The organism is Phycicoccus sonneratiae, assembly GCF_016887965.1.
Taxonomy (GTDB): domain Bacteria; phylum Actinomycetota; class Actinomycetes; order Actinomycetales; family Dermatophilaceae; genus Phycicoccus; species Phycicoccus sonneratiae.
The window spans coordinates 1-222543 of sequence record NZ_JAFDVD010000009.1; the positions used below are offsets into that span (position 1 = coordinate 1).

Sequence of the window (222543 nt, forward strand, 5' to 3'; positions counted from 1 at the left end):
CCGCCCCCCGAGGGGACCGGCCGCCGTCCGGGAGCGGTGGGGCTCAGCCGAGGTTGACGACCCGCACGGTGTCCGCGCCGATCTCACGGCCGATGCCGGCGACGACCTCGTCCGGGATCTCCCGGTCGACGGTCAGCGCGACCATCGCGGTGCCGTCGGCGTCGTGCGGCGAGACCTGCATCGCGGCGATGTTGACGTCGGCGTCGCCGAGCAGGCGGCCGATCGAGCCGATGACGCCCGGCCGGTCGACGTAGGAGAAGAACGCGAGGTGGCGGCTCAGCGGGACCTCGAGGTCGTAGCCGTGGACGCCGATGACCTTCTGGACCATCTTCGGCCCGGTGAGGGTGCCGGCCACCGAGACGACGGTGCCGTCGGCCAGCGTGCCGCGCAGCGTCGTGACGTTGCGGTAGTCCTCGCTGCTGCCGTCGGTGACGAGGCGCGACTCCAGGCCGCGCTCCTTGGCGAGCAGCGGGGCGTTGACGTAGGTGACCGGGTCCTCGGTAATGTCGGTGAACAGGCCCTTGAGCGCCGAGAGCTCCCAGACCGAGACGTCGTGCGCGGTGATCTCGCCGCGCACCTCGACGTCGAGCTGCACCGGCACCGAGCCGGCAATGGCCGTGAAGACGCGGCCGAGCTTCTCGACGAGGTCGATGCCGGGGCGGACCTCCTCGGCGACGGCGCCGCCGGAGACGTTGACGGCGTCGGGGACGAGGTCGCCGCCGAGCGCCAGCCGGACCGACTTCGCCACCGCGACACCGGCCTTCTCCTGGGCCTCCTCCGTGGAGGCGCCGAGGTGCGGGGTGACGACGACCGACTCGAACGCGAACAGCGGGCTGTCGGTGCACGGCTCGGTGGCGAAGACGTCGAGCCCGGCGCCGGCGACCCGGCCGTCGGCGATGGCCTCGGCGAGCGCCTCCTCGTCGAGCACCCCGCCGCGCGCGGCGTTGACGATCCGCACGGTGGGCTTGACCTTGGCCAGCGCCTCCTTGCCGATGAGCCCGATCGTCTCGGGGGTCTTCGGCAGGTGGATCGTGATGAAGTCGGACTGCGCGAGCAGCTCGTCGAGGGTGACGAGGCGTGCCCCGAGCTGGCCGGCGCGCTGCACCGAGACGTAGGGGTCGTAGGCGAGGATCTCGACGCCGAAGCCCTTGAGCCGCTCGGCGACGAGCTGGCCGATGCGTCCGAAGCCGACGATGCCGACCTTCTTCTCGAGGAGCTCGACTCCGCCGTACTTGCTGCGGGCCCACTTGCCGCCCTTGAGGACCTCGTTGGCCGGCGCGATGTTGCGGGCGCAGGCCAGGAGCAGGCCGACCGCGAGCTCGGCGGCCGAGGTGATGTTCGAGGTCGGCGCGTTGACGACCATGACGCCGGCCTTCGTGGCGGCCTCGACGTCGACGTTGTCGAGCCCGACGCCCGCGCGGGCGACGACCTTGAGGTTCTTCGCGGCCGCGATCGCCTCGGCGTCGACCTTGGTGGCGGAACGGATGAGGATCGCGTCGACGTCGGCGATGGCCGGCAGCAGCTGGGAGCGGTCCGCGCCGTCGGTGTGGCGCACCTCGAAGTCGGGTCCGAGGGCGTCGATGGTCGCGGGTGAGAGCTCCTCGGCGATGAGGACGACGGGCTTGGTCACGTGTCTGGTCCCTTGCTTCGGTGTGGTCTGGTGGGGTCCGCCGATGCGGTGACTGTCGTCCGGCACGCCGCTGTGCCGGTCCCGCCATCGTAGGTGTCCGCCAGCATGTGGACACCGGTGACCACGATGTGATCGTGGTCGCCTCTCAGGAACGGTCGGCGCCCGCTGCCTCCACCCGGCGTCGCAGGCGACGGGCGGCGAGCACGACGGCGCCGACGAGCGCGGCGACGCCGAGGAGCCACCACCACGGCACCCGCCCGAGCGCCGCGTCGACCACGGTCAGCCCGACCGTCGTGTAGAGCACCGCCCACAGGAGGGCCCCGAGGACGACCGCGGGCAGGAAGCGGCGCAGCGGCATCCGGAGCATCCCCGACGAGGCGTTGATGGCGCTCTGCAGCCCGATGGTGAGGAACCCGAGGGTGACGGCCGGCGGACCGACCTTCCGGACGAACCGCTCGGCCCGGGCGACGGCCGGCCGCTCGAGGTGGTGCGCCCAGCGGGTGCGCCCTCCCCCGGCGCGCACGCCGCGCCCGACCCAGTAGGTGGCCGTGCCGCGGGCCGTCGCCCCGAGCCAGAACACGACGAGGACGACCCAGAAGGGCCAGCCGTCGACGAGGTCACGCACGCCTCCAGCCTAGGTCCGTCCGTCTTCCCCCGAGAGAGGGGACGAGGGTCAGCGGGCGGCCGAGCCCTCGACGTAGTCGCTGTCGCGGTCGGTGTCGACCCAGGCCATCAGCTGGCGCAGCTCGCGGCCGGTGCCCTCGATGGGGTGCGCAGCCCCCTTGGCGCGCAGCTCCTGGAACTCCGGTGCGCCGGCGTCCTGGTCGTCGATGAAGCGCTTGGCGAAGGCACCGTTCTTGATGTCCTCGAGCACGGCCTTCATGTTGTCCTTGACGTGGGGGTCGATGACCCGCGGCCCGGACACGTAGTCGCCGTACTCGGCGGTGTCGGAGACCGACCAGCGCTGCTTGGCGATGCCGCCCTCGATCATGAGGTCGACGATGAGCTTGAGCTCGTGGAGGCACTCGAAGTAGGCGACCTCCGGCTGGTACCCGGCCTCGACGAGCGTCTCGAAGCCGTACATGACGAGCTGCGAGGCACCGCCGCAGAGCACGGCCTGCTCGCCGAACAGGTCGGTCTCGGTCTCCTCGGTGAAGGTCGTGCGGATGCCGCCGGCCCGCAGGCCGCCGATCGCCTTGCCGTAGGACTTCGCGAGGTCCCAGGCCGAGCCCGAGGCGTCCTGCTCGACGGCGAGGAGCACCGGCACGCCGCGGCCGTCGACGAACTCGCGGCGCACGATGTGGCCGGGGCCCTTCGGGGCCACCATGAGCACGTCGGAGCCGGCCGGCGGCTGGATGTAGCCGAAGCGGATGTTGAAGCCGTGCCCGAAGAGCAGCGCCGCACCCTCCTTGAGGTTCGGCTCGATCTCGGCCGCGTAGAGACCGCGCTGCACCTGGTCCGGCGTGAGGATGACCACGAGGTCGGCCTCGCGGACGGCGTCGGCGACCGACATGACGGTCAGCCCCTCGGCCTCGGCCTTGGCGCGGGACTTCGACCCCTCGGCGAGCCCGACCCGCACGTCGACCCCGGAGTCGCGCAGGTTGAGGGCGTGCGCGTGGCCCTGGCTGCCGTAGCCGATGACCGCGACCTTGCGGCCCTGGATCACCGACAGGTCGGCGTCGTCGTCGTAGTACATCTCGGCCATCGGAAAGGCCTCTCCTTCGTGCTCGGGTGACGTGCTTCGGGGTTGGTGGGGACTCTAGGTGGTTCTCGCTCAGGCGGTCCGGAGCGCCCGGTCCGTGATCGAGCGCGGCCCGCGGCCGACGGCGACCATCCCGGACTGGACGAGCTCGCGGACGCCGAACGGCTCGAGGACCTCGAGCAGCGCGGTGAGCTTCTCGGACGTGCCGGTGGCCTCGATGGTCAGGCTCTCGGTCGCGACGTCGACGACCTTGGCGCGGAACATCTGCACCATCTCGAGGACCTGGCTGCGGGTCGCGGCGTCGGCGCGGACCTTGATGAGCATGACCTGGCGCTGGACGGCCGAGCCGGGCTCGAGCTCGACGACCTTGAGCACCTCGACGAGCTTGTTCAGCTGCTTGGTCACCTGCTCGAGCGGCAGGTCCTCGACGTCGACGACGACGGTCATCCGGGAGACCTCGGGGTGCTCGGTCTCCCCCACCGCGAGGCTGTCGATGTTGAACCCGCGCCGGGAGAACAGGGCCGCGATGCGCGCGAGGACGCCGGGCTTGTTCTCGACGAGGACGGACAGGGTGTGCTTGCTCATCGGTGTGTCCTCACTGCCCGTCGTGGTCGGCGTCGGTGTCCTGCTCGATGGCCTCGGACTCCTCGCGGTCCCACTGGGGCGCGGTGTCGCGGGCGACCTGGATGGCGTCGTTGCTCACGCCGGCGGGGACCATCGGCCAGACCATCGCGTCGCGGTGCACGACGAAGTCGACGACGACCGGCCGGTCGGTGACCGCCATCGCCTGCCGGATCGTCTCGTCGACGTCCTCCGGTCTCTCGCAGCGCAGCCCGACGCACCCGTAGGCGTCGGCGAGCTTGACGAAGTCGGGCACCCGCGAGCCGACCGAGGTGTGCAGGTCGGTGTTGGAGTAGCGCTCGTTGTAGAAGAGGGTCTGCCACTGGCGGACCATCCCGAGCGAGCTGTTGTTGATGATCGCGACCTTGATCGGGATGTTGTTGATGACGCAGGTCGCGAGCTCCTGGTTGGTCATCTGGAAGCAGCCGTCGCCGTCGACGGCCCAGACGACCCGGTCGGGCTCGCCGACCTGTGCGCCCATCGCGGCCGGAACCGAGTAGCCCATCGTGCCGAGGCCACCGGAGTTCAGCCACGCGTTGGGGCGCTCGTACTGCACGAACTGCGCCGCCCACATCTGGTGCTGGCCGACGCCGGCGACGTACACGGCCTCCGGGCCGGCGATGGCCCCGAGCCGCTCGATGACGAGCTGCGGCGAGAGGGTGCCGTCCTCCGGCGGGGTGTAGCCGACCGGGAAGGTCTCCTTCCAGCCCGCGACCCGCTCGCGCCACTCGGCGTAGTCACCGCCCCGGCCGGCCTCGAGGTCGGCGTCGACGGCGTCGGCGAGGTCGGTGAGGACGGCGAGGCAGTCGCCGACGATCGGCACGTCGGCCTTGCGGTTCTTGCTGATCTCGGCCGGGTCGATGTCGGCGTGGACGATCCGGGCCTCGGGGGCGAAGGTCGAGAGCTGGCCGGTGACCCGGTCGTCGAAACGCGCCCCGAGGGCGATGATGAGGTCGGACTTCTGGAGCCCGGTGACGGCGGCCACCGAGCCGTGCATCCCCGGCATGCCGAGGTGCAGCGGGTGGCTGTCGGGGAGGGCACCGCGCGCCATGAGGGTCGTCACGACGGGGATCTGCGTCAGCTCGACGAAGCGCCGCAGCTCTTCGCTGGCCCGCGCCCGGATGACGCCACCGCCGACGTAGAGGACCGGTCGCTCGGCGGCCGCGATGAGCCGGGCGGCCTCGCGGATCTGCTTGCCGTGCGGGCGGGTGACCGGGTGGTAGCCGGGCAGGGCGATCTTCGGCGGCCACGAGAACGACGTGCGGGCCTGGAGCACGTCCTTGGGGATGTCGACGAGCACCGGCCCGGGCCGCCCGGTGGACGCGATGTGGAAGGCCTCGGCGATGACGCGCGGGATGTCGGCGCCGTCGGTGACGAGGTAGCTGTGCTTCGTGATCGGCATCGTGATGCCGCGGATGTCGGCCTCCTGGAAGGCGTCCGTGCCGATCGAGGACGAGACGACCTGCCCGGTGATGGCGACGATCGGCACCGAGTCCATGTACGCGTCGGCGAGCGGCGTCACGAGGTTCGTCGCGCCCGGGCCCGAGGTCGCCATGCAGACGCCGACCTTGCCGGTCGCCGCGGCGTACCCCTCGGCCGCGTGGCCGGCGCCCTGCTCGTGGCGGACGAGGATGTGGCGCACCTTCGACGAGTCGAGGAGCGGGTCGTACGCCGGGAGGATCGTGCCGCCCGGGATGCCGAAGACGGTGTCGACCTCCATCGCCTCGAGCGAGAGCACGAGGCTCTGCGCGCCCGTGACCTCGACGGGGGTGCGGGCCCGCGCCTGCTGCGCGACCTGCGCAGGGCTCGGGGCGGGGTGCAGGGCTGCCGGGGTCGCCGGTCGGGTGTCGCTCACGTCGGGGTCACCGCTCTCTGGTCGCCGTGGGGGGCTGGTCGTCCGTGGTCCGCGCACAAAAAAACCCTCCAGTCCCGTGGCGGGACGACGGAGGGAGCGCGCCTGGTGCGTGGGCGTCAGGCGCGCTGCGGAAGTACGAGGACTCGGGCCACGTGGACACTGTCGTCCCGTGCCCCGGGGGGTGTCAACCGGCGAGACGGCCGGTCCCACCATCCGGGACCGTGGCGCTGGTCACGCTAGCCTCGCGTCAGCCCCGCCCGCCGGCGCCCGGAGGTCGCCCGTGAACGTCCCGTGGCCCCCGCCCCGTGTGCTCGCCCTCGCCGCCGGGCTCGTGCTCGTCGTCGGAGCGCTCGCCGGGGCCGTCGGCGGTCTCGCCGGTCGGGCGGCGGCGCTCGGCATCCTCCTCGGGGCCCTCGGTGCGCTGACGGCCGCGGTCACCGGCCTGCCGTTGGTGTCGCGGCTGTCGGTCGCCGCGCTGGCGACGGCCGCCTTCGCGCTGGGCCAGCTCGGCGCCGGGCGCCCGGTCGTCGCGGGCGCCGTCGTCGCGCTGGCCTCCCTCGCCCCGGCGCCCCTCACCGTCCGGGCCGCCCGCGTCGGGACGTTCCTCCCCGTGCTGGCGGCGCTCGGCAGCGGCCTGCCGCTGGGCGGCGCCGCCCCCACCGTCGCCGCGTGGGTCGGTGTCGGTGCCCTCGCGGTCGTGGCGCTCGGCGTGGTGCTGCCCGTGTCGGTGCCCGCCGAGCCGGTTCCCCGCGACGAGGCGTGGCGGCACGCCGCCGCCACCGCGCTCGTCGCCGGTGCCGGAACGGTGGTCACGACCGCGCTCCACCTCGGCCACGGCTACTGGCTCGTCGTGGCCGTCGCCCTCGTCCTCGCCGTCTCGCGCGACCAGACCGGCACCCAGGCCGCGCAGCGGGTCGTGGGCACCGTGGTCGGCGTCCTCGCCGGGGTCGTCGCCGTCGCGTTCCTGCCCACCGCGGTCTCGCTGGTCCTCGCCGGCGCGCTGTCGGTCCTCGGGCTGGCCTGGACCGTGGTCCGCGAGACCCGGTTCGTCGCCGCCACGAGCAGCGCCGCGGTCGTCCTCGTCGGGTCGGGCGGCCTCGTGGGCGCCGGCGCGGGGCTCGCCGCCGAGCGCCTGCTCCTCACCGTCGCCGGGGCCGTGTGCGCCGCCGGTGCCGTCGCCGTGCTCCACCGCCAGGAGGTGTCCCCGTGACCACCGAGACCGTCGTCTTCGGAGTCGTCGTCCTCGTCCGGTTCCTCCTGCCGCTGGCCATCCCCCGCTGGCCGCTGCCCGCCATCGTCGCCTGCCTCGTCGTCGACGGGGTCGACCAGACGGTGTTCCAGACCTTCGGCTTCGACCCGCCCGGCTACCAGGGCTACGACAAGGCGATGGACGTCTACTACCTCGCCATCGCGTTCCTCGCCTCGATGCGCAACTGGACGCGGTCGTCGGCGGCCGACATCGCCCGCTTCCTCTTCCTCTACCGGATGGTCGGGGTCGTCGCCTTCGAGCTGGCCCACTGGCGACCGCTCCTCCTGATCTTCCCGAACACCTTTGAGTACTTCTTCATCGCCTACGAGCTGGTGCGCACCCGATGGGACCCGCGCCGCTTCGACCGGCGGTGGTGGCTGCTGTGCGCCGCCGCGATCTGGGTGGTCGTCAAGCTGCCGCAGGAGTGGTGGATCCACATCGCGCAGTTCGACCTCACCGACACCCTGCGCGACATCCCGTGGGCCGCACCGGCGCTCGTCGTCCTGTTGCTCGTCGTCGCGGCCCTGACGTGGTTCGTCGTGATCCCCCGGATGCCCTCCCCCGACCACGGCTGGCGGTTCGTCGCCGACCCCGCTCCGGAGGCGATGGACACCGCCGCCGAGCGCGACGCCTGGATGCTCACGCACTACCGCGTCTGGTCGTGGCCGACGCTCGAGAAGGTCCTGCTCGTCGGGCTGCTCTGCGTCATCTACGGCCAGATCCTCCCCGGGCTCGACGCCTCGCCGCTCGAGGTGCTGGCCTTCACCGGCACCTACGTCGTCCTCAACGCGGCGATCGGCCTCGTGCTCGTGCGCCGCATCGGCAGCCGCGAGGGCGTGCTCGCCGCGTTCGGGCTGCGGCTGGGGATCAACGTCGTCGCCGTCGTCGTCGCACGGATGGTGCTCGGGACCGGCGCGATCCCGCTGTGGGGCACCCTCTTCTTCCTCACCCTGCTCGCGTTGCTCGTCACCCTCCACGACCGGTGGGCCCCGGTGGCCGCCGTGCGCCGCGAGGAGGACGAGACCGCGCCGCAGCCGGCCTGATCAGCCCCGGCCGGCGCTCAGATCTGCGCCGAGGCGAGCTGCCCGAGCATCTCGGGGGCGCGCCGGTCGAGGCGGCGTCCGCCGAGCACGACCCCGGCCGCGAGGAGGACGGCGCCGTAGGCCCCGGCCACGACGAGGACCACCCAGCGCCCGACGGGGCTCCCGGCCGTCAGCACGGCCGCGACCCCGACGGGGAGCACGAGGACGAGCGGCCCGACGAACGAGACGACCGCGGTGAGGCAGCCCTGCGCCGCGCCGCCCGAGGAGGCCGCGAAGGGGTTGCCACCGGTGCGGGGCGCCGTGCCGGGCAGGACCGCCCCGACGCCGACGGCGAGCCCCAGGCTGGCGAGGAACGCCGCGAGCGACACCGACGCCCACGGCACGACCGGGTGGAGCAGGCCGAGCGAGGCCGAGACGACGAAGGTGAGGACGAGGACGGGCCCGAAGACGATCGTCGAGGCCAGGGCGCGGCCGAGCCGGTCCTCCCACCCCCGGACCCCGGTGCTCACGTGCACCCACCACGCCGGGCCGTCGAAGGCCAGGTCGTTCATCAGGGTGAGCCCGGCGAACACGGCGAGCGTGACGACCCCGGTGCCGGCGAAGGCGCCGGCACCGGTGAGCGCGGACTGGACGACGAAGAACACCGGGAGGACGGCGGTGCGCAGGGCGATGCTCACGAGCCGGCTGTCCCGGTACCACGCCCGGATGCGCCGGGCGGCGATCGTCGCCGTCGGACCGGTCCCGAGCACCGCCGGCAGCAGCCGGGCCCGGCCGATCCGCTGGCCGCCGCCGGCCGTCATCGGGGAGGTGAGCGTGCGGGCCAGCTGGCGCACCCACACCTCCCAGAGGAGCCCGACGAGCAGGACGGCGAGCACGAGGTGCACCCCGGCCGCCGCCCACCGGCCGGTCGCGACGTCGTACGGCATGCCCCACGCCCAGCCGACAGGCGTCCACGACGCGACCCGGGCGGAGGGTCCGGCATCGAAGGTCCGCAGGTCGGGGCCGACGGCGCCGGTGGTCAGGACGAGGTTGAGCACGAGCGGGAGGAGCGTGACGAGCGAGACGGCCACCGCGCCGACGAGCCGGCCGCCCCGGCTGCCCATGACCCGGGCGAGCGCGCTCGTCACCGCCCGCGAGCCGAGGACGGCGGTCAGCGTGCCGAGCACCGCCGCGACGAGGGCGGCGGGGAGGGCCGCCGGGTGCGCACCCCACGCCGCGACCTGGGCGAGGGAGAGCAGGACGAACATCACCGCCGGGATGCCGGTGTAGGCGGCGGCGAGCAGGCCCCGGGCCAGCTCGCGCGCGCGCAGCGGCAGGACGGTGAAGCGCGCCGGGTCGAGGACGTTGTCGACCCCCGTGGCGACGAGGCTCAGCACCACCCACATGAGCGTGAACGTCGCGAAGAGCGGCACGGTGAGCGCCGTGAGCCGCAGGGGTCGCGTCGAGAGGACGGCGATGCCCGGCCCGAGCAGGGCGACGACCCCGAGGGCGACGAGCCCCCCGACGATCGAGGACGTGAGGTGCAGCGAGCTGCGGCTCATCGCGGTGCGCCACATCGTGAACCGCAGCCGGACGACGAGGAGGGTCACGGGCGGCCGCCGCTCATCCGCCGAGCCAGGTGAGCCCGTCGCCGGACACCTCGGAGGCGCCGACGAGCTCGAGGAAGCGCTCGTGCAGCGACCCGCCGGCCGTCAGCGCCCCGACGGTGTCGTCGGCGAGGACGCGCCCACCCGCGACGACGGCCACCCGGTCGCAGAGCCCCTCGACGAGCTCCATGACGTGGCTCGACATGACGACCGTGCCTCCGGTGCCGACGTAGCGCCGGAGGATGGTGCGGATGGTCTGCCCCGAGACCGGGTCGACGGCCTCGAACGGCTCGTCGAGCACGAGCAGCCTGGGCGCGTGGATGAGCGCCGCGGCGAGGCTGATCTTCTTGACCATGCCGGCGCTGTAGTCGGCGACGACGGTGTTCGCGTCGGCGGCGAGGTCGAGGACGGCCAGCAGCTCTTCGGCGCGGGGGCGGCTCTCCTCCACCGGCATCCGGCGCAGGTCGGCGACGTAGTGCAGCAGCTCGCGACCGGAGAGCTGCTCGAAGAGGCGCAGCCCGTCGGGCGAGACGCCCATGACCGCCTTGGCGGCGGCGGGGTCGGCCCAGACGTCGTGGCCGAGCACGCGGGCCGTGCCGCCGTCCGGCCGGAGCAGGCCGGTGGCCATCGACAGCGTCGTCGTCTTGCCCGCGCCGTTGGGGCCGACCATCCCGAACAGCGACCCGCGCGGCACCGAGAGCGAGAGCCCGTGGACGACGCGGCGCCCGCGGAACTCCTTGACGAGGCCGACGAGCTCGAGCGCCGGCCCCTCCCCCCGGGCACCGTCAGTCACACACGGCCCCCGTGCTCGCGCTCTGCACGAGCTTGCGGTACTTCGCGAGGACGCCGCGGGTGTACTTCGGCGCGGGGTGGGTGACGCCGTCACCGCGGCGGCGGGCCAGCTCCTCGTCGTCGACGAGCAGGTCGAGGGTGCCGGCGGCGACGTCGAGGCGGATGCGGTCGCCGTCGCGGACGAACGCGATCGGGCCCTCGTCGACGGCCTCGGGGGCGACGTGCCCGACGCACAGGCCGGTGGTGCCGCCGGAGAACCGGCCGTCGGTGAGGAGGAGGACGTCCTTGCCGAGGCCGGCGCCCTTGATCGCACCGGTGACGGCGAGCATCTCGCGCATCCCGGGGCCGCCCTTGGGCCCCTCGTAGCGGATGACGACGACGTCGCCGGCGGCGAGCGTGCCGTCCTCGACGGAGTCCATCGCGGCCCGCTCGCCGTCGAAGACCCGGGCGGTGCCCTCGAAGACGTCGGAGTCGAAGCCGGCGGACTTCACCACCGCACCCTCCGGCGCCAGCGACCCGGTGAGGATCGTGATGCCGCCGGTGCGGTGGATCGGCTCGGACATCGCCCGGACGACCTTGCCGTCGACGTCCGGCGGCGCGATGTCGGCGAGGTTCTCGGCCATCGTGCGACCGGTGACGGTGAGGCAGTCGCCGTGCAGCAGACCGGCATCGAGCAGCGCGCGCATGACGACCGGCACGCCCCCCACGCGGTCGACGTCGGTCATCACGTAGGAGCCGAAGGGCTTGACGTCGGCCAGGTGCGGCACGCGGGCGCCGACCCGCCGGAAGTCCTCGAGGGTCAGGTCGACGTCGGCCTCGTGCGCGATGGCCAGCAGGTGGAGCACCGCGTTCGTCGAGCCGCCGAAGGCCATGACGACGGCGATGGCGTTCTCGAACGCCTCCTTGGTCATGATGTCGCGGGCCGTGATGCCCCGGCGGAGCAGCTCGACGACGGCCTCACCGCTCTTGCGGGCGAACCCGTCCCGGCGGCGGTCCGTGGCCGGCGGGGCCGCCGAGCCGGGCAGCGACATCCCGATGGCCTCGGCGACCGAGGCCATCGTGTTCGCCGTGTACATGCCGCCGCAGGCGCCCTCGCCGGGGCAGATGGCCCGCTCGATGGCGTCGACGTCCTCGCGGCTCATCAGCCCGCGGGCGCAGGCACCGACGGCCTCGAAGGCGTCGATGATCGTCACCGTCTTCTCGGTGCCGTCGGAGAGCTTGGCGATGCCGGGCAGGATCGACCCGGCGTAGAGGAAGACCGACGACAGGTCGAGGCGGGCGGCGGCCATGAGCATGCCGGGCAGCGACTTGTCGCAGCCGGCCAGCAGCACCGAGCCGTCGAGCCGCTCGGCGTTCATCACCGTCTCGACGGAGTCGGCGATGACCTCGCGACTGACGAGCGAGAAGTGCATCCCCTCGTGGCCCATCGAGATGCCGTCGCTGACCGAAATGGTGCCGAACTCCAGCGGGTAGCCGCCGCCGGCGTGCACGCCGTCCTTGACCGCCTGGGCGAGCCGGTCGAGGGAGAGGTTGCAGGGTGTGATCTCGTTCCACGAGCTCGCCACCCCGACCTGCGGCTTGGCGAAGTCGTCGTCGCCGAGGCCGACGGCCCGGAGCATCCCCCGCGCGGCGGTCTTCTCGAGGCCGTCGGTGACGTCGCGGCTGCGGGGCTTGATGTCCGGGGTGCTCGTCATGCCCGTCATCCTAGGTTCGGGGCACGCCCCCCGCCGGGGTGTCCCGACACTCGACCCGGTGGGGCCGCCGAGGCCCTACGATCCTCCCCGTGGGGTCCTTGGGGGTGGCGGTCGGGTCGGCGGTGGCCGTGCTGCGCGACGCCCTGCGCATCGCGCTCGGCCACTGGCCGGTGCTCGCGGCGATCGCCCTCGTCGGCGTCGCCGGCCACAACGGCTTCCTCTGGCTGTGCGTGTGGCTCAGCGCCGACCACGGCCTCCTCGCCGCCGTGCTCCTGCCGCTGGTCCCCATCAGCTCGCTCGTCGCCCTCGTCCTCATGCTCCGGTACGCGGGCCAGCACGAGCCGACGCTCGCGACGCTCGTCGAGCCGCACCCCGGGTCGCGGCTCCAGGGCCGGCTCGTCCTGCTCGCGAGCACCCTCCTGCCGTTCCTCACGCTCTACGTGTCGCAGGACCAGCTCGAGCAGGACCGCCGCGAGTTCGTCAACACGACGACGGCCGACGAGTTCCTCAACGCCAGCTTCTGGAACCCCGACATCGACACCGAGCGGGCGCTGCTCGTCTCGGGCGCAGGGCTGTTCGCGCTCGTCGCCGTGGCCTTCGTCCTCCGGACGGCGCTCGACCGGTTCCGCCTCCCGGCCCGCCACCTGACCTTCGGGCTCGCGGCCGCCTACGTCGAGGTGCTGTGGGTCTTCCTCCTCGCCGGCCAGGTGTCGCGCTACAAGGGCGAGGCCGGCGCCTGGCTCCTCGACCGGCAGCTGACGACGTGGGCGCTCGAGCGCTGGCAGGACCTCACCGGCCTGCTCGGACCGCTCACCGAGCCGGTCCGCGCCCTCGGGCAGCGGGTCGCCGACCTCCTCGCGAACGCCGACCAGACCGTCGTCCTCCCCATCGCCTGGCTCACCGTCGGCGCGGTGGTCTTCGGTCAGGAGCTCGTCGCCCCCGACCGTGCCGCCCGCGCCTCGCGCTGGCGGCACCGGTCGCCGTCGTGGGTCACCCGCGGCGTCGACGAGGCGACGGCGTCGGTGCGCGACCGGTTCGGGGCGCTCGCCCGCGGGGTCCGGCTGCTCACCGTCGCGGGGCTCGTGCCGATGCTCATGTTCTGCGTCGCCTTCCTGCTCGCCGAGCAGGTGGGGGTCGGCGTCGACGTGCTGGTCCGGGCGGTCGTCGGCCCGCGGGAGGGCACGACGGCCATCTTCCTCTCGCCGATCCTGTCGATCCTCGGGGACGTGGCGCGCTCGGTGGCGCTCGTCGCGCTGCTGACGGCCGCCCTCGGCCGGGTCGTCGGCGGGCTGCGGGCGGGCGACCGGGTGGTCGCTCCGGATCAGGGTCCGGTCGTCCCGGCGGCGGCGGCCCCCGCGGGCAGCGGCCACTCGGCGAACTGACGCAGGTCCGGGCTCACCCGCACCGTCGTCGGGCGGGCGGCCTCCGGCAGCACGAAGACCGCGTCGCGCTCGAAGGCCGCGGGCCGGGGAGGCAGGCGGTCCTCGGGGTCCGCGTCCCGGTCCTGCTCCCGGTCGATGTCGAAGCCGCTCGGGTTCTGCACGCCGAGGGGCTGGCACGAGGCGAGGTCGGCGAGGCCTCCGTCGAACATCGTCGTCCCGGCCGCCCAGGTGGCCCCGTTCTCGTCGCGCAGCAGGACCTGACAGGTGGTGATGACCGCCGTCGGCGCGGTCTCGACGTGGATGCGGACGCGGACGGCCCGGAACCCCGGCGGCACCGGGACCTCCTCGTCGAGCGACATGCGCATCCGGTCGACGGGCGCTGCCTCGACGAACCGGACGGCGATGCGCTGGTGCTGCACGGAGGACTGGAGCTCGACGTCACCCTCGAACCGGGCGGTCCCGGTGTCGTCCACCGCGATCCGGTCGTTCATGCCGTTGGGCCACCACAGGGTGACCATCCGCTGGCTGCTCGCGGCGACGGCCAGCGCGAGGAGGAACGGCAGGGCGACCAGGGCGCGCCGGTTGCGGCGCAGGAACGTGCTCACGGCGCCTCCGTCGGGCGCGTCCCGGTGGTGGGGTCGAGCGCCGGCGGGATCTGCGCCGACACGCGGTCCGTGCGGGCGGCCCAGCCGCGGGCCTCCGCGGCCGTGATGCCCAGGTCGACCTCGAGCAGGTCGTCACCCCGGATCTCCTGGGCCGAGCGGGCGACCCGCAGGCGTGACCCCGCGGCGGCGTCGACCGGGACCTCGAAGGCGACGACGCAGGCCGTCGCGACCCCGGGCGTCGCGGCGGCGCAGAGCCGGACGTTGCGCCCGCCGAGCTGCAGCTCGCGGCCGCGGCCGTCGACGAGCGAGGCGTTGGCGAGCACGAGGTTGTCGAGCGTCGGGGTGACGGTGAGCGTGGTGACCACCCAGAGGCCGGGCGACTTCATCGGCGCCAGGGCGCCCCGGTCGAGGACGGGGGCGCCGTCGACGCGGTCGGCCCGGACCTCGGCGTAGCGCAGCGACACCGTGTCGCCGACGGCCGCCTCGTGGACGAACGGCCGCCCGAAGCCGTCGCGGTCGTCGGGGGTCCACGCCTCGACGGCCCGCCCGGCGGCGAGCGCGGCGACGACGAGGACGACCGTCAGCAGGCCCTCGCGACCCGGGAGGACGACGGCGCGGCGCAGGCGGCTCATCCGGTGCTCGCCGAGGGGGACGGGTCGGGCGCGGGCTCGTAGGGAAGCACGGGGAAGGCGCCACGGGCGGCCGGCGTGGGGTCGAACCACCCCATCCGCTCCTCGATGAAGCTCTTCCGCCAGGTGTGGGCGTCGAGGACGACGGTGACCTCGTCGGGCGTCGGCGCGCTCGGCGCCTGCTCGAAGAGGAAGGCGACGGGGTAGGTCAGGCCCGGCGCGATGTCGCCCATCGGCTCGGCGTCGTCGGTGGAGACGATGGTCCTGGGGGCCACGGTGGCCGGGTCGGGCAGCGGCGCGCCGGCCCGGCGGCTCGGTGGGACGAGCCCCTGCGCCCCCTCGAGCCGGACGAGGTCGAGCAGGGCCTGGTAGGGCACCGAGGCGGTGTCGTCGGTCGAGACCCGGGCGCTGACGAGCAGGTAGCGACCCGCGGGCTTGCCGATCGAGCCGACCCCGAGGTCGCGGCCGACCCGCACCCGCTCGACCGAGACCGTGAACGGGGCGACCTCGACCGCCGTGCGGGGCACCAGCGTCGGCGACTCCTCCGGGGTGTCGCGCAGCCCGCCGAAGGCGCCGCTGACGAGCAGCACGGCGAGGCCGGCCATCAGCCCGTACTCGCGGTAGCTGCGGCTCGAGGCCCAGCCGACGGCACCGGAGCGCGCACGTCCCCTCCACCCCACCGGCTCCCCCATGGGCGTCAGGATAGCGGCGCGACGGGGCCGGCTCAGGCGCTCCCGGGGACCAGCCGCCAGTAGCCCACGGAGAGCGAGGTCGCGACGGTCATCCAGACCGCGTACGGCACGAGGACCCACCCGGCCCACGGGAGCGAGGCGCCGGCCACGCCGACGAGCAGCCAGGTGAGCAGCATGGCCACGGCGAGGGCCGCGGCCGCACGCCCCAGCTCGTGCGGGACGTAGAACTCGTGCGCCCAGGCCAGCGCCGCGGCGACCGACACCGCGAGCACGACGAGGAAGCGGAGGGCGTCACCGCCGGGCCGCGTCCACGCGACGGCGACGCCGCTCACGAGGAGCGCGAGGAAGTTGAGCGGCCACGCCACCCCGAAGACCCACGGCGGCGGCTGCCACGGAGGCTTCGGCAGCGCGTCGTACCAGCCCGGGTCGGCCGAGACCCAGCGCTGCGAGAGCACGGCGTAGACCGCGACGAGCAGGACGACGGCAGCGGCGAGCGCGACGCGGGCGCTCACGCGTCCACCCGCACGGGCTCCTCGGCCGGCGCGGGGGTCCCGACCCGGCGCGGCCACCAGAACCGGTCGCCGAGCAGGACACCGAGCGCCGGGACGAGGAGGGTCCGCACGACGAGGGTGTCGAGGAGGACCCCGACGCAGATGATGACGCCGAGCTGGGCCAGCACGACGAGCGGCAGGACCCCGAGGACCGCGAACACGGCCGCGAGGAGGACGCCGGCGCTGGTGATGACGCCGCCGGTCGCCGCGAGCGAGCGCAGCATCCCCTCGCGCGGTCCGTGGCCGCGGGCCTCCTCGGCGGCCCGGGTCACGAGGAAGATGTTGTAGTCGACGCCGAGGGCCACGAGGAAGACGAAGGCCAGCAGCGGCACCCCCTCGTCGAGGCGCTCGAAGCCGAGGACCTGGGTGAAGAGGACCCAGCTCGCGCCGAGGCTCGCGAGGTAGGTGCCGACGACCGTCGCCACGAGCACGACGGGGGCGACGACGCTGCGCAGCAGGGCACCGAGGGCCACGACGACGAGCCCGAGGATGAGCGGCAGGATGAGGCCGCGGTCGCGGTTCGAGGCGTCGGCGGTGTCGACCGCCTCGGCCTCGGTGCCGCCGACGTGCGTGCTGGGGCTGTCGGCCAGGGCCTCGCGCAGGGCGACGACGTTGTCGCGCACCTCGTCCGAGCCGGGGGTGCCGGTGAGGACGGCGTCGACCTCGACCACTCCCCCACCGCTCGCGACGACGCGGGCGGACTCGACACCCTCGACGGCGGTCACCGTCTCGACGAGGGCCTTCCCGGCGGCCTCGTCACCGGTCGACATGACGACGACGGGGTCGACCGAGCCGGCCGGGAACGACTCCGCGTAGCGCTGCGACGCGGTGATCGACTCCGGGGTGTCGAGGAACTGGTCGGCGGTCGAGAGGCCGGCGCGGATCTGGGTGATGCCGCCGGCCGCGACCGCGAGCCCGACGAGGACGACCGCGACGACGGCCACCGGCCGCTGGGCGACCGCGTCGCCGACCCGGCGCCACGGCGAGCGCGCGTCGGCGAGACCGGTCTGGCCGACGTGGGGCACCTTCGGCCAGAACACCCAGCGGCCGAAGACGACGAGGGCGGCCGGCAGGACGACGAGGGCGAAGGCCGCGGCGACGACGACCCCGACGGCGCAGGCGAGCCCGAGCCCCCGGGTCGCGGGGAAGGCGGAGAGGAGCAGGGTGAGCAGGCCGAGGACCACCGTCGAGGCGCTCGACAGCACGGCCTCGGTCGTGCGGCGCAGGGCGTGGGCCATCGCGGCCCGGCGGTCCTCGGTGGTGCGCAGCTCGTCGCGGTAGCGCGAGATGAGCAGGAGGGCGTAGTCGGTGCCGGCGCCGAAGACGAGGACCGAGAGGATGCCGACCGTCGACTCGTCCCAGGCGACGTCGAACACGGCGAGGGTGCGGGTGGCGAGGACGGCGGCCAGCTGGTCGGCGACGCCGACGACGGTGAGCGGCACGAGCCAGAGGACCGGGCTGCGGTAGGTGATGACGAGGAGGAGGGCGACGACCGAGGCGGTGGCCAGCAGGAGCCGGGTGTTCGCGCCGTCGAAGACCCCCGCGAGGTCGGCCTGGATGGCCGCGGGACCGGTGACCTGGGCGGTCAGCCCGTCCGGCAGGTCGGCCGAGGCGGCGGCGCGGATGTCGGCCACGGTGTCGGCCGTGCGAGTGGCGTCCCCCGACTCGACGGGCACGACGACGACCGCCGCCGTGCCGTCCTCGCTGACCTGGGGCGGCATCCCGGTGGCGCCCGGGAGCGAGCGGGCCGCCCCCTCGATCGCCGCGCGGTCGGCGTCGGTGAGGGCTCCGTCCCGGGCGAAGAGGACGACCGCGGCCGACCCCTCGTCGTCCGGGAGCTTCGCGCGCAGCTCGGCGGCGGCACGGCTCTCGGAGTCGAGCGGGAGGGCGGTGAGCGTGCCGTCCGGCTTCTCCGCCTGGCCGACGGCGCCGATGACGGCTCCGGCTCCGAGGAGGGCCGCGAGGGCGAGCAGCCCGGCGACCCAGCGACGCGTGACGAGGTCGGCGATCCGTCCCACCGGTGGTCCTCCTTGGTAGAATCGTGAAACCAGGTGATTCACCTGATTACTAAGTAGGTGAGGGATATTACGGAGCAGCATCCCGACCACGCAAGTCGGGTCATGGCCGACGTCGTTCCGCAGTACCGGAACTCGGCGACCCTCGACGCGCTCCAGGAGCTCGTGGACGTTGCCGCGCAGGTCCCGCACGAGGTCGCCCGGAAGGCGGGGCTGTCCACCTCCGAGCTGCACTCGCTGCGGCACCTCTTCGAGCACCCGATGGGGCCCGTCGAGCTCGCCCGCGTGCTCGGCGTCACCTCGGCCGCGTCCTCCGGGGTCGTCGACCGCCTCGCCTCGCGCGGGCACGTCGAGCGCCGGCCGCACCCCGACGACCGCCGGCGCACCGAGGTCGTCATCACCGAGTCCGGGCGCCTCGAGGTCATCCGGCGCCTCGCGCCGATGTTCGCCGGCCTCGCCGAGGTCGACGCCGCCCTCTCCCCCGCCGAGCGCGCGGTCGTCGAGCGCTACCTGCGGGGCGCCACCGCCGCCATGCAGGCCCTGATGTGACGACGCGGCCCGTGCCCGAGCTGTTCTCCCGCATCGTCGACACCGCCCTCGACCGCACCGTCGTCCCCGGGTTCACCGCCGTCGGCCTCGGCCTGCGGCGGCGCCTGCCGGGCTGGCCCGCCGACCCCGCTCCCGGGGCGCTGGCCGGGCGGCACGTCGCCGTCACCGGGGCCACCTCCGGGCTCGGCCGGCGCACCGCGCTCGACCTCGCCGCGCTCGGCGCCACCGTGCATCTCGTCGTCCGCGACACCACGAAGGGCGAGCGGGTCGCCGCCGAGGTCGACGCCGCGGCCGGTCGACCCGGCGCGGCCCGGGTGTGGTGGTGCGACGCCGCCGACCTCGACTCGGTGCGCACGTTCGCCGGCCGCTTCCTCGCCGCCGACCTGCCGCTGCGGGCGGTGGTGCACAACGCCGGGGCGCTGCCGGCGCGGCGCACGGAGTCGCCGCAGGGCCACGAGCTGACCCAGGCCCTCCACGTGCTCGGCCCGGTGCTCATGACCGACCTGCTCCTGCCGGGCCTGGCCGCCGACGCCGGACGCGTCGTACTCGTCACGTCCGGCGGGATGTACACCCAGGCCCTGCCCGCCGACGACCCCGAGTACCGGCACGAGCCGTACAGCGGCTCGGTGGCCTACGCCCGCAGCAAGCGGGGCCAGGTCGAGCTGCTGCCGGTGCTCACCGAGCGCTGGGCCCCGCAGGGGGTGACGGTGCACGCCACGCACCCCGGCTGGGCGCGCACCCCCGGGCTCGACGCCTCGCTGCCCGCGTTCTCGAGGGCCCTGCGGCCGGTGCTGCGCACCGACGCGGCGGGCGTCGACACGACGACGTGGGTGGTGGCCTCGGAGCCCGCTCCGGAGGGCGGCCACCTCTGGCACGACCGCCGGAGGCGTCCGACGAGCGTGCTGCCGGGCACCACCCCGGCCCTCGCCGACCGGGTCCGCTACTGGGCGTGGGTGGCCGGCGCCACCGGCCTGGCCCCCTGACGGGCGACCCGCGACGTCAGTCGTCGGCCCGGGCCACGTGGAAGCGCTCGAGGCTCGCGTCGCCGACGTCGATGTCGCCCCAGCGGCCCGCGTAGTGCAGGACGGCGAGACCGCAGGTCGGGAAGCCCTCGGCGAGGGCCCGGTGCCCGTCGGTGCTGCCCCGGCCGTCGGCCAGCTGCTCGACGAGCGCCGGGACGCCGGGGGCGTGGCCGACGAGCATGACGACGTCGGCGTCGTCGTCGGCCTCGCGGATGACCCCGAGCAGCGCCTCGGGCGAGGCGTCGTAGATCCGCCGGTCGTGGTGCACGTCGGCCTCGGGGCAGCCGGCGGCCCAGACCTCCTCGCAGGTCTGCCGGGTGCGGTCGGCGGTGCTGCAGAGGACCTCGTCGACGCCGATGCCGTGCTCGTGGAGCCACCGGCCGGCCGCCGCGGCGTCCTTGCGGCCCCGCCGGGTCAGCTCGCGGTCGTGGTCCGGCACCCCGAGGGTCTGCTCGGCCTTCGCGTGCCGCAGGAGGATCAGGGTCCGGTCTCGGGCTGCGCGGGTCATGTCCCGATCATGCACCCGGCCGCTCGCGCGGTCACCCCGGCCGTGACCCACCCGACCCTCGCCACGGGGCGGGCCCGCGTGGTTGGCTGGGCGCGCGGCGACGGACCGGTCGCCCGGGACGGGAGGTCACCCATGAGCGCCTACGACGACATCCTCGGAGCCCTGCCGGTCGACGACATCGCGGGTCGGGTCGGGGCCTCCCCGGACGACGTGCGGCAGGCCGCCGCGGCCGTCGTCCCGGCCCTCCTGGGCGGGCTCGACGCCAACGCGCAGGGCGGCGGAGCGGGGTCCCTGCTCGACGCCCTCGGCCAGCACGACCCGGGCCTGCTCGCGGGGGGTGCGGACCTCGCGCAGCTCGACGAGCAGGACGGTGCGGCGATCGCGGGCCACATCTTCGGTGACCGCCAGGACGACGTGGCCGCCCGGCTCGGCGAGTCGCCGCTCACCGGTCAGGGCGTCGGCGGGGCCCTCGTCAGGAAGCTCATCCCGATCCTCGCGCCGATGGTCCTGTCGTGGCTCGCCGGCCGGGTGCTCGGAGGGTCGCGTGGCGGGTCGACGGGCGGGTCGGCCGGGACGCCCGCCCCCTCCCCCTCGCTGCCCGGAGGAGGCTCGTCCGGCGGCGGCCCGGGGTCGCTCGAGGACATGCTCAAGGACGTGCTGGGGTCGGCCACCGGCGGTGCGGCGCAGGGCGGTTCGAGCGGCAAGGCCCCCTCGTCGGGCGGCCTCGACGCGGGGAGCATCATCGGCGACGTGCTCGGCGGGATCCTCGGCGGCGGCCGCCGCTGACGTGCCCGACCTGCACTGTCCCGCACGCGTCGTCCTCGCGCGCCACGGCGAGGCCGAGTACGAGACCGGGCTGACCACCGACGACGGCGGGTCGCTGACCGCGACCGGCCGAGCGCAGGCCCGGGCCCTCGGTGACCGGCTGCGTGACGAGCACGTCGCGCGGGTCTGGTGCAGCCCGCTGTCGCGGGCGGTGGAGACTGCGGAGATCGCCGCCGGCGTCCTCGGGGTCGACGTCGTCGTCCGGGAGGGGCTGCGCGAGTACGGAGTCGGGGCGATCGCCGGGACCTCCACCGACGAGGCGTCGGCCATCGGGCCGGTCTTCGAGGCGTGGCTCGGCGGTGACGACACGGCCCGCATCCCCGGCGGGGAGCGCGTCGCCGACGTCGTCGCGCGGGTGCGTGCGGTGCTCGAGGAGGTCGCCGACGCCCATCGCGGCGAGACGGTCCTCGTCGTCTCGCACGGCGGGGCGGTGATGGCGACCGTGCCCGAGCTCGTCGGGGCACCTCGGGTCACCGCGCGCGAGCTCGTCCTCCCCGGTGGCGGGCACCTCGTGCTCGAGGCCGACGAGGACGGCTGGCGCCGCCTCCCCTCCCCCTGACGCCGACCGGCGGCCACCCGTGCTCGGGCCCGCCGCCGCGTTGCGAGAACTCGCAACGACACGATGCCCCCAAGGGCTGGTCCCGCCCGTCCCGCCGCCGCTAGATTCACGGCGGACGACGGAGGGGACACCCATGGTGGGACGGCACAGGCGGCGAACGGTTGCACGGGCGTGGGGGCTGCTGGCCTGCCTCGTGCTGGCCTCGACGGTCGTCACGGTGCCGGCGCACGCGGTCCCGGCACAGGGCGCGCTGGATGCCCGGACGTCCGTCACCGGCACCTTGGCCGCCGTGACGGTGGACGAGCCGGGGACGTTCCGCGCGCTGCCCCCGACCCGGCTGCTCGACACCCGCTCCGGACTCGGCGCCACCCGGGCCGCCAGCGTCCCCGCCAACGGCACCATCACCCTCCAGGTCGCCGGCCGCGGCGGCATCCCCACCACCGGCGCCACCGCCGCCACCCTCAACCTCACCGTCACCGGCGCCACCCGGAGCGGCCACCTCACCGCCTACCCCACCGGCACCACCGCACCCACCGCCTCCACCCTCAACTTCACCGCCGGCACCACCATCGCCAACCTCGCCGTCACCCAGCTCGGCACCGACGGCCGGATCAGCCTGCACAACGGCTCCACCGGAACCATCCACCTCGTCGCCGACACCAGCGGCTACCACCTCAGCGGAACCCCCACCGCCGCAGGCGCCTTCCGCGTCCTGCCCCCGACCCGGCTGCTCGACACCCGCACCGGACTCGGCGCCACCCGGGCCGCCAGCGTCCCCGCCAACGGCACCATCACCCTCCAGGTCGCCGGCCGCGGCGGCATCCCCACCACCGGCGCCACCGCCGCCACCCTCAACCTCACCGTCACCGGCGCCACCCGGAGCGGCCATCTCACCGCCTACCCCACCGGCACCACCGCACCCACCGCCTCCACCCTCAACTTCACCGCCGGCACCACCATCGCCAACCTCGCCGTCACCCAGCTCGGCACCGACGGCCGAATCAGCCTGCACAACGGCTCCACCGGAACCATCCACCTCGTCGCCGACACCAGCGGACACACGGTCGCCGGCGGCGCCGCGCCCGCCTCGTGGGGCGAGCCCGTCCTCGTCGACCGCGAGCAGGGGGACCTCTCCGACGTGGCGTGCGTGAGTGCCGTCTGGTGCCTGGTGCTCGACTACGCGGGCAACGCGTGGCGCTACACCGGCACCTCCTGGGTGGCCGCGGCACCGGCTCCGAGCGGTGCCGTCGCCGACCTCACCTGCACCTCGACGACGTGGTGCCTCGCGGTCACGTCGGACCGGCGGACCATGACGTTCGACGGGACGACGTGGTCGGCCGCCGCGACGCTCCCCGGCCAGGGCCGGCCCATCCAGGTCACGTGCCCCACGACCACCTTCTGCGCGGTCTCCGGCGACGACGGGACGGTCTGGCGCCTCTCCGCGGGGAGCTGGACCGCCGACCAGGTCGACTCCGGGTCGATCCGTGGGATCAGCTGCCCGACGACGACGTTCTGCATGGCGGCGGCTCCGTTCGGCAACGCCTACGTCTGGACCGGTGGCGACTGGGTCCAGCACCAGGAGAGCCGCCTCGGTCAGGAGATCGAGCTCGACTGCCCGCGGGCCGGCCTGTGCATCGCCGCCTCCAACACGGATGCGGCGGTCTACCTCGACGGGACCTGGGGGCAGGAGGTCAGCCTGCCGGGGCTGGCCAACGGGATCTCGTCGGTGTCCTGCCCGACGACCACGTTCTGCCGGGTCAGCGACAACTTCGGCGGTCACGCGCTGTGGACCGGCTCGTGGCAGCCGGACGTCGACGACGTCAACACCGCCTCCGACACCGTCTGCCCGACCACGACCACGTGCATCGGCATCGCCGGAGACGGGACGGGCGCCGTGATGGTGCGGTTCAGCACCACCGAGACCCTGTGGACCGTCGCACCGCCGCAGGGTCGCCCGTTCGACGTCTCGTGCTCCTCACGCGGCTTCTGCGGGGTCGTCGACGAGCGACTGTCCTCGGTGTTCCTGCGCGACGGCGCGTGGCAGGCCCCCCGGCCGACCCAGACCGACCAGGCGTGGTTGCTCTCGGGCATCGCCTGCCCGACCGACGACTTCTGCGCGGCGACGACCACCGGCAGCTCGAACGACTTCGGCAACATCCTGCGCTTCGACGGCACGTCGTGGTCGCAGGAGTACGACTACTACACGGCGGCGGACCTCGACTGCACCTCGCCGACGCACTGCGTGGCGATCAAGAACGGCAGCCGGACCGTCCTCTGGGACGGCTCGACGTGGTCCCAGGGTCCCGGCACCGGCACCTGGTTCGTCACCTCCGCGATCGACTGCACGACGACGACGTCCTGCGCCGCGGTGAGCCACTACGGCAAGGTCTCGACGTGGGACGGAACCGCCTGGACCACTCCCGTCCAGGTCGGCGGCACGGCCTACTCCGACTGGCGCATCTCGTGCTCGGCCCCGGGCGCGTGCGCGATCGCCGGCGTCGACGGGACGGTCGCGCTCCTGGAGGAGGGCGCGTGGTCCGCGCCCACCGACATCACCACGGGCGACGTCGGCCTCCACGGCATCAGCTGCCCGTCGGAGGGCGCCTGCCGGGCGAGCGCCGACGACGGGCGCGTGTACACGCTGGCCGGCGGCACCTGGACCTCCGAGCTCGTGGACCCCAGGGGCGGGCTCCGCGGCATCGACTGCCTCGACCTCGACTACTGCGTCGTGGTCAGCACCGCCGGCTACGCGACCGTCCGTTCCTGAGCCCTGCGGCTCAGGCCTGGCCGAGCCGCTCGAGGATGATCTGCCGCGCGGCGGCCGCGTCGGCCTGGCCCTTCATCTCGCGCATGACCTGCCCGATGAGCGCGCCGACGGCCTGCACCTTGCCGTCGCGGATCTTGTCGGCGACATCGGGGTTCGCGGCGATGACGGCGTCGACCGCCGCCTCGAGAGCCCCGGTGTCCTGGACGAGCTCGAGCCCGCGGGCGTCGGCGACCTCGGTGGGGGTGCCCTCGCCGTCGAGGACGCCCTCCCAGGCCTGTCGGGCCATCGAGTCGTTGAGCCGCCCACCGGTGACGAGCGACTCGAGCTCGACGACGTGGGCCGGCGTGACCCCGAGGCGCGCGGCGTACGTCGGCACGTCCTCGCCCTCGGTGTTCGCCCGCCGCGCGATCTCGCCGGACCACCACTTGCGGGCCGCGGCCGGTGACGCCCCGGCGGCGACGGTCTCCTCGACGAGCTCGACGAGCCCGGCGTTGACGACGTCGCGCATCTCGAGGTCGCTGTAGCCCCAGTCCGCCTGCAGCCGCTTGCGGCGCTCGGCGGGCGGCTCGGGCAGCGTGGCCCGCAGCGCCTCGACGCTCTCGCGCGACGGGGCGACCGGCACGAGGTCGGGCTCGGGGAAGTACCGGTAGTCCTCGGCGTCGGACTTCACGCGTCCCGACGTCGTGATGCCGGTGTCCTCGTGCCAGTGCCGCGTCTCCTGCGTGATGGAGCCGCCGCCGTCGAGAACGGCTGCGTGGCGCCCGATCTCGTAGCGCACGGCCCGCTCGACCGAGCGCAGCGAGTTGACGTTCTTGGTCTCGGTGCGCGTGCCGAAGGTGTCCGAGCCGCGTGGCATCAGGGAGAGGTTGACGTCGCAGCGCATCGAGCCCTGCTCCATCTTCACGTCGGAGACGTCCATCGCCTTGAGCAGGTCGCGCAGGGTGGCGACATAGGCCCTGGCGACCTCGGCGGCGCGCTCCCGCGTGCCGGTGATCGGCTTCGTGACGATCTCGATGAGCGGGATGCCGGCGCGGTTGTAGTCGACGAGCGAGTGCGTGGCGCCGTGGATGCGCCCCGTCGAGCCGCCGACGTGCAGCGACTTGCCGGTGTCCTCCTCCATGTGGGCGCGCTCGATCTCGACGCGGTACGTGGAGCCGTCCTCGAGCTCGACGTCGAGGTAGCCGTCGAAGGCGATCGGCTCGTCGTACTGTGAGGTCTGGAAGTTCTTCGGCATGTCCGGGTAGAAGTAGTTCTTCCGGGCGAAGCGGCACCACTCGGCGATGGAACAGTTGAGCGCCAACCCGATCCGGATCGCCGACTCGACCGCCGTCTCGTTGACGACGGGCAGTGCGCCCGGCAGTCCGAGGCACACCGGACAGACCTGGGTGTTCGGCTCGGCACCGAACTCCGTCGGGCAGCCGCAGAACATCTTCGTGTTCGTGCCGAGCTCGACGTGGACCTCGAGCCCCATGACGGGGTCGTACGCCTCGAGCGCCTCGTCGAAGGACAACGTCGGCTCCGCGCCGGTCGTCGTGCTCATCGGGCCACCTCCGTCAGCTCGGGCGCGCGGCCCAGGATGGGGCCTCCCCAGGCCGCGGTGAGCCGCGCCTCGAGGGCGGCACCGACGGCGTAGAGGCGGTCGTCGGCCATCGCCGGGGCGAGCACCTGGAAGCCGGCGGGCAGGCCGTCCTCGTCGGCGAGGCCGCTCGGCACGGACAGGCCGGGGATGCCGGCGAGGTTGGCCGGGATCGTCGCGATGTCGTTGAGGTACATGGCCATCGGGTCGTCGAGCTTGTCGCCGAGCCGGAACGCCGTGGTCGGCGCGGTGGGGCTGACGAGGACGTCGGCGGACTCGAACGCGCGCGCGAAGTCGTCGGCGATGAGCCGCCGCACCTTCTGCGCCGACCCGTAGTAGGCGTCGTAGTAGCCGCTCGAGAGCGCGTAGGTGCCGAGGATGATGCGGCGCTTGACCTCGTCGCCGAAGCCGGCGTCGCGGGTGGCGGCCATCACCTGCTCGGCGCTCGGGGCGTCGAGGCCGTCGGGTGCGACGCGCAGGCCGTAGCGCATGGCGTCGAACTTCGCGAGGTTGCTCGACGCCTCGCTCGGGAGGATGAGGTAGTACGCGGCGAGGGCGTAGGTGAAGGACGGGCACGAGACCTCGACGACCTCGGCCCCGGCGTCGACGAGGTGCTGGACGGCCTCGTCGAAACGCGCCTGCACCCCGGCCTGGAAGCCCTCGCCGGTCAGCTCGCGGACGATGCCGATGCGCATCCCGGACACGTCGGCGCGGCGGGCGGCCTCGACGACCGGGGGCACCGGGGCGTCGACCGAGGTGGAGTCCATCGGGTCGTGGCCGGCGATGACCTCGTGGAGCAGGGCGGAGTCGAGGACGGTGCGCGAGCACGGGCCGGCCTGGTCGAGCGAGGAGGCCAGCGCGACGAGCCCGTAGCGCGAGACGCCGCCGTAGGTCGGCTTGGCGCCGACGGTGCCGGTGACCGCGGCGGGCTGGCGGATCGAGCCACCGGTGTCGGTGCCGATGGCCAGCGGCGCCTGGAACGAGGCGACGACCGAGGAGGACCCACCGCCGGAGCCGCCGGGGATGCGCTCGAGGTCCCAGGGGTTGCGGCTCGGGCCGTAGGCGCTGTGCTCGGTGGAGGAGCCCATCGCGAACTCGTCCATGTTCGTCTTGCCGAGGATGGGCATCCCGGCGGCCCGCAGCCGCGCCACGAGCGTGGCGTCGTACGGCGGCACCCAGCCCTCGAGGATGCGGCTGCCGCAGGTCGTCGGCAGGCCCTTCGTGGCCATGACGTCCTTGACGGCGATGGGCACCCCGGCGAGCGCGTGGAGGGACTCCCCCGCCGCGCGTCGGCGGTCGACGTCGTCGGCGGCGGCGAGTGCGCCGTCCTCGTCGACGTGCAGGTAGGAGTGGACGGCACCGTCGACGGCCGCGGTGCGGTCGAGGAGGGCGCGGGTCACCTCGCGCGAGGAGACGGAGCCGGCGCCGAGGAGGTCGGCGAGCTCGGCGGCGGTGGCGCGGGTCAGGTCGGTGGTCACGCGCTCGGTCACTCCTCGTCCAGGATGCGGGGCACGCTGAAGCGCTGCTGCTCGGACTCCGGGGCGCCGGCGAGCGCCTCGTCGGGCGTGAGGCAGGGGCGCACGACGTCCGGGCGGGTGACGTTGACGAGCGGCATCGGGTGGCTCATCGGCTCGACGTCGGCGATGGGGGCCTGCTGCACGGTGGCGACCGACTCGAGGATGACGGCGAGCTCGCCGACCATCCGGTCGAGCTCGGCGTCCGAGAGGTCGATGCGGGCGAGCCCGGCGAGGTGGGCGACGTCGTCGCGGGTCAGGTCGGCCATGGCGGCCAGTCTATGGGGGTGCGGGGTCGTGGCCCTCCGGTGGGCGGTCGACCTCAGCGCCCGGTGACACCCAGCACGACGAGCCGCCCGATCCCCCAGAGCCCGACGCCGGCCGCGAAGGTCAGCAGTGCGGACTGGACCAGCCAGAACCCCCACCGCACGACGAGCCCGCCGCGACCTCCGCGCGTCTCGACCCGCATCGCCGACCACCACCGGTTGGCCGTCAGGGGTCCCCACGAGCCGTCCGCCCGCGGCAGCCACGGCAGCCAGGGGTCCCCGGCGCGACGGGCCCGACGGGCCTCGGTGACGACGGGCCACACGATGAGCCACCACGAGCCGACGAAGACGGCGGCCGCGACGAGGCCGATCACCCCCAGGACGAGCCAGACCAGCCCGAGCAGCCACCACAGGTCCCCCATGGGTCGAAGACCCTAGCGCTGCGAGAATCGGCCGGTGCTCACCGACACCGCCTCCCTGCAGACCGTCCTCGACGTCTGCGGTGTCTTCGTCTTCGGCCTGTCCGGTGGCCTCGTCGCGGTCCGGCGCGGGCTCGACCTCTTCGGCGTCCTCGTCCTCGCCTGGGTCGCCGGGCTCGGCGGCGGCACCATCCGCGACCTCTTCCTCGGCATCACCCCGCCCGTCGCCGTGAGCGACTGGCGGCTGCTCGCGGCGGCCGTCGTCGCGGGCGGGGCGGTCTTCCTCCTTCACGGGGTCTGGGAGGACGACGACGCCCGGCCGGCCGGGGGCCGCCGCCACGTCACGCGTGCGGTCCGCCTCCTCGACGCCGCCGGGCTGGCGCTCTTCGCGGTGAGCGGCGCGCTCGTCGCCCTCTCCCGCGACGCCGGCCCGCTCGCGGCGACGCTCATCGGCGGGATCACCGCCATCGGGGGCGGGCTGCTCCGCGACGTCCTCGCCCGCCAGGTGCCCGAGGTGCTCCAGCGCGAGCTCTACGCCCTGCCCGCCCTCGCCGGCGCCGCACTCGTCGTGCTCCTCGACCGGGTCGACCTGCTGTCCCCGCTGACGGCGTGGCTGGCCGTCGCCCTCGTCTTCGTCATCCGGGTCGTCGCGGTGGCCCTCGACCTCAACGCGCCCCGCGCGCTGCGCAGCACGCCCACCGAGCGCTGAGCCGGACGGCCCCGGAGCGGCTCAGGCGTCGGACCCGAGCAGGGCCGCGCGGGAGTAGTCGCCCTCGACGAGCGAGGGGTCGCGCCGGGCCCACGCCCGCAGCACCGCGAGGGCCGCCGGCCACTGCCGCATCGACTCGTCGACCTGCGCGACGACGCCGCCGTTCTCGCCGATGACCTGCACGCGGGCACCGCGGTTCGCCCGGTTGAGGGTCGACGGGGGCAGCGCCCGCAGCTCGCGGAGGGTGGAGACGGGGACCGACACGGCGCCGGGCTGCCGCTCGACCCGGTCTCCCTCGACGTCGAGCACCGTGCGGTAGCGGAGGACGAACCAGGCCGCGGGCGGGATGACGAGCACGAAGAAGAGGACGAGGACCCAACCGACGACCGCGGCGAGGAGTGGCGTGTCCTCGCCCGCTCCGTCGCGGACCAGCCCCACCAGGCCCATGACGCACCCCACCCAGAACGCGAGCATGAGCGGCAGCGAGATCAGCCGCACCCACGCGGGGGCCGTGATGACGACGCGCGTGGGGAGTTCTCCCCGTTGAGGTCCGCTCATGGCCCTCAGTATGGTCGGCTAGGACAGAGGCGCACCCGGGGAGGGCGTCGGGGAGCAACCGGAACGGGAGATCGATGACCTACGACGTCAGCCCGGGCGAGATCCGCACCCACGCGGGTGACGTCGCCCGCGTGGCCCAGACGCTCGGCCAGATGCAGCAGGCCAGCTCGGTCAGCGGCGACAGCTACGGGCTCCTCCTGCAGTGGCTGCCCGGCGCCATCAACGCCGTCAGCGGCGACGTCGAGGGGGCCCTCGACACCGTCGCCACCAACGCCGACCACGCGGTCAACGGTCTGCGCGCGATGGCCGACCAGTACGAGGCCGACGACACCCACGCCTCGTGGCAGCTGAGGAGCTCCTACCCGTGAGCACGCAACCCACCATCGGCCCGCAGAACCCGTACGCGGTCCCCGACGCCGGCAGCACGAACGCCGGCGACTCCTTCATCGGCCTCGACGAGGGCTCGGGCTGGACCTCCGGCGCCGGTCTCATCGACAGCGGCTACGGCACGATCAACGCCCTGTGCAGCGGCAACTGGATCGACGCCGCGCTGAGCGGTGTCGCCCTCGTCATCGACGCCGCCGCCACGGCCGCCGACCCGCTCGGGTCCGCCCTCGCGGCCGGCATCGGCTGGATCATCGACCACCTCAACCCGATCAAGAAGTGGTTCGAGGAGGTCGCCGGCAACCCCGGCGGCGCGGTCGCCCAGGCCCAGACCTGGGGGCTGATCTCCAAGGACCTCGGCCCGGCCGCCACCGACTGGGGCTCCAGCGCCGGTGTGCTGCGCGGGGGCAACGAGGGACCGGCGGTCAACGCCTACCTCGGCTGGCAGCAGACGCACGTCGACGCCATCTCCGCCCTCGAGGGCGCGGCGGCCGGCATGGAGAAGGCGATCAGCGCCTGCGCGGCCGTCGTCGGCTTCGTCCACGGCTTCCTGCGCGACGTGCTCGCCCAGCTGGTCGGTGCGGCCATCAGCTGGGTCGCCGAGGCACTGCTCTCCTTCGGCACGCTCATCCCGTGGATCATCGGCCAGATCAGCACCCGAATCGCGGCCGTCTCGGCCAAGTGCTCGTCGTTCGTCACCGGCCTCGTCCGCACCGGCAGCAAGCTCGACGACCTCCTCAAGGCGCTCGGGTCCTGGGGGCAGCAGCTGCTGCGCCTCCTCGACAAGGTCAAGCGCAACCCGGCCCTGCACCGCCCGGCTCCCCGGCACGCCGGACCGCCCTCTGCGCCACCGACATCGGTCCCACCCTGGAGCTGGACGCCGCCGGACGGCTGGACGCCGCCGCGCGGCCGGCACCAGGCCCCGCAGCCCTCGTTCCCCAGCCACATGCAGGACGCGGTGGCCGCCGCGGGTCGCGACAGCGGCTACTCGGCCGCCACGAACGGCACGGACGCGGGCAAGCAGGGCCACGCGGGCATGACCGAGCCCGAGGACGAGTGAGGGCCGGCGCTCAGAAGGCGCTGACGATCGTCACGACGAGGTCGACCGGGTAGACCGTCAGCCCGACGACGACGAGCGTCCAGACCGCCCAGCGCAGGACGAGACCCCCGGTGCCGCGCCGGTCCGGCTCCGGGGCCCGGAAGACCGCGAAGAACCGTGAGGCGGCCAGGACGCCCCAGCGGCCGTCGGGCCGCCGCTCGAACGGCGTCCACCAGTTCCCGGTGCGCAGGCCCGCGGCGACACCTCGCAGGTACGGCACGAGGAAGAGGAGCAGGATGCCGCCGAACAGCACGAGGGCGATGCCGGCGGCGAGCGCGACCCCGCGCTCGGGGTGCAGCTCCTGGACCAGCACGTCCCTCGTCCTCCCCGACCTCGTCCGCCGCGCGCGGGCCCGGCGCGGTCTTGCCGACGCTACACGGCACCGCGGCCCGGTCGCCCGCCGGGCGGGCTGCGGGCTAGGGTCGGGCGCATGACTCAGCCACGGGGGTACTCGGGTCCCGAGGAGGCGCTGGCCGCCATCGCGCAGGACGTCGCGGGCGCGGGCCCGGCGGCCGACGCGGCGCGGGCGTGGCAGCACGAGGTCGAGGCGCTCACCGGCACCGGCACCGCCGAGGCGGGTCGTGTCCGGGCCGAGGTCGACGTCCAGGGGATGCTCACGGGGCTCGTCGTCGGCGACGTCGTCGCCTCTCGTGGCGGCCGCGTCGTCACCGCTGCCGTCCGCACGGCGCTGCGCCAGGCCCAGGAGTCGGTGCGGGAGAAGGCGGCCCGCTCCGCCGAGGCGGCGTGGGGGCCCGGATCCGCGACGGCCGAGGCCTTCCGTGCGGAGGTCGAGGCGGCCACGCCGCTCGTCGAGGCCCTGCCGTCGGAGACCGACGGACGGACGATTCCGGGCAGCGGTCCGCAGTCCCCGAGGCAGGGAGGCACCTGGTGACCCGGCCGCAGCCCACCCCCGGGATGGACCCCCACCTCTTCGAGGGCAACACCCCGGGCGAGACCGAGCTGCGCCGGCTCGTCGAGCAGGCCCGGGCGGCCGCGGAGTGGCGCCGGTCCGTCGAGTCGCTGCGCGGGGTCGGCGAGTCCGAGGACGGCGTCCGGGTCGAGGTCAGCGCCTCGGGCGGTGTCGTCGCGGTCACCGTCCCCGACTCGGCGTGCACCGAGGGCGGGGCGGCGGTCACCGAGCAGGTGCTCGACGCCGTCATGGCCGCCCAGCAGGACCTGGCCACGCAGCTGCGGCGCTCCAGCGAGGAGGCGTTCGGCGAGGACTCGCCGGCGGCCCGGACGGTCTCGGGGTCCCTCGACACCCGCTTCGCGCGGGCCACGGCCCTGCCGGACACCGCCGACGACACCCCCTGACTCCCGGGGCCCGAGCGACCTCGCACCGCGTCGGGTATCACCGGCCCCACCCGTGTCTCCTCCGGGTGAGCGGCCAGACGGACTGGGGATCGGCCCGCCACGCTCGGAAGCGACACACCATGCCCACGAAGAAGAGGAAGACCCCCACCCTGCCCGCCACCGTGCGGGACCACCTCGCCGAGGTACTCGGCGGTGACCCCGTCCCGGCCGGCGCCTCGGAGGTCCGCGTGCCGGGCCTCGGCACGGTCACCGCGTACCACGCCGTACGGACGGGGGCCGGCAACGCCGCCGCCGCCGCGGTGCTCGCCGCGGACGGGTCCGTCACCCCCCTCGCCGAGTTCGTCGCCGGTCTCGGCCACGACCCGTTCGTCCCCGACTTCACGCACGTCCCCGTCCGGCCACCCGTCCCGCGCGACCCGGTGACCATCGACCCGGCGCGCAACGACTGGCGGCTGGACCGGTGCGACCGGCACACCGAGACCATCACCGTGACCGTGCCCCCGAACGGCGCGACCCCGAAGGCCGACGTCTACCTCCTCGCCGACACCACCGGCAGCATGTCGCCCGTCCTCGACGCCGTGAAGGCCGGCGCCGACGCCATCCTCGGGGACCCGGCCCTCGCGGCCTTCGACGTCGCGTGGGGCGTCGGCAACTACCGCGACTTCCCCGTGCCGACGCCGAACTCCTACGCCTTCCAGCACCAGCAGTCGCCGACGACCGACCACACGGCGGCCGGCCTGGCGATCGGCGCCTGGTCCGCCGACGAGGGCGGCGACACCTCGGAGGGACAGCTCTACGCGCTGCACCAGCTGGCCACCGACGCCGGCATCGGCTGGCGCGCCGACAGCAAGCGGATCGTCGTCTGGTTCGGCGACGCCCCGGGGCACGACCCCATCTGCACCGACCTCACGGGTCTCGCCTCGGCGATCACCGAGGCGTCCGCGACCGCCGACCTCGTCGGGGCCGGCATCACGGTCGTCGCGGTGAGCACGACCACCGGCCCCGCGGACGCCCTCGACGACGACCCGCAGGGGGACGCCGGCGACTACACGACGTGTCCAGGGACCGGCTCGCCCGGCCAGGCGACGCGCATCACGGCCGCCACCCCGGGAGGGACGCACGTGAGCGGCATCGACCCCGGGAGCATCGTCGCCACCCTCTCGGCCCTCATCGCGGCGGCCGTCAAGGCCACCGGCAACGTGCACCTCGAGGCGACCGGCGACACCGCGCAGTTCGTCGGGTCGATCAGTCCCGCAGGCGGGTACGGACCGCTCGCCGGGGACGAGACGCACGTGCTGACCTTCGAGGTCGTCTGGGTCGGGACACGGGCCTGCACCGAGCGCGACCAGGAGTTCACCGGCACGATCGACGTCGTCGCGGACGGGGTCGTCGTCGCGAGCAAGAAGGTGCGGGTCGTCGTCCCGAAGTGCCGGTACCACTACGTCGTCGAGGTGGTCTGCGGCACGCGTCCGCCCACCGACCACGACGACGGCCACGACGACCGCGACGGCCCGTGCGCCGTCGTCCCCGGCCGGTACGCCACGGCCGTGCTCATCGACAACCCGACGACCTGCCCCGCGCGCATCGAGAAGCGCTTCGCGCCCGTCGTGCTCGACGGCAAGACGATCGGCCGCGAGCCGGACGTGGTGCCGGCCAAGCCGTTCGCGAAGCTCGAGCTGCCCGCCGGCCACGCGACGATGGACGACTGCTGCGCGCTCGACGAGGCGGTCGGGCACGGCAAGGGCCTGCTCGTCGGCGTGCTCGACATCGTGTCGGACCGCGCCCTCGAGGTGCGGGTCGTCCACACCGCCGACGGCGGCCGCGGGTCGGTCGGTGCGCCGTCGATCACCACGAGGTCGGTCGAGGCGCGGCGCGCGCCCTGACCGGCGGCGGTCCCGGGCCCGCTCCCCGGGACCGCCCCCCGTGCGCGGCCCGGCGGGCCACTGCCGATCCAGGCCCGCCGGGTCGTCCCGCTGCCCGGAGGCGGAGGCTCAGTCGGGGCTGCCGGTCTCGAGGAGCCGGGTGAACTGCGCCTCGTCGAGGATGGTCAGCCCGAGCTCGCGGGCCTTGTCCTCCTTGGACCCGGCGTTCTCGCCGACGACGACGTAGTCGGTCTTCTTCGACACCGAGCCGGAGGCCTTGCCGCCGCGGGAGAGGATCGCCTCCTTGGTCTCGTCGCGGGAGTACCCCTCGAGCGACCCGGTGACGACGACGGTGAGGCCGGCGAGGGTCTGCTCGACCGACTCGTCGCGCTCGTCCTCCATCCGGACGCCGTCGGCCGCCCACTGCTCGACGATGCGCACGTGCCAGTCGTTGCCCTCGCGGTCGAACCACTCGCGGACCGCCTCGGCGATGACCGGACCGACGCCCTCGACGCCGGCGAGCTCCTCGAGGCCGGCCTCCCGGATGCGCTGCATCGACCCGAGGTGCTGCGCCAGAGCCCGCGCAGCGGTCGGTCCGACGTGCCGGATCGAGAGCGCGACGAGCACGCGCCACAGCGGCTGCTGCCTCGCCTGGCCGAGGTTGTCGACGAGCTTCTGCCCGTTGGCCGACAGGACCCGCCCGTCGACGACCGCGTCCTCGGGGTCGGTCTTCTTGGCCGCGCGCGTGTAGAGCGGCACCTTCGCGACGTCGGCCGCGGTGAGCGAGAACAGCATCGCCTCGCTCGGGCCCCCGAGCTCGGGGTCGTCGAGGACGCCCGACTCGAGGAGGGCGACGGAGCCCTCCCAGCCGAGCGCCTCGATGTCGAAGGCGCCGCGGCCGGCCAGGCTCGACAGCCGCTCGCGCAGCTGGGCCGGGCACGACCGGCTGTTGGGGCACCGGATGTCCTTGTCGCCCTCCTTCTCGGGGGCGAGCGGCGTGCCGCAGGCCGGGCACTCCGTCGGCATGACGAACTCGCGCTCGGTGCCGTCGCGGAGGTCGACGACCGGGCCGAGGATCTCGGGGATGACGTCACCGGCCTTGCGCAGGACGACCGTGTCGCCGATGAGCACGCCCTTGCGGACCACCTCGGTGGCGTTGTGGAGGGTGGCCCGCTCGACGGTGGACCCGGCGACGACGACCGGGGCCATGACGCCGAAGGGCGTGACCCGGCCGGTGCGCCCGACGTTGACCTGGATGTCGAGGAGCTTGGTGTTGACCTCCTCGGGCGGGTACTTGAAGGCGATGGCCCACCGCGGCGCGCGCGACGTGGAGCCGAGCCGGCGCTGCACCGAGATCTCGTCGATCTTGACGACGACGCCGTCGATCTCGTGCTCGACGTCGTGGCGGTGCTCGCCCGTGTGCGCGATGAAGGCGTTGACCTCCTCGATGGTGTCGACGACCCGGAAGTGGCTGGACACGGGCAGGCCCCACGCCTCGAGCGCGGCGTAGGCCTCGCTCTGGCGGGTGAGGTCGAACCCCTCGCGCTTGCCGAGGCCGTGGACGAGCATCCGCAGCTCGCGGCTGGCGGTGACGCGAGGGTCCTTCTGCCGCAACGATCCTGCCGCCGTGTTGCGCGGGTTGGCGTACGGCGGTTTGCCGGCCTCGACGAGCTGGGCGTTGAGCTCGCCGAAGGCCTCGATGGGGAAGTAGACCTCGCCGCGCACCTCGACGAGGTCGGGCACAGGATGCTTCGTCGTGCCGGCCAGCTCGGTGGGGATGCCGCGCACGGTGCGCACGTTGAGGGTGACGTCCTCGCCGGTGCGCCCGTCACCACGGGTGAGGGCCCGCGTCAGTCGCCCCTTCTCGTAGAGGAGGTTGACGGCCAGCCCGTCGATCTTCAGCTCGCAGAGGTAGTGCAGCTCGGCACCGCCGGCGTCGCGGGTCACCCGGGCGCTCCACTCGAGCATCTCGTCGGTGGAGAACGCGTTGTCGAGGCTGAGCATCCGCTCGAGGTGGTCGACGGCCTGGAACTCGGTGGAGAAGACCGCGCCACCGACCTGCTGGGTGGGGCTGTCCGGTGTGCGCAGCGAGGGGTGGTCGTCCTCGATGGCGTTGAGCCGCCGCATGAGGAGGTCGTACTCGCCGTCGCTGACGGTCGGGGCGTCGCGCACGTGGTACGCGAACTGGTGCCCGCGCGCCTCCTCGGCGAGGGTCTCCCACTCGTGCCGGACGTCGTCCGGGACGGCGTCGGCTGGCTCCTGCGCTGCGGGGTCGGTGGAGGTCTCGCTCACGCGCCAATCCTGCCGCACGCCACCGACGCCCGGTGGCCCTCAGCCCTGCGGAGGGACCGATGCCGTCGGGTAGGGGGCCACGGGGCCGGGCGCCGGCGCGTCGGAGGCGCGGTCGGCGACGACCGCGGCCACCCCGAGGCCCGCGGCGGCGAGCGACAGCAGCGACAGGAGGGTGGAGACGAGACCGAGCGCCGTGTAGGGGAACCCGAGGCGGTAGGCGTACGCGAGACCGAGGCTCAGCCCGACCGAGGCCAGGGCGAGGAGGACCCCGAGCCCGAACGACGTCAGGGCGAAGGTGCGCCACCGCTGGGTCGTGCGGATCCGCGCCACGACCACCAGGCCGACGAGCGGCGGCAGGACGTGGAGCAGCTGGAGCAGCGTGCTCAGGACGTGGCCGAGGCCGAACATCTGCATCTCCCTCCGGAAGCGGCCCCTCCGCCCCCGTCCGCAGGACCCTAGCGCGCGTGGTCGGCCCGGCCCCGGTGCGCCACGAGCAGGTCGCGGGTCACCTCGAGCTGGCCGAGGTGCTGGGCGAGCTCCTCGTAGACGTGGAGCAGGATGCCGCCCTGCGTCTCGTACCCCGGCTCCGGCCAGTCCGCGTGCGGGTTCGCCGGCGGCTCGCGGAACGCGGTGGCGGCGACGTCCTCGTGGAACCGGGCCCGGGCGGCCTCGAGGACGGCCAGCGCCTCCTCGACGGTTCCCGTCGCGACGAACTCGGCCGCCCGGTCGCGGGGCACGACGATGCCGCGGTTGACGGTCCTCCCCCACCGGGCCATGACCCCCGCGACGTGCGTGACGAGCGCGAACGCGCTGTTGGCCGACGGCAACCCGTCGGGTCGGGAACTGACGAGGTCGTCCCCGAGCTCGCGGCAGATCGCCGCGTACTCGTCGAGGGCGGCGTCGCAGTACACGAGGAGCTCGTCGGCGCTGATCACCGTCGCGAGGCTAGCCCTCCGCGGTGTCCGTCCACCGGGGCGGCGTCGCGAGGGCGGCCAGCCGGCGCAGGTCCTCGAGGTGCGTGCCGGGGAGCTCGTAGCCCCGGTGCAGCGCGCGCTGCGCGTCGGCCGTGACGCAGGGCACCGGCCGACCGGCGATCTCGCCGACCGCGTCGAGCGCCCCGTCGGGGAGGTCCCACGGGTCGGCCGCGGCGGGACGAGCCCGCCCGGCACCCACGTGCAGGCCGTGCACGTCGACCTCGCGGCCGTCCGGGTGGCGCTCGACGAACGCGGTGTCGCACAGCCGCTCCCGCACCGCGACCGTTCGGTTCTCCTCCCACTCGTGGGCGCGGACGAACCCCAGGTCACGCAGCCGGTCGACGGCCGCCGGGAGGTCGTGGACGGCGACGAACAGGTCGAGGTCGTGGTGGGGTCGAGTGGCGTACCCGAGGAGCGCGTCGACGCCCCACCCGCCCATGACCCAGCATCGGACCCCGGCGTCGAGCAGCCCCTCGACGAGGGCGGCGGCGTCCTCGGCCGCCAGCACCGCTGCGCTCACGCGGGCTGCCAGAGCTCGAGGCGGTTGCCCTCGGGGTCGGTGACCCAGCCGAACCGTCCGACGCCGTCCATCTCCTCGACGTGGTCGTCGACGGTGGCGCCGACCGCATGCAGCTGGACGAGCATCGCGTCGAGGTCGCGCACGCGGAGGTTGAGCATCATCCCCTGTCGACGGTCGCCGAGGTGCTCGGTGTCGGCGTCGAAGGTGGCGAAGACCGTGGGCCCGCTCTCCTGCGTCCAGACGCCCTGCTCGTCGGCGTCCAGCCCGAGCGCCTCCCGGTACCAGGCGGCCAGCGCCGCGGGGTCGTCGGCGCGCAGGAACCAGCCGCCGATGCCGAGGACGCGTTCCATGACCACGATGATGGCAGGCCGGGACGCGCCACCGACCCGCTGCCGCGTGCTCGTAGGCTGCACTCACCCGTCGACCCACTCGAGGAGGCACCGTGGCCGGGCACCGCATCTTCGGCACGCCGTTCGCGAGCATCTACCCGCACTACGTCGCCAAGGCCGAGCGCAAGGAACGCGACCCCGCGGACGTCGACCGCGTCATCTGCTGGCTCACCGGCTACGACGAGGCCGGCCTGCGCCGCACCCTCGACACCGGGGTCGACCTCGAGACCTTCTTCGCCGAGGCGCCGGCGATGAACCCGAACGCCTCGCTCATCACCGGGAGCATCTGCGGCATCCGGGTCGAGGAGGTCGAGGACCCGCTCATGCAGAAGATCCGCTGGATGGACAAGCTCGTCGACGAGGTCGCCCGCGGCAAGCGGATGAGCGCCGTGCTCCGCGGCTCCGACGCCTGACCCCCGTCGCGCCGCGGGCGTGCCGACCGTCGCGAAGTCTGGCGCCCGACCGCCCGCACGGGTGAGGATGGGCCCAGACCGTCACCGACGCCGGACACCAGGAGCACCGATGACCAACCTCGCGACCAACCTGACGACCACCGCCGCCGAGCTGCCCGAGAAGGACGCGCTGCGCGTCAACGGCCAGGGAGTCACCTACGCCCAGCTGCACGGGATGGCTGCGAAGGTCGCGGGGACGTTGCGCGAGAACGGCATCCAGCCGGGCGACCGCGTCGCGATCATCCTGCCCAACGTCCCGGCCTTCCCCGTCGTGTACTGGGGGATCCTGCTCGCCGGCGGCATCGTCGTGCCGATGAACCCGCTCCTCAAGGCCGGTGAGATCGACTACTTCTTCACGGACTCGGGCGCCAAGATCGCCTTCGTGTGGCCCGACTTCGTCGAGGAGGCCACCAAGGGTGCCGCGAACAGCGGCACGCGCGTCGTCACCACCGGCGCGATGGGCCCCGAGGACTTCGAGGGCGGTGCCCCCGTCGCCGAGCCGAGCCCGCGCGAGGACGACGACACCGCGATCATCCTCTACACCTCGGGCACCACCGGCCGCCCCAAGGGCGCCGAGCTGACGCACAGCAACATCCACCTCAACGCGATGCGCTCGGCCAAGGTCATCCAGGAGATGACCTCCGACGACGTCGTCATGGGCTGCCTGCCGCTGTTCCACGTCTTCGGCCTCGTCGTCGGGCTCAACGCGGCCACCATCGCCGGCGCGAGCCTCGCCCTCATCCCCCGCTTCGACCCGCAGGCGGCCGTCGAGGTCATCGAGAAGGAGCGGGTCACGATCATGCAGGGCGTGCCGACGATGTACGCCGCGATCCTCAACCACCCGAGCAGCGACGGGATGGACGCCAGCAGCCTGCGCACCTGCGCCAGCGGCGGGTCCGCGATGCCGCTCGAGGTGATGCGCTCCTTCGAGGAGAAGTTCGGGTGCGTCATCCTCGAGGGCTACGGCCTGTCCGAGACCAGCCCCGTCGCGAGCTTCAACATGCCCGACAAGGAGCGCAAGCCCGGCACCATCGGGCTGGCCATCCCCGGCTGCGAGATGCGCTGCGTCGACCTCGACGGCAAGGAGGTGCCGCACGGCGAGGTCGGCGAGATCGCCATCCGCGGCGACAACGTCATGAAGGGCTACTGGAACAAGCCGGAGGCCACGGCCGAGGCCATCCCCGACGGCTGGTTCCGCACCGGTGACCTCGCGACGATGGACGACGAGGGCTACTTCACGATCGTCGACCGCAAGAAGGACATGATCCTGCGCGGCGGGATGAACGTGTACCCGCGCGAGGTCGAGGAGGTCATCTACACCCACCCCGACGTCCTCGAGGTCGCGGTCGTCGGCATCCCCGACGAGCTGTACGGCGAGCAGGTCGGCGCAGCGGTCGCGCTGCGCGAGGGCGCCACCGCCAGCACCGACGACATCATCGCGTTCACGAAGGAGCGCATCGCCGCGTACAAGTACCCCCGCACGGTCTGGGTCGTCGACGCGCTCCCGAAGGGCCCCACCGGGAAGATCCTCCGGCGCGAGGTCCACGCGCCCGCCGAGTGAGGCCGGGGCTCCCCCGCCGCACGACGGACCCGACGATGACCGACGAGCACGGTCCGGTCGAGGAGGAGGTGCGCGCCGCCGACCTGTGGCGCGCCACCGGGCTCGGCCTGGCGATGGTCTGGGGCGTCGTGCTGCTCCTCGTCATCGGCTACGCGGCCCGGTTGACCCTCGACCCCGGCGCCGACGACCCGCCCACGGTCGTCCGCCTGCTGCTCGTCCCGATGGGCGTCGTCGCGGTCGCGCTCTTCGTGTGGATCGCGGTGGCGGGCTGGCGGATCCAGCTCCGCCGGCCCTCCGGGTGGGACCCCGTCATCGTCGTCGGGGGGCTCGGGCTCGCCGGCGGGGTCTTCGTCGCCGCGCCGTGGCGCTTCGACGGCGGCCCCGGCAAGGGGCTGACCCCGCTCACCGTCGGGCTCGTCGTCATGGGGCTGCTCTCGGTGGTCGCCGGCCTGCTGGCCCAGCGCTCCTGGCGACGGGCCGCCGTGGCGCTCGAGGAGTCACACGCGGGCGGCGCGCTCCCGGGCCCGGGTGACGACCGCCTCGGGTGAGCGCGGGTTGCGGTTGACCACCCAGGCGGCCGCGAGGACCACCGCGAAGCCGACGAGCTGCCAGGTGCCGAGGTGCTCGCCGAGGACGAGGACGCCGAGCAGCACCGACACGACCGGGATGAGGTAGGTGATCGTCGAGCCGACGATCGGTCCCGCGCCGCGCACCACGTCGAACTGGAGGACGTAGGCGAAGCCCGTCCCCACGACCCCGAGGGCGAGGACGCAGAGCAGCGGGAGCCACGCCGGCCCGTCGGCGGCCGGGGCGTGCGCCGTGACGGCGGCCAGGCCCTCCGGCGTCGTCGCCGCCCAGCCGACGGTCACCGGCACCATGAGGCCGAGCCCGGTGAGCAGCGTCGCGGCCGGCATCGCGAGGCCGCCGAGGTCGGCGCCGGCGAGGAAGCGGCGGTTGTAGGTCCAGCCGATGCCGTAGCTGGCCCCGCCGGCGAGGGCCATCGAGAAGCCGACGAGGTCGGGGCCCTCGGTGCTCGTCCACGGCTGCATGATCGTCACGACACCGACGAACCCGACCCCGACCGCGACGAGGCGGCGCCCCGTGGCCCGGGCCCCGGGGAGGATGGCCAGGGTCGCGAGCACGGTCGCGATGGGCGTCGCGGCGTTGCCGATGCCGGCGAGCGCCGACGAGACGCGGGTCTCGGACAGCGCGAAGAGCGTGAACGGCAGGGCGGCGAGGAAGAACCCGCAGACGAGCACGTGCCCCCAGACCCGCGCCCCGGCTGGCAGCCGGCCACCGCCCGCCAGCAGCAGGCCGGTGACGACCACCGCGCCGGTGAGGATGCGCAGGGCCGAGATCTGCACGGGCGCGAGCGACTCGAGGCCGACCTTCATGAGGAGGAAGCTCGAGCCCCAGATGAGCACGAGCGCGACGAACTTGACCTGCCAGGGCACACGCGGCTGCGCCATCAGGGACCCACTTCCTCGACGAGACGGCGCGCGGTGTCGAGCGCCGTGCGCAGAACGGTCCGGGCCCCCTCCGGTGTGAGTCCGGCGAGCCCGCAGGCCGGCGTGACGACGAGCCCGTGCGCGTCGGCGGTGGCCAGCCCGGCGCGCTCGAGCCCCTCGAGGACGGTCCGCACCGCGGTGGTGTCGGACGTCGACCCGTCGGTGGCGAGCACCCCGGCGTACAGGCCGGTGCCGGCCTCGAGCGTGGCGGCCACCGACTCCCAGCGGGTCGGTGAGGCGGCCGTCAGGTCGAGGGCGAGCGCCCCGGCCCCGGTGGAACGCAGCAGCGGGAGGGGCGCGCGCGGGTGGCACGAGTGGAGGACGGTCGGGCCGTCGTGGCCGGCGAGGGCGTCCCGGAGGGTGCCGGCGACGACCTGGGGGTCGACCGAGCGCACCCGCCCGTAGCCGGACGCGGTGGGCAGCGACCCCTCGAGGACGGCCGGAAGCGCCGGCTCGTCCACCTGGAGGACGACCTCGGCGCCCGGGACGAGGCGACGGACGTCGGCGACGTGCGCGGCCACGCCCTCGACGAGCGAGGCCGCGAGGTCGGCCGCGGCGCCGGGGTCGGTGACGACCCGCTCACCCCGGGTCAGCTCGAGGGTGGCGGCGAGGGTCCACGGCCCGCACACCTGGACCTTGAGCGGCCCGGTGTAGCCGTCGTAGGCCTCGGCGAGCTCGTCGAGGTCCTCGCGCAGCAGGGCCGCCGTGCGGGCGGCGTCGCGCCCCGGCCGGTCGACGAGGCGCCAGCCGCTCGGCTGGAGGTCGACCGCGAGGTCGACGAGCATCCCCGCCGCGCGCCCGACCATCTCCGAGCCCGGCCCGCGTCCGGGGGTCTCGGGGAGGAACGGGAGGCCGACCCCGTCGCCGTCGAGCAGCAGGTCGCGCACGGTCCGGACGGCCTCACGCGCCGAGCTGCCCGGCCACGAGCCGATCCCGGTGGCACGCACCGGGGTCGGGGCGCTCACCGGCGCCACCGCTCGACGAGGCCGGTGACCGAGGCCGGCACCGGGGCACCGGTCGCGAGGGCGTGCGGCGCGGGCTCGGGGTCGCCCGCGACGGTACGGAACGGCACGACGCCGGTCCACGCCGTCGTCTCCTCGTCGGGCTCGCCGGGGCCGCCCGAGCGGGCCTTGAGGACCCACCGCCCGTCGGTGATGGGCAACGCCATCGCGAGGGTGGCCACCTGCTCGCGGCGGGTCATCGGGCGGACCTCACCGGTGCGACCCGGCACGAGCCGCTCGGAGAGGACGTCGAGGGCCCGCTCGCGGTCGGCGTCATCGAGGGTGACGAGCTCGCCGTGGAGCACGGCCGAGCGGTAGTTGGCCGAGGACTCGAAGGTCGTGTGCGCGACGACGAGCCCGTCGACGGCGACGACGGTGAGGGCGGCCGGGGCCCCGGCGGCCACCTGGCGCAGCGCCCCGGCCCCGGTGGAGCCGTGGAGCAGGACGCGGTCGCCGTCGCGCGCGAAGAGCATCGGGACGCACCACGGCCGGCCGTCGACGACCGTGGCGAGGGTGCCGGCGAGCACGTCGTCGAGGAGGGCGTCGAGGGCGGCCCGGTCGGCGGTGCCGCGCTCGGGCTTGCGGGTGAGGCGCTGGACCGGTGCCGCGCCCCCGGCGTATCCCCGTCCGGGACAGGGCTCGTCGCGGACGATCCGCTCGGTGGACGCGGGGTGGCGGCGCAGGGCGTCACCGGTGCGGGTCGGCCGCGGCATCAGCTGGCCGCCGCAGTTCGGGCACTCACGGCCGAGGTGCTCGGCGCACCCGGAGCAGAAGGTGCACTCGAAGGAGCAGACGACGGCACCGACGGCGTCGGGCGGGAGGTCGAGGTCGCAGCACTCGCACGACGGACGCATGGCCAGGGTCACGGGGGTCATCCTCTCGCGTGGAGGTGACACCCGGAACCACCGGGCGGCTGCCGGCCCGCCCGCCTAGGCTGACGGGCATGGCCGGTCCGGAGGGCTTCACGTGGCGCGAGCGCGGCGACGAGGTGGTCGTCAGCCACCACGGGCGCGTCGCCACCGTCCTGCGCGGGTCCCGGGCCCGCGACTTCCTCGACGACGTCGAGCGCGGCGACCCCCAGGAGCTGATGGCCCGGCTCACCGGCAACTACCGCCGCGGCAACGAGCGGCGGGCCCGACAGCACCCCCGCAACCGCGGCCACTGACGCCGAGCGCCCGCGCCGTCACGGTGGTGACGGGGAAACCGGCTGGTGACGCGGATGTATCCACGTCATCAGCCGACTTCCGCGTCGTCCGTGCGACCTCGGACGCCGACGCCCCCGCCACCTCACGGTGGCGGGGGCGTCCTGGCGTCCGGTCTCAGAGCACGTCGTGCCCCGGGTGCGGCTCGGCGGGGATGGTCCCCAGCCGGCCGGCCTGGAAGTCCTCGAAGGCCTGCACCAGCTCTTCACGGGTGTTCATGACGAACGGGCCGTACGCCGCGACGGGCTCGCGGATCGGGCGCCCGCCGAGGATGTAGAGGTCCAGGCTCGGGCTGCGCGACTCCTGGCTCTCGTCGGCGCCGACCTCGACGACGTCGCCGCCGCCGAGCACCGCCAACTGCCCCATCCGCAGCGGCCGACGGTCGGGCCCGACCGAGCCCTTGCCGTTGAGCGCGTACACGAGCGCGTTGTAGCCGGGGTTCCACGGCAGCCGCACCCGCGCGCCCGGCGCCACGGTGACGTGCAGCGCGACGATCGGCGTGTGCGTGATGCCCGGGCCCTCGTGGCCGTCGAGCTCGCCGGCGATGACGCGCACCAGCGCGCCACCGTCGGGGCTGGAGAGCAGGGCGACGTCGTTGCCGCGGATGTCCTGGTAGCGCGGCGGCGACATCTTCTGGTGGCTCGGCAGGTTCACCCACAGCTGGAGGCCGTGGAAGAGCCCACCGGACAGCACGAGAGACTCCGGCGGCACCTCGATGTGCAGCAGGCCGGAGCCGGCCGTCATCCACTGCGTGTCGCCGTTGGTGATCGTGCCGCCGCCGCCGGTGCTGTCACGGTGCTCGAAGGTGCCGTCGATGATGTAGGTGACGGTCTCGAAGCCGCGGTGCGGGTGCCACGCGGTGCCCTTCGGCTCGCCCGGCGCGTACTCGACCTCACCCATCTGGTCCATGTGGATGAACGGGTCGAGCACGGCGAGGTCGACGCCGGCGAACGCGCGGCGCACCGGGAAGCCCTCCCCCTCGAAGCCCTGGGGAGCGGTGGTGATCGAGCGCACGGGGCGCGAGACGGCCTCGACGCCGGGCTCGGTGACCCGGGGCAGGGTCAGGATGTTCTCGACGGTCACGGCTGGCATGTCGTTCACGCTCCTCGGTGGTCGTCCTCCGCGGTGGAGGGTCACGGCGTCCAACAGTAGTTGACGGTTCAACTATTCCGGTCGACGGGTGCGCCGGCGTGCTGCACACAGGTGCGGGCGGTGGGCCGGGCCTCGAGGCGACCCTCCGCGATCGGCTCCCCGCAGACCGCGCAGGTGCCGTAGGTGCCCTCGGCGACGCGGGCGAGGGCGTCGTCGAGCTCGGCGAGGTGGGTGCGCACACCGTCGGTCAGCGCGGCGAGCTGGGACCGCTCCCAGGCGATGGTCTGCCCCTCGGGGTCGTGCTCGTCGTCGGCGTTCGAGTCCAAAGACGCCGCGACGAGCCGCGCCATGTCCTGCTCCATGCCCGTCAGCCGGTCGAGCAGCTCCGTGCGCTCGGCGGCGAGGCGGTCGCCGGTCTCAGGCGGCACGCCCGGTCCCGGTGATCGTCGCGGACCCGACGACGCGCGAGCCGTCGTAGAGCACGACCGACTGCCCCGGCGCGACACCGCGCACCCGCTCGGCGAGCCGGACCTCCACGCCCTCCCCGGCGACCCGGGCAGTGGCGGGCACCTCGGTGCCGTGCGCCCGCAGCTGGGCGCCGACGGACACCTCCCCGGCCGGGGCCGGCCCGCACCACCGCAGGTGCTCCCCCGCGACGACATCGACGCCGAGCAGGTCCGCCGTGCCGACGAGCACCCGGTTGGCGGGCGCGTCGACCTCGACGACGTAGCGCGGGTCGCCGTCGAGCCGCGAGCGCTCGATGCCGAGGCCCCGGCGCTGCCCGACCGTGAAGCCGTGTGCCCCCGCGTGCTCGCCGACCACCTCGCCCGACACGGCGTCGACGAGCTCGCCGGGCCGCTCCCCCAGCCGGCGCGCGAGGAAGCCGCGGGTGTCGCCGTCGGGGATGAAGCAGATGTCGTGGCTGTCCGGCTTGCGGGCGACCGCGAAGCCGCGCTCGGCGGCCTCGGCCCGCACCCCGTCCTTCGTCGTGTCGCCGAGCGGGAAGAACGAGCGGGCCAGCTGCTCGGCGTCGAGGACGCCGAGCACGTAGGACTGGTCCTTCGCGGGGTCGACGGCGCGGTGCAGCTCGCGGCCGTCCGGCCCGTCGACCACCTGCGCGTAGTGGCCGGTGGCGACGGCGTCGAAGCCGAGCGCCACGGCCCGGTCGAGGAGCGCGGCGAACTTGATCGACTCATTGCAGCGCAGGCACGGGTTGGGCGTGCGCCCCGCGGCGTACTCGGCGACGAAGTCGTCGACGACGTCGCGCTCGAAGCGCTCGGCGAGGTCCCAGACGTAGAACGGGATGCCGAGCCGGTCGGCGACCCGCCGGGCGTCGCCGGCGTCCTCGATGGTGCAGCACCCCCGGGCCGAGTCGCGCAGGGTGGCCGCGGACCGCGACAGCGCCAGGTGGACCCCGACGACCTCGTGCCCGGCGTCGAGCACGCGGGCGGCCGCGACCGCGGAGTCGACGCCGCCGGACATCGCCGCGACGACCCGCATCAGGAGAACCCCCCGGCCCGCCGGGCACGCTCGACGACCCCGGGGAGGGCGGCGAGGACGGCGTCGACGTCGGCGTCGGTGGAGGTGTGGCCGAGGGAGAGCCGCAGCGCACCGCGCGCCTCGGCCTCGCCGTGGCCCATCGCGAGGAGGACGTGGCTCGGCTGCGGCACGCCGGCCTGGCAGGCCGAGCCGGTGCTGCACTCGACCCCGGCGGCGTCGAGGAGGTAGAGGAGCGAGTCGCCCTCGCAGCCGGGCACGAGCAGGTGCGCGTTGCCCGGCAGGCGCCCGGCCCCGTCGCCGGCGCGCCAGCAGCCGCTGACCGTGATGCCGAGGTCGAGCGCGAGCGCCCCCTCGACGAGCCGGTCGCGCAGCGCCAGCACGCGCTTGGCCTCGACGTCGCGGGTGGCGACGGTCTCGTCGAGCGCGACGGCGAAGGCGTGGATGCCGGCGACGTCGAGGGTCCCGCTGCGCACCTGGCGCTCCTGCCCGCCGCCGTGCAGCTGCGGCACGAGGGTGGCGTCGCGGCGGGCCAGCAGCGCGCCGACCCCGACCGGTCCCCCGATCTTGTGCGCCGTCACCGACATGAGGTCGGCGCCGGAGTCGTCGAAGCGGACGGGCAGGTGCGAGAGCGCCTGGACGGCGTCGGTGTGGAACGGCACGCCGCGCTCGTGGGCCGTGGCGGCCAGCTCGACGACCGGCTGCACGGTGCCGACCTCGTTGTTCGCCCACATGACGCTGACGAGCGCGGTGTCGTCCGGGTGCTCGGCGAGGACGGCCCGCAGGTCGTCGACGGCGACGTGCCCGCAGCGGTCGGGCTCGAGCCAGGAGACGGCCGCACCCTCGGACCCCACGAGGAACTCGACGGGGTCGAGCACGGCGTGGTGCTCGATGCCGCTGACCACGAGGCGGGTGTGTCGGGGGTCGGCGTCGCGGCGGGCCGCCCACGCCCCCTTGACCGCGAGGTTGTCGGCCTCGGTGCCGCCGGAGGTGAAGACGACCTCGGAGGGACGGGCCCCGAGCGCGGCGGCGATGCGCTCGCGCGACTCCTCGACCACCTTGCGCGCCGCCCGCCCCGAGGTGTGCAGCGACGAGGCGTTGCCGACCCGCGCCGCCGACTCGACGAACGCCTCGACCGCGGCGGGCAGCATCGGCGTCGTCGCCGCGTGGTCGAGGTAGTGGGTCACGAGGTCCGAGTCTACGTTTCGGCCCCGGGTCCCCCGGTCCCCGCTCAGCCGGGGAACAGGCAGAACGGGTGCCCCGCCGGGTCGGCGAGGACGTACAGCGGCTCGTCCGGGTCGTCGGTGCGGTCGAACAGCAGACGGGCCCCCAGCGCCTCGGCCCGCTCCCGCTGCCGCTCGAGGTCCTCGACGTCGGCGACGGTGAGGTCGAGGTGCAGCTGCATCGGCACGTCGTGGCTCGGCCAGGTGGTCGGCGTCAGCTCGGGCACCTCCTGGAAGGCCAGCCGGCGGGTGCCGTCGGCCTCGGTGAGCACGAGCCAGTCGGCGTCGTCCGCCGAGCCGTCGACCGGCGGCTCGTCACCGGGCCGGTAGACCAGCCCGAGCAGCTCGCGCCAGAACTCGGCGCTGCCCCGCACGTCCGGGGTGTCGATGACGGTGTGCAGCAGGTGCGGCGTGCTCCCCATCCCCCGACGGTAGCCACCGACCCCGACTCTGTGGGGCCGCAGCCGCCCGAAGCGCCGTCGGGGCGGCGTGTCGGCGGACGGCTCCCCACAAAGTCGGGGAAAGCGGGGGTCGGTCAGCCCTTGCGCTTCTTGACCTCGGCCGTGGCCTGCGGCAGCACCGAGAAGAGGTCGCCGACGACGCCGAAGTCGACGAGTTCGAAGATCGGCGCCTCCTCGTCCTTGTTGACGGCGACGATCGTCTTCGAGGTCTGCATGCCGGCCCGGTGCTGGATGGCCCCGGAGATGCCCGCCGCGACGTAGAGCTGCGGCGAGACCTGCTTGCCGGTCTGGCCCACCTGGTTGCTGTGCGGGTACCAGCCCGCGTCGACCGCCGCCCGGCTCGCACCGACCGCGGCGCCGAGGCTGTCGGCGAACTCCTCGACCGGCGAGAAGTCGCCGCCGGTGCCGCGGCCGCCGGAGACGACGATGGCCGCCTCGGTGAGCTCGGGGCGCCCGGTGGCCTTCTTCGGCTGGGCGTCGGTGATCTTCGCGGCCTTGGCGGCGTCGCTGATCGTCACGTCGACGGACTCCACCGCTCCGGCCTCCGGGGAGGCCTCGATGGCCGCGGAGTTCGGCTTGACGCAGATGATCGGGGTGCCGGTCGTGACCTTCGCCGTGACGGTGTACGAGCCGGCGAAGACCGACTGCGTCGTCTCGGGGGCGCCGTCGTCGCCGGCGCGCACGTCGACGGCGTCGGTGATGAGGCCCGACCCGCTCTTGATGGCGAGGCGCGCGGCGATCTCCTTGCCGGCCGCGTTGCTCGGGATGAGCACGGCTGCGGGAGAGACCTTCTCGATGAGCTGGGCGAGCACCTCGGCCTGCGGCGCGACGAGGTACGAGCCCGCGTCGGCGTCGTCGACGACGTACACCTTGTGCGCGCCGTACTTCGCGTAGGTCTTCTGCGCGGTGTCGGCACCGGGTCCGACGTGCACCGCGGAGGGCTCGCCGAGGCGGCGGGCGAGCGTGAGCAGCTCGGCGGTCGCCTTCCGCAGGCGGCCCCCGGCGTGGTCGGCGAGGACGAGTACTTCTGCCATGGGTCTGTGCTCCTGGTCCGGGTCGGGCTGGCTCAGAGGAACTTCTGGGCGCTGAGGAACTCGGCGAGCTTGGTGCCGCCGTCGCCCTCGTCGGTGACGAGCTGGCCCTGCTCGCGCGGCGGGCGCTTGGCGAACGAGACGACCGCGGTCCACGCGGCGTCGAGGCCGACGTCGCCGGCGTCGACACCGAGATCGGCCAGCGACCACGCCTCGACCGGCTTCTTCTTCGCGGCCATGATCCCCTTGAACGAGGGGTAGCGCGGCTCGTTGATCTGGTCGGTGACCGAGACCAGCGCCGGCAGCGAGGCCTCGATGGTCTCCGAGGCGGTGTCGCCGTCGCGGCGGATGGTGACCTTCCCGTCGCCGACGGTCAGCTCGGAGGCGTACGTGACCTGCGGCAGGCCGAGGCGCTCGGCGAGCATCGCGGGGACGACCCCCATGACGCCGTCGGTCGAGGACATGCCGGTGAGCACGAGCTCGGGGCTGCCGTCGGTGGCCTTCTCGACGGCCTTGGCGAGGACGAGCGAGGTGGCGACGGCGTCGGAGCCGTGCAGCGCCTCGTCCTGGACGTGGACGCCCTTGTCGGCGCCCATCTGGAGAGCCTTCTTCAGCGCGTCGGCGGCGGCCCCGGGGCCGACGGTCACGACGGTGACCTCGCCCTCGCCGGCGGCCTCGACGATCTTCAGGGCCTCCTCGACGGCGTACTCGTCGAGCTCGCTGAGCAGGCCGTCGACGGCACGGTCGACGGTGTTGTCGGACTCCTGGAACGTCCGCTCGGACTGTGCGTCCGGGACGTACTTGACGCAGACGACGATGTTCATGCGTGCCTCGTCCTCTTTCCTTCGGTCGGTGGTCTCGCGCCAGGGCTCCCGGCGCGCGTCGGCGTCCATCCTCTCAGCCGGTGAGCGCTCGTTCACCACCGAGGTGGCGTGACGGTCACCACCCTGTCGAGCCCGGCCCGCTCCCGAGCGCACCGGCCCAGAGCGCCTCGTGGCGCGCGACCCAGGCGGTGGCGTCGCGCCAGTGCGCCCCGTGGCCGGCGGTGTGCATCGAGGCCCACGGCTCGCGACCCGTGGCGTGTGAGCGGAGCAGCAGGTCGCGCATCGCGCCGGCCCGCCGGGCCATCGTGAGGGGCAGGGCGGCGCGCAGCGGGCCGTCGGCGCCGTAGCCGTCGACGAACGCGGCGAGACGGGCCGCCGCGGCGTCGGGGTCCTCGCCGGCGAAGAGGTGGCCGAACGAGACGGCCGCGTACGCGAGGTCCCAGAGGCGGGTGCTCGGTCCGGACCCGTCCCAGTCGATGAAGACCAGCCGGTCGCCGTCGATGACGAGGTTCCAGGCCGCGAGGTCGTTGTGGCACAGCAGGTCCGGGTGGTCGGCCGGGAGGAGGACCTCCCAGTCGTCGGGCACCGGAAGGCCCTCGCTCGCGTCGTGGATCCGTCGGACGAGGGCCCCGACGCGGCCGAGCAGCACCGGGTCGAGCGGCCCGTGGTGCATCGCGAGGTCTCCGGGGACGAAGTCGAGGACGAGCCGGCCGCGCTCGTCGCGCCCGTGGGTGCGGGGGACGTCGAGCCCGCGCGTCCGCAGCGCCTCGAGGTAGGCGACGGTGCGCGCGGACGTCGGCAGCCACGGCTTGCGCACGGTGTCGCCGACCCGGACCACCTCGGCCGAGGCGTTGCCTCCGGTCAGCGCCTCCTCGGCGGTGTCGTCGGTGCCCACCGGGCCACCGTAGTCATGCGCCGACGCTCAGAACTCGGTGCGGTAGTAGCCCTTCGACACGGTGACCACGAGGGCGAGCGCCGCACCGGAGGAGCGCACGGCCTCGGCGTCCTCGGCGCCGAACGGCCGGCCGGAGAGCGTCACGTCCGAGGGGAACCAGCTCCCGAGCGCGGTGCCGGGGTCCTCGCCGGCCTCCCGGGCGGACGTCGGCCGCACCTCGACCTCGAGGTCCGGCGAGCAGGTGTACGAGGTCCGCGGCAGGGCGGCCGCACCCTCGCTCTGCACGAGCGGGTTGTCGGCCGACCAGTACTGCGCCTCCACGGCGTCGAGGCCCTCCCCGCTCTCGCAGCCCTCGGCCCGCAGCTCGCGGTGCGCGGCGAGCAGTGCCCCCGCGACGGCGTCGTCGTCGGCCGCGACGGCCAGGACCCGGGCGGCGCCGACCGAGCACTCGTGCGAGTAGGTGTCCTTGACCTTCCAGTTGTTCTGACCGGTCGAGCACCCGTCCATCCGGGTGCTCGCGAGGACCTCGTGCCGGGCGGCCAGGCGGGTCGCCAGCGCGTCGACCTCCCGCTGGGCCGGGACCCGGGCCCGCGTGGCCTCCGCCCCGTCGGGCTCGAACGGCTCGCTGAGGACCGTGCAGCCCATGAGCGAGCACCACCCGATGGTCGCGACGGCCCCCAGCCCGAGGACGAGGGCGCCGACGACGGTCAGCACGATCGGCAGGCGGCGGCGGGTCGGGGTGCTCACCGACCCGATCCTGCCCCGCAGCGGCCGGTCGCGCCTGAGCACCACGACCCACATCCGGACCGCCGAGCGGCGTCGAAACACCGGTCGAGGACCTTCAACGCGCGGACGTCGGTGCCCGTACCCACGGGTGGCAGACCCCCACCGGACACAGGAGCACCCGATGAACCGCACGCGCACCCTCGTCGCCGCCGGCGCCCTCAGCCTCGCCGTGGCCGTCCCGATGGCCCCGGCCGCCACGGCCACCATCTCCCCCCTCGGCGGCAACCCGACGGTCGGCCTCTCCGGCGACCGCACCCTCGTCGGCTTCCGGCTCGACCGCCCGGAGTCCGCCCGCTCGCTCGGCGAGGTCAAGGGCCTGTCCGGCGACACCGCCCTCGTCGGGCTCGACCGGCGCCCCGCCGACGGCAAGCTCTACGCGGTCGGGAACAAGGGCGGCGTCTACACGGTCACCGTGCCGACCCAGCACCTGCTGTGGAAGAAGGCCCCGACCGCGACCCTCGTCAACCGGCTCTCGGTCGCCCTCTCGGGCACCTCCTTCGGCGTCGACTTCAACCCGGCCGCCGACCGCCTGCGCGTCATCAGCGACACCGGCCAGAACCTCCGCCACGACGTCAACCCCGGCGGCACGACGATCGCCGACGGCACGCTGGCCTACGCCCCGGCGACGACGCCGGCCACCGGTGTGGTCGCCGCCGCGTACACGAACAACGACACGGACGCCACGACGGCGACGACGTTGTTCGACATCGACGTCGCCCTCGACCAGGTCGCCGTGCAGTCGCCCGCCAACGCGGGCAGCCTCGCCCCGACCGGCACGCTCGGCGTCGACGCCACGAACGCCGGCCTCGACATCGACACGCGCAACCGTGGCTGGGCGACCCTCACCGTCGGTGGGAAGGCCGGCCTCTACGCCGTCGACCTGCTCGGTGGCTCGGTGGAGCGCGAGGGCTCCTTCCCGCGCGGCCTGCAGGTCCACGACCTCGCCGTCCCGACCCGCTGACCCGTCGAGCCATCCACCGTGCTGCACCGCCGACCGCGGACCCCCTCCCTCACCGAGGAGGAGGGGGTCCGCGCGGCGTACGCGGCCCACGGGGGAGAGCTCTACCGCTTCGCCCTGCGCACGCTCGGCGATGCCGGGCTCGCGCAGGACGCGGTCCAGGAGACCTTCCTGCGGGCCTGGCGGGCCCGGGACCGCTACGACCCCGCCGTCGCCGCGCTGCGGACCTGGCTCTTCGGCATCGCCCGCAACGTCTGCATCGACCTGCACCGGGTCCGTGAGGCACGGCCGTGGCTGCGGGCCCTCGCCGACCACGAGACCCTCGCCCGCGACGCCCCGCCGACCGACGACTGGGACGCGCTCGTCCGCGCCTGGCTCGTCGAGGAGGCTCTCGGCCGGCTCGGCGACGCCCACCGGGAGGCGCTGACCCAGACCTACCTCGTCGGGCGTCCCTACGACGAGGTGGCCGCCGAGCTGGGCATCCCCGTGAGCACCCTCCGCAGCCGGGTGTTCTACGGGCTCAAGGCGCTGCGGGTCGCGATGGAGGAGATGGGAGTGCAGCCATGACCGACGACGAAGGGACCCCGAACGGTCCCGACCACGAGGCGCTCCGGGTGCTCATCGGCCCCTACGTGCTCGGCCGGCTGGACCCCGGGGACACGGCGACCCTCGAGGTCCACCTCGACACCTGTGCCTCCTGCCGCGCCGACCTCGCCGAGCTCACCCCGGTGGCCGGCGCGCTGGCCGACGTCCGCGGGCGGGCCCCGGCGCTCGCCGAGCCGCCCGCCGACCTGCTCGACCGCGTCGGTGCCGCCGTGGAGGCCGAGGGCCGTCGAGCCCGGCGGCCCGCCGCCTGGCGCACCGCCGGTGTCGCCGCAGCCGCCGCCGCGGTGGCCGTGGCCGTGACGCTCACGGGGGTGCGGCTCGCCGAGCCACCCCCCGGACCGTTCGAGCCCGTCCCCGTCGCCGTGGCCGCGCCGGGGGTGACGGCCAGCGCGGGGGTGGTCCCGCACACCTGGGGGGTCGAGGTGCGGCTGAGCGCCCGCGGCTTCGACGCCGGGGACCGCTACCGCGTCGTCGTCCTCGGCGAGGACGGACGCAGCTACCCCGCGGGCGAGTTCGTCGGCACGGGGTCACGCCCGATGGTGTGCAACCTCAACTCGTCGGTGCTGCGCGCCGACGCGGGCGGCTTCGAGGTCCTCGACACCGCCGGCACGGTCCTCGCCCGGTCGACGTTCGCGCCGCCCCGCGCCTGAGCCGCGGCGCTCAGGCGCCCTCGAACGGCGCCGGGCCCTTGCCCTTGTCGACGAAGTGGCGCATGCCGGTGGCGCGGTCGCGGGTGGCGAACAGGCCGGCGAAGAGCGTGCGCTCGATCTCGAGCCCGGTCTCGAGGTCGACCTCGAGCCCGCGGTCGATGGCCTCCTTGGCCGCGCGCACGGCGTAGGCCGGACCGCCGACGTAGCGCTCGACCAGCCCCCGCGCGGTGGCGTACACCTCGGCCGCCGGGACGACCCGGTCGACGAGGCCGATGGCCAGCGCCTCCTGCGCGTCGACGAAGCGTCCGGAGAACACGAGGTCCTTGGCCTTCGCCGGCCCGACGAGCCGGGCGAGGCGCTGCGTGCCACCGGCGCCGGGAATGATGCCGAGGGTGATCTCGGGCTGGCCGAGCTTCGCGTCGTCGGCGGCGACCCGCCAGTCGCACGCGAGCGCGACCTCGCACCCGCCGCCGAGCGCGTAGCCGGTGACGGCGGCGACGGTGGGCTTCGGGAGGCCGGCGAGGGCCTTCGTGAAGTCCTGGAGCAGGGCGGAGTGGTCGACCATGTCGGTGTACGACATCGTCTCCATCTCCTTGATGTCGGCGCCCGCGGCGAAGACCTTCTCGCCGCCGTAGACGACGACGGCCGCGACGTCGCGGCGCTCGGCGGCCTCGCGGCAGGCCGCGACGAGCCCGTGCTGGATCTCGGCGTTGAGCGCGTTCATCGGCGGCCGGTCGAGCCGGATGGTCCCGATGCCGCCCTCGACCTCGAGGCGGACGAGGTCGGTCACTGCCCGTCCTCGATCGGCTGGCCGGTCTCGGGGTCGATGCCGAGGACCCTCTGGTGCCACAGGTGCACGCCGGAGAGGATGACCTGGATCGAGACCTGGACGAGGACGTTGAGGTCGGCCCCGGGCGTGACGACGTGCTCGCCGGTGACGACGAGCGTCGTGCCCGCGAGGCCGGTCTTCACGTGGTTCATGTGGAGGTTGATCTCGTTGCACGTCTCGTGGAGCTTGAGCCGGTCGCCGGTCAGCTCGTCCTGGATCTGCCACTGGCCGAAGACCCGCATGACCTCGACGTCGCCCTCGGTGCAGCGGACGAAGAGCTGCTGGTCGTTGACGGTGAAGGCCACGTCCCCGTCGCCGTCGATGTTCGGCGCGAGCCCGAGGTCGACGAGGACGTCGAGGACCCGGCCGCGCAGCGGGTGCTCGTTCGCGGGCGGCGGGAAGTTGGGCAGCGAGGTGGGGTCGGTCATGGGTCCACGGTAGCCACGGGCACCCACCGGCCGGGGGCCAGGGGCGGGTGGGTGCGCTGCACTCGTCGGGAGCGAGGTCGCCGCGGCGATGGATCCGGTAGTACATTCGCGGCCAGAGATGCGTGATGGTGCGTGACGGCGCCCGACCGCCACTGATTCCACGACTCGCGAGGAGACAGCGACGATGACCGCGACCGAGACGACGACCACGCCGACGCACGACCCGGCCACCTACCGCCGGCTCCCGGCCACGAGCACCCCGGTCGATCCGGCCCGGGTCGAGTCCCTCCTCGCCGCCGAGTGGGACCGCTTCACGGCGAGCACCCCCGCGTCCGGCGAGCACAACACCCGCGCCGCGCGGACCCTCCCGCTCGGGGTCACCTCCTCGTTCCAGCACTGGGACCCCTACCCCGTCTCGGTCGCCTCGGCCCGCGGGGCGTGGCTCACCGACGTCGACGGCCGCCGGATGCTCGACCTGTCGATGGGCTTCGGCGCGATGCTCGTCGGCCACCTCAACCCGGTCGTCGTCGAGCACGTGCAGCGTGCCCTCGCCGACACCGGCACCCTCTTCGTCACCCCGTCGCCGCAGGCCACCGAGATGAGCGAGCGGTTCTGCGAGCGCTTCGGGCTCGACATGATCCGGTTCACGAACTCCGGCACCGAGTCGCTGATGTACGCCATCCGCGCGGCCCGCGCCTACACCGGCCGCAAGGCGGTCGTGAAGATCGAGGGCGGCTACCACGGCGGCTACGACGCCCTCCAGGTCTCGGTCAAGCCCGACCTGGCGAACATCGGCCCGGCCGACGCGCCGGTCCCCGAGGTGCCCTTCGACGTCGAGGCCGGCACCGTGCACGTCGTCCCCTACAACGACCTCGACCGGCTGGGCGCCGTCCTGCGCGAGCACGGCCGCGACGTCGCCGTCATGGTCGTCGAGCCGGTGGTCGAGAACCTCTCGATCGTCGTCCCCGACGCCGGCTACCTCGCGGGGGTGCGGCAGCTGTGCGACGAGCACGGCGTCGTCCTCCTCTTCGACGAGGTGAAGACCGGCCTGACGGCCGGGTACGCCGGCGCCGCGCAGCGGCTCGGCGTCAAGCCCGACCTCATCACCCTCGCGAAGTCGATCGGCGGCGGCCTGCCGCTCGCGGCCTTCGGCGGCACCCGCGAGGTGATGGAGGTCGTCGTCGACGGCCGGATGGCCCACTTCGGCACCTACAACGGCAACCCCCTCGTCATGGCGGCCGCCAAGGCCGTCGACGAGATCTGCACCCGCGAGGCGCTCGCCGACACCGAGGCCATCAACGTCCGCGCGCTCTCGGCCATCGACGACGTCATCGACGAGTACGCCCTGCCGGCCCACACCGTCGGGCTCGGGGTCAAGGGCTGCGTCACGTGGTCGACGACGCCGGTGCGCACCTACCGCGACTACAAGGCCACCGACTTCGCGATGGCCGAGCTGTCGTGGCTCTGGGGCGTCAACCGCAACATCCTCACCCCGCCCGGGCTCGACGAGCAGTGGCTCGTCTCGCTCGCCCACACCGACGACGACATGGGCCTGCTCGTCGAGCACGTCACCGAGCTCGCCCGGGCGCTGCGCGCCTGAGCCCACCGACCGTCCCGACCTCGCCGACCGCCCCACGCCGCCCCCGTCCGCCGGGCTAGGGTCCTGCCGTGCCGTCCCGCCTGCGCCCCGCCGGGCCGCCGTCCCGCGACCTCCCGCCGCCCCCCGGCGTGACGCTCGTCCCGGGCGGCGCCGAGGTCGCCGTGTACGCCGGGCACGCCGACGGCGTGGAGGTGGCGCTCTTCGAGCCCGGCGACGTGGCCGGCGGGAGCGAGCGCCGCGTCGCCCTCGCCGAGCGGGCGCACGGCTGGTGGTTCGGGTTCGTGCCCGGGATGGCCGCCGGGCAGCGCTACGGGCTGCGCGTCGACGGCCCGTGGGACCCCGAACGCGGGCTGCTCCACAACTCCGCCAAGCTCCTCCTCGACCCCTACGCGGGGGCGCTCGAGGGCGGGGTCACGTGGGGCCCCGAGGTGTACGGGCACGCGGTCGACGCGTCGTGGCACGGCGAGCTCGAGCAGCGCTCGGACCTCGACAGCCGCGGGGCGGTGCCGCGCGGCGTCGTCGTCGACCACGCCTTCGACTGGGGCGACGACACCCCGCCCGGACGCTCGCGCAGCGAGACCGTCGTCTACGAGGCCCACGTCCGCAACCAGACGATGCTCCACCCCGGGGTCCCGGAGCACCTGCGGGGCACGTACGCCGGTCTCGCGCACCCGGCCTCGGTCGAGCACCTCACCTCGCTCGGCGTCACCGCCGTCGAGCTGCTGCCCGTCCACGCCTTCACCCACGAGCCGCACCTCGTGCGCCGCGGCATGCCGAACCACTGGGGGTACAACACCCTCGGGTTCATGGCGCCGCACGCCCCGTACGCCGCGGCCCGCGACCCCCAGGGTGTCGTCGACGAGGTCAAGGGCATGGTCAAGCTGCTCCACGCGGCCGGGCTCGAGGTGATCCTCGACGTCGTCTACAACCACACCGCCGAGCAGTCCCGAGCGGGTGCGTCGCTGTCCTGGCGCGGTCTCGACCAGCGGGCCTACTACCGCCTCGACGAGCGCGGCCGCGACATCGACGTCACCGGGTGCGGCAACACCCTCGACCTGCGCCACCCCGTCGTCTGCCGGATGGTCCTCGACAGCCTGCGCCACTGGGTGCAGGAGTACCACGTCGACGGCTTCCGCTTCGACCTCGCCGTGGCCCTCGGGCGCGGGCGGGGGGACGACTTCGACCCCGACCACCCGTTCCTCGTCGCGCTGCGCACCGACCCCGTGCTCTCGCGGGTCACGCTCGTCGCCGAGCCGTGGGACCTCGGGATGCACGGCTGGCGCACCGGGCAGTTCCCCCCGCCGTTCCTCGAGTGGAACGACCGCTTCCGCGACACCGTCCGCCGGTTCTGGGTCGGGGACGTCCGTGCCACCGCCCACGGGCAGCCCGCGCACGACGCCCGCGAGCTCGCCACCCGGCTCACCGGCTCGCGCGACCTCTTCGGCGCCCGCGACCGGGGCCCGACCGCATCCGTCAACTTCGTCACCGCCCACGACGGCTTCACCCTCGCCGACCTCGTGTCCTACGACCACAAGCACAACGAGGCCAACGGCGAGGACAACAACGACGGCTCGAACGGCAACGGGTCGTGGAACCACGGCACCGAGGGCCCGACCGACGACGCCGCCGTGCAGGCGCGGCGCTCACGGGCCCTGCGCAACCTCCTCGGCACGCTGCTCCTCTCCTCCGGCGTCCCGATGCTCACCGCCGGCGACGAGATGGGCCGCACGCAGGGCGGCAACAACAACCCCTACTGCCAGGACAACGAGGTGACCTGGCTCGACTGGGGCCTCGCCCCGTGGCAGGAGGACCTGCTCGCGACGACCCGTCACCTGCTCGCCGTGCGGCGCGCCCTCCCGGTGCTGCGCCGCCGGGTCTGGCTGCTCGGGCGCCCGGTCGACGACGACGGCACCCTCGACGTCCAGTGGTACGCCGCCGACGGCCTCCCGATGGGCGACCGCTGGCACGGCGAGGGCACCCGGCTGCTCCAGATGGCCCTGGCCCCCGCCGAGGGCGCACCCGACGGCGCCCTGCTCGTCGTCAACGGCACCGACCGGGAGGTCGAGGTGACCCTCCCCCACGGCACCTCGGCGCGCCTGCTCTGGGACAGCGCCGACGAGCGCCCGCGCGCCGACGACGAGCCGGTGTCGGGCGCCGTGACGTTGGCCCCCACCTCGCTGCGCGTCTACGCCACCTGACACCGGGCCACCGCGCGACTCACAGGTGGCCCTCAGCGGCGCCTCCCGGCGTGTCGCGCGACCGGTCCTAGACTGGCCGGAGACCGTGATCCCGACCCGAGGAGCTACCGAGCATGACCGCGACCGCGCCCGCCCCCACGGGCTTCGAGCCGCTCGACCCGGCGATCCGCGAGCAGTACGACCGTGACGGCTTCGTCGTCATCAAGGGCGCGCTGCCCGAGGCGGACCGCGCGTACTTCGAGGACGCCGTCGACCGGATCTACGCCGAGGAGGAGGCCGCCGGCGAGCTGCGCCCCGACAAGTCGATCCACGTCATGGGCTGGCTGCACAAGGACCCGCGCTTCCCCGAGCTGCTCACCTGGCCCACGACCTTCCCCTACATCTGGGGGAACATGGGCTGGAACATCTACACCCACCACAACCACATCGACGTCAACCCCCCGAAGGACGAGCCGCCCTTCTGGAACTGGCACCAGGACGGGTACCGGCAGAACTCCGACCTCGACATGGACGTCCGCCCGATGTTCATGACGAAGATCTGCTACGCGCTGACCGACCTCTCCGAGCCGGGGTACGGCAACACCAAGGTCATCCCGGGCAGCCACAAGAACAACACCCTCGCCGGCCGCCCCGAGAAGCCGGGCGACCCGATCATCGAGCCCGAGGGCGCCGTCGAGGTCTGCCTCGAGCCGGGCGACGCGTTCATCTTCGACCGCCGCATCTGGCACAGCCGGTCGATGAACAAGAGCGAGCGCACCCGCAAGCTGATGTTCATCGGCTACACCTACCGCTGGATCCGCCCCCTCGACGAGGACGTCGCCGACCAGGACTCCGAGTGGTTCCAGAACCTCTCGCCGCTGCACCAGCAGCTGCTCGGCTACGGCCCGGACCACGCCTCGTTCTGGGGCATCAAGCAGTCCGGCTGGATCGACTACGAGATCCCGCTGGCCGCCGAGCTCAAGGAGCGGGGCCTGCTCGACCGGGCCATCCCGTACCTGCGCTGAGCCCGTCCGCCGCACGACGAGGCCCCCGGACCACGCGGTCCGGGGGCCTCGTCGGGGGTCAGGCGGTGGTGAGGGCCCCGGCCCGAGCGACCCGGAAGACCATGACGACGGTGAGGACCCCGACGACGGCCTCGGCGAGCCTCGCGGCCAGCCAGAGGAGGGTGACCGGCGCCGCGAGCGGCGAGTCGCTCGTCACGAGGAAGATGCTCGGGTCGGCGAGCAGCAACAGCACACCGACGACGAGGGCGGCGACCCGCAGGCGCGGGCCCCAGCGCTGGACGTCGGGATGCCCCGCCGCCGCCTCCTGCACGCCGGTGACGAGCCCGTAGAGCACGCCCGCGAAGACCACGGCCTGGACGACGAGGGCCGCGACGAGCAGCGGCTGGCCCACCGACTGCAGCGGCGTGCCCGTGACGAGCGAGACCGGGACACCGACCAGCGCGGCCGAGCGGGCCAGGACGAACCCGCGGGCCACGCCCTGCGCCCCGGTGAGCGCCACGACGAGCCAGACGTAGCCGACGACGTCCGGCAGGACGTCCCACAGGGCGACGCCGCTCCCGATGCGGAGGTCGAGGACGACGAGGAGCAGGCCCCACGGGGCCCAGGGGAAGCGCTGCACACCGGCACCCTACGGGCCGGGAGGCGCTGCGCCGGCCGGGTACCGCCGAGCGGCCGCTTCGGGTAGACAGGCGGTCGTGACGGGACGGGTGGAGCAGGTGGCCGAGGGCATCGGGCGGGTCGCGCAGTCGGCCATCTACCGGGCGGGCTCCTTCGGGCGCCGACCGGCCGTCCCCACCGACGGCGACCGGCTGGAGGCGGCGGCGGAGCGGACGATGTCGCGCCGAGGGTTCGCCTACGTCGCGGGGTCGGCCGGGGGCGAGGCGACGGCCCGCGCGAACCGGGATGCCTTCGGTCGCTGGCGGGTCGTGCCCCGGATGCTCGTCGACACCTCGCAGCGCGACCTGTCGGTCGAGCTGCTCGGCCGGCGGCACCCGAGCCCGCTGCTCGTCTCGCCCATCGGGGTCCTCTCCGCAGCACACCGCGACGCCGACCTCGCAGTCGCCCGAGCCGCGCGATCCGCTTCCGTCACAACGGTGCTCAGCACCCAGGCCTCGGTGCCGATGGAGGAGGTCGCGGCGACCCTCGGTGGCAGCGGCTTCTGGTACCAGCTGTACTGGAGCCGCGACGACGACCTCGCCGCCAGCCTCGTGCAGCGCGCCGAGGCCTGCGGCGCCGAGGCGCTCGTCGTCACCCTCGACACCGCCTACCTCGGCTGGCGCCCGCGCGACCTCGACCTCGGGCACCTGCCGTTCGCCCGCGGCGAGGGCATCGCGCAGTACACCTCCGACCCGGTCTTCCGGCGGCTCGTCGAGGGACGGGTGGCCGCGGCGGCCGCCGCCGAGCCCGCGCCGCAGCCGCGCCCGACCCCGGCCGCCGTCCGCACCCTGCTCTCGATGAGCCGCAACCACCCCGGCAGCACCCGCGAGAACGTCACGTCACCGGTCCCCCGGGCCGCCGTCGAGACCTTCCTCGACGTCTTCAGCCGCCCCTCGCTCACCTGGGACGACCTGCCGCGGCTGCGCGAGCTCACCTCCCTGCCGGTGGTGCTGAAGGGCGTGCTCCACCCCGACGACGCCCGACGCGCCGCCGACGCCGGCGTCGACGCCGTGTGGGTCTCGAACCACGGTGGGCGGCAGGTCGACCGGTCGGTCGGGGCGCTCGACGCGCTGCCGGGCGTCGTCGACGCCCTGCGCACGGCGGGCTCCGACCTGCCCGTCCTCCTCGACAGCGGCGTCCGCTCCGGCGCCGACGCCTTCGTCGCCCTGGCCCTCGGCGCCACGGCGGTCGGCATCGGGCGTCCGCACGTCTACGGCCTCGCGATCGCCGGGCAGGAGGGGGTCGAGGAGGTCCTGCGCAACGTCCTCGCCGAGCTCGACCTCACCCTCGCCCTCACCGGGTGCCGCACCCTCGCCGACGTCACCCGCGAGCGCCTCGTCCCCGCGCCCGGATCCTGACCGTCCCCCTGCGCGCCCCGCCGAAGTGTGCAAGCGTTTCCGCACCACGCCGCTACCCTGTCCAGCGCACCACCGTCGCTGCGTCAGCTCCACCCGCCCGGCCCCCGAAGGACCAGCCCGATGACCGACACCGCGCCCAGCCCCTCCGTGGTCTCCGACGAGTCCCCGTCGACCGACGTCCGCCGGATCGGCCCGGCCTTCCGGACGACGCACCCGCTGGCCTCCGGCCCGGTCGTCTCGCCGCAGACGACGGTCGACGGCTTCGTCGAGACCTTCCTCGGCGAGCTCAACTACGGACAGGGCACGCTGCTGTCGCAGTCGACGGTCAACGACCAGTACCTCGCGCTGGCCCGCACCGTGCGGCGCTACCTCATGGCCGACTGGCTCGAGACCGGCGCCCGCCGTCGCCAGGCGCAGCAGAAGACCATCGGCTACCTCTCCGCCGAGTACCTCCTCGGCCGCCAGCTCGGCAACAACCTGCTCGCCACGAACCTCCAGGACATCGCCGAGGACGCGATGCGCCGCTGCGGCATCGACATCGCGGCGCTGCGTGCCCAGGAGGTCGAGCCGGGCCTCGGCAACGGCGGCCTCGGACGCCTCGCGGCCTGCTTCGTCGACTCCCTCGCGACGATGGACGTGCCGTGCATCGGCTACGGCATCCGGTACGAGTACGGCATCTTCCGGCAGACCTTCGAGGCCGACCGGCAGGTCGAGCTGCCCGACTCGTGGCTCTCGCTCGGCAACCCGTGGGAGTTCCCGCACCCGGAGCGGCAGGTGCTCGTCGGGTTCGGCGGGCGCACCGAGACCGTCACCGACGCGGCCGGGGTCGAGCGCAGCACGTGGACCCCCGACTGGCAGGTCCTCGGGATGCCGTACCACTACATGGTCCCGGGCTTCCGCAACGGCGTCGTCAACACCCTGCGGCTCTGGAGCGCGCGGGCCACCCAGGACTTCGACCTCCAGATCTTCAACTCCGGCGACTACGCGCAGGCCGTGCGGGCCCAGACCTTCGCCGAGAACATCAGCAAGGTCCTCTACCCCGAGGACTCCACGCCGCAGGGCAAGGAGCTGCGCCTCCAGCAGCAGTACTTCTTCGTCGCCTGCTCGCTGCACGACTTCATCGACAACACGCTGCCGGCCGACTTCGACCTGCGTCGCCTCCCCGAGCGGATCATCTTCCAGCTCAACGACACCCACCCGGTCATCGCCATCCCCGAGCTGATGCGGATCCTCGTCGACCGCAAGGGCTTCGACTGGGACGAAGCGTGGGAGATCACCCAGGCCTGCTTCGCCTACACCTGCCACACGCTGCTGCCGGAGGCCCTCGAGGTCTGGTCGGTCGACCTCCTCGGCCGGCTCCTCCCCCGCCACCTCGAGATCATCTACCGCATCAACGAGGAGTTCCTCGAGCGCGTGCGCGAGGCCTTCCCGGGCGACGAGATGCGCGCCCGCCGGATGTCGATCATCGCCGAGTACCCGGACCGCGCCGTGCGGATGGCCTACCTCGCCACCGTCGCCGGGGCCAAGGTCAACGGCGTCGCCGAGCTGCACAGCCAGCTGCTCCGCGACAAGGTGCTCCCCGACTTCAGCCAGCTCTGGCCCGAGAAGTTCACGAACGTCACGAACGGCATCACGCCGCGGCGCTTCGTCCGGCTCGCCAACCGCCGGCTCTCCGAGCTCGTCACCGACACCATCGGCGACGGCTGGGTCACCGACCTCGACCGGCTCCGCGAACTCGAGCCCTGGGCCGACGACGCCGCGTTCCGCGCCGAGTTCCGCCGGGTCAAGCGGGAGAACAAGGAGCGTCTCGTCAAGCTGCTCCGGGTCCGTGACGGCCTCGAGCTGCCGACCGACACGATGCTCGACGTCATGGTCAAGCGCCTCCACGAGTACAAGCGCCAGACCCTCAAGCTGCTGCACATCGTCTCGCTCTACGAGGGCGTGGTCTCCGGGCGCGTCCCCGCCGAGGACCTCACCGCGCGCACGTTCGTCTTCGGGGCCAAGGCGGCCCCCGGCTACCACATGGCCAAGGAGATCATCTTCCTCGTCAACGCGGTCTCCGACACCGTCAACGCCGACCCCGCGGTCGCGGGCCGGCTCACCGTGGCCTTCCCCGCGAACTACAACGTCACCCTCGCCGAGAAGCTCATCCCGGCCGCCGACCTCTCCGAGCAGATCTCGCTCGCGGGCAAGGAGGCCTCGGGCACCGGCAACATGAAGTTCGCCCTCAACGGGGCGCTGACCATCGGCACGGACGACGGCGCGAACGTCGAGATCCGCCGGCTCGTCGGCGACGACAACTTCTTCCTCTTCGGGATGACCGAGCCCGAGGTCGAGCGGCTGCGCCCGGGCTACTCCCCCTCGTCGTACTACGAGGAGAACCCGCGCCTGCGGGCCACCATCGACCTGCTCGCCAGCGGCCACTTCACCGGTGGCGACCGCCGCGCCGTCGCGCCGGTCATCGACAACCTCCTGCACCAGGACTCGTTCATGGCCCTCGCCGACTTCCAGTCCTACCTCGACGCCCAGGAGCGGGTCGACGCCGCCTACGCCGACGAGGACGCGTGGTCGCGCTCGGCGATCCTCAACGTCGCCCGCTCCGGGTTCTTCTCGTCGGACCGCTCGATGCGCGACTACCTCGAGCGCATCTGGCACGCCTGAGACCCGCTGTCCGACCGGTGGTCGGGTGCGCCGCCGAGGGTGGGTCGCCCGCTGCCGTCCGTGTAGGTTCGGTGGGGTGAGTGATGCCTTCCGCACCGCCCCTCCGCAGGTCCCGATCGGCCGCATCCCGGTCCAGGACGTCAGACCCGTCGTCGACCACGGCGCCCGCCCGGCGAAGGCCGTCGTCGGCGAGGAGCTCGAGGTCGTGGCGACCGTCTTCCGCGAGGGCCACGACGCCGTCAACGCGACGCTCGTGCTCACCGACCCGGACGGCGCCGAGCAGCACCTGCCGATGACGTGCACGAACCCCGGCCTCAACACCTGGGTCGCCCGGGTCACGCCCGAGCGCACCGGCTGGTGGTCCTACCGCGTCGAGGGTTGGTCCGACCCCTACGGCACGTGGGAGCACGACGCGACGATCAAGGTCGCCGCCGACGTCGACACCGAGCTGATGCTCGAGGAGGGCGCCCTCGTCCTCGAGCGCGCCCTCGACGAGGTCGAGCGCACCGCCGCCCAGGAGCAGGTCCTCGTCGACGCCGTCAGCGCGCTGCGCGACGCCACGCGCGGCGACGTCGTGCGCCTCAAGGCCGGCACCGACCCCGCCGTCGAGCTCGAGCTCGGCGAGCGCCCGCTGCGCGACATGGTCTCCCCCTCGGCCGAGCACCCCCTGCTCGTCGAGCGCGAGCGCGCCCTCTACGGCGCCTGGTACGAGCTCTTCCCGCGCAGCGAGGGCGCCACCTACGACGAGAAGGAGCACCGCTGGCGCACCGGCACGCTGCGCACCGCGGCGAAGCGCCTGCCCGCGGTCGCCGACATGGGTTTCGACGTCGTCTACCTCACCCCGGTCCACCCCATCGGGCAGGCGGCGAAGAAGGGCCCGAACAACACCCTCGACGCCCGCCCCGAGGACCCCGGCAGCCCCTACGCCATCGGGTCCGCCGACGGCGGCCACGACGCCATCCACCCCGACCTCGGCGACTTCGACGACTTCGACGCGTTCGTCGCCGAGGCCCGCCGGCTCGGCCTCGAGGTGGCGATGGACCTCGCGCTGCAGTGCTCGCCCGACCACCCGTGGGTCACGAGCCACCCCGAGTGGTTCACCACCCGCGCCGACGGCACGATCGCCTACGCCGAGAACCCGCCGAAGAAGTACCAGGACATCTACCCGCTGAACTTCGACAACGACCCCGACGGCATCTACCGCGAGGTGCGCCGCGTCGTCCAGGTCTGGATCGACCACGGCGTCGAGATCTTCCGCGTCGACAACCCGCACACCAAGCCGGTCGAGTTCTGGCAGTGGCTGATCGCCGACGTCGCGCAGGACCACCCCGACGTCATCTGGCTCGCCGAGGCCTTCACCAAGCCGGCGATGATGCACACGCTCGCCAAGGTCGGTTTCCAGCAGAGCTACACGTACTACGCGTGGCGCAACACCGCCGCCGAGATCGAGGAGTACCTCACCGAGCTCTCCGGCGACGCCGCCGCGTACATGCGGCCGTCGTTCTGGCCCACGACCCACGACATCCTCACGCCGTACATGCAGTTCGGCGGTCCCGCGGCCTGGAAGGTGCGGGCCGCGCTGGCGGCCACCCTCGTGCCGACCTACGGCATCTACGCGGGCTACGAGCTGATGGAGCACGTGGCCCGTCCCGGCGCCGAGGAGCAGATCGACAACGAGAAGTACGAGTTCAAGGACCGGCGATGGGCCGACTACGAGCCCGGCGGCGCCAAGGAGGGTCAGTCGCTCGCCGGCTGGCTGACGATGCTCAACACCGTCCGCCGTGAGCACCCGGCCCTGCACCGGCTGCGCAACATCCGCTTCCACCACGTCGACGACGACAACTTCGTCGCCTTCTCCAAGCGCCGCACGCTGCCCGACGGCACCGACGACGTCGTGCTCGTCGTCGCCAACCTCGACCCGCACTCCACGCGGGCCACGACGCTGCGCCTCGACCTGCCGGCGCTCGGCTTCGAGCCCGGCGACTCCCTCGAGGCCCACGACCTCGTCACCGACCAGACCTGGACCTGGCAGCGCGACGTCTACGTGCGGCTCGGCCCCGAGGTCGAACCGTGCCACGTGGTCTCCCTGAGGAGGCCCTGGTGACCGCGATCCCCGGCATGGGCCACAGCACCCCCGGGCTCGGCATGAACCAGCCGGGCCTGCGCCACGACCCCGAGTGGTTCCGCACCGCCGTCTTCTACGAGGTGCTCGTGCGAGCCTTCGGCGACAGCAACGGCTCCGGCGAGGGCGACTTCGCGGGCATCATGAACCGGCTCGACTACCTCCAGTGGCTCGGCGTCGACTGCCTCTGGCTGCCGCCGTTCTACGCGAGCCCGCTGCGCGACGGCGGCTACGACATCGCCGACTACACCCAGGTGCTCCCCGAGTTCGGGACGCTGCCGGAGTTCAAGGAGCTCATCAACCAGGCGCACGCCCGCGGCATCCGCATCATCACCGACTTCGTCATGAACCACACGAGTGACCAGCACCCGTGGTTCCAGGCCTCGCGCAGCGACCCCGAGGGCCCGTACGGCGACTTCTACGTGTGGTCCGACACCGACGACCGGTACACCGACGCGCGGATCATCTTCATCGACACCGAGACCTCGAACTGGACCTTCGACCCGATCCGCCGGCAGTTCTTCTGGCACCGGTTCTTCGGCCACCAGCCCGACCTCAACTTCGAGAACCCGGCCGTCCACGAGGCGATGTTCGACGTCGTCCGGTTCTGGATGGACATGGGCATCGACGGCTTCCGGCTCGACGCGGTGCCGTACCTCTACGAGGAGGAGGGGCACAACGGCGAGAACCACCCGAAGACGCACGAGTTCCTCGCCCGGCTGCGGGAGATGGTCGACACCGAGTACCCGGGGCGCATCCTGCTCGCCGAGGCCAACCAGCCGCCGAAGGACGTCGTCGACTACTTCGGCACGCCCGAGGCGCCCGAGTGCCAGATGTGCTTCCACTTCCCGGTGATGCCGATGCTCTACTACGCGCTGCGCGAGGAGCGGGCGGCCCCGATCATCGACGTCCTCGCCGACACCCCGCCGATCCCCGAGGGCTCGCAGTGGGGCACCTTCCTGCGCAACCACGACGAGCTGACCCTCGAGATGGTCACGCCCGAGCAGCGCGCCGCGATGTACGGCTGGTACGCCCCCGACCCGCGGATGCGCGCCAACGTCGGCATCCGGCGCCGGCTCGCGTCGCTCCTCGACAACAGCCGTCCGGAGACCGAGCTCATCCACGCGCTCCTGCTCTCGCTACCGGGCTCGCCGTGCCTCTACTACGGCGACGAGATCGGGATGGGCGACAACATCTGGCTCAACGACCGCGACGCCGTGCGCACCCCGATGCAGTGGACCCCCGACCGCAACGCCGGCTTCTCCACCGCCGACCCCGGCAAGCTCTACCTGCCGGTCGTCCAGTCGCTGGTGCACCACTACAACCACGTCAACGTCGAGGCCCAGATGGCCACCGGCTCCTCGCTGCTGCACTGGGTGCGCGGCATGCTCGCGGTCCGTCGCGAGCACCCCGTGTTCGGACTCGGCGACTTCACGGTCTGCGAGTCCTCCCACGACCGCGTCCTCGCCTACGTGCGCACCGACCGGCGCGACCGCGACGTCGAGGACCGCTCGGCCCGGGCCGTCCTCTGCATCAACAACCTGTCGTCCCGGCCGCAGGCCACGACGATCACCCTCCCCGAGGAGTTCGCCGGGTCCTGGACGCGGGACCTGTTCGGCGGCACCGGTTTCCCCGATGTCGCCGACGACGGGACCATCACCGTCACCCTCGGCTCCCGCGACTTCTTCTGGCTGGCGCTCGACGCCCCGCCGGGAGGCGACCGTGGCTGAGATCCACACCGGCGCCACCCTCACCCCGAGCAAGCGCGAGCTGCTCGAGGAGTGGATGGGCTCCCAGCGCTGGTACGCGGCGAAGGGCCGGCACCCGCGCACGCGTCGCCTGTACTCGTGGCGGCTCGACGACCCCGCGGGCGAGGTCGGGATCGAGACGATGGTCGTCGTCGACGAGTCGGGCGACGAGCCGGTCGTCTACCAGGTGCCGCTCACCTACCGCGGCGAGCCCCTGGCCTCGGCCGACCACGCCCTCGTCGGCACGATGGAGCACTCGGTGCTCGGCAAGCGGTGGGTGTACGACGCGCCGCACGACCCGGTGTACGCCAGGCAGCTCCTCGAGCTCGTGCAGGGCCGCGTGCGCGCCGCCTCGTCGTCCGCGTCCGACGCCGTCGACGAGTCGGTCTCCGGTGTGCCGCAGGCCAGCTGGACCCGCCCAGTTCGTGTGGCGTCGTCCCGCGTGCTCACCGGCGAGCAGTCGAACACCTCGGTCATCCTCGACACGACCGACGACGACGGCCACCACGTGCCGCTCATCGTCAAGGTCTTCCGGATGCTCTCCCCCGGCGAGAACCCCGACGTCGTTCTCCAGGGCGCGCTCGTCGACGCCGGGTCGCGTCGCGTGCCGGCCGTCGTCGGGTCGGTCGCCGGTGGGTGGCCGCACCCGACCCCGGAGGGGGACCGCCCCGCCACCGGCCACCTCGCGTTCGCCCAGGAGTTCCTCCCCGGGGTCGAGGACGCCTGGCGCGTGGCCCTGCGCGCGGCCGAGGAGGGCGCCGACTTCACCGAGCCCGCGCGGGCCCTCGGGGCCGCGACCGCCGAGGTGCACCACGCGCTCGCCGACGCCCTCGGCACCACCCCCACCTCCGCCGAGCAGGTCGAGGCCATCCTCGCCGGGATGCGGGTGCGCCTCGACGCCGCCGTCGACGCCGTCCCCGACCTCGAGCCGGTGCGCGCCGCGGTCGAGTCGGTGCTCGCCGCCGCCGCGGACGCCGACTGGCCGGACCTCCAGCGCATCCACGGCGACTACCACCTCGGCCAGGTGCTGCGGTCCCCCGAGCGCGGCTGGGTGCTCCTCGACTTCGAGGGCGAGCCGCTGCGCCCGCTCGACGAGCGCTCGCTGCCCGACCAGTGGGTCCGCGACGTCGCCGGGATGCTGCGCAGCTTCGACTACGTCGGGGGCACCCGCGAGCAGGTCGTCGGCCACTCGGCCCGCGCCTGGGTCACCGCCGCCCAGGAGGCCTTCCTCGACGGCTACGCCGCGGAGGCCGGCGAGGACCCCCGGACGCGCGAGGCCGTGCTCGCGGCCTTCGAGCTCGACAAGGCCCTCTACGAGGTGGTCTACGAGGCCCGCAACCGCCCCGGGTGGGTCGGCATCCCGCTCGGCGCCGTGCGCCGCCTCACCGACCGCTTCTCCCCCGCCACCTCGCAAGGAGATCTCTCGTGACCCCCACCCCGAGCCCCGAGGTCGGGGGCGCCATCACCGCCCTCGTCCAGGGTCGCCACCAGCAGCCGCACGACCTGCTCGGTCAGCACATGGAGCCCGGCGGGCTCCGCATCCGCGTCCTCAAGCCGCTCGCGACCTCGGTCCGGGTGCGCTTCGAGGACGACGAGGAGCTGGTCCTCGAGCACGAGGCCGAGGGCGTGTGGACCGGTGTGCGCACCGACGCGACGCGGACGATGGACTACCGCCTGCTCGTCGCGTGGGACGACGGCATCGAGCACGAGCAGGACGACCCGTACCGGTTCGCCCCGACCCTCGGCGAGGTCGACCTGCACCTCGTCGGCGAGGGCCGGCACGAGCAGCTGTGGACCGTCCTCGGCGCGCGGGTGCACGAGTACCCGGGCCCGATGGGCTCGGTGCGCGGCACGTCGTTCGCCGTCTGGGCGCCGCGGGCCAAGGCCGTGCGCGTCGTCGGCGACTTCAACGCGTGGGACGGCCGGGTCCACCCGATGCGGATGCTCGGGTCGAGCGGCGTCTGGGAGCTGTTCGTCCCCGGGGTCGGCGCGGGCGACGTCTACAAGTACGAGATCCGCGGTGCCGACGACGTCGTGCGCTCCAAGGCCGACCCGATGGCCCGGCGCACCGAGTGCCCGCCGCGCACGGGGTCGGTCGTCGACGAGGCCACCCACACGTGGGACGACGCCGACTGGATGGAGCGCCGGGCCGCCGGCGACCCGCACGAGGGCCCGATGAGCGTCTACGAGGTGCACCTCGGGTCGTGGCGCCAGGGCCTGACCTACCGCGACCTCGCCGAGCACCTCGTCAACTACGTCACCGACCTCGGGTTCACGCACGTCGAGTTCCTCCCGGTCATGGAGCACCCGTACGGCCCGTCGTGGGGGTACCAGGTCACCGGGTACTACGCGCCGACCGCGCGGTTCGGGACGCCCGACGACTTCAAGTACCTCGTCGACACGCTGCACCGCGCGGGCATCGGCGTCATCCTCGACTGGGTGCCGGGTCACTTCCCGCGCGACGAGTTCGCCCTCGCCCGCTTCGACGGCCTCGCCCTCTACGAGCACCCGGACCCCCGCCGCGGCGACCAGCCGGACTGGGGCACGCACGTCTTCGACTTGGGCCGGCTCGAGGTGCGCAACTTCCTCGTCGCCAACGCCGTGTACTGGCTCGAGGAGTTCCACGTCGACGGCCTCCGGGTCGACGCCGTCGCCTCGATGCTCTACCTCGACTACTCGCGCCGTGACGGCGAGTGGATCCCCAACGTCCACGGCGGCCGCGAGCACCTCGAGGCCATCGGCCTGCTCCAGGAGGCCAACGCCACGGCGTACAAGCGGGTCCCCGGCATCGTGACCATCGCCGAGGAGTCGACGTCGTGGCCGGGGGTCACGAAGCCGACGTCGGCCGGCGGGCTCGGGTTCGGGCTCAAGTGGAACATGGGCTGGATGAACGACACGCTCCGCTACCTCCACGAGGAGCCGGTGCACCGCCAGTACCACCACAACCTGCTGACCTTCTCGCTGATGTACGCCTTCAGCGAGAACTTCGTCCTCCCGATCAGCCACGACGAGGTCGTCCACGGCAAGGGCTCGCTGCTGACGAAGATCCCGGGCGACCGGCCCGAGCAGCTGGCGACGCTGCGGGCCTTCCTCGCCTACATGTGGAGCCACCCCGGCAAGCAGCTGCTCTTCATGGGCAGCGAGTTCGCCCAGCCGCAGGAGTGGGCCGACGGCCGCTCGCTCGAGTGGTGGCTGCTCGACCACGCCGCGCACCACCGGGTGCACGCACTCGTCAAGCAGCTCAACGGCCTCTACCGCGAGCACCCGGCGCTGTGGGCCCTGGACGCCCAGCCGGCCGGGTTCCGCTGGCTCGACGCCGACGACAACACCGGCAACCTGCTGTCCTACCTGCGCCACGAGCGGGCCGACGGGTCCGGCGACGTCGTCGCGACGGTCGTCAACTACAGCGGCGAGGACAAGGAGTGGGTGCGCCTCGGCGTGCCGCGGTCCGGGCAGTGGGAGGTCGTCCTCGACACGAGCGGCTACGACGAGGCCGGCACGCCGAGCCAGGCGGGCAACCGGCTCGAGGCCGAGGCGGCCCCGTGGAACGACCAGCCGTACTCGGTCACCGTGCGGGTCGCCCGGCTGTCGACGGTCTACCTCGTCCCGGTGCCCGGCACCGAGGTCCCGGAGCCCGAGCTCACCCTCTGACCTGCCGAGCCCGACGCCGACCGTGCATCGATCGACACATTCGTCGATTGATGGACGCCGGCTCGAACCCCGACGTCCACCAAGTGACACATTCGTCGATTGCTGGACGGCGGCTCAGATGAAGAGCAGCTGGGCTCCGTCGGTGAGCTCGATGAAGTCGCTCGCCGAGATGATGCCCTCGACGCCCTCGTAGAGGTCGTCCTCGGTGAGGTGGTTCATGTCCGCCGACATCCGGCAGGCCCACAGGTGCACCCCGGAGGCCGAGAGCAGCTCGAGGAACTCGGGCACCTCGGGCACGTCCTGCTCGGCGATCTGCTTCTTGAGCAGCGCCGTCGCGGCGGCCGTGGCCCCCGGCAGCGCGCCGAGCATGTGGTGGATGCCGAGGCCGGTGTGGCCCGGTGGGTGCATCGCGGTGTTGCCGACGAAGGAGAACTTCAGGTCGCCCATCGTCGCCTTGTTGATCATGTCGAAGCCCCAGAAGGTGAAGAACAGGTGGGTCTCGACGCCCTCCCCGATCGCCGCGTTGGCGAGGATCAGGCCGGGGTAGGCCATGTCGAGGCTGCCCTTGGAGCAGATGATCGCGAGCTTGCGGCCCTCGCTCGACGGGTCGTCGAACGACGGGACGATGGCCGGCGCGGTGTCGGTGGCGGTCATGTCACACGCATCCCTTCGGCTTGGGCAGGCCGGAGACGTAGGCCATCTTCTTGGCCGGCTTGCCGGGGAACAGGGTGAAGAGGGTCTTGACGGGGGTGCCGGTCTGCGTCGAGACGCGGCGCAGGGTCGCGGTCTCGCCCTGGGCGGCGTAGTCCTCGCGCAGGAAGTGGATGAGCTTCCAGTGGTCCTCGGAGAGCTGGAGGCCGATGAGCTGGGCGAGCTCGGGCGCGAGGTCCTCGCTCCACTCCTCGGGCCGGGTGAGGAAGCCCTCCTCGTTGACGTCGACCTCGTGGCCGGCGATCGTCGTGGTGGTCATCGTGCGGGTCCTTTCGGGGGTTCGGTTCAGGCGGGCTTCTTGCCGGACATCGACATCTCGGCGGGCAGGCCGAGCGGGCGTCCGGGGAGGAGGGCGTTCCAGTAGACGTGCCGGAACGCGAGCTTGCCGAGGTGGTTGGCCCGCGACTCCGCGAGCAGCCGCATCGGCCCGACCTTCGGCAGCGGGAAGGTGCCGGTGAGTGGTTCGGTGTCGTAGTTGAAGTCGAGGAGCAGGGCCTTGCCGTGGCCGGACTCGACGAAGCAGTTGGCGTGCCCGTCGAAGGAGTGCGTCATCGGCCGGCCGGCGACGTGCTCGACGAAGTTGTCGACGAAGACGTCGACCGAGAAGTGGGCGACCGACCCCGCCTTGCTCGTCGGGATGTTGCTCGCGTCGCCGAGCGCGAAGACGTCGTCGTACCCCGTCGCGAGGAAGGTGTGCTTGTCGACCGGCACATAGTTGAGCTCGTCACCGAGGCCCGACGCGGCGACGAAGTCGGCGCCCATGTTCAGCGGCACCGTGACGAGCTGGTCGTAGGCGACCTCGCGCTCGTCGTACGAGACGAGCACCTTCCGGTCCTGGTCGATGCGCTCGACCATGAAGTCGGGCTCGACGTGGATGTCCTTGTCCTCCAGCAGCTTCCCGAGGGTCCGGCTGGCGACCGGCTTGGTGAACGCGCCGTCGAGCGGGGTGACGAAGACGAGCTCGGTGCGCTCGCGCAGGCCGCGCTGGCGCAGGAAGTCGTCGGCGAGGAAGGTGAACTCCAGCGGCGCGACCGGGCACTTGATCGGCAGCTCGGTGATGTGGACGACGAGCCGCCCCCCGGTGAACCGGTCGAGCCGGTCGCGCAGGGCGAGCGCGCCCTCGTAGGTGTAGAACTCACCGACCTCGCAGTGCCACTGCGGACCGAGGGTGCCCTCGGTCTGGTCCGGCCGCGGGGTCGTCCCCGTCGCGATGACGAGCTGGTCGTACGGCAGGGTCCGACCGCCCTCGAGGCGCACCTCGTGGGACGAGGTGTCGACCCGCTCGATCTCGCCCATGACGAGGTCGACGCCGTCGTGGATGAACGGGCGCTTCGTGCGCCGGATCTGGTCGGGGGTGTTGAGCCCGAACGGGATGAAGAGGTACCCGGGCTGGTAGTCGTGCACGTCGTCCTTGTCGACGACGGTGATCGACCAGTCCTCCCGCGGGAGCCTCCGGCGCAGCTTGTTGACGATCATCGTCCCGGCCGTTCCGGCCCCGAGGACGACCAGGTTCCGTGGCGTGGTCATACCTCATTACTACTCTTCGTAGTACCCGATGTGTACCCCCCGGGGCATTGTCGCGGTGTGATCTCGCGGACACCGCTCCTGTACCCCCGTGGCGCGGTTCTGCGAGGATCGAGGCCATGAGCTCCTCGCGCGCCGGACAGCCCGCACAGCCCTCCGACCTCGTCGACGTCGCCGCGCTGGTCACCGCCTACTACACGCGCGAGCCCGATCCCGAGAACGTCGACGAGCAGGTCGCGTTCGGCACCTCGGGGCACCGCGGCTCGAGCCTCAAGACCTCGTTCAATGAGGCGCACATCCTCGCGACGACGCAGGCCATCTGCGACTACCGCCGCGAACAGGGTTACGACGGACCGTTGTTCATCGGTCGCGACACCCACGGGCTGTCCGAGCCGGCATGGTCCAGCGCCCTCGAGGTGCTCGTCGCCAACGACGTCAGCGTGCTCGTCGACGCCGCCGACCGGTACACCCCGACCCCGGCCGTCTCGCACGCCATCCTCGTCGCCAACCGGGGCAAGGTCTCCGGCGTCGACGACATGCCGGCCGGCCGGGGGCTCGCCGACGGCATCGTCGTCACCCCCTCGCACAACCCGCCCACCGACGGCGGCTTCAAGTACAACCCCCCGCACGGCGGCCCCGCCGACTCGGACGCGACGAAGGTCATCGCCGCCGCCGCGAACGCCTACATCCGGGCCGGGCTCGAGGGGGTGCGGCGCGTGCCGTTCACGCGCGCCCGCGCGACCGTCGGCACCTACGACTTCCTCGGCACCTACGTCGACGACCTACCCTCGGTGCTCGACCTCGACGCCGTCCGCGAGGCCGGGGTCCGCATCGGCGCCGACCCGCTCGGTGGCGCGGCGGTCGACTACTGGGGCGCCATCGCCGAGCGGCACCGCCTCGACCTCACCGTCGTCAACCCGCTCGTCGACCCCACGTGGCGGTTCATGACCCTGGACTGGGACGGCAAGATCCGGATGGACTGCTCGTCCCCGTCGGCGATGGCCTCGCTCATCGCCCGGCGCGACGAGTACGACGTGGCGACCGGCAACGACGCCGACAGCGACCGGCACGGCATCGTCACCCCGGACGCCGGGCTGATGAACCCCAACCACTACCTCGCGGTGGCCATCCAGTACCTCTACGGCGGGGCCCGGCCGGACTGGCGGGCCGACGGGTTCATCGGCAAGACGCTGGTGTCCAGCTCGATGATCGACCGGGTCGCCGAGGACCTCGAGCGGCGGCTCGTCGAGGTCCCGGTGGGGTTCAAGTGGTTCGTGCCCGGGCTGCTCGACGGGTCCGGCCCGTTCGGCGGCGAGGAGTCGGCCGGCGCGTCGTTCCTCCGGCGCGACGGCTCGGTGTGGACCACCGACAAGGACGGCATCCTGCTCGCCCTCCTCGCCTCCGAGATCATCGCGCGCACGGGGAAGACGCCGTCGGCGCACTACGCCGACCTCACCGCCCGCCACGGCGAGCCGGCCTACGCGCGCATCGACGCCCCCGCGAACCGCGAGCAGAAGGCGAAGCTCGCCGCCCTCTCCCCCGACGACGTCGCCGCCGAGTCGCTCGCCGGCGAGCCGATCACCGCCAAGCTCACCGAGGCGCCCGGCAACGGCGCGGCCATCGGTGGCCTCAAGGTGGTCACGGAGTCGGCGTGGTTCGCGGCCCGACCGAGCGGCACCGAGGACGTCTACAAGATCTACGCCGAGTCCTTCCGGGGACCCGAGCACCTCGCGCAGGTGCAGGCCGAGGCCAAGGACGTCGTCTCGGCGGCCCTCGGCGGCTGACCGGGGCGCGGTGCGTCCCCCGCCGTCTTCCCCTGCCGCGAGGGGTGTTCGGCGCGACCCTGCCTCACTAGGGTGACGCCGTGGAGGTCGGGGTGCTCGGGAGCACCCTCGTCGTCGGTCCGGACGGGGGTGCGCCGACCCTCGCCCGCAAGCCGCGCGCCGTGCTCGCGGCCCTGGCGCTCTCCCCCGGCCGCGACGTCAGCGCCGACCGCGTGGTCGACCTCGTGTGGGGTGGCAGCCCACCCCCCGGGGCGCACGGGACCCTGCACGCCTACCTCAGCACCCTGCGTCGGGTCTTCGAGCCGGGGCTGGCGCCCCGGACCGCCTCCTCGGTCATCGCCACCACCGACGACGGCTACCGCCTCCTCCTGCCCCCCGAGCGGGTCGACGCCGTGCGCTTCACCCACGAGGTCCGCCGGCTGCACGCCGGAGTCGCTCCCCTGTGGTCGCAGCTGGGCGCGGGTCGATCGCCCGCCTGGCCGTCGGCGACCGAGGCGGCCGCCCTCGCGGACGCCCTCGACCAGGCCCTCGCCACGTGGCGGGGGCCGGCCTTCGCCGACCTCGGGGACCACCCGGACGTCCTCGCCGAGCGCGCCGCCCTCGACGAGCTGCGGGCCACCGCCCAGGAGGACCTCCAGGTCGTCCTCCTCGCCCTCGGAGAGCACGCGGCCGTCGTCGCCGCGAGCGAGCAGTCGGTGGCCCGCGACCCGCTGCGCGAGCGCAGCCGGTGCCTGCGGGCCCTGGCCCTCCTGCGCTCCGGGCGCCAGGTCGAGGCCCTCGAGGACCTGCGCACCCACCGGACGCTGCTCTCGGACGAGCTGGGCCTCGACCCGGGCCCGGACGTCCGCTCGCTCGAGGGCGCGCTCCTGCGCCAGGACCCCGCCCTGTGGTCCACCCTCGTCGACCTCCCGGACGAGGCGGCCGCGTCCCTCCGCCCGGCTCGGCCCGCGCACCCCGCCGATCCCGGGCCCGGGCCGGCCACGCGCCCGGGCGCCGCGTGGCGCACCGTCGGCCGCGAGCGCGAGGCCGCGGCCCTCGAGGCGCTGGTCGTGGACACGGTGGCCGGCCGGCCCGGCGTCGTGCTCGTCGTCGGCGAGCCGGGCATCGGCAAGACCCGCCTCGTCCACGACACCGTCGGCGTCGCGCAGCGCCTCGGGGCGACGAGCGCGGTGGCCCGGTGCTCGCACGACGACGGCGCCCCGCCGCTCTGGCCGTGGTACGCGCTCCTGGAGGCGCTGGGGGTCGAGCCCCCGGACGCGGCGGCCGCAGCGGACGAGGACACCGGCGGACCGCAGCGCGCCTTCGCCGTGCAGGAAGCGCTGGTGCGGGCGGTGCGGCAGCGGGCCCGCCGCGACCCCCTGCTGCTCGTCGTCGAGGACCTGCACTGGGCCGACACCCGGACCCTGCGGGCCCTGGCCCACCTCGTCACCTCGCTGGAGCCCGGCGACCGGGTCGGGCTCGTCCTGACCCGCCGACGCCACCCGGAACCCGCGGGCGCGCTGCTCGACCTGGGCGCGGTCCTCGCGCGCCACGGCGCCGGCCTCCTGGAGCCCGCGGGGCTGGACGCGTCCCAGGCCCACGCCCTCGTCGACGAGCTCGTCGGGGACGCCGGCCACGCCCCGGTGGCGACGTGGTGCGCCGACACCGGCGGCAACCCCTTCTTCCTCGTCGAGCTCGCGCGCACCGGACTGGCCGGTGGCGGGTGGCACGACACAGTGCCCTCCTCGGTCACCACGGTCGTGGCGGAGCGGCTGGCCGGGCTGCCCGAGGAGACCCGCGACGCGCTGCTCGTGTGCGCGGCGCTCGGGCGCGAGTCCTCCCCGCTGCTGCTCGCCCACGTCGGCGCCTCGAGCCCCGACGCGGTGCTCGACCTCCTGGAGCCCGCCCGGCGCATCGGCATCGTGTCGGTGCGCGAGGACGGCCGGGTCGCCTTCGAGCACGCCCTGAGCCGGGACGCCGTGCTCGCCGCCGCCCCGGTCGGTCGGCTGTCGCGGGTGCACGCGCGCATCGCCCAGGCCCTGGAGTCAGCCCCGGCGCTCGGGCTCGGCGAGGCGGAGCGCACCTACGAGCTGGCACGGCACTGGCGCTCGGCGGGCCCGGTGCACGCCGCCTCGGCGTGGCGGGCTGCCACCGCCGCCGCGGGACTGGCGCGGAGGGACTGGGCCAACGTGGAGGCGACGACCCTGCTCGAGGACGCGCTGCAGAGCCATCCACTCGACCCCGCCGGCACCCCCGAGGAGCGCTACGACCTGCTCCTCGCCCACGCCGAGGTCGCCGCCCGCGCCGCCCGGTGGAGCGCGGTCGTCGACAGCGTCGTCGACGCGGTCCGGCTCGCCCGCGACGCCGACGACCCCGGACGGGTCGCGACGGCCGTGGCCGCCCTGAGCCGGTACAACATGTGGCTCCCGCAGGCCTACGGCGTGGTGCCCGAGGACCTCGTCGACGACCTGCGGACCGTCCTGCGCTCGCCGACCGCGCAGGACCCGACCACCCGCTGCCGGCTGATGCTCGCCCTCGCCCTCCAGCTGTACTACGCGCCGGGGTACGAGCCGGAGGTGGAGGCCCTCGTCGACGAGGGGCTGGCCCTCGCCCGTCGAACGGGCGACCCCGAGCTGCGGTGCTGGGCGGCCCGGACCGCGTGGTTGTCCCTGTGGCGGGGCCGGTACCTCGAGCGGCGCGTCGAGCTCGCCACGGAGGAGATCGACGAGGCCCGGGCGTGCGGGGACGAGGCCGCGGAGGCCGTCGGGCACGCCGCGCTCGCCGGGGCCTGCGTCGAGGGCGGCGACCTCGCGGGCTGGCTCGAGCACGCCGGGGCCGCCGAGTCCCTCGCCCGGCGCCGACGCCTGCCCTACGTCGAGTTCGCCCTCGGCCTCGTGCGCCTCAGCCTCGACCTGATGGCGGGTCGGGCCGCCGAGGCCGACGCGATGGACGCCCGGCTGCGCGAGCTGCGCGGGGAGGTGACCACCCCGGCCGACGACTCGATGGACTTCGCCCTCGCCTTCGCGGCGGCGGCGTGGCGCCCCGAGGTGACCCCCGTCGTCGCCGAGGCCTTCCGGCAGGTCATGGAGGCCGATCCCGACCCCTTCCTCGCGGTGGGGGCCCTCTTCCAGCTCGCCCGGGCCGGCCGGGTCGAGGAGGTGCGCGCCCAGCTGGCCCGCAGCCCCCTCCCCCCGGTCCCCGACCTCTGGCACGCCACGATGGAGGCCGCCGAGCGGGCCGACATCGCGGGCCGCACCGGCGACCCGGCCCCCGCCCGGCAGGCGCTCGACACGCTGCGCCGCACGAGCGGACGGATGGTCGTGGCCGGTGTCTCCGTCGGCTTCGGCCCGGTCGACGGCTACCTCGGGGTCGCGCTGGCCGTGCTCGGCGAGACCGGCGAGGCCGCCCGGGCCGCGTCCCGGGCCGAGTCGCTGGCCGCCGCGTGGGGGCTCACGACCTACCTCGACTGGCTCGCCGAGCGCCGAGCCACCCTCGGGTTCTGACCCCGACCGCTCAGGGGGCGTCGGCGTAGCGGAAGGTCCTCCGCTCGCCGCGCGCGAAGCGCCCCCGGACCAGGGCGTGAATCACTGAGTACACCGGACCGGCGAGGGCGACCATCCGGCGGCGGCCCTCCTCGGGCAGCCCGTACAGCGCCCAGCCCACGAGGAACGGTGCCTCCTTCAGCGGGTAGTACTCCTGGACGCCCTTCTCGGCGGCGGCGAACTCCTCGACGGTCCAGACGCGCTGGAGCATCGGCAGGACGACGCCCTCCTCGTGGGCCAGGTGCTCGAGCAGCAGCTCCTGCAGGCCGGCCACCCGCACGTCGAGCGCGTTGCGGTGGGCATCGCACGGGTGGTCGCGGAGGGCGGCGAAGGCGGCGCCGCAGGCCTCGAGCTCGGGGTCGATGCCGGCGTGCTCGTCGGCCATCGCCGCGACCTCGGCCCGGTCCTCGTCGGAGCCCCGCTCGGCGACCGCCGCCGCAAGCAGCGGCCAGTACGCCTCGTCCTCGGCCGTGTGGTGGTGGTGCAGGACCGCGGCGAAGCGGACCCATCGCGTGTGCAGCGCCTGCCAGGTGCTGCTGTCCCCGGTCGGGGTGCGCGGCACCGCCCGACGGAACGCGTCGAGGTCGCGGCGCAGCGCGTGGTGCATGACGTACATGCCGGTCTGGTCGTGCGGGCCCTCCGCGACGTGGCTCTGGCCGGGCAGGTCGAGCTGGTGGGGGTGCTGCAGGACGGTGCTGTCGTGGTGCACGGGTGCTCCTCGGGTCGTGCGGCCACCGGTCGGGGCCGTCTGCGACCCACCGTGGCGGGCACCGCTTGACCCCGGCTTGGGTCCGGGCCCCCCGCCGGCCGTCGGCGGCCCAAGCCGGACGCAAGGGGCGCCGAAGCCTGTCGCGGGAGGGTCGTCCCCGTCACCAGCAGCGGGCCCGGCGCCGACCGGCCCACCCACCGAAGGAGCTCCGATGCACCCCACCCACCAGCCCGACGTCCTCGTCCTGGGCGGCACCGGCCTCATGGGCCGCGAGGTGCTGGCCGCCCTGCGCCGCCGCGGCGCCGGCGCCCGCGTCCTCGTCCGCGACCCCGCCCGCCTCGCCGGCACCGAGGGCCTCGACGTGCGCGTCGGGGACCTGCGCGACCCGGAGGACCTGCGGTCCGCCCTGGTCGGCATCCGGGTCGTCTTCCACATCTCCCCGCACGAGGACGACGAGGTGGCCCTGAGCACCGCCGTCGTCCGGGCCTGCGAGGCCGCCGGCGTCCGCATCGTCTTCGCCGGGGTCGCCGTCGGGGGCAACCCCCTCCTCGCCTGGGTCCTGCGCCGCTACTACGGGCACGTGCTGCCGCGCTACCGGGGCAAGATCGCGATCTCGCGGATGGTGCAGACGTCGGCCACCCGGCCGGTCGTGCTCGCCGTCAGCAACTTCATGCAGAACGACGAGGTGCTCCTCGACGTCATCCGCGACGGGAAGCTCGTCCACCCGTGCCACCCCAAGGGCCTCAACCGGGTCGACCTGCGCGACCTCGGCGAGATCGCGGCCACGGTCCTGCTCGACCCGGACTTCCCGTCGGGGACCTACCCGGTCGTCGGTCCCCGCTCGGTCACCGGCCCGGAGTGCGCAGCCGCGTGGGCCGCGGCGCTGCACCGGCCCGTCCGCTACGTCGGGGACGACGACGCCGCGCTCGAGCGGGCGCTGCGGGCCCACCTGACCGGCCACCGGCTCGAGGACTGGCTGTCGTCGCTGCGGCTCATCCGCGGGTTCGCGGTGCCCACCTCGGCCAAGGACCTCGCGACGACCGAGCGGCTGCTGGGCCGGCCCGCCACGCCCTTCGCGCAGTTCGCCGAGCGGGTGGCGCGCGAGCACCACCTCGTCGAGGGTGGGGCGCCGGCCGCCCGTCCCTCCGAGGCGACCGGGTCGGCTCCTGCGCGAGGTCGAGGAGGAGTACGCGTGGGCCCGAGCGACCGTTGACACCGGACGGGTGCCGGGTCGACGGTGTCCCTGACGCGGCGCCCGGTCGGCGCCGGCGCGGGCAGGAGGCGTGGACCATGGCGATCTTCGCGAGGATCGGCACCATCAAGGGCGAGTCGCAGGACGCGCGACACCGCGACGAGATCGACGTCCTGGCGTGGTCGTGGGGCGTCTCGCAGACGGCCGCGGCGGGCCACGGTGGCGGAGCCGGGTCCGGCAAGGCGACCTTCCAGGACTTCGTCCTCACCCACCACATCGACCGCGCCTCGCCGCTGCTGCTCAAGGCCTGCGCCACCGGTCAGCACGTCAAGGACGCGACGGTCACCGTCCGCCGCCCCGGCGGCGGCCAGCAGGAGTACCTCGTCATCACCCTCGGCGACGTTCTCGTCTCCGGCGTCTCGATGGGGGTCTCCGAGGACGGCAGCACCCACGAGACGGTCATCCTCTCGTTCGCCCGGGTCGACCTCGAGTACCGGCCGCAGAAGCCGAACGGCTCGCTGGGCACCGGCGTGCGGTTCACCCACGACCTGAGGACCGGCAAGACCGGCTGAACCGAGTTCCTACGCGGCCTCGATCTTCGCGACGAGCTTGGTGAGCATCGTGACGTTGCGGCTCGTGCTGCTCAGCGGGCCGAGCACCTTCTCCCAGTCGCGTCGCGCGAGACGGGAGTCGGTGGACTTGCCGCGCATGTGCCAGTGCACGTCGGCGCCGTGGACGACGAGGGTCTCGAAGTCGTTCGACAGCTCCTCGAGACGTCGGGCGTCGGCCGCGCCCGGAGCCTTCTTGAGGAAGGTCACGAAGTGCGTGTCGCCCGGGGAGAGGTCGAACGGCCGGGCGTCGAGGACGGTGCGCAGCTGGGCGGCCGTGCGGACGAAGGTCGTGCACTCGAAGCCGAACTCGTCCTCGAGCGCCGTCTCCATCGCCGACTCGACCGAGGCGCGCGAGCCGGTGGTGTCGAACACGACGTTGCCGCTGTTGACGTAGGTCCACACGTCGTCGTACCCGAGTCCCTCGCAGACCGACACGAGCCGTGCCATCGGCACGCGCCGCTTCCCGAGGTTCACCGCCCGCAGCAGACCCACCCGGATGCTCATCCGCCTGAGCCCGCCGTCTGCTGGTCGGAGAGCCACAGCCCGAGCAGCCCGCCGAAGTGCGCCTCGAACCGGTCCCACTCCTGCGGCGGGTAGGTCTGCTGGATGGTCGAGGTGAGCAGCCGCCGGAAGTCGTCGCCGGCGATCCAGTCGAGGACCATCTCGTCGACGTGGGCGAGGGTGCTCTCGCAGAAGGCGCGGTAGCGCTCGGCCTCGAAGTAGTCGTCGGCGAGCGACTGGTACGCCGCGAGCCGCCCCTCGTGGTCGAGGAGCTCGTCGTCGGCGACGGCGAACCACGGGGCGGTGTCGACCTGGGTGCGCGGTGCCCGACCGGTGACCGTGCAGAACGCGGTCCACCGCAGGAGGGCGCTCATCGCCCACGGGAAGTAGTAGTGCAGCGAGGTGACCGCGACGTCGGGGCACGCGTTCGCGTAGTCGATGGGGTACACGACCCCGTCCTTGACGAGCATCTCGCAGGAGTTGAACTCCCAGCGGAAGAACGCGTTGACGGTCTGGCTGATGGTGACGACCTCGCGGCCGACCTCCTCGTCGAGGAACCCGTGCGCGACGGCATACCGGTCGTGCATCGGCTCGTCGGGCCGGAACTTCATGACCATCGTCTCGGGGCCGATGGTCAGCGAGCGCGCGAAGTGCTCGAAGTCGGGGACCGACGCCTGGAGGTGCATGAGCATCTCCCCGGAGTCGTCGTAGGAGCGGTGCAGGTCGTCGCGGTCGCGGACCATCGAGACGCCGCGCCAGCCCCCGCCGTCGAACGGCTTCATGAAGAGGGGGTACCCGAGCGAGTCGGCGATCTCGTCGAGATCGAAGCCGCGGTTGTACTTCGCCGAGGTGTAGGCCCAGCGCGCGTTGTCGACGGGGTTCTTGTACGGCACGAGCACCGTCTCGGGCACGTTCATCCCGAGCCGCATCAGCGCGCAGTACGCCGAGTGCTTCTCCATCGACTGGAACGTGAACGGGCTGTTGAGCAGGTACACGTCGTCCATGAGCGCGACCTTCTTGAGCCACTCGCGCGGGTGGTAGTACCAGTGCGCCAGCCGGTCGATGACGAGCTCGTGGCGCGGCCGGTCACGCAGGTTGAACGGCTCGATGGTCATCCGCTCGGTGGTCAGCGTGTGCTCGGTGCCGTCGGGCGCGCGCAGCACCCCCAGCCGGCGGGCGAGGGACTCGAAGGCTGTGGGCCAGTCCTCCTCGGCGCCGAGGAGCAGCCCCACGAGGTGGTCGGTCGGTGCGGGCACGGGTGTCCTTTCCGTCAGACGAAGCGCGGGAGGTGGTGGGCGAGCTGGCGCTGCCACCACGGCCAGTCGTGGGCGCTGTCGTGGCCCCAGACGTCGAGCTCGTGGCGGATCCCCTTGCGGGAGAGGACGTCCGCGAACTCTCGGGTGGCGGGCAGGGAGCGGGTGGGCGAGACCTCGAACGGCCCCTCCCCCACGACGAGGAGGATGGACACGCGCGAGCGGAGCCAGTCGAGGTGCTCGCCGTCGGCGTTCGCGACGTAGGCGCTGGGGTTGGCGAAGTACGTGTCATCGCCGAGGTCGCCCCAGCCGTTCCACGTCGTCGGGTCGTAGTTGCCCGACAGCCCGATCGCGAGGGGCACGACGTCGGCGCGGGTCAGCGCGAGGTGCACGGCGTGGTACGCGCCGAGCGACGGCCCGACGGCGACCACCTCGGTGGACCCGTCGGTCTCCTCCTGCACCCACGGCAGGACGGCCTCGGACAGCCAGGCGGTGTACGCGCCGGCGCGTCGGGCCCGCTCCTCGGTGGGCAGCGAGGAGTCCGACCAGCTCCAGCCGTCGAGGGAGTCGACGCAGAAGAGGCTCATCCGGCCGGCCTCGACGAGCGGCGCGACCGCGTCGAGCATCCCGTTGCCCTCGGCGTCACGCGCCGATCCGGCCTCGGACGGGAAGAGCAGCACCGGACGCCCCCAGTGCCCGTACCGCACGACCTCGAGGTCGGCGTCGTGCCCCGGGACCCCGAGCCGGACGCTGCGCTGCTGCATGCCACCCGACCCTAGCGGCGGGTCAGCGTGCGTCGCCCCCCGAGGACCACACGGTCCGCAGGACGTCGGTGAGCGTGGGGTCGAGGGCGTCTCGCCACGCGGTGTAGTTGTGCAGGTCGGCGACCTCGCGGTAGCGCACGTCGTGGCCGGCGCGGGTCAGGGCCGAGGCCATGTCGCGGTTGTTCGCCGCGTTCTCCTCCAGTGCGCCGCAGGTCATCCCGACGACGAGGGGGTGCTCTGCGTGCCGCATGTCGAGGACCGCCTGGACCGAGCGCGAGATGCGGCCGAACCACGGGAAGCCGCTCTCGGAGTCGTCGTGGCGGACCTGGAAGAACGACCCGGACTGGGCGACGACGCCCCCGACCCGCGGGGCCGCGAGCAGCCCGAGGAGCAGCGCGGTGAGCCCGCCGAGGCTCGCGCCGAGGACGACGACGGGGCGCTCGAGCGCGAACCGCTCGCCGAGCCGCTCCAGCCCGGCGTCCGCGACGGTGCGCAGGTACTGCGGCGACCCCGAGTACCAGGCGTCGCGCAGGACCGGATGGGTCAGCGCGACCCGGTGCGGCGGCAGCAGGCCGGCCGCGACGTGCGCGCCGGAGAACCGGGTGATGGCGGCCAGCCGGTCGTACTCGGGGCCGTCGTGGACCAGCAGCAGCGGGGCGGGCTCGTCGGGCGCGAGGTCGGCCGGAGCCCAGACGTCCACCGGCACCTCGTCGGCCGTCTCCCCGGCCAGCGCCATCGAGGTGGTCGTGCCCTCGACGGCCGGCGCCTCGAGCCACCGCGGCGCCTCGTACCCCGGGAGCTCGAGGACCGAGCGGTCCCCGAAGGCCGTGGGCACGGTGCAGGGGTTGTCCGGGTCGAGGACGAGCTCGTCGCCGTCGGCCCGCTCGAGGGAGAAGCGGTACTCGACCCGGTCGAGGGCGGGCACGGGCAGGTCGAGGGCCCATCCGCCGTCGTCGGCGGCGAACGCGCGGGGCCCGGCGACCGCCCGGTCGCAGTCGAGCGACACGGCGGTCACGGAGGGGTCCGCGGCCGCGTACCGGAACCGGACGCGGCCCTCGACGAGCTCGGGGGGCACCGTCAGAAGAGGGCGCTCATGAGGGCGGTGCGGCCCTTGCGGACCCGCTCGTCCTGGGCGCCGACGACGGCGAACAGCTCGAGGAGGTGGGTGCGCGCGCGGTCGCGCTCGTCGCCGGCGCTGGTGCGCACGAGGTCGAGCAGGCGGGTGAAGGCGTCCTCGACGTGCCCGCCGAGCACGTCGAGGTCCGCGACGACGACGGCCGCCTCGACGTCGGAGGGGTCGGCGGCCGCCGCGGCCCGCGCGGCGGCGAGGTCGACGCCCGCCGTGCGCTCCATGAGGTGCACCTGGGCGAGACCGAGCCGGGCGTCCTCGTCCTTGTCGTTCGCCGCGAGCGCCTCCTCATAGGCCGCGGCCGCGGCGGTGAGGTCGCCGCGCTCGATCGCGTCGTAGGCGGCCTGGTGCAGCGGGGGCAGCTCGTCGTCGTCCTCGTCGGCGCCGGGGAGCGGCCCGAGGTCGACCCGCCCGGTGATGCCGTTCTGGACCGCCGCCTGGAGCAGCTGGTCGACCGCCTCGGCCACCTGCGCGTCGTCGGCGACGCCCGGGAAGAGCGGCACCGGCTGGCCCTGGAGCAGCCCGAAGGTCGCCGGGACGGTCGGCTGCCCGAAGGCCTGGACGAGGAGGGGCTGGAAGGCCTGGAGCAGCTCGGGGTGCCCGGTGAGGTCGGCGGTGAGGACGAGGACGCGCCCCTCCTGCCGGGCCGCGACCCGCGCGACGGTGTCGACCAGCTGGCGGGTCTGCGGGTGCCCGGAGGACCAGAGGACGAGCAGCCCCGCGACCTGCACCGTGCGGGTGAGCGCCTGCTGGAGGTTCGCCGGGGTGACCTCGACGACGAGCCCGTCCGGCACCGCCGGGGCCTCCCCCGCCGGGGCGGCCGCGTCCGGCGGGGCGGTCGGGGACGCGGCGCCCGCGGTGGCGGCGCCCGGCGTCGTCATCGCCGTGACGGCGGAGAGGTCGACGGCACCACGGGTGCCGGCGGGGTCGGGTGTCTGCGTCATGCCCGGATTCTCCCGCAACCCGGTCCTGGGGTGGAGCCGGGGGTCAGGAGCCCTTGCCCGCGACGAGCAGCTCGGTGGCCCCGATCGCCGTCACGTCACCCTCGGTGGGCACGACGAGCACGACCGGCTCGACGCTCGTGAGGGTCACCGACTTCGTGACCTTGGACTTGCCGACGAGGCTCGCGTAGCGCTTCGGGAGCACGAGCTCCTTGGCGCCGGCGCGGACGGCGACGGTGTCGGCACGGCGCATCGTCCCGAAGGCGACCACCCCGCCGTCGGCGAGCCGGAAGGCCGTCGCGTGCTCGAGGACCGGGCTGTGCTTCTGCGTGAAGGTCGCGAGCTTGCCGAGGGCCTTGGCCTGCACGGCCGCGGACTGGGTGAGGGCCTCGCCGAACGGGTCGTCGACCGAGACCCCCGCCGGCGCCTTCTTCGGCGCCGGCCGGGCCAGGCCCGCCGCGTAGCCGGCGAACGCCTTCTCGGCGCTCATCGGCAGCCCCTCGCCGTCGCCCACCCCGACGAGCGGGGCACCGTCCTCCTGCGCCCCGAGGCCGGGCAGCTCCGCGCCGGCCAGCATCGGCACCGAGGAGGTGATGCGGAACGGCTTCTCGGGCGACTCGGAGACCATGACGTGGAGGTACCGGGTGCTGCTCGCCTCGTCGAGGGTCGTCGCGAGGATGGCGCGCGGCCACTCCCGGCCGCGGGACTGGGCGAGCACGGTCGGCGGCTGGTCCTTGGCGAGCTGGGCGTCCTCGGCGCCGGCAGCACCCCGCTCGGCAGCGGCGTCGGCGTAGGCCAGGGCGTCGCCGGCGAGCACCTGGGCGCGGGCCTCGTGACCCGGCTTGCCCTTCGTCGCCGCGGCGGCCCGGGCGCCCGACAGCAGGCGGGCGGAGACGGCGGTGGCGCCGTCGACGTCGAGCGGCGCTGCGACCGACTGCTCGGTGGGGGCGGGACGCAGGCCGACGAGCGCGTCGGTGGCGCCGCAGGCGGCGGTGCCCAGGGCGAGGGCCAGGGCGGCCCCGGTGGTGGCGAGTCGGCGGGTGCGGATCATCGGGCGACCTCCTGGTCGTCGCGGGTCGGTCGGTCGTCCGGCTCCTCCGGGGTGGCGGGGCCCGCCGCGGCCTCGGGCGCCTCGGCGGCGGGGTGGTGACCCCGGCGCGGCCAGAGCACGACGACGCCGGCAACGAGGAGGAAGAGCCCGACGAGGGCCGCGACGACCGACTCGACGAACCACGTCTTGTCGACGACGCGGAGGGTGAGCGAGGAGATCTCGCCCCCCTCGGCCGAGACGACGAGCGACTCCGGTGCGTCGGACTGCTCGACGGTCAGCGAGACCGGACCGTCGGCGTCGTCCTGCTGGCGCCAGAGGTCGGCGGTGCCGAGGGTCGGGGCGGTGCCCGTCCCGCGGTTCGCCGTCTCGAGGGCCCAGTCGCGGACCGAGACGCCGGTGACCTCGACGTGCTGGGCGTCACCGACGACCGCACGGGCGTCCGAGGGGTTGGCCAGGGCCATCCAGATGCTGCCGCCGCGCGACGGGGTCGCCGTGACGACGACGTCGGCGTCGACGCGGTTGAGGACGTCGGGGGTGATGACGACCGGCCGGCCCGCGGCGGGGCGGGTCGTGAACTCGGCCGTCCCCGAGCCCCCGAGGCTGGTCGCGAACCACACGCCGAGCACGGTGAGGGCCAGCCCGAGGAGGGCCAGCACGGCACCGGCGGCGCGCGTGACGGTGGTGAGCATGAGGTGAGGTGTCCTTCGGTCCGGGGACCCCCGGAGGCGGAGTCCGGGGGCGAGACGTACCCTCCACGATGACAAACGCCCGGCCGCCGCGACAAATCCCGGCGCTCAGGGCGTGAAGTCGCGAGCCCCCACGCGTACCTCCCGCAACAGGGAGAACAGCGCGTCGTGCTGCTCGGGCCCGAGCATCCCCAGCCCGAAGTCCGCGGCCTCGAGGTCGGCCGTCACCGCCTCCATCGCCGCGCGGCCCGCGTCGGTGACGACCGCGAAGGCCCCGCGCCGGTCCTGCGGGTTGGGGACGCGCTCGACGAAGCCCTGGGCGACGAGCCGCTGGACGATGTTCGTCGCGCTCGTCGGGTGGACCATGAGCCGCTCGCCGATGCGCGACATCGAGAGCCGTCCCTCGCGGCTGAAGGCGAGCAGCACGAGGCACTCGTAGCGCGCGAAGGTCAGGCCGTGCCGGCCGGCGATGGTGTCGAACCGCGCGAGGAGGAGCTGCTGGACGCGCATGACGGAGGTCGCGGTGGCCATCGCGTCGGCGCGCGAGCCCTCGCCCCACCGCCGCACCCACAGCTCGCGAGCCCGCTCGATCGGGTCGAAGGGGAGTCGGACCGGCTCGCTCACGCCCTGCACGCTAGCCGCTTTCCCGCGTGGCTGATTGGGTGTCTCGGCCCGGTTGTCCCTAGCGTGGGTCGGGTGAACGGCTCGAGAACTGTGGCCTGGAGCGAGCGCTCCGCCGTGCTCTTCGACCTCGACGGGGTCCTGACCCCGACCGCCGAGGTGCACATGGCGGCGTGGGCCGAGATGTTCGGCGCCTACCTCGCCGGCGTCGACACCGGCCGGCCGGGGTTCGAGGGCGCCGACACCTCGCCCTACACCGACGCCGACTACTTCGCGCACGTCGACGGCAAGCCCCGCTACGAGGGCGTCGCCGACCTCCTCGCCGCCCGCGGCATCACCCTGCCGGCCGGCTCGCCCGAGGACCCGCCGGACGCCGAGACCGTCTGCGGGCTCGGCAACCGCAAGAACGACGCGTTCACCACCGTCCTCGAGCGCGACGGCGTCCGGCCCTACCCCGGCTCGGTCGCCCTGCTCGACCACCTGCGCGACCTCGGCGTGCCCCTCGCCGTCGTGTCCTCCTCCGCGAACGCCCCCGCGGTGCTCGCCGCCGCCGGCCTCACCGACCGGTTCGTCACCGTCGTCAACGGCCGGGTCGCCGCGGCCCTCGGCCTGCCCGGCAAGCCGGCCCCCGACACCTTCCTCCACGCGGCGACCGCGTGCGGTGCCGCGCCGGCCGAGGCGGTCGTCGTCGAGGACGCGGTCTCGGGGGTCCGGGCCGGCGCCGCCGGGGCCTTCGGACTCGTCGTCGGGGTCGACCGCGGGGCCGGCGAGGACGCCCTGCGCGCTGCCGGCGCCGACCTCGTCGTCGCCGACCTCGGGGATCTCGCGTGAGGACCACCACCGCCGGGCCCGACCCCCTCGACCGCACGCGCTTCCCCGCCGACCCCTGGCGGCTCGTCGAGACCTCTCCGTGCCTCGACGACCTCGGGGTCACCGAGACCCTCTTCGCCGTCGCCAACGGCTACATCGGCCTGCGCGCCAACCCCGAGGAGGGGCGCGAGGTCCACGAGCACGGCAGCTTCGTCAACGGCTTCCACGAGACCTGGCCCATCCGCCACGCCGAGGCCGCCTACGGGTTCGCGCGCACCGGCCAGACCATCGTCGACGTCCCGGACGCCAAGCTCATGAAGGTCTACGTCGACGACGAGCCGCTCGTCGTCGGCCAGGCCGACCTCGAGTCCTACGAGCGCAGCCTCGACCTGCGTGACGGCCTCCTGCGCCGCTCCCTGGTGTGGCGCACGCCGTCCGGCAAGCGGGTCCGCGTCGACTCGACCCGGATGGTCTCGATGCACGAGCGCCACCTCGCCGTGCTCACCCTCGAGGTGACGATGCTCACCGGCGACGCGCCGGTCGTCGTCTCCTCCCAGCTGCTCAACCGGCAGGACGGCGAGGACGAGTACCACGAGGCGCACCCCAAGGTCTCGATGGTCGACCCGCGCAAGGCCGGCGCCTTCGAGGGCCGGGTGCTCCTCCCCCGCCTCCACGCGGCCGACGAGCGGCGGCTCGCGCTCGGGTACCGGTGCGCGAACTCGGGGATGACGGTCGCCGTCACCGCCGACCACCGGCTCGACATCGAGGACCCGCTCGAGGTCGTGGTCCGCAGCGACGACGACCTCGCCAAGGCCGTCTTCCGGGTCGAGGCCGCCGAGGGGCACACGCTGCGCATCGAGAAGCTCGTGGCCTACCACACCTCCCGCAGCCTGCCGGTGCGAGAGCTCGCCGACCGCTGCGAGCGCACCCTCGACCGCGCGGGCCGCCACCCCGTCGCCGAGCACCACGCGCGCCAGCGCGCGTGGTTCGACCGGTTCTGGGAGGCCAGCGACGTCGAGGTCGCCACCGGCGACGAGCACGCCGACGCCGTGCAGCAGGCGGTGCGCCACAACCTCTTCTCGCTCGCCCAGGCCAGCGCCCGGGCCGACCGGCAGGGCGTCCCCGCGAAGGGCGTCACCGGGTCGGGGTACGAGGGTCACTACTTCTGGGACAGCGAGGTCTACGTCGCACCGTTCCTCACCTACACCCAGCCCTCGGTCGCCCGGAACCTCCTGCTCTTCCGCAGCCAGATGCTGCCCGCCGCCCGCGACCGGGCGCGCGAGATGTCCCAGCGCGGTGCCCTCTTCCCGTGGCGGACGATCAACGGCGAGGAGGCGTCGGCCTACTACGCGGCCGGCACCGCGCAGGTGCACATCGACGCCGACGTCGCGCACGCCCTCGCGCAGTACCTCGCGGCCACCGACGACGTCGACTTCCTCGTCCGGCACGGGCTCGCGATGCTCGTCGAGACCGCGCGGATGTACGCCGACCTCGGGTTCTGGCGCAGCAACGGCACCCCGAGCTTCCACATCCACGGTGTCACCGGCCCGGACGAGTACACGACGGTCGTCAACAACAACCTCTTCACGAACGTCATGGCCCGGCTCAACCTGGAGCAGGCGGTCGCGGCCGTCGAACGGGTGCGCGCCGAGCGGCCCGAGGAGTGGGAGCGGCTCGCGCGCGGCCTCGAGGTCGAGGACGACGAGGTCGTCGAGTGGGCCCGCTGCGCCGCGGGGATGCACATCCCGTTCGACGAGGGTCTCGGCATCCACCCGCAGGACGACTTCTTCCTCGACCGCGAGGTGTGGGACCTCAGCCGCACACCGGAGTCGGTGCGCCCGCTGCTCCTGCACTACCACCCGCTCGTCATCTACCGCTTCCAGGTGCTCAAGCAGGCCGACGTCGTCCTCGCGCTCTACCTCCAGGGCCACCGGTTCACCGCCGAGCAGAAGCGCGCCGACTTCGAGTACTACGACCCCATCACCACCGGCGACTCCACCCTCTCCGCCGTCGTGCAGTCCGTCGTCGCGGCCGAGGTGGGCCACCACGAGGTGGCGCTGCGCTACTTCCACGAGGCGCTCTACGTCGACCTCGCGAACCGCCACGACAACACCGTCGACGGCCTGCACGTCGCGTCGGCCGGTGGGGTGTGGGCGGCGCTCGTCGGCGGCTTCGGCGGGATGCGCGACCACGGCGGCGCGCTGCGCTTCGACCCGCGGCTGCCCCAGGGCTGGGAGTCCCTCACCTTCCGCCTGACGTGGCGCGGCACGCGCATCCGGTTGCGGCTCACCGCTGCCGAGCTGGCCATCGAGGTCGAGGAGGGCGACGCGCCCGTGCCCGTCGAGGTGCGGGGCGAGGCGTACTCGGTCGGTCCGGACGCCCCGGTGACGGTGGCCCTCGCCGACCAGGGGCCGCGGCTCACCGGCCGGATCGGGCGTCGCCCGCAGACCGGTGGCACCCGCGCCGACGGCAGCCGCATCACCTCCGGTGTGCCCGACCCCATCCCGTTCGACGAGATCGACGCCCTCGAGGCGCCGGTCACCGACCCGACGAGCTGAGCCCCTCCGCCCCGACGGCCTCGACGAGCCGGTCGGCGGCGGCCCACGGGTCGGTGCGGCCGTCGACGACCTCGCCCGCCAGGGCCTCGAGCCGGTCGGCCCCGGCGACGCGGCCGACCCGCGCCCGGACCGCCTCCAGCGCGAGGGCCTCGACCTCACCGGCCGCCCGCCGCACCCGGCGGGCGCGCAGGCCGTCCTCGCCCAGCCACGCCCGGTGCGCGTCGAGGGCGTCGACGAGCTCGCCGACCCCCTCCCCCGAGGTCGCGACCGTCCGTACGACCGGAGGGGTCCAGCCGTCGGCGTCTCGCTCGGCCATCGCCACCATGTGTCGCAGGTCGCGGCCGGTGCGTGACGCACCCTCGCGGTCGGCCTTGTTGACGGCGAGCACGTCGGCGACCTCGAGGATGCCGGCCTTGCCGGCCTGGATGCCGTCGCCCATCCCGGGCGCGACGAGCACGACGGTGGTGTCGGCCGTGCCCGCCACCTCGACCTCGCTCTGCCCGACGCCGACGGTCTCGAGGAGGACGACGTCGCACCCGGCGGCGTCGAGGACCCGGAGGGCCTGCGGCGCCGCCCACGACAACCCGCCCAGGTGCCCCCGCGAGGCCATCGAGCGGATGAACACGTCGGGGTCCGCGGCGTGGTCGGACATCCGGATGCGGTCGCCGAGCAGGGCGCCGCCGGAGAACGGAGAGGACGGGTCGACGGCGAGCACCCCGACCCGGTCGCCGCGGGCCCGCAGGGCCGTGACGAGGGCGTTGGTCGTCGTCGACTTGCCGACACCGGGGGCGCCGGTGAGGCCGACGACGTGCGCCCGCCCGGTGTCCGGCGCGAGCGCCGCCATCACCTCGCGCAGGGCCGGGTGGGCGTCCTCGACGAGGGAGATGAGCCGGGCGACGGCGCGCGGGTTCCCCTCCCGCGCCGCGGAGACGAGGGAGGGGACGTCGACGTCGCGGGCCGTGGCCAGCGGGGTCAGCCCTGCGCCGGGACCTTGACGACGAGGGCGTCGCCCTGGCCGCCACCGCCGCAGAGGGCGGCCGCGCCGACCCCGCCGCCACGGCGCTTCAGCTCGAGCGCGAGGTGGAGGGCGATGCGGGCGCCGGACATGCCGATCGGGTGGCCGAGGGCGATGGCGCCGCCGTTGACGTTGACCTTGTCCTCGTCGAGGCCGAGCTCCTTGGCCGAGGCGAGACCGACGGCGGCGAAGGCCTCGTTGATCTCGACGAGGTCGAGGTCGGTGGGCGAGATGCCCTCTCGCTCACAGGCCTTCGCGATGGCGCGGGCCGGCTGGCTCTGCAGCGTGGAGTCGGGACCGGCGACGACGCCGTGCGCGCCGATCTCGGCGAGCCACTCGAGCCCGAGCTCCTCGGCCTTCGACTTCTTCATGACGACGACCGCGCACGCGCCGTCGGAGATCTGCGAGGCCGAGCCGGCGGTGATGGTGCCGTCCTTGCTGAACGCCGGGCGGAGGCGGCCGAGCGACTCGGTGGTCGTGTCGGCGCGGATGCCCTCGTCGGTGCGGAACTCGAGGGGGTCGCCCTTGCGCTGCGGGATGGAGACGGTGAGGACCTCGTCGTCGAAGAGGCCGTCCTTCCAGGCGCGGGCCGCGAGCTGGTGGCTGCGGGCCGAGAAGGCGTCCTGCTCCTCGCGGGTGAAGGCGAGGTCACCGGTGTTGGCCGTCTCGGTGAGCAGGCCCATCGCCTGGTCGGTGAAGGCGTCCCAGAGACCGTCGGCGGCCATGTGGTCGTGCATCGTCACGTCGCCGTACTTGAAGCCGTCGCGGCTCTTCTCGAGCAGGTGCGGGGCGTTGGTCATCGACTCCTGGCCGCCGGCGACGACGACCTCGAACTCGCCGGCACGGATCAGCTGGTCGGCGAGCGCGATGGCGTCGATACCGGAGAGGCAGACCTTGTTGATCGTCAGCGCCGGCACGGACATCGGGATGCCGCCCTTGGTGGCCGCCTGCCGAGCCGGGATCTGGCCCTCGCCCGCGGTGAGCACCTGGCCCATGATCACGTAGTCGACGGCGTCGGGGCCGACCCCGGACTTCTCGAGGGCGCCCTTGATGGCGAGGCCGCCGAGGTCGGAGCCGCTGAAGCCCTTGAGCGAGCCGCTCATCCGCCCCATCGGGGTGCGGGCGCCGGCGACGATGACGGTCGGGTCGGTGGACATGCGGAGGCCTCCGGGTCTGGGACGTGGGGGATCCAGACGATGCTAGACCGCGGGCCCCGACCCTGCCGACCCCACCGGACGGTGACGCTCACCACCGTGCCCGGCGCCCGGCGCCGGCCCGCTCCTACGCTGGGCCCATGACCGCCAGCGACCTCTTCACCGCCATCGACCACGTCGGCGTCGCCGTGCCCGACCTCGACGACGCCATCGCGTTCTACGAGTCCGCGTACGGCATGCGGCTGCTCCACGAGGAGCGCAACGAGGAGCAGGGCGTGCGCGAGGCGATGATGGGCGTCGGCGACTCCGGGTCGTGCATCCAGCTGCTCGCGCCGCTGTCGCCGGAGTCGACGATCGCGAAGTTCCTCGACCGCAGCGGCCAGGGCATCCAGCAGCTCGCCTACCGGGTCGAGGACCTCGACGCCGTGTGCGCCACCCTCCGCGAGCGGGGCCTGCGGCTGCTCTACGACGTCCCGAAGCGCGGCACGAGCGGCAGCCGGGTCAACTTCATCCACCCCAAGGACGCACGCGGCATCCTCGTCGAGCTCGTCGAGCCGGCCGCCGGGAACGACCACTGAACCGCCCCGCACTCCACCGGACCGGCCGCCGGGCGCCTCGCCTGCTCCACCACCCGGTCGTCGTCTGGGGCGGCCCGCTGCGGGACCACCGACTCCTCGCGAGGGAGGCCCGATCGCCGTTGGTCGCCGTGACCTTCCGTTCCGCCGCGATCCGTCGGGCCGTCGCCGGCTCCACCGGCACGGCGTGACGGTCCGTTCCCTACTCCCGACGGGCTTGGCGGTCCGGGGACCCGGGACCGGCGGCGACGAGCAGCGGCACGAGGAGCAGCGCCGCGAAGGCGGGGATGACCAGTCCCGAGTCGTTGACGAGGAAGCCGGCCAGGGCGAGCACCGCGCTCCCCCGCAGCACCCGGCCGCCGACGGCGTCGGGCCGGCGGCCCAGCCGCCACGCGAGGACCGCGAGGACGGCCGCCCCCACGGCGATGGCCAGCAGCGGCGGTGACCCGAGGTTCGTGAGGTTCTGGGCGAGCTTGCGGCCGAGCACGTCGTCGGCGCCGCCGTCGAGGACGGTCTGGACGAACTCGCCGAGGTGGGTGCGGGCCGCGGCCGGCCGGAGCCAGTCGAGGACCGCGACGCCGACGGTGACGAGCGCCACCGCCCCGACGGCCACGACGACCCGGGTGACCGTGAGCCGCAGCCCGGCCGCCGAGGCGAGGACAACGAGTCCGCCGAGGAGCAGGCCGGGTGGTCCGCCGAAGTCCGCGCCGTACGAGGGGTGCCCCTCGAGCACGGCGGCCACGACGAGCACGAGCGCGGCGAGGAGGACCGCCCATCGCCGCCCGGGCCGACGCCACGCGGCGAGCAGTGCCGCCACCGCGAGGACCGAGACCCCGTAGAGGGCGTAGCTCGTGTTGCCGACACCGTAGAACCGGCCGCCGACCGTGGGGTTCTGGCCGAACACCGAGGCCAGCTGGAGCCCCGACCCGGTGAGGACGTCGCCGCCGAGGACGAGCAGCGTGAGGACGGCCACGACGGCGAGGGCACCGTGCCGCCACCGGCGTCCGGCGACGAGGGCGGCCGCGGTCGTGAGCAGCACCACCGCCACGAGCACGCCGACGAAGGCCGCCGCCGGCACGCCGGCGTGCCACCAGGGGACGAGGTTGGAGACGAAGGTCGCGGTGGGCACCGACGCCACGCCCACCCCGGCCGCCGCGAGCGCGGTGGGCACCCGGACCCTGGGCCGGCGCCACCAGGCGACCCCGACGGCGACGCACCACAGCGCGAAGGCGACGGCGAGCCATCCGGTGACCTGCGGGCTCACCGACCGCAGGGTGGCCGACCGCGCCTCGAAGCCGACCCGGTCGGCCACCCGCTCGGCGACCGGCGCGGAGTCCGCCTCGACGACGACCGGTCGCCCGGTGAGCCCGGCGTCGTCGGCGCCCGCCCAGGCGAGGAGGGAGGCGGTGAGGTCCTGGAGCTGGACGAGGCCGGGCTGGCGGGTCGAGGGCGAGGTGAGCACACCCTCGGCGCCGGACACGACGACCGCCCGGGGCCGGACGCTCGAGTCACCGTCCCCCACACCGGCGACCACGACCCGGGCCCCGCTCCCGGCGGCCCGGACGACCTCGGCCACGAGGTCGTCGAGGGCGCCGAGGGCCGCGGTGCGCCCCGGGCCCTCCACCGGCAGGGAGCCGCCTTCGACGAGGACGACCGGGCACGTGAAGGTGGCGGGGACGCTCGGCGCGTACTGCTCGACCCGCCCGCCGGAGTCGGCGGCACCGACGGCCGCCCCGGCACCGACGGCCTCGACGCACTCCCCGGCCGCGGCCAGCCGCGTGCCGAGCGTGCCGGGGACCGCGCCGTAGGACGCCGCCCGGGACGCCGCGACGTAGCGCGACCAGTCGGTGACCGTGCCGTCGGTCACCGGACCGGCCGGCGCACAGGCCCGGTCGTCGCCGGCGCGCCGTCCCGCCGAGAGCGTGAGCCAGCCGTCGACCCCGCAGGAGCGCGAGCGCACCCCGCGCACGGTCATCGACGCCACGGCCCCCTCGGCGGCGAGCCGCTCGATGGTCGGCGTCGTCGTGGCGTCGACGTCGGACCACGCCAGCCCGGGCGCCCCGACGAGGACGACCCGCCCGACGGGATCATCGGCACCGGCCGCCGGAGCGCCGAGGAGCCCGCCGAGCCCGACCACCGCCAGCACGGCGACGACGCCCGGGAGCCACCGGGCCGACAACCGGTGCGCCGATCCGGTCATGCCCGGACCAGCTCGTGGCGCGCGATGACGACGAGCGCCGCCGTCCAGGCGAGCGGGGCGACCGCCGCCGGCCGGCCGTCGTGGAGGACCTTCTCGGGGAAGGACCCCGCGTCGGTGCGGTGCCGGCCGAGCCACCCGAGCAGGTGCTCGGCCTTGGTGCGGAAGCCGGTGGCGGCCCAGGCGGCGGCGAACAGCGCGGTCTCGGGGGTCCAGCTGATCCCGTCGTCCTTCCAGCCCGCGCCGGGCGCCAGCCCCCCGGCCGGGCGGGCGAGCGCGGTCTCGGCCCGGTCGACGGCCTGGAGCACCTCGAGCGAGGCGTCCGGCGCACCGATCGGCGCGACGAGGAAGGTGACGGCGGCGTCGGGCACGTTCCCGCCGAGCAGCCGGGGGTAGCCGAGCGGGCCGAAGTGCTCGCGGACCTGTTCGGCGAGCTGCGCGGCCGCGGCGGTCGTCCGGTCGCGCAGGGCCATCTCCCCGACGGCGAACAGGGCGTCGCCGGCGGCGTACAGCCCGGCGAGGACCGCCGCGGCGGTGCCGAGGGTCAGCCGGTCCTCGACGAGCTCCCAGTAGTCGGAGGAGGGCGGCGGCAGCCCGGTGCCGGGGTCGCGGGAGGCGAGGAGGCGGCGGGCACTGCGCACGAGCATCGGCCGCAGCGGGGCGAGGAGGGCGGCGGCGCGGTCCGGCGCGTGCAGGACCACCTGCGCGGCGGCCCAGAGCACCCACCCGGACCCGTCGAGCTGCGGGACGCGCTCGTCGGGCGCGCGGCCGGTGTGGATCTCGTAGCGGGCCTCGAACCACCCGTCGGGGCGCTGGACGCCGGCGAGGAAGGCGAGCTGGGCCACCGCCGCCTCCGGACGTCCCAGACGGGCCAGCGCGGCAGCGACGAACGCGACGTCGCGCGGCCACGCGTAGCGCCACCGCGGGCTCCAGCCGGCGACGGCCACGGGGAGGTCGGCCGTCAGGGCGCGCAGGTCGAGCAGGGCCGAGCGCAGAAGACCGTCGTCGCGCACCCGGAGCGCCCAGGGGGCGCAGCCCTCGAGCCACTCCTGCTCGTCCTCGACGAGTCTCGAGCGGTACGGGCCGGCCTGCAGCACACGGGTGTCCGGGACGAGGGCCTCGGCGCGTCCGGCCGGGACGAGCTGGCGCACCCCCGGTGCCGAGAACGCGACCGTCTCGCTGTAGAGCGGCACCTCGGTGTGCTTCGCCCGGTCGAGCGCCGCGACCCCCACGGCGCCGCCGGCCGCCACGACGCCCCCACCGGCCAGCAGCAGGCCGCGGCGGCTGACGGTGGCGGGACTCACCCCGGAACGGTATCCCGGTCGCCCGTCCGCCGTCCCGACCCGTCGTGAGCAGGGTCACCCGTGACTGCCGTCTCAGGCAGTACCGACGGGTAGGAGCGGCCGCTAGGTTCGCGTCCAGTTGTCCCCGAGCACCACCGAAGGAGCACGACCCCATGGAGCAGATCCGCGAGGCCATCCTCTCCGGTGACCGCAGTCCCGAGACCTACGCCGGCCTGGCCGTCCCCGAGTCCTACCGGGGCGCGACCGTCCACAAGGACGAGGTCGACATGTTCGGCGACCTGCCGACCAAGGAGAAGGATCCCCGCCGGTCCCTCCACGTCGACGAGGTGCCCGTCCCCGAGCTCGCGCCGGGCGAGGCGCTCGTCGCCGTCATGGCCAGCGCCATCAACTACAACACCGTGTGGACCTCGATCTTCGAGCCGGTCTCGACGTTCGGCTTCCTCGAGCGCTACGCCCGCACCTCGGAGTTCGCGAAGCGCCACGACCTGCCGTACCACGTCGTCGGGTCCGACCTCGCGGGCGTCGTCCTGCGCACCGGCCCGGGCGTCACGAAGTGGAAGCCCGGCACCGAGGTCGTCGCGCACTGCCTGAGCGTCGAGCTCGAGGACGCCGAGGGCCACGACGACACGATGATGGACCCGCAGCAGCGGATCTGGGGCTTCGAGACCAACTTCGGCGGGCTCGCCGAGCTGGCGATCGTCAAGGCGAACCAGCTGATGCCCAAGCCCGCGCACCTGTCCTGGGAGGAGGCCGCCTCCCCCGGGCTCGTCAACTCCACGGCGTACCGCCAGCTCATCAGCAAGAACGGCGCCCACATGAAGCTCGGCGACCGCGTCCTCATCTGGGGCGCGAGCGGCGGTCTCGGCTCCTACGCCACCCAGATGGCCCTCGCCGGCGGTGCGACCCCCATCTGCGTCGTCTCCTCCCCCGAGAAGGCCGAGATCTGCCGGGCCATGGGCGCCGAGCTGATCATCGACCGCTCCGCCGAGGGCTACCGGTTCTGGAACGAGGAGAACACCGAGCAGAACCCCAAGGAGTGGCAGCGCCTCGGCAAGCGAATCCGCGAGCTGACCGGCGGCCACGACGTCGACATCGTCTTCGAGCACCCCGGGCGCGAGACCTTCGGTGCGAGCGTCTACGTCGCGCGCAAGGGCGGGACGATCATCACCTGCGCCTCGACCTCGGGCTACCTCCACGAGTACGACAACCGCTACCTGTGGATGAACCTCAAGAAGATCCTCTCCTCGCACTTCGCGAACTACCGCGAGGCGTGGGAGGCCAACGACCTCGTCGACCGCGGCATCGTCCACCCGACCCTGTCGAAGACCTACCGGCTCGAGGACGTGGGGCAGGCGGCGCTCGACGTCCACCGCAACGCCCACCAGGGCAAGGTCGGCGTCCTCACCCTCGCCCCCGAGGCCGGCCTCGGCGTCACCGACCCGGAGAAGCGCGCGCGCTTCGAGACCGAGATCAACCGGTTCCGCGACGCCTGAGCCGCACCGCCCGTCCCACGGTCCTCCGGCCCCCACCCGCCACTAGGGTGAGGGCCGGAGGTGCGTGTGCGACTGACGACGGTCTGGGGCCCGGTGTCCCGGTGGGGTGAGTACCGCCGGCGGCAGCGGCGCACGCTCGAGCAGAGCGGGCACATCGACCACGCGAGCCTCCCTGACGACCCGCCCCCGGCCGCCGCCCTCGACCCCGAGACCGCCGCGATGCTGCGCTACGGCAGCGCCGGCCAGCCGCTGAACCGCCACTCCCCGTTCTACATCGGCTTCTTCGGGGCCACCGGCGCCCTGCTCGCCGTCGGGCTGTGGCGCACGCTCGGGGCGCTCGCGACTACCATCACGATCCTCCTCGTCGCGTTCTTCCTCGCCCTGGCGCTCGACCCCCTCGTCGAACGGCTCTGCGCCCGACGGTTCCCCCGGCCGCTCGCCGTCGGGCTCGTCTTCGCGATGCTCCTGCTCGTCCTGTCGGCCATCGCCTCGCTCGTGCTGCCCACGGTCGTGGTCCAGGGGTCGGCCCTGGCCGCCCGCAGCCCCGAGTACGTCTCCGACGTCCTCGACGCGCGCTGGGTCCGCGACCTCGACCGGCACTACGACGTCCTCGACCGGATGCGCACCGAGCTCGTCCAGAAGCTCACTGACCAGAGCTTCGTCGAGGGCCTGCTCGGCGGGCTGCTCGGCGCCGGGCGCGCGGTGCTCTCCGGCACCTTCCAGGTGGTCACGGTCCTCGTCCTCACCCTCTACCTGCTCGTCTCGCTGCCGCGCGTGAAGTCAGCCTCGTACGCCCTCGTCCCGCGCAGCCGCCGGGCCCGGGTGTCGATGCTCTCGGAGGAGATCATGCGGCGGGTCGGCCTCTACGCCGCCGGGCAGGTCGCCATCGCGACGCTCAACGCGCTGCTGTCGTACGTCATGATGCGCATCGTCGGCGTGCCCTACGCCGCGGTGCTCGCCGTCACGGTGGGGCTGCTCGGGCTCATCCCGATGATCGGCGCCACGCTCGGTGCCGCGATCGTCACCCTCGTCGCGTTCTTCGACGAGCCGCGCTCGGCGATCGTCGTCATCGTCTACTACGTCGTCTACCAGCAGGTCGAGAACTACGTCATCGCCCCGCGGGTCATGCAGCAGACGGTGTCGGTCCCGGGGACGGTCACCGTCGTCGCCGCCCTCGCCGGGGGCGCGTTGCTCGGCGTGCTCGGGGCGCTGCTCGCCATCCCCGTCGCCGCCGGGCTGCTCCTCATCTACGAGGAGGTCCTCGTGCCGCGCCAGCAGGACGCCTGAGGGGTCGGGGCCCGGACGTCAGGGCCGGGCGGCGCCGCGCGCGGTCCAGCAGCGGGTGTGCCAGTGCCGGCGCTCCTCGACGCCGCCGACCCCCGACGCCGGCCAGGCCACGACGTGCGGGGTCCCGACGGGGATGCCGTGGTGGCATCCCGGGCAGCGGTACTCGCGGCTCGAGGTGGCGCCGGAGAGCCGGCGCACGTGCCACGGGCGGCCGCGCCACTGCTCGGTGACGACCTCGGTCGAGCCCGCGAGCGGGCGGGCGTCGAGGTCGCGGCGGCGGCGGTTGGCGCGGGGCACGCCTCCAGTGTCCCCGTCAGCCCCGCACGCGCGCCGAGGAGGGGTCGTACGGCGGCCGCAGAGTCACCCGGGCCGGGTACCGCGTGCCGGCCACGTCGACCTCCCAGGTCCCGGCGCGCAGCCAGTCGGCGCCGACGCCCTCGGGGTGCGCCACCCCGGCCAGCCCGACCGCGCCCCCGACCGTCCAGCCGTAGGAGCCGGCGCGCAGGTCGCCGACCGGCTCGCCGTCGCGGAGCAGCACCTCGCCGTGGAACAGCAGCGGCTCGGGGTCCTCGACGACGACCGAGACGACGCGGTGCCGGGGCGTCCCCCGCTCTTTCGCGGCGACGGTGGCCTCGCGGCCGACGAACCCGCCCGGCTTGTCGAGGGCGACCGCGAAGCCGAGCCCGGCGCCCCACACGTCGTCGGTGTTGTCGAGGTCGTGCCCGAAGTCGCGGTACCCCTTCTCGAGGCGCAGGCTGCCGAGGGCCGCGAGCCCGGTCGGCCGCAGCCCGTGCGGGCCGCCGTGCTCGAGCAGCAGGTCCCACAGGGTCGTCGCCGCGTCGACCGGGACGTAGAGCTCCCAGCCGAGCTCGCCGACGTAGGTGATGCGGACCGCGAGCAGCTCCGTGCCGGCGATCTCGACCCGCTGGGCGGCGCGGAACGGGAACGCATCGTCGGACCAGTCGTAGTGCGGCGCAACGGTTTCGAGCACCGACCGCGAGGCCGGGCCCTGGAGGCTGAGCATCGCGACGTCGTGGGTGACGTCGGTGACGGTGGCGTCGGCGTCGCCGAGCCCGCGGCGGAGCATGCCGCGCACCTGCTCGTGCTGGGTGTCGGAGGCGACGACGAGCAGGTCGTCGGCGGCGAGCCGGGTGACGGTGAGGTCGGCGACGACGCCGCCGTCCTCGGCGAGCCACTGGGTGTAGGTGATCCGGCCGTCCTGCGACAGGTCGCCGGCCGACATCCGGTCGAGCACGGCGAGCGCGTCCGGCCCGCGCACCGCGAAGCGCGCCATGAACGACATGTCGAAGAGGCCGGCCGCCTCCCGCACGGCGCGGTGCTCGGCCTCCCAGTGCTCGAACCACGGCGCCCGGCCCCAGGTCGGCTCGGCGGACGGGGTCTCCCCCGGTCCGGCGTACCAGGCCGCGGCGTCCCAGCCGGAGACGTCGCGCAGGTAGCCGCCGCCGGCGACGACCCGGTCGTGCAGCGCCGACCGGAGCACGCCGCGGGACGTGCTCAGCTGCACGCCCGGGGTGTGCGCGGCGTAGACGGTGCCGAGGACCTCGGCGGTGCGGGCCCGCCGGTGCTCGGGCAGCAGCTGGTGGTCGCGGAAGCGGGCGACGTCGAACCCGGTGACGTCGACGTCCGGCCGTCCGGAGACCACCCAGTGCGCGAGGATGCGGCCGAGCCCGCCCGCCGAGAGGATGCCGACCGAGTTCAGGCCCGCGCAGACGAAGTACCCGTGGATGCCCGGTGCCTCACCGACGCCCGGTGACAGGTCCGGCATGAACGACTCCGGGCCGCAGAAGAACGTCCGGATGCCGGCCGTCTCGACGACCGGTACGCGGGCCATCGCCTTCTCGAGGAACGGGCCGACGCGGTCGGTGTCGGGCGGCAGGGTGCCGAACGAGAAGTCGCGCGGGATGCCCTCGACCTTCCAGGCCGCGGCCTCGGGCTCGAAGAGGCCGACCATCATCCCGCCGCCCTCCTCGCGGTAGTAGCCGTAGGAGGCCGGGTCCTCGAAGACCGGTGCGTCGGGGCTCATCCCGTCGATCGGCTCGGTGACGAGGTAGTAGTGCTCGGCGGCCTGGTTCGGCACGACGACACCGTTCTGCGCGGCGAGCTCGCGGGCCCACATCCCGGCCGCGTTGACGACGACGTCGCACTCGATGGTGCCGCGGTCGGTGACGACGCCGGTCACCTCCTCGACGACGCCCCGCGGGCGGGTGACGACCTGCTCGACGCGTACGCCCTCGACGACGCGCACGCCGTGGGCGCGGGCCCCCTTGGCGAGCGCCATCGTCAGGTCGACCGGGTTGACCCGGCCGTCGCCCGGGACGTGGAAGCCACCGACGAGGTCGTCGGTGCGGGCCAGCGGGAAGAGCTCGGCCATCTCGGCCGGCGAGACCTCCTCGACCTCGAGCCCGAGCCGGCGCTGGAAGGTCGCGACCCGGCGGTACTCCTCGAGGCGGTCGCGGTCGGCGGCGGCCTCGACGAGCCCGACGGGCTTGAAGCCGGTCGACTGCCCGGTCTCGGCCTCGAGCCGCCCGTAGAGGTCGCGGGAGTACAGGCGCAGCCGGGTGCTCGTCTCGCTGAAGGAGCCGAAGCAGGTCATCAGGCCGGCCGCGTGCCACGTCGTCCCCGAGGTGAGCCGGTCGCGCTCGAGGAGGACGACGTCGGTCTCCCCGGCCTGCGCGAGGTGGTAGGCGACGGAGGTGCCGATGACGCCACCCCCGATGACGACGACACGGGCTCTGGACGGCAGCGCTGCAGGACTCACGCAGGCGAGCCTAGGGGCTTCCGGTCCCACCCCACCGGCCCCCCTCCCCGCGCTCCACGTCAGGCGACACGCAGGTGAACCGAACCGCTGGCCTGCGTGTCGCCCGACCTCGGCAGACGACCTGTGGAGAACCCCGCGAGGCTTCCGCCGGCGACAGCCATCCTCGGGCCATGACCCCCCGCCGGCTGCCGCCCCTGCCCGCGGGCGCCGTCTCGCTCGACGACGCCCGGACGCTCGGCCTCGCCGACCACGACTGGCGCGACGCCCGGCTGCTCCGCGTCACGCGCTCGGTCCGTTCGCTCCACGCTCCTCTCGACCTGCGCGAGCGCGCCCGGGCCTTCGCGCGGGCGCTGCCGGCGGACTGCGCCTTCTCGCACGTCACCGCCGCCCGCCTCTGGGGGCTCCCGCTGCCGGCGCCCCTCGAGCGGGACGACACCCTCGACGTCATGCGCCGGTCGGAGCGCGCTCCGGTTGAGCGCACGGGGTGCCGGGGCCACCGCGGCCTCGAGCGACGACGGGTGGTTGAGCTCGACGGGCTCCGCGTCACCGACCCCGCGGACACGTGGGTCGACCTCGCCGCGGTGCGCAGGCACCGGCTCGACCGCGACGACCTCGTCGCCGTGGGAGACGCGGTGGTCACGCGATGGGCCAGGCCCGGCGTCCGCCGGTCGGCAGTCGAGGTCGCCGACGCCCTCGACCCCCTCCGTCGAGCGCTCGCCGCCCGGGGCTCGCCGCGCGGGGCGACCCTGCTCGTCGAGGCACTAGCCCTCGTCCGTCCCGGGGTGCGCTCCGCGCGTGAGACTCGCAGCCGCCTCCTCTTCGTGGCCGCCGGGTTCCCCGAACCCGAGCCGTGCGCGCCCCTCCACGCACGTGGTGGCGGCTGGCTCGCCGAGGGCGACCTCGTGTGGCACGCGCAGCGGGTCGTGGGCGAGTACCAGGGTGAGGTCCACGGCAGCCGGAGCGCCCGCAGCACCGACGCCGCTCGCAACGGCCTGCTCGGCGACGAGGACTGGACCGTGCTCGAGATCTTCGCCGAGGACCACGCCGACCCCCACCGGCGACGGGCCCTGCTCGTCCGGTTCGCCCGGGCCCTCGGCCTCGATCCGAGAACGCTGACCATCCGATGAGTCGTCTCGAGATTGGCCGACACGCCGAGGATTCGGTCCGCTCGCCTGCGTGTCGCCTGATCTCGATGCCGCCGCCCGGTCCCGGGACGCGCCCCTCCACGCGCCCCGGACCGGGCGCAGGTCAGCCGACCGGCTCGTCGGCGACGAGGAGCGGACGCAGCCGGGCCAGGGCCCGGTGCGCGATCACGCGGACGTTGCCCGTCGAGATGCCCACCACGTCGGCCACGACCTCGTCCGGCTGGTCCTCGAGGTAGCGCAGCACGAGGACGGCCCGCGAGCGGGGGTCGAGCACCGCGAGCATCCCGTCGGCGAGCAGCCGCGCCTCGACCGCACTGTCGCCGGCCGACGTGACGGGCGCCGCGGCCTCGACGAGCGCGTCGGACGTCACCGTCCGGGCCGACGCCAACCGCCGCCCCGACACGAAACGGTTGACCATCATCCGCCGGACGTAGCGGTCGGGGTGCTCGGACCGCTCCACGCGGCGCCAGTGCACGACGAGGCGGACCAGGGTGTCCTGGAGCAGGTCCTCCGCATCGGCGTCGTGCAGGGTGAGGCTGCGTGCGAAGCGGAGGAGGCGTGGACCGGCGGCTCGGACGTACTCCTCGACACCCTCCGGAGGCCGGGGCGGGCGGGCGGACCTCACGGGCCCACCGCCGGCCACGGCGAGTCCTCGAGGCGGGCCGCCATGAGGCCGACCAGCCGGACCGCCTCGACCGTCGGGTCCGTCGTCCCGCTGCGGTGGATGCTCACCGCGACCGACCGGGTGCCGACCCGACGCACCGCCACCACCCACCGGGGATCGTCGCGGCCGACGAGGAGCAGCCGGTCGGCGCGGTCACCCCCGGGCCAGGTGGCCTGCTCGACGCCGATCCACCGACACGGCCCCGTGTCCGCCACCAGCTGTTGCCAGCCCCTCGAGTCCGCCCACCCCGCCACGGTGAAGGATGCGTCCTCCACCCCTTCCTCGGTCACCGTGGGGAGCACGGCATGGATCGACGCCACGTCGACCGGTCGCACGGCACCTTTCGTTGGCCCGACCACCGTCGAGTCGCAGATCTGCGGCCCGAGGACCGCCGCCTGGTCCGGGCCGGTCAGCGGGCCGCCGCGGTAGCGCAGCCCACGCAGATCGTCCTCGTCCGGGAAGAGCGCCGCGGCGGCCTGCTCGTCCTCGTCCGCCGCGGACGGGGACGCAGTGGTCGGACTCGACGCCGCAGGCAGCGCGGTGCGGTCGGCCCCGGCCCCGAGGGCCGGCACCGTGACGACCAGGCCGGCCACGAGGGCCGCGGCTCCCAGTGTCCCGGCGGCCCCGCGGGCCATCATCCGCCGTCGCCGCAGCCGACCGCCGCGGGAGAGCGCCTCGTCGAGCAGCCCCTCCGACAGCGACGGTGTCCCCGCCTCCTCGAGCAGCGACCGCAGCCGGCCCCCGGTCTCCTCGTGCACGTCCATCGCCGCTCCCCCTTCGTCCCGGGCGGGCCGAGCGCCCGCCACATCATGGACGACGCGGCGAGGGCGCCCGGCGTTACACGCGGGGCGCCCTCGATCGGCGGCGGGACGCGCTCAGGCGTAGGTGCGGAACCCGCGCCCGGTCTTGCGGCCCAGGTAGCCCGCCGTCACGAGGTGCTCCAGCAGCGGCGCGGGTGCGAAACCGCGCTCGCGGAACTCGACGTACAGCTCGCGCTCGATGGCCAGCGAGACGTCGAGCCCGACGACGTCGAGCAGCTCGAACGGTCCCATCGGCAGCCCGCAGCCGGTCTTCATCGCGGTGTCGATGTCGTCGGCGGTGGCGTAGTTCGCCTCGAGCATCTTGACGGCGTCGTTGAGGTACGGGAAGAGCAGGGCGTTGACGATGAAGCCGCTGCGGTCCGCGCAGGTGACCGCGACCTTGCCGACCTTCGCGCAGAGGTCCTGCACGGTGGCCAGCACCTCGGGCGCGGTGGTCACCGTGTGCACGACCTCGACGAGCTTCATCACCTGGGCCGGGTTGAAGAAGTGCATCCCGATGACGTCCTGCGGTCGCGAGGTGACCTTGGCGCAGTCGATGATCGGCAGCGACGAGGTCGTCGTCGCGAGCACGGCGCCGGGCTTGCAGATGGCGTCGAGGTCGCGGAAGAGGTCCTGCTTGACGGCGAGGTCCTCGGCGACCGCCTCGACGACGAGGTCGACGTCGGCCAGGGCCTCGCGCCCGGTGGCGCCGGCGACCCGGCCGAGCAGCGCGTCGGCGTCGGCCTGCTCCATCCGCCCCTTCTCGACGGCCCGCGCGCAGCTGCGGCCGAGGGCCGTGACGACTGCCGCGACCTTCTCCTCGGACCGCGCGACGAACGTCACCGGGTAGCCGGCCCTGGCGAAGACCTCGATGATCCCCGTGGCCATCGTCCCGCTGCCGACGACGCCGACGGTCGTGACGTCGCGCAGGGACACCCCGGCGGGCACGCCGCCGGCCGGCGTCTGCGCGTCGGGAACGACCTCGGGCGACCCCGGCCCGGCGTAGGTGTAGAACCCGCGCCCCGACTTCCGGCCGAGCAGGCCGGCCGAGACCATCTGCTTGATGATCGGGCTCGGCGCGTGCAGGCGGTCGCGGCCCTGCTTGTACATCGTGTCGAGGATCTCGTAGGCGGTGTCGAGGCCGATGAGGTCGAGCAGCTGGAGCGGACCCATCGGGTAGCCGCAGCCGAAGCGCATCGCGGCGTCGAGGTCCTCGCGGGTGGCGTAGCGGCTCTCGTACATCGCGACGGCGTGGTTGAGGTAACCGAAGAGCAGCCGGTTGGCGATGAAGCCGGCCTTGTCGCCGACGACGACCGGCTTCTTCCCGAGCCGCTCGGCGAGCGCCTTGACGTCCTCGAAGACGTCGTCGGCGGTGATGACGGTGCGGATGACCTCGACGAACTGCTGCACCGGCGCCGGATTGAAGAAGTGCATGCCGACGACGCGCTTGGGGTTCGACGTCGCGACGGCGATCTCGGTGACGGGCAGCGACGAGGTGTTCGTCGCGAGCACGGCCTCGGCCGAGACGATGCGGTCGAGCCGGCCGAAGATGTCCTTCTTGAGGTCGAGGTGCTCGGGCACGGCCTCGACGACGAGCTGGCAGCCCGCGAGGTCCTCGAGCGAGGTGGTGAAGGTGACCCGCGCGTGGAGGGCGTCGTGCTGCTCCTGGGTGATCTTCTCGCGGCGCAGGGCCCGGCCCGTGCTGCCGGCGAGGATCTCGCGGCCGTGCGCGACCCCGGCGTCGTCGACCTCGACGGCGAGCACGTCGATGCCGTTGCGGGCGAACACCTCCACGATGCCCGCACCCATCGTGCCGAGTCCGATCACACCCACGCTGGTGAAGTCACGCGTCATGGCGGCGATCCTTCCAGAGCGCCCGAGCGGCCACGACCGCGTGGCGGGGTGACGCTGCTTACCTCGGCGGCGTCCGCGTGCGGGCGCGGTGCGTGAGCCCGGTCACCAGTCGACGCCGGTGGCGACGAGCTCGGCCTCGAGGTCGACGCGGTCGCGGGGGTCGAGCGGCAGCAGCCCGATGGGTGTCGGCACGTCGGCCCGCGAGCAGAGCTGGACGAGCACGTGGTCGTAGGCGGCCAGCGCGGCGGCGATGCGGGCGGCCGGGTGCGGCTGGTCGCTCGCCTCGATGCGCCGCACCTCGGCGGCGAGCCGGCGCAGCTCGAGGGCGAGGAGCACCGACGGCACGGGCTCGGAGGGCGGACGGCGGCGTTCGAGGAGGCCGACCCGCTCGAGGCCCTCGACGACGTCCCGCCCGAGCCGCGAGGCGCGCAATCGGGGGCCGAGGTGCTCGGTGAGCGGCGCAAGGCCCGGAGGCACCCGCCGGGGACCCCCCGAGACCCACCGGCCGATCTCCCAGCCGACCACGTAGAGGGCACCGAAGAAGAGGACGACGACCACCCCGGTCACGACCGTCTCCATCGACCTCACCTCGGGATCCAGTGTGCGTCGGCCCCGCGCGGGCGGCAAGAGGTTCGACGTGGGTAGGCTGCGCGATCGTGCGGATGGTCATCGCGACGTGCTCGGTCGACTACGAGGGACGCCTGACGGCGCACCTGCCGCTCGCCACCCGGCTGCTCCTCGTCAAGGCCGACGGCTCGGTGCTCGTGCACTCGGACGGCGGCTCGTACAAGCCGCTCAACTGGATGTCGCCGCCGTGCGCCATGGCCGAGGTCGAGCCGGACGAGACCGAGGCCGAGGAGGGCGTCACGGCCGTGTGGGTCGTGCAGCACGCGAAGTCCGAGGACCGCCTGCGGGTCCGCCTCCACGAGGTGCACAGCGACAGCAGCCACGACCTCGGGGTCGACCCCGGCCTCGTCAAGGACGGCGTCGAGGCCCACCTCCAGAAGCTCCTCGCCGAGCACATCACGACCCTCGGCGACGGGTGGACGCTCGGTCGGCGGGAGTACATGACGGCCATCGGGCCGGTCGACATCCTCTGTCGCGACGCGTCCGGCGGGCACGTCGCCGTCGAAATCAAGCGCCGCGGCGAGATCGACGGCGTCGAGCAGCTGACCCGCTACCTCGAGCTGATGAACCGCGACCCCCACCTCGCCCCGGTCACCGGCGTCTTCGCCGCCCAGGTGATCAAGCCGCAGGCCCGCACCCTCGCCGAGGACCGCGGCATCCGCTGCGTCGTCCTCGACTACGACGCGCTCAAGGGCATCGACACGAGCGAGCACCGGCTCTTCTGACCCGGGCCGCCGCGTTTGACCGGCGCCGGGCCCGGGTAGGCGCTCGGGCATGACCGACACAACGCACACCGCCCGCAGGGTCGCCTTCCTCGTCGCCACCGAGGGCATCGAGCAGGTCGAGCTGACCGAGCCCTGGAACGCCGTCGAGGAGGCGGGCCACACCCCCGTCCTCGTCTCGACCGAGAGCGGCCAGGTGCAGGCGTTCAACCACCTCGACAAGGGCGACACCTTCCCGGTCGACGTCACCGTCGCCGAGGCCGAGGTCGGCGACTACGACGCCCTCGTCCTGCCCGGCGGCGTCGCCAACCCCGACGCCCTGCGCACCGACGCCGACGCCGTGTCCTTCGTCCGGACCTTCGTCGAGTCCGGCAAGCCGGTGGCGGCCATCTGCCACGCCCCGTGGACCCTCGTCGAGGCCGACGTCGTGCGCGGCCGCACGCTCACGTCCTGGCCGAGCCTGCAGACCGACCTGCGCAACGCGGGCGCGACATGGCAGGACGAGGAGCTCGTCGTCGACGACAACCTCGTGACGAGCCGCAACCCGGACGACCTCCCGGCGTTCACGAAGGCCCTCGTGGAGGCGCTCAGCCGCTGACCGGCTGCCCCACGGGCTCCAGCCCCCGCGCCGACCGGATGACGTCGACGAAGCGGGCCATGATCTCGGTGAGCCCGAAGTCCTTGGGCGTGAACACCTCCGCGACACCCAGCTCCTTGAGCCGGGCGGCGTCGGCCTCGGGGATGATCCCGCCGACGATCACCGGCACGTCGCCGGCGCCCGCCTCGCGCATCCGCGTCAGGACCTCGGGGACGAGCTCCATGTGCGAGCCGGAGAGGATCGAGAGCCCGACGAGGTGCACGTCCTCGGCGACGGCCGCCCCGACGATCTGCTCGGGGGTCAGCCGGATGCCCTGGTAGACGACCTCGAAGCCGGCGTCGCGGGCCCGCACGGCGACCTGCTCGGCCCCGTTGGAGTGCCCGTCGAGCCCCGGCTTGCCGACCAGCACCCGCAGCTTCTCGCCGAGGTCCTCCCCGGTGGAGCGCACGAGCTCGCGGACCCGCGTCAGCTCGGCCGTCCCCGCTCCCGCGCCGACCGACCCACTGACGCCCGTGGGCGCCCGGAACTCGCCGAAGACCTCGCGCAGGGCGCCGGCCCACTCCCCCGTCGTCAGGCCCGCCCGGGCGCACTCGAGCGTCGCCGGCACGAGGTTGGCGTCGGTGGCGGCGTCGGCCCGGAGCCGGTCGAGGGCGGCGGCGGCGCGCTCGCGACGCGCGGGGTCGGCGTCGCGCTCCTCGCGCCAGGCACGGACGGCCTCGGCGGCCGCGGCCTCGACCCCGTGGTCGACGCTCTGGATGGCCGTGGTCAGGTCGGCGGTCAGCGGGTTCGGCTCGGTGGACTCGAACCGGTTGACGCCGACGACGACCTCGTCCCCGGCCTCGATGCGGGCCCGCCGGCGCGCGTGCGACGCGACGAGCTCGGACTTCATGTAGCCGCCCTCGACCGCCGGCACGGCGCCGCCCATCTCCTCGATGCGCGCCATCTCCTCCTTCGCGCCGGCGACGAGCTCGGCGACCTTGGCCTCGACGACGACCGACCCCTCGAAGAGGTCGTCGTGCTCGAGCAGGTCGGACTCGTAGGCGAGCACCTGCTGGATCCTCAGCGACCACTGCTGGTCCCACGGCCGGGGCAGGCCCAGCGCCTCGTTCCACGCCGGCAGCTGCACCGCGCGGGCCCGGGCGTCCTTGGAGAGGGTCACGGCGAGCATCTCGAGGACGATGCGCTGGACGTTGTTCTCCGGCTGGGCCTCGGTGAGCCCCAACGAGTTCACCTGCACGCCGTACCGGAATCGCCGGTGCTTCGGGTCCTCCACGCCGTAGCGCTCGCGCGTGACCTCGTCCCAGAGCCGGACGAAGGCGCGCATCTTGCACATCTCCTCGACGAACCGGACCCCGGCGTTGACGAAGAACGAGATGCGGGCCACGACGTCGCCGAAGCGCTCCTGCGGCACCTGACCGGAGTCGCGGACCGCGTCGAGGACGGCGATCGCCGTCGACATCGCGTAGGCGACCTCCTGCACCGGCGTCGCGCCGGCCTCCTGGAGGTGGTAGCTGCAGATGTTCGTCGGGTTCCAGCGCGGCATCTCCGAGACGGTGTACGCGATCATGTCGGTGATCAGCCGCATCGACGGCGCCGGGGGGAACGCGTACGTCCCGCGCGACAGGTACTCCTTGATGATGTCGTTCTGCGTCGTGCCGGCCAGGGCCCGGACCGCCTCGGCGGGGTCCTCCCCCGCGGCCTCGGCCTGCTCCTCGGCCACGACCTGGTACAGCGCGAGCAGCCACATCGCGGTCGCGTTGATCGTCATCGAGGTGTTCATCGAGGAGAGCGGGATGCCGTCGAAGAGGGCGCGCATGTCGCCGACGTGGCTGATGGGCACGCCGACCTTGCCGACCTCGCCGCGGGCGAGCGGGTGGTCGGGGTCGTAGCCGGTCTGGGTCGGGAGGTCGAAGGCGACCGAGAGGCCGGTCTGCCCCTTGTCGAGGTTGCGCCGGTACAGCGCGTTGCTCGCCGCGGCGCTCGAGTGGCCGGCGTAGGTGCGCATCACCCAGGGGCGGTCGCGCTCGGGGCGGACGGCGTCGCTGCTCTCGGACATGCGGGAACGCTAACCGCGGGCCCGGGGGGCGGGTAGGTGCCCGCGCGGTGAGAGTGCCCACACGTGAGGCGCGCCACGCCGCGGGGCGCACCGGTCAGGAGACGCCGGCGAGGACCCCCTCGTCGCCCGGCTCGCGGCGGGGTGCGGCTGCGGTGAGGAGCCCGTGCATGCGGGCGCGGATCAGGAGGCGCCGGGTGCGGGCGTCGGCGGCGACGACGTGCACGGCCCGGCCGTGGCGGTGGGCCCGACGGCGCAGCTCGACGACGAGCCCGAGGCCGCTGGCGTCACCGATCTCGACGCCCTCGAGGTCGAGGAGCAGCGGGGTGGTGCCGTCGGCGACGACCCGGTGGAGGGTCAGCCGCAGGTCGGCGACGGAGCGGGCGTCGAGCCGGCCAGCCAGGGTGAGGAGCACCCCGGACTCGTGGTCGTGCTCGGTCAGCGTGACGATGGGTGCCCCCCGGTCGGTCACGTCGTTCCCCTCTCCACGGCAGCGTGTGACCCTATGGACGCACGAGGGGCCCCTCCTGATACGCAGGCCACGGTAAAGGTTCGGCAAATTCCGGACAGTGGCCGCTTCCGGCCAGCGCGCCGGCCGGGACGGACGTCTGACAGGCTGGCGCCATGGTGAACCTCACCCGCATCTACACGCGGACCGGTGACGACGGCTCGACGGCGCTCGGCGACCTCAGCCGCACCCGCAAGACCGACCGGCGGCTCGCGGCCTACGCCGACGTCAACGAGGCCAACGCGGTCCTCGGGGTCGCGCTCGCCTCGGGGGGGCTCCCCGAGGAGGTGCGCGCGGTGCTGCTCCGGGTGCAGAACGACCTCTTCGACGTCGGGGCCGACCTGTGCACCCCGCTGCAGGAGACCTACGAGTACCCGCCACTGCGGGTCAAGGACGAGTGGGTCGCCGAGCTCGAGGCGGACTGCGACCGCTGGCTCGCGCCGCTCGAGAAGCTGCGCTCGTTCATCCTCCCCGGCGGCACCGCCGGCGCCGCGCTGCTCCACCAGGCGCTCACCGTGGTGCGGCGGGCCGAGCGCTCGACCTGGGCGGCCATCGAGGAGTACGGCACCGAGGCGGGGTCCGAGCGCGGCCACGGCGGGGTCAACCCGACGACCGCGCAGTACCTCAACCGGCTCTCGGACCTGCTCTTCGTCCTGGCCCGCACGGCCAACGTCGACGCCGGCGGCGACGTCCTCTGGCAGCCCGGCGGCGGCCGCGAGGCGGCTCCCGAGCGCTAGGCGACACCCTCCCGCATCAGCCCCGCAAGATGGCCCATGCTGCATGGCCCCGCTCACGGCGCTCCCCGCCGAGCGCAACCCATGCACGGTGGCCGTGGTCGTCGAGGGTGGCCGCACCACGGAGCCGCTGGCGGTCCTTGGCGGTGCAGCGGGCACGAAGGGCGAACGGGTCGTCGACCTCGGCCAGGAGTGCGGCGACATCAGCGAGGTGCCGTTCGGGCTTGGCGAGGGCGCAGGCCGCTGCCTTGCCCACGATGGCCGCGTAGAGGGATGGCCGCCAGATGGTCCCGGATCGTTCCTCGTGCACGACGTGAACCGGTTCTCGCTCGGCCAGCAGGAGCGATCCGGCGGGGATCTCGATGGTCCGGCCAGGTGGCGAGGTGGTCAGATCCGCTCGCACGCCGAGGCCGTCCGGGGCCAGCAGGTCGATCACGACCGGGCCCCCTTCCGGCCGAGGGACGGCGAATCGGTGCGCCAGCCCGTCGGCGCTCGCATCGACTGCGTAGCCCCTGCTCTCAAGGTGCGCAGCGAAGATCCGCAAGGCTCCCCGGTGGTGACGTACGTCGGCTACGAGGTCACCGTCTTGCGTGACCCGCACTGGCGGAGCTCCGCGTTCGACGAGATGAAGCCAGACCTTCTGCCCGCCGACGACACACCACGGCACGTCGACGGACCGGCCGAGCTCGATGAGGTCGTGCCACAGCGTCCGAGATGGGCCCGCGAGCGGAGGAAGTCGAACCTGCGCCTCGGAACCCGTCATCGCCATCCTAGGTCGCGCGCCAGGGACCTCAGAGCACTCATGCCCGCCTCGACCGCCCGCGGGTCGCCCGACTCCAGCAGGTTCGCGGCCAGTGCCGCCAGCCCCACCTGACCGTCGGCGAACGGCCACACGACGCGTGGGAGGCGGACCACGAGGTTCGGCTCCCTGACACCGCTGCGAATCTGAAGTCGTGAGGAGAGGTCAGGCCAGTCCTCGGCCGGAACGTAGAACTCTGGCAGGGCCGCGCCGTGCACCAAGTCGACACCACGCTCGACAGCGGCGGCTTCGCCGGCCACCAGGGACGCCTGACGAAGGCGCTCGAGAGCTGCGGGGTGCGCCCAACACAGCCGGTTGTCCTGGCGTCGAAGGAGCGCCGCTCTCAGTCGGTCTGGGGACGACGGGCCGAGTGCGCGGCCCAGCGAGCGCACCTGGGAGCGGGCAGAAGGCGACAACCACGGCGCCTCGCCCCCGGACAGGAGGTCCAGCAGACCCCACGCCCGAGCGGCTGCGAGCGGCCGACCTCGCACGGAGTCCTGAGATGAGAGGCGAGCCACGTCCTCTTCCGCGATCAGCCACGAGCGGCCCACCCGCTGAGCGCGAAGCCTTCCGTCACGGACCAAGGCGCGCACGCGCCACTCCCCAACGCCGAGTCGGGCTGATGCTTCACGTACTGACAGGTCCACTCACACAGTGTTTCGTAAATTGCACCGATATCGGAGTATTTGTCGAAACTCCCAGCGGACCGTTCAGGCGACGTTGACGTTGTAGCCGGGCGGGCTGGACTCCAGCCAGGCCCGCACGGCGGTGTAGGCAGCGGGCACGAAGGCGAACTCGCAGGTACGCCCCGCGGCGCTGCCGGAGACCGAGATCGGTTCCGCGAGACCGGGGATGACGTCGGACGTCGGCTGGGGTGACCCCAGCTGCACCTCGCCGCGCAGCCACGAGACCTCGGGGCGCAGCGACGGCCCGACGATGCTGAACCACTCGAACCGCTCGGCGCCCAACCGGGCCAGCCCGAGCCGCCAGCGCGCACCCGGCTGGTCGCGCAGCGCGCAGAGCATCACCGGTCGGCCGTCGCCGGAGATGAAGCGTCGGGGGGCCCCCCCCCCCCGGGGGGCGCCCCCCCCCCCCGGCCCCCCCCCCGGGGGCGCCCGCGCCCACACGAAGGTGAGCGCGCCGACGACGACGAGGACGAGCAGGGCGAGCGCGAGCTCCGAAACGACGAGTGCGTCCATCCGGTGCCCGCCCGCCCCGCCGTCAGGAACCCATGCCGGAGGCGTCCACCGACTCGGCGACGATGGTCACCCGGTCGTGGTCGACCGAGAGGAAGCCGCCGTCGACCGTCGCCGACTTCCAGCCCCCGGCGTTGATGCGGACCTCGCCCTCGGCGAGGACGCAGAGCATCGGCTGGTGGCCGGGCAGCACGCCGAGGTCGCCCTCGATCGAGCGGGCGCTGACCTGGCTGGCCTCGCCCTCCCAGACCTTGCGGTCCGCGGCGACGAGCTCGACCTGGAGCGCCATCAGAGGTTCTTCTGGATCTCGGCCCACTGGCGCTCGACGTCGTCGAGGCCACCGCACATGAAGAAGGCCTGCTCACCGACGTGGTCGTACTCGCCGTCGCAGATCTTCGTGAAGGCCTCGATGGTGTCGGACAGCGGGACGGTGGAGCCCTCGATGCCGGTGAACTGCTTCGCGACGTAGGTGTTCTGCGACAGGAAGCGCTGGATGCGACGCGCGCGGTTGACGAGGATCTTGTCCTCCTCGGACAGCTCGTCGATGCCGAGGATCGCGATGATGTCCTGCAGCTCCTTGTTGCGCTGGAGGATCTGCTTGACCCGGACCGCCGTGTCGTAGTGCTCGGTCGAGATGTACCGGCGGTCGAGGATGCGCGAGGTCGAGGTCAGCGGGTCCACGGCCGGGTAGATGCCCAGCGACGCGATCTCGCGCGAGAGCTCGGTCGTCGCGTCGAGGTGCGCGAAGGTCGTGGCCGGCGCCGGGTCGGTGTAGTCGTCGGCGGGGACGTAGATCGCCTGCATCGAGGTGATCGAGTGACCACGGGTCGAGGTGATCCGCTCCTGGAGCACGCCCATCTCGTCGGCGAGGGTCGGCTGGTAGCCGACGGCCGACGGCATGCGGCCGAGGAGGGTCGAGACCTCCGAGCCGGCCTGGGTGAACCGGAAGATGTTGTCGATGAAGAGGAGCACGTCCTGCTTCTGGACGTCACGGAAGTACTCGGCCATGGTCAGCGCCGAGAGGGCGACGCGCAGGCGGGTGCCCGGCGGCTCGTCCATCTGGCCGAAGACGAGCGAGGTCTGGCCGAGGACGCCGGCCTCCTCCATCTCGACCATGAGGTCGTTGCCCTCACGGGTGCGCTCGCCGACGCCGGCGAACACCGAGACACCACCGTGGTCGCGGGCGACGCGGGCGATCATCTCCTGGATGAGGACGGTCTTGCCGACGCCCGCACCGCCGAACAGGCCGATCTTGCCGCCCTGGACGTACGGGGTGAGCAGGTCGATGACCTTGATGCCGGTCTCGAACATCGTCGTCTTGGACTCGAGCTGGTCGAAGGCCGGCGCGGAGCGGTGGATGCCCCAGCGCTCCTGGACGTCGAGGGTCTCGCCCTCCTCGAGGTTGAGGCACACGCCGGTGGTGTTGAACACCTTGCCGAGCGTGACGTCGCCGACCGGGACGGTGATCGGGCCGCCGGTGTCTTGGACGGCGGTGCCGCGGACGAGGCCGTCGGTGGGCTGCAGCGAGATCGCGCGGACCATGTTGTCGCCGATGTGCTGGGCGACCTCGAGGTTCAGCGCCTTCTTCTCGCCGCCGACCTCGACCTCGGTGGTCAGCAGGTTGTACTGCTCGGGCATGCCGTCGACGGGGAACTCGACGTCGACGACCGGGCCGATGATGCGGGAGATCCGGCCGACACCGCCGGCGGCGGCCTCGCTCTTCTCGGTGACAGTGGCAGTCATGGGTCTCTCTCTCACTTGCTCTCGGCCAGCGCGCTGGCGCCACCGACGATTTCGCTGATCTCTTGGGTGATCTCGGCCTGGCGGGCCTGGTTGGCCAGCCGGGTGTACTTCTTGATGAGCTCCTCGGCGTTGTCGGTCGCCGACTTCATCGCGCGCTGGCGGGCGGCGAGCTCGGAGGCCGCGGCCTGGAGCATGCAGTTGAAGAGCCGGGCGTTGACGTACTTCGGGAGCAGCGCGTCGAGGACCTGCGCGGCACCGGGCTCGAAGTCGTAGAGCGGCAGGAGGTCCTCGGGCGCGGGCTTCTCCTCGCCCTCGACGACCTCGAGCGGCAGCAGCCGGATGACCTCGGGCTCCTGGGTGACCATCGAGACGAAGCGCGTGAAGACGACGTGCACCTCGTCGACCCCGCCCTCGTCCGTGGCGGTGGTGAAGTCGGCGACGAGCCGCTCCCCCACCTCACGGGCGACGTCGAAGGTCGGCTTCTCGGAGAACCCGCTCCACTCGGCCGCGAAGTCGCGGTGGCGGAACCGGTAGAACCCGATCGCCTTGCGGCCGAGGAGGTACGGGACGACCTCCTTGCCCTCCTCGCGCAGCCGGGCGACGAGCCGCTCGCTCTCCTTGATGACCGAGGAGCTGTACGCGCCGGCGAGACCGCGGTCGGACGTCATGATGACGACCGCCGCCCGCCGCACGTCCTCCTTCTCGGAGGTCAGCGGGTGGTCCTCGTTGGAGAACGTCGCGACCGCCGAGACCGCGCGGGTCAGCGCCCGGGCGTACGGGGAGGACTCGCGGACCGCCTCCTGCGCCTTGACGACGCGGGCCGCGGCCATGAGCTCCATGGCCCGGGTGATCTTCTTCGTCGAGCTGACGGCCCGGATGCGCTGCCGGTACTCCCGGATCTGCGCTCCCATGTCATCCCGCCTTTCGTGGTGTCTCGGTGGACCGTGCGCTCAGCGCTTCTGCCGGACGATCTGCTCCTGGTCGGAGTCCATCGCCTCGCTGCCGTCCTCGCCCTGGTCGTTGACCGGGACCGACTCCGACCCGGACGCGTCGAAGAGCTTGGCCTTGAAGGACTCGACCTCGGCCTCGAGCGCCTGCTCGGTGCTCTCCTCGAACTTGCCGGTCTCCCGGATCGCCGAGAGGAGGTCGGCCTTGGTGCGGCGCAGGTGGTCGAGGAACTCGGCCTCGAAGCGGCGGACGTCCTCGACGGCGACGCTGTCGAGCTTGCCGGTGGTCCCCATCCAGATGGAGACGACCTGCTCCTCGACCGGCACCGGCGCGGCCTGCGGCTGCTTGAGCAGCTCGACGAGGCGGGCGCCCTTGGCGAGCTGGGCCCGCGAGGCCGGGTCGAGGTCGGAGGCGAACATCGCGAAGGCCTCGAGGGCGCGGTACTGCGCGAGGTCGAGCTTGAGGCGGCCGGAGACCGACTTCATCGCCTTGATCTGCGCGGCACCACCGACACGCGACACCGAGACACCCACGTCGATCGCCGGGCGGACGTTGGCGTTGAACAGGTCGGCCTGGAGGTAGATCTGGCCGTCGGTGATGGAGATGACGTTGGTCGGGATGTACGCCGAGACGTCACCGGCCTTGGTCTCGATGATCGGCAGGCCGGTCATCGAGCCCGCGCCGAGGTCGTCGGAGAGCTTGGCGCAGCGCTCGAGCAGCCGGCTGTGCAGGTAGAAGACGTCGCCCGGGTAGGCCTCGCGGCCCGGCGGGCGGCGCAGGAGGAGGGAGACGGCGCGGTAGGCCTCGGCCTGCTTGGACAGGTCGTCGAAGACGATGAGGACGTGCTTGCCCTGGTACATCCAGTGCTGGCCGATGGCCGAGCCGGTGTAGGGGGCGAGGTACTTGAAGCCCGCGGAGTCGGAGGCGGGGGCCGCGACGATGGTCGTGTACTCCATCGCGCCGGCCTCCTCGAGGGTGCCGCGGACCGACGCGATGGTCGAGCCCTTCTGGCCGATGGCGACGTAGATGCAGCGGACCTGCTTCTCCGGGTCGCCGGTCTCCCAGAACTCCTTCTGGTTGATGATCGTGTCGACCGCGACCGTGGTCTTGCCGGTCTGGCGGTCGCCGATGATCAGCTGGCGCTGGCCGCGGCCGATCGGGGTCATCGCGTCGACCGACTTCAGGCCGGTCTGCAGCGGCTGGTGCACCGACTTGCGCTGGACGACCGTGGGGGCCTGCAGCTCGAGGGCGCGGCGCTCGTCGGAGGCGATGTCGCCGAGGCCGTCGATCGGGGTACCCAGCGGGTCGACGACGCGACCGAGGAAGGCGTCGCCGACGGGGACCGAGAGGACCTCGCCGGTGCGCTTGACCTCCTGGCCCTCCTCGATGTTGCTGAAGTCACCGAGGATGACGACGCCGATCTCGTGGACGTCGAGGTTGAGCGCGAGGCCCAGCGTGCCGTCCTCGAACTGGAGCAGCTCGTTGGTCATCGCCGAGGGCAGGCCCTCGACGTGCGCGATGCCGTCACCGGCGTCGGTGACGCGGCCGACCTCCTCGCGCGAGGCGGTGCCCGGCTCGTAGGAGCGCACGTAGCTGTCCAGCGCGTCCCGGATCTCGTCCGGGCGGATCGAGAGCTCCGTCATGGGTGATCTTCTCCTCGGTCACCGGCCCCCGGTGGGGCCGAAGTTCTGGTGGGTGGTGCCTGTGCTGTTGTGTGTTGCGAGCCGGTTGTGTGCCGCGAGGCGGCTTCAGCCCCCGGTGACGTGCCGGCGCGCCTCGTCGAGGCGGCGCAGCACGGTGCCGTCGACGACCTCGTCGCCGACCTGGACCCGGATGCCACCCATGACGGCCGGGTCGCGGACGACCTGGAGGGCCACGGGCTTGCCGTAGTGCGTCTCGAGCGCGCTGCGCAGGCGGGCCTGCTGCTGCTCGGTGAGGTCGCCCGCCGCCGTGACGAGCGCGGTGAGCTCGTCGCGACGCTGCGCGGCGAGGTGGAGGTAGGACTCCATGACCCGGTCGAGCCGGCGCCCGCGCGGGACCCGCACGGCCTGCTCGACGAGTCGGACCGTCTCGGCCGCGGCCTTGCCGTCGAGCAGCGTGTGCACGAGCCCGGCCTTGCCGGCGGCGTCGGTGTTGCGGCTCGAGAGCGTGTCGCGCAGACCGGGGTCGGCGGCGACGATGCGCTCGAAGCGGAACAGCTCGTCCTCGACCCGGTCGATGCGACCGCCCGACTCGGCGCCCGCGAGGAGCGACTGGACGGCGAGGCTCTCGAGGGTGTCCCCGAGGTCGCGCTCGGCCGCCCAGCGCTGGCCGGCGACGGTCTCGACGAGGCCGGTGGTGGCCTCGCCGACCTTGCCGCCGAACAGCGAGCGGGCCAGGCCGGCCTTGTCGGCCGACTCGCGCGAGGGGTCCGCGAGGGCCCGGCGCAGCGAGGCGGTGCCCTCGACGACGCCGGTCACCGCGAAGAGCTCCTCGGCGAGCGTCGAGGCGTCCGCGCCGCCCCGGAGGGCCGTGTCGAGCGCCTCCTGGGAGGTGCGGGCCGCACCGCGGGACGAGCCACGCATCAGGCGTCCTGCCCGGCCGGGGCGACCTTCTCGGGCCGGACGTCGCCGGACTCGAGCTCGGCGAGGAACCGGTCGACGATGCCCTTCTGGCGCACCTCGTCCTCGAGAGACTCCCCGACGATCTTGCTCGCGAGGGTGGTCGACAGCGAGCCGACCTCCTGGCGCAGCTGGACGACCGCCTGCTGGCGCTCGGCCTCGACCTGGCGCTTGGCCGCCTCCGTGATGCGGCTCGCCTCGGCCTGGGCCTGGGCGCGCATCTCGGCGACGATCGAGGCGCCCTGCTCGCGGGCGGACTCACGGATGGCGTTGGCCTCGGCCCGGGCCTCGGCGAGCTGGGCGGTGTACTGCTCCAGCGCGGCCTTGGCCTCTTCCTGGGCCTGCTCCGCCTGCTGCATGCCGCCCTCGATCGCGGCGGCGCGCTCGGCGTAGAGCTCCTCGAGGCGCGGCACCACCTTCGACTTGTACAGCCAGTACAGGATGGCGAAGGCGATGATCCCGATGATCATCTCGCCGGGGTGGGGCAGCAGCGGGAAGCCCGAGGGGTAGCCGGTTCCCTCGGCAGCCACTACGGATGCGGTGATCACATCGCGTCCTTATCTCGTCGGAACAGGGTCGAGCAGATGGTCGGTGGACCGGTGCGTCAGTTGGGGTTGGTGCCCTGGAAGACGAACGCGAAGACGAGACCGAGGATGGCCAGCGCCTCCGTGATCGCCATGCCGGTGAAGGCGATGGTCTGGAGCATGCCGCGGGCCTCGGGCTGGCGGGCCACACCGTTGATGTAGGCGGCGAAGATCAGGCCGACACCGATGCCGGGGCCGATCGCGGCGAGACCGTAGCCGAGGTAGGCGATGGAGCCGTACATGTCGTGTGTTCCTTTCGGTGGCGCCGGGCCTGTCCCGGCGTCGGGGTGGTGCGGGGGTCGTGCGGGTCGTGCTACCGGACGGAGCCGGGGGTCAGTGGTGCTCGCTCACGGCGTCGCTGATGTAGAGCGCCGCGAGGAGGGTGAAGATGAACGCCTGGAGGAACTCGATGAGGAGCTCGAAGAAGGTCATCGCGATCGAGAAGCCGAAGGACAGCACCCCGGAGAACTTGAGGAAGAGGTTGTCCCCCTCGAGGAGCAGGTACTCGCCGCCGACGATGAAGACGAGCAGCATGAGGTGGCCGGCGAGCATGTTGCCGAAGAGTCGCAGTGCGAGCGTCAGCGGGCGGATCACGAAGTAGGTGAGGAACTCGAGCACGAAGAGGATCGGCTTGAGCCAGCCCGGGAGGCCGGGCGGGATGAGGCTCTTGAAGTACGGGAGGACGCCGTGCTTCCGGCGGATCGCGACCGCGTGGTAGGTGATGTAGACGATGAGCGTCAGGACGATCGGGATGCCGACCCGGCTCATCGTGGGGAACTGGATGAACGGGAAGATCCCGAACACGTTGTTCACGAGGATGAGCGTGAAGAGGGTGAGCAGCAGCGGGACGAACTGGAGGAAGTCCTTGGACCCGATGATGTCGCGGCCGATGGTGTTCCGGACGAAGTTGTAGCTGCCCTCGACGAGGAACTGGTTCTTGCTCGGGACGACGGTGAGCTTGCGGGTGGCGCCGACGTAGAACCAGGCGAGCAGGCCGACCGAGAGGAGCAGCACGAGCGCCGGACGGGTGACCGCCCACGGGCCGGTGCCGTCGAACGGGATGACCGGCCACCAGAAGTTCGCGACACCCGGGGTGTTGAAGCCGCCCTCCCCGCCTTCGGCGGTGGCGACGGCGGCGGGCAGCCAGCTAGCGGAGACCACGGTCGGGCTCACACCTTCTCCTCGGGGATGTCTCGGGCGCCGACGACGGGCTCCCGGGTGGACTGGACGTACGCTACCCGACCCCCGGAGGTGGTCGCGACGGCGGGACCCTCGGTCCTGGACGGGCTCATCGGCCCTGCTCCGGGGTGTCGGAGGGCTCGTCGTAGACGGGCAGGCGCGCGGTGCGCATGGCGCGGTAGGCGAAGGCCTGCCAGGCCAGGGTGACGACGAGGGCGGTGACCGCGAGGGCCGTCCCGTCGACCCACGAGGCGCTGCGGAAGACGATGAAGAAGACGAGCAGCGCGAGCACCTGAGCGAGGTAGACGGCCATCGCGACGGCGAGGAACGCGTGCGGGCTGGCGCTGCGGACGAGCCGGCTGAGCAGGAACATCCCCGAGGCGTAGAACGCGACGGAGACGGCGAGGCCGAGCAGGCTGCCGGGGACGGAGTCCAGGCCCCGGACGACACCGAGGACGAGGACCGCGAGCGCACCGGCGACGCTGGCCGGGACGAGGGCCCCGCGGAGCATGACCGCGAACGGCGCGCCGGCGGTGACGGCGGGGTTCTCGGTGCGGTCGGTCATCTGCGATCGGCCTCTTCGGTGGTCGTGGCGGAAGCACTCCGTGACGGCTTGTGAAAGTTATCACAAGCGCTGCGGGGCAGCAAAAGTGCAGGTCAGACCCGTCGGGCGAGGACCACCCACACGGTGCGGACGATGATCTCGAGGTCGAGCACGGGCGACCAGTTGACGAGGTACTGCAGGTCGTAGCCGAGCTTGTACTCGGCGTCGGTGTGGTATCGCCCGTGGATCTGGGCGAGGCCGGTGAGCCCCGGCGGCACCTCGTGGCGGCGGGTGTACCCGGCGATCTCCTTCTCGAAGCCGGCCGTGAGCTCGGGGCGCTCTGGCCGCGGCCCGACGACCGACATCCGCCCGGTGAGGATGTGAAGGATCTGCGGCAGCTCGTCGGCCCGGGTCGCCCGGACCCACCGGCACGCGGGGATGACCCGCGGGTCGGCCGTGCCGGTCGACAGCTGCGCACCGCCCTCGGCCTCGGCGTCGAGGCGCATCGTGCGGAACTTGACCATCTCGAAGGTCTCTCCCCCGACCCCGACGCGGGTCTGCCGGAACAGCAGGGGCCGGCCGGCGACGACGAGCTGGTGCAGCGCCGTGCCGCCGAGCAGGAGGAGCCACACCGGAGCGGTGAGGACGACGAGCAGTAGGTCGAGCAGCCGCTTGAAGTGCCGCTGCGAGGCGGCCATCGTCTGCGGCATGAGGAGGACGAACGGCAGCCCGGCCACCTCGCGCAGCCGGTCGAGGCCGAACAGCGTCTCGCGACCGCCGACCCGCAGCAGCACCGTGGCGTCACGCTGGTCGAGCCGGCCGATGGTCCGCGGGTACCAGTCGTCGAGCCAGGCCGCGGTGAGGAGGAGGACGTCGGTGGCGCGGGTGCGCTCGACAGCGTCGACGACGGCCAGGGGGTCGTCGACCTCCCCGACGACCTCGATGGCCGACGCGTTGGCGCGCAGGTGCTCGCGGGCCAGCTCGATGTCGGCGGCGACGCCGGCGAGCACGACGCGTGGGGGTCCCTCGCGCCGGGTGCGCATCCAGTGCACGATCGCCCGGTTGATCGCCACCGCGACGCCCGCGAGGACGATGACCGCGACGAGGTTGGTGATGGGGAACGGCAGGGCCCGGCCGATGGAGGACCCGCGCTGGCGCAGCAGGCCGCCGAGCGCGAGGTTGAGGAGGGCGACGAAGCTGCCGGCGGCGAGCGAGAGCCGGGCGGCCTTGGGCAGCACCGCCGCTCCCCCGAGCCGCGGCTCGCGCTCGTAGAGGCCGCCGAAGTAGTACGCGACGAGGAAGATCAGCGTCGAGACCGAGAACGACACCGAGTACGCGGCGAGCGGGTACGTGGGCCACGGAGGGAGGCCGTTGCGCACGAGCATCGTGCCGACCGCGAGCCCGAGGACGGCCAGCCCGTCGAGCAGCATGACGAGCCGGAACCCGCGGCGGTTCAGCCGGGTGAGCAGGCGCGGCTCGGGCTGGCTCGCGGGCGACGGATCGGACACGGTGGCGGTGGTCCCCCGCGGTCAGGCGGTGGGTCGCGGGTAGGCCGGGAAGGCCTCGACGAGCTCGGTGACCTGTGCCCGCACCTCGCGCGAGACCGCGTGCTCGGGGTCGGCGTCGCCGTCGACGACCGCCCGCGCGATGAGCGCGCCGACGGTGCGCATCTCGTCCTCGCCCATGCCCTGGGTCGTGACGCAGGGGGTGCCGACCCGGATGCCGGAGGCGATGTTCGGCTTCTGCGGGTCGAACGGGATGGCGTTCTTGTTGAGCGTGATGCCGGCCGCGTCGCTGCGGGCCTCGGCGTCGACGCCGGTGACGAGCACGCCCTGGAGGTCGTGCAGGCTCAGGTGGGTGTCGGTGCCACCGGTCGTCGGGCGGATGCCCTTCTCGCCGAGCGCCTCGGCGAGGACCTTGGCGTTGGCGACGACCTGCTGCGTGTACGCCGCGTACTCGGGGGTCGCGCACTCCTTGAAGTTCACGGCCTTCGCGGCGATCGTGTGCATCTGCGGGCCGCCCTGCATCATCGGGAAGACGGCCTTGTCGATGGCGGCGGCGTGCTGTTCCTTGCAGACGATCGCGCCGGAGCGCGGGCCGCGCAGCACCTTGTGGGTCGTGAACGACACGACGTCGGCGTGCGGCACCGGGCTGGGGATCGCGCCACCGGCCACGAGGCCGATGAAGTGCGCGGCGTCGACCCAGAAGATCGCCCCGACCTCGTCGGCGATGGCCCGGAAGCGGGCGAAGTCGATGAGCCGCGGGATGGCCGAGCCGCCGGCGAGGATGACCTTGGGCCGGTGCTCCTTGGCGAGCCGCTCGACCTCGGCGTAGTCGATGTCCTCGGTGTCCTTGTCGACGCCGTAGTGCACCGCGTCGAACCACTTGCCGGAGAACGACACCTTCGTGCCGTGGGTGAGGTGGCCGCCGTGCGGCAGGCTCATCGCGAGGATGGTCTCGCCCGGCTTGAGGAACGCGCCGTAGACGGCCTGGTTCGCGCTGGCGCCCGAGTGCGGCTGGACGTTCGCGTGGTCGGCGGAGAACAGCGTCTTGCACCGCTCGATGGCCAGCGCCTCGGCCTTGTCGACCTCGGAGCACCCGCCGTAGTAGCGGCGCCCCGGGTAGCCCTCGGCGTACTTGTTCGACAACGTCGACCCGAGCGCGGTGAGCACCTCGGGGCTCGAGAAGTTCTCGCTGGCGATGAGCTGGAGGCCGCCACGGAGCCGGTCGAGCTCGGAGACGAGGACGCCGGCGACCTCGGGGTCGAAGGCCTCGAGGGCGCCGAAGTCGGATCCGTAGAACGTGTCACTCATCGTCGGTGGTCTCCCGCGGCTCGTCCTGGGTCGGTGCCGCGTCGTCGGCACCCGCGTCGGTCTCGGCGCCCGACAACTCTAGGGCGTCGGCCCGCGCACGCTCGACGACGTCCATGACCTGCTCCTCCGACAGCGCACCGAGGCGCAGGAGCACGGGCTCGTCCCGGGTGCAGTCGACGATGGTCGAGGCGAGGCCGCCGGTGCTCGGGCCGCCGTCGAGGTAGAACTCCACGCTCGCCCCGAGCTGGCTGGCGGCCTCGATGACCGTGCGGCTCGACGGGTACGCGTGCCGGTTGGCGCTGCTGACCGCCATCGGGCCGACCTCGCGCAGCAGGGCCAGGGCCACCTCGTCGTCGGGCATCCGCAGCGCGACGGTCCCCCCGGTGTCGCCGAGGTCCCACGCGAGCGAGGGCTGGGCGCGCAGGACGACGGTGAGCGGGCCGGGCCAGAACTCGCGGATGAGGGCGCGGGCGTACTCGGGCACCTCGGTGGCCAGGCCCTCGACGGTGCGGGCGTCGGGGACGAGGACCGGCGGCGGCATGTCGCTGCCGCGGCCCTTGGCGTCGAGGAGGTCGCGCACGGCGTCCGGGCTGAAGGCGTCGGCGCCGATGCCGTAGACGGTGTCGGTGGGCAGGACGACGAGGGCTCCGCGCCGGATGCCCTCGGCGACCTTCGGGAGCGCGTCGGCGCGACCCGCCTCGGTGGTGCAGTCGAAGACCGGGCTCATGGGGGCCAGCCTAGGGTGCCCGTCCGGCGCGGCCGGCAGGCAGGAGGGCGGCGCACCGGGCAGGATGCACCCATGCAGCGCTTCTCGGGCCTGGTGTGGACCGGCGTCGGTGTCCTCGTCATCGTCGCCGTGCTCTGGTTCGTCCTGCCCCGGGTCTGACCCCGCGGTCAGACGCCGCGGTCAGCGGGGTGCCCGGACGGCGACGGTCGCCCGCGGCCGTCCGGTGAGGTCGGGGTGGTCGACGACGTCGACCCAGTCCCCGGTCGCCCGCAGGCCGGCCGGCAGGGTCTGGCCCTGGGTGTCGGCGTGCTCCATGACGAGGACGCCGCCGTCGCGCAGCAGCTCGGCCGCGCGGGCGGCGACGGCCAGCGGCACCCCGAGCCCGTCGGCGCTGCGGCCGTAGAGCGCGACCTCGGGGTCGTGGTCGCGGACCTCGGGGTCGAGCGGGACGGCACCGTCCGGGATGTACGGCGGGTTGCTGACGACGACGTCGACCCTGCCCTCGAGTTCGGGGAACGCGCTCGTCGCGTCGCCGAGCCGCAGGTCCACCTCGTGCTCGAGCGACCCGGCGTGGCGGCCGACGTTCCGCTCGGCCCACGCGTGCGCGTCGGGGGACAGCTCGACGGCATGGACCCGCGCGCCGGGCACCTCGTCGGCCATCGCGAGCGCGATGGCGCCCGACCCGGTGCAGAGGTCGACGACCACCGGGGAGCGACCCGCCGCTCGGGCCGCGTCGATCGCGAGGCCGGCCGTGACCTCCGTCTCCGGTCGCGGCACGAACACCCCGGGCCCGACGGACAGCGCGAGGTTCCTGAAGAACGAGCGGCCGGTGAGGTGCTGCAGCGGGACCCGCGCGAGCCGCTCCTCCACGAGGTCGTCGAACCGCAGGACGTCCCGCTCGACGACGGGGGTCCGCAGGATGCCCCGCATCCGCACCTCGCCGTGGTCGACACCGAGGACGTGCGAGAGGAGCTCGACGGCGTCGGCGTCCGGCGAGGCGATGCCGGCCGCCGTGAGCGCGGTCCGGGCCCGGGCGAGGAGGACGTCGGTCGACGTCATCGGTCGGCGATCGCGGCGAGCCGGGCGGCCTCGTCGGCGTCGACGGCCGACTGGACCACCGGGTCGAGGTCACCGTCGAGGACGGCGTCGAGGTTGTGCGCCTTGTAGCCGGTGCGGTGGTCGCTGACCCGGTTCTCCGGGTAGTTGTACGTGCGGATCCGCTCGGAGCGGTCGACGGTGCGCACCTGGCTCGCGCGCGCGGACGCGTCGGCGGCGTGCCGCTCCTCCATCGCCTGCTGGTGGAGGCGGGCGCGCAGGACGCGCAGCGCGGCCTCCCGGTTCTGCAGCTGGCTCTTCTCGTTCTGGCACGAGACGACGAGGCCGGTCGGCAGGTGGGTGATGCGCACGGCGGAGTCGGTGGTGTTGACGCTCTGGCCGCCGGGCCCGCTCGAACGGAACACGTCGATGCGCAGGTCGTTGGGGTCGATGGTCACCTCGACCTCCTCGGCCTCGGGCATCACCCAGACGCCGGCGGCCGAGGTGTGGATGCGGCCCTGGCTCTCGGTGACCGGGACGCGCTGCACGCGGTGCACGCCGCCCTCGAACTTCAGCCGGGCCCACGGTGCCTCGCCCGGCTGCGGCACCCCGCGGGACTTCACCGAGACCCGGACGTCCTTGTAGCCGCCGAGGTCGGACTCGGTGGCGTCGAGGACCTCGGTGCGCCAGCCGCGGCGCTCGGCGTGGCGCAGGTACATCCGGAGCAGGTCGCCGGCGAAGAGCGCCGACTCCTCGCCGCCCTCCCCCGCCTTGACCTCGAGGATGACGTCGCGGTCGTCCTCGGGGTCGCGCGGCACGAGCAGGCGGCGCAGCCGGTCCTCGGCCGCGGCGAGCGCCTCCTCGAGGGCCGGCACCTCCTCGGCGAACGCGGCGTCCTCGCGGGCCAGCTCGCGGGCGGCCCCGAGGTCGTCGCGCGCCGCGACCCACGCGGCGTGGGCGGCGACGGTCGGCCCGAGCGCGGCGTAGCGCTTGGCGACCTCGCGGCTGCGGTCGGGGTCGGAGGCCACGGCCGGGTCGGCCATCTCGCGCTCGAGGGCGGCGTGCTCGTCGACGAGCGCCTCGGCGGACTCGATCACGGCGACCTCCTCGGGCGCGGTCGGGACGGGGTGGAGACACGGACGCGCCGGCCCGCCCGCAAGGGGTCGGACCGGCGCGTCGGAGGTGCTACTTGGCGGCCTTCTTGCCGTAGCGGGCCTCGAACCGGGCCACGCGGCCACCGGTGTCGAGGATCTTCTGCTTGCCCGTGTAGAACGGGTGGCAGTTGCTGCAGACGTCGGCGTGGATGACGCCGTTGGCCGCGGTGCTGCGCGTGGTGAACGTGTTGCCACAGGTGCAGGTGACCGTGGTCTCCACGTAGTCCGGGTGGATGTCCTTCTTCACGATTCTCTCCTTGACTGATACCGGGTCGACGGGTCCAGCACGGTGCTGCAAACCCTTGGCGCCCCGACTGCGACCCTCGTGGGGAGGTCGCTCAGGAAACGCGTCACTGCCGTGAACCGGTCCAGCGCTCAAGTGTGCCAGAGATGCACACGGTGTCCTAAACGGTGCCGAGGCCCCCGGCATTCCCCGCCGGACCCCGCACGGCGGCCGCCGCGTCGACCGGCAGCCGCACCCGCACGGTGGTCCCCTCCCCCGGCACCGAGGTGATGGCGAGGTGCCCGCCGTGGCGCTCGACGGTGCCCCGGACGATGGCCAGGCCGAGCCCCGAGCCGGGGATCGCCGCGGCCGTCGCGTTGCCGGCGCGGAAGAAGCGCTCCGAGAGCCGACCGAGGTCCTCCGGCGGGATGCCGATGCCGGTGTCGGTCACCTCGAGGACGACCTCGTCCGCCGCCGAGCGCGCGCGCAGCGACACCGCGCCGCCGGCCGGGGTGAACTTCACGGCGTTGCCGAGGATGTTGAGGACGGCCCGCTCGAGCTGGCCCGCGTCCCCGTGCACGACGAGCCCGGTGCTCCAGCCGGCGCCGAGGCCGACACCGGCGCGCTCGGCGGTCGGGCGCAGCACCTCGACGCACGAGGAGAGGACCGCGCCGAGGTCGACCCGGGAGGCCTCGAAGGAGAGGCCGCCGGTCTCCATCCGGTGGAGGACGAGCAGGTCCTCGATGAGCCCGCGCAGGCGCTCGGCGTTGCGGTCGATGACGTCGAGGGCGTTGGCCTGGGTCGGCGTCACCTCGCCGAGGTCGCCGTCCTGCAGCACCTCGAGGTAGCCGCGGATCGAGGTGAGCGGGGTGCGCAGCTCGTGGCTGACCGTCGCGAGGAAGGCGTCCTTGTACTCGTCGAGCGCCCGGAGCTCGCGCATCTGGAGGTCCTGCACCTCGAGCAGCCGCTGGTGGACGATGGCCTGCGCGACGACGGCCGAGAGCTGCTCGACCACGCGGACCTCGTTCCCCGACCACTCGCGGGTGCGCCCGACGGTGAGGCAGCCGAGCAGCCCGAGCCCGCGCTCGGTGATGCCGACCGGCACGAGGAGCAGGCCGCGCGCACCGGTGAACCGCCGCAGCTCGCCGACGACGGCGTCCTGCCGGCTCCCCGGCGCGAGCAGGTCGGGCAGCACGAGGCGCTCGCCGTGGAGCAGGTCGTGCGACACCGGCTCGACGAGGTCGACGAGCTGGGTCGGCGGCAGCGGCAGCGCGGCGAGGTCCGCGCGGTGCCACTGCTCCCACTTCCGCAGCTGCCGGTCGTCGCCGAGGGTCAGCAGGACCACCCGGTCGACGCCGATGTCGCGGCCCAGCCGGCCGCAGGCCCGGCGCAGCGCACCGGCGAGGTCGCGGGTGTCGTGCACCGCGCGGGCGACGTCGACGACGAGGTCGTGCAGGCGGAGGGCGTCCTCCTGCTCCTGCGCGAGGGCCGCGCGCTCCTGCTCGAGGACGGCGCGCTCGGCGGCGACCCGTCGGCGCTGGACGACGACGAGGGCCACGGCCGCCAGGAGGACGAGCGCGGCCGCGACGGCGAGCTGCACGCCGGTCACGTCGTGCCCTCCTCGAAACCGGCGCGGGTCATCACGCCCCACACCTGCTGGCGGCCGCGCAGGCTGGCCCACCAGCCCTCGAGGCGCCACCACACGGTCATCTGGCGGTAGCCGACGTTCTCGAAGACGGTGGCGGCGACGGCGACGACGAGGTCGCGCCAGCGGTCGTAGCGGTGGAAGGCCCACTCCTCGACCGACATGGCCGCGAACGTCACGACGACGGCGTACCCGTAGGAGACGGCGAGCAGCAGGAGCGCGTACTTCACGTTGACGGCACCGAAGAGCAGCCCGAGCGGGACGACGACGAGCCCGACGATCTCGAGCACCGGCGCGAAGAGCTCGAAGGCCCAGTAGTACGGCAGGCCCAGCCAGCCGACGCGGCCGTACCGGCGGCGGAAGAGCATCCCCCGGTAGGCCCAGAGCGTCTCCCAGAGGCCGCGGTGCCACCGGCTGCGCTGGCGGCGCAGGACGGCCGTCGTGCTCGGGACCTCCGTCCAGCACACCGGCTCGGGGACGAAGACCATCCGGTACTCGCGGCCGGCGTCGCGCATCATCCGGTGCACGCGCAGGCACAGCTCGAAGTCCTCGCCGATGCTGTCGGGGTCGAGGCCGCCGGCGGCGATGACGACGTCGCGCCGGTAGACGCCGAAGGCCCCGCTGATGAGCAGCAGGGTGCCGATCGAGGCCCAGCCGGTGCGCCCGATGAGGAAGCTGCGCAGGTACTCCATCACCTGGGCGCGGGCGAGCCACGAGCGCGGCATCCGGAGGCGGACGAGGCGCCCGGCCGTCACCGTGCTGCCGTTGACGGCGCGGACCGTGCCGCCGGCCCCGACGACGCGGTTCGGGTCGTCGATGAACGGCTGCGTGACCCGGATGAGCGCGTCCGGCTCGAGGATGGAGTCGGCGTCGATGATGGCGATGATCGGCTCGCGCGCGGCGTTGATGCCGGTGTTGATCGCTTCCGAGCGACCGGAGTTCGTCTTCGTCACGACGAGCAGCCGGGTGTGCCCGTTGCGGGGCACGAGCGTGCCGGTCACCTGCGCGCGCACCGGGATCTCACCGGTCGCCCGGGCCGGCAGCGGGACGAGGTCGAAGGCCTCGACGAGCGCGGCGAGCATCCCGTCGGTGCTGCCGTCGTCGACGACGACCACCTCGTGCTGCGGGTAGCGGAGGGCGAGCAGGGCCCGCACCGAGGTGACGATGAGCGTCTCCTCGTTGTACGCCGGGACGATGACGGAGACGCCGGGGGCCATCTCGCCGGCGGTGAGGTCGCGGCGGGTCTCCTTCTCGCGCATGTGCCGGCGGAACCCGCCCGCCGCGAGCACGACGAGGACGAGGTAGGAGGTGTTGATGAGGAGGAAGTAGGCGAAGACCACCGGGGCCGTCACGCCGAAGAACGCGGTGAGGACCGCGTTCCCGACGTCGTGGACCTCGGGCCAGGTCACACCGCCACCCCCGTGAGCCGGGCGTGGGTCAGCTCGGCGCCCGCGGCCGGCAGGTGCGCGTGGCCGACGAGGGCGGCCCGCCCGACGGCCCCGAGGCCGAGGAGGGAACGTGCGGCGGCCTCGGCGACCTGCGACGTGGGGTCGGCGAGCAGCCGGACGAGCACCGGGACGGCCTGGGCCAGCCCGATCTCCCCGAGGGCCTGGGTGGCGGCCCGGCGCAGCTGCTGCGGGTGGAAGTGCACGGTCGCCGCGGCGATCGCCCCGACGTCCTGCGGCCGGCCGACCTTCCCGAGGGCGGTCACCGCGGCCGAGGCGACGGTGAGGTCGTCGTCCTGCTCGACGAGCTCGACGAGCAGCGGGGCCGCGGCCCGGACCCCGCCCACCCCGCAGAGGTGCGCGGCGACGGTGCGGGCCCTCGGGGAGCCCTCGGCCAGCGCCCAGAGCAGGGCCTCGCCGGCGTCGTGCCCGAGGCCGACGAGCGCCTCGGCGGCGTCGCCGACGTGGATCCCCTCGAGCCGCAGCGCGTGGAGCAGGGGGCGGGCCGCGCGGGGGTCGCCGATCCGCCCGACGGTGCGCGCGGCCTGCGCACGCACGCGGGGCGACCGGTCCTCGAGGGCGGCGATCGCGACGTCGGTGCCCCGCCAGTCGCGGCAGCGGCCGATGAGGTGGAGGGCTCGCTCGCGGCGCACGGCCGACCAGCTCGTGGCGTCGCGGGCGGCCCGGTCGAGGACGCCGTGGGTGCGCAGGAGGTCGACGAGCTGCTCGGCCGCCTCGCCGCGGACCTTGCCGAGCAGCCGGACGACGAGGTCGTCGAGGTCGCGACGGGCGCGGCCGCGGACGCCGGCGAGGGTCGCGAGCATGGCCCCGTCGTCGGTGTCCTCCCCCGTCGCGACGAGGAGGACGGCCGCACGCAGGGGCGCCACGCGGCGCTCCCCCGCCCGCTCGCGGAGGGTGCGGTGCAGCTTGAGGCCGACGATGGCGCAGGCCATGAGCAGCGAGGCCGCCGCGAGCCCCGGTCCGGCGACGGCGACGAAGCCGCCGATCGTCATCGTCGCGGTCTGCCGAGGATGCCGTTGACGCGGTGCACGAGCTCGCGCGGGCTGAACGGCTTGACGACGTAGTCGTCGGCACCGACGGCGAACCCGGCGTCGACGTCGACGTCCCGGGCCCGCGCGCTGAGCATGAGGACGGGCACGTGCACCTGCTGGTGCTCCCGGATCTTCAGCAGCACGTCGATGCCGGAGAGGCCGGGCATCATCACGTCGAGGACCATCGCGTGCGGGGGGTCGCTGACGAAGACGTCCCACGCCTCGAGGCCGTCGCCGACGCAGACGACGTCGTAGCCGGCCTGCTGGAGCTTGAACTCGACGAGGTCGCGGATGTCCGCGTCGTCGTCGGCGACGAGGACCCGGGGTCGGGGCAGGGTGTCCACCGGGGCTCCTCTCGGGGGTGGGCGGGCGAGCCGGACGGATCATGGACCGCGTCGGAATCTAGGGACGCCACGCCGACGGGCAAAAGATTCCCCGGCCGATGATGACCGAACGGTGGAGGCCGTCCTCACCCGCTCAGCGCGGCGGGCGGGTGTCGGCGCACGCGGCTACGGTCGGCGGATGAGGTACGGAGCGGTCATCCCCTGGGCCACCGAGCGCGAGTTCGTCGAGCTCGCCGTCGTCGCCGAGGAGGCCGGCTGGGACCAGGTCTTCTCGTGGGAGGCCGTGTGGGGGCAGGACGCCTGGGTCACGCTCGGCGCCGCCGCGACGGCCACCGAGCGCATCCGGCTCGGGACCCTGCTCACGCCGGCCGCGCGGTACCGGCCGTGGGACCTCGCCTCGCGCGTCGCCTCGGTCGACCGGCTCTCCGGCGGGCGCGTCACCCTCGGTGTGGGCCTCGGTGCGCTGCACGGCAACTGGCTGACCTTCGAGGCCGACGAGGGGCGCGCGGTGCGGGCCCGGCGCCTCGACGAGGGGCTCGCCGTCTACGCGGGCCTCATGGGCGGGCAGCCCTTCGAGTACAGCGGCGAGTACTACGGCGCCCGCCCGGTCACCGAGCTCGTGCCACCCCCGCCGGTGCAGAGCCCGCACCCGCCGGTCTGGTGTGTCGGGATGCTCGTGCCGGGCCGGTCGCGGCAGCGCTCGCTCGAACGGGCGGCCCGCTGGCAGGGCGTCTTCCCGGCCGTGGCCGGCGGCAGCCTCGAGGACCCCGGCTCGCGGCTCACCCACGACACCCTCCACGAGCTCGTCGAGCGCATCGCCACGCTGCGCGCCGAGGCCGGGCAGACGATGGACGGCTACGACGTCGTCGTCGAGGGCGACAGCCACGGGTCGTTCGGCGAGACACGTCCACCGGTGCAGGCCTGGGCCGACGCCGGCGCCACGTGGTGGGTCGAGTCGTGGTGGGACCTGCCCGACTCCCCCGAGGGCCGCACCGAGCTGCGCCGCCGCCTCGCGCTCGGTCCGCAGCGCTGACGCACGACGCCCCCGGTCCGCGGGTGCGGTCCGGGGGCGTCGTCCGTCGAGGGGACGGAGCCGTCAGGCGTCGTCCTCGTCGTCGAGCTTGATCGAGCTCGTCTGCTGGACCTGCATGAGGAACTCGTAGTTGTTCTTCGTCTTGCGGAGGCGGTCGAGGAGCAGCTCGATGCCCTGCTGGCTGTCGAGCGCGGCGAGCACGCGACGCAGCTTCCACATGATCTTCAGCTCCTCGGGCGCGAGGAGGATCTCCTCGCGCCGGGTGCCCGAGTTGTTGACGTCGACCGCGGGGAAGATGCGGCGGTTGGCCAGGCCACGGTCGAGCTTGAGCTCCATGTTGCCGGTGCCCTTGAACTCCTCGAAGATCACCTCGTCCATCCGCGAGCCCGTCTCGACGAGTGCGGTGGCGAGGATGGTCAGCGAGCCGCCGTTCTCGATGTTGCGCGCGGCGCCGAAGAACTTCTTCGGCGGGTAGAGCGCGGCCGAGTCGACACCACCGGAGAGGATGCGCCCGCTCGCGGGGGCCGCGAGGTTGTAGGCGCGCCCGAGCTTGGTGATCGAGTCGAGGAGCACGACGACGTCGTGGCCCATCTCGACGAGGCGCTTGGCGCGCTCGATCGCGAGCTCGGCCACCGTCGTGTGGTCGTCGGCGGGCCGGTCGAAGGTCGAGGAGATGACCTCGCCCTTGACGGCGCGCTGCATGTCGGTGACCTCCTCCGGACGCTCGTCGACGAGGACGACCATGAGGTGGCACTCGGGGTTGTTCGTCGTGATGGCGTTCGCGAGGGCCTGCATGACCATCGTCTTGCCGGCCTTGGCCGGGGCGACGATGAGCCCGCGCTGGCCCTTGCCGATGGGGGCGACGAGGTCGATGATCCGCGTCGTGATGATGCTCTGCTCGGTCTCCAGGCGCAGGCGGTCCTGCGGGTAGAGCGGCGTCAGCTTGCCGAACTCGGGGCGCCGGCGGGCGTCGTCCGGGCTCATCGCGTTGACGGTGTCGAGCCGCGCGAGCGGGGTGTACTTCTGCCGGTTGTTGCGCGAGCCGACGGTCTGCTGCTGCGGCTCCTCGCCCTCGCGGGCGGCCTTGATCGAGCCGGTGACGGCGTCGCCCTTGCGCAGGCCGTGGCGCTTGACCATCTGCATGGGGACGTAGATGTCGCTGCTGCCGGGCAGGTAGCCGGTGGTCCGCACGAAGGCGTAGTTGTCGAGGATGTCGAGGATGCCGGCGACCGGCACGAGGACGTCGTCCTCGTGGATCTGCGGCTCGTTCTCGGCCTGCTGGCCGCCCTCCTGGCCGCCGCCCTGACGACGCTTGTCGCGGTTGCGGCCCCGGTTGCGGCGACGGCGCCCGCCGCGGCCCTCCTCGTCGTCGTCGCGACGCTGCTGGTTGCCCTGCTGCTGGCCGCCCTGGGCGTTGCCCTGCTGGCGCTCGCCCTGCTGCTGGCGGTCGGGGCGCTCCTGGCGGTCGCGGCCCTGCTGCTGGTCGCGGTCGCCGCGCTCGCGGCCCTGCTCTCGACCCTGGCGGTCGCGGTCGGAGCCGTCGCGACCCTGCGGCTCGCCCCCGGAGCGACGCTCCTCCCGGCGCTCGGGACGCTCCTCGCGGGCGCCCTCCTCGCGGGCGGGGGCGCTGTCGTCACGGCGGGTGGCCGGGGCCTCCGCGCGGCGCTCGCGGCGCGGACGCTCCTCGGACGCCGGGCCGCTCTCGCCGTTCTGGCGGGCCCGGATGGCGGCGACGAGGTCGCCCTTGCGCATCTTGGCGGTACCGCTGATGCCCATGCTCGAGGCGAGGCCCTGCAGCTCGGCGAGCCGCATGGCGGACAGCGCGCCGGAGCGGCGCGCTCCCCCGGCTGCCGCCGAGGCCTCGAGGGTGGTGGTGTCTGTCACGAAGGATCCTTCCCCTCGTTCGTGGACCGGCTCGGACGGCCGGTCTGGTGGAAGTGACCACGCCCGGGCGAGCGGCCGTGACGGCCGGGTGCTCAGCCCGAGGGGCGTGGGGGGCGTCTGCCGCAGGCAACGGGCCGTGGGGCCCGGCATCGGCTGCGGACGCGCTCCCACAGTACCACCGCAGGTCCGTGACGAGGGACGACACGGACGAGCGCGGGATCAGCCCTCGTCGAGGACCTGCACCGAGGTGCCCTGCTGCGGGATCCCCGGGGTGAGCACGCGCCAGCCGTCCGGGGCGTGGCGGCGGGCGGCGTCGACGCGCTCGCGCCGGGCGAGGACGAGGACGGACGGCCCGGCCCCCGAGATCGCGGCCGCGTGACCGTCGGCCCGCAGGGCGTCGACGAGGTCCATCGAGGCCGCGTACGAGCCGCGCCGCGCCTCCTGGTGCAGCCAGTCGCGCGTCGCCTCGACGAGGTGCTCGGGCGCCGAGGCGAGGGCGTGCGCGAGCAGCGCCGCCCGGGCCGAGTTGGCCGCGGCGTCGGCGAGCCGGACCTGCTGCGGCAGCACCGAGCGGGCGCGCGCGGTGGACAGCTGGGTCTCCGGTGCGAAGACGACGGGCTCGACGTCCGGGTGCACCGGCAGGCGGACGGTGGTCGTCGCGTCGCCCTCGGTCCACGACAGCGTGACGCCGCCGAAGACGCTGGCCGAGGCGTTGTCCGGGTGGCCCTCGAGCCGGGCGGCCAGCGAGTTGGCGGCGGCGAGGTCGACGTCGCCGCCCCGCCCCGCGGAGGCGGACGCGAGCCCGAGGGCCGCGACGATCCCGGTGACGATGGCGGTGGCGGATGAGCCCATTCCCCGGCCGTGCGGCACCGCGTTGACGCACTCGAGGCGCAGGCCGCCGGGTGGCTCGACCCCGGCCTCGGCCCAGGCGGTGCGCATGGCGCGGTGCACGAGATGGGTCTCGTCGAGCGGCACCGCACCGGCGCCCTCTCCCTCGACCAGCACGACGAGGCCCGGTGCCTCGGTGACGGTGACCCGGCACGCGTCCCACACCCCGAGGGCGCACCCGACGGAGTCGAAGCCCGGGCCGAGGTTGGCGCTGCTCGCCGGGACGCGCACCTCGACGGCGACGCCCGGCCGCAGCACCCCGGTCACCCCTCGAGGCCGAGGGCGGCCGCGACCGAGTACGCGTCGACGGGGACCCGGACGGGCTCGACGTCGGAGCCGTGCGCGGTGCGCAGGGCCCACTGGGGGTCCTTGAGGCCGTGTCCCGTGACGGTGCAGACGATCGTCGCGTCGGCGGGCACCCGTCCGGCACGGTGCATCTTCAGGAGCCCGGCGATGCTCGCGGCCGACCCGGGCTCGACGAACACGCCCTCCGTGGAGGACAGGAGCCGGTGCGCCTCGAGGATCTCGTCGTCGGTGACCGAGTCGATGAGGCCGCCGGACTCGTCACGTGCGGCCTCGGCCTGCTTCCACGAGGCGGGGTTGCCGATGCGGATGGCGGTGGCGACGGTCTCGGGGTGGTCGACCGGGTGGCCGAGGACGATCGGCGCCGCCCCGGCGGCCTGGAACCCCCACATCTGCGGGCGGCGGGTGGCGACGGGCTCGAGCAGCCCACCGCCCAGACCCGTTGTGGCAGAGGCGTACTCGGTGTAGCCCTTCCAGTAGGCCGTGATGTTGCCGGCGTTGCCGACCGGCAGGACGTGGATGTCCGGGGCGTCGCCGAGCGCGTCGACGACCTCGAAGGCCGCCGTCTTCTGGCCCTCGATGCGGGCCGGGTTGACCGAGTTGACGAGCTCGACGGGGTAGGACTCGGCGAGCTTGCGGGCCACGGTGAGGCAGTCGTCGAAGTTGCCCTCGACCTGGATGAGGGTGGCGCCGTGGGCGATCGCCTGGCTCAGCTTGCCCATCGCGATCTTGCCGTCGGGCACGAGCACGGCACAGGTCATCCCCGCCTTGACGGCGTAGGCGGCGGCGCTGGCGCTCGTGTTGCCGGTGCTGGCGCAGATGACCGCCCTGGCGCCCGCGAGCTTGGCCGCCGAGATCGCCGCCGTCATCCCGCGGTCCTTGAAGGACGCGGTGGGGTTGAGCCCCTCGTACTTGACGAGGACGTTGGCCCCCGTCGTCGCCGAGAGGTTCTCGCACGGGATGAGCGGCGTGCCGCCCTCGTGGAGGGTGACGACCGGGGCGCCCTCGAGGCTCGGGAGGCGGTCGGCGTACTCGCGGATGACTCCGCGCCACTGGTGCGCCACGGTCAGGCTCCTTCCACGCGCATGACGGAGGCGACGTCGTCGACGGCGTCGAGCGCCGCGAGGGCGTCGACGGTGGCGGACAACGCGGCGTCGCTGGCCCGGTGGGTGACGACGATGAGCTGCGCCCGACCGTCGCCCTCGGGGTCGACCTGCTGGCGGACGGTCTCGATGGAGACGCCGTGCTCGGCGAAGGCGGCCGCCACCTGGGCGAGCACCCCCGGGCGGTCGGCGACGTCGAGGCTGATGTGGTACCTCGTGACCGCCCGGCCCATGTCGACGACCGGCAGGTCGGCGTAGGCCGACTCCCCCGGCCCGCGCCCCCCCGCGACCCGGTGGCGCGCGACGGCCACGACGTCGCCGAGGACGGCCGAGGCCGTGGGGTCGCCGCCGGCGCCGCGGCCGTAGAACATCAGCTCACCGGCGGCCTCGGCCTCGACGAACACCGCGTTGAAGGCCTCGCGGACGCTGGCCAGCGGGTGCGACCTCGGGACCATCGCCGGGTGCACGCGGACGCTGACGGCGTCGGTGCCGTCGGCGGTGACCCGCTCGCAGATGGCGAGCAGCTTGACGACGCAGTCGTTCTCGCGCGCGGCCCGGATGTCGGCCGCGGTGACCTCGGTGATGCCCTCGCGGTGCACGTCGGCCGAGGAGACGCGCGTGTGGAAGGCCATGCTCGCGAGGATCGCGGCCTTCGCGGCGGCGTCGAAGCCCTCGACGTCGGCGGTGGGGTCGGCCTCGGCGTACCCGAGGGCCTGGGCCTGCTCGACGGTCTCGGCGAAGCCCGCGCCGGAGACGTCCATCTTGTCGAGGACGAAGTTCGTCGTGCCGTTGACGATGCCCATGACCTTGCGGACGTGGTCGCCGGCGAGGGACTCCTGCACCGGCCGGAGGATGGGGATGGCGCCGGCGACGGCCGCCTCGTAGTAGAGGTCGACGCCGTGCCGTGCGGCCGCCTCGAAGAGGGTCGGCCCGTCCTCGGCGAGCAGGGCCTTGTTCGCCGAGACCACCGACGCGCCGTGCTCCATCGCGCGCAGGATGAGGCCGCGGGCGGGGTCGATGCCGCCGATCACCTCGATGACGACGTCGGCGCGGGTGACGAGCTCGTCGGCGTCGGTGGTGAAGAGCGAGGGGTCGACGGGCACGTCCGGCCGCGGCCGGCCGGGGCGGCGGACGGCGATGCCGACGAGCTCGAGGGGTGCGCCGGCCCGGGCGGCGAGGTCGTCGGCCTGCTCGAGCAGCATCCGCGCGACGGAGGAGCCGACGACGCCGCAGCCGAGCAGGGCGACGCGCAGCGGGGCGCCGGGTTCGTGGGCCATCGGGGGCTGGGTCTCCTCGGTCTCGGGGCTCACGCGTCCGCCACGTCGAGGGCGAGCAGGTCGTCGATGGTCTCACGACGGACGATGACCCTGCTCTCCCCGTCGCGGACCGCGACGACGGGCGGGCGGGGGGTGTGGTTGTACTGGCTGGACAGGCTGCGGCAGTAGGCCCCGGTGCCGGGGACCGCGACGAGGTCGCCGGGCCGGGTGTCGGCCGGGAGGTACTCGTCGAGGACGACGATGTCGCCGCTCTCGCAGTGCCGGCCGACCACGCGCGCGAGCACGGGCTCGGCGGTGGAGGCGCGGTTGGCCAGCGTGCACGAGTAGTCGGCCTCGTAGAGGGCCGGGCGGGCGTTGTCGCTCATCCCGCCGTCGACGGCGACGTAGGTGCGGGCGTGGCCGCCGCCGAGCTCGACGCGCTTGACCGTGCCGACCTCGTAGAGGGTGAAGGTGCTCGGGCCGACGATGGCCCGCCCCGGCTCGACGGAGACGCGCGGGACCCGGCTGTTGTCGCCGTCGCCGAGGGCCTTGAACTCGCGCTCGACGATGTCGGCCATCGCCTCGGCGAGGACGGCCGGGGGCAGCGGCGTGTGCTGCGAGGTGTAGGCGATGCCGTAGCCGCCCCCGAGGTCGATCTCCGGCATCGGGACGCCGTGCTCGGCCTCGACCTGCGCGTGGAGGCCAACGAGGCGGTGGATGGCCGCCTCGAAGCCGCCGGTGTCGAAGATCTGGCTGCCGATGTGGCTGTGCACCCCGCGCAGGTCGACCGCGTCCGGATGGGCCAGCAGCCGGGCGACGGCCTCCATCGCCTGGCCGCCGGCGAGGCTGAAGCCGAACTTCTGGTCCTCGTGGCCGGTGGCGATGAACTCGTGGGTGTGCGCCTCGACCCCGACGGTGACGCGGACCATCACCGGGGCGCGCACCCCGAGCTCGGAGGCGAGGGCGACGACCCGGTCGATCTCGTCGAAGGAGTCGACGACGATGCGCCCCACCCCGTACTCGAGGGCGTCGCGCAGCTCGGCGACGGTCTTGTTGTTGCCGTGGAACGCGATCCGCTCCGGCGGGAAGGCCGCCCGACGGGCCACGGCCAGCTCGCCACCGGTGCAGACGTCGAGGTACAGGCCCTCCTCGTCGACCCAGCGGGCGACCGCCGTGCAGAGGAACGCCTTGCCGGCGTAGTAGACGTCGGCCCCACCGAACCGCTCGAAGGAGGCCCCGAAGCCGTCGCGGAACGCCCGTGCGCGAGAACGGAAGTCGTCCTCGTCGAGGACGTAGGCCGCGGTGCCGTGGCGCTCGGCGAGCGTGACGACGTCGACGCCGGCCACCGTGAGCCGGCCCGCGTCGTCGCGCGTCACCGACCCCGCCCAGAGCTGCGGCAACAGCTCCATGACATCACTCGGGTACGGCAGGTAGAGCGGGGGTCCGCCGTAGCCCTCGGCGTGGAGGGCGCCGGCCTCGTGGGCGCGCACCGGCCGGCTCCTACATCCGCTCGGGCGCCGAGACGCCGAGCAGGTCGAGGCCGTTGGCGAGCACCCGGCGGGTGGCGTCGTTGAGCCACAGCCGCGTCCGGTGGAGGTCGGTGACCTCCTCGTCGGCGTTCATCGGGCGCACGCGACAGGTGTCGTACCACTTGTGGAAGCGGGCGGCGAGCTCTTCGAGGTAGCGCGCGACGCGGTGCGGCTCGCGCAGGTGCGCGGCCTGGGCCACGACGCGCGGGAAGTCGCCGAGGACCGCCAGCAGCGCGGCCTCCGTGGGGTCCCCGAGCAGCGAGGCGTCGAAGCCGTCGGCCCGGTGCACGCCGTCCTCGGCCGCGAGCCGCGCGACGTTCGCGGTCCGCGCGTGGGCGTACTGCACGTAGAAGACCGGGTTGTCGTTGGTCTGCTTGCGCAGGTCCTCGCCGTCGAGGCTCAGCGGGCTGTCGGCCGGGTACCGCGCGAGCGAGTAGCGGATGGCGTCGGTGCCGATCCACGAGATGAGGTCGCGCAGCTCGATGATGTTGCCGGCCCGCTTGGAGAGCCTGGCGCCGTTGAGGTCGACGAGCTGGCCGATGCGGACCTCGATGTTGTGCTCGGGGTCGTCGCCCGCGCAGGCCGCGATGGCCTTGAGCCGGTTGATGTAGCCGTGGTGGTCGGCGCCGAGGAGGTAGATCTTCTCGTCGAAGCCGCGGTCCTTCTTGGACAGGTAGTACGCGGCGTCGGCGGCGAAGTAGGTGGGCTCGCCGTTGGCCCGGACCAGGACGCGGTCCTTGTCGTCGGTGAAGTCGGTGGTGCGCAGCCAGACGGCGCCCTCGGCGTCGAACACGTGACCCTGCTCGCGCAGCCGGGCGACCGCCTGCTCGATGGCGCCGCCGTCGTGGAGCTCCTTCTCGGAGAACCAGACGTCGAAGTGCACACCGAAGTCGGTGAGGGTCTCCTGGATGTCCCGGAGCTGCGCGGCGTAGGCGAGCTCGCGGGCGACGGCGAGGGCCTCCTCGTGCGGCAGGTCGACGAGGTCGGGACGCGCGGCGAGCGCCGTGGCCGCGAGGTCGTCGACGTACTCACCGGGGTAGCCGCCCTCGGGGGTCGGCTCGCCCTTGGCCCGGGCCAGGACGGACGCCGCGAACTTGTCCATCTGGGCGCCGGCGTCGTTGATGTAGTACTCGCTCGTCACCGTGGCCCCGGAGGCCGCGAGCTGCCGGGCCATCGCGTCGCCGAGCGCGGCCCATCGGGTGTGCCCCAGGTGCAGGGGCCCGGTGGGGTTGGCCGAGATGTACTCGAGGTTGATGACGTGGCCGGCCTCGGACTCGTTGCGGCCGTACGCCTCCCCCGCCTCGACGATGCTGCGGGCCAGCTCGCCGGCGGACGCGGCGTCGAGGGTGATGTTGAGGAACCCCGGCCCGGCGACGTCGACGGCCTTGACGCCGCCGACCCCGGCGAGGTGGCCCGCGAGGGCGGTGGCGAGGTCGCGCGGGTTCATCCCCGCACCCTTGGCGAGCTGGAGGGCGACGTTGGTGGACCAGTCCCCGTGGTCGCGGTTCCGCGGACGCTCCACCCGGACCTCGTCGGGCACGGTGACGGCGAGGTCACCGGAGTCGACGGCGGACTGGAGGGCGCCGCGGATGGCGGCCGAGAGCTCTTCGGGGGTCACCCGGGCAAGTCTACGGACGCCGCGTCGGGCCCCGACCGGCCGCCGCGAGGCGTGAGACGGTCGCCACGAGCTCGTCGGGGTCGAACGGCTTGCTGACGTAGGCGTCGAAGCCGGCCCCGCTCACCTCGGGGCTCACGAGGTCGGAGGCGGTGGCCGTGACGAGGGCGACCGGGACGTGGTCGAGGCGGGGGTGGGACCGGATGGCGGCGATCGCCCACCAGCCGTCGTAGGGGGCCATCTGCGAGTCGAGGACGACGACGTCCGGGCAGCGCTGTTCGAGGTCGATGAGACGCGACATCGCCTCGTGGCCGTCGGCCGCCTCCTCGACGGCGAAGCCGGCGAGCTCGAGGTTGATCCGGAGCAGCCGTCGGATCGCCTCGGTGTCGTCGCACACGAGGACGAGGGGCGCGGCTCCGGGGTCCTCCGACCCGGATTCCATGCACCCCAGCGTAGGCTGCTAGCCTCTCCGAGCGCCGCGGTTTCGTGCCGCGTCGCCGGTTTTGCCCGCCCCCGTAGCTCAGGGGATAGAGCACCGCCCTCCGGAGGCGGGAGCGTAGGTTCGAATCCTACCGGGGGCACGAAACGAAGGGCCCGGTCCTCAGGCGCGCAGCGCCGTCGGACCGGGCCTTCGTCGTCGCGGAACGCGCGGTGACGGACCGCTCGGGCACTCAGCCGGTGACGACGACCAGGCGGTACCGGCTGCCCCCGGCGAGGCGGCCGGTCAGGGCCGGCCCGGGTGGCGCCTCACCCAGCCGGCGCACGACGGTGAGTGCGACGCCCGCGGCGGTGACCGTCGTCCGGTCCGGCCCGTCCACCGCGGACACGGGCCGTAGGGGGTCGTGGCGCGGCACGTCCGCGACCCCCTCCCCCGAGGCCGTCGCGTCCGGTGGGCGCTCGACCTCGGTCCCGTCGGAGCGCCGCACGGTGAGCTCGGCCTGGCGGCCGCCGGAGCGGATCGTGTCGAGCACGGTCGCGACGAAGACAGGGTCGGCGCACGCGTCGTACACGTACCGGGTGCCGAGCACCGAGTGCTCCATGGTGCCGAGCAGGCTCGCGTCGGAACCGGCCAGCGAGGTGTCGCGGTAGGTCAGAGGGACGAAGAGGGTGGACCCCGACGCCGACCCGAGGAGAAAGCACTCCATCCCCACGGTTCCCCTCGGGTCATCCAGCCGGAAGGACCCCGCCGGCCCCCGCTCGTCCGAGCCGTCCCACCACGGCCTCGTACGGAGCCACGGGGTGACGAGCTCGTCCTTGCGGGGCGAGATCGTCGCCTCGTGCAGCAGCGCCATCCGTCCACGCTAGCGGCCGGCGCGGACGGTGCGTGCTCCGAGAACTCACTCGCAGCGCACGCCGACGGCGACGGTGACCGTGACGGCGGGCCCTCCCGGGGCACGACGGGAGCCGCGATTGCCGTGCCGCGGCGGGTCCGCGACGATCGCCGGGTGGACGCCCCGAGCCTGACCGCCGACCCGCTGACCCTCCGGGCGCTGCGGCCCGAGGACCGCGCGGCCCGCCGCCGGCACGGGTGGCACGCCGAGATCGAACGCGCGTACGGCTCGTCGACGGGCACCCGGGCGATGACCGACGACGAGCTCGAGCGCTGGTCCGCGAACTGGGAGCGGGGGGCGTCGGAGCCGAACCGCATCCACTGGGTCCTCGACGTCGGCGGCGAGGCCGTGGGGGCCGCCTTCCTCCACGGCGTCGACCCCGTCGACCGCCGGGCCCGCTACGCCGTCGGGCTCTACCACCCCTCCTGGCTGGGTCGCGGGCTCGGGCGACGGGCGACCCGGCTCGTCCTCGGGTACGCGTTCGGCCCACTCGGGCTGCACCGGGTCGACCTGCGCGTCCTCGACGACAACCACCGGGCCCGCGCCACCTACCGTGCCTGCGGCTTTGTCGAGGAGGGGCGGGAGCGGGAGACCTGCTTCCTCGACGGTCGCTGGCACGACGACGTGGTCATGGCCGTGCTCGAGCACGAGTTCGACTCCTCCACAGCCGGATAGCCGACCGGGCGCCCCTCCTTCCACGGCGACGGACCTCGGGCCTCGCCGCGTCCGGGCCGGCCGGCCGAGGCTGCCCGGGAAACCGCGCTTGACCTTGACGCAGCGTCAACCCTCCACGCTCTGTGCCATGACCACAGAACACGCCATCCGGACCGTCGGGCTGACCAAGTCCTACGGTGACCACCAGGTGCTGAGCGGCGTCGACCTCGACGTCGTGCCGGGCACCGTGCACGCCCTCCTCGGCTCGAACGGGGCGGGCAAGACGACGGCCGTGCGGATCCTCTCGACCCTCCTGCGGGCCGACGGCGGCTCCGCCACCGTCGACGGGCACGACGTCGCCACCGAGGCCGACCGCGTCCGCGCGTCGATCAGCCTCACCGGCCAGTTCGCCGCGGTCGACGAGGTGCTGACCGGCCGCGAGAACCTCGTCCTCGTCGGCCGGCTCCGCCGCGTCGCGGACGCCGGCGCGGTCGCGGACGGGCTGCTCACCCGCTTCGACCTCGTCGAGGCGGGGGGCCGCAAGGTGTCGACGTACTCGGGCGGGATGAAGCGCCGGCTCGACATCGCGATGAGCCTCATCGGCGACCCGGCGGTCCTCTTCCTCGACGAGCCGACGACCGGCCTCGACCCGCAGGCGCGGATCGAGGTGTGGCGCACCGTCAAGGAGCTGGCCGGCCGTGGAACGACGGTCCTGCTCACGACGCAGTACCTCGAGGAGGCCGAGCAGCTGGCCGACCGCATCTCGATCCTCCACGAGGGCCGGATCATCGCCGAGGGCACGCTCGCCGAGCTCAAGCGGCTCTTCCCCCCGGCGACCGTCGAGTACGTCGAGAAGCAGCCCTCCCTCGAGGAGGTCTTCCTCGCCATCGTCGGCCACTCCCCCGCGGCCCCCGCCGCCTCCGCGCCGACCGCACCCACCACGACCCCCGAAGGAGCCCAGCGATGAGCACCCACGTCGTCGGCGAGACCGCCGTCCTCACCCAGCGCTCGCTGCGCCACGTCCTGCGCAGCCCCGACACGATCATCACGACGGCGATCACCCCGATCGCGATGCTCCTGCTCTTCGTCTACGTCCTCGGCGGCGCGATCGAGGTCGGTGGCAGCCGGAGCGACTACGTCGACTACCTGCTGCCCGGCATCCTCGTCATCACCATCGCCTCCGGCATCGCGTACACGGCCTTCCGGCTCTTCACCGACGTCACCGGGGGCATCGTCGAGCGGTTCCGGTCGATGCCGATCGCCCGCTCGGCGGTCCTGTGGAGCCACGTCCTCACGTCGGTCGTCGCCAACCTCGTCTCGCTCGCCCTCGTCGTGCTCGTCGCCCTGCTCATGGGCTTCCGCTCGAGCGCGGGCCTCCTCGGCTGGCTCGGGGTGCTGGGCCTGCTCGTCCTCCTCACCCTCGCGCTCACCTGGCTGGCCGTCATCCCCGGCCTCACCGCGACCTCGGTCGACGGCGTGAGCGGGTTCTCCTACCCGCTGATCTTCCTGCCGTTCGTCAGCTCGGCCTTCGTGCCGACCGACGGGATGCCCGGCCCTGTGCGCTGGTTCGCCGAGCACCAGCCGGTCACCCCCGTCGTCGACACCCTGCGCCACCTGCTCGCGGCCGAGCCCGTGGGCAGCGAGGGGTGGCAGTCGGTCGCCTGGTGCGTCGGGCTGCTCGTGCTCGCCTACGTCCTCGCGATGCGCACCTACCGCCGCAAGACCGCCTGACCCACCCACCACCACACCAGCCACCGAGAAGGAGCACACCGTGTACCGCATCCTCAGCAAGGTCATCGGCGAGAAGAAGGAGTGGAGGGCGATGGAGGCCCGGGCCGCGGCCCTCCCGCGCGACTTCCGCACCGTCTACGGCGAGGTCAAGGCGTACGTCTGGAGGTTCGCCGGGGGCGACGGCCGCGAGTCGATCGGCGCGCTCGCGACGATCCTCGGGCTCTTCGAGACCGCCGCCGCGGAGGGACGAGGTGTCCGCGACGTCACCGGCCGCGACGTCGCCGCCTTCTGCGACCGCCACCTCACCGGCGTCACGAGCTGGACCGACGGCTGGCGCGCGTCGCTCAACGACGCCGTGGCCCGCAAGGTCGCAGACTGAGCCCGTGCTCACCATCAGCCAGCTCGCGTCGTACGCCGGCGTCACCGTCCGGGCCGTGCGTCACTACCACGCGAAAGGGCTTCTCCCGGAACCGGAGCGAGACCACTCCGGGTACCGACGCTACGACGCCGGGGCCGCCGTCCAGCTCGTGCGCATCCGAACCCTCGCGGACGCCGGCGTGCCGCTCTCGCGGGTCCAGGAGCTGCTCGCAGCCGGCGACGAGGAGTTCGCGGCGGCGGTCGAGGACATCGACCGCCGCCTGCGGGCCGAGATCCGCGAACGGCAGCGGCACCGCGAACGCATCGCCCGGCTGGCCGCCGGCGACAGCCTCGCCCTTCCGCCCGAGGCCGTCGCCTACCTCGAACGGATGCGTGAGCTCGGGCTCCCCCGCCGGGTCATCGACGGCGAGCGCGACGCCTGGATCCTCGTCGCCGCCCAGCTGCCGGAGCGGATGGACGCGTACATCGCGAGCAAGCGCGGGCAGATCGAGGACCCCGACATCGCCGACTTCTACCGCGAGATCGACGAGATGCTCGACTGGGAGCCCGGCGACCCGCGGCTCCCGGCCCTCGCCGACCGGCTCGTCGCCCAGCTCGAGGCCGCCGACACGGACGAGATGGACGCCTTCGCGACGCACGGCATCCCGGACGACCTCGCCGCCCTGCTCGACTCGATGTTCCTCGACCAGGTGCCCGTGGCCCCCGAGCTGGTGCGGCTCGTCCGCGAGCGCGGCTGGACGGGCTGGACCGTGCTGCGCCGCGTCGCGCCCACTCCGCCGTCCTGAGAGACCGCCGAGGTCGGCCGCCCCCCGCCGCGACGGGGGGCGCCGACCGGAGTACGTTCACGAGCACCCGGGGGCGGGGGTCGCTCCCGGAGACGCACCACCAACGGGAGGGACACACCATGGACACCACACCAGAGGCACGCCTGGGCCGCCGGTCCGCACTCGGCCTCGGCCTCGGGGCCGTCGCCGCCGGAGGGCTGACCGTCGTCACGGCCGAGTCCGCGAGCGCGGTCGGCGCGGCCGACCCCGTCGACGACTACCCCTACAAGAACTCGACGATCGACGTGCCCGGCCGGTGGAACTTCTTCACCCGCGAGTGCACCTCGTTCGTCGCGTGGAGACTCAACCGGCGCAACGGGATCGCGTTCAACAACAACTGGCGGGGAGTGCACTGGGGCGACGCCTCGAACTGGATCCACGCCGCGGGGCTCGCGCGGCTGACCGTGAACCGCACGCCACGGGTCGGGGCGGTCGGCGTTCCCGACGGCCACGGCCACGTCGCGTGGGTCAACCGGATCCGCAGCAACGGCGACGTCTCGTACGAGGAGTACAACTGGTCGCCGCCGCATGTCTACAACCACCGCATCCTGCCGCGCGGTGGCTGGCGGTACATCCACTTCCCGGGCTGACGCCCGCACCGGTGGGGCGTCCGGGCCTCAGGTCCGGGCGCCTCGCCGCGTCCGCCACCAGGCGGCGGCGAGACCCATCTCGACGAGGCCCAGGCCGGCGATGACCGGCTGGAGGAAGAAGTAGCGGCGCAGGAGCAGCAGCTGCACGACGATCCACAGGACGAGCGCGGCACCTGCGGCCAGCCCGACGAGGGGGGCACGCTCGCCCGCCCGCCACACCTCGACGGCGGCGAGGGCCTGCGGCACCGCGACGGTCAGGAACAGGGCCACCCCGGGCAGCACCCACGAGTCGACCGGCAGGTGCTCGAGCCACTCCCGCGGCATGCCCATCCCGTTCACCATCAGCCCGACACCGCCGTAGACGGCGTTGAGCGCGACGAGGACCAGCACGACGAGCAGAGTGGTCCCGGGCCACCCCCGGGCGGTCCGGGTGCGGGGCGGGCGGGACAGGTGGAGCGTGGTCATCAGGGCCTCCCGCCCATCCTCCCGCGCGAGCCCGCCCAGGACCGCGCCGGTGTGAGGCAGCAGACGTGACGCGCCGGTCAGCCGCGCTGCGAGGCGTCGGACACCTCGCCGACGAGCTCCTCGATGACGTCCTCGAGGAAGACGACCCCGACGACGCCACCGTCGGCGTCGACGACGCGGGCGACGTGGGAGCCGCTGTCCTGCATCGTCTGGAGCACCGACTCCACCTCGTCGCCGCGCCGGACCGTGGCCAGCCGGCGGACCCGCTTGGCCGGCACCGGCTCGTGCCGCTCCTCGTCGTCGGCGTAGAGCACGTCCTTGAGGTGGAGGTAGCCGTCGAGGCCGCCCGAGGCGTCGAGCACCGGGTAGCGGGAGTACCCGTGCCGGGCGACGAGCCGCTCGATGTCGTCCGGGGTCGCCTCGGGCGACACCGTGACGAGCGCGTCGAGGCGCACGCCGACGTCGGCGGCGTCCTTGTCGCTGAACTCGAGCGCGGCACCGAGCCGGCGGTAGTCGTGGACGCCGACGAGGCCCTCGTCGCGGGACTCGTCGAGGATGTGCGCCACCTCCTCGGCGGTGAACGCGGACGCGACCTCGTCCTTGGGCTCCACCCCGAAGAGCCGGATGACCGCCTTGGCCAGCCAGTCCATCGCGTGGATGACCGGGGCGACGACCCGCGAGACCATGACGAGCGCCGGCACGAGGACGACCGCCGCCCGCTCCGGACGCGCGATCGAGATGTTCTTGGGGATCATCTCGCCGTAGACGACGTGGAGGAACACGACGATCGCCAGGGCGAGCGCCAGCGCGAGGACGTCGGCGACGACCTCGGACAGGCCCGCCGCCTCGACGAGCGGCACGAGCGCGTGGTGCAGCGCGGCCTCGGAGATCGCACCGAGCAGCACCGAGCAGACGGTGATGCCCAGCTGGGCCGTCGCGAGCAGGATGCCGGTGCGCTGCAACGCCTCCAGCGCAGTCCGGGCGCGTTTGCTCCCCGCGTCGGCGAGGGGCTCGAGCTGGCTGCGGCGGGCCGACATCGCGGCGAACTCCGCGCCGACGAAGAAGGCGTTGGCCGCGAGGAGCAGCACGGTGAGCACCACGGTGGTCATCGCTCGCCCTCCCCGTCGACGGCCTCACGGGACGTCGCGACGAGCGTGGGCCGCAGCCGCAGCCGGTCGACCCGGTGGCCCTCCATGTCGACGACGCGGGCGGTCCAGCCGTCGACCTCGACCTCGTCGCCGACGGCGGGCACGCGACCGAGGGCGGCCATCACCCACCCGCCGACCGTCTCGTAGGCCGGCCCCTCGGGGACCTCGACCCCCACCCGGGCGCGCACCTCGTCCGGACGCCAGAGCCCGGGGACCGACCACGAGCCGTCCGGCAGCCGGCGGCCGGTGGTCTGGCCACGGTCGTGCTCGTCGCTGACCTCGCCGACGATCTCCTCGACGAGGTCCTCGAGGGTGACGACGCCGGAGGTGCCGCCGTACTCGTCGACGACGACGGCGAGCTGCATCCCACCGCCGCGCAGCCGGACGAGGAGCGGGTCGAGGCGCAGGGTCTCGGGGACGAAGACGGCGTCGGTCATCAGCGCCGAGACGGGCACGTCGCCGCGGCGCTCGAACGGCACGGCGATCGCCTTCTTGACGTGGACGATGCCGTCGACGTCGTCCCAGTCCGTGCCGACGACCGGGAAGCGCGAGTGGCCGGTGCGCCGGGCCAGGGCCACGACGTCGGCGGCGGTGGCGGTGCGGTCGACCGACGTGGCGCGCGAGCGGGGGGTCATGACGTCGGCGGCGGTCTGGTCGGCGAAGCCGAGGGAGGCGGTGACGAGCCGGGCCGTCCCCTCGTCGAGCGTGCCGGCCTGCGCGGAGGTGCGCACGAGCGAGGCGAGCTCGGCGGGGCTGCGGGCCGCCGAGAGCTCCTCCTGCGGCTCGATGCCGAGGGCCCGCAGGGTGCGGTTGGCGACCGCGTTGAGCACGAAGACGAGCGGCTTGGCGGCGACGCCGAACCAGTAGACCGGGCCGGCCGAGACCTTCGCGGTCGCCATCGGCAGGGACACGGCGAGGGTCTTGGGGATCATCTCGCCGACGATCATCGAGAAGAGGGTCGCGAGCACGAAGGCGCCGCCGGAGGCGACCGACGCCGCGGCCCCCGCGGACAGCCCCACGCCCTCGAGCGGCCCGGTGAGCAGCACGCCCACCGACGGCGCGGCGATGAAGCCGAGGACCAGCGTCGTGAGCGTGATGCCGACCTGGCAGGCGGAGAGCTCGGTGGACAGCTGGCGGTGCGAGCGCAGCACCGAGCGCGAGCCCGGCTCCCCGGCGTCGACGGCCCGCTGGACGGCGGGGCGGTCGAGGGCCACGAGGGAGAACTCCGCGGCGACGAAGAACGCCGTGCCGACGGTCAGCACGACGCCGAGGACGAGGAGGAGCCAGGGGGTCATCGCAGGCAGGGTCTGGGAGGGTGCATGACCGGACCAGCGTACGGGGGCGCGCCCGGGTTCCGCGCCGGTGCTCCACCCGCGGGCGGAGTGTGACGTCCACCGGGGGGTTGACCCTCACCCCACGGGAGGCTGGAAGGATCGGCTCCATGACTCGCAGGAGGACACCATGACCGCCACGACCGGGACCCGGGACGGGCAGATCCGGATCCAGGGACTCACCAAGCGCTTCGGCGACTTCACCGCCGTCGACGACCTGAGCTTCGACGTCGAGCCGGGCCGCATCACGGGCTTCCTCGGCCCCAACGGCGCCGGGAAGACGACGACGCTGCGCATGCTCCTCGGGCTGGTGCGCCCGACGAGCGGCACCGCCACCATCGGCGGGCGCGACTACGCGCAGCTGCCGCACCCGCTGGGCACCGTCGGCGCCGCCCTGGAGGCGACGAACTTCCACCCGGGCCGCAGCGGTCGCGACCACCTGCTCGTGCTCGCCGACACCGCGTCGATCCCGGCCGCGCGCGTCGACGAGCTCCTCGAGCTGACCGGCATCCCGGCCGCCGCGCGCAAGCGGGCCGGCGGCTACAGCATGGGGATGCGCCAGCGGCTCGGCCTCGCCGCCGCGCTGCTCGGCGACCCCGAGGTCCTCGTCCTCGACGAGCCGGCCAACGGTCTCGACCCCGAGGGCATCCGCTGGCTGCGCGGCTTCCTCAAGCACCTGGCGAGCCAGGGCAAGACGATCCTCGTCTCGAGCCACCTCCTCCAGGAGGTGGCCCAGACCGTCGACGACGTGGTCATCATCGCGAACGGCCGGCTCGTGCGTGCCGGGACGATGGCCGACCTCGAGGGGACGCCCGGCGCCCTCGTCCGCACGAGCGACCCCGAGGCCCTCGCGGGCGCGCTGCGGGTCGCCGACGTCACGAGCACGCTCCAGGACGACGGCGCGCTCGTCGCCGACACGACCGACCTGCGGCTCGTCGGCGACGTCGCCCTGCGGGCCGGCCTGCCGGTCTACGGCCTCCAGCCGCAGCGAGCCGACCTCGAGCAGCTGTACTTCTCCCTCACCGAGGGCACGAACCGCAACCTCGGCGACGCCGCGGTGGCGGTGGGGGCACCCACCGAACGAGACGCCGTCATCGGCGAGGAAGGGGCGGACGAGCGATGATCGGCGCCATTCGGTCCGAGGTCCGCAAGGTCTTCACGACGCGGCTGTGGTGGGGCCTGGGCCTCGGCATGGCCCTGCTCGCCGCGCTCGTCGCGATGGGCTTCGCCGCCCTCGTCGGCAGCGACGCCGCCGGCGCCGGTGACCAGGGCGGTCAGGGCAACCCGTTCGCGCGGATGAGCATCGGCACCGCGCAGATCGTCTACAACGCGGGCATCGTGCAGCAGATGACGCTGCTCTTCCCGCTCGCTCTCGGCGTCATCCTCATCACGAGCGAGTACCGCCACAAGACGATCACCGCGACCTTCCTCAGCACCCCGAACCGCTGGGTCGTCCTCGTCTCCAAGACGGTCGCCGTGGCCGCGGTGGGGGTCGTCTACGCAGTGCTGCACGCCGCCGCGAGCCTCGCCGGCGCGGTGCCGATCATCTCGCTCGTCAAGGGCCAGGACACCTTCCTCGGCGAGCCGCAGGTGTGGCAGTCGCTCGGCACCGGCGTCATCGCCTTCGCCGTGTGGACCCTCTTCGGCTTCGGCGTCGGCATGCTCATCCACAACCAGATCGCGGCCACCCTCATCGCCGTCGGGGCGACCCTCGTCGTCCAGATCGCGCTGAACATCGTCTTCACGATCAAGGAGTGGTACGCCGCTCTCAAGTGGATCCCGGGCAACCTCACGACGAACATGCTCGTCACCTCGGACCCCACGCAGGGGCAGAACGTCGACCCGGCCACCGCCGCGCAGTACTTCGACCACTGGTGGCAGGCCGCGCTCGTGCTCGTCGCCTACTCGGTCGGCCTCGCGGTCGTCGGAGCCTTCCTCACGACCCGCCAGGACGTCGCCTGACGGCGGGCGGCAGCGCACGACGGCGACCGGTGGGGCCTCCCCACCGGTCGCCGCGCGTTCGGGACCACTCGGCGTGCGGTGACACGGGCGCAACGCCCGCGTAATAGGCTGGGAGGTACACCCACGACCGCCCGACAAGAGCCGATGAAAGAGGCGCATAGCCCGTGGCCGAGCAGTCCCCGTCCAGCGACCCCCTGACCGCCTTCGGACCCAACGAGTGGCTGGTCGACGAGCTGTACGAGCAGTACACGCGGGACAAGAACAGCGTCGACAAGGCGTGGTGGAGCTTCTTCGAGGACTACGTGCCGGGTGAGGGCCAGCACGGTCCCCGCGCGCACGCCACGAACGGCAGCAACGGGGCCCCGGCCGCCGCCGCCCCGCAGGAGAAGGCCGCCCAGCCCGAGACGCCCGCCCCGGCCACCTCCGCGCCGGCACCCAAGGAGCCGGCCGCGGCGCCCGCGGCGAAGCAGGCGGCCCCGGCGAAGCAGGCGCCCCCCGCCGACGACAAGGGCGCCGAGGACAAGTCCGGTAGTGAGAAGGCGGCCGAGCCCAAGGCCTCCGCACCGACCCCCCGTGAGCCGCAGGCCCCGAAGCAGTCGGGCCCGCTCGAGCAGTCGACGCACCAGCCGATCCGCGGCGCCGGCGCCCGGGTCGTCACGAACATGGAGGCCTCCCTCGAGGTCCCCACCGCCACCTCGGTGCGCGCCGTCCCGGCCAAGCTGCTCGTCGACAACCGCATCGTCATCAACAACCACCTCGCCCGCAGCCGCGGCGGCAAGGTGAGCTTCACGCACGTCATCGGCTACGCGCTCGTCAAGGCGCTGGCCGTGATGCCCGAGATGAACAACGGCTTCGGGCACGACGAGAAGGGCAAGCCGGTACTCGTCACGCCGGCCCACGTCAACCTCGGCCTGGCCATCGACCTCGCGAAGCCCGACGGCACCCGCCAGCTCCTCGTGCCGTCGATCAAGGCCGCCGAGACGATGGACTTCGCGCACTTCTGGACCGCCTACGAGGACGTCGTCAAGAAGGCCCGCGGCGGCAAGCTCACCGTCGAGGACTTCCAGGGCACCTCGATCTCGCTCACCAACCCCGGCACCATCGGCACCGTGCACTCGGTGCCGCGCCTCATGGCCGGCCAGGGCGCGATCATCGGCGTCGGGGCGATGGAGTACCCCGCCGAGTGGCAGGGCGCCAGCGCCGAGACCCTCGACCGCAACGCCGTCTCCAAGATCCTCACGCTGACGAGCACCTACGACCACCGGATCATCCAGGGCGCCCAGTCCGGCGACTTCCTGCGCATCGTCCACGGCCTGCTCCTCGGCGACCAAGGCTTCTACGACGAGATCTTCGAGAGCCTGCGCATCCCCTACGAGCCGATCCGCTGGGTGCAGGACGTCTCCGCGACGCACGACGAGGACATCAACAAGGTCGCGCGCGTCCAGGAGCTCATCCACGCCTACCGCGTGCGCGGCCACCTCATGGCCGACACCGACCCGCTCGAGTACAAGCAGCGGCGTCACCCCGACCTCGACATCACCAACCACGGCCTGACCCTGTGGGACCTCGACCGCCAGTTCGCCACCGGCGGGTTCGGCGGCCAGCCGTTCCTCAAGCTGCGCAAGATCCTCGGCATCCTGCGCGACTCGTACTGCCGCACCGTCGGCGTCGAGTACATGCACATCCAGGACCCCGAGCAGCGCCGCTGGATCCAGGCCAAGATCGAGGTCGGCTACGCGAAGACCACGCGCGAGGAGCAGCTGCGCATCCTGCGCCGCCTCAACGCCGCGGAGGCCTTCGAGACCTTCCTCCAGACCAAGTTCGTCGGCCAGAAGCGGTTCTCGCTCGAGGGCGGCGAGTCGGTCATCGCCCTGATGGACCGCATCCTGTCCCGCGCCGCCGAGGACGAGCTCGACGAGGTCTGCATCGGCATGCCGCACCGCGGCCGCCTCAACGTCCTCGCGAACATCGCCGGCAAGAGCTACGGCCAGATCTTCCGCGAGTTCGAGGGCCGCCAGGACCCCCGCTCGGTCCAGGGCTCCGGCGACGTCAAGTACCACCTCGGCACCGAGGGCGAGTTCACCGCCGAGACCGGCGCGACGACCAAGGTCTACCTCGCGGCGAACCCGAGCCACCTCGAGGCCGTCAACCCGGTGCTCGAGGGCATCGTGCGCGCCAAGCAGGACCGGCTCAACCTCGCCGGCGAGGACTTCACCGTCCTGCCGGTGCTCATGCACGGCGACGCCGCGTTCGCGGGCCAGGGCGTGGTCGCCGAGACCCTCAACCTCAGCCAGCTGCGCGGCTACCGCACCGGCGGCACGGTGCACGTCGTCATCAACAACCAGGTCGGGTTCACGACCTCGCCGAGCAGCTCGCGCTCCTCGACCTACTCCACCGACGTCGCGCGGATGATCCAGGCGCCGATCTTCCACGTCAACGGCGACGACCCCGAGGCCTGCGTCCGGGTCGCCGAGCTCGCCTACGAGTTCCGCAAGGAGTTCCACAAGGACGTCGTCATCGACATGGTCTGCTACCGCCGGCGCGGCCACAACGAGGGCGACGACCCGTCGATGACCCAGCCGCTGATGTACAACCTCATCGAGGCCAAGCGCAGCGTCCGCAAGCTCTACACCGAGGCGCTCATCGGCCGCGGCGACATCACCGTCGACGACGCCGAGGCGGCGCTGCGCGACTACCAGCAGCAGCTCGAGCGGGTCTTCGTCGAGACCAAGGCGGCCCTGAAGTCGGTCGAGACCGACGCCGAGACCGGGCGCACCGGCGACGCCGCGGGCTCCGGCCTCGAACCGCCGGCCGCCCAGGCCCCGTTCGCCGACCGCACGACGCACTCGGCGAGCGACACCGCGATCGGCACCGACGTGCTGCACCACATCGGCGACGCCTTCTCCACCCCGCCGCCCGGGTTCACCGTGCACCCGAAGCTGCGCCAGATGCTCGACAAGCGCACCGCCAGCACCCGCGACGGCGGCGTCGACTGGGGTACCGCCGAGCTCCTCGCCTTCGGCTCGCTGCTCATGGAGGGCACCCCGGTCCGGCTGGCCGGCCAGGACAGCCGCCGCGGCACCTTCGTCCAGCGGCACGCGGTGCTCATCGACAAGGAGAACGCCTCCGAGTGGACCCCGCTGCTCTACCTCGGGCAGGGCCAGGCGAAGTTCTGGGTCTACGACTCGCTGCTCTCGGAGTTCGCCGCGATGGGCTTCGAGTACGGGTACTCCGTCGAGCGCCCAGACGCCCTCGTCCTCTGGGAGGCGCAGTTCGGCGACTTCTTCAACGGCGCCCAGACCATCGTCGACGAGTTCATCAGCAGCTCGGAGCAGAAGTGGGGCCAGCGCTCCTCGGTCGTCCTGCTCCTCCCCCACGGCTACGAGGGGCAGGGCCCGGACCACTCCTCGGCCCGCATCGAGCGCTTCCTCACGATGTGCGCCGAGGGCAACATGACCGTCGCGTACCCGTCGACCCCGGCGTCGTACTTCCACCTGCTGCGCCGGCAGGCCTACGCCCGCCCGCGCAAGCCGCTCATCGTCTTCACCCCGAAGTCGATGCTCCGGCTCAAGGCCGCGGCCAGCGCCGCCGAGGACTTCACGACGGGCACCTTCCGGCCGGTGCTCCCGGACCGCCCGGGCGCCACCGAGGGCACCGTCACCCGGGTGCTGCTCGCCGCCGGCAAGGTGGTCTACGACCTCGAGGCCGAGCGCGAGAAGCGCGGCGACAAGGCCATCGCGATCCTGCGCCTCGAGCAGTACTACCCGCTCGCCGGTGCCGAGCTCGCGAAGGCGCTCGCCGAGTACCCCGAGGCCGACGTCGTCGTCGTCCAGGACGAGCCGCAGAACCAGGGCGCCTGGCCCTTCCTCGCGCTCAACCTGCCCGAGTCGCTCGCCGCCCACGGCGAGGAGCGGCGCATCCGCGTCGTCAGCCGGCCCCCGTCGGCGTCGCCGGCCGCGGGCTCGACCAAGCAGCACCAGGCCGAGCAGGCCGACCTCGTCGCCCGCGCCTTCGACAGGTGAGGTTCACCCGCCGGTAGGCTCGCGGACGTGTACTTCACCGACCGCGGGATCGAGGAGCTCCAGGCGCGGCGGGGGGACGAGGAGGTCACCCTCGACTGGCTCGCCGAGCAGCTGAGGACGTTCGTCGACCTCAATCCCGAGTTCGAGGTACCCGTGGAGCGGCTGGCCACCTGGCTGGCCCGACTGGACGACGAGGACGAGTGAGAGAGGCCATGGCCGACGAGCACGGCGGCGACGACGCGGGGACCCCGATCGAGTTCCGCCCGAGCGCGGAGGCGGCGGTCGTCCCCGACGGCCCCCGCGACCTCGCGCTGGTCTTCCTCGGCGCCTCGCTCGTCGCGGGCGTCGGCGACCCCAAGGGACAGGGCTGGGTCACCCGCGTCGTCGGCCGCACCCAGCACCCCGAGCTCACCGTCAACGCCTACAACCTCGGCGTCCGCGGCGACACCTCCGCCCAGCTCCTCGAGCGCTGGGCCTCGGAGGTGCCGCGGCGCTGGGCCGGGCGCTCAGAGCGTCGCCTCGTCCTGTCGGTCGGCACGAGCGACATCCTCCGCGGCGTCACCCTCGCGCGGCACCGGCTCAACCTCGCCAACCTCCTCGACGACGCGACGAGCCACGGCGTCTCGACCTTCGTCGTCAGCCCGCCCCCGTCCGACGACGACGAGCTGAACGCGCGGCTCGAGGTGCTCGTCGACGCCCAGGCCGACGTCTGCTCCCGACGCGGCGTGCCCTTCGTCGACTGCTACGCGCCGCTGCTCGGTCACGACCAGTGGCGCACCGACCTCGCGGCCTCCCGGGTGCCGCACCACCCGGGGCAGGCCGGCTACGGGCTCATCGCCTGGCTGGTGCTGCACAACGGCTGGAACGAGTGGCTCCAGATCGGTTGAGCGAGAACGCTCCTCGCCTCCCCTGACGAGGAGGCCGGGTGGTCAGACGGTGAAGACGACCTTGCCCTCGACCCGGCCGTCGACCATCTTCGCGAACCCGTCGCGCGCCTCGGCCAGCGGCCTCGTCGAGTCGACGAGGGGCTCGATGCCGCGGTCGACGACGAACCGGGCGAGCCGCTCGAGCTCGTCGCGGCTGCCCATCGTCGACCCGACGACACGCAGCTGCTTGAAGAAGATCTTCGTCAGCTCGGCCTTGGCCGGAGCGTCACCGGACGTGGCGCCGGAGATGACCACCGTGCCGCCGGGGCGCAGGCTGTTGATGCTGTGCGACCAGGTGGCGGCGCCCACCGTCTCGAGGACGGCGTCGACCCGCTCGGGCAGCCGCTCGCCGGAGGCGAAGGCGCGGTCGGCGCCGAGGGCCACGGCCGCCTCGCCCTTGGCCGCGTCGCGGCTGGTCACCCACATCCGCAGGCCCGCGGCCGAGCCGAGCTGGACCGCCGCGGTGGCGACGCCGCCCGCCGCACCCTGGACGAGCACGGTGGCCCCGGGCTGGACGTCGGCGTTCGTGAAGAGCATGCGGTAGGCGGTGAGCCACGCCGTCGGCAGGCAGGCGGCGTGCTCCCACGACAGGCCGGCGGGCTTGGGGACGAGGTTGTGCCGCGGGACCGCGACGACCTCGGCGAGGGTCCCGTCGTGAACCTCGGAGAGCAGGCTGCGGCGCGGGTCGAGGGTCTCGTCCCCGGTCCAGCCGGGCGAGGCGACGACCGCGTGGACGAGCACCTCGTCGCCGTCCTCGCTGACCCCGGCGCCGTCGCAGCCGAGGACCATCGGCAGCCGGTCGGCGGGCAGGCCGACCCCGCGCAGCGACCAGACGTCGTGGTGGTTGAGCGCGGCGGTGCGCAGGCGGACCGTGGTCCAGCCCTCCGGCACCTGCGGGTCGGGGTGCTCCCCGACGTCGAGACCGCTCAGCGGGTCGTCGGCGGACTGGGACTTCGCGGAGACGGCGAGCATGCCTCCGACCCTACGTGCTCGCCCCGCGGCGGGCGACGACGACGAACTGGTAGGTGAGCAGGTCGCGCAGGCCCGGCACCCACCCGACGAGCAGGGCGCCCTTGTTGAGGGCCACGGGCGCGTCGACGAAGCGCTGCGAGCGCTTCCACGAGACCGGCCGGAGGGAGGCCCCCTCGAGCAGCTGCTCGATGTCCTTGCGGGCGAACCAGCGCAGGTGGGTGGAGTCGTGCAGCCCTCGGTCGCGGCGCGGCCAGGTGCGGCGGAGGAAGACCGTGGTGAACGTCGCGAGGTGGCCGACGTTCGGGAGGCTGATGACCACCTCGCCGTCCGGCGTCAGGTGCTCGGTGAAGGCCTCGAGGACGCCCCACGGGTCCTGGAGGTGCTCGAGGACGTCGGCGAAGACCATGCAGTCGTACGGGCCCTCGAGCTGCCCGGTGATGTCCTCGAGCTGGTTGAGGTCGCCGGTGATCACCCGGTCGAGGCGGCCACGGGCCTCGGTGGCGAGGGCCTCGTCGTACTCCACGCCGGTGACCCGGGCGCCCTGGCGCTGCTTGACGGCGTCGCCGAGGGTGCCGTTGGCGCACCCGACGTCCAGCACCTCGCGGCGGTCGGAGCCGATCCGCCGGAAGATCTCGGGGCGCAGGCCGGTGTAGGACGAGTACCGCGTGAAGGTCTTCATGGGCCCGAGTCTGCCGTACGCCACGCGGCCGCCGGACGCTGCGGGGGCCCGATCCGCGCCGCGGCCTCGATCGGCTACGTCCCGAGCACCGTGGGGGCCGCGCGGCGCAGCGCGTCCCGCCAGTGCGGCAGCGGCTCGAGGCCGGCGGCCGCCCACATCTCGTGGCCGAGGACGCTGTAGGCCGGCCGCGGGGCCGGCGCCGGGTAGGCGTCGGAGGTGATGGGGGCGACCCGCGCGGGGTCCTGCCCGAGCTCCTCGAGCACGGCCTGCGCGAGGCCGTGCCACGAGGTCTCGCCGGCGTTCGTGCCGTGCCAGATGCCGTACGGCGCCCCGGCCTCGACGATGCGGGCGACGCCCTCGGCCAGGTCGACGGTCCACGTCGGCTGTCCCACCTGGTCGGCGACGAACCCGAAGGTCTCGCGCTCCCCGGCGAGCCGGGCGACGGTGGCCGGGATGTTCTTGCCGTGGGCGCCGTACAGCCAAGCGGTGCGCACGACCCAGGCGCGCGGGCACTCGGCCCGCACGGCCCACTCCCCCGCCGCCTTGGTGCGTCCGTAGGCCGAGGCCGGGGCGACCGGCGAGTCGGCGGGCCACGGGGTCGAGCCCTCGCCGGCCACGACGTAGTCGGTGGAGATCTGCACGAGCGAGCCGTCGCCCGCGGCGACCGCACGGGCGAGGTTGGCGGCCCCGACGGCGTTGACCGCGAAGGCCCGGGCCTCGTCGGTCTCCGCGGCGTCGACCGCGGTGTAGGCGGCGCAGTTGACGACGACGTCCGCCCCGGCGACCACGGACGCGCAGGACGCGGGGTCGAGGATGTCGACGGCCGGGAGGTCGACGCCCTCGACCTCGTGACCGCGCCCGCGCAGCACCTCGACGAGGTCGGTGCCGAGCATGCCGGCGGCGCCGACGACGAGCCAGCGCGCCATCAGCGGCTCAGCACCTGCTGCGTGCGGGCGTACTTGGCCTCGGTGGCCTCCTTCTGCGGGCGCCACCACGCCTCGTTCGCCCGGTACCACTCGATGGTCGCGGCGAGCCCGTCGCGGAAGGAGTCGTAGCGCGGGGTCCAGCCGAGCTCCTGGCGCAGCCGGCCCGCCTCGATGGCGTAGCGCAGGTCGTGCCCGGCCCGGTCGGTGACCTGGTCGAAGCCGTCGGGGTCCTCCCCCATCAGCTCGAGGATGAGGCGCACGACGTCGAGGTTGTTGACCTCGCCGTCGGCCCCGATGAGGTAGGTCTCGCCGGAGACACCCTTGTCGACGATCGTCCAGACGGCCTCGTTGTGGTCGTCGACGTGGATCCAGTCGCGGACGTTGAGCCCGGCCCCGTAGAGCTTGGGGCGCACGCCGTCGATGACGTTGGTGATCTGCCGCGGGATGAACTTCTCGACGTGCTGGCGCGGGCCGTAGTTGTTCGAGCAGTTCGAGATCGTCGCGCGGATGCCGAACGAGCGCACCCACGCCCGGACGAGCAGGTCGGAGCCGGCCTTGCTCGCGCTGTACGGCGAGCTCGGGTTGTAGGGGGTGTCCTCGGTGAACTTCTTCGGGTCGTCGAGCTCGAGGTCGCCGTACACCTCGTCGGTGGAGATGTGGTGGTAGCGGACCCCGTGCCGGCGGACCGCCTCGAGGAGGGCGAAGGTGCCGACGAGGTTGGTCTGGACGAACGGGCTCGGGTCGTCGAGGGAGTTGTCGTTGTGCGACTCGGCCGCGAAGTGGACGACGACGTCGGCCTCGCCGACGAGCCGGTCGACGAGGGAGGCGTCCGCGACGTCGCCCTCGACGAAGCGGATGCGGTCGTGCACCCCGTCGAGCGAGGTCTGCGAGCCCGCGTAGGTGAGCAGGTCGAGGACCGTGACCTCCGCGTCGGGACGGGTCTCCAGCGTCCGGTGGACGAAGTTGCTGCCGATGAAGCCGGCTCCTCCGGTGACGAGTACCTTCATGCGCGCAAGGCTACTGTGCGCCCCGAGGGGCCCGAACGTTACGGTGGGCGCCATGAAAGGCATCGTCCTCGCCGGCGGCAGCGGCACGCGCCTGCACCCCATCACGATGGGGATCTCGAAGCAGCTCATGCCCATCTACGACAAGCCGATGGTCTACTACCCGCTGTCGACGCTGATGATGGCCGGCATCCGGGAGATCCTCGTCATCACGACCCCGGAGGACGTCGACCAGTTCCGCCGCCTGCTCGGCGACGGCTCGCGGTGGGGCATCGAGCTCACGTACGCCGTGCAGCCGCGGCCCGAGGGCCTGGCCCAGGCCTTCGTCATCGGGGCCGACTTCATCGGCGAGGACTCCGTGGCCCTCGTGCTCGGCGACAACATCTTCCACGGCAGCGGCCTCGGCACGGCCCTGCGCCGGCTCACCGACGTCCGCGGCGGGCACATCTTCGCCTACCACGTCGCCGACCCCACGGCCTACGGCGTCGTCGAGTTCGCCGACGACGGCACGGTCCTGTCCATCGAGGAGAAGCCGACGCAGCCGCGCAGCGACTACGCGGTCCCGGGGCTGTACTTCTACGACAACGACGTCGTCGAGATCGCCCGCACCCTCGAGCCGAGCGCGCGGGGCGAGCTCGAGATCACCGCGGTCAACGACGCCTACCTGCGCCGCGGCGACCTCACCGTCACCGTCCTGCCCCGCGGCACCGCCTGGCTCGACACCGGCACCTTCGAGGGGCTGATGGACGCCAGCCAGTTCGTCCACGTCGTCGAGGCCCGGCAGGGGCACAAGATCGGCTGCGTCGAGGAGATCGCCTGGCGCGCCGGGTGGATCGACGACGAGGCCCTGGGCGCCCTCGGCGACTCGCTCGCCAAGTCGGGCTACGGCGCCTACCTCCACGCCTGTCTCGCCCGGGGCCGGGACGGCCGCTGATGGAGATCCGTCCGCTCCCCATCGCGGGGGCCTTCGTCGTCACGCCGCGCCAGTTCCCCGACGACCGCGGCGTCTTCCTCGAGTCCTTCCGCGGCGACCGGCTCGCCGAGCAGCTCGGGCACCGGCCGGACATCGTGCAGACCAACGTGTCGGTGTCCTCGCGCGGCACCGTGCGCGGCATCCACTTCGCCGACGTCCCCCCGGGCCAGGGCAAGTACGTCACCGCGCTCACCGGTGCGCTCGTCGACTACGTCGTCGACATCCGCGTCGGCTCCCCGACCTTCGGGCAGTGGGAGGCCGTGGTCCTCGACACCGTCGACCGCCGCGCCGTCTGGCTCTCCGAGGGCCTCGGCCACGCGTTCTGCGCCCTCGAGGACGGCACGACGGCGATGTACCTCTGCTCGGCGGCCTACAACCCCACGGGCGAGCACGGCATCCACCCGCTCGACACCGGCGTCGGCCTCGAGCTGCCGGCGGGCGTCGAGCCGCTGCTGTCACCCAAGGACGCCGCCGCCCCGAGCCTGGCCGACGCCGAGGCCCAGGGCCTGCTGCCCACGTGGGAGGCGTGCCGCGCGTACGCCGAGGAGCTCGCTCAGCGCGGGAACTGAGCCTCCCAGCGCACGAGCGCGCGCACGGCCGAGTCGAGCTGGCCGGCCATCCGGGCGAACGACGCGGCGCCCCGGCCGTAGGGGTCCTCGACGTCGGTGACCCGTTCAGGGAGGGCACGCAGGGCGCCGAGCACCTCGGGCAGCGCGCGCCACCGGCCGCGGACCTCCTTGGCCCCGACGTCGGCGAGCAGCTCGGGCCACGCGTACTGCTCGCCCACCTCGCGCAGCGCCGCGGCGAGGTCGACGAGGCCGACCGTCCGCCGCACGACGCCGGGCGCCTCCTCGAGCACCTCGTGGCGGTGCCGCGCGGACATCACGAGGACGAGCGACTGCTCGGCGAGCAGGCCCGGGGTGACGAGCCGTGCCGGCTCCGCGGGCACCGGCACCTCCTTGGCCTCGAGCAGCTCGCGCGAGCCGGGGTCGACCGGCCGGCCGACGAGGGCGTGCGTGCCCGCGCTCGAGACCTCGAAGGCGCCCGGCCGGGCCCAGCCCAGGCCCTGCGCGAGCAGGGCTGCGGCGTAGGGCGACCGGCAGACGTTGCCCGTGCAGACGGTGAGGAGGCGGACGGGCTCGCTCGGGGCGGGGCTGACGGTCATGGCGTCCGCCAGCCTAGGTCACCCCGCCGTCGGGCCGGGGCGAGACGCGGTCGGCGCCAGCCGGCGCACCGCCTCGGCCACCGCGTCCGCCACACCCGGCTCGAACACCGACGGCACGATGCACTCGGCGGTGGGCTCCTCCACCATGTCGGCGATGGCCCGCGCCGCGGCGAGCTTCATCGCCTCGGTGATGCGGGTGGCGCCGGCGTCGAGCGCCCCCCGGAAGATGCCGGGGAAGGCGAGGACGTTGTTGATCTGGTTCGGGAAGTCCGAGCGTCCCGTGGCCACGACCGCGGCGTGACGGTGCGCGACGTCGGGGTGCACCTCGGGCGTCGGGTTGGCGAGCGCGAAGACGATCGAGTCCTGCGCCATCGAGGCCACCTGCTCCTCGGGCACCGTGCCGCCGGAGACGCCGACGTAGCAGTCGGCGTCCACGAGGGCGTCGCCGAGCGAGCCGGAGAGCCCGCGCGGGTTGGTCGACATCGCGAGGTGCTTCTTGTGGCCCGCGAGGTCCGGGCGGGACGGGTGGACGATGCCGCGCGAGTCGCAGACGACGACGTCGCGGACCCCGGCCCGCTGGAGCAGCCGGGTGACCGCCACCCCGGCGGCGCCGGCCCCGGCGACGACGACCCGCAGGTCCTCGAGCCGGCGGTCGAGCACGCGCACGGCGTTGTGCAGCCCGGCGAGCACGACGATGGCCGTGCCGTGCTGGTCGTCGTGGAAGACGGGGATGTCGAGGCGCTCCTTGAGCTGCTCCTCGATGTCGAAGCAGCGCGGCGCCGAGATGTCCTCGAGGTTGATGCCGCCGTAGCTGGGCGCGATCCGGGCGATCGCCTCGACGAGCTCGTCGACCGTGCCCGTCTCCATGACGACCGGGACGGCGTCGAGGCCGGCGAAGTGCTTGAAGAGCACCGCCTTGCCCTCCATGACGGGCATCGCCCCGAGCGGGCCGATGTCACCGAGGCCGAGCACGGCCGTGCCGTCGCTGATGACCGCCACGGTGTTGCCGCGCGCCGTGTACCGCGTCGAGAGGGTCGGGTCGGCCGCGATGGCCAGGGACACCTCGGCGACGCCCGGGGTGTAGAGGAGCGAGAGGTCCTCCCTCCCCCGCAGCGGCTGCGTCGCGTGTACGCCCAGCTTCCCGCCCTCGTGAGCGCGGAACACCGGGCTCTCGGGGTCGAAGGACGGCAGGACGGGGGACGCGGACACGGGAGTCTCCTCGGGGGACGACGACGGCACGCCGGAGGCGGCGTGCGGGAGAGGGGGTGGTGCAGGCGGCCCGGGGAATGGGTGCGTCCCGGGTGGTCGCAGGGCGGGGGTGTCCGCCGGAAGGGCCCATCATGGCACAGGCGACCACCCCTGCCGAGGGGTCACGGTGTGACCCACGTCGCGATGCAGGCCCGCCCCGGTCCGGGGATAGTTACCGAGGCGTGACGCACGTCGCACCCTCCGGTGGCAGGATCACCCCCACAACCTCTCGACCGGGCACCACACCGCGTCCGGCTCCGTGTGAAAGGACCAGCATGTTCCGCACTCGCGCGATCGCCGTCGCGACGCTCGCCACGACCGCCCTCGCCCTCACCGCCTGCGGCTCCGACTCGCTCTCGGAGGGTGGCGGCTCCAGCACCACGCCGGCCGCCTCGTCCTCCTCGACCCCGAGCGTCGACGAGGCCCTGGTCGCCAAGCTGCCCGAGAAGGTCAAGAGCGCCGGGAAGATCGTCATCGGCACGGACGCCACGTACCAGCCGAACGAGTACCTCGACGCCGACGGCAAGACCGTCATCGGCATGGACGTCGAGCTGTTCGACGCGGTCGCCGCGAAGTTCGGCCTGAAGACCGAGTGGGTGCCCTCCGCCTTCGACTCGATCATCCTCGGCACGCAGAGCGGGAAGTACGACATCGGCATCTCGTCCTTCACCGTCAACGCCGAGCGCGAGCAGCAGGCGACGATGGTCAGCTACTTCACCGCCGGCACGCAGTGGGTGACGAAGAAGGGCAACCCCAAGGGGATCGACCCCGAGGACGCCTGCGGCAAGAACGTCGCGGTCCAGAAGGGCACCGTGCAGGCCGACACCGACCTCCCGGCCCGCCAGGACAAGTGCAAGGCGGCCGGCAAGCCGGCGATCAACGTCCTCGTCGACGCCGACCAGGGCAAGGTGACGACGATGGTCGTCTCCGGCAAGGCCGACGCCATGCTCGTCGACCTCCCGCCGGCCATCGCGGCGGTCGACTCCACCAACGGCCAGCTCGAGCTCCTCGGCGAGCAGTACGACTCGGCCCCCTACGGCTACGTCCTGCCCAAGGACCAGACCGACTTCGGCGCGGCGATCGTCGAGGCGCTCAAGCAGCTCGAGGCCGACGGCACCTACCAGCAGATCCTCGCCAAGTGGAAGACCGAGGGCGGCGCGATCTCCGACTTCGCCGTGAACCCGTCGGTCTCCTGACCCGATGTCGACGGTGAGCGGGGACCGGCCGGGCCCGATCAAGGCCCGGCCGGTCCGGCACCCCTGGCGCTGGGTGGCCATCGCCGTCATCGCGGTCCTCGTCGCGATGATGGTCAGCTCGTTCGTGACCAACGAGAAGTGGGACTTCCCGTTCGCGTTCGAGATCATGCAGCAGACGCCGGTCATCCAGGGCCTGTGGGCGGGCACCGTCCTCGGCACCGTCGGCTCCATGGTCCTCGGTGTGGGCCTGGGCATCGTCCTGGCCGTGATGCGGCTGTCGGACAACCCGGTCCTGCGGGGCGTCGCGTTCGTCTACACGTGGTTCTTCCGGGCCATCCCCCGCTACGTGCTCCTCGCGCTCATCGGCGTCGGGGTCGGCTTCCTCTACTCGCAGATCTCCTTCGGCCTGCCGTTCGGTGAGCAGCTCGCGGGCGCCATCGGCATCGACACGACCACCTTCACCTTCTTCACCCTCGACTGGAACGCGTTCTCCAGCACGATCTGGGCCGGCATCCTCGGCCTGGGGCTCTCCGAGGCCGCGTACATGGCCGAGATCGCCCGCGCCGGCATCCTCTCGGTCGACCGCGGCCAGACCGAGGCCGCGCAGGCGCTCGGCATGCCGCCGGGTCGCACCATGCGCCGGATCGTCCTGCCCCAGGCGATGCGGGTCATCGTCCCGCCGACCGGCAACGAGACGATCGCGATGGTCAAGGACACCTCGCTGCTCATCGCCATCCCGATCATCAACGAGCTGTTCTTCCAGGCGTACAACTTCGGGCAGCGCGGCTTCAAGATCCTCCCCGGCATGGTCGCGGCGACCCTCTGGTACCTCGTCGTCTGCTCGATCCTCATGGTCGGGCAGTACTACCTGGAGCGGTACTTCGGCCGGGGCTTCGGGGCCGTGCCGAAGAAGGCCAAGCAGGAGCTGACCAAGATCGGGGCCGACCACTGATGACCGCCAGCACCTCCGACGCGCCGCTCGTCCACGCCGTCAACGTCTCGAAGTCCTTCCACGGCAACGAGGTCCTCAAGGGCATCGACATGGACGTCGCCACCGGCGAGGTCGTCGTCCTCCTCGGCCCGTCGGGCTCCGGGAAGACGACCTTCCTGCGCTGCATCAACCAGCTCGAGACGATCGACGGCGGCCGGATCTGGGTCGACGGCGACCTCATGGGCTACGACGACCGCGGCGGCACGCTCCACCGGCTCACCGACAAGCGCATCGCCGCCCAGCGCCGCGACATCGGGATGTGCTTCCAGCGCTTCAACCTCTTCCCGCACAAGACGGTCCTCGAGAACGTCGTCGAGGCGCCGGTGCAGGTCAAGGGGATGAAGCGCAAGGCGGCCGAGGCCCGCGCCATGGAGCTGCTCCAGCAGGTGGGGCTCGGTGACAAGCCGTCGGCCTACCCCGCCCAGCTCTCCGGCGGCCAGCAGCAGCGCGTCGCCATCGCCCGGGCCCTCGCGATGGACCCCAAGCTCATGCTCTTCGACGAGCCGACCTCGGCCCTCGACCCCGAGCTCGTCGGCGAGGTCCTCAAGGTCATGCGCGACCTCGCGACGCGGGGCATGACGATGATCGTCGTCACCCACGAGATGGGCTTCGCCCGCGAGGTCGCCGACCGGGTCGTCTTCATGGACGCCGGCGTCGTCGTCGAGGAGGGGCCGCCGAGCGAGGTCATCGGCAACCCGAAGCACCACCGCACGCGCGCCTTCCTCTCCCGGATGCGCCAGGAGGAGCAGGCCCACGCCGAGGCGGTCGTCGCGTCGGTGACGGGGAACACCGAGGCCCTCGCGGACGCCCCGGGCGACGGCGGGGACGACGGCGCGCGCGACACCGCCGGGTGAGGGTGCCGCTGCCGGCGCTGGTCCGCGTGCGCGGCCGGTCGATGCTGCCGACCTACCGGGACGGCGACGTCCTCCTCGTGGTGCGCGGTGTGCGTCCCCGGCCCGGCCGGGCCCACGTCGTCCGGCTCCCTCCGGACGCCGCCGGCCGGCCGCGACCGCTGTCGGTCAAGCGCGTCACGGGCCGCGACCCGGACGACCCCGAGCGCTGGTGGGTCGACTCCGACAACGCCGCCGAGGGGGCCACCTCCTTCGACGTCGGCTCGCTCGCGGACGAGGACATCGTCGCGGTGGTCGCGCGGTTGGTGAGGAGAGCGCTGGGGTAGGTTGAGGAGACCCGCAGAACCCCGCACCCCCCGAGGAGTGGCACATGCTGTCCCTGTTCCGCATCACCGACGTCGCGGCCCACTGCGACCTCCCGTGCGGCGTCTACGACCCCGCCCAGGCCCGTATCGAGGCCGAGTCGGTCAAGGCGATCATCGCCAAGGTCGCGGACAACGACGACCCCGACTTCCGCGTCCGCGCGACGATCATCAAGGAGCAGCGCTCCGAGCTCGTCAAGCACCACCTCTGGGTGCTGTGGACCGACTACTTCAAGCCCCCGCACTTCGAGAAGTTCCCGCAGCTGCACCAGCTCGTCAACGAGGCGACCAAGTTGGCCGGGGCCTCCGGCACCAAGGGCGAGTTCGACGCCGCGAAGGCCGACGAGCTCCTCGCGAAGATCGACGAGATCGACGCGATCTTCAAGGAGACCAAGAAGGGCTGAGCCACACCGCTCTTCGCCGACGGCGGGTGTCCCTCACGGGGCACCCGCCGTCGGCGTGCGGCGGGTGCCCGGTCGGTGGCTCGCGCGCGTCAGGGCACGGAGCCGTCAGAAGGGCGGTGGGCCGGGCGTCGGGACTCCCCCTCGGCGCCGGTGACCGCGAGGGACGAGGGTCAGCTCGACAGCCGGCCGTACGACCTGGATCCGGCACGTCGGACGATCACGCCGGTGCTCGAGGAGGTGCTCGAGGGTGGAGTGGGGACCGTCGGGCAGGACGAGTGAGGGGTTGCCCGACGGCGCGGGCGGTGGGTCGGTGCCGGTGTCGGGCAGGACGACCGGGTGGAGCTGGTCGGGTGGGTGGGTGGTGCGGACCCGTCCGGTGGGGTCGGTCCAGGTCATCGAGGCGTCGGGGTGCAGCACGGCCCGCCAGCCAGGGCGTTGCTTGGTCCGGTGGTGCCGGCGGCACAGGCAGGCCAGGTTGAGGGCTGACGTGGGGCCGGTGGGCCAGGGCCGGACGTGGTCGAGGTCGCAGAAGCGGGCGGCGACGCTGCAGCCGGGGAAGCGGCAGTGCCGGTCTCGGGCGCGGACGAACGCGGCCAGCCGGGCCGAGGGGCGGTAGCCGCTGCCGGAGAGGTCGCCGTCCGGGTCGACGGGCGCGCCGGTACCGGTGTCACACGCGAGCAGTCGGGGTCGTCCGGTGTGGTCGTGGCCGGTGATGGTCGTCGCGGCGACCGCGGCGGCGAGCCAGTCACACGGGACGAGCATCGGTTCCCCGGCGCGGGCGGTGCCGACCTGCACGAGGTCCCCGGCCGCACCCGGCGCGAGCTCAGCGGGGTGAGCGGGGTGATCAGGGGTGTCGGCCGGCGTGGTGAGCACGACCTGCAGGTCGATGGTGGCCTGCTGCGTGACGAGGTCGGTCAGGGCCTTGGCCCGGGCGCGGTCGACGCGTTCGCACACTCCCTCGGCCACGTACCGCTGGGCCAGGGCGTCGATCGCGGCCCACGCGGCGCAGGCCTCCTCGGAGGGGAAGGTGCCGTGCCAGGTGTCGACGCCGGGCTCGTCGACCCAGCGCCGCAGCGAGGACGCCGCCCGAGCGCGCACCGCCCGCTGACGCAGGAGGTCCGGGGAGATCTGGGCCAGCAGTCGCCGGGTCCGACGCCGCAGGTGGCCCGCGTCCTCGAGCTCGAACCAGTCCGAGAGCGTGGCGACGACCGTGGCGGCGACCTGCGCCGGGACCTCCTCGAGCTCGAACGCCACGACCTGGGCCCGATACCCGTCGAGCCGCCCCTCGGCCATCGCCCGGTGGAGGCCGGCCAGACCCGTCGACGTGCCGTCGCCGCGCTGCCCGTCCACGACCCGGCGCACGGCGTCCCGGACCCGGGCCTCGGCGTGCACCGCCGAGACGTTGAGCACCCCGGAAACGACCGCCGAAGCATCCAGCGCCACGGACCCGGGCGCCCGCCGCACCGTCACGACCGTGCCGTCCTCGGCCCACTCGGACTCCAGAGCCGCCAACCCCACGATCGCCAGGTCTTGCGCCGCCGAGGCCACGTCCATCAGCGCCTGCAGCTCACCGAGAGCTTCCGCGCACTCGTCCACCGGGCCCGGCCGCGACGGTTGCCCCAGCGCGTCCGACAGGAGGTCCCGCGCCGTTCGCGCAGCCTCCAGCAGAGCGCTCGTGTCGGCCATCGGCTCCCCCTCCCCTCGTGGTCCCATCCTACCGGACAGGCGTTCGAGAGGGAAGGCCATGGGCAGCGAAAAGTGCTGCAGGGCAGCGAAATCGGGACGGCCTGGCTCGAGGCCGGCGGCTCAGAAGGCGTCGGGGACGGACACCAGGTAGACCTCGCCGGCGCCCTCGAGCGTCACGGCCCCCTCGCCCACCGGGAGGAAGGCCGACTCGACGTCCCCCAGCTCGAGCGACCCCGACGCGGCCGACAGGGTCACTCGCCCGCGCAGGCAGAACACGATGCGGGGGGCGGTGTCGCCGGGCAGCCGGCGCCCGGGCGTCACGCGGGCCAGGCGGAACCGGTCGGAGGCGCTGTCGAAGACCTCCAGCCCGGGCTCGACGACCCGGCCCGACCCGGCGACGCCGTCGGCGCGGGGGTCGACGATGCGCAGCAGCTCGGGGACGTTGACCGGCTTGCTCGTGAGGCCCGCGCGCACGACGTTGTCGGAGTTCGCGAGCACCTCGACCCCGAGCCCGCGCACGTACGAGTGCAGCACGCCCGCCGCCACGTCGATGTACTCCCCCGGCTGGAGCACCCGGTGGTGCATGAGCAGGAGGACGACGAGGCCGATGTCGTCCGGGTGCTCCTCGGCGATGCGGACGACGGCGGCGCTCGCGTCGCCCAGCGCCCCGCCGCGGCCCTCGAGCCGGACGCAGGCGGCGACGACCGACCGGGCGAGCTCGGCGACCTCGTCGTCCGGGGTCGCGAGCACGAGCGCGAGGAGGGCGTGCACGGGGTCGTCGGCCCGCGAGGCCTCCGCGAGCAGGGCGTCGAGGCGCGGCACCCGCAGCCGCGTCACGAGGTCGGTGACCTCCTCGATGGCCCGCAGCCCGACGAAGACCTCGAAGGGGGCGATGGCGAGGAGCAGCTCGGGCTTGGCCCAGTCGTCGACGTAGACGTCGTCGCCGGTCTCGGCCCGCAGCGACCGGGCCTGCTCGGCGGTCGGGTGGGCCTGGATCGAGATCGCCCGGCCGGGGGCCAGGACCTTGAGCAGGAACGGCAGCCGGGGGCCGTAGCGCTCGACGCAGGTCGTCCCGAGCTCGGCCTCCGGGTCGGCGGCGACGACCTCGGCGAGGGTCGGCGCCCCGGGCCGGTCGGTGCCGGAGGGGCCCTCCTCGTGGGCGCCCATCCACAGCTCGGACTCGGGCTCCGGGCTCGGGATCTCGCGACCCTGGAGGCTCGCGATGGACACGTGCGAGCCCCATGCGTCGTGGAAGACGACAGGGGTGAGGCGGTCCACGGGGTCCTTCGGGGGCTGGGTGCGGGGGCCTCCGCACTCTATCCGGCGACGACGCTCCGGCCGTCGACCCGGCCGACCGACGCGTCCTCGACGACGCGGGTCAGCGCGTCCACGACGTCGGGGTCGTACTCGTAGCCCAGCCCGAGGTGGATGCGCTCCATGGCCGCGTCGACGAGCACGGGGTCGTCGGTGCCCCGGGACAGGTCGTCGAAGGCGTTGGCGCACTTGATGATGCGACTCTCGAGCGGCACCGGCTCGCCCAGCTCGCGGACGAGGCGGTACGCGGTCGTCTGCGTCTCGACGAAGCGGGCGACGTCGTCGAGGGTCTCGGCCTGCCGGATGATGCGGGCGCCCTCCTCGGCGATGTCGCGCTGGTCCGCCGGGGCGGCGAGCACGGTGGCGCCATCGGGGATGGGGTCGAGGAGCGAGATCTGGCCGAGGTCGTGCAGGAGCGCCGCGTACTCGAGGCTGCGTAGCTGGCGGTCGCCGAGCCCGAGGACGCGTCCGATGCGGAGGCACAGCGCGGCGACCCGCTCGGCATGGTGCTCCGGGGTGTAGCCGCCGTGCTCGGTGAGGTGCGAGAGCGTCCCGATGAGCTGGCGGTTGGTCTCCCGGTTGCTCGCGTACTGCCGCACCGCGGAGTAGGCCATGGCCAACGGCACGAGCGCCACGGGGAGGGCCAGCAGGCCGAGGACGGGGGCCATGAGGGCGACCATCGGGCCGGTGACGACGACCGCGAGCGTGAGCGGCGCGGCTTCACCGACCTCGTCGCGGACGGCGGCGACCCACGGCGTGCGTTGCCGCTCGGCCCGGATGCCGGCGACGAGGACGAGCTCGGTGAGCAGCCCGACGGCCGCCACGACGACCATCCCGAGCGCCACGAGGGCCAGTGAGGTGGTGGAGCTCAGCTGGGCTGCCCACAGGGTGCCGTCGGAGGGACCCACCCCACGGGCGAGACCCGCGGCGACCCACACCCCCACTGCCCGGGCCGCGAGCGCCGGCGTCCCGACGACGTCACCACGGGCACGCCGGACGGCGGCGGCGATCGCCAGGCCGGCGCTGACGACGATGACGACGAGCCCCGACTCGAGCGCGAACGTCGGTTCGCCGGCGATGCGCCCGAGGAGGACGACGGCGAGGGCCGCCGCCGAGGAGAGGGGCGCGGTCTCCCGGCCGCTCGGCATGCGGATCCGCAGGAGCTCGCCACCGGCGACGAGCGCGACGGCGAGGAGGAGGGTGTGGCCGTGGGTCGCGAGCAGCGTCGGGAGGAGGTTGCCCGCGGCGATCAGGCCGGTGCACACCGCGACGAGGCCGAGGAGGACCACGGTGCGGCTCACGAGGCGATCGGGGACCCTGACGAGGGGAGTCATGTCGAGAGCTCCTCGGCTCGGGTCAGAGCCACGTCGAGTGCGCGCACGAGCTCCTCGGTCCTCGGTCCAGGGTGTTCGGTGGCGATGAGGTCCCGGGCCTGACTGGGGGCGTACACGGTGCCCCCCGGCGTGCCGACCTGCGTGAGCAGGTCGTAGAGGTCGGCAAGCGCCACGATCCGTGATGGGAGGGATGCCGCGGCGTCGTCCGCCAGTGCTCTGCGATGCGTCTCGATCGAGTCGAGGGCTCCACGCAGGAAGGTGAGGTCGCCGAGGATGGCCACACCGGCCCTCGGGTAGCCGACCGTGGTGCTCGCGGGGTCCGTGAGGTCCAGGCCCCGCGCCTCCCGGGTCGGGAGGGTCGTCTGACCGACGTCGTGGAGCATCCCCGCGATGCGCGTGTCGGCGACCTGCTGTGGGGTGAGGCCGAGGTGCTCGGCCATCCGCCCGCTCAGATCAGCAACCCGGGCGCTGTGGCCGGTGAGGTGTGGCGCCTTGGCCTCGACGGCGGCCACGAGCACACCGAGGACCCGCTGCTGGCCCTGCAGCTCGTCGGCGTGCTGACGATAGGCCCAGTGGGCGACCAGCAGGGGCGCGAGGACCATCGCGGTGGCGACGACGACACCGAGCTGCGCCGGCACCCAGAGCACGACGAGGATGAAGGCGATGACGCCGTAACCGGCGGCGGCCGCACCCGTGCTGCGCAGGAGCAGGCCGATGTGCAGGCGGACGGGGACACCACGCGCGACCCGCATCATGCCCGAGAGGAGCACGGCGTTCGCGAGGACCTGGACGAGGTCCGCGACCACCATCGGGAGGGCGAGGTGGACGACGACGGGGGTCACCCCGGCCAGCTCTGCTGGATCGAGGGTGCCGCCGGCGGCCAGGAAAGCCAGCCCTCCCACGCACCCGAAGATCGAGAACTGGGCCGAGTTGAACAGCCTGCCCTGCCACGAACTTCCCTGGAAGGGACCGATGAGGGCCCCCGCCAGGGCGACGACCGCAGGGCCGACGACAGCCTGCGCGGCGAGCATGACGATGCTCGAGATCGCGAGGTGCACGCGGTCGCCTACCACCACTCCGGGGTAGGCGACCGCGAGCACCGCGAGTGCCAGGACGGCGATGAGGTCCGGGCCAACCGAGATCGGGTGCACCCGACTCGAGAAGCCGGCGAGCAGGACGGCCCCCACGGCGAGGACGACGAGGTAGATGGTCGTCGCCGCGTGGGGTCCCACCCCCTCCCGGCGGCCCTTCACCGTCACAGGCAGGAGAGGTCAGCCGCCATAGCTCCAGCCGAGCTGGGCGGTGCTGGTCGACTTGAAGTCCTGCGGTGCCGCGTTGGCGGACGTGGCCCCCACCGTGACGAGAGCGGCGAGGAGAGCAGCGGCGGCGAGAGTACGGATGGTGCGCATGATGTGTTTCCTTCCAGAGGGTGAGAAGACCCGGGCCATGGCTCTCCGGGGCGGCCAGGGTCAGCCGAATTCTTTCACGAGGAAGGGTGTGCGACAATCACAGCGGCACCAGTGCGCCTCCGTGTCGTCGATTCCGGGGGCCGTTCCCGACGAGAGGTCACCCATGAGCAAGCGCGCCCGCAAGCGTCGCTCGCGCAAGGGCAACAAGGCCAACCACGGCCGCAAGCCCAACGCCTGAGCACCGAACGACGACGGGGCCCGGAGTGCATCGCGCACTCCGGGCCCCGACGTCGTGTGGCCCGTGGGGCCGGTGGGGTCAGTCGTCGGTCTCGAGGCGGACCATCGTGATGCGCCTCACGATCTGCATGCGCACCGCCGCCGGCGCCGCCTCGTCGTGGCAGGAGCGCTTGACGACCTGCTTGACCGCGGCGTCGAGGTCGTGCTCGGCCAGGCACGGCCGGCACTCCGCCAGGTGGGTGGCCACCCGCTTGACGTCGGCCGGGCTCATCTCGCCGTCGAGGTACTCGTAGATGTGGTGGAGGACCTCCGAGCAGTCGGTGTGGCCCTCGTGCGTCTCGTGGCCCATCACTCCTCCTCCGCCCCGACGAGGCCGCGCTCGCGCGCGTACCCGGTGAGCAGCGAGCGCAGCTGGCGCCGGCCGCGGTGCAGGCGGGACATCACCGTGCCGATGGGGGTGCCCATGATCTCGGCGATCTCCTTGTACGCGAAGCCCTCGACGTCGGCGAGGTACACGGCCATCCGGAAGTCCTCGGGGAGCTCCTGGAGCGCGCGGGTGACCTCGGTGTCGGGGAGGTGCTCGAGGGCCTGGGCCTCGGCGGACTTCAGCCCGGCGGAGGTGTGCGACTCGGCCCGCGCCAGCTGGTAGTCCTCGACGTCCGAGGCGTCGGACTGCTGGGGCTCGCGCTGCTTCTTGCGGTAGGTGTTGATGTAGGTGTTCGTGAGGATGCGGTACATCCACGCCTTGAGGTTCGTCCCGGGCCGGTACTGGTGGAACGCGGCGTAGGCCTTGGCGTAGGTCTCCTGGAGGAGGTCCTCGGCATCGGCCGGGTTGCGCGTCGTGCGCATCGCGGCGGCGTACAGCTGGTCGATCAGGGGCAGGGCCTCGCGCTCGAAGCGGGCCTGTCGCTCGGCGGTGGTCTCGGTGGCGAGGTCGACCTCCGTCGAGGGCTCCTCGAGGGGTGTCTGGGGGGTGCTCATCGCCTCCCAGCCTAGCCGGGCCCGCGGACGGGGCGAGGTGTCGAGGACGAACACGGGTGCTGCCTTCGGTCGGGGACGCTGACGGTGAGGGGAACGCCTGTGGAGCGCCGGCTCATTCCCCCGCCGTGAGCCGGCCGAGGACCGCCGCCGCCACCCGGTCGGCGACCCGGCCGAGCGAGTGCGGCCCCGGCACGACGTCGAGGGTCGCGAGCGCCGGGAGGTCGGCCTCGACCTCGGCCGGGGTGCCGAACGGGTCGGTGGTGCCCTGGACGACGTGCACGGGGATGCCGGCGGCCGACGGGGCCGCGAGCTCGGGGGCGCGGGAGGCCTCGGGCCGTCCGGGCGGGTGGAGCGGGAACGACAGGCAGACCACGGCGTCGGCCCCCACGGTTTCGGCGGTGCGGCAGGCCACCCGTGCCCCTGCGCTGCGCCCACCGGTGACCAGGCGCCCTCCCCCGGCGTGCCGCACGACGTCCTCGAGCACCGGGAGCCACGCCTCGTCGAGGGCGGGAGGACGCGGCCCGATCTTCCGCTCGGCGACCCGCCACGGCTGGTCGACGAGGACGACCCGCCAGCCGGCGCCCACCATCGCGTCGCGGACGGCGAGCACGTCGAGCGTCCACCGCAGCCCCCCGGCGCCGTGGCCGAGGACGAGGGTCCCGGCGGCCTCCCCCGCCGGCTCGGTGGTGGTCGTCCGGGCCGGACCCTGCGGGGTGTCGACGAGCCGCTCGGCCGCGCTCATCCGCCGATGACCTCGCCCGTCATCGGGTCGACCACCCCGACGAGCTCCTCCACGGGAGCCGGCTCGAGCAGGCCCGGGCCGTTCGACCGGTTGCTGCTGACCGCCCGGCCGACCGGACGGGCGGTGAAGCGGCCCGGAGCGTGCGGCGCGAGGAGGTCGGCGACGTCGTCGGCGCCCGCCGACGGGTCGAGCCAGCGGGCCCAGTCGTCCCGCTCGACGACGACCGGCTGCCGCTCGTGGATGCGGTCGAGCCCCGGCTCGGCCTCGCCGGTGATGACGGTGAAGGTGGTCAGCCAGGCCATCGGGTCGTCGGGGTCGGTGACCGCGGGGTCGCGCCAGAACTCGTAGAGGCCGGCCAGCGCGACGCTCGCGCCGTCGGCCCGCTCGGTGAAGAACGGCTGCTTGCGGGGCTTGCCCTTGGCGTCGAGCGCGGTCGGCGAGGCCTGCCACTCGTACCAGCCCCGGGCCGGCACGAGGCAGCGGCGGGCCGCGAGGGCCCGTGAGAAGGCCGGTTTCTCGCGCACCGACTCGACGCGGGCGTTGATCATCCGCACGCCGCCCTTGACGTCCTTGCTCCAGCTCGGCACCAGCCCCCAGGTGAGCAACCGCAGCTGGCGCTGCGCTGGGGCGTCGCGGTCCTCGCGCGGGGCCCGGGTGAGCACCACCGGGGCCTGCTTGGTCGGGGCCATGTTGAAGTCCGGGCGCCCCGGGGGCGGCTCCTGGGGGTTGACGAGCACGCTGCGCGCCGGCTCGGCGGTGCGGTCCTCGTCGACCTCGAACTCCAGCACCAGCTCGTCCGGGTTCGCCGTCGCGGCGTAGCGCCCACACATGGTGCTCAGGCTACGCAGTGGCACCGCGAGGAACTACGGTAGGCAGGGAGGTCCTGACCAGCAGGAACCCCGACCCGGAGGTACCGGATGTCCGTGGTGCGCCGCATCGCCCGACCGCTGCTCGCGTCGATGTTCGTCGTCGGTGGCGTCGACCAGCTGAAGCACCCGTCGGCGAAGTCCGCCACGGCACGCCCGGTCGTCGCGAAGGTCGCCCCGTTGCTGGGCCTCCCCGACGACACCGAGCTCCTCGTGCGGGCCAACGGCGTCGCGATGGTCGGGGCCGGCGCCCTGCTCGCCCTCGGCCGCTTCCCCCGGCTCTCGGCCACCGTGCTCGCCGCCACGCTCGTCCCCACGACGGTGGCCGCCCACCAGTACTGGCGCGAGGAGGACGAGACGGTCCGGGCCCAGCAGCGCACGCACTTCTACAAGAACCTCGGGCTCCTCGGCGGCCTGCTCCTCGCCGCCGTCGACACCGAGGGCCGCCCCGGGCTGGCCTACCGGGCCCACCTCGCGAGCGAGAGCGTCCAGCGCGCCGCGCGCACCACCCGGCGCGAGGCCCGCCACGTCGTCCACGAGGCCGCCACCGAGGCCAGGCTCAAGGCGGCCCAGGCGCAGCATGCCTTCTCCTGACTGGTCGGCCCCCACCGCCGCGGGGCCGCTGCACGCCCGGGTGGTCCTCCCCGGCAGCAAGTCGCTGACCAACCGCTACCTCGTCCTCTCCGCGCTCGCCGGTGACGTCTCCCGGCTGCGGGCCCCCCTCCGCTCCCGCGACACCCTCCTCATGGCCGGCGCCCTGCGCACCCTCGGGGTCGGGGTCGAGGACGTCGACGACGGCGACTGGCTCGTCACCCCCGGCCGGCTCGTCGGCGGCGGTGTCGTCGACTGCGGCCTCGCCGGCAACGTCATGCGCTTCGTCCCCCCGCTCGCCGGCCTCGCCGACGGCCCGGTGCGCTTCGACGGCGACGAGGGCGCGCGGGTGCGGCCGATGGCCCCCGTCCTCGAGGCGCTGCGCGGCCTCGGTGTCGAGGTCGACGACGACGGACGCGGCGGGCTGCCCTTCACCGTCCGGGGCCGCGGGTCGGTCCGTGGCGGCACGGTGACCATCGACGCGTCGGCGTCCTCGCAGTTCGTGTCCGGCCTGCTGCTCTCGGCGGCCCGCTTCGACGAGGGCGTCACCGTGCGCCACGACGGCAAGGCCGTGCCGAGCCTGCCGCACATCGAGATGACCGTCGAGACCCTCCGCGACGCCGGGGTCGTCGTCGACGACGCCGACGTCCACACCTGGCGGGTCGAGCCCAGCGAGGTCAACGCCCTCGACGTGCAGGTCGAGCCCGACCTCTCGAACGCCGCCCAGTTCCTCGCCGCCGCGCTCGTCACCGGCGGCACGGTCCACGTCCCCGGCTGGCCGCAGTACACGACGCAGGGCGGTGACTTCGTCCGCGAGGTCCTCGACATGATGGGCGCCGAGGTCGTCCTCGACCGCTCCGGCCTCACCGTCACCGGCGGCGACGGCATCCTCGGCGTCGACGTCGACCTCCACGACTCCAGCGAGCTCACCCCGGTCGTCGCGGCCCTCTGCGCGCTCGCCGACTCCCCCAGCGTCATCCGCGGCGTCGCGCACATCCGCGGCCACGAGACCGACCGCCTCGCGGCGCTGCGGGCCGAGCTCTCCGGTGTCGGCGCCGACGTCCAGGAGACCGACGACGGTCTGCGCATCACGCCGAAACCGTTGCGCGGCAACTACTTCCGCACGTACCACGACCACCGCATGGTGATGGCGGCCGCCGTGCTCGGCCTGGCCACCCCGGGCGTCGTCGTCGAGGACGTCGGCACGGTGGCCAAGACGATGCCCGAGTTCACGAGCCTCTGGGACCGGATGCTCCACGAGCGGGTCGCTGCGGGCGCCTGATGGCGAGGTCGACGCGCGACTACGACGAGTCCGACGTCCGCATCCGTCCCAACCGCCGGGGGTCGCGCCCGCGCAGCAAGGACCGCCCGGCCCACGCCGACGCCGTCCGCGGCCGCGTCCTGGGGGTCGACCGCGGCCGCTACCGGGTGCTCGTCGGCGACACCGGTGACCGGCACGACGTCACGGCGATGCGGGCCCGCGAGCTCGGCCGCAAGGGCATCGTCGTCGGCGACGAGGTGCACCTCGTCGGGGACACGACCGGCGCCGAGGGCAGCCTGGCGCGCATCGTGCGCATCTCGCCGCGGGTCACCGTGCTGCGCCGGACCGCCGACGACACCGACCCCGTCGAGCGGGTCCTCGTCGCGAACGCCGAGCAGCTCGTCGTCGTCTCGGCGCTGACCAACCCCGAGCCCCGCCCCCGCCTCATCGACCGCTGCCTCGTCGCCGCGTACGACGCCGGGATGGAGCCGCTGCTGCTGCTCACGAAGGCCGACCTCACCGACCCCGCGCCGTTCCTCGAGCAGTACGCCCCGCTGTCCGTGCACCACGTCGTCACCTCGCGGGCCCCCGACGGCTCGATCATCGGTCTCGACGCCGTCCACGAGGCGCTCGCGGGCCGGGTCAGCGTCCTCGTCGGCCACTCGGGGGTCGGCAAGTCCACCCTCGTCAACGCCCTCGTGCCCGACGCCCTGCGTGCGGTCGGCGTCGTCAACGACGTCACGGGTCGCGGCCGGCACACCTCCACCTCCGCTGTGGCCCTGCCTCTGCCCGACGACGACGGCTGGGTCGTCGACACCCCGGGCGTGCGCTCCTTCGGCCTGGCCCACGTCGACCCGGCGCGCATCGTCACCCACTTCCCCGACCTCGAGCCGGGGACCGAGGAGTGTCCGCGCGGCTGCACCCACGACGAGGAGGAGTGCGCCCTCGACGCCTGGGTCGCGAGCGGTGCGGCCGGACCCGCGGGCCCGGCCCGGTTGGATTCGCTGCGCCGCCTGCTGCGCACGCGGACGGCCGCGGGCGAGGAGTAGCTCCCCGGCCCGCGGCCGTCGTGGGTGGTGCGGTGCTGCGGGCTCAGCCCTGGTTGTCGCGCGTGTCCTCGACGACCCGGGTCGGGTCGGACACCTGCGGGGTGTCCTCGGTGGCCGGCGGACGGGCCCGGTCCTCGGCCTGGCCGCTGTCGAGCTCCTCGCCGCCGCCCTCGGCGCCGAGGCCGGCCCCGGCGTCGACGAGGTCGTCGGTGTCGGTGCTGACGAAGCGGTCGTCGGGCTCGATGCCGGTCACGTCGACCGTCTCGACGACGAGCCGCGGCTCGGCGAAGTGGCAGGCCGACAGGTGCTCGCCGTGGCCGTCGGCCCGCGGCTCGAGCTCGGGCTCGAGGGTGGAGCAGACGTCCTGCGCCTTCCAGCACCGGGTGTGGAACCGGCAGCCGCTCGGCGGGTTCGCAGGCGACGGCACGTCGCCGACGAGCACGATCTGGTCGCGCTTGCCCCGCAGCGTCGGGTCGGGCACCGGGACCGCCGAGAGGAGGGCCTGGGTGTACGGGTGCGTCGGACGGGCGTAGACCTCGTCCTCCTCCCCGAGCTCGGCCATCCGCCCGAGGTACATGACGCCGACCCGGTCGGAGATGTGCCGGACGACGGACAGGTCGTGGGCGATGAACACGTACGCCAGCCCGAGCTCGTCCTGGAGCTTCTCCATGAGGTTGACGACCTGGGCCTGCACCGACACGTCGAGCGCGGAGACCGGCTCGTCGCAGATGAGCACCTTCGGGTTGAGCGCGATGCCCCGGGCGATGCCGATGCGCTGGCGCTGGCCGCCGGAGAACTGGTGCGGGTAGCGGTTGATGTGCTCGGGGTTGAGCCCGACGAGGTCGAGGAGCTCCTGGACCCGCTGGCGCCGCCCGCCCTTGGGGACGACGTCGGCGTGGATCTCGAACGGCTCGCCGATGATGTCGCCGACCGTCATCCTCGGGTTGAGCGACGTGTACGGGTCCTGGAAGACGATCTGGATGTCGCGGCGCAGGCGGCGGGTGTCGCGGGCCGAGGCCCCCGACCAGTCCTGACCCTCGAAGGTCACGCTGCCCGCGGTCGGCTCCTCGAGCCGCATGAGCAGCCGGCCGAGGGTGGACTTGCCGCAGCCGGACTCGCCGACGATGCCGAGCGTCTCGCCCTTGTGCAGGTCGAAGGACACCCCGTCGACGGCCTTGACGTGGCCGACGGTGCGCCGCAGCACGCCCCGCTTGATGGGGTAGTGCTTGACCAGGTTCTGGGCGCTGAGGACGACCTCAGGCATCGATGACCTCCTCGGCGAAGTGGCAGGCCGACAGCCGGCCGGGGGCGACCTCCCGGAGCTCCGGGCGGTCGGTGCGGCAGACGTCCTGCGCCATCCGGCAGCGCGGGTTGAAGGCGCAGCCCGGCGGGATCCGCATGAGGTTCGGCGGCAGGCCACCGATCGCCGCGAGGGTCTGGCCCTTCTGGTCCAGGCGCGGGATGGACTCGAGGAGCCCCCGCGTGTACGGGTGCGCCGGCGAGGCGTAGAGCGCGTCGACGTCGGCCTTCTCGACGAGCCGGCCGGCGTACATCACCGCGATGCGGTCCGCGACGTCGGCGACGACGCCGAGGTCGTGGGTGATGAGGATGAGCCCCATCTGGCGCTCCTCCTGCAGCTCCTCGAGCAGGCTCATGATCTGCGCCTGCACCGTGACGTCGAGGGCCGTCGTCGGCTCGTCGGCGATGAGCACCGCCGGGTCGAGCGCGATGGCCATCGCGATCATGATGCGCTGGCGCATGCCGCCGGAGAACTGGTGCGGGTAGGCCTTGACGCGCTCGCGCGCCGCCGGGATCTGCACCCGCTCCATGAGCCGGACGGCCTGCTGGAGGGCGTCGGACTTGTTCATCCCGCGGTGGACGCGGAACATCTCGGCGATCTGCCACCCGACCGGGAAGACCGGGTTGAGCGACGAGAGCGCGTCCTGGAAGATCATCGAGACCTCGGGGCCGCGGGTCTTGCGCCGCTGCTCCTCCGGCATCGTCAGCAGGTCCTGGCCGCAGTAGCGGATGTGACCCGAGGGGATGACCGCCGGCGGCATGTCGAGGATGCCCATGATCGCCTGCGCGGTGACCGACTTGCCGGAGCCGGACTCCCCGAGGATGGCCAGGGACTCGCCCTGGTGCAGCTCGAAGGAGACCCCGTTGATCGCGGTCGCGATGCCGTCGGCGGTGTGGAACTCGACGAAGAGGTCCTCGACCTCGAGCAGCACCCCGTCCTGGGGCTCGTAGCGGACCCGGGCGTCGTCCGTCCGGGTGGTGTCCTGAACCGTCATGACGTCTCCTTCACCGGTTCTTCGGGTCGAGGGCGTCACGGACCACGTCACCGAGCATGATGAACGCGAGGACCGCCAGGGACAGGAACAGGCTGGGGAAGAAGAGCATGTGCGGGGTGGTGCGCATGCCGACGACCGCGGCGCTGATGTCGACGCCCCACGAGACGGTCGGGGGCTGGAGGCCGATGCCCAGGTAGGACAGCGTCGCCTCGGCCGAGATGTAGGCACCGAGGTTGATCGTCGCGACGACGATCATCGGGGCCAGGGCGTTCGGGACGATGTGGGAGCGGATGACCCGCCACGGGCTCGCGCCGAGGGCACGGGCCGCCTGCACGTAGTCGTTCGGCTTGACCTGGATGACGCTGGAGCGCATGAGGCGCGCCATGCTCGGCCAGCCGAGGACGACGAGGGCGAGCACGACCTTGAGGACGATGAGGAAGTAGTTGTCCGTGGCCGGCAGCGTGACGAGGACGATGACCGCACCGAGCAGCAGCGGGATGGCGAAGAAGATGTCGCCGAGCCGCGAGAGCAGGGTGTCGGTCCAGCCGCCGGCGTACCCCGCGAACACGCCGACGGTGCCGCCGACGAGCGTCGTGAGGACGGTGGAGAGCAGGCCGACGAGGATCGAGGCCCGCGCGCCGTAGATGCACCGGGAGTAGATGTCGTAGCCCTGGATGTCGCGTCCGAACCACGCCTCGCTGTTCGGCCGCACGCGGGCGTCGGACAGGACCGCCTGCGTGGGGTCGGTGCTCGTGAAGAGGCTCGGCCAGATGGCCATGAGCAGGAACACGGCGATGAGGGCCGAGGAGATCCAGAAGAAGGGGCTCCGGCGCATCGTGCGCCAGGCGTCGGAGGCCAGCGAGCGGGCCGGCCCGGTGTCGCCGCCCTCGTGGGTCGGGGCAGCGGAGGTGGTCTCGGCGATGGCGGCGTCACTCATGGCTGATCCTCGGGTCGAGCAGGCCGTACAGGAGGTCGACGAGCAGGTTGACGACGAGGTAGACGATCACGAGGAAGGTCACCGCGCCGACGACCGAGGCGCCGTCGCGCACCCGGATCGCGCGGAACACGTAGCCGCCGATGCCCGGGATGTTGAAGATGCCCTCGGTGACGACCGCACCACCGAGCAGCGCCCCGAAGTCGAAGCCGATGAAGGTGACGACGGGGATGAGCGAGTTGCGCAGCGCGTGCAGGCCGTAGGCCCGGCGCTTGGTGAGGCCCTTGGAGATCGCGGTGCGGACATAGTCCGAGCGCAGGTTCTCGACGAGGTTGGTGCGCATGAGGCGGGACACGTAGGCCACCGAGAGCGAGCCGAGCACGATGGCCGGCAGGAGCAGCTGGTAGACCGACGGGTTGCTCGACGTGACCGTCACCGGGAACCACCCGAGCCGGGTGCCCAGGTACAGCTGGGCGAGGTTGCCGATGACGAAGATCGGGATCGAGATGAGGACGAGGGTCGACACCAGGACGAGGTTGTCGAGGAAGCCGCCACGTCTGATGCCGGTGAGGACACCGGCGAGGATGCCGATGCCGGTCTCGATGAGCACCGCCATGAGGGCGAGCTTGCCGGTGACGGGGACGCGCAGCTTGAGCTGGTCGGCCACCGGGATGTTGTTCGACGTCGTGCCCAGGTCGCCCTTGGCGAGGTTGAGCACGTACTTGCCGTACTGCACCGGCAGCGGCTTGTCGAGGTTGTACTTCTGGATGTACGCGGCGCGGTACGCCGGGGAGCACGGGCGCTCGCCGCACTTGCCCGCGACGGGGTCGCCCGGTAGGGCGAAGACCATCGCGAAGATGAGGAACGTCGCGCCCAGGATCACGGGAATCATCTGGAGGATCCGTCGGATGATGTAGGTGCCCACCGTCACCTCCTGAGGACTCGGGACGCCTCGTCGATCGTCACGACGACGGCGTCGGGTTGGGTTACCGGGATGAACCTAGACCATGCACTGAGACGGTGGTAGACGCGGGACCCGGCATCCTGCGCGTGCGCCGCCCCGACACGGCCGTCGGCCTGCCAGCAGGTGCTGACAGGCCGACGACGCGTGCAGTGAGGGACCTGGTGGTTCCTCAGGTCACTTGACCGCCACCGACGTGAAGTCGATGGTGCCGAACGCGGTGATCTTCACGCCGGTGACCTTGTCGGACCAGCCCATGGTGGTCTTGCCGTACCACATGGGGATCGCCGGCATGTCGGTGGCGAGGAGCGCCTCGGCCTGCTGGTACTTCGAGTTCGCCGCCGCGGCGTCCTGCTCGGCAGCAGCCTCACCGAGGAGCTTGTCGAACTCCGGGTTGGAGTAGTCGCCGTCGTTCGAGGACGCGCCGGTCTTGAAGATCGGGGCGAGGAAGTTCTCGATCGACGGGTAGTCCATCTGCCAACCCGTACGGAACATGCCCTTCATCTTCCGCTCACCGATCTGCGTGCGGAAGGTGGCGAAGTCGACGACACCGGTCGCGACGCAGTCGACGCCCAGGGCCTGCTTGATGCTGTTGCAGGTGGCCTCGGTCCAGTCCTTGTGGGCGGCGTCGGCGTTGTAGGAGAGGGTGATCTTGTCGCCCTTGAAGCCGCCGGCCTCCTGGAGGAGGGCCTTGGCCTTGGCCGGGTCGTACTTGCACCACTCGCCGCACTGGTCGGCCTTGTAGCCGTCGACGACCGGGGAGACCCAGCCGGTGGCGGGCTGACGCGTGCCGTTGAAGATCTGCTTGACGATGGTGTCACGGTCGATCGCCATGGAGATCGCGTGACGGATCTTCGGGTCCGCGTAGTTCGGGTCGACCTTGGTCGGCGCGAAGGTGACCGTCTGGATGACGCCGGTCTCCTTCTCCGCGTTGCGGTCCGGGAGGTCCTGCTTGTACTTCTCGTCGATGAGCGCGCTGGTCGGGATCTCGTCCGTGATGTCCAGGTTGTTCGCGATCACGTCGTTGTACGCCGCGTCGGACTGCTGGTAGATCTTGAAGGTGATCTTGTCGACCTTGCCGCCGAAGTCGCCGCTGTAGTCGGCGAACTTGGACAGGACGATGGACTGCTCCTTGTTCCAGGCGTCCAGCTTGTACGGGCCCGAGCCGACCGGCTTGTCGCCGAAGGCCTTCGGGTCGGTGAAGAAGACGTCGGGGAGCGGCGAGAACGCCGAGTAGCCGAGACGGACCGGGAGGTTCGAGACCTTCTCGGAGGTCTTGATCGTGAAGGTGTAGTCGTCGACGACCTTGAGGCCGGTCAGCTTGTCGGCCTTGGCCTTGCCGGCGCCGGCGCACGGGTCGTCGCCCTCACCGGTGCACTGGGTGTCGCCGAAGCCCTCGATCGGCTCCATGAAGTAGCCCGAGCTCTGGCCGTTGGGGCCGTACGCGGCGTAGTTCCACGCGTCGACGAAGTTCTTGGCCTTGATCTCGGTGCCGTCGTGGAACTTGCGGCCCTGCTTGAGCTTGACCGTGAAGTTCTGGTTGTCCGTCGTGTCGATGGACTCCGCGAGGTCGTTCGTCGGCTTGGCGGTCTCGGCGTCGTAGTGCACCAGCTTGGAGAAGATCGCGTCGATGACGTTGCCGCCACAGGTCTCCGTGGTGTTGCTCGGGACCAGCGGGTTCTCCGGGTTGCAGCCACGGACGGTGATCTCGCCGCCCGTCTTGCCGCCCGCCGCCGAGGTGTCGTCGCCCCCGCTGTCCCCGCTGCCGCAACCGGCAGCGAGAAGAGCGACGGCGGACATGGCCGCAACGGCGACCGTGCGAGCAGTTCCTCGCATGGATGTCCTCCTGTGTGATGTGGTCGCCACCCGGTGTGGGTGGTCGTTCCGTGAGGCGCCCCGGTCGGGTGCACCACGATGGCATCGCCCTCCGGCGTGCGCGGTCCACACAACACCACGGACGGGCCCGAGGGAAGGTTCGTGCCCGGCCGATACCCGATTGTGACCGGATCGCGACCGACTCGTCGCCGGGGCCGAAAGATCTTCGGCACGAGCCGCTACGGTGAGCCTCGTGCCCGGCTACGACGACGACCTCCGACTCGCCCACGTCCTCGCCGACGCGGTCGAGCGGGTCACCCTCGAGCGGTTCCGGGCCGAGGACCTGCACGTCGAGTCCAAACCCGACCTCACGCTCGTCAGCGACGCCGATCGCACCGCCGAGGAGGTCGTGCGCGGCCAGCTGAAGCGCACCCGCCCGCGTGACGCCGTCATCGGCGAGGAGCTGCCGCCCACCGGGTCCAGTCCCCGGCAGTGGGTGGTCGACCCGATCGACGGCACGCACAACTTCGTCCGCGGCGTGCCGGTGTGGGCCACCCTCATCGCCCTGGTCGACGACGGCGTGCCGGTGCTCGGGCTCGTCGCCGCCCCGGCCCTCGGCCGGCGCTGGTGGGCCACGCTCGGCAGCGGCGCGTGGGCCGGTCGCAGCCTGACCAGCGCCAAGCGCCTCCACGTCTCGGGGGTCTCCCGCCTCGAGGACGCCTCGATCTCGCTGTCGAGCACCACGTCGTGGGCCGACGTGGGCCGCCTCGACGCGGTGCTCGCGCTGAGTCGGGCGTGCTGGCGCGAGCGGGCCTTCGGCGACTTCTGGTCCTACATGCTGCTCGCCGAGGGGGCGGTCGACATCGCCGCCGAGCCCGAGCTCGCGCTCTACGACATGGCCGCGCTCGTCCCCATCGTCACCGAGGCCGGGGGGCGGTTCACCTCCGTCGAGGGCGTCGACGGCCCGTTCGGTGGCAACGCGGTGGCGACCAACGGACTGCTCCACGACGAGGTGCTGGCCCGCCTCGCCTCCGACGGCCGCCCGTCGTCGGTCCCCCGCGACGAGGACCGCTAGAAGAGCGACCCCTGGTCGGCCTCGGTCGGCACACCCTCGAGCCGCAGCAACAGGGCCTTGCGCTCCAGCCCGCCCGCGTAGCCGGTCAGCGTGCCGTCGCTGCCGACGACCCGGTGGCACGGCAGGACGACGGGGATCGGGTTGGCGCCGTTGGCCGCCCCGACCGCGCGGGACGCACCCGGGGGCAGCCCGAGGAGGTCGGCGATGCTGCCGTAGGTCGTCGTCGTGCCCCACGGCACGTCGGCCAGGACGTCCCACACCCGGCGCTGGAACTCGGTCCCCACCGGTCGCAGCGGCAGGTCGAAGACCCGGCGCGCGCCCTCGAAGTACTCGGTGAGCTGGCGCCGCGCCTCGACGAGCACCGGCGCCCCCTCCCGGACCGTGCCCGGCGTGCCGTCGGGGGCCGCGTCGAACCGGATGGCGACGAGGCTCCCGTCGCGGGCGAGCAGCTCGAGCCGGCCGATCGGCGACGGCATGACGAGCGAGTGCGCCCCGACCGGGTCAGAGGGCAACGGTGGCCACCGGTCCCGGGACCCGGCCCTCGAGGGCAGGCACCACCGAGGCCGCGTCGCCGACGAGCACGACGGTCCACTCCCCCGTCGCCGTCCGGCGGTAGGCGGTGTCGAGCTCGTCGAGCGTGAGGGCCGAGACGGCCGCGAGGTTGCGGGTCGTGAAGTCGAGCGGCAGGCCCTCGAGGGCCAGGGCGGCGGTCTCGTCGGCGACGGCGTCGGCCGTGGCGTAGCGGCCGGGCGCGGTCTTGGCGACGAAGTCGACGCCCGAGCGCAGCTCGGTCGCGGTGAACCCGTCGCGGGCGGTGTCGAGGATGCCGAGGAGGATCTCGACGGCCTCCCCCGTGACCTCCGAGCGCACCGACCCCGAGGTGACGAACGAGCCGCCGGCGACCCGTGGCCGGAAGGCCGCGCGGACCCCGTAGGTGTAGCCCTTCTCCTCGCGGAGCACCGCGTCGAGGCGGGCGCCCGGCGAGCCCCCGACGACGAAGGACACGACCGGGTGCGGCGCCCAGCCGTGGGGGGTCGAGCGGTCGGGGCCGGGGCAGGCGACGACGATCTCGGTCTGGACCGCCCCGGGGCGGTCGACGACGACGACCCGGGCCCGGTCGGACGCCGGGACCGGGGCGACCGCGGCCGGGGGCGGGACGTGGCCGGGGGCCTCCCAGCCGCCGAGCGAGCCCGCGAGGAGGTCGAGCGCGGGGACCCCGGAGAGGTCGCCGGCGAGGACGACCGTGGCGCCGCGGGGCCCGATGGTGCGGGCGTGCCGTGCGGCGATGTCGTCGCGGGTGATCGCGGACACGGTCTCGGCACTGCCGGCCGTCGGGCGCGAGGCCCGGTCCGACGGCGACCAGAGGGTCCGGGCCACCTCGCGGGCGGCACGGTGCGCGGCCGACGCCCGCTCCTGCTCGATCTCGGCGAGCCGGCTGCGGAGGATCCGCCGGACCTCGTCGTCGGGGAAGACGGGGGTGGCCAGGGCCTCGGTGACCAGCCGCGCCGCGGTGCCGAGGTGCGACTGGGGGACGTCGACGTCGACGAGCAGGCCACCGTCGGAGACCCCCGCCCCGAGGGCCATCCCGTGCCGCTCGAGCAGCTCGGCGAAGTCCTCGGGGTCGTGCGCCTCGGTGCCCTCGTCGAGCAGGCGGGCCATCATCGACGACACGCCCTCGACCCCGCGCTCCTCCGTGGCGAGCGAGGTGGGGACGACGACCCGCATCGAGAGCACGTACTGACCCGGGAGGTCGTGGAGCAGGACGCGCAGGCCGTTCGGCAGGACGTGCTCGGTGGCGGCGGGGAAGGTCCACGGCGCCGGGGGTGCGACGACGGGGCGGCTCACGCGACCGCCTCCGCGTCGGCGACGTCGACCTGGAGGTAGGCGACGACGGCGCGGCTCTCGGGGCGCAGCCACCGGCGGGTCACGGCGACGACGTCGGCGGCGGTGACCGCCCGGACGCGGTCGAGGTGGGTGTTGACGACCTGCGGGTCGTCGTGGAGCAGGGTGTACCGGCTGAGCAGGTCGGCCCGTTCCTCCTGCGAGGCCAGCGCGGAGAGCCAGGCCCGCTCGGACTGGGCGACCGAGGCCTCGAGCTCGGCCTCGGTGGGCCCCTCCTCGGCGAGCCGCGCGAGCTCCTCGACGAGCGCGGCCTCGAGGTCGGCGGGGTCGGCGCCGGGCGTGACGTCGAGGACGACGAAGCCGAGCGAGACACCGTCGACGAACCCCCAGGCCGTGGCGTGCACGCCGACCGCCGTCTGCTCGCGGCGCACGAGGCGGCGGACGAGCCGGGAGCTGGAGAGCCCGCCGAGGCAGTCGAGGGCGACGGTGGCGGCGACGAGCTCGTCGGTGCCGTCGACGGGGAGCCGGAAGGCCACGTGGAGGCGGTCGTTGGGCACGGCCTCCCGGCGCTCGAGGCGCACCGGCTCGGTGAGCGGCTCGAGCTGGGCCAGGGCCGGGCGGCGGTCCTCCGCGCGCGCCTCGAGCCCCCCGAAGTACCGCTCCGCGAGGTCGAACCCGGTGTCGGGCTCGAGGTCGCCGCAGAGCGTGAGGACGGTGTTGTCCGGGGCGTAGTGGCGCCGGAAGAAGGCGTGGACGTCCTCGAGGCTCGCGGCGTCGAGGTCCTCCATCGACCCGATCGTCGGGTGGTGGTACGGGTGCCCTTCGGGGAAGACGGCCGCGTAGACGTCGATGAGCGCGTTGCCGTACGGCTGGTTGTCGTAGCGCTGGCGCTTCTCCTCCTTGACGACGTCACGCTGGTTGTCGAGGTTCTCCTGGTTGACGGCGTCCAGGAGGTGGCCGTGCCGGTCGGCCTCGAGCCAGAGCGCCAGCTCGAGGGCCCCGGTGGGGACGGTCTCGAAGTAGTTCGTGCGGTCGAACCACGTCGTCGCGTTGAGCCGCCCGCCCTCGGCCATGAGGGCCTCGAAGTGCTCGCCGCTGCGGACCTCGCGCGAGCCCTGGAACATCAGGTGCTCGAAGAGGTGCGCGAACCCGGTGCGGCCCGCCTGCTCGTGCCGTGAGCCCACGCCGACCCAGAGGTTGACCGTCACGTTGGGGACGGTGTGGTCGGGCGAGACGACGACGCGCAGGCCGTTGGCCAGCGTGCGCCGGTGGATCGGGTAGTCGAGCGGCATGGCGGTCACCCTACGGTCCGGGCGGCGTCGCCGTCCCGGATCCGCGCGTCAGCCGGCGTCGCTGAGGTCCTCGACCCGCTGGATGGCCCGCCGGGCGAACACCTGCTGCTGGGTCGCCACCCGCTCGGCGCGGCCGCGACCGAGGAAGCTGACCGCCCAGTGCAGCAGCGTCGTGATGCGGTTCTTGAAGCCGATGATGTAGACGAGGTGCACGCCGAGCCAGAGCAGCCACGCGACGAACCCGCTGAAGCGCAGGCCGCCGATCGAGGCGACCGCGCTGAACCGGGACACGGTGGCCATCGAGCCCTTGTCGCGGTAGGTGAACCGCTCGTCGGTCGGCTTGTCGTCGAGCCGGTGCGTCACCTGCTTCGCGGCGAACCGCGCGCCCTGGATGGCGACCTGCGCGACGCCCGGCAGGTCGTCGAGGGAGATCATGTCGCCGACGACGAAGACCTCCGGGTGGCCGGGGAGGGTGAGGTCCGGGTTGACCCTGACCCGCCCCGCGCGGTCGAGCTCGGCACCGGACTGCTCGGCGAGCTGCTGCCCGAGCGGGCTGGCCTGGACGCCGGCCGCCCACATCTTCGTCAGCGCCTCGAGGCGGGTCTCGTGCCCCTGCTGGTCCCGGTACGTGAGGCCGGTCTCGTCGACCTCGGTGACCATCGCGCCGGTGCGGACGTCGACGCCCATCTCGGACAGGCGGCGGCGGGCGGCTCCGCCGAGGCGCTCGCCGAAGGTCGGCAGGACGGTGTCGGCGGCGTCGAGGAGGACGACGTGGGCCTGGGTGGGGTCGATGCGGCGGAAGTCGTGCTTGAGCGTGCGGCCCGCCAGCTCGGCGATCTGGCCGGCCATCTCGACGCCCGTCGGCCCGGCGCCGACGACGACGAAGGTCAGGGCTCGGCGGGCGTCCTCCTCGGTCGTCGCGAGCTCGGCGACCTCGAAGGCGCCGAAGATGCGGCCGCGCAGCTCGAGGGCGTCGTCGACGGACTTCATGCCCGGCGCGAACTCGGCGAACTCGTCGTGCCCGAAGAAGGACTGCCCCGCCCCGGCGGCGACGAGCAGGGTGTCGTACTCGCTGATGGTGCGCTGGCCGAGGAGCTCGGAGGTGACGGTGCGGGCGGCGAGGTCGATGTCCGTGACCTCGCCGAGGATGACGCGGGCGTTCTTCTGCCGGGCGAGCACCTCGCGGGTGCTCGGGGCGATCTCGCCCTCGGAGAGGATGCCCGTCGCCACCTGGTAGAGCAGCGGCTGGAAGAGGTGCTGGGCGGTGCGGGCGACGAGGGTGACCTCGACGTCGCCGCGCCGCTTGAGGGCACGGGTGCCGAAGAGGCCTCCGAAGCCGGAGCCGATGACGACGACGCGGTGGGGACGGGGGTGGCGGCCTGGGGTGGTGGTCACGTCAGGTGCAACGCCGTGCACGCCCGGGGATTCCGGCGACACGCCGTGACCTCCGCCTCGCCGGGGCGGGGGCAGGACGCCGCTGGTTCGCGGGGGCAGGACGCCGCGCTCACGCGCGGGCTCCTTCGTCGCCCGCCCGTTCGCGCTCCCGGCATCCTGCTCATGACGAAGGCCCTGACCGGCTGCGCCGGTCAGGGCCTTCGTCATTCAGTAGCGGGGGCAGGATTTGAACCTGCGACCTCCGGGTTATGAGCCCGGCGAGCTACCGAGCTGCTCCACCCCGCGTCGAGTGAGTCACGTCCTTGCGGCCGTGCTCGGTATGCCCCCGAGGTTACGCGACGGAGCCCGCCACGGCCAAATCGGCTACCCCGCCGAGGCCGTCGTCGACGCCGACGGTGCCGGCGAGGCCGACGCCGACGGGCTCGGGGTCGGCGACGGCGCCGCCGCCCCCAGCTCCGCGGACAGCCGCTCGGCGAGGGCGATCGCGTCCGAGAGCCGCTTCTGCGCCTCGCCGTAGGCGGCGAAGTCGCTCTTGCTCAGCGCCTCCTGGCCGTCGGCGTAGGCCGCCTGGATGGACGCGATCGCCGCGGTGAGCTGCTGCTGGAGGCTGGTCTCCGGCTGGTCGGGGGTGTCGCCACCGCCGTCGCCGCCGCCGCCGGTGTCGCCCTGGCCCTCGCCGAAGAGGCCGGTGATGGCCTGGTCGAGGGTGTCGCCCCACGCGACGTTCGTGCCGTACGCGGCCACGGTGATCTTGTTCTGCGGGAACGACCCCGAGCCCTCGGAGGCCTGGACGTAGATCGGCTGCACGTAGAACGTCCGGCCGCGCAGCGGGAACGTCAGCAGGTTGCCGAAGGTCAGCTTCTTGCCGCTGCCGGAGTTCTGGGTGATGTACTGCGCCAACCCCAGCTGCTCGGCAGGATTCTGCGAGCGCACGTTCGAGTTCTGGATCTGGTTGCGCACCTGGCCGGGGCCGGCCGGCGCCTGGTTCGAGGAGTACTCGACGAGCCTCAGCTGGCCGAAGTTCTCGGCCGGCTTCCCGGCCGTCGACCCGGCGTCGGCGTCGACGGCGAGCAGCCCGCGGAGGATCTCGCGTCCGCCCTCGGTGTTGCTCGCGGGGACGAACGGCGAGGTGATCGAGAACGACGCCCGGTCCTCCCCCGGCAGGGCGATGGACTGGAAGACGACCGGGATGTCCTGGCTGGCCAGCGACGGGTCACGGGGCACGCGCCACTTGTCGTTGCCGGTGAAGAAGTCGTCGGCGCGGGTGATGTGGTACTCGTTGAGCAGGTCGCGCTGGACCTTGACGAGGTCCTGCGGGTAGCGGATGTGGGCCATGAGGTCGCCGGAGACCGACGACAGCGGCTTGACCGAACCGGGGAAGGCGTTGCTCCAGGCCTTGAGCATCGGGTCGTTCATGTCCCAGCCGTAGAGCTGCACCGACCCGTCATAGGCGTCGACCGTGGCCTTGACCGCGTTGCGGATGTAGTTGACCTCGCCGGTGCGCACCTGGACGACGTTGGAGCGGTTCGCCACGGAGTCGGACGTCGCCTCCGAGAGCTCGAGGAGACGGCTGTTCGGGAAGCTGTTCGAGGTCGTGAAGCCGTCGACGATCCACTTGACCCGCCCGCCGACGACCGCGGGGTACACGTTGCCGTCGAGCTGGAGCCACGGGGCGACCCGCTCGACCCGCTCCTTCGGCGTGCGGTGGTCGAGGATGCGCGAGTCCGAGTTGAGCGCGTCCGAGAGGAGGAAGTTGGCCTCGCGGTACTTCACCGCGTACGCGAGCCGGCGCACGAAGGACCCCACCTCGACACCGCCCCCGCCGGTGTAGGTGTTCTTCACCGACGAGCCCTCGGAGCTGCCCGGGCGGTCGTACTCCCGCGTCTCGCCCCCGGAGGGGCCTCCAACCACGGAGTAGCTCGGCGACAGCTCGCCGAAGTAGATGCGGGGCTCGTACTCCCCGAGGTTGTTCCGCGAGCCGCCCTCGAAGAAGACCGGGTCGCCCTCGGCCGTGCGCTGGTTGCCGTAGGCCGCGTAGAACCCGTAGCCGTGCGTGTAGACGGTGTGGTCGTTCAGCCAGTTGCGCTGGCCGTCGGGCAGGCCGTCGAGGTTCATCTCGCGCACGGCGACGACGGCGTCGTTGACCTTGCCGTCGATCGTGTACCGGTCGACGTCGAGGGTGTCGGGGAAGGCGTAGAAGTCGCGCTCGCCCTCGAGCTGGCGGAAGGTCGGCGCCACGACGTTGGGGTCGATGACGCGCACGCCCGGGATCGACTCCGCGTCCGAGCGCAGCTCGGTCTTCGCCGGCTCCTGGGTCGGCGCGGTGTTCGTGATCCGCTCGACGCGGTCGAGGCCGAAGGCCTGGCTCGTGGCGGTGATGTTGCGCTGGATGTACTGGTTCTCGAGCGAGCGCTGCGAGGGGCCGACCTTGAGCGACTGGATGAGGGCCGGGTAGGCGGCGCCCGCGACGACCGCGGTGACGACGAGCAGGCCGACGCCGATGATCGGCAGCCGCCAGCTGCGGCTCCAGATCGAGGCGATGAAGAAGGCGGCGCACATCACGGCGGCGACGGCGAGGATGGCCTTCGTGGGGAGGACCGCGTTGGCGTCCGTGTACGTGATGCCGGTGAGCAGCGAGCCCTTCTCGGTCGACAGCGAGTACCGGTCGAGCCAGTAGGAGGCGGCGCGCGTGAGGGCGATGAGGGCACCGAGCGTGCCGAGGTGGACGTAGGCCGCCCGGGTCGAGGGACCGCGCCCCGGCAGCTGGAGCCCGCCGTAGACGTAGTGCGTGAACGCGCCGGCGAGGAAGGCGAGGACGAGGACGACCGTCACGAAGCTGACGACGAAGCGCAGCCACGGGAGGGTGAAGACGAAGAAGCCGACGTCGAGGCCGAACTGCGGGTCCTTGGTGCCGAAGGGCACGGCGTTGGCCCAGAGGAGGAACGTCTTCCACGCCCCCATCGAGCCGGACCCCGCCAGCAGGCCGAGGACGACGGGGATGCCGACGACGGCCACCCGGCGCAGCGGCTCGATGGCCTGGCGGTACTGCTCGAGCACCTGCTGGGCGGGGGTGACGGGCACGTAGATCGGGCGCGTGCGGTACGCGACGACGAGCGAGACCGCGACCGCACCACCGGTGACGAGGGCCGCGACGACGAAGATGCCGGTCTTGCTGAGCAGCTCCTTGACGAAGACGCCGCTGAAGCCGACCGACTGGTACCACCAGACGTCGGTGAGCACGTCGGCCGCGATGCCGCCGACGACGGCGAGCCCGATGAGGACGAGCGCGGTGGGCAGGAGCGGCCCGCGGCGGCGGCGCGCGAGGCCGGCCGGACGCCCGGCCCGGGGGTCCTCACCGCCGGGGCGCCCGGCGCCCTCGTCGGGCCCGTCGGTTCCGTCGAACCAGTCAGAACGACTCACAGCTCTCCTCGTCCCGTGTGCCGGGGTCGTCGTGCGGCGGTTGGGCGTCAACCTACCTCGCAGGCCTGAACGCTCGGAGGGCGCCGAAGGTTCGCGGCCCCGGGGTCGGGCACGATGGGGCCCGTGAGCCCCGACCCGCAGCCCGTCACCGACCCCCTGACCCTCGCGGCCCTCGACACCGAGCGGCACGTGGCCCGCGGGGGCTGGGACCAGCCGGTGCGGCTCTTCGCCCTCGTCCCGACGGCCGACCTCGTGGTGCGCGAGCCGCAGCTCGCCGAGGGCCTCGCCGCCCACGACGCCGTGGCCGGCGCGCTCTCGGCCGTCGAGCAGGAGGACCTGCCCGAGGCCGACGGCATCGAGGACCTCCTCGCCCGCATCGCCTGGCCCGAGCAGGTCACCGGGTGCGCCCTCGCGGTCGAGCGGGTCGTCCTGCCGCCCGCCGCCGAGCGCGACCTCCCCGAGGACCCGGACGCCGCGCGCCGGGCGGTCTCCGAGCACCCGGACCGGGCCGACGTGCGGCTCGTCGTGGCCGTGACGCGCGACGGCTCGGCGCGCTGCCTGCTGCGCCAGCGCGCCCACGACAGCGACGACCAGGTCGCGCTCGGCGAGGACATCGCCCCGGGGATCGTCCACGCGCTGCGCGCGACCTTCGACTGACCTGGGGGTGTCGACCCGCCTCAGCCGCAGGTGGGCAGCCCCGTGAGGTCGCCCTTGGCGATGCCCTCGACGGCGGCACGGCCCTCGGCGAAGGTCGTGACGCGCAGCAGGGTCATCCCCTCGGGCACGTGGCCGACGGCGTCGGCGCAGTCCTGTGCCGGTGACAGGAAGAACCGGGCGCCGGCCTCGTGGGCCCCGACCATCTTCTGGCGGATGCCGCTGATCGGGCCGACCGAGCCGTCGTCCTCGATGGTGCCGGTGCCGGCGATCCGCTTCCCGCCGGTGAGGGACCCGGGGGTCAGCGTGTCGTAGATCGCGAGGCTGAACATCAGCCCGGCCGACGGCCCGCCCACCTGGCCGGTGTTGAGGGTGACGTCGACCGGCAGGTCGTAGTCGGTGCGCAGGAGGATGCCGATGACGGCGCGGCCGTCGGCGTCGGCCGAGCGCACGGTGACCGTGCGCTCGGCGCCGTCGCGGCGCACGCGGATCGAGACCTGCTCGCCCGGAGTGTGGGCCTGGACGGCGGCGCGCACGGCGGCCGAGTCGGTGGTGGCGGTGCCGTCGACCGAGAGCACGGTGTCGCCCTTCGCGAGGAGCCCGTCGGACGGCCCGTCCTCGGGCACGTCGGCGACGGAGACCGTCGTCGGCACGGTGCGGCCGAGGGCACGCAGCGCGGTGGCGGCGGCGACGACCTGCGACTCGTTCATCAGCTCGGTGTTCTCGGCCTCGACGTCCTCCTCGGAGGCGTCGTCGGGGAAGTAGTAGCGCTCGGGGGCGGCGTCGACGGCGTCGCTGAGCCACGCCTCGAGGAGGTCGTAGACGGTGACCTTGCGCCCCGGGCCGCCGTCGAAGGAGACGGTCGTGAAGTCGAGGGCGCCCTCGGTCGGGTAGGTCTGCGCGCCCTCGACGGAGAGGACCGGCTTGCCGTCGAGCTCGCCGAGCACGTTCGTGGCCGGTCCCGGGGAGAGCACGACGTAGGGCAGCCCGACGAAGGTCAGGCCGGCCGCGAGGACGACGAGGAGGAAGGTCGTCGTCAGCAGGCCGGCGGCCAGGCGGCCGGGCCGCTGCGCCGGGCGGGGGTCGGGGGCGGCGGCGGAGCCGGGGTCGAGGCGGACGTCGGGGGCGCCGCTCACGGCATCCCCACCCACTCCGCGGAGCCGTCGCCGAGCTGCTGGTGCTTCCAGATGGGGGTGCGCGCCTTGAGCGTGTCGATGACCGCCCGGCAGGCGTCGAAGGCCTGACCGCGGTGCGGCGCGGCCGCCGCGACGACGACGGCGAGGTCGCCGACCTCGAGGGTACCGGTGCGGTGCACCGCCGCGATGCGGACCGCCTCGGAGGAGGCGAGCACCTCGTCGCAGACCTCGCGCATCGTCGCCTCGGCGCTCGGGTGCGCCGAGTACTCGAGGCCGGTGACGGCGTCGCCGTGGTCGTGGTCGCGGACCACGCCGACGAAGAGCGAGACCCCGCCGCAGACGGGGTGGCGGACGGCGGCGAGGACCTCGTCGACCGACAGGGCGGCGTCGCGGACGGCGACGAGCGCGACGGCGGCGTCATCCATGGGCACGGGCGTTCCTCCGGGGGCCGGCCGCCGGAACGATTCCCGCGCGACCGTGGTTGGGTACAACAGGACGACATCCTCTCACCCGAACCGCAGGAGCCCGGCCGTGACCGACCACGCCGACGACGACGAGACCCCCGACCTCCCCCCGGAGCTCGAGCAGGTCCTCCGCGGCCTCACCGGCGGCGGCGAGCTCGACCCGCAGCTGGCCGCGATGGTCAAGGGCATGGGCCTGGACCAGGTCGACCCGCAGATGCTGCAGATGGTCATGGGCCAGGTACAGGCGATGTTCGCCGCGCCGGCCGGCGACACCACCGTCGACGCCGCGATGGCCACCGACACCGCCCGCAAGACCGTCGCGGCGGCCGGCGACGCGCTGGCCTCCGAGGCCGACCGGCGCGCCGCCGCCGAGGCCGTCCAGGTGGCCGGGCTGTGGCTCGACGCCGTCACCGACCTCTCCGGCCCGGCGCTGCACGGCACCGCGTGGAGCCGCGCCGAGTGGGTCGAGGCGACGATGCCGGTGTGGACCGGGCTCGTCGAGCCGGTCGCCGAGGGGGTCACCGACGCCGTCACCGAGGCGATGGCCCGCCAGCTCGGTGACCTGCCCGAGGGCGCGCTGCCCGAGGGCATGGCCGGGATGATGGACCAGGCCGGGCCGATGCTCCGGCGGATGCACGGGTCGATGTTCTCGCTCCAGCTCGGGCAGGGGGTCGGTCAGCTCGCGGGTGAGGTCGTCACCGGGTGCGAGGTCTCGCTGCCGCTCGTCGCGGCCCCCGACGTCGTCCTCATGCCGGCCGCGCTGCACGAGCTCGCCGAGGGCCTCGAGGTCGACGAGCCCCAGGCCCGGTTGTACCTCGCCGTGCGGGAGGTCGCCCGGGTCCGGCTGTTCGGGGCCGTCCCGTGGCTCTCCGCAGGGCTGCTGGCCGCCGTGCGCGACTACGCCTCGGACATCACCATCGACACCGACGGCATCGAGGAGGCGGTCCGCTCGATCGACCCCTCCGACCCCCAGGCCGTCCAGGAGGCCCTGCGCGGGCGGATGTTCGCGCCGCAGCACTCCCCCGCCCAGGTCGCCGCGCTCGGCCGGCTCGAGACGCTGCTCGCCCTCGTCGAGGGCTGGGTCGACGTCGTCACCGAGCGGGCCGTCGCCGAGCACCTCCCGGCCGCCGTGGCGCTCGGTGAGGCCGTCCGCCGCCGCCGCGCGAGCGGCGGTCCGGCCGAGAAGGCGTTCGGGGCGCTCGTCGGGCTCGAGCTGCGCCCGCGCCGGTTGCGCGACGCCGCCAACCTCTTCCGCGCGCTCGAGGACTCCGCCGGCCCCGGCGCCCGCGACGGCGCCTGGCGCCACCCGGACCTCGCGCCGTCGACCGCCGACCTCGACGACCCGCTCGGCTACGTCGAGCGCACCGCCGAGCCGGCCACCGACGACCTCGACGCCGAGCTCGACGCGCTGCTGCGCGACGAGGGCGAGCGGTGACCCGGGCCGCCGAGGTCGCCCGCTCCTTCGCCCACCTGCACGCCGACGCCGCCCGCGTCCTCGGCGGGTGGCGTGCGCCCGACGCCGCCCAGGAGGAGCTGCGCCGGTCCTACCTCGCGTTCCTCGGCTCGCACCCCGAGGGCGTGGCCAAGGCCGGGCCGCCCGAGCACCTCACCGCGTCGTGCGTCGTCCTCGACCGGGCCGGCGAGCGGGTGCTCCTCACCCACCACCGGAGGGCGCGCCAGTGGTTCCAGTTCGGCGGCCACCTCGAGGAGGGTGACGCCTCGCTGTGGGCGGCCGCCCGGCGCGAGGGCCGTGAGGAGTCCGGGCTCGACGCGCTCGAGCCGCTGCCCGACCCGGTGCAGCTCGACCGGCACGTCCTCGAGGGCGACTTCGGGCACTGCCGCGAGCACCTCGACGTGCGGTTCGCCGCGGTGGCACCCGAGGGCGTCGGGCCGCGGGTCAGCGAGGAGTCGCTCGACGTGCGGTGGTGGCCGGTGGACGCCCTGCCCGAGGGGACGCGCGCCGAGCTGTCACCCCTCGTCGCCGTCTGCCGCAGGGCCCTCGGGCTCGTCTGACGCGGGCATGCCCGAGGCGTGCGCGAGGCCGTCGAGGAAGCCGCGCGAGCGCTCGAGGCGCGGGTACGAGGCCAGCAGCCGCCAGAACGCGGGCCCGTGCCCGGTGACGAGCAGGTGGGCGAGCTCGTGGAGCAGGACGTAGTCGAGGACGTGGTCGGGGACCTCCCGCAGCCGGTCCGAGACGCGGATGCTGCCGTCGGCCGGGGTGCAGGACGCCCAGCGCTTCTCCATCGTCGAGACCCAGCGGACCGACTGCGGCCGGGCGTGCCCGCCGAGGTAGCGGGTGGAGAGGCGCGCGGCCCGCTCGGCGAGGGCGTCGTCGCTGACCGGCCGGCGGGCCTCCCCGCGCTCGAGCCGGGCGAGCATCCGCTCCACCCACCGGGCCTCCTCGGCGGCCGAGAAGGAGGCGGGGATGAGCACGACCGTGCGGCCGCCGTCGCGGTAGGCGCTGACCGTGCGGCGGCGCCTGCGGCTGCGGCGGACCTCGACGTCGGGGCTGGCCACGGGACCGACTCTACGGCCTGGGAGGCTGGTGTGACGGAAGGTACGGAAGTGGCCCCACCTGCGGCGATTCCCCCGCGTGGCGCCGCGTGGCCACGGGGCGTGGGGCCCCGGCGTGGCTACTGTGTGAACGTCCAGGCCGCCCTCGGGTGGCACCTCTGTCCGGCACCGGGGCCTCCGGCGGTCGGGTGACAAGGAGAGCGTCGATGGCTGACGAGACCTACAAGGGCGAGTTCTACTGCGTGAAGTGCAAGGAGAAGCGCGAGGCCGAGGGGAAGGTCGTCGTCTCCGAGAACGGGCGGCGGATGGCCAAGGGCCAGTGCCCGGTCTGCGGCACGAACCTCAACCGCATCCTCGGCAAGGCCTGAGCCGCCGAGACCCCACGACGACGGCCCCGGACCCGCAACGGTCCGGGGCCGTCGTCGTGCCCGGACACCGCCGGTCGAGGTGAAACCCGACCACGTCCGGGTCTCCCATCACCTCGACCCGGCCCAGCCCTCGAGCGGTCGAGGTGAAACCCGACCACCTCCGGGTCGCCCATCACCTCGACCCTCGGGGCGCCGGCGCTCCGCAGCCTGTGGACGACGCCCGCGGCCACGGTCGCCGTCCCGGCAGGATGACGGCAGCCACGGGACGGGAGGTCGGCATGGACGCGGCGCGCGGACCGGTCGTCGTCGACGGGTGGGGCCGGCTCGCCGACGAGGTCAGCGCCCAGCTGCGCCGCTGTCGGGTCGAGGTGCGGGCCGGGGCGCACGCCGCCGACGCCGCCGAGCTGGCCCTGGCCGCCGGCTCCCCCGCACCCTCAGCGGTGGTCCTCGTCAGCGACGGCCACCGGCCCGGGTGGGTCGACGCGCCCAGCCTCGCCGCGCCGTGGGAGTCCGCCGGGGTGCCGGTGCTCCCGCTCGCGGGCGGTGACGGGTCGGTGGTCGTCGGCCCGCTCGTCGTCCCGGGGCGTTCGCCCTGCCTCGGCTGCGCCGCCGGCGCGGTCCCCCGCCCGGGGCCCCGGGCCGCCGACCCGCCGACCGTCGTCCTCGCCGCCGCCGTGGCCGTCGTCGTCACCTTCGCGGTCGGGCGGGGCGACCTCTCGCTGGCCGGTGTCTCCACCGAGGTCGGCCCCCGTGGGACCTCGGTCCTGCACAGGGTCTGGACCTCCCGTCCCGGCTGTCGGTGCTCGTCGGTGAGAATGGCGGGGTGAGCGAGCGCGAGAGAGAGATCCCCGGCTCCTCGATCGCGCGCGCCGCGCGACTGGCCGGGCTCCCGCTCGGGCACGCCGGACGCGCCGCGCTCGGGGTCGGCAAGCGGGTCGGCGGCCGCCCGGCCGAGGCCGTCGCCGCCGAGCTCCAGGCCCGCACCGCCGAGCAGCTCTTCTCCGTGCTCGGGCAGCTCAAGGGTGGCGCGATGAAGTTCGGGCAGGCGCTGTCGGTCATGGAGGCCGCGATGCCCGAGGAGGTCGTCGGGCCCTACCGGGCGACCCTCACCCGCCTCCAGGAGTCCGGTCCGCCGATGGGCGCCGACCGCGTGCACGCCATCCTCGCCGAGGAGCTCGGGCCGCGGTGGGCCTCCACCAAGCTCGTGGAGTTCGACGACACCCCGGCGGCGGCGGCCTCCATCGGCCAGGTGCACCGCGGCGTGTGGCGCGACGGCCGCGAGGTCGCGGTGAAGATCCAGTACCCCGGCGCCGGCAAGGCCCTGCTCTCCGACCTCAACCAGATCGCCCGGGTGGCCCGGATGGCCGGGTCGATGGTGCCCGGCATCGACGTCAAGCCGATCATGGACGAGCTGCGGGCGCGGATGTCCGAGGAGCTCGACTACTCCCTCGAGGCCCGCCACCAGCGGCACTTCGCCCGGGCCTTCGCCGGCGACGACGACGTGCTGGTCCCCGACGTCCTCGTCGAGTCGCCCCAGGTGCTCGTCACCGAGTGGGTCGAGGGCACGCCGCTGGCCCGGGTCATCGCCGAGGGCACGCAGGAGCAGCGCGACGAGGCGGCCTCGCTCTACCTCGAGTTCCAGCTCCGGGCGCCCACGCGGGCCCGGCTGCTGCACGCCGACCCGCACCCGGGCAACTTCCGGGTCACCCCGGACGGCCGGCTCGGGGTCCTCGACTTCGGGGCCGTCAACCGGCTCCCCGACGGCCTGCCCCCGGAGATGGGCGGCATCCTCACGGCCGCCCTCGCCGGGGACGGTGACGAGCTCGTCCGGGTGCTGCGCCGGGCCGGGTTCATCCGCCCGGGCATCGAGATCGACCCGCAGGGGCTCGTCGAGTACCTCGAGCCCCTCGTCGAGCCGATCCTCCACGAGGAGTTCACCCCCAACCGGGCGTGGCTGCGCGGTGCCGCGGCCCAGATCCAGGACCCGCGACGGCCGCAGTTCCTCGTCGGGCTCAAGCTCAACCTGCCGCCCGAGTACCTGCTCATCCACCGGGTCTGGCTCGGCGGCATCGGCGTGCTCAGCCAGGTCGGCGGCACGGTGCCGCTGCGCGAGATGATCTGCGCCTACCTCCCCGGTGTCGACGAGTCCCGCCTGCCCCCGGACCCCGGCGCCTAGCTCACCACCAGGCCGAGTCGAGCTTGCCCTCGATGCTGCGCAGGTGGCGGCGGCTGCACGCCGCGCAGGTCCAGACCTCGCGGCCGTTCTCGGTGCCACGGCTCCACGTGAGGGCGGCGGTGGGGGCCTCGTCGGGGGTCGGGGTCGCGCCGCAGGTGGCGCAGACCATCGCGGCGGCCTCGGCGGACCCGCCGGGCATGCTCAGGCCTTGGCCTTCGCGGCGGCCTTGGCGGCCTTCTTGAAGTCGCGGACCTTCTGGAGCGACTCGGGGTCGACGACGTCGGCGACGCTGCGGAACGACCCGGCCTCGGCGTAGGCGCCGCAGGCGTCCTCCCAGCCGTCGGGACGGACACCGAGCTGCTTGCCGAGCAGGGCGGCGAAGATGCGGGCCTTCTGGTCGCCGAAGCCCGGGAGGGCGCGGATGCGGGTGACGAGCTCGGCGCCGGTGCTCGCGGTGCTCCAGAGCGTCGACGCGTCGCCGGCGTACTCGTCGCGGACGACGGCGGCCAGCGCCTGCACGCGGCCGGCCATCGAGCGGCCGTAGCGGTGGATGGCCGGCGGCGTCGCGCAGAGGTCGGCGAACGGCTCGGGGTCCGCGGCCGCGACCTCGGCGGGGTCGAGCGTGCCGAAGCGCTCGAGGATCTTGGCCGGACCGGCGAAGGCGCGCTCCATCGGGAACTGCTGGTCGAGCAGCATGCCGACGAGCAGCGCGAACGGGTCCTCGGAGAGCACCTGGTCGGCGGCGGGGTCCTGGGCGATCGTCAGCGCGGCCATGGGCTCAGCGTAGCCAGCACGGTCGACGCGACGGCGCGCCAGAAGTCACGCTCGCGCAGGGGTGGAACGGGCACCGCCCCCGACGCGGTGTCGGGGGCGGTGCGCGGTGCGGGCGCCGTGCTCATCGGACGATGGCGTGGACGACCGCACGCATCTGCTCGCGGTTCGCCGCCTCGCGCTCCCGGCGCTGCGTCTCGTGGACGTCGCGCTGGTGCACCATGCGGCGGATGCGCTGCATCCGGCGTGTGTACATCGTGGTTCTCCTCATCAGGTGTTCGGTTGCGGTGCACCGCCGTTCAGGCGGCGACCTCGGTCTTGCGGGGGCGGCCGCGGGGGCGCTTGCGCGCCACGACCTCGCCCTGGACGAAGTACTCCCCGCCCCAGACGCCCCAGGGCTCGCGACGGTCGAGCGCGCCGGCGAGGCAGGTCTCCCGCACCGGGCAGGTGCGGCAGAGCGCCTTGGCGAACTCGACGCCCTCGGGGGTGTCGGCGAACCACAGCTCGGCGTCGTTCTCGCGGCAGGGGATCCCCTCGCCGTCGATGACGGCCGTGTCGTGCAGGTCGAGAAGGTCGGTCAGCTGCATGGGGGTGTCACCTCCGTTCGTCGAGCGCCGGGTGTGGCGCGGGCTGGTACTCGGGGGGCGGTGCGGGTCGCGCCGCTCGCTGGTGGTCGTCATGTCTGCTGGTCCTCGCGTGGTGGTGGTCTGTGGTGCCCGGTCCCCCGGGGGTGCATACGAGAAAGGCCGCGGATCCCTGGGGGGATCCGCGGCCTCGAGGTGGTGGCTACCTGGTGCTAGACAGGTGGCCCCTCGAGGCGGAGACGAACGGATCCCGTGGTCGGGAGGGCGATGCCGAAGCCGGCGGTGCCACCGGCGACGACGCGGTCACGCATGCCGAGAGCGGCAGCGGACACGGTGCGCCCCTGGACCTGAGCCCGATCGACCGCGTGGGCGGTGTTGGAGCCGTACCAGACGGCATCGGAGGTCGTGCAGGCAGCAGCCATCGCCGGCGTGCCGTTCGTCGACATCGTCTTCTCCATCGGTTCCAACCCTCCTTCGCGGTCTCGGTGCTGGGTCCGTGCCCGGGCGGGCACGCGAGGTGTTCCCCGACACTGTAGGACCCGCCGCGAACGCGCGGCAACGCATTAATACCGGCGTGCGGTCGAACAGTGGCCGAACGTGAGGCGAACTGCCCTGCGGCTCAACCGTTCTGCGCCTCGGAAAAATTCTTCACAATCGTGAGGACATCGTCACCGAAGCGCTCGAGCTTGGCGGGACCGACACCGTTGATGCGCGACAGCTCGCGGGTGTCGGCGGGCTCACGCTCGGCGATGGCCGTCAGCGTGGCGTCGGTGAAGACGACGTAGGCCGGCACGTCGAGCTCGCGCGCGGTCTCGAGACGCCAGCCCCGCAGCTCGTCGAAGAGCTGCTCGTCCATCGTTGGGGGGCAGGCGGTGCACCGGCCGATGGTGCGCTCCTTGGCCGTCGCGAGCCCGCCGCCGCAGACGCGGCAGACGGTGGGGGCCGCGGCCCGTTCCTTGGCCGAGGCCTTCTTCCGGCGCGGCTGGCTGCGGGCACCCGCGCCGAGGACCGACTCGGTGCCGTCGAGGAAGCGCGAGGGCCGTCGGGTCCCCTTGGCGCCGGGCGTGCGGGCGCGGGCGTACGAGAGGACGAGGCGGTCGCGGGCCCGGGTGAGCCCGACGTACAGGAGCCGTCGCTCCTCCTCGATCTCCTCGGGAGTGTCGGCCATCGTGATGGGCATCAGCCCGTCGAAGCAGCCGACGAGGAACACCGTGTCCCACTCCAGGCCCTTGGCGGCGTGCAGCGAGGCGAGGGTGACCCCCTGAACCGTCGGCGCGTGCTGGGCGGCCGCCCGCTCGTCGAGCTCACGGACGAACACCGGCAGCCGCGCCTCGGGGTCGAGGGCCGCGACGTCGTCGGCGAGACCGGCCAGCGCGGCGAGCGACTCCCAGCGCTCGCGGGCCGCTCCCCCGGACGTCGGCGCCTCGCGGGTCCAGCCCGCGCCGAGCAGCACGTCGCGGACGAGGTCGGGCAGCGGCACCTCGCCGTCGTCGGACCGGGCCGCACCCCGCATGAGCACGATGGCGTCGCGCACCTCGCGACGCGAGAAGAACCGCTCGCCGCCGCGCACGAGGTACGGGATGCCTCGCTCGGCGAGGGCGGACTCGAACTGCTCGCTCTGCCCGTTCGTCCGGAAGAGCACCGCGATCTCGGACGGGGGGTGTCCCGCGGCGACGAGGTCGGCGATGCGGGCCGCGACCTGGTCGGCCTCGGCGGGGTCGTCGTCGGCGACGAGGAGCTCGGGCACGACGCCGTCGTCGCGCTGGGCCCGCAGCTCGACCGAGCCAGCCCGCCGCCCGCCCCCGGGGCTGCGCAGCACGAGGTTGGCCAGGCCGACGACCTGCGGGGTGGAGCGGTAGTTGCGTACGAGCTCGACGACCCGGGCCTGCGGGTGGGCCGAGCGGAAGCCGAGCAGGTGCTGCGGCGAGGCGCCGGTGAACGAGTAGATGGTCTGCGCGGGGTCGCCGACGACGCAGACGTCCTCGCGCCCGCCGAGCCAGAGGTCGAGGAGGGTCTGCTGGAGCCGGTTGACGTCCTGGTACTCGTCGACGACGAAGTGCCGGTACTGGCCGCGGACGGCGCGGGCCACCTGCTCGTGCTCGCCGATGATGCCGGCCGTGAGCAGCAGGACGTCCTCGAAGTCGATGACGCCGCGGTCGGACTTGACGTCCTCGTAGGTGGCGATCATCCGGGCCATCGCCGTGGCGTCAAGACCGGCGGGTGGCTCGCGACGGGCCCGGGCCGCGCCCGCGGGGTAGGTGTCGGCCGTGAGCATCGAGACCTTGGCCCACTCGATCTCGGAGGCGAGGTCGCGCACGGCCGGGGAGTCGAGGCGCAGGCGCAGCCGGCCCCCGGCCTCGGCGACCGCGCTCGCCTTGTGCGGCATCACCTCGGGGGCCGCCCCGCCGACGGCCTGCGGCCAGAAGTAGTGCAGCTGGCGCAGGGCCGCGGCGTGGAAGGTGCGGGCCTGCACACCGCCGACCCCGAGGTCGCGCAGGCGGGTGCGCATCTCGCCAGCGGCGCGGGCGGTGAAGGTGACGGCGAGCACGCGCTGCGGCTGGTAGGCGCCGGACAGGACGCCGTAGGCGATGCGGTGGGTGATGGCCCGGGTCTTGCCCGTGCCGGCACCCGCGAGGACGCACATCGGGCCGAGGGGGTGCGCGGCGACCTCGCGCTGCTCGGGGTCGAGCGCGTCGAGCACGTCGTCGGCGCCGGGGTGCACGGGGAGGAGGGACATCGGGTCGATCCTAGGTCGCGGTGCCGACGGTCCCGGCGCCCGGGAAGGCCGATGGCCGTTCCGCTGTTGACGACCCCATGAGCACCCCCGCAGCGCCCGCCGCCGGCACCGTGACGATGTTCTCGACGACGTGGTGCGGCTACTGCCGCCGCCTCAAGGCCCAGCTCGAGCGCGAGGGCATCGCCTTCACCGAGGTCGACATCGAGCGCAAGCCCGACGCCGCCGACTTCGTCATGCTCGTCAACGGCGGCAACCAGACCGTGCCGACCGTGCTCTTCCCGGACGGCTCCGCCGCGACGAACCCCTCGCTCGCCGAGGTCCGCGAGCGCCTCGGCTGAGCCGGGTCGTCGTCGCGAGGCGACCTCAGCGCAGGGCGACGTCCGGGGCCTCGGCCGGTCCGCCGTACCAGTGCTCGAGCAGGCGGCGCGAGATGGACACCCGCCCGGACACCGCGAGCGAGCCGTCGGCGACCGCCGCCGCCAGCTCGTCGCGGGTGAACCACCGGGCGGCCTCGATCTCGGTGTCCTGGAGGGTCAGTTCGGTGGAGAGGGCACGCGCCGTGAACCCCAGCATCAGCGAGGTCGGGAACGGCCAGGGCTGGTCGCCGAGGTAGGTCACGTCGGTGACCTCGACGCCCACCTCCTCGGCCACCTCGCGCGCGACGGCCGCGGCGAGCGTCTCGCCGGGCTCGACGAAGCCGGCCAGCACCGACATCCCGTTGCCGCGGAACCCCTTTCCCCGCGCGAGGAGGATGCGGTCGTCGGCGTCGACGACGGCCATGATGACCGCCATGTCGGTGCGCGGGTAGTGCTCGCTGTCGTCGGCGCGGCAGTGCCGGACCCACCCGGCGAGCACCGGGACGGTCGGGCGGCCGCAGCGCGGGCAGTACCCGTGGCTGCGGTGCCAGTTGGCCAGCGCCAGCGTCGTCACGAAGATCGCGGCGCCCAGGTCGTCGAGCCGGGCACCCGCCTGCCGCAGGGTCCGCAGCCCCTCCGGGGCGACCGCGCCCTCGGGCAGGTCCTCGGCCACCCCGAGGTGGTGGGTCCCGCCCGCCTCGCCGAGGTAGACGACGAGGTGGTCGGCGTCCACCGGCTCCGGGGGGCCGAGCCGGACGCGCAGGCCGCCGTCGCCGGCGTCGAGCACCTCGGCCGCATCCCCCCGGAGCCGGAAGACCCGGGTGGTCGGGTCGGCGAGCAGGCGGGTCAGCAGCGCGGGGTCGGTGCGCAGGTCGGCCCGACGGTCGAGGACCTGTCGGGTGAGGGCGACGTCGGGGAGGAGATGGTCGGCTCGGGCCACGCGTCCCAGCCTAGGCGGCGGTCACGGCCTACCGTGGGGGCGTGGACCGCAGCCCCTCATTCCTCGCGGCGCTGGCCAGTGCCGCCGTGCCGGGCCTCGACCCGGTGAGCGTCGAGGCCCTGCCCACCCTGCCCGGCCAGTCCTTCGACGTCGCCTTCGTCCAGGACCAGGAGCACCGGCGGTGGGTGGTGCGCGCGCCGCGCACCGACGTCGCCGGGGCCGAGATGGACCGTGCCGTCGCCCTGCTCGGGCTGCTCGCCCGGCGGCTGCCGTTCGCCGTGCCCGCGCCGCGCGGCTTCGTCGCCCTCGAGCAGGGGGGTCGCGCCGCCGTCTACCCCTTCCTCCCCGGGCACTCCCTCGAGCTCGGCGCGCTGCCGCCCGGCCCCGGGCTCGCCGCCGAGCTGGGGCGGGCGCTCGCCGCGCTGCACAACACCGACCCGGCGCTCTTCGAGGAGGCCGGCCTACCGAGCTACGACGCCGACGCCTACCGCACCCGCCGGCTCGCCGAGCTCGACCGGGCCGCCGAGACCGGCCGGGTGCCGACCAGCCTGCTCACCCGCTGGGAGAAGGCGCTCGAGGACGTCACGCTCTGGCGCTTCGCCGCCGTCCCCACCCACGGCGACCTCACCGGCGAGGAGGTGCTGGCCGTCTTCGACGACGACGCCGACTCCTCCACCGGCCGGATCAAGGCCGTCACCGGCTGGGAGGACGCCAAGGTCGCCGACCCCGCCGACGACTTCGCGGCCCTCGTCGCCGAGGCCTCCCCCGAGGCCGTCGAGACCGTCCTCGAGGCGTACGCCCACGCCCGCGTCGAGCGCCCCGACGCCAACCTCCTCGTCCGGGCCCGGCTGAGCGCCGAGCTGGGGATGCTCACCCGGCTCATGGACGCCCTGGCCCGCAAGGACGTCGCGGCGGTCGAGGTGCTGGCCACCCAGCTGCGCCGGCTCGACGACCAGGTGCACGCCACCGAGGACCTCGACGACGACGACTACCGCCGCACCTCGCTCGCCCCGGTCTCGGTGCGCACGCGGATGACGCCGCCGCCGGCCCTCGTCGTCGACGAGGACGACGACGAGCAGCTCCCGGAGGTGCCCGCCGAGCGGGCGGACGAGCCGGCTGTCGAGGACGAGCCTCCCGTCGACGAGGACGAGCCCGGCGTCGTCGAGCCGCCGTCGCCGGCCCGGGGGGCCCCGCCCGCGTGGCTCGAGATCGACCCCGAGGAGGCCGTGACCCCGGAGCCCTCCGGCGACGGGGACGAGGCCGCGGACGGCGACGACCCCGACGACATCAGCGAGCAGCGCCGAGGACTCGGCTGAGCTCGGCCTCGCCCGGCAGCTCGGGCCACACGGTCTCGCCGGTCGCCGCGTGGAAGAACGCGCCCCGCACCCGCTCGGGCCCGACCCCGCGCAGCCGGGCCCACGCGAGCCGGTAGGCCCCGAGCTGGAGGGCCCGGGCCCGCCCGCGCTCGCCGGTGGCCGGCGCCCCGGTCTTCCAGTCGACGACCGTCCACAGCGGCTCGCCGTCCTCGCCCTGCTCCTCGAAGACCGCGTCGACGCGGCCGCGCACCGCGATGCCGTCGAGGACGGTCTCGACGCTCGTCTCGACCTCGACCGGGGTCATCGCGGCCCACGGCGAGGCGAGGAACGCCGCCCGCAGCGTCGCGAGGTCGGCGCCGTCCGGGTCGTCGGCCGAGCCGGGCAGCGCGTCGACGTCGACGATCGCGGCCCGGGAGTAGTGCTCCTCGACCCAGGCGTGGAAGGCGGTGCCCCGGCGGGCGGCCAGCGTCGGCGGCTGCGGCATCGGGCGCCGCAGCCGGCTCGTGAAGGCCACCGGGTCCTCGGCGAGCGCGACGAGCGCGGAGGTGGACAGGTGCGGCGGCAGCGGCACGTCGACGTCGGCCCCGGCGCGGCGGCGGGCCCGCTCGTCGAGGAGCATCGCCAACTCGGTGTCCCACGGGCCGGCACCCGGTGCGGGGGCCGAGGCGGCGGCGTCGGCGACCGCCCGGGCCGGGGCCAGGAGGCGTTCGCGGCGCTCGAGGTGGTCGAGCGTCGGCCAGACGACGGTGGCGGTCTCGGCGGTGCGGGGGTTCTGCGGTGCCGGCTCGTCGACCGGCGGGAGGTCGACCCACGGCCCGGGGACGACGGCCGCGGCGGCGCGGACCTCCTCGAGGAAGCGGGACGTGACGCGCGGGGTCGACGCCGAGCCCCAGACGTGCGCGGTGAGCAGCAGGTCGGCGCGGGCGCGGGTCGTCGCGACGTAGGCGAGCCGGCGCTCCTCGGCGACCCCGTGCTCGGCGACCGCCCGGGTGAACCGCTCGTGGGCCTCCTGCACCGAGTCCCAGTCGTGCGGGTCGGCCCAGCCGAAACGTGGGAGGCCGTCGCGGTCGCCGCGCAGGTCGTAGGGCAGCGTCGCGAGACCGACGAGCCACCCCCTGTCGTTCGGCTCGGCGTGGCCCCAGGCGTCGCCGACGACCTTGCCCTGCGTCGCGGAGTGCGCGGGGAACGAGGACTCGACGAGGCCCGGTACCGCGACGACGTCCCACTCCAGGCCCTTGGCGGCGTGGACGGTCATCACCTGGACCGCGTCCGGGCGGGCCTCCACCCAGCCGAGGTCGAGGCCGCGCTCCTCGTCGACGGCCGCCTCGAGCCAGGCGAGGAAGCCACCGAGGCTCGCGCGGTCGGCGCTGGCCCCGAACGTCGCCGCGACGTCGGCGAAGGCGTCGAGGTGCGCGCGCGCCGCACCGGGGCTGTACCCGGGGCGGGCGAGGACCTCGATGTCGAGCCCGAGGGCCACCTCGGCCTCGGCGACCAGCTCGGGGAGGCCGAGGCCGGTGAGCGAGCGCAGGCGACGGACGGCGGCGCCGAGCCCGTCGAGTCGGGTGAGCGCGACCGGGGCGATCCGCTGGCCCTCGTCACCGACCCACGTGGCGGGCGGCAGGTCGTCGAGGGCCTCGATGATGCTCGCGCGCTCGCCGGCGTCGGGCGCGAGGTCGGCGCCGCGCCCGGGGCGGCGGATGCCCTGCCGCGCGCGCGACCACTCCCCCAGCCCGTCGAGGTCGGCCGCCCCGAGGCGGCAGGACGGCCCGGTGAGCAGGCGCATCAGCCGGTCACCGCGGGTGGGGTCCTGGACGACGTGGAGCAGCGCGACGAGGTCGGCGACCTCGGGGGTGTGCAGCAGCCCGCCGAGGCCGACGACCTCGAACGGGACGCCGGCGGCCTCGAGCGCCTCGACGACGGGGTCGAACTGGGATCGCTTGCGGCACAGCACCGCTGCCGTCGAGCGGCCGGGCCGGGCCATCCGCCGGGACACCCAGTCGACGACGTGCCGGGCCTCGTCCTCGAGCGTCGCGAGGCGGGCGACGGCGACGTGCCCCGGCCCGGCCCCCGGGCGCTCGGCGAGCTCGCGGACGTCGACCCGCGCGGCCGCGGCGAGCGGGGCGGCGACGACGTTGGCGGCAGCGAGGACCGACCGGTCGTTGCGCCAGCTCGTCGACAGGTGGAGGACCTGCGCCGGGCCGCCGTCGCGGAAGTCGGTGCGGAAGCGGTCGAGGGTCGTCGACGACGCACCGCGCCAGCCGTAGATCGACTGGTGGGGGTCGCCGACGGCGGTGACGGGCACCGGCTCGCCCTTGGCGACGAACAGCGAGCGGAGCAGCTGGAGCTGGGCCTCGGAGGTGTCCTGGAACTCGTCGAGGAAGACGGCCCGGAAGCGCCGGCGCTCGGCCGCCCCGACCTGTGGCACGAGGAGGGCGAGACGCGCGGCCAGCGCCATCTGGTCGGCGAAGTCCATCGCGTCGCGGGAGCGCTTGAGCGCGTGGTACGCCTCGACGAGCGGGACGACGGCGGCCCGCTGGCGCAGCACCGCGACGGTGTCGCGCATCGGGTTGGTGCGCTTGCGGGAGCCGTCGGGCTTGACGAGGGCGTCGAGGGTCGCGACGACCTCGGCGAGGTGCGCGGCCACCTCCGCGGGCTCGACGAGGTGCTCGGCCAGCTCGCCGGCGAGGTCGACGACCGCGGTCGTCACCGTGGCCTCGGCCTTGTCGACCTCGTCCATCGGGCCGTCCCACGCGACGACGGCCTCGTGGGCGAACTGCCAGGCCGCCGCCTCGGTGAGGAGCCTGCTCTCGGGCTCGACCCCGAGGCGCAGCCCGTGCTCGCGCACGATCCGCCCGGCGTAGGCGTGGTAGGTGGAGACCGTCGGGGTGTCGTCGAGGACGGCGGCACCGTCCTCCTCGGCCGGGGTCCACAGCCCGGCCTCGCGCAGCGTGGCGAGCCGGGCGACGAGCCGCTCGGAGAGCTCACCGGCCGCCTTGCGGGTGAAGGTGAGGCCGAGGACCTCGTCGGGGCGCACCAGCCCGTTGGCCACGAGCCAGACGACCCGCGCCGCCATCGTCTCGGTCTTGCCGGACCCGGCGCCGGCGACGACGAGCAGCGGTTCGAGCGGGGCCTCGATGACGGCCGCCTGCTCGGGGGTCGGCGCGTACGGCTGGCCGAGCTCCTTGGCGAGCTCGACGGCCGACCACCGGTGTGCCGGAACGGTACTCACAGGCGTCGCCCCTCGGGCTGAGCCGGGCAGGAGTCCTTGACCTGACAGGTGCCGCACACCTCGCGGGCCGGGAGTGCCGTGAAGGTGGCGGCGGCCATGCCCTCTGCGGTGGCCTCCAGGAGGTCGCGCGCCCAGGTCGGGTCGACGGGGTCGTCGGCGAGGGGCACCTGCACCTGGAGCGTCGTCGCCTTGTTCGCGGCCCGGCCGAGCTGGAGGAGGGCCGCGCCGCCGGAGCCCGACCCGTGCTCGGCGAAGGCGCCCGCCTCGACCGCGAGCTGGTACGCGCCGAGCTGCCCGTGGCGGGCGAGGTCGTCTTTGGTCGGCTTGCGCGACCCGGTCTTGAGGTCGACGACGCGCACGCTGCCCCCCGGACCGACCTCGACGCGGTCGACCGTGCCGCCGACGACGGCGCGGCCGAGCGCCACCCGCATCGCCTGCTCGGACGCGGCCCGTCGCCACCCGCTTGCGTCGGCCTCGCGGTGGTACGTGGCGAGCCGGTCGGTCATCGCCGTGGCCCGGGCGAGGTCTCGCCGGGAGAGCCATCCGGGAGGCAACCCGAGCCTGCCCCACCGCTTCTCGAGCTCGGCGGCGTAGGCGGCGGTGTCGGTGTCGCCGAGGTCGTGGGCGACCTCGTGGACGAGCGTGCCGATGTCCTGGGCACCCATCGACGGGCCGTCGCCGCCGCTGGCCCGCAGCACCCACTGGAGACCGCACTGACCGAAGCGGTCGACCATCGAGGGCGAGACGCGGACGGGGACGCCCTCGGCGCGGCGCGGGCGGTCGTCGGTCGTCGCGCGCAGGGACCACCACTGCGCCGGGTCGGCGCCGGGCACCCCCTCGCGGGCGAGCCGGGCGAGGGTCGTGACGGCCGCGCCACGCAGGGCGGGGTCCGCGTGGAAGAGGGTGCGCCGCAGCTCGCCGACGAGCCCGGGGAGGGTCATCGGGCGCGGCACGTCGGTGAACGGCCGGGCGTCCGGACGGGGGTCGACGACGTCGAGGTACGGCGAGGGCTGCTCGTCCTCGCTGCGCACCGCGGTGACGACCAGCCGCCGCCGCGCGCGGCTGACCGCCACGTGGAAGAGCCGGGTCTCGTCGTGCCGGACGAGGGCCCGGGCGGCCCGCGGCGAGGTGTCGCGGCCGAGCACGGCGTCGACGAGGTCGGCGGAGCCGAGGAGCGAGCCGCGGAGCCGGAGGTCGGGCCAGATCCCCTCCTGCACACCGGAGACGACGACGAGGTCCCACTCGAGGCCGGCCGCTGCGGCCGGCGTGAGGAGCGCGACGGACTCGCCCTGCACGGTTCGGGCACCGAGGGTGTCGCCGGCGACGTCCTGCCCGAGCAGGTGGTCGAGGAAGGACGCGGGGGTGGAGCCGGGGAGCCGGTCGACGTAGCGGCCGGCCGCCTCGAAGAGCCCGAGGACGGCGTCGAGGTCACGGTCGGCACGTGCACCGGCCGGACCACCCGCGAGGGCGAGCTCCCGCCACGGGGTCGCGAGGCCGGACGCGCTCCACATCGCCCAGAGGACCTCCTCGACGCCGTCGCCGTCGCGCAGTCCCTCGACGGCGGCGGTGAGGACCCGGTGGACCCGGCGGGCGGGCGCGGCCTCCGGGCCGACGTGGTCGAGGGCCGCGGGCGTGAGCACCACCTCGGCGAGGAGCACGTCGCTGGGGCGCCCGCCACCGGCCTCGAGCTCGAGGCGGCGCAGCGACCTGCGCAGGCGTCGAAGGCTCACGGCGTCGGCCCCGCCCAGCGGGGAGGTGAGCACGTCGACGACGACCTCGGGGTCGAGGGCCTCGGCGCCGCCCAGCACCTCGAGCGCGCTGCCGAGGAGGGCGAGGAGCGGCCGGACGGCCACCTCGTCGCGCACGGGGAGGTCGGCGACCGCGGTGTCGAGCGGGACGCCGGCCGAGCGCAGCGCTCGCCGGAGGGTGGCCGTGCGCGAGCCGCCGCGCACGATGACCGCCATCCGCGACCACGGCGTCCCGTCGAGCAGGTGGGCCTCGCGGAGCAGGCCCGCGACGAACGCTCCCTCCTGCGCCCCGGTGCGGAGCAGGTGCGCCTCGGCGCGGGCACCCGGCTCTGCGTGGACCGGCCCTGGGCGACGGTGGCCGGCGCCGCCGACGACGCCGATGTGCGTGACGACCCGATGCACCGCCTCGGCCACCGGTGCGGCACACCGGTGTCCGGTGCCGAGGAGGTGCGTGGGCGCGTCGGGCCAGGCCGTGAGGAAGAGCCGGGGGTCGGCACCGCGGAAGGTCTGGGTGGCGGCGTCCGGGTCGCCGGCGAGCACGAGCGGGGCGCCCGTGCCGGCGGTGACGACGGCCAGCAGGCGCAGGGCGGCGGGGGTCAGCTCCTGGGCGTCGTCGACGACGACGAGCCGCAGGCGGCGGCGCAGCCGGTCGAGGGCCGCGTCGTCGGTCTCGAGCAGGTCGGCGGCCGCGGTGAGAATGGCGGCCGGGTCGAAGGCACCGGGTGCGCCGAGGGCGGTGACGTCCTCGTACTCGCGCAGCACGGCCGCGCCGGCCGACCACTCGGGACGGTCGTGGGCGGCGGCGAGGGCCTCGAGGTCGGCGGGGGTCAGGCCGAGCTCGAGGGCACGCATCAGCAGGTCGCGCAGCTCGGCACGGAAGCCGCGGGTGCCCAGGGCCGGCTCGACCGACGTGGGCCAGGGCGGTGCCGGGGTGTCACCGGAGGCGTGGCCGGCGAGCAGCTCGCGGAGGATGACGTCCTGCTCCGGGCCGCTGAGCAGGCGGGGGGTGTCGCCACCCTCGAGGGCCGCGGCCTCGCGGAGCAGCCCGAACCCGAACGACTGGTGGGTGCGCGCGAGCGGCGTCGTGGTCGTGCCGCCGACCCGCACGGTGACGAGGTCGCGCAGCCGGGCGGCCGCGAGCCGGGTGGGGGCGAGCAGCAGGCAGCCGTCGGCCGGCGCGCCGTCCTGCACCACCGCCCGGACGACCCGTTCGACGGCGACGGTGCTCGTGCCGGTGCCGGGGCCCCCGACGACGCGCACGACCGGGGCGTCGGCGTCGACGGCCGCCCGCTGGTCGGCGTCGAGGGGCGGTGCCGTCGCCGGACCGGGGGTGGGACGACGGAGGACGAGCACGACGCGATTCCACCACGCCGGGCCGACACCGGGCGTGACGACCCGGACGGCGGGCCAGGTGCGCTGGGTCGAGGTGATGTTCGACCGCCGACGGGTCCCGTTTCACCTCGACCCAGCCGGCGTCCCCGCGGGTCGAGGTGATGTTCGACCGCCGACGGGTCCAGTTTCACCTCGACCCGGCGGTGGCGTAGCCCGACTCAGGGTCGCAGCAGGGCGATCGTCGCCGGGTCCTCCTCGCCGCCGAAGTACCGCGCGAGGACAGCCCGGAACACCCCGCCGGCGCCCTCCCCGGAGGCCCGCGCGAACAGCGTCATCGACGACCGCAGCTTCAGGGCGTCGATGCCCCCGAGCACCGCCACCGGGTCCGAACCCGGCAGCCCCAGCAGCGCCTCGCAGCACTCGACGAGCCGGGCCCGCAGCACCGCATCGGCGAGGTACGCCCGCGCCTCCGCGAGCCCGTCGACCCCGAAGAACACCGCCGTCGGGCTCTGCCCGAGCCCCGCGACCTGCGGGAAGACGAACCACATCCAGTGCGACCGCTTCCGCCCCGCCCGCAGCTCGGCCAGCGCCGTCGCGTACGTGCCGCCCGAGTCCTGGGCGGTACGGAAGCGCGAGACATCCTGTGCCACAACAGGTCCTAGTACGTCGGCACCGACGGGTCGACGTCACGCGACCACGCGAGCACCCCGCCCAGCACGTCGACCGCGTCGACGCCCCGGGCGCGCAGCAGGTCGACCGCCTCCGCCGAGCGCCCACCCGACTTGCAGTGCACGTACACCCGGCCCCCGGACCCCGGCACGTCCTCGCCGCGCCGGACCCGCCCCACCGGCAGCAGCACCGACCCGGGGATGGCGGCCACGTCGCGCTCGCCCGGCTCGCGGACGTCGAGCAGCGTGAACGCGGCGCCGCCGGACTCCCGATCGCGCAGCAGTGCCGCCAGCTCGGACACCTCGACACCCGGCCGGCCGCCTTCCGCGACAGCAGGTTCCGTGCCCTCGGACGCCCGCTTGGTCGCCCAGCCGAGGGGCCGAGCGACCTCGGCGCCGGCGCCGCACACGCGGCACGCCGGGTCGCGGCGCACCGGCACGGCGTCCCACGTCTGGCGCAGCGCGTCGTGGACGAGCAACCGCCCGACGAGGACCTCGCCCACCCCGGTGACGAGCTTGACCGCCTCGGTCGCCATGACCGACCCGACCGACGCGCACACCGCCCCGAGCACCCCGCCGACCGCGCACGACGGCACGGCGTCCGGCGGCGGCTGCTGCGGGAAGACGCAGGCGTAGCAGGGACCCTCGCCGGCCCACCAGACCGACACCTGCCCGTCGAACCGGTACACCGACCCCCAGACGTGGGGGACGCCGAGCCGCGCGCAGGCGTCGCCGACGAGGTAGCGGGTCGGGAAGTTGTCGGCTCCGTCGAGGACGAGGTCGTAGTCGGCGAGGACGGCCAGCGCCGACCCCTCGTCGAGCCGCTCGCGGTGGCGCACCACCTCGGTGTCCGGCGAGACGGCGAGCACCGCCTCCGCCGCGGAGTCGACCTTGGCGCGGCCGACGTCGGCGACCCCGTGCACGACCTGGCGCTGGAGGTTGGTCACCTCGACGACGTCGTCGTCGACGACCCCGATGGTGCCCACCCCGGCGGCGGCGAGGTAGAGCAACGCCGGCGACCCCAGCCCCCCGGCGCCGACGACGAGCACGCGCGCGGCCCGCAGCCGGCGCTGGCCGTCGAGGCCGAGGGCGGGCAGCAGCAGGTGGCGGGCGAAGCGGCTCCGCTCGGCGGCGGTGAGCTCCGGACCCGGCGGCACCAGCGGGGGACGCGCCATGCCGGCGAACCTAACACCGACGTGGTCCGCTCCCCCGGTCCCGGGCTACCCGTCCGTAGGATGACGAGCCACGCCACCCGCCGGAGGACCCATGACCAGCAGCACCACGACCGCCCGCAGCCCGCGGATGCCGCGCAGCGAGCGCCGCGCCCAGCTGCTCGAGGCCGCGCAGGCCGTCTTCGTCCAGTCGGGGTACCACGCCGCCGCGATGGACGAGATCGCCGAGCGCGCGGGTGTCTCGAAGCCGGTGCTCTACCAGCACTTCCCGGGCAAGCTCGACCTCTACCTCGCCCTCCTCGACACGCACTGCGAGACCCTCGAGCAGCTCGTCCGGCGCGCCCTCGAGCACACCGACGGCGACAACGAGCAGCGTGTCCGGGCCACGGTGGCCGCCTACTTCGACTTCGTGAGCCGCGAGGACGCCGCCTTCCGGATGGTCTTCGAGTCCGACCTCACGAGCGTCCCGCAGGTCCGGGCCCGCCTCGACGCCGTCGAGCTCAGCTGCGCCGAGGCGATCAGCGAGGTCATCGCCGAGGACACCGGGGTCGACGACGAGCGCGCGCTCCTCCTCGGCTCGGCGCTGGCCGGGATGGCCCAGGTCGCGGCCCGGCACTGGCTGGCCCAGGACGGCGACATCCCCGAGGGCGAGGCGGCGCGCATCATCAGCCTCCTCGCCTGGCGCGGCCTCGGCTCGTTCCCGAAGGTCGGCGGCTGAGCCCTCGGCGAACACGCCCCCGGTCCCGGAACAGCCGCCGGGCGGCGCCCGTTAGCCTGAGCGCGAGATCCCACCCCGCGGGCCCGGCCCGCGACGAACCCGAAAGGTGTGTGCCCCGTGGAGGTCACCATCGGCGTCCAGAACGTCGCCCGCGAGCTCACCGTCGAGACCGACGCCGACGCCACCGAGGTGGGCAAGGCCGTCGACGCGGCGCTCGCCTCCCCCGACGCGGTGCTCCGGCTCACCGACACCAAGGGCCGCACCGTCCTCGTCCCGGGCCGCGCGGTCGGCTGGGTCCAGGTCGGCGAGTCCGAGAAGGGCCGGGTCGGCTTCGGCGCCATCTCCTGAACGTTTGGTCACCATCGCTGACCTGCACCGATAGCCCTCGGGACAGGCCGCGTCGAATGTTTGACGAACCTTCGTCGAAGGTCTAGCGTCGAGGACGCCCCGGGTCCCCCGGAGCCCGCGCCTCCGGTGCGGCCGGAGCAGTCCAGGGGCGTCCCGCCCCGAAAGGAGCCACCGTGGTCCTCGGCATCATCGGCACCATCATCTTCGGCGCCATCGTCGGCATCCTCGCCCGTCTCGTCCTGCCCGGCCGGCAGGCCATCAGCATGCTGATGACCGTCGTCCTCGGCATCGTCGGCGCGCTCATCGGCTACTGGATCTGGGGCGCCCCCAAGGACGACGGCAGCATCGACTGGCTGCGGTGGATCACCTCGATCGCCGTCGCCGCCCTGCTCGTCGTCGGCTACGAGCGGTTCGTCGCCTCGAAGAAGGCCTGACCCCTCCCGTCGAGCACGCACGAGGCCCCCACCACGCGGTGGGGGCCTCGTCGTGTGCGTCGGCCTAGGAGTCCAGACCCATCCGGGTCATCCGCCGCTGGTGGTTGTCGGTGAGCCGGGTGAACATCCGGCCGACCTCGCCGAGGTCGACGCCACCGCCGACGAGCAGGGCGGCCATCGCCTCCCGCTCGACGGCCACCGCCTGGGCCTGCGAGAGCGCCTCGCCGAGCAGCCGCCGCCCCCACAGCGCCAGCCGGCCCGCGGTGCTGCGGTCGGTGCGGATGGAGTCGCGGACGATCTGGACGACGAAGTCGGCGTGGCCGGCGTCCTCGAGCGCGCCCTGCATGACCCCCTGGGTCTCCTCGTCGACGAAGGCCGACATCTCGCGGTAGAAGTCCTTGGCGATCCCGTCGCCGACGTAGGCCTTGACGAGACCCTCGAGCCATCCCCGCGGACGGGTGCGCTCGTGGAAGGCGGCGATCGGGGCGACGAACGGCGCCATCGCCGCCTCGGGGTCGATGCCCCGGCCCACCATGTGCTCGCTCAGCTGCTGGTAGTGCAGGTAGTCCGTGGTCGCCAGCTGGCCCATCTGGGACTTGAGGGACAGGGTCGGCGCGACGTCGCAGTCGGCCGCCATCCGGATGAAGGCGGTCAGCTCGCCGTACGCGAGGACCCCGAGGAGGTCGACGACGGCGGCGTCGTAGCCGGGGGCCTCCGACGGGTCCTGGTCCATGTCACCGGAGCCTAACGGTAGGATGTGGGGGTCAACGGTGCCCGGTCGGCACGCAGAACAGTGACCATGACGGGCGAGCGCCACGAGTCCCCCGGGACGCCGCGACCGCCCTCGAAGACCTCCGATCGGCCCGCAGCTCCTGCGCTCGCGCGCACCCCGCGCGCCTGCCGATCCGGAAGAGAGTCCATGACCGACGTCGCCGACGCCCCGACCACCGAGACCCCCGCAGACCCCACCTTCGCCGACTTCCCCATCCACGAGGACATCGTCGGCGCGCTCGCCTCGCACGGCATCACGAGCCCCTTCCCCATCCAGGCGATGACCCTCCCGGTGGCCCTCGGCGGCCACGACATCATCGGCCAGGCCAAGACCGGCACCGGCAAGACCCTCGGCTTCGGCATCCCGATGCTCAACCGCGTCGTCGCCCCCGGCGACGAGGGCTTCGCCGACCTGCCGTCCGCCGGCAAGCCGCAGGCCCTGGCCGTCGCCCCCACCCGCGAGCTCGCCGTCCAGGTGGCCGGCGACCTCGAGCGGGCCGGCGCGACCCGCGGCATCCGCGTCCTCACCGTCTACGGCGGCCGCGCCTACGAGCCCCAGGTCGAGGCGCTCAAGCGGGGCGTCGAGGTCGTCGTCGGCACGCCGGGCCGGCTCATCGACCTCGCCCAGCAGGGCCACCTCCAGCTCGGCCACGCGCGCATCGTCGTCCTCGACGAGGCCGACGAGATGCTCGACCTCGGCTTCCTGCCCGACGTCGAGAAGATCCTCGCGATGACCCCCGCCGGCCGCCAGACGATGCTCTTCTCGGCGACGATGCCCGGCGCCGTCGTCACCCTGGCCCGCCGCTACATGAACCAGCCGACGCACATCCGCGCGATGGGCGACGACCAGGAGAACGCCCACACCGTCAAGGCCGTCGAGCAGTTCGTCTACCGCGCGCACGCGATGGACAAGGTCGAGATGCTCGCCCGGATGCTCCAGGCCGAGGGCCGCGGGCTGACCATCGTCTTCAGCCGCACCAAGCGCACCGCCGCCAAGGTCGCCGACGACCTCGTCGAGCGCGGCTTCGCGGCCGCCGCCATCCACGGCGACCTCGGCCAGGGCGCCCGCGAGCAGGCGCTGCGCGCGTTCCGCAACGGCAAGGTCGACGTCCTCGTCGCCACCGACGTCGCGGCCCGCGGCATCGACGTCGAGAACGTCACGCACGTCATCAACTACCAGTGCCCCGAGGACGAGAAGACCTACCTGCACCGCATCGGGCGCACCGCCCGCGCGGGCAACACCGGCACCGCGGTCACCTTCGTCGACTGGGACGACCTGCACCGCTGGGGGATGATCAACAAGGTCCTCGACCTCGGCATCCCCGAGCCGATGGAGACCTACTCCTCCTCCCCGCACCTGTACTCCGACCTCGGCATCCCCGAGGGCACAAAGGGCCGGCTCCCCCGCGCCCAGCGCACCCGCGAGGGCCTCGACGCCGAGGTGCTCGAGGACCTCGGCGAGACCGGTCGCTCCGGCGGCCGGGGCACCGGTCGCGGCGGCCGTGACGGCGGCCGGGGCGGTCAGGGCCGCGGCGGGCGCGACGGTGGCCGGGACGGTGGCCGTGGTGGACGCGACGGCGGCCGGGGCGAGCGCTCCGAGGGCGGCCAGCGCTCCGGCGAGGGCCAGGACCGACCGCGACGCAGCCGCAACCGGCGCCGCACCCGCGGCGGCAAGCCGGCCGGCGAGGGCGCCCAGGGCTGACGCCCGCTCCCCGGACGAGGGGGGGGGGGGGGGGGGGGGGGGGGGGGGGGGGGGGGGGCGGGGGGCGGGGGGGGGGGGGGGGCGGCGGGGCGGGGGGGGGGG

The 222543-nt window shown here is 73.7% G+C and carries 217 protein-coding genes, 2 tRNA genes and 1 pseudogene; 81 read left to right on the plus strand and 139 right to left on the minus strand.

The window, feature by feature from the left end; translation table 11 throughout:
• Positions 1 to 43: 43 nt before the first annotated feature.
• The 5 genes from serA to JQN70_RS09050 form a co-directional block, all read right to left on the minus strand.
• Entirely contained in the window at positions 44 to 1630 is a 1587-nt protein-coding gene (serA, locus tag JQN70_RS09030) for a phosphoglycerate dehydrogenase (RefSeq protein ID WP_204131007.1), read from the minus strand.
• Between the two features lie 145 nt (positions 1631 to 1775).
• Entirely contained in the window at positions 1776 to 2255 is a 480-nt protein-coding gene (locus tag JQN70_RS09035; protein WP_204131008.1) for a DedA family protein, read from the minus strand.
• Positions 2256 to 2303: 48 nt separating this feature from the next.
• Entirely contained in the window at positions 2304 to 3335 is a 1032-nt protein-coding gene (gene ilvC / locus JQN70_RS09040) for a ketol-acid reductoisomerase (protein WP_204131009.1), read from the minus strand.
• Between the two features lie 69 nt (positions 3336 to 3404).
• On the minus strand, positions 3405 to 3917 hold the full coding sequence (gene ilvN / locus JQN70_RS09045) for an acetolactate synthase small subunit (protein ID WP_204131010.1): 513 nt from the start codon (positions 3915 to 3917) through the stop codon (positions 3405 to 3407).
• A 10-nt stretch (positions 3918 to 3927) separates the two neighbouring features.
• On the minus strand, positions 3928 to 5808 hold the full coding sequence (locus JQN70_RS09050; protein ID WP_204131011.1) for an acetolactate synthase large subunit: 1881 nt from the start codon (positions 5806 to 5808) through the stop codon (positions 3928 to 3930).
• 280 nt (positions 5809 to 6088) lie between these two features.
• Here JQN70_RS09050 and JQN70_RS09055 point away from each other — a divergent pair, with 280 nt between their 5' ends.
• A complete protein-coding gene (locus JQN70_RS09055) occupies positions 6089 to 7018 on the plus strand; it encodes an FUSC family protein (protein WP_204131012.1) in 930 nt (309 codons plus the stop codon).
• Positions 7015 to 8100 carry a hypothetical protein gene (locus JQN70_RS09060; protein ID WP_204131013.1) on the plus strand — a complete coding sequence of 362 codons (1086 nt, stop codon included), beginning with the start codon at positions 7015 to 7017 and terminating at the stop codon, positions 8098 to 8100. Before JQN70_RS09055 ends, JQN70_RS09060 begins: the two co-directional genes overlap by 4 nt.
• Positions 8101 to 8117: 17 nt before the next feature.
• Here the strand turns inward: JQN70_RS09060 and JQN70_RS09065 are convergent, their stop codons facing one another.
• From JQN70_RS09065 to ilvD, 3 genes are read right to left on the minus strand one after another with little or no spacing between them, the layout of a single operon-like run.
• A complete protein-coding gene (locus tag JQN70_RS09065; RefSeq protein ID WP_204131014.1) occupies positions 8118 to 9689 on the minus strand; it encodes a hypothetical protein in 1572 nt (523 codons plus the stop codon).
• 13 nt (positions 9690 to 9702) lie between these two features.
• On the minus strand, positions 9703 to 10479 hold the full coding sequence (locus JQN70_RS09070) for an ABC transporter ATP-binding protein (RefSeq protein ID WP_307835888.1): 777 nt from the start codon (positions 10477 to 10479) through the stop codon (positions 9703 to 9705).
• A complete protein-coding gene (gene ilvD, locus JQN70_RS09075; RefSeq protein ID WP_239111349.1) occupies positions 10472 to 12172 on the minus strand; it encodes a dihydroxy-acid dehydratase in 1701 nt (566 codons plus the stop codon). The genes JQN70_RS09070 and ilvD overlap by 8 nt, the downstream gene beginning before the upstream one ends.
• A gap of 89 nt (positions 12173 to 12261) precedes the next feature.
• Between ilvD and JQN70_RS09080 the strand changes: the two genes are divergently transcribed.
• Positions 12262 to 13554 (plus strand): hypothetical protein, encoded by a 1293-nt coding sequence (locus tag JQN70_RS09080; RefSeq protein ID WP_204131017.1) that lies wholly within the window; start codon positions 12262 to 12264, stop codon positions 13552 to 13554.
• On the opposite strand, the gene JQN70_RS09085 is transcribed toward JQN70_RS09080, so the two are convergent.
• The 5 genes from JQN70_RS09085 to JQN70_RS09105 are packed head-to-tail and all read right to left on the minus strand — an operon-like array spanning position 13494 to position 18049.
• Positions 13494 to 14159, minus strand: a complete 666-nt coding sequence (locus tag JQN70_RS09085; protein ID WP_204131018.1) for a hypothetical protein — start codon at positions 14157 to 14159, stop codon at positions 13494 to 13496. The two genes, JQN70_RS09080 and JQN70_RS09085, sit on opposite strands and share 61 nt — an antisense overlap.
• Positions 14156 to 14791: a hypothetical protein gene (locus tag JQN70_RS09090; RefSeq protein WP_204131019.1), complete on the minus strand. Its 636-nt coding sequence runs from the start codon at positions 14789 to 14791 to the stop codon at positions 14156 to 14158. Before JQN70_RS09090 ends, JQN70_RS09085 begins: the two co-directional genes overlap by 4 nt.
• The gene (locus tag JQN70_RS09095; RefSeq protein ID WP_204131020.1) at positions 14788 to 15480 is read right to left on the minus strand and encodes a hypothetical protein; all 693 of its coding nucleotides are present in this window, start codon (positions 15478 to 15480) and stop codon (positions 14788 to 14790) included. The genes JQN70_RS09090 and JQN70_RS09095 overlap by 4 nt, the downstream gene beginning before the upstream one ends.
• Positions 15481 to 15512: 32 nt before the next feature.
• Positions 15513 to 15992, minus strand: coding sequence for a tryptophan-rich sensory protein (locus JQN70_RS09100; protein WP_204131021.1), 480 nt, complete (start codon positions 15990 to 15992; stop codon positions 15513 to 15515).
• Positions 15989 to 18049, minus strand: a complete 2061-nt coding sequence (locus JQN70_RS09105; protein ID WP_204131022.1) for an MMPL family transporter — start codon at positions 18047 to 18049, stop codon at positions 15989 to 15991. The genes JQN70_RS09100 and JQN70_RS09105 overlap by 4 nt, the downstream gene beginning before the upstream one ends.
• Before the next feature lie 102 nt (positions 18050 to 18151).
• Between JQN70_RS09105 and JQN70_RS09110 the strand changes: the two genes are divergently transcribed.
• Entirely contained in the window at positions 18152 to 18595 is a 444-nt protein-coding gene (locus JQN70_RS09110; RefSeq protein WP_204131023.1) for a MarR family winged helix-turn-helix transcriptional regulator, read from the plus strand.
• 11 nt (positions 18596 to 18606) lie between these two features.
• Complete coding sequence (locus tag JQN70_RS09115) at positions 18607 to 19578, plus strand: SDR family NAD(P)-dependent oxidoreductase (RefSeq protein WP_307835889.1); 972 nt, start codon at positions 18607 to 18609, stop codon at positions 19576 to 19578.
• A gap of 16 nt (positions 19579 to 19594) precedes the next feature.
• On the opposite strand, the gene JQN70_RS09120 is transcribed toward JQN70_RS09115, so the two are convergent.
• A complete protein-coding gene (locus tag JQN70_RS09120; RefSeq protein WP_204131025.1) occupies positions 19595 to 20125 on the minus strand; it encodes a SixA phosphatase family protein in 531 nt (176 codons plus the stop codon).
• Positions 20126 to 20257: 132 nt separating this feature from the next.
• Here JQN70_RS09120 and JQN70_RS09125 point away from each other — a divergent pair, with 132 nt between their 5' ends.
• The 3 genes from JQN70_RS09125 (at position 20258) to JQN70_RS09135 (ending at position 24276) form a co-directional block, all read left to right on the plus strand.
• Positions 20258 to 20911 carry a DUF937 domain-containing protein gene (locus tag JQN70_RS09125; protein ID WP_204131026.1) on the plus strand — a complete coding sequence of 218 codons (654 nt, stop codon included), beginning with the start codon at positions 20258 to 20260 and terminating at the stop codon, positions 20909 to 20911.
• Between the two features lies 1 nt (position 20912).
• Positions 20913 to 21509: a histidine phosphatase family protein gene (locus JQN70_RS09130; RefSeq protein ID WP_204131027.1), complete on the plus strand. Its 597-nt coding sequence runs from the start codon at positions 20913 to 20915 to the stop codon at positions 21507 to 21509.
• 133 nt (positions 21510 to 21642) lie between these two features.
• Positions 21643 to 24276 (plus strand): hypothetical protein, encoded by a 2634-nt coding sequence (locus JQN70_RS09135; RefSeq protein WP_204131028.1) that lies wholly within the window; start codon positions 21643 to 21645, stop codon positions 24274 to 24276.
• Positions 24277 to 24286: 10 nt separating this feature from the next.
• Here JQN70_RS09135 and gatB read toward each other — a convergent pair whose 3' ends face one another.
• From gatB to JQN70_RS09155, 4 genes are read right to left on the minus strand one after another with little or no spacing between them, the layout of a single operon-like run.
• Entirely contained in the window at positions 24287 to 25816 is a 1530-nt protein-coding gene (gene gatB, locus JQN70_RS09140; protein WP_204131029.1) for an Asp-tRNA(Asn)/Glu-tRNA(Gln) amidotransferase subunit GatB, read from the minus strand.
• Complete coding sequence (gatA, locus tag JQN70_RS09145) at positions 25813 to 27330, minus strand: Asp-tRNA(Asn)/Glu-tRNA(Gln) amidotransferase subunit GatA (RefSeq protein WP_204131030.1); 1518 nt, start codon at positions 27328 to 27330, stop codon at positions 25813 to 25815. The genes gatB and gatA overlap by 4 nt, the downstream gene beginning before the upstream one ends.
• A gap of 8 nt (positions 27331 to 27338) precedes the next feature.
• The gene (gatC, locus tag JQN70_RS09150) at positions 27339 to 27635 is read right to left on the minus strand and encodes an Asp-tRNA(Asn)/Glu-tRNA(Gln) amidotransferase subunit GatC (protein ID WP_204131031.1); all 297 of its coding nucleotides are present in this window, start codon (positions 27633 to 27635) and stop codon (positions 27339 to 27341) included.
• Between the two features lie 53 nt (positions 27636 to 27688).
• Positions 27689 to 28054 carry a hypothetical protein gene (locus tag JQN70_RS09155; RefSeq protein ID WP_204131032.1) on the minus strand — a complete coding sequence of 122 codons (366 nt, stop codon included), beginning with the start codon at positions 28052 to 28054 and terminating at the stop codon, positions 27689 to 27691.
• Between the two features lie 34 nt (positions 28055 to 28088).
• Between JQN70_RS09155 and JQN70_RS09160 the strand changes: the two genes are divergently transcribed.
• Positions 28089 to 28760 carry a trimeric intracellular cation channel family protein gene (locus tag JQN70_RS09160; protein WP_204131033.1) on the plus strand — a complete coding sequence of 224 codons (672 nt, stop codon included), beginning with the start codon at positions 28089 to 28091 and terminating at the stop codon, positions 28758 to 28760.
• Between the two features lie 21 nt (positions 28761 to 28781).
• On the opposite strand, the gene JQN70_RS09165 is transcribed toward JQN70_RS09160, so the two are convergent.
• Positions 28782 to 29318 carry a hypothetical protein gene (locus JQN70_RS09165; protein WP_204131034.1) on the minus strand — a complete coding sequence of 179 codons (537 nt, stop codon included), beginning with the start codon at positions 29316 to 29318 and terminating at the stop codon, positions 28782 to 28784.
• 74 nt (positions 29319 to 29392) lie between these two features.
• Here JQN70_RS09165 and JQN70_RS09170 point away from each other — a divergent pair, with 74 nt between their 5' ends.
• Positions 29393 to 29686, plus strand: coding sequence for a type VII secretion target (locus JQN70_RS09170; RefSeq protein ID WP_204131035.1), 294 nt, complete (start codon positions 29393 to 29395; stop codon positions 29684 to 29686).
• A complete protein-coding gene (locus JQN70_RS09175) occupies positions 29683 to 30762 on the plus strand; it encodes a hypothetical protein (RefSeq protein ID WP_204131036.1) in 1080 nt (359 codons plus the stop codon). The genes JQN70_RS09170 and JQN70_RS09175 overlap by 4 nt, the downstream gene beginning before the upstream one ends.
• Before the next feature lie 10 nt (positions 30763 to 30772).
• On the opposite strand, the gene JQN70_RS09180 is transcribed toward JQN70_RS09175, so the two are convergent.
• Positions 30773 to 31114 (minus strand): hypothetical protein, encoded by a 342-nt coding sequence (locus tag JQN70_RS09180; protein WP_204131037.1) that lies wholly within the window; start codon positions 31112 to 31114, stop codon positions 30773 to 30775.
• A gap of 117 nt (positions 31115 to 31231) precedes the next feature.
• Here JQN70_RS09180 and JQN70_RS09185 point away from each other — a divergent pair, with 117 nt between their 5' ends.
• From JQN70_RS09185 to JQN70_RS09195, 3 genes are all read left to right on the plus strand, one after another.
• The gene (locus tag JQN70_RS09185; RefSeq protein WP_204131038.1) at positions 31232 to 31693 is read left to right on the plus strand and encodes a YbaB/EbfC family nucleoid-associated protein; all 462 of its coding nucleotides are present in this window, start codon (positions 31232 to 31234) and stop codon (positions 31691 to 31693) included.
• Positions 31690 to 32115, plus strand: coding sequence for a hypothetical protein (locus JQN70_RS09190; RefSeq protein WP_204131039.1), 426 nt, complete (start codon positions 31690 to 31692; stop codon positions 32113 to 32115). The genes JQN70_RS09185 and JQN70_RS09190 overlap by 4 nt, the downstream gene beginning before the upstream one ends.
• A 119-nt stretch (positions 32116 to 32234) precedes the next feature.
• The gene (locus JQN70_RS09195) at positions 32235 to 33998 is read left to right on the plus strand and encodes a vWA domain-containing protein (protein WP_204131040.1); all 1764 of its coding nucleotides are present in this window, start codon (positions 32235 to 32237) and stop codon (positions 33996 to 33998) included.
• 108 nt (positions 33999 to 34106) lie between these two features.
• On the opposite strand, the gene ligA is transcribed toward JQN70_RS09195, so the two are convergent.
• Genes ligA through JQN70_RS09220 form a run of 5 tightly spaced genes read right to left on the minus strand, consistent with a single transcriptional unit; the run spans position 34107 to position 38113 of the window.
• On the minus strand, positions 34107 to 36269 hold the full coding sequence (ligA, locus tag JQN70_RS09200) for an NAD-dependent DNA ligase LigA (protein WP_307835891.1): 2163 nt from the start codon (positions 36267 to 36269) through the stop codon (positions 34107 to 34109).
• Positions 36270 to 36308: 39 nt separating this feature from the next.
• On the minus strand, positions 36309 to 36677 hold the full coding sequence (locus JQN70_RS09205; protein WP_204131042.1) for a hypothetical protein: 369 nt from the start codon (positions 36675 to 36677) through the stop codon (positions 36309 to 36311).
• Positions 36678 to 36724: 47 nt separating this feature from the next.
• Positions 36725 to 37204 carry a mycothiol transferase gene (locus JQN70_RS09210; protein WP_204131043.1) on the minus strand — a complete coding sequence of 160 codons (480 nt, stop codon included), beginning with the start codon at positions 37202 to 37204 and terminating at the stop codon, positions 36725 to 36727.
• Between the two features lie 10 nt (positions 37205 to 37214).
• Entirely contained in the window at positions 37215 to 37763 is a 549-nt protein-coding gene (locus JQN70_RS09215; RefSeq protein WP_204131044.1) for a nucleotidyltransferase domain-containing protein, read from the minus strand.
• Positions 37760 to 38113, minus strand: coding sequence for a VOC family protein (locus JQN70_RS09220; protein ID WP_204131045.1), 354 nt, complete (start codon positions 38111 to 38113; stop codon positions 37760 to 37762). Before JQN70_RS09220 ends, JQN70_RS09215 begins: the two co-directional genes overlap by 4 nt.
• A gap of 92 nt (positions 38114 to 38205) precedes the next feature.
• Here JQN70_RS09220 and JQN70_RS09225 point away from each other — a divergent pair, with 92 nt between their 5' ends.
• From JQN70_RS09225 to JQN70_RS09235, 3 genes are all read left to right on the plus strand, one after another.
• Complete coding sequence (locus JQN70_RS09225; protein WP_204131046.1) at positions 38206 to 38565, plus strand: DUF2200 domain-containing protein; 360 nt, start codon at positions 38206 to 38208, stop codon at positions 38563 to 38565.
• A gap of 109 nt (positions 38566 to 38674) precedes the next feature.
• Positions 38675 to 40165, plus strand: a complete 1491-nt coding sequence (locus tag JQN70_RS09230) for a long-chain-fatty-acid--CoA ligase (RefSeq protein WP_204131047.1) — start codon at positions 38675 to 38677, stop codon at positions 40163 to 40165.
• A 35-nt stretch (positions 40166 to 40200) separates the two neighbouring features.
• On the plus strand, positions 40201 to 40713 hold the full coding sequence (locus tag JQN70_RS09235) for a hypothetical protein (RefSeq protein ID WP_204131048.1): 513 nt from the start codon (positions 40201 to 40203) through the stop codon (positions 40711 to 40713).
• Here the strand turns inward: JQN70_RS09235 and JQN70_RS09240 are convergent.
• The 3 genes from JQN70_RS09240 to JQN70_RS09250 are packed head-to-tail and all read right to left on the minus strand — an operon-like array spanning position 40663 to position 43540.
• Positions 40663 to 41634, minus strand: coding sequence for a DMT family transporter (locus JQN70_RS09240; protein ID WP_239111350.1), 972 nt, complete (start codon positions 41632 to 41634; stop codon positions 40663 to 40665). The genes JQN70_RS09235 and JQN70_RS09240 overlap by 51 nt on opposite strands.
• Positions 41634 to 42638 carry a uroporphyrinogen decarboxylase/cobalamine-independent methonine synthase family protein gene (locus JQN70_RS09245; RefSeq protein ID WP_307835892.1) on the minus strand — a complete coding sequence of 335 codons (1005 nt, stop codon included), beginning with the start codon at positions 42636 to 42638 and terminating at the stop codon, positions 41634 to 41636. The genes JQN70_RS09240 and JQN70_RS09245 overlap by 1 nt, the downstream gene beginning before the upstream one ends.
• Complete coding sequence (locus JQN70_RS09250; protein WP_307835893.1) at positions 42635 to 43540, minus strand: DUF1272 domain-containing protein; 906 nt, start codon at positions 43538 to 43540, stop codon at positions 42635 to 42637. The genes JQN70_RS09245 and JQN70_RS09250 overlap by 4 nt, the downstream gene beginning before the upstream one ends.
• 77 nt (positions 43541 to 43617) lie before the next feature.
• Here JQN70_RS09250 and JQN70_RS09255 point away from each other — a divergent pair, with 77 nt between their 5' ends.
• On the plus strand, positions 43618 to 43839 hold the full coding sequence (locus JQN70_RS09255) for a hypothetical protein (protein ID WP_204131049.1): 222 nt from the start codon (positions 43618 to 43620) through the stop codon (positions 43837 to 43839).
• 154 nt (positions 43840 to 43993) lie between these two features.
• Here JQN70_RS09255 and JQN70_RS09260 read toward each other — a convergent pair whose 3' ends face one another.
• From JQN70_RS09260 to JQN70_RS09300, 9 genes are all read right to left on the minus strand, one after another.
• Entirely contained in the window at positions 43994 to 44968 is a 975-nt protein-coding gene (locus JQN70_RS09260) for a pirin family protein (RefSeq protein WP_204131050.1), read from the minus strand.
• A 68-nt stretch (positions 44969 to 45036) separates the two neighbouring features.
• Entirely contained in the window at positions 45037 to 45396 is a 360-nt protein-coding gene (locus JQN70_RS09265; RefSeq protein ID WP_307835894.1) for a TraR/DksA family transcriptional regulator, read from the minus strand.
• On the minus strand, positions 45386 to 46468 hold the full coding sequence (gene mnmA / locus JQN70_RS09270) for a tRNA 2-thiouridine(34) synthase MnmA (protein ID WP_204131051.1): 1083 nt from the start codon (positions 46466 to 46468) through the stop codon (positions 45386 to 45388). Before mnmA ends, JQN70_RS09265 begins: the two co-directional genes overlap by 11 nt.
• Positions 46468 to 47652, minus strand: coding sequence for a cysteine desulfurase family protein (locus JQN70_RS09275; RefSeq protein WP_204131052.1), 1185 nt, complete (start codon positions 47650 to 47652; stop codon positions 46468 to 46470). Before JQN70_RS09275 ends, mnmA begins: the two co-directional genes overlap by 1 nt.
• A 44-nt stretch (positions 47653 to 47696) precedes the next feature.
• A complete protein-coding gene (locus tag JQN70_RS09280) occupies positions 47697 to 48110 on the minus strand; it encodes a VOC family protein (RefSeq protein ID WP_204131053.1) in 414 nt (137 codons plus the stop codon).
• 113 nt (positions 48111 to 48223) lie between these two features.
• Positions 48224 to 49183, minus strand: a complete 960-nt coding sequence (locus JQN70_RS09285; protein ID WP_204131054.1) for an electron transfer flavoprotein subunit alpha/FixB family protein — start codon at positions 49181 to 49183, stop codon at positions 48224 to 48226.
• A gap of 32 nt (positions 49184 to 49215) precedes the next feature.
• A complete protein-coding gene (locus JQN70_RS09290; RefSeq protein WP_204131055.1) occupies positions 49216 to 50004 on the minus strand; it encodes an electron transfer flavoprotein subunit beta/FixA family protein in 789 nt (262 codons plus the stop codon).
• Positions 50005 to 50119: 115 nt separating this feature from the next.
• On the minus strand, positions 50120 to 50899 hold the full coding sequence (locus JQN70_RS09295) for a phosphotransferase (RefSeq protein WP_204131056.1): 780 nt from the start codon (positions 50897 to 50899) through the stop codon (positions 50120 to 50122).
• A gap of 27 nt (positions 50900 to 50926) precedes the next feature.
• Positions 50927 to 51646, minus strand: coding sequence for a hypothetical protein (locus tag JQN70_RS09300; RefSeq protein ID WP_204131057.1), 720 nt, complete (start codon positions 51644 to 51646; stop codon positions 50927 to 50929).
• Between the two features lie 160 nt (positions 51647 to 51806).
• Here JQN70_RS09300 and JQN70_RS09305 point away from each other — a divergent pair, with 160 nt between their 5' ends.
• Genes JQN70_RS09305 through JQN70_RS09315 form a run of 3 tightly spaced genes read left to right on the plus strand, consistent with a single transcriptional unit; the run spans position 51807 to position 53899 of the window.
• The gene (locus tag JQN70_RS09305; protein WP_204131058.1) at positions 51807 to 52646 is read left to right on the plus strand and encodes a DUF4394 domain-containing protein; all 840 of its coding nucleotides are present in this window, start codon (positions 51807 to 51809) and stop codon (positions 52644 to 52646) included.
• Between the two features lie 18 nt (positions 52647 to 52664).
• Entirely contained in the window at positions 52665 to 53210 is a 546-nt protein-coding gene (locus JQN70_RS09310) for a sigma-70 family RNA polymerase sigma factor (protein WP_204131059.1), read from the plus strand.
• Positions 53207 to 53899 (plus strand): anti-sigma factor family protein, encoded by a 693-nt coding sequence (locus tag JQN70_RS09315; RefSeq protein WP_204131060.1) that lies wholly within the window; start codon positions 53207 to 53209, stop codon positions 53897 to 53899. The genes JQN70_RS09310 and JQN70_RS09315 overlap by 4 nt, the downstream gene beginning before the upstream one ends.
• Before the next feature lie 10 nt (positions 53900 to 53909).
• On the opposite strand, the gene JQN70_RS09320 is transcribed toward JQN70_RS09315, so the two are convergent.
• Positions 53910 to 54689 (minus strand): enoyl-CoA hydratase/isomerase family protein, encoded by a 780-nt coding sequence (locus JQN70_RS09320; RefSeq protein WP_204131061.1) that lies wholly within the window; start codon positions 54687 to 54689, stop codon positions 53910 to 53912.
• Positions 54686 to 55156, minus strand: coding sequence for a T3SS (YopN, CesT) and YbjN peptide-binding chaperone 1 (locus JQN70_RS09325; protein WP_204131062.1), 471 nt, complete (start codon positions 55154 to 55156; stop codon positions 54686 to 54688). The genes JQN70_RS09320 and JQN70_RS09325 overlap by 4 nt, the downstream gene beginning before the upstream one ends.
• A gap of 184 nt (positions 55157 to 55340) precedes the next feature.
• Between JQN70_RS09325 and JQN70_RS09330 the strand changes: the two genes are divergently transcribed.
• From JQN70_RS09330 to JQN70_RS09340, 3 genes are all read left to right on the plus strand, one after another.
• Entirely contained in the window at positions 55341 to 56756 is a 1416-nt protein-coding gene (locus JQN70_RS09330; RefSeq protein ID WP_204131063.1) for an aspartate aminotransferase family protein, read from the plus strand.
• 68 nt (positions 56757 to 56824) lie between these two features.
• On the plus strand, positions 56825 to 58954 hold the full coding sequence (gene glgX, locus JQN70_RS09335; RefSeq protein WP_307835895.1) for a glycogen debranching protein GlgX: 2130 nt from the start codon (positions 56825 to 56827) through the stop codon (positions 58952 to 58954).
• A gap of 113 nt (positions 58955 to 59067) precedes the next feature.
• The gene (locus tag JQN70_RS09340; protein ID WP_204131064.1) at positions 59068 to 59958 is read left to right on the plus strand and encodes a phytanoyl-CoA dioxygenase family protein; all 891 of its coding nucleotides are present in this window, start codon (positions 59068 to 59070) and stop codon (positions 59956 to 59958) included.
• Positions 59959 to 60016: 58 nt separating this feature from the next.
• On the opposite strand, the gene JQN70_RS09345 is transcribed toward JQN70_RS09340, so the two are convergent.
• Positions 60017 to 60577, minus strand: coding sequence for a hypothetical protein (locus JQN70_RS09345; RefSeq protein WP_204131065.1), 561 nt, complete (start codon positions 60575 to 60577; stop codon positions 60017 to 60019).
• 76 nt (positions 60578 to 60653) lie between these two features.
• Between JQN70_RS09345 and JQN70_RS09350 the strand changes: the two genes are divergently transcribed.
• The 6 genes from JQN70_RS09350 to glgB all read left to right on the plus strand — a co-directional run bounded on the left by JQN70_RS09350 (position 60654) and on the right by glgB (position 72155).
• Positions 60654 to 61973, plus strand: coding sequence for an alpha-hydroxy-acid oxidizing protein (locus JQN70_RS09350; RefSeq protein ID WP_307835896.1), 1320 nt, complete (start codon positions 60654 to 60656; stop codon positions 61971 to 61973).
• 120 nt (positions 61974 to 62093) lie between these two features.
• Positions 62094 to 64634, plus strand: a complete 2541-nt coding sequence (locus JQN70_RS09355) for a glycogen/starch/alpha-glucan phosphorylase (protein WP_204131067.1) — start codon at positions 62094 to 62096, stop codon at positions 64632 to 64634.
• A gap of 76 nt (positions 64635 to 64710) precedes the next feature.
• The gene (locus tag JQN70_RS09360) at positions 64711 to 66738 is read left to right on the plus strand and encodes an alpha-1,4-glucan--maltose-1-phosphate maltosyltransferase (protein ID WP_204131068.1); all 2028 of its coding nucleotides are present in this window, start codon (positions 64711 to 64713) and stop codon (positions 66736 to 66738) included.
• Positions 66739 to 66752: 14 nt separating this feature from the next.
• Positions 66753 to 68486: a maltose alpha-D-glucosyltransferase gene (gene treS, locus JQN70_RS09365; RefSeq protein ID WP_204131207.1), complete on the plus strand. Its 1734-nt coding sequence runs from the start codon at positions 66753 to 66755 to the stop codon at positions 68484 to 68486.
• On the plus strand, positions 68479 to 69933 hold the full coding sequence (locus JQN70_RS09370) for a maltokinase N-terminal cap-like domain-containing protein (RefSeq protein ID WP_204131069.1): 1455 nt from the start codon (positions 68479 to 68481) through the stop codon (positions 69931 to 69933). The genes treS and JQN70_RS09370 overlap by 8 nt, the downstream gene beginning before the upstream one ends.
• Positions 69930 to 72155, plus strand: coding sequence for a 1,4-alpha-glucan branching protein GlgB (gene glgB / locus JQN70_RS09375; protein WP_204131070.1), 2226 nt, complete (start codon positions 69930 to 69932; stop codon positions 72153 to 72155). The genes JQN70_RS09370 and glgB overlap by 4 nt, the downstream gene beginning before the upstream one ends.
• Positions 72156 to 72269: 114 nt before the next feature.
• Here glgB and JQN70_RS09380 read toward each other — a convergent pair whose 3' ends face one another.
• The 3 genes from JQN70_RS09380 to sqr are packed head-to-tail and all read right to left on the minus strand — an operon-like array spanning position 72270 to position 74393.
• Positions 72270 to 72809 (minus strand): DsrE/DsrF/DrsH-like family protein, encoded by a 540-nt coding sequence (locus tag JQN70_RS09380; protein WP_204131071.1) that lies wholly within the window; start codon positions 72807 to 72809, stop codon positions 72270 to 72272.
• Between the two features lies 1 nt (position 72810).
• The gene (locus tag JQN70_RS09385) at positions 72811 to 73125 is read right to left on the minus strand and encodes a TusE/DsrC/DsvC family sulfur relay protein (protein ID WP_204131072.1); all 315 of its coding nucleotides are present in this window, start codon (positions 73123 to 73125) and stop codon (positions 72811 to 72813) included.
• A gap of 26 nt (positions 73126 to 73151) precedes the next feature.
• The gene (sqr, locus tag JQN70_RS09390) at positions 73152 to 74393 is read right to left on the minus strand and encodes a type III sulfide quinone reductase, selenoprotein subtype (RefSeq protein WP_204131073.1); all 1242 of its coding nucleotides are present in this window, start codon (positions 74391 to 74393) and stop codon (positions 73152 to 73154) included.
• Between the two features lie 116 nt (positions 74394 to 74509).
• Between sqr and pgm the strand changes: the two genes are divergently transcribed.
• The gene (pgm, locus tag JQN70_RS09395) at positions 74510 to 76174 is read left to right on the plus strand and encodes a phosphoglucomutase (alpha-D-glucose-1,6-bisphosphate-dependent) (RefSeq protein WP_204131074.1); all 1665 of its coding nucleotides are present in this window, start codon (positions 74510 to 74512) and stop codon (positions 76172 to 76174) included.
• 80 nt (positions 76175 to 76254) lie between these two features.
• Positions 76255 to 79656: an ATP-binding protein gene (locus JQN70_RS09400; RefSeq protein ID WP_204131075.1), complete on the plus strand. Its 3402-nt coding sequence runs from the start codon at positions 76255 to 76257 to the stop codon at positions 79654 to 79656.
• A 10-nt stretch (positions 79657 to 79666) separates the two neighbouring features.
• Here JQN70_RS09400 and JQN70_RS09405 read toward each other — a convergent pair whose 3' ends face one another.
• Positions 79667 to 80404: a hemerythrin domain-containing protein gene (locus tag JQN70_RS09405; protein ID WP_204131076.1), complete on the minus strand. Its 738-nt coding sequence runs from the start codon at positions 80402 to 80404 to the stop codon at positions 79667 to 79669.
• A 211-nt stretch (positions 80405 to 80615) separates the two neighbouring features.
• Between JQN70_RS09405 and JQN70_RS09410 the strand changes: the two genes are divergently transcribed.
• Both JQN70_RS09410 and JQN70_RS09415 read left to right on the plus strand, forming a co-directional pair.
• The gene (locus tag JQN70_RS09410; protein WP_204131077.1) at positions 80616 to 81617 is read left to right on the plus strand and encodes an SDR family oxidoreductase; all 1002 of its coding nucleotides are present in this window, start codon (positions 80616 to 80618) and stop codon (positions 81615 to 81617) included.
• A gap of 77 nt (positions 81618 to 81694) precedes the next feature.
• On the plus strand, positions 81695 to 82168 hold the full coding sequence (locus tag JQN70_RS09415) for an Hcp family type VI secretion system effector (protein ID WP_204131078.1): 474 nt from the start codon (positions 81695 to 81697) through the stop codon (positions 82166 to 82168).
• Between the two features lie 9 nt (positions 82169 to 82177).
• Here the strand turns inward: JQN70_RS09415 and JQN70_RS09420 are convergent, their stop codons facing one another.
• The 8 genes from JQN70_RS09420 to JQN70_RS09455 form a co-directional block, all read right to left on the minus strand.
• Complete coding sequence (locus JQN70_RS09420) at positions 82178 to 82711, minus strand: DUF1697 domain-containing protein (RefSeq protein ID WP_204131079.1); 534 nt, start codon at positions 82709 to 82711, stop codon at positions 82178 to 82180.
• A complete protein-coding gene (locus tag JQN70_RS09425) occupies positions 82708 to 83964 on the minus strand; it encodes an ATP-grasp domain-containing protein (RefSeq protein WP_204131080.1) in 1257 nt (418 codons plus the stop codon). Before JQN70_RS09425 ends, JQN70_RS09420 begins: the two co-directional genes overlap by 4 nt.
• Positions 83965 to 83978: 14 nt before the next feature.
• A complete protein-coding gene (locus JQN70_RS09430) occupies positions 83979 to 84725 on the minus strand; it encodes an esterase family protein (RefSeq protein ID WP_204131081.1) in 747 nt (248 codons plus the stop codon).
• A gap of 22 nt (positions 84726 to 84747) precedes the next feature.
• Positions 84748 to 85800, minus strand: coding sequence for an alpha/beta hydrolase-fold protein (locus tag JQN70_RS09435; protein ID WP_204131082.1), 1053 nt, complete (start codon positions 85798 to 85800; stop codon positions 84748 to 84750).
• A gap of 2 nt (positions 85801 to 85802) precedes the next feature.
• Positions 85803 to 86798 carry a co-chaperone YbbN gene (locus JQN70_RS09440; protein WP_204131083.1) on the minus strand — a complete coding sequence of 332 codons (996 nt, stop codon included), beginning with the start codon at positions 86796 to 86798 and terminating at the stop codon, positions 85803 to 85805.
• Between the two features lie 43 nt (positions 86799 to 86841).
• Positions 86842 to 87846, minus strand: coding sequence for a DUF8094 domain-containing protein (locus JQN70_RS09445; protein WP_204131084.1), 1005 nt, complete (start codon positions 87844 to 87846; stop codon positions 86842 to 86844).
• Entirely contained in the window at positions 87843 to 88535 is a 693-nt protein-coding gene (locus tag JQN70_RS09450; RefSeq protein WP_204131085.1) for a hypothetical protein, read from the minus strand. The genes JQN70_RS09445 and JQN70_RS09450 overlap by 4 nt, the downstream gene beginning before the upstream one ends.
• Before the next feature lie 105 nt (positions 88536 to 88640).
• Positions 88641 to 89156, minus strand: a complete 516-nt coding sequence (locus tag JQN70_RS09455) for a MarR family winged helix-turn-helix transcriptional regulator (protein ID WP_204131086.1) — start codon at positions 89154 to 89156, stop codon at positions 88641 to 88643.
• Positions 89157 to 89228: 72 nt separating this feature from the next.
• Between JQN70_RS09455 and JQN70_RS09460 the strand changes: the two genes are divergently transcribed.
• On the plus strand, positions 89229 to 89984 hold the full coding sequence (locus tag JQN70_RS09460; protein WP_307835897.1) for an HAD family hydrolase: 756 nt from the start codon (positions 89229 to 89231) through the stop codon (positions 89982 to 89984).
• Positions 89981 to 92521, plus strand: a complete 2541-nt coding sequence (locus JQN70_RS09465; RefSeq protein ID WP_204131087.1) for a glycoside hydrolase family 65 protein — start codon at positions 89981 to 89983, stop codon at positions 92519 to 92521. Before JQN70_RS09460 ends, JQN70_RS09465 begins: the two co-directional genes overlap by 4 nt.
• Here the strand turns inward: JQN70_RS09465 and meaB are convergent.
• Together meaB and JQN70_RS09475 are read right to left on the minus strand one after the other, a co-directional pair.
• Positions 92502 to 93488 carry a methylmalonyl Co-A mutase-associated GTPase MeaB gene (gene meaB, locus JQN70_RS09470; protein ID WP_204131209.1) on the minus strand — a complete coding sequence of 329 codons (987 nt, stop codon included), beginning with the start codon at positions 93486 to 93488 and terminating at the stop codon, positions 92502 to 92504. The two genes, JQN70_RS09465 and meaB, sit on opposite strands and share 20 nt — an antisense overlap.
• A 5-nt stretch (positions 93489 to 93493) precedes the next feature.
• On the minus strand, positions 93494 to 94693 hold the full coding sequence (locus tag JQN70_RS09475; protein ID WP_204131088.1) for an acetyl-CoA C-acetyltransferase: 1200 nt from the start codon (positions 94691 to 94693) through the stop codon (positions 93494 to 93496).
• A gap of 137 nt (positions 94694 to 94830) precedes the next feature.
• Between JQN70_RS09475 and mce the strand changes: the two genes are divergently transcribed.
• Positions 94831 to 95268 (plus strand): methylmalonyl-CoA epimerase, encoded by a 438-nt coding sequence (mce, locus tag JQN70_RS09480; RefSeq protein ID WP_204131089.1) that lies wholly within the window; start codon positions 94831 to 94833, stop codon positions 95266 to 95268.
• 199 nt (positions 95269 to 95467) lie between these two features.
• On the opposite strand, the gene JQN70_RS09485 is transcribed toward mce, so the two are convergent.
• Together JQN70_RS09485 and JQN70_RS09490 are read right to left on the minus strand one after the other, a co-directional pair.
• Entirely contained in the window at positions 95468 to 97465 is a 1998-nt protein-coding gene (locus JQN70_RS09485) for a hypothetical protein (protein ID WP_204131090.1), read from the minus strand.
• A complete protein-coding gene (locus JQN70_RS09490) occupies positions 97462 to 98766 on the minus strand; it encodes a glycoside hydrolase family 15 protein (protein WP_204131091.1) in 1305 nt (434 codons plus the stop codon). Before JQN70_RS09490 ends, JQN70_RS09485 begins: the two co-directional genes overlap by 4 nt.
• A 152-nt stretch (positions 98767 to 98918) precedes the next feature.
• Between JQN70_RS09490 and ccrA the strand changes: the two genes are divergently transcribed.
• Entirely contained in the window at positions 98919 to 100259 is a 1341-nt protein-coding gene (ccrA, locus tag JQN70_RS09495) for a crotonyl-CoA carboxylase/reductase (protein WP_204131092.1), read from the plus strand.
• A gap of 60 nt (positions 100260 to 100319) precedes the next feature.
• Positions 100320 to 101546 (plus strand): AI-2E family transporter, encoded by a 1227-nt coding sequence (locus JQN70_RS09500; protein ID WP_307835899.1) that lies wholly within the window; start codon positions 100320 to 100322, stop codon positions 101544 to 101546.
• An 18-nt stretch (positions 101547 to 101564) separates the two neighbouring features.
• On the opposite strand, the gene JQN70_RS09505 is transcribed toward JQN70_RS09500, so the two are convergent.
• Positions 101565 to 101843 carry an Rv1322 family protein gene (locus JQN70_RS09505; protein WP_204131093.1) on the minus strand — a complete coding sequence of 93 codons (279 nt, stop codon included), beginning with the start codon at positions 101841 to 101843 and terminating at the stop codon, positions 101565 to 101567.
• Positions 101844 to 101859: 16 nt separating this feature from the next.
• Positions 101860 to 104325 (minus strand): GcvT family protein, encoded by a 2466-nt coding sequence (locus tag JQN70_RS09510; RefSeq protein ID WP_204131094.1) that lies wholly within the window; start codon positions 104323 to 104325, stop codon positions 101860 to 101862.
• A gap of 170 nt (positions 104326 to 104495) precedes the next feature.
• Between JQN70_RS09510 and JQN70_RS09515 the strand changes: the two genes are divergently transcribed.
• The gene (locus JQN70_RS09515; protein ID WP_204131095.1) at positions 104496 to 105452 is read left to right on the plus strand and encodes a hypothetical protein; all 957 of its coding nucleotides are present in this window, start codon (positions 104496 to 104498) and stop codon (positions 105450 to 105452) included.
• 121 nt (positions 105453 to 105573) lie between these two features.
• Here JQN70_RS09515 and JQN70_RS09520 read toward each other — a convergent pair whose 3' ends face one another.
• The 4 genes from JQN70_RS09520 to JQN70_RS09535 form a co-directional block, all read right to left on the minus strand.
• A complete protein-coding gene (locus tag JQN70_RS09520) occupies positions 105574 to 106095 on the minus strand; it encodes a sigma-70 family RNA polymerase sigma factor (RefSeq protein ID WP_204131096.1) in 522 nt (173 codons plus the stop codon).
• A complete protein-coding gene (locus tag JQN70_RS09525) occupies positions 106092 to 106898 on the minus strand; it encodes a hypothetical protein (protein WP_204131097.1) in 807 nt (268 codons plus the stop codon). The genes JQN70_RS09520 and JQN70_RS09525 overlap by 4 nt, the downstream gene beginning before the upstream one ends.
• A 111-nt stretch (positions 106899 to 107009) precedes the next feature.
• Complete coding sequence (locus JQN70_RS09530) at positions 107010 to 108788, minus strand: 3-hydroxyacyl-CoA dehydrogenase family protein (RefSeq protein ID WP_204131098.1); 1779 nt, start codon at positions 108786 to 108788, stop codon at positions 107010 to 107012.
• 102 nt (positions 108789 to 108890) lie between these two features.
• Positions 108891 to 109367 carry a hypothetical protein gene (locus tag JQN70_RS09535; RefSeq protein ID WP_204131099.1) on the minus strand — a complete coding sequence of 159 codons (477 nt, stop codon included), beginning with the start codon at positions 109365 to 109367 and terminating at the stop codon, positions 108891 to 108893.
• Positions 109368 to 109444: 77 nt separating this feature from the next.
• On the opposite strand from JQN70_RS09535, the gene nucS reads away from it, so the two are divergent.
• On the plus strand, positions 109445 to 110140 hold the full coding sequence (gene nucS, locus JQN70_RS09540) for an endonuclease NucS (protein WP_204131100.1): 696 nt from the start codon (positions 109445 to 109447) through the stop codon (positions 110138 to 110140).
• A gap of 49 nt (positions 110141 to 110189) precedes the next feature.
• Complete coding sequence (locus JQN70_RS09545) at positions 110190 to 110735, plus strand: type 1 glutamine amidotransferase domain-containing protein (RefSeq protein WP_204131101.1); 546 nt, start codon at positions 110190 to 110192, stop codon at positions 110733 to 110735.
• Here JQN70_RS09545 and JQN70_RS09550 read toward each other — a convergent pair.
• A complete protein-coding gene (locus JQN70_RS09550; protein WP_204131102.1) occupies positions 110725 to 112791 on the minus strand; it encodes a protein meaA in 2067 nt (688 codons plus the stop codon). The two genes, JQN70_RS09545 and JQN70_RS09550, sit on opposite strands and share 11 nt — an antisense overlap.
• A 94-nt stretch (positions 112792 to 112885) precedes the next feature.
• Positions 112886 to 113260: an STAS domain-containing protein gene (locus JQN70_RS09555; protein WP_204131103.1), complete on the minus strand. Its 375-nt coding sequence runs from the start codon at positions 113258 to 113260 to the stop codon at positions 112886 to 112888.
• Positions 113261 to 113412: 152 nt separating this feature from the next.
• On the opposite strand from JQN70_RS09555, the gene JQN70_RS09560 reads away from it, so the two are divergent.
• On the plus strand, positions 113413 to 114033 hold the full coding sequence (locus tag JQN70_RS09560; protein WP_204131104.1) for a cob(I)yrinic acid a,c-diamide adenosyltransferase: 621 nt from the start codon (positions 113413 to 113415) through the stop codon (positions 114031 to 114033).
• Positions 114034 to 114049: 16 nt separating this feature from the next.
• On the opposite strand, the gene JQN70_RS09565 is transcribed toward JQN70_RS09560, so the two are convergent.
• The 16 genes and pseudogenes from JQN70_RS09565 to JQN70_RS09635 form a co-directional block, all read right to left on the minus strand.
• Positions 114050 to 114466, minus strand: coding sequence for a hypothetical protein (locus tag JQN70_RS09565; RefSeq protein WP_204131105.1), 417 nt, complete (start codon positions 114464 to 114466; stop codon positions 114050 to 114052).
• Positions 114467 to 114789: 323 nt separating this feature from the next.
• Positions 114790 to 115089, minus strand: coding sequence for a hypothetical protein (locus tag JQN70_RS19975; RefSeq protein WP_239111352.1), 300 nt, complete (start codon positions 115087 to 115089; stop codon positions 114790 to 114792).
• A gap of 261 nt (positions 115090 to 115350) precedes the next feature.
• Positions 115351 to 115476, minus strand: a pseudogene (locus JQN70_RS21150) (excisionase family DNA-binding protein); the annotation flags it as partial.
• 63 nt (positions 115477 to 115539) lie between these two features.
• On the minus strand, positions 115540 to 116028 hold the full coding sequence (locus JQN70_RS09575) for a DUF2550 family protein (protein WP_204131107.1): 489 nt from the start codon (positions 116026 to 116028) through the stop codon (positions 115540 to 115542).
• A gap of 22 nt (positions 116029 to 116050) precedes the next feature.
• On the minus strand, positions 116051 to 116317 hold the full coding sequence (locus JQN70_RS09580; RefSeq protein WP_204131211.1) for a F0F1 ATP synthase subunit epsilon: 267 nt from the start codon (positions 116315 to 116317) through the stop codon (positions 116051 to 116053).
• On the minus strand, positions 116314 to 117768 hold the full coding sequence (gene atpD, locus JQN70_RS09585; RefSeq protein ID WP_204131108.1) for a F0F1 ATP synthase subunit beta: 1455 nt from the start codon (positions 117766 to 117768) through the stop codon (positions 116314 to 116316). Before atpD ends, JQN70_RS09580 begins: the two co-directional genes overlap by 4 nt.
• Before the next feature lie 11 nt (positions 117769 to 117779).
• A complete protein-coding gene (locus JQN70_RS09590) occupies positions 117780 to 118679 on the minus strand; it encodes a F0F1 ATP synthase subunit gamma (RefSeq protein ID WP_204131109.1) in 900 nt (299 codons plus the stop codon).
• 39 nt (positions 118680 to 118718) lie between these two features.
• A complete protein-coding gene (gene atpA, locus JQN70_RS09595) occupies positions 118719 to 120359 on the minus strand; it encodes a F0F1 ATP synthase subunit alpha (protein WP_204131110.1) in 1641 nt (546 codons plus the stop codon).
• A gap of 105 nt (positions 120360 to 120464) precedes the next feature.
• Positions 120465 to 121280, minus strand: a complete 816-nt coding sequence (locus JQN70_RS09600) for a F0F1 ATP synthase subunit delta (RefSeq protein ID WP_204131111.1) — start codon at positions 121278 to 121280, stop codon at positions 120465 to 120467.
• Positions 121280 to 121864: a F0F1 ATP synthase subunit B gene (locus JQN70_RS09605; RefSeq protein ID WP_204131112.1), complete on the minus strand. Its 585-nt coding sequence runs from the start codon at positions 121862 to 121864 to the stop codon at positions 121280 to 121282. The genes JQN70_RS09600 and JQN70_RS09605 overlap by 1 nt, the downstream gene beginning before the upstream one ends.
• A 56-nt stretch (positions 121865 to 121920) precedes the next feature.
• A complete protein-coding gene (atpE, locus tag JQN70_RS09610; RefSeq protein ID WP_030527793.1) occupies positions 121921 to 122142 on the minus strand; it encodes an ATP synthase F0 subunit C in 222 nt (73 codons plus the stop codon).
• A 91-nt stretch (positions 122143 to 122233) separates the two neighbouring features.
• Positions 122234 to 123073, minus strand: a complete 840-nt coding sequence (atpB, locus tag JQN70_RS09615; protein WP_204131113.1) for a F0F1 ATP synthase subunit A — start codon at positions 123071 to 123073, stop codon at positions 122234 to 122236.
• Positions 123074 to 123188: 115 nt separating this feature from the next.
• The gene (locus JQN70_RS09620) at positions 123189 to 123644 is read right to left on the minus strand and encodes a Cg1360 family ATP-synthase-associated protein (protein WP_204131114.1); all 456 of its coding nucleotides are present in this window, start codon (positions 123642 to 123644) and stop codon (positions 123189 to 123191) included.
• Positions 123645 to 123736: 92 nt separating this feature from the next.
• Positions 123737 to 125131, minus strand: coding sequence for a sugar transferase (locus tag JQN70_RS20880; protein ID WP_204131115.1), 1395 nt, complete (start codon positions 125129 to 125131; stop codon positions 123737 to 123739).
• 21 nt (positions 125132 to 125152) lie between these two features.
• Positions 125153 to 126436 carry a serine hydroxymethyltransferase gene (gene glyA / locus JQN70_RS09630; protein ID WP_204131116.1) on the minus strand — a complete coding sequence of 428 codons (1284 nt, stop codon included), beginning with the start codon at positions 126434 to 126436 and terminating at the stop codon, positions 125153 to 125155.
• Positions 126429 to 127163 carry an L-threonylcarbamoyladenylate synthase gene (locus JQN70_RS09635; protein ID WP_204131117.1) on the minus strand — a complete coding sequence of 245 codons (735 nt, stop codon included), beginning with the start codon at positions 127161 to 127163 and terminating at the stop codon, positions 126429 to 126431. The genes glyA and JQN70_RS09635 overlap by 8 nt, the downstream gene beginning before the upstream one ends.
• Before the next feature lie 15 nt (positions 127164 to 127178).
• Here JQN70_RS09635 and JQN70_RS09640 point away from each other — a divergent pair, with 15 nt between their 5' ends.
• Entirely contained in the window at positions 127179 to 127322 is a 144-nt protein-coding gene (locus JQN70_RS09640; protein ID WP_204131118.1) for a hypothetical protein, read from the plus strand.
• Between the two features lie 21 nt (positions 127323 to 127343).
• Here the strand turns inward: JQN70_RS09640 and prmC are convergent, their stop codons facing one another.
• The 7 genes from prmC to JQN70_RS09675 form a co-directional block, all read right to left on the minus strand.
• The gene (gene prmC / locus JQN70_RS09645) at positions 127344 to 128222 is read right to left on the minus strand and encodes a peptide chain release factor N(5)-glutamine methyltransferase (protein ID WP_204131119.1); all 879 of its coding nucleotides are present in this window, start codon (positions 128220 to 128222) and stop codon (positions 127344 to 127346) included.
• On the minus strand, positions 128219 to 129295 hold the full coding sequence (gene prfA, locus JQN70_RS09650; protein WP_204131120.1) for a peptide chain release factor 1: 1077 nt from the start codon (positions 129293 to 129295) through the stop codon (positions 128219 to 128221). Before prfA ends, prmC begins: the two co-directional genes overlap by 4 nt.
• Positions 129296 to 129383: 88 nt before the next feature.
• A complete protein-coding gene (rpmE, locus tag JQN70_RS09655) occupies positions 129384 to 129599 on the minus strand; it encodes a 50S ribosomal protein L31 (protein ID WP_204131121.1) in 216 nt (71 codons plus the stop codon).
• Positions 129600 to 129756: 157 nt separating this feature from the next.
• The gene (locus JQN70_RS09660; protein WP_204131122.1) at positions 129757 to 131184 is read right to left on the minus strand and encodes a sensor histidine kinase; all 1428 of its coding nucleotides are present in this window, start codon (positions 131182 to 131184) and stop codon (positions 129757 to 129759) included.
• Positions 131181 to 132629: a glycosyltransferase family 2 protein gene (locus tag JQN70_RS09665; RefSeq protein ID WP_204131123.1), complete on the minus strand. Its 1449-nt coding sequence runs from the start codon at positions 132627 to 132629 to the stop codon at positions 131181 to 131183. Before JQN70_RS09665 ends, JQN70_RS09660 begins: the two co-directional genes overlap by 4 nt.
• Positions 132626 to 133678, minus strand: a complete 1053-nt coding sequence (locus JQN70_RS09670; RefSeq protein ID WP_204131124.1) for a HEAT repeat domain-containing protein — start codon at positions 133676 to 133678, stop codon at positions 132626 to 132628. Before JQN70_RS09670 ends, JQN70_RS09665 begins: the two co-directional genes overlap by 4 nt.
• Entirely contained in the window at positions 133675 to 134061 is a 387-nt protein-coding gene (locus JQN70_RS09675) for a response regulator transcription factor (protein WP_307835902.1), read from the minus strand. Before JQN70_RS09675 ends, JQN70_RS09670 begins: the two co-directional genes overlap by 4 nt.
• A 178-nt stretch (positions 134062 to 134239) precedes the next feature.
• Here JQN70_RS09675 and JQN70_RS09680 point away from each other — a divergent pair, with 178 nt between their 5' ends.
• Positions 134240 to 135094, plus strand: coding sequence for an LLM class flavin-dependent oxidoreductase (locus tag JQN70_RS09680; protein WP_204131125.1), 855 nt, complete (start codon positions 134240 to 134242; stop codon positions 135092 to 135094).
• 63 nt (positions 135095 to 135157) lie between these two features.
• Here the strand turns inward: JQN70_RS09680 and rho are convergent, their stop codons facing one another.
• The 7 genes from rho to JQN70_RS09715 all read right to left on the minus strand — a co-directional run bounded on the left by rho (position 135158) and on the right by JQN70_RS09715 (position 144114).
• Positions 135158 to 136906, minus strand: a complete 1749-nt coding sequence (gene rho / locus JQN70_RS09685) for a transcription termination factor Rho (RefSeq protein ID WP_239111387.1) — start codon at positions 136904 to 136906, stop codon at positions 135158 to 135160.
• 291 nt (positions 136907 to 137197) lie between these two features.
• Positions 137198 to 138124 (minus strand): homoserine kinase, encoded by a 927-nt coding sequence (gene thrB / locus JQN70_RS09690; protein WP_204131127.1) that lies wholly within the window; start codon positions 138122 to 138124, stop codon positions 137198 to 137200.
• 5 nt (positions 138125 to 138129) lie between these two features.
• Positions 138130 to 139233, minus strand: a complete 1104-nt coding sequence (thrC, locus tag JQN70_RS09695; protein ID WP_204131128.1) for a threonine synthase — start codon at positions 139231 to 139233, stop codon at positions 138130 to 138132.
• A gap of 2 nt (positions 139234 to 139235) precedes the next feature.
• Positions 139236 to 140549: a homoserine dehydrogenase gene (locus tag JQN70_RS09700; protein WP_204131213.1), complete on the minus strand. Its 1314-nt coding sequence runs from the start codon at positions 140547 to 140549 to the stop codon at positions 139236 to 139238.
• 29 nt (positions 140550 to 140578) lie between these two features.
• The gene (gene lysA, locus JQN70_RS09705) at positions 140579 to 142018 is read right to left on the minus strand and encodes a diaminopimelate decarboxylase (protein WP_204131129.1); all 1440 of its coding nucleotides are present in this window, start codon (positions 142016 to 142018) and stop codon (positions 140579 to 140581) included.
• 10 nt (positions 142019 to 142028) lie between these two features.
• Entirely contained in the window at positions 142029 to 143675 is a 1647-nt protein-coding gene (gene argS, locus JQN70_RS09710) for an arginine--tRNA ligase (RefSeq protein WP_204131130.1), read from the minus strand.
• Between the two features lie 10 nt (positions 143676 to 143685).
• On the minus strand, positions 143686 to 144114 hold the full coding sequence (locus tag JQN70_RS09715) for a response regulator (RefSeq protein WP_204131131.1): 429 nt from the start codon (positions 144112 to 144114) through the stop codon (positions 143686 to 143688).
• Between the two features lie 67 nt (positions 144115 to 144181).
• On the opposite strand from JQN70_RS09715, the gene JQN70_RS09720 reads away from it, so the two are divergent.
• Positions 144182 to 144253 (plus strand) — tRNA-Arg (locus JQN70_RS09720).
• Positions 144254 to 144343: 90 nt separating this feature from the next.
• Here the strand turns inward: JQN70_RS09720 and JQN70_RS09725 are convergent.
• On the minus strand, positions 144344 to 144964 hold the full coding sequence (locus JQN70_RS09725) for a maltokinase N-terminal cap-like domain-containing protein (RefSeq protein WP_204131132.1): 621 nt from the start codon (positions 144962 to 144964) through the stop codon (positions 144344 to 144346).
• Positions 144965 to 145117: 153 nt separating this feature from the next.
• Here JQN70_RS09725 and JQN70_RS09730 point away from each other — a divergent pair, with 153 nt between their 5' ends.
• From JQN70_RS09730 to JQN70_RS09755, 6 genes are all read left to right on the plus strand, one after another.
• Positions 145118 to 145678 carry a GNAT family N-acetyltransferase gene (locus tag JQN70_RS09730; RefSeq protein WP_204131133.1) on the plus strand — a complete coding sequence of 187 codons (561 nt, stop codon included), beginning with the start codon at positions 145118 to 145120 and terminating at the stop codon, positions 145676 to 145678.
• 127 nt (positions 145679 to 145805) lie between these two features.
• Positions 145806 to 146624 carry an ABC transporter ATP-binding protein gene (locus JQN70_RS09735; protein ID WP_204131134.1) on the plus strand — a complete coding sequence of 273 codons (819 nt, stop codon included), beginning with the start codon at positions 145806 to 145808 and terminating at the stop codon, positions 146622 to 146624.
• Positions 146621 to 147388 (plus strand): ABC transporter permease, encoded by a 768-nt coding sequence (locus JQN70_RS09740; RefSeq protein ID WP_204131135.1) that lies wholly within the window; start codon positions 146621 to 146623, stop codon positions 147386 to 147388. The genes JQN70_RS09735 and JQN70_RS09740 overlap by 4 nt, the downstream gene beginning before the upstream one ends.
• 40 nt (positions 147389 to 147428) lie before the next feature.
• Positions 147429 to 147767, plus strand: coding sequence for a DUF1048 domain-containing protein (locus JQN70_RS09745; RefSeq protein ID WP_204131136.1), 339 nt, complete (start codon positions 147429 to 147431; stop codon positions 147765 to 147767).
• 4 nt (positions 147768 to 147771) lie between these two features.
• Complete coding sequence (locus JQN70_RS09750) at positions 147772 to 148551, plus strand: MerR family transcriptional regulator (protein ID WP_204131137.1); 780 nt, start codon at positions 147772 to 147774, stop codon at positions 148549 to 148551.
• Positions 148552 to 148670: 119 nt separating this feature from the next.
• Positions 148671 to 149180, plus strand: coding sequence for a CHAP domain-containing protein (locus tag JQN70_RS09755; RefSeq protein WP_204131138.1), 510 nt, complete (start codon positions 148671 to 148673; stop codon positions 149178 to 149180).
• Positions 149181 to 149207: 27 nt separating this feature from the next.
• Here JQN70_RS09755 and JQN70_RS09760 read toward each other — a convergent pair whose 3' ends face one another.
• The 3 genes from JQN70_RS09760 to JQN70_RS09770 form a co-directional block, all read right to left on the minus strand.
• A complete protein-coding gene (locus tag JQN70_RS09760; RefSeq protein WP_204131139.1) occupies positions 149208 to 149645 on the minus strand; it encodes a hypothetical protein in 438 nt (145 codons plus the stop codon).
• A gap of 77 nt (positions 149646 to 149722) precedes the next feature.
• The gene (locus tag JQN70_RS09765) at positions 149723 to 150754 is read right to left on the minus strand and encodes a hemolysin family protein (protein ID WP_204131140.1); all 1032 of its coding nucleotides are present in this window, start codon (positions 150752 to 150754) and stop codon (positions 149723 to 149725) included.
• Positions 150751 to 152088, minus strand: a complete 1338-nt coding sequence (locus JQN70_RS09770; protein ID WP_204131141.1) for a hemolysin family protein — start codon at positions 152086 to 152088, stop codon at positions 150751 to 150753. Before JQN70_RS09770 ends, JQN70_RS09765 begins: the two co-directional genes overlap by 4 nt.
• Positions 152089 to 152254: 166 nt before the next feature.
• Here JQN70_RS09770 and JQN70_RS09775 point away from each other — a divergent pair, with 166 nt between their 5' ends.
• From JQN70_RS09775 to JQN70_RS09795, 5 genes are all read left to right on the plus strand, one after another.
• Positions 152255 to 153247: an ABC transporter ATP-binding protein gene (locus tag JQN70_RS09775; protein ID WP_204131142.1), complete on the plus strand. Its 993-nt coding sequence runs from the start codon at positions 152255 to 152257 to the stop codon at positions 153245 to 153247.
• Entirely contained in the window at positions 153244 to 154086 is an 843-nt protein-coding gene (locus JQN70_RS09780) for an ABC transporter permease subunit (RefSeq protein WP_204131143.1), read from the plus strand. The genes JQN70_RS09775 and JQN70_RS09780 overlap by 4 nt, the downstream gene beginning before the upstream one ends.
• 164 nt (positions 154087 to 154250) lie before the next feature.
• Positions 154251 to 158108, plus strand: coding sequence for a multifunctional oxoglutarate decarboxylase/oxoglutarate dehydrogenase thiamine pyrophosphate-binding subunit/dihydrolipoyllysine-residue succinyltransferase subunit (locus tag JQN70_RS09785; RefSeq protein WP_204131144.1), 3858 nt, complete (start codon positions 154251 to 154253; stop codon positions 158106 to 158108).
• Positions 158109 to 158135: 27 nt separating this feature from the next.
• On the plus strand, positions 158136 to 158312 hold the full coding sequence (locus JQN70_RS09790; RefSeq protein WP_204131145.1) for a DUF6104 family protein: 177 nt from the start codon (positions 158136 to 158138) through the stop codon (positions 158310 to 158312).
• 8 nt (positions 158313 to 158320) lie between these two features.
• The gene (locus tag JQN70_RS09795; protein WP_204131146.1) at positions 158321 to 158995 is read left to right on the plus strand and encodes a GDSL-type esterase/lipase family protein; all 675 of its coding nucleotides are present in this window, start codon (positions 158321 to 158323) and stop codon (positions 158993 to 158995) included.
• 42 nt (positions 158996 to 159037) lie between these two features.
• On the opposite strand, the gene JQN70_RS09800 is transcribed toward JQN70_RS09795, so the two are convergent.
• From JQN70_RS09800 to rfbB, 4 genes are all read right to left on the minus strand, one after another.
• A complete protein-coding gene (locus JQN70_RS09800; protein WP_204131147.1) occupies positions 159038 to 160006 on the minus strand; it encodes a zinc-binding dehydrogenase in 969 nt (322 codons plus the stop codon).
• Between the two features lie 10 nt (positions 160007 to 160016).
• Positions 160017 to 160685: a class I SAM-dependent methyltransferase gene (locus tag JQN70_RS09805; protein WP_204131148.1), complete on the minus strand. Its 669-nt coding sequence runs from the start codon at positions 160683 to 160685 to the stop codon at positions 160017 to 160019.
• A 74-nt stretch (positions 160686 to 160759) separates the two neighbouring features.
• A complete protein-coding gene (gene rfbD, locus JQN70_RS09810; protein WP_204131149.1) occupies positions 160760 to 161611 on the minus strand; it encodes a dTDP-4-dehydrorhamnose reductase in 852 nt (283 codons plus the stop codon).
• A complete protein-coding gene (rfbB, locus tag JQN70_RS09815; RefSeq protein ID WP_204131150.1) occupies positions 161611 to 162618 on the minus strand; it encodes a dTDP-glucose 4,6-dehydratase in 1008 nt (335 codons plus the stop codon). Before rfbB ends, rfbD begins: the two co-directional genes overlap by 1 nt.
• A 52-nt stretch (positions 162619 to 162670) precedes the next feature.
• Here rfbB and rfbA point away from each other — a divergent pair, with 52 nt between their 5' ends.
• Together rfbA and JQN70_RS09825 are read left to right on the plus strand one after the other, a co-directional pair.
• Positions 162671 to 163549, plus strand: coding sequence for a glucose-1-phosphate thymidylyltransferase RfbA (gene rfbA, locus JQN70_RS09820; RefSeq protein ID WP_204131151.1), 879 nt, complete (start codon positions 162671 to 162673; stop codon positions 163547 to 163549).
• On the plus strand, positions 163549 to 164157 hold the full coding sequence (locus JQN70_RS09825) for a dTDP-4-dehydrorhamnose 3,5-epimerase family protein (protein ID WP_204131152.1): 609 nt from the start codon (positions 163549 to 163551) through the stop codon (positions 164155 to 164157). Before rfbA ends, JQN70_RS09825 begins: the two co-directional genes overlap by 1 nt.
• On the opposite strand, the gene JQN70_RS09830 is transcribed toward JQN70_RS09825, so the two are convergent.
• The gene (locus JQN70_RS09830) at positions 164142 to 164753 is read right to left on the minus strand and encodes an arsenate reductase/protein-tyrosine-phosphatase family protein (RefSeq protein WP_204131153.1); all 612 of its coding nucleotides are present in this window, start codon (positions 164751 to 164753) and stop codon (positions 164142 to 164144) included. The genes JQN70_RS09825 and JQN70_RS09830 overlap by 16 nt on opposite strands.
• An 18-nt stretch (positions 164754 to 164771) precedes the next feature.
• The gene (locus JQN70_RS09835) at positions 164772 to 165962 is read right to left on the minus strand and encodes an NAD(P)-dependent malic enzyme (protein WP_204131154.1); all 1191 of its coding nucleotides are present in this window, start codon (positions 165960 to 165962) and stop codon (positions 164772 to 164774) included.
• 314 nt (positions 165963 to 166276) lie between these two features.
• Between JQN70_RS09835 and JQN70_RS09840 the strand changes: the two genes are divergently transcribed.
• The 5 genes from JQN70_RS09840 to sodN are packed head-to-tail and all read left to right on the plus strand — an operon-like array spanning position 166277 to position 169805.
• Positions 166277 to 167197 (plus strand): ABC transporter substrate-binding protein, encoded by a 921-nt coding sequence (locus tag JQN70_RS09840; RefSeq protein ID WP_204131155.1) that lies wholly within the window; start codon positions 166277 to 166279, stop codon positions 167195 to 167197.
• Between the two features lie 4 nt (positions 167198 to 167201).
• The gene (locus JQN70_RS09845; protein ID WP_204131156.1) at positions 167202 to 168149 is read left to right on the plus strand and encodes an amino acid ABC transporter permease; all 948 of its coding nucleotides are present in this window, start codon (positions 167202 to 167204) and stop codon (positions 168147 to 168149) included.
• Positions 168149 to 169042 (plus strand): amino acid ABC transporter ATP-binding protein, encoded by an 894-nt coding sequence (locus JQN70_RS09850; RefSeq protein WP_204131157.1) that lies wholly within the window; start codon positions 168149 to 168151, stop codon positions 169040 to 169042. Before JQN70_RS09845 ends, JQN70_RS09850 begins: the two co-directional genes overlap by 1 nt.
• A complete protein-coding gene (locus JQN70_RS09855) occupies positions 169039 to 169365 on the plus strand; it encodes a S24 family peptidase (protein ID WP_307835903.1) in 327 nt (108 codons plus the stop codon). Before JQN70_RS09850 ends, JQN70_RS09855 begins: the two co-directional genes overlap by 4 nt.
• A 44-nt stretch (positions 169366 to 169409) precedes the next feature.
• Complete coding sequence (gene sodN / locus JQN70_RS09860) at positions 169410 to 169805, plus strand: superoxide dismutase, Ni (RefSeq protein ID WP_204131158.1); 396 nt, start codon at positions 169410 to 169412, stop codon at positions 169803 to 169805.
• 105 nt (positions 169806 to 169910) lie between these two features.
• Here sodN and JQN70_RS09865 read toward each other — a convergent pair whose 3' ends face one another.
• The 5 genes from JQN70_RS09865 to JQN70_RS09885 form a co-directional block, all read right to left on the minus strand.
• Complete coding sequence (locus JQN70_RS09865; protein WP_204131159.1) at positions 169911 to 171491, minus strand: HNH endonuclease signature motif containing protein; 1581 nt, start codon at positions 171489 to 171491, stop codon at positions 169911 to 169913.
• 120 nt (positions 171492 to 171611) lie between these two features.
• A complete protein-coding gene (gene manA / locus JQN70_RS09870; protein ID WP_204131160.1) occupies positions 171612 to 172769 on the minus strand; it encodes a mannose-6-phosphate isomerase, class I in 1158 nt (385 codons plus the stop codon).
• A gap of 38 nt (positions 172770 to 172807) precedes the next feature.
• Complete coding sequence (locus tag JQN70_RS20885) at positions 172808 to 174106, minus strand: HD-GYP domain-containing protein (protein ID WP_204131161.1); 1299 nt, start codon at positions 174104 to 174106, stop codon at positions 172808 to 172810.
• Between the two features lie 29 nt (positions 174107 to 174135).
• A complete protein-coding gene (locus JQN70_RS20890; protein WP_204131162.1) occupies positions 174136 to 175392 on the minus strand; it encodes an HD-GYP domain-containing protein in 1257 nt (418 codons plus the stop codon).
• A gap of 18 nt (positions 175393 to 175410) precedes the next feature.
• Entirely contained in the window at positions 175411 to 175548 is a 138-nt protein-coding gene (locus JQN70_RS09885) for a hypothetical protein (RefSeq protein WP_204131163.1), read from the minus strand.
• Positions 175549 to 175711: 163 nt separating this feature from the next.
• On the opposite strand from JQN70_RS09885, the gene JQN70_RS21190 reads away from it, so the two are divergent.
• Positions 175712 to 175786, plus strand: a complete 75-nt coding sequence (locus tag JQN70_RS21190; RefSeq protein WP_009775747.1) for a 50S ribosomal protein bL37 — start codon at positions 175712 to 175714, stop codon at positions 175784 to 175786.
• A gap of 78 nt (positions 175787 to 175864) precedes the next feature.
• Here JQN70_RS21190 and rsrA read toward each other — a convergent pair whose 3' ends face one another.
• From rsrA to JQN70_RS09905, 4 genes are all read right to left on the minus strand, one after another.
• Positions 175865 to 176134, minus strand: coding sequence for a mycothiol system anti-sigma-R factor (gene rsrA / locus JQN70_RS09890; RefSeq protein WP_204131164.1), 270 nt, complete (start codon positions 176132 to 176134; stop codon positions 175865 to 175867).
• Complete coding sequence (locus JQN70_RS09895; protein WP_204131165.1) at positions 176134 to 176766, minus strand: sigma-70 family RNA polymerase sigma factor; 633 nt, start codon at positions 176764 to 176766, stop codon at positions 176134 to 176136. The genes rsrA and JQN70_RS09895 overlap by 1 nt, the downstream gene beginning before the upstream one ends.
• Positions 176767 to 176878: 112 nt before the next feature.
• Entirely contained in the window at positions 176879 to 177508 is a 630-nt protein-coding gene (locus tag JQN70_RS09900; protein ID WP_204131166.1) for an alpha/beta hydrolase family protein, read from the minus strand.
• Positions 177505 to 178338: an SOS response-associated peptidase gene (locus JQN70_RS09905; protein ID WP_204131167.1), complete on the minus strand. Its 834-nt coding sequence runs from the start codon at positions 178336 to 178338 to the stop codon at positions 177505 to 177507. The genes JQN70_RS09900 and JQN70_RS09905 overlap by 4 nt, the downstream gene beginning before the upstream one ends.
• Positions 178339 to 178425: 87 nt before the next feature.
• Here JQN70_RS09905 and JQN70_RS09910 point away from each other — a divergent pair, with 87 nt between their 5' ends.
• Genes JQN70_RS09910 through rsgA form a run of 3 tightly spaced genes read left to right on the plus strand, consistent with a single transcriptional unit; the run spans position 178426 to position 181275 of the window.
• Positions 178426 to 178968: a DoxX family protein gene (locus JQN70_RS09910; protein ID WP_204131168.1), complete on the plus strand. Its 543-nt coding sequence runs from the start codon at positions 178426 to 178428 to the stop codon at positions 178966 to 178968.
• Entirely contained in the window at positions 178955 to 180247 is a 1293-nt protein-coding gene (aroA, locus tag JQN70_RS09915) for a 3-phosphoshikimate 1-carboxyvinyltransferase (protein WP_204131169.1), read from the plus strand. The genes JQN70_RS09910 and aroA overlap by 14 nt, the downstream gene beginning before the upstream one ends.
• Entirely contained in the window at positions 180247 to 181275 is a 1029-nt protein-coding gene (gene rsgA, locus JQN70_RS09920) for a ribosome small subunit-dependent GTPase A (RefSeq protein WP_204131170.1), read from the plus strand. Before aroA ends, rsgA begins: the two co-directional genes overlap by 1 nt.
• A gap of 43 nt (positions 181276 to 181318) precedes the next feature.
• Here rsgA and JQN70_RS09925 read toward each other — a convergent pair whose 3' ends face one another.
• The 5 genes from JQN70_RS09925 to JQN70_RS09945 all read right to left on the minus strand — a co-directional run bounded on the left by JQN70_RS09925 (position 181319) and on the right by JQN70_RS09945 (position 187300).
• Positions 181319 to 182539, minus strand: a complete 1221-nt coding sequence (locus JQN70_RS09925; protein WP_204131171.1) for an ABC transporter ATP-binding protein — start codon at positions 182537 to 182539, stop codon at positions 181319 to 181321.
• Positions 182532 to 183569: an ABC transporter ATP-binding protein gene (locus JQN70_RS09930; protein ID WP_204131172.1), complete on the minus strand. Its 1038-nt coding sequence runs from the start codon at positions 183567 to 183569 to the stop codon at positions 182532 to 182534. Before JQN70_RS09930 ends, JQN70_RS09925 begins: the two co-directional genes overlap by 8 nt.
• A gap of 10 nt (positions 183570 to 183579) precedes the next feature.
• Entirely contained in the window at positions 183580 to 184506 is a 927-nt protein-coding gene (locus JQN70_RS09935) for an ABC transporter permease (protein ID WP_204131173.1), read from the minus strand.
• Positions 184499 to 185428: an ABC transporter permease gene (locus JQN70_RS09940; protein ID WP_204131174.1), complete on the minus strand. Its 930-nt coding sequence runs from the start codon at positions 185426 to 185428 to the stop codon at positions 184499 to 184501. The genes JQN70_RS09935 and JQN70_RS09940 overlap by 8 nt, the downstream gene beginning before the upstream one ends.
• 213 nt (positions 185429 to 185641) lie before the next feature.
• A complete protein-coding gene (locus tag JQN70_RS09945; RefSeq protein ID WP_204131175.1) occupies positions 185642 to 187300 on the minus strand; it encodes a peptide ABC transporter substrate-binding protein in 1659 nt (552 codons plus the stop codon).
• A gap of 232 nt (positions 187301 to 187532) precedes the next feature.
• Here JQN70_RS09945 and hisN point away from each other — a divergent pair, with 232 nt between their 5' ends.
• On the plus strand, positions 187533 to 188354 hold the full coding sequence (hisN, locus tag JQN70_RS09950; RefSeq protein WP_204131215.1) for a histidinol-phosphatase: 822 nt from the start codon (positions 187533 to 187535) through the stop codon (positions 188352 to 188354).
• Here the strand turns inward: hisN and JQN70_RS09955 are convergent.
• The 6 genes from JQN70_RS09955 to JQN70_RS09980 form a co-directional block, all read right to left on the minus strand.
• Positions 188351 to 188866: a methylated-DNA--[protein]-cysteine S-methyltransferase gene (locus JQN70_RS09955; RefSeq protein WP_239111354.1), complete on the minus strand. Its 516-nt coding sequence runs from the start codon at positions 188864 to 188866 to the stop codon at positions 188351 to 188353. The two genes, hisN and JQN70_RS09955, sit on opposite strands and share 4 nt — an antisense overlap.
• Positions 188856 to 190199 (minus strand): M16 family metallopeptidase, encoded by a 1344-nt coding sequence (locus JQN70_RS09960; RefSeq protein WP_204131176.1) that lies wholly within the window; start codon positions 190197 to 190199, stop codon positions 188856 to 188858. The genes JQN70_RS09955 and JQN70_RS09960 overlap by 11 nt, the downstream gene beginning before the upstream one ends.
• Positions 190196 to 191488, minus strand: a complete 1293-nt coding sequence (locus JQN70_RS09965) for a M16 family metallopeptidase (RefSeq protein WP_204131177.1) — start codon at positions 191486 to 191488, stop codon at positions 190196 to 190198. The genes JQN70_RS09960 and JQN70_RS09965 overlap by 4 nt, the downstream gene beginning before the upstream one ends.
• Positions 191489 to 191536: 48 nt before the next feature.
• Positions 191537 to 192883, minus strand: coding sequence for an NAD(P)/FAD-dependent oxidoreductase (locus JQN70_RS09970; RefSeq protein ID WP_307835905.1), 1347 nt, complete (start codon positions 192881 to 192883; stop codon positions 191537 to 191539).
• A 211-nt stretch (positions 192884 to 193094) separates the two neighbouring features.
• A tRNA-Met gene (locus JQN70_RS09975) sits at positions 193095 to 193168 on the minus strand.
• Between the two features lie 78 nt (positions 193169 to 193246).
• Positions 193247 to 196303 (minus strand): UPF0182 family membrane protein, encoded by a 3057-nt coding sequence (locus JQN70_RS09980; protein ID WP_204131179.1) that lies wholly within the window; start codon positions 196301 to 196303, stop codon positions 193247 to 193249.
• A gap of 114 nt (positions 196304 to 196417) precedes the next feature.
• Here JQN70_RS09980 and JQN70_RS09985 point away from each other — a divergent pair, with 114 nt between their 5' ends.
• Entirely contained in the window at positions 196418 to 196960 is a 543-nt protein-coding gene (locus JQN70_RS09985; RefSeq protein WP_204131180.1) for a PPA1309 family protein, read from the plus strand.
• A 20-nt stretch (positions 196961 to 196980) separates the two neighbouring features.
• Here JQN70_RS09985 and JQN70_RS09990 read toward each other — a convergent pair whose 3' ends face one another.
• Positions 196981 to 198093 (minus strand): YlbL family protein, encoded by a 1113-nt coding sequence (locus JQN70_RS09990; RefSeq protein ID WP_307835907.1) that lies wholly within the window; start codon positions 198091 to 198093, stop codon positions 196981 to 196983.
• Positions 198090 to 198518 carry a molybdenum cofactor biosynthesis protein MoaE gene (locus tag JQN70_RS09995; RefSeq protein WP_204131181.1) on the minus strand — a complete coding sequence of 143 codons (429 nt, stop codon included), beginning with the start codon at positions 198516 to 198518 and terminating at the stop codon, positions 198090 to 198092. The genes JQN70_RS09990 and JQN70_RS09995 overlap by 4 nt, the downstream gene beginning before the upstream one ends.
• 106 nt (positions 198519 to 198624) lie before the next feature.
• On the opposite strand from JQN70_RS09995, the gene JQN70_RS10000 reads away from it, so the two are divergent.
• A complete protein-coding gene (locus JQN70_RS10000) occupies positions 198625 to 199992 on the plus strand; it encodes a zinc-dependent metalloprotease (RefSeq protein WP_307835908.1) in 1368 nt (455 codons plus the stop codon).
• Positions 199989 to 200570 (plus strand): NUDIX hydrolase, encoded by a 582-nt coding sequence (locus tag JQN70_RS10005; protein ID WP_204131183.1) that lies wholly within the window; start codon positions 199989 to 199991, stop codon positions 200568 to 200570. The genes JQN70_RS10000 and JQN70_RS10005 overlap by 4 nt, the downstream gene beginning before the upstream one ends.
• Here the strand turns inward: JQN70_RS10005 and JQN70_RS10010 are convergent.
• Positions 200526 to 201074, minus strand: coding sequence for a M48 metallopeptidase family protein (locus tag JQN70_RS10010; RefSeq protein ID WP_204131184.1), 549 nt, complete (start codon positions 201072 to 201074; stop codon positions 200526 to 200528). The genes JQN70_RS10005 and JQN70_RS10010 overlap by 45 nt on opposite strands.
• Before the next feature lie 203 nt (positions 201075 to 201277).
• Between JQN70_RS10010 and JQN70_RS10015 the strand changes: the two genes are divergently transcribed.
• The 3 genes from JQN70_RS10015 (at position 201278) to JQN70_RS10025 (ending at position 203615) form a co-directional block, all read left to right on the plus strand.
• The gene (locus JQN70_RS10015; protein WP_013493366.1) at positions 201278 to 201439 is read left to right on the plus strand and encodes a DUF5679 domain-containing protein; all 162 of its coding nucleotides are present in this window, start codon (positions 201278 to 201280) and stop codon (positions 201437 to 201439) included.
• Between the two features lie 278 nt (positions 201440 to 201717).
• Positions 201718 to 202266, plus strand: a complete 549-nt coding sequence (locus tag JQN70_RS10020) for a hypothetical protein (RefSeq protein ID WP_204131185.1) — start codon at positions 201718 to 201720, stop codon at positions 202264 to 202266.
• A complete protein-coding gene (locus JQN70_RS10025; RefSeq protein ID WP_204131186.1) occupies positions 202263 to 203615 on the plus strand; it encodes an ABC1 kinase family protein in 1353 nt (450 codons plus the stop codon). Before JQN70_RS10020 ends, JQN70_RS10025 begins: the two co-directional genes overlap by 4 nt.
• A 1-nt stretch (position 203616) precedes the next feature.
• Here JQN70_RS10025 and JQN70_RS10030 read toward each other — a convergent pair whose 3' ends face one another.
• The 6 genes from JQN70_RS10030 to JQN70_RS10050 all read right to left on the minus strand — a co-directional run bounded on the left by JQN70_RS10030 (position 203617) and on the right by JQN70_RS10050 (position 207707).
• Positions 203617 to 203814: a hypothetical protein gene (locus JQN70_RS10030; RefSeq protein ID WP_204131187.1), complete on the minus strand. Its 198-nt coding sequence runs from the start codon at positions 203812 to 203814 to the stop codon at positions 203617 to 203619.
• Between the two features lie 2 nt (positions 203815 to 203816).
• The gene (locus JQN70_RS10035; protein ID WP_204131188.1) at positions 203817 to 204389 is read right to left on the minus strand and encodes an HhH-GPD-type base excision DNA repair protein; all 573 of its coding nucleotides are present in this window, start codon (positions 204387 to 204389) and stop codon (positions 203817 to 203819) included.
• Between the two features lie 121 nt (positions 204390 to 204510).
• The gene (locus JQN70_RS20500; protein WP_255546879.1) at positions 204511 to 204642 is read right to left on the minus strand and encodes a hypothetical protein; all 132 of its coding nucleotides are present in this window, start codon (positions 204640 to 204642) and stop codon (positions 204511 to 204513) included.
• 43 nt (positions 204643 to 204685) lie between these two features.
• Positions 204686 to 204973, minus strand: coding sequence for a WhiB family transcriptional regulator (locus JQN70_RS10040; RefSeq protein WP_204131218.1), 288 nt, complete (start codon positions 204971 to 204973; stop codon positions 204686 to 204688).
• A gap of 209 nt (positions 204974 to 205182) precedes the next feature.
• A complete protein-coding gene (locus JQN70_RS10045; protein ID WP_204131189.1) occupies positions 205183 to 205428 on the minus strand; it encodes a hypothetical protein in 246 nt (81 codons plus the stop codon).
• Positions 205429 to 205589: 161 nt separating this feature from the next.
• The gene (locus JQN70_RS10050) at positions 205590 to 207707 is read right to left on the minus strand and encodes an ATP-dependent DNA helicase UvrD2 (protein ID WP_239111355.1); all 2118 of its coding nucleotides are present in this window, start codon (positions 207705 to 207707) and stop codon (positions 205590 to 205592) included.
• A 77-nt stretch (positions 207708 to 207784) separates the two neighbouring features.
• Here JQN70_RS10050 and JQN70_RS10055 point away from each other — a divergent pair, with 77 nt between their 5' ends.
• Positions 207785 to 208045, plus strand: coding sequence for a mycoredoxin (locus JQN70_RS10055; protein WP_204131190.1), 261 nt, complete (start codon positions 207785 to 207787; stop codon positions 208043 to 208045).
• 25 nt (positions 208046 to 208070) lie between these two features.
• On the opposite strand, the gene nudC is transcribed toward JQN70_RS10055, so the two are convergent.
• Positions 208071 to 209003, minus strand: a complete 933-nt coding sequence (nudC, locus tag JQN70_RS10060; RefSeq protein ID WP_204131191.1) for an NAD(+) diphosphatase — start codon at positions 209001 to 209003, stop codon at positions 208071 to 208073.
• 41 nt (positions 209004 to 209044) lie between these two features.
• Between nudC and JQN70_RS10065 the strand changes: the two genes are divergently transcribed.
• The gene (locus JQN70_RS10065; protein WP_204131192.1) at positions 209045 to 210319 is read left to right on the plus strand and encodes a phosphotransferase; all 1275 of its coding nucleotides are present in this window, start codon (positions 209045 to 209047) and stop codon (positions 210317 to 210319) included.
• On the opposite strand, the gene JQN70_RS10070 is transcribed toward JQN70_RS10065, so the two are convergent.
• The 4 genes from JQN70_RS10070 to moeB form a co-directional block, all read right to left on the minus strand.
• Complete coding sequence (locus JQN70_RS10070; RefSeq protein ID WP_204131193.1) at positions 210291 to 213548, minus strand: ATP-dependent helicase; 3258 nt, start codon at positions 213546 to 213548, stop codon at positions 210291 to 210293. The genes JQN70_RS10065 and JQN70_RS10070 overlap by 29 nt on opposite strands.
• The gene (locus tag JQN70_RS20895; RefSeq protein ID WP_204131194.1) at positions 213545 to 216649 is read right to left on the minus strand and encodes an ATP-dependent helicase; all 3105 of its coding nucleotides are present in this window, start codon (positions 216647 to 216649) and stop codon (positions 213545 to 213547) included. The genes JQN70_RS10070 and JQN70_RS20895 overlap by 4 nt, the downstream gene beginning before the upstream one ends.
• 197 nt (positions 216650 to 216846) lie before the next feature.
• The gene (locus JQN70_RS10080) at positions 216847 to 217278 is read right to left on the minus strand and encodes a DUF1810 domain-containing protein (protein WP_204131195.1); all 432 of its coding nucleotides are present in this window, start codon (positions 217276 to 217278) and stop codon (positions 216847 to 216849) included.
• Between the two features lie 8 nt (positions 217279 to 217286).
• Complete coding sequence (gene moeB / locus JQN70_RS10085) at positions 217287 to 218471, minus strand: molybdopterin-synthase adenylyltransferase MoeB (protein WP_204131196.1); 1185 nt, start codon at positions 218469 to 218471, stop codon at positions 217287 to 217289.
• A 91-nt stretch (positions 218472 to 218562) separates the two neighbouring features.
• Here moeB and JQN70_RS10090 point away from each other — a divergent pair, with 91 nt between their 5' ends.
• From JQN70_RS10090 to JQN70_RS10100, 3 genes are all read left to right on the plus strand, one after another.
• Entirely contained in the window at positions 218563 to 219186 is a 624-nt protein-coding gene (locus JQN70_RS10090; RefSeq protein WP_204131197.1) for a TetR/AcrR family transcriptional regulator, read from the plus strand.
• Positions 219187 to 219303: 117 nt separating this feature from the next.
• Positions 219304 to 219534 (plus strand): DUF3107 domain-containing protein, encoded by a 231-nt coding sequence (locus JQN70_RS10095; RefSeq protein WP_204131198.1) that lies wholly within the window; start codon positions 219304 to 219306, stop codon positions 219532 to 219534.
• A gap of 173 nt (positions 219535 to 219707) precedes the next feature.
• Positions 219708 to 219968, plus strand: a complete 261-nt coding sequence (locus JQN70_RS10100; RefSeq protein WP_204131199.1) for a GlsB/YeaQ/YmgE family stress response membrane protein — start codon at positions 219708 to 219710, stop codon at positions 219966 to 219968.
• Positions 219969 to 220032: 64 nt separating this feature from the next.
• On the opposite strand, the gene JQN70_RS10105 is transcribed toward JQN70_RS10100, so the two are convergent.
• The gene (locus JQN70_RS10105; protein ID WP_204131200.1) at positions 220033 to 220701 is read right to left on the minus strand and encodes a ferritin-like fold-containing protein; all 669 of its coding nucleotides are present in this window, start codon (positions 220699 to 220701) and stop codon (positions 220033 to 220035) included.
• 186 nt (positions 220702 to 220887) lie between these two features.
• Between JQN70_RS10105 and JQN70_RS10110 the strand changes: the two genes are divergently transcribed.
• The gene (locus JQN70_RS10110) at positions 220888 to 222441 is read left to right on the plus strand and encodes a DEAD/DEAH box helicase (protein ID WP_204131201.1); all 1554 of its coding nucleotides are present in this window, start codon (positions 220888 to 220890) and stop codon (positions 222439 to 222441) included.
• The last annotated feature ends 102 nt before the right edge of the window (positions 222442 to 222543 follow it).

What these genes read in the sequence shown, in the direction of transcription:
- JQN70_RS09600 (WP_204131111.1), bottom strand. Translation starts at nt 121,280, where the DNA reads ATGCGTGGCTCGTCCCGCGGTGCGGCCCGCACCTCCCAGGAGGCGCTC.
- JQN70_RS09445 (WP_204131084.1), bottom strand. Translation starts at nt 87,846, where the DNA reads ATGATCCGCACCCGCCGACTCGCCACCACCGGGGCCGCCCTGGCCCTC.
- JQN70_RS09895 (WP_204131165.1), bottom strand. Translation starts at nt 176,766, where the DNA reads ATGAGCACCCCCCAGACACCCCTCGAGGAGCCCTCGACGGAGGTCGAC.
- JQN70_RS10055 (WP_204131190.1), top strand. Translation starts at nt 207,785, where the DNA reads ATGAGCACCCCCGCAGCGCCCGCCGCCGGCACCGTGACGATGTTCTCG.
- JQN70_RS09830 (WP_204131153.1), bottom strand. Translation starts at nt 164,753, where the DNA reads ATGACCGTCAGCCCCGCCCCGAGCGAGCCCGTCCGCCTCCTCACCGTC.
- JQN70_RS09170 (WP_204131035.1), top strand. Translation starts at nt 29,393, where the DNA reads ATGACCTACGACGTCAGCCCGGGCGAGATCCGCACCCACGCGGGTGAC.
- JQN70_RS09230 (WP_204131047.1), top strand. Translation starts at nt 38,675, where the DNA reads ATGACCAACCTCGCGACCAACCTGACGACCACCGCCGCCGAGCTGCCC.
- JQN70_RS09590 (WP_204131109.1), bottom strand. Translation starts at nt 118,679, where the DNA reads ATGGGAGCGCAGATCCGGGAGTACCGGCAGCGCATCCGGGCCGTCAGC.
- JQN70_RS09205 (WP_204131042.1), bottom strand. Translation starts at nt 36,677, where the DNA reads ATGTTCGGCCTCGGCCACGTCCTGAGCACGCTGCTCCAGCTGCTCCAC.
- JQN70_RS09575 (WP_204131107.1), bottom strand. Translation starts at nt 116,028, where the DNA reads ATGGACGCACTCGTCGTTTCGGAGCTCGCGCTCGCCCTGCTCGTCCTC.
- JQN70_RS09330 (WP_204131063.1), top strand. Translation starts at nt 55,341, where the DNA reads ATGACCGCGACCGAGACGACGACCACGCCGACGCACGACCCGGCCACC.
- JQN70_RS09770 (WP_204131141.1), bottom strand. Translation starts at nt 152,088, where the DNA reads ATGACCCCCTGGCTCCTCCTCGTCCTCGGCGTCGTGCTGACCGTCGGC.
- JQN70_RS09795 (WP_204131146.1), top strand. Translation starts at nt 158,321, where the DNA reads ATGGCCGACGAGCACGGCGGCGACGACGCGGGGACCCCGATCGAGTTC.
- JQN70_RS09780 (WP_204131143.1), top strand. Translation starts at nt 153,244, where the DNA reads ATGATCGGCGCCATTCGGTCCGAGGTCCGCAAGGTCTTCACGACGCGG.
- gatC (WP_204131031.1), bottom strand. Translation starts at nt 27,635, where the DNA reads ATGGCCGACCTGACCCGCGACGACGTCGCCCACCTCGCCGGGCTCGCC.
- JQN70_RS09865 (WP_204131159.1), bottom strand. Translation starts at nt 171,491, where the DNA reads ATGGCCGACACGAGCGCTCTGCTGGAGGCTGCGCGAACGGCGCGGGAC.
- JQN70_RS09235 (WP_204131048.1), top strand. Translation starts at nt 40,201, where the DNA reads ATGACCGACGAGCACGGTCCGGTCGAGGAGGAGGTGCGCGCCGCCGAC.
- JQN70_RS09525 (WP_204131097.1), bottom strand. Translation starts at nt 106,898, where the DNA reads ATGGACGTGCACGAGGAGACCGGGGGCCGGCTGCGGTCGCTGCTCGAG.
- JQN70_RS09700 (WP_204131213.1), bottom strand. Translation starts at nt 140,549, where the DNA reads ATGGCCCACGAACCCGGCGCCCCGCTGCGCGTCGCCCTGCTCGGCTGC.
- treS (WP_204131207.1), top strand. Translation starts at nt 66,753, where the DNA reads ATGGGCCACAGCACCCCCGGGCTCGGCATGAACCAGCCGGGCCTGCGC.
- JQN70_RS10020 (WP_204131185.1), top strand. Translation starts at nt 201,718, where the DNA reads ATGGACGCGGCGCGCGGACCGGTCGTCGTCGACGGGTGGGGCCGGCTC.
- JQN70_RS09965 (WP_204131177.1), bottom strand. Translation starts at nt 191,488, where the DNA reads ATGCCGCTCGACTACCCGATCCACCGGCGCACGCTGGCCAACGGCCTG.
- JQN70_RS09260 (WP_204131050.1), bottom strand. Translation starts at nt 44,968, where the DNA reads ATGCCAGCCGTGACCGTCGAGAACATCCTGACCCTGCCCCGGGTCACC.
- JQN70_RS09305 (WP_204131058.1), top strand. Translation starts at nt 51,807, where the DNA reads ATGAACCGCACGCGCACCCTCGTCGCCGCCGGCGCCCTCAGCCTCGCC.
- JQN70_RS09475 (WP_204131088.1), bottom strand. Translation starts at nt 94,693, where the DNA reads ATGTCCACCGACCCGACCGTCATCGTCGCCGGCGCCCGCACCCCGATG.
- JQN70_RS09155 (WP_204131032.1), bottom strand. Translation starts at nt 28,054, where the DNA reads ATGGGGGACCTGTGGTGGCTGCTCGGGCTGGTCTGGCTCGTCCTGGGG.
- ilvC (WP_204131009.1), bottom strand. Translation starts at nt 3,335, where the DNA reads ATGGCCGAGATGTACTACGACGACGACGCCGACCTGTCGGTGATCCAG.
- JQN70_RS09515 (WP_204131095.1), top strand. Translation starts at nt 104,496, where the DNA reads ATGACCCCCCGCCGGCTGCCGCCCCTGCCCGCGGGCGCCGTCTCGCTC.
- JQN70_RS09735 (WP_204131134.1), top strand. Translation starts at nt 145,806, where the DNA reads ATGACCACAGAACACGCCATCCGGACCGTCGGGCTGACCAAGTCCTAC.
- atpE (WP_030527793.1), bottom strand. Translation starts at nt 122,142, where the DNA reads ATGTACGGCTCCATCGCCTACCTCGGCTACGGTCTCGCCGCGATCGGC.
- JQN70_RS10015 (WP_013493366.1), top strand. Translation starts at nt 201,278, where the DNA reads ATGGCTGACGAGACCTACAAGGGCGAGTTCTACTGCGTGAAGTGCAAG.
- JQN70_RS09110 (WP_204131023.1), top strand. Translation starts at nt 18,152, where the DNA reads ATGGCCGACGTCGTTCCGCAGTACCGGAACTCGGCGACCCTCGACGCG.
- moeB (WP_204131196.1), bottom strand. Translation starts at nt 218,471, where the DNA reads ATGGCGCGTCCCCCGCTGGTGCCGCCGGGTCCGGAGCTCACCGCCGCC.
- JQN70_RS10090 (WP_204131197.1), top strand. Translation starts at nt 218,563, where the DNA reads ATGACCAGCAGCACCACGACCGCCCGCAGCCCGCGGATGCCGCGCAGC.
- JQN70_RS09355 (WP_204131067.1), top strand. Translation starts at nt 62,094, where the DNA reads ATGACCGACACCGCGCCCAGCCCCTCCGTGGTCTCCGACGAGTCCCCG.
- JQN70_RS09485 (WP_204131090.1), bottom strand. Translation starts at nt 97,465, where the DNA reads ATGACCGGATCGGCGCACCGGTTGTCGGCCCGGTGGCTCCCGGGCGTC.
- JQN70_RS09095 (WP_204131020.1), bottom strand. Translation starts at nt 15,480, where the DNA reads ATGGGGGAGCCGGTGGGGTGGAGGGGACGTGCGCGCTCCGGTGCCGTC.
- mce (WP_204131089.1), top strand. Translation starts at nt 94,831, where the DNA reads ATGACCGCCAGCGACCTCTTCACCGCCATCGACCACGTCGGCGTCGCC.
- atpA (WP_204131110.1), bottom strand. Translation starts at nt 120,359, where the DNA reads ATGACGGAGCTCTCGATCCGCCCGGACGAGATCCGGGACGCGCTGGAC.
- JQN70_RS09905 (WP_204131167.1), bottom strand. Translation starts at nt 178,338, where the DNA reads ATGTGTGGGCGCTACGCCGCGACGGCGAACCCGGACGAGCTGGTGCTG.
- rho (WP_239111387.1), bottom strand. Translation starts at nt 136,906, where the DNA reads ATGCGGCTCGCCGAGCTGCAGGGCCTCGCCTCGAGCATGGGCATCAGC.
- ilvD (WP_239111349.1), bottom strand. Translation starts at nt 12,172, where the DNA reads ATGACGAGCACCCCGGACATCAAGCCCCGCAGCCGCGACGTCACCGAC.
- JQN70_RS09775 (WP_204131142.1), top strand. Translation starts at nt 152,255, where the DNA reads ATGACCGCCACGACCGGGACCCGGGACGGGCAGATCCGGATCCAGGGA.
- JQN70_RS09985 (WP_204131180.1), top strand. Translation starts at nt 196,418, where the DNA reads ATGGGGCCCGTGAGCCCCGACCCGCAGCCCGTCACCGACCCCCTGACC.
- glyA (WP_204131116.1), bottom strand. Translation starts at nt 126,436, where the DNA reads ATGAGTGACACGTTCTACGGATCCGACTTCGGCGCCCTCGAGGCCTTC.
- rfbD (WP_204131149.1), bottom strand. Translation starts at nt 161,611, where the DNA reads ATGGCGCGCTGGCTCGTCGTCGGCGCCGCCGGCATGCTCGGCACCGAC.
- JQN70_RS09760 (WP_204131139.1), bottom strand. Translation starts at nt 149,645, where the DNA reads ATGACCACGCTCCACCTGTCCCGCCCGCCCCGCACCCGGACCGCCCGG.
- aroA (WP_204131169.1), top strand. Translation starts at nt 178,955, where the DNA reads ATGCCTTCTCCTGACTGGTCGGCCCCCACCGCCGCGGGGCCGCTGCAC.
- JQN70_RS09340 (WP_204131064.1), top strand. Translation starts at nt 59,068, where the DNA reads ATGACCGCGACCGCGCCCGCCCCCACGGGCTTCGAGCCGCTCGACCCG.
- JQN70_RS09255 (WP_204131049.1), top strand. Translation starts at nt 43,618, where the DNA reads ATGGCCGGTCCGGAGGGCTTCACGTGGCGCGAGCGCGGCGACGAGGTG.
- JQN70_RS20500 (WP_255546879.1), bottom strand. Translation starts at nt 204,642, where the DNA reads ATGTACACACGCCGGATGCAGCGCATCCGCCGCATGGTGCACCAGCGC.
- JQN70_RS09240 (WP_239111350.1), bottom strand. Translation starts at nt 41,634, where the DNA reads ATGGCGCAGCCGCGTGTGCCCTGGCAGGTCAAGTTCGTCGCGCTCGTG.
- JQN70_RS09635 (WP_204131117.1), bottom strand. Translation starts at nt 127,163, where the DNA reads ATGAGCCCGGTCTTCGACTGCACCACCGAGGCGGGTCGCGCCGACGCG.
- JQN70_RS09195 (WP_204131040.1), top strand. Translation starts at nt 32,235, where the DNA reads ATGCCCACGAAGAAGAGGAAGACCCCCACCCTGCCCGCCACCGTGCGG.
- rsgA (WP_204131170.1), top strand. Translation starts at nt 180,247, where the DNA reads ATGGCGAGGTCGACGCGCGACTACGACGAGTCCGACGTCCGCATCCGT.
- rsrA (WP_204131164.1), bottom strand. Translation starts at nt 176,134, where the DNA reads ATGGGCCACGAGACGCACGAGGGCCACACCGACTGCTCGGAGGTCCTC.
- JQN70_RS09550 (WP_204131102.1), bottom strand. Translation starts at nt 112,791, where the DNA reads ATGTCCGAGAGCAGCGACGCCGTCCGCCCCGAGCGCGACCGCCCCTGG.
- JQN70_RS09135 (WP_204131028.1), top strand. Translation starts at nt 21,643, where the DNA reads ATGGTGGGACGGCACAGGCGGCGAACGGTTGCACGGGCGTGGGGGCTG.
- pgm (WP_204131074.1), top strand. Translation starts at nt 74,510, where the DNA reads ATGAGCTCCTCGCGCGCCGGACAGCCCGCACAGCCCTCCGACCTCGTC.
- JQN70_RS09290 (WP_204131055.1), bottom strand. Translation starts at nt 50,004, where the DNA reads ATGAACATCGTCGTCTGCGTCAAGTACGTCCCGGACGCACAGTCCGAG.
- JQN70_RS09120 (WP_204131025.1), bottom strand. Translation starts at nt 20,125, where the DNA reads ATGACCCGCGCAGCCCGAGACCGGACCCTGATCCTCCTGCGGCACGCG.
- JQN70_RS09415 (WP_204131078.1), top strand. Translation starts at nt 81,695, where the DNA reads ATGGCGATCTTCGCGAGGATCGGCACCATCAAGGGCGAGTCGCAGGAC.
- JQN70_RS10110 (WP_204131201.1), top strand. Translation starts at nt 220,888, where the DNA reads ATGACCGACGTCGCCGACGCCCCGACCACCGAGACCCCCGCAGACCCC.
- JQN70_RS09850 (WP_204131157.1), top strand. Translation starts at nt 168,149, where the DNA reads ATGACCGCCAGCACCTCCGACGCGCCGCTCGTCCACGCCGTCAACGTC.
- atpD (WP_204131108.1), bottom strand. Translation starts at nt 117,768, where the DNA reads ATGACTGCCACTGTCACCGAGAAGAGCGAGGCCGCCGCCGGCGGTGTC.
- prmC (WP_204131119.1), bottom strand. Translation starts at nt 128,222, where the DNA reads ATGACGTCGACCGACGTCCTCCTCGCCCGGGCCCGGACCGCGCTCACG.
- JQN70_RS09325 (WP_204131062.1), bottom strand. Translation starts at nt 55,156, where the DNA reads ATGACCGACCCCACCTCGCTGCCCAACTTCCCGCCGCCCGCGAACGAG.
- mnmA (WP_204131051.1), bottom strand. Translation starts at nt 46,468, where the DNA reads ATGCGGGTCGTCGCGGCGATGTCCGGCGGCGTCGACTCCGCGGTCGCG.
- JQN70_RS09420 (WP_204131079.1), bottom strand. Translation starts at nt 82,711, where the DNA reads ATGAGCATCCGGGTGGGTCTGCTGCGGGCGGTGAACCTCGGGAAGCGG.
- JQN70_RS09380 (WP_204131071.1), bottom strand. Translation starts at nt 72,809, where the DNA reads ATGACCGCCACCGACACCGCGCCGGCCATCGTCCCGTCGTTCGACGAC.
- JQN70_RS09805 (WP_204131148.1), bottom strand. Translation starts at nt 160,685, where the DNA reads ATGAAGACCTTCACGCGGTACTCGTCCTACACCGGCCTGCGCCCCGAG.
- JQN70_RS09825 (WP_204131152.1), top strand. Translation starts at nt 163,549, where the DNA reads ATGGAGATCCGTCCGCTCCCCATCGCGGGGGCCTTCGTCGTCACGCCG.
- JQN70_RS09440 (WP_204131083.1), bottom strand. Translation starts at nt 86,798, where the DNA reads ATGACGCAGACACCCGACCCCGCCGGCACCCGTGGTGCCGTCGACCTC.
- JQN70_RS09620 (WP_204131114.1), bottom strand. Translation starts at nt 123,644, where the DNA reads ATGACCGACCGCACCGAGAACCCCGCCGTCACCGCCGGCGCGCCGTTC.
- ccrA (WP_204131092.1), top strand. Translation starts at nt 98,919, where the DNA reads ATGGAGCAGATCCGCGAGGCCATCCTCTCCGGTGACCGCAGTCCCGAG.
- JQN70_RS09430 (WP_204131081.1), bottom strand. Translation starts at nt 84,725, where the DNA reads ATGCAGCAGCGCAGCGTCCGGCTCGGGGTCCCGGGGCACGACGCCGAC.
- JQN70_RS09800 (WP_204131147.1), bottom strand. Translation starts at nt 160,006, where the DNA reads ATGCTCGCCGTCTCCGCGAAGTCCCAGTCCGCCGACGACCCGCTGAGC.
- JQN70_RS09765 (WP_204131140.1), bottom strand. Translation starts at nt 150,754, where the DNA reads ATGACCACCGTGGTGCTCACCGTGCTGCTCCTCGCGGCCAACGCCTTC.
- JQN70_RS09535 (WP_204131099.1), bottom strand. Translation starts at nt 109,367, where the DNA reads ATGGAGACGGTCGTGACCGGGGTGGTCGTCGTCCTCTTCTTCGGTGCC.
- JQN70_RS09410 (WP_204131077.1), top strand. Translation starts at nt 80,616, where the DNA reads ATGCACCCCACCCACCAGCCCGACGTCCTCGTCCTGGGCGGCACCGGC.
- JQN70_RS09560 (WP_204131104.1), top strand. Translation starts at nt 113,413, where the DNA reads ATGGTGAACCTCACCCGCATCTACACGCGGACCGGTGACGACGGCTCG.
- JQN70_RS09385 (WP_204131072.1), bottom strand. Translation starts at nt 73,125, where the DNA reads ATGACCACCACGACGATCGCCGGCCACGAGGTCGACGTCAACGAGGAG.
- JQN70_RS09900 (WP_204131166.1), bottom strand. Translation starts at nt 177,508, where the DNA reads ATGAGCGCGGCCGAGCGGCTCGTCGACACCCCGCAGGGTCCGGCCCGG.
- JQN70_RS10050 (WP_239111355.1), bottom strand. Translation starts at nt 207,707, where the DNA reads ATGTCCCTCCTCCCCGTGCACCCCGGCGCCGACGACGTGCTCGACGCG.
- JQN70_RS09315 (WP_204131060.1), top strand. Translation starts at nt 53,207, where the DNA reads ATGACCGACGACGAAGGGACCCCGAACGGTCCCGACCACGAGGCGCTC.
- sodN (WP_204131158.1), top strand. Translation starts at nt 169,410, where the DNA reads ATGCTGTCCCTGTTCCGCATCACCGACGTCGCGGCCCACTGCGACCTC.
- JQN70_RS09945 (WP_204131175.1), bottom strand. Translation starts at nt 187,300, where the DNA reads ATGCGAGGAACTGCTCGCACGGTCGCCGTTGCGGCCATGTCCGCCGTC.
- JQN70_RS09530 (WP_204131098.1), bottom strand. Translation starts at nt 108,788, where the DNA reads ATGACGCGTGACTTCACCAGCGTGGGTGTGATCGGACTCGGCACGATG.
- JQN70_RS09125 (WP_204131026.1), top strand. Translation starts at nt 20,258, where the DNA reads ATGAGCGCCTACGACGACATCCTCGGAGCCCTGCCGGTCGACGACATC.
- JQN70_RS09845 (WP_204131156.1), top strand. Translation starts at nt 167,202, where the DNA reads ATGTCGACGGTGAGCGGGGACCGGCCGGGCCCGATCAAGGCCCGGCCG.
- JQN70_RS09725 (WP_204131132.1), bottom strand. Translation starts at nt 144,964, where the DNA reads ATGGCGCTGCTGCACGAGGCGACGATCTCGCCCCGCAAGGACGAGCTC.
- JQN70_RS09925 (WP_204131171.1), bottom strand. Translation starts at nt 182,539, where the DNA reads ATGCCTGAGGTCGTCCTCAGCGCCCAGAACCTGGTCAAGCACTACCCC.
- JQN70_RS09995 (WP_204131181.1), bottom strand. Translation starts at nt 198,518, where the DNA reads ATGGATGACGCCGCCGTCGCGCTCGTCGCCGTCCGCGACGCCGCCCTG.
- rfbB (WP_204131150.1), bottom strand. Translation starts at nt 162,618, where the DNA reads ATGAAGGTACTCGTCACCGGAGGAGCCGGCTTCATCGGCAGCAACTTC.
- JQN70_RS09220 (WP_204131045.1), bottom strand. Translation starts at nt 38,113, where the DNA reads ATGGAACGCGTCCTCGGCATCGGCGGCTGGTTCCTGCGCGCCGACGAC.
- JQN70_RS10105 (WP_204131200.1), bottom strand. Translation starts at nt 220,701, where the DNA reads ATGGACCAGGACCCGTCGGAGGCCCCCGGCTACGACGCCGCCGTCGTC.
- JQN70_RS09885 (WP_204131163.1), bottom strand. Translation starts at nt 175,548, where the DNA reads ATGCGCACCATCCGTACTCTCGCCGCCGCTGCTCTCCTCGCCGCTCTC.
- JQN70_RS10030 (WP_204131187.1), bottom strand. Translation starts at nt 203,814, where the DNA reads ATGCCCGGCGGGTCCGCCGAGGCCGCCGCGATGGTCTGCGCCACCTGC.
- JQN70_RS09280 (WP_204131053.1), bottom strand. Translation starts at nt 48,110, where the DNA reads ATGGGGAGCACGCCGCACCTGCTGCACACCGTCATCGACACCCCGGAC.
- JQN70_RS10040 (WP_204131218.1), bottom strand. Translation starts at nt 204,973, where the DNA reads ATGCAGCTGACCGACCTTCTCGACCTGCACGACACGGCCGTCATCGAC.
- ilvN (WP_204131010.1), bottom strand. Translation starts at nt 3,917, where the DNA reads ATGAGCAAGCACACCCTGTCCGTCCTCGTCGAGAACAAGCCCGGCGTC.
- sqr (WP_204131073.1), bottom strand. Translation starts at nt 74,393, where the DNA reads ATGACCACGCCACGGAACCTGGTCGTCCTCGGGGCCGGAACGGCCGGG.
- JQN70_RS09935 (WP_204131173.1), bottom strand. Translation starts at nt 184,506, where the DNA reads ATGAGTGACGCCGCCATCGCCGAGACCACCTCCGCTGCCCCGACCCAC.
- JQN70_RS09090 (WP_204131019.1), bottom strand. Translation starts at nt 14,791, where the DNA reads ATGAGCCGCCTGCGCCGCGCCGTCGTCCTCCCGGGTCGCGAGGGCCTG.
- JQN70_RS09680 (WP_204131125.1), top strand. Translation starts at nt 134,240, where the DNA reads ATGAGGTACGGAGCGGTCATCCCCTGGGCCACCGAGCGCGAGTTCGTC.
- JQN70_RS09185 (WP_204131038.1), top strand. Translation starts at nt 31,232, where the DNA reads ATGACTCAGCCACGGGGGTACTCGGGTCCCGAGGAGGCGCTGGCCGCC.
- JQN70_RS09285 (WP_204131054.1), bottom strand. Translation starts at nt 49,183, where the DNA reads ATGGCAGAAGTACTCGTCCTCGCCGACCACGCCGGGGGCCGCCTGCGG.
- JQN70_RS09545 (WP_204131101.1), top strand. Translation starts at nt 110,190, where the DNA reads ATGACCGACACAACGCACACCGCCCGCAGGGTCGCCTTCCTCGTCGCC.
- JQN70_RS10045 (WP_204131189.1), bottom strand. Translation starts at nt 205,428, where the DNA reads ATGGAGAAGACGATGTCGACGAACGGCACGCCGGCGATGGCTGCTGCC.
- rfbA (WP_204131151.1), top strand. Translation starts at nt 162,671, where the DNA reads ATGAAAGGCATCGTCCTCGCCGGCGGCAGCGGCACGCGCCTGCACCCC.
- JQN70_RS09910 (WP_204131168.1), top strand. Translation starts at nt 178,426, where the DNA reads ATGTCCGTGGTGCGCCGCATCGCCCGACCGCTGCTCGCGTCGATGTTC.
- JQN70_RS09670 (WP_204131124.1), bottom strand. Translation starts at nt 133,678, where the DNA reads ATGACGATCGGCGGCTTCGTCGCCGTCGCCGGACCGGGGCTCGCGGCG.
- JQN70_RS09840 (WP_204131155.1), top strand. Translation starts at nt 166,277, where the DNA reads ATGTTCCGCACTCGCGCGATCGCCGTCGCGACGCTCGCCACGACCGCC.
- JQN70_RS09715 (WP_204131131.1), bottom strand. Translation starts at nt 144,114, where the DNA reads ATGGAATCCGGGTCGGAGGACCCCGGAGCCGCGCCCCTCGTCCTCGTG.
- JQN70_RS10035 (WP_204131188.1), bottom strand. Translation starts at nt 204,389, where the DNA reads ATGGCCGCGCTGACGATCGCCCAGGACCCCGCCGCCGACCAGGTGCTC.
- JQN70_RS09930 (WP_204131172.1), bottom strand. Translation starts at nt 183,569, where the DNA reads ATGACGGTTCAGGACACCACCCGGACGGACGACGCCCGGGTCCGCTAC.
- JQN70_RS09740 (WP_204131135.1), top strand. Translation starts at nt 146,621, where the DNA reads ATGAGCACCCACGTCGTCGGCGAGACCGCCGTCCTCACCCAGCGCTCG.
- JQN70_RS09755 (WP_204131138.1), top strand. Translation starts at nt 148,671, where the DNA reads ATGGACACCACACCAGAGGCACGCCTGGGCCGCCGGTCCGCACTCGGC.
- JQN70_RS09165 (WP_204131034.1), bottom strand. Translation starts at nt 29,318, where the DNA reads ATGAGCGGACCTCAACGGGGAGAACTCCCCACGCGCGTCGTCATCACG.
- gatB (WP_204131029.1), bottom strand. Translation starts at nt 25,816, where the DNA reads ATGAGCACGACGACCGGCGCGGAGCCGACGTTGTCCTTCGACGAGGCG.
- JQN70_RS09450 (WP_204131085.1), bottom strand. Translation starts at nt 88,535, where the DNA reads ATGCTCACCACCGTCACGCGCGCCGCCGGTGCCGTGCTGGCCCTCCTC.